At 43.1% G+C, this 230,686-nt stretch carries 180 protein-coding genes, 3 tRNA genes, 1 other RNA gene and 1 pseudogene (1 of these 185 cut by a window edge); 145 read left to right on the forward strand and 40 right to left on the reverse strand.

The window, feature by feature from the left end:
- The 34 genes from dnaA (at window position 1) to NQ536_RS00170 (ending at window position 39,830) form a co-directional block, all read left to right on the forward strand.
- Complete coding sequence (dnaA, locus tag NQ536_RS00005; protein WP_004852720.1) at window positions 1-1,365, forward strand: chromosomal replication initiator protein DnaA; 1,365 nt, start codon at window positions 1-3, stop codon at window positions 1,363-1,365.
- Window positions 1,366-1,779: 414 nt separating this feature from the next.
- Entirely contained in the window at window positions 1,780-2,886 is a 1,107-nt protein-coding gene (dnaN, locus tag NQ536_RS00010; RefSeq protein ID WP_004852718.1) for a DNA polymerase III subunit beta, read from the forward strand.
- Window positions 2,887-2,951: 65 nt separating this feature from the next.
- Window positions 2,952-3,161, forward strand: a complete 210-nt coding sequence (locus NQ536_RS00015) for an RNA-binding S4 domain-containing protein (RefSeq protein WP_004852716.1) — start codon at window positions 2,952-2,954, stop codon at window positions 3,159-3,161.
- A gap of 32 nt (window positions 3,162-3,193) precedes the next feature.
- Entirely contained in the window at window positions 3,194-4,291 is a 1,098-nt protein-coding gene (recF, locus tag NQ536_RS00020; protein ID WP_044998263.1) for a DNA replication/repair protein RecF, read from the forward strand.
- Between the two features lie 2 nt (window positions 4,292-4,293).
- Entirely contained in the window at window positions 4,294-6,213 is a 1,920-nt protein-coding gene (gene gyrB, locus NQ536_RS00025) for a DNA topoisomerase (ATP-hydrolyzing) subunit B (protein ID WP_004852712.1), read from the forward strand.
- A 29-nt stretch (window positions 6,214-6,242) separates the two neighbouring features.
- Window positions 6,243-8,840 (forward strand): DNA gyrase subunit A, encoded by a 2,598-nt coding sequence (gene gyrA, locus NQ536_RS00030; protein ID WP_004852709.1) that lies wholly within the window; start codon window positions 6,243-6,245, stop codon window positions 8,838-8,840.
- A gap of 241 nt (window positions 8,841-9,081) precedes the next feature.
- Window positions 9,082-9,375 carry a hypothetical protein gene (locus NQ536_RS00035; protein WP_004852708.1) on the forward strand — a complete coding sequence of 98 codons (294 nt, stop codon included), beginning with the start codon at window positions 9,082-9,084 and terminating at the stop codon, window positions 9,373-9,375.
- Window positions 9,376-9,429: 54 nt separating this feature from the next.
- Window positions 9,430-10,272, forward strand: coding sequence for a fumarate hydratase (locus tag NQ536_RS00040; RefSeq protein WP_004852706.1), 843 nt, complete (start codon window positions 9,430-9,432; stop codon window positions 10,270-10,272).
- 45 nt (window positions 10,273-10,317) lie between these two features.
- Window positions 10,318-10,923 (forward strand): Fe-S-containing hydro-lyase, encoded by a 606-nt coding sequence (locus tag NQ536_RS00045; protein WP_004852704.1) that lies wholly within the window; start codon window positions 10,318-10,320, stop codon window positions 10,921-10,923.
- Window positions 10,924-11,173: 250 nt separating this feature from the next.
- Window positions 11,174-12,430, forward strand: a complete 1,257-nt coding sequence (locus tag NQ536_RS00050) for a fibronectin type III domain-containing protein (RefSeq protein WP_004852700.1) — start codon at window positions 11,174-11,176, stop codon at window positions 12,428-12,430.
- A 229-nt stretch (window positions 12,431-12,659) separates the two neighbouring features.
- Window positions 12,660-12,747 (forward strand) — tRNA-Ser (locus NQ536_RS00055).
- A 33-nt stretch (window positions 12,748-12,780) separates the two neighbouring features.
- Window positions 12,781-12,852, forward strand: a tRNA-Asn gene (locus NQ536_RS00060).
- A 15-nt stretch (window positions 12,853-12,867) separates the two neighbouring features.
- Window positions 12,868-12,938, forward strand: a tRNA-Cys gene (locus NQ536_RS00065).
- Window positions 12,939-13,118: 180 nt separating this feature from the next.
- The gene (locus NQ536_RS00070) at window positions 13,119-14,597 is read left to right on the forward strand and encodes an FHA domain-containing protein (protein WP_004852697.1); all 1,479 of its coding nucleotides are present in this window, start codon (window positions 13,119-13,121) and stop codon (window positions 14,595-14,597) included.
- Between the two features lie 76 nt (window positions 14,598-14,673).
- Window positions 14,674-16,389, forward strand: coding sequence for a tetratricopeptide repeat protein (locus tag NQ536_RS00075; protein ID WP_044998261.1), 1,716 nt, complete (start codon window positions 14,674-14,676; stop codon window positions 16,387-16,389).
- Window positions 16,390-16,397: 8 nt separating this feature from the next.
- A complete protein-coding gene (locus NQ536_RS00080) occupies window positions 16,398-16,715 on the forward strand; it encodes a hypothetical protein (protein WP_004852695.1) in 318 nt (105 codons plus the stop codon).
- 49 nt (window positions 16,716-16,764) lie between these two features.
- Window positions 16,765-18,087, forward strand: a complete 1,323-nt coding sequence (locus NQ536_RS00085) for a hypothetical protein (RefSeq protein ID WP_252199443.1) — start codon at window positions 16,765-16,767, stop codon at window positions 18,085-18,087.
- A gap of 51 nt (window positions 18,088-18,138) precedes the next feature.
- Window positions 18,139-19,329 carry an FtsW/RodA/SpoVE family cell cycle protein gene (locus tag NQ536_RS00090; RefSeq protein ID WP_004852689.1) on the forward strand — a complete coding sequence of 397 codons (1,191 nt, stop codon included), beginning with the start codon at window positions 18,139-18,141 and terminating at the stop codon, window positions 19,327-19,329.
- Window positions 19,330-19,360: 31 nt separating this feature from the next.
- A complete protein-coding gene (locus NQ536_RS00095; protein WP_004852687.1) occupies window positions 19,361-21,304 on the forward strand; it encodes a L,D-transpeptidase family protein in 1,944 nt (647 codons plus the stop codon).
- 22 nt (window positions 21,305-21,326) lie between these two features.
- A complete protein-coding gene (locus NQ536_RS00100; protein WP_022058169.1) occupies window positions 21,327-22,181 on the forward strand; it encodes a hypothetical protein in 855 nt (284 codons plus the stop codon).
- A gap of 240 nt (window positions 22,182-22,421) precedes the next feature.
- The gene (locus NQ536_RS00105) at window positions 22,422-23,135 is read left to right on the forward strand and encodes a helix-turn-helix domain-containing protein (protein WP_004852683.1); all 714 of its coding nucleotides are present in this window, start codon (window positions 22,422-22,424) and stop codon (window positions 23,133-23,135) included.
- Between the two features lie 111 nt (window positions 23,136-23,246).
- Window positions 23,247-24,956: a sensor histidine kinase gene (locus NQ536_RS00110; RefSeq protein ID WP_004852682.1), complete on the forward strand. Its 1,710-nt coding sequence runs from the start codon at window positions 23,247-23,249 to the stop codon at window positions 24,954-24,956.
- On the forward strand, window positions 24,934-25,623 hold the full coding sequence (locus NQ536_RS00115; RefSeq protein WP_004852680.1) for a response regulator transcription factor: 690 nt from the start codon (window positions 24,934-24,936) through the stop codon (window positions 25,621-25,623). Before NQ536_RS00110 ends, NQ536_RS00115 begins: the two co-directional genes overlap by 23 nt.
- A gap of 211 nt (window positions 25,624-25,834) precedes the next feature.
- On the forward strand, window positions 25,835-26,536 hold the full coding sequence (locus NQ536_RS00120) for an RluA family pseudouridine synthase (RefSeq protein ID WP_022058173.1): 702 nt from the start codon (window positions 25,835-25,837) through the stop codon (window positions 26,534-26,536).
- Window positions 26,537-26,732: 196 nt separating this feature from the next.
- Complete coding sequence (gene proS / locus NQ536_RS00125; protein ID WP_004852676.1) at window positions 26,733-28,166, forward strand: proline--tRNA ligase; 1,434 nt, start codon at window positions 26,733-26,735, stop codon at window positions 28,164-28,166.
- A gap of 116 nt (window positions 28,167-28,282) precedes the next feature.
- The gene (locus NQ536_RS00130) at window positions 28,283-29,614 is read left to right on the forward strand and encodes a CCA tRNA nucleotidyltransferase (protein ID WP_004852674.1); all 1,332 of its coding nucleotides are present in this window, start codon (window positions 28,283-28,285) and stop codon (window positions 29,612-29,614) included.
- A gap of 358 nt (window positions 29,615-29,972) precedes the next feature.
- A complete protein-coding gene (locus tag NQ536_RS00135) occupies window positions 29,973-30,965 on the forward strand; it encodes a CotS family spore coat protein (protein ID WP_215684544.1) in 993 nt (330 codons plus the stop codon).
- Window positions 30,966-31,113: 148 nt separating this feature from the next.
- The gene (locus tag NQ536_RS00140) at window positions 31,114-32,868 is read left to right on the forward strand and encodes a phospho-sugar mutase (RefSeq protein WP_004852670.1); all 1,755 of its coding nucleotides are present in this window, start codon (window positions 31,114-31,116) and stop codon (window positions 32,866-32,868) included.
- 255 nt (window positions 32,869-33,123) lie between these two features.
- A complete protein-coding gene (locus tag NQ536_RS00145) occupies window positions 33,124-34,815 on the forward strand; it encodes a hypothetical protein (protein ID WP_004852668.1) in 1,692 nt (563 codons plus the stop codon).
- Window positions 34,816-34,836: 21 nt separating this feature from the next.
- Window positions 34,837-35,787 (forward strand): glycosyltransferase family 2 protein, encoded by a 951-nt coding sequence (locus tag NQ536_RS00150; RefSeq protein WP_044998260.1) that lies wholly within the window; start codon window positions 34,837-34,839, stop codon window positions 35,785-35,787.
- A 127-nt stretch (window positions 35,788-35,914) separates the two neighbouring features.
- Window positions 35,915-37,324 carry a hypothetical protein gene (locus NQ536_RS00155; RefSeq protein WP_004852664.1) on the forward strand — a complete coding sequence of 470 codons (1,410 nt, stop codon included), beginning with the start codon at window positions 35,915-35,917 and terminating at the stop codon, window positions 37,322-37,324.
- On the forward strand, window positions 37,312-37,527 hold the full coding sequence (locus NQ536_RS00160) for a hypothetical protein (RefSeq protein WP_004852660.1): 216 nt from the start codon (window positions 37,312-37,314) through the stop codon (window positions 37,525-37,527). The genes NQ536_RS00155 and NQ536_RS00160 overlap by 13 nt, the downstream gene beginning before the upstream one ends.
- A gap of 88 nt (window positions 37,528-37,615) precedes the next feature.
- Complete coding sequence (locus tag NQ536_RS00165) at window positions 37,616-38,701, forward strand: Yip1 family protein (RefSeq protein WP_147564956.1); 1,086 nt, start codon at window positions 37,616-37,618, stop codon at window positions 38,699-38,701.
- A 205-nt stretch (window positions 38,702-38,906) separates the two neighbouring features.
- Entirely contained in the window at window positions 38,907-39,830 is a 924-nt protein-coding gene (locus tag NQ536_RS00170; RefSeq protein ID WP_022058395.1) for an AraC family transcriptional regulator, read from the forward strand.
- A gap of 111 nt (window positions 39,831-39,941) precedes the next feature.
- Here the strand turns inward: NQ536_RS00170 and NQ536_RS00175 are convergent, their stop codons facing one another.
- The gene (locus NQ536_RS00175) at window positions 39,942-40,754 is read right to left on the reverse strand and encodes a YesL family protein (protein ID WP_004852653.1); all 813 of its coding nucleotides are present in this window, start codon (window positions 40,752-40,754) and stop codon (window positions 39,942-39,944) included.
- 395 nt (window positions 40,755-41,149) lie between these two features.
- On the opposite strand from NQ536_RS00175, the gene NQ536_RS00180 reads away from it, so the two are divergent.
- From NQ536_RS00180 to NQ536_RS00200, 5 genes are all read left to right on the forward strand, one after another.
- Window positions 41,150-42,460: an ABC transporter substrate-binding protein gene (locus NQ536_RS00180; RefSeq protein WP_022058397.1), complete on the forward strand. Its 1,311-nt coding sequence runs from the start codon at window positions 41,150-41,152 to the stop codon at window positions 42,458-42,460.
- Between the two features lie 117 nt (window positions 42,461-42,577).
- Window positions 42,578-43,564: a carbohydrate ABC transporter permease gene (locus NQ536_RS00185; protein ID WP_015534456.1), complete on the forward strand. Its 987-nt coding sequence runs from the start codon at window positions 42,578-42,580 to the stop codon at window positions 43,562-43,564.
- A 15-nt stretch (window positions 43,565-43,579) separates the two neighbouring features.
- Entirely contained in the window at window positions 43,580-44,422 is an 843-nt protein-coding gene (locus tag NQ536_RS00190) for a carbohydrate ABC transporter permease (RefSeq protein WP_004852646.1), read from the forward strand.
- Window positions 44,423-44,555: 133 nt separating this feature from the next.
- Window positions 44,556-45,236 carry a hypothetical protein gene (locus NQ536_RS00195; protein ID WP_004852645.1) on the forward strand — a complete coding sequence of 227 codons (681 nt, stop codon included), beginning with the start codon at window positions 44,556-44,558 and terminating at the stop codon, window positions 45,234-45,236.
- 173 nt (window positions 45,237-45,409) lie between these two features.
- Window positions 45,410-47,602 (forward strand): alpha-galactosidase, encoded by a 2,193-nt coding sequence (locus tag NQ536_RS00200; protein WP_044998258.1) that lies wholly within the window; start codon window positions 45,410-45,412, stop codon window positions 47,600-47,602.
- 247 nt (window positions 47,603-47,849) lie between these two features.
- Here the strand turns inward: NQ536_RS00200 and NQ536_RS00205 are convergent, their stop codons facing one another.
- The gene (locus NQ536_RS00205) at window positions 47,850-49,241 is read right to left on the reverse strand and encodes an MATE family efflux transporter (RefSeq protein ID WP_004852642.1); all 1,392 of its coding nucleotides are present in this window, start codon (window positions 49,239-49,241) and stop codon (window positions 47,850-47,852) included.
- 273 nt (window positions 49,242-49,514) lie between these two features.
- On the opposite strand from NQ536_RS00205, the gene NQ536_RS00210 reads away from it, so the two are divergent.
- The 15 genes from NQ536_RS00210 (at window position 49,515) to NQ536_RS00280 (ending at window position 74,811) form a co-directional block, all read left to right on the forward strand.
- The gene (locus NQ536_RS00210) at window positions 49,515-50,417 is read left to right on the forward strand and encodes an AraC family transcriptional regulator (protein ID WP_004852639.1); all 903 of its coding nucleotides are present in this window, start codon (window positions 49,515-49,517) and stop codon (window positions 50,415-50,417) included.
- A 158-nt stretch (window positions 50,418-50,575) separates the two neighbouring features.
- Window positions 50,576-51,823 carry a hypothetical protein gene (locus NQ536_RS00215; RefSeq protein ID WP_004852636.1) on the forward strand — a complete coding sequence of 416 codons (1,248 nt, stop codon included), beginning with the start codon at window positions 50,576-50,578 and terminating at the stop codon, window positions 51,821-51,823.
- 574 nt (window positions 51,824-52,397) lie between these two features.
- Window positions 52,398-55,568, forward strand: a complete 3,171-nt coding sequence (ileS, locus tag NQ536_RS00220) for an isoleucine--tRNA ligase (RefSeq protein ID WP_004852635.1) — start codon at window positions 52,398-52,400, stop codon at window positions 55,566-55,568.
- 299 nt (window positions 55,569-55,867) lie between these two features.
- The gene (locus tag NQ536_RS00225) at window positions 55,868-57,073 is read left to right on the forward strand and encodes a metallophosphoesterase (protein ID WP_044998256.1); all 1,206 of its coding nucleotides are present in this window, start codon (window positions 55,868-55,870) and stop codon (window positions 57,071-57,073) included.
- A gap of 196 nt (window positions 57,074-57,269) precedes the next feature.
- On the forward strand, window positions 57,270-58,988 hold the full coding sequence (locus tag NQ536_RS00230) for an alanine/glycine:cation symporter family protein (RefSeq protein WP_044998255.1): 1,719 nt from the start codon (window positions 57,270-57,272) through the stop codon (window positions 58,986-58,988).
- Between the two features lie 204 nt (window positions 58,989-59,192).
- On the forward strand, window positions 59,193-60,953 hold the full coding sequence (gene dnaK, locus NQ536_RS00235) for a molecular chaperone DnaK (RefSeq protein WP_004852626.1): 1,761 nt from the start codon (window positions 59,193-59,195) through the stop codon (window positions 60,951-60,953).
- Between the two features lie 127 nt (window positions 60,954-61,080).
- Window positions 61,081-61,476, forward strand: a complete 396-nt coding sequence (locus tag NQ536_RS00240) for a hypothetical protein (RefSeq protein WP_044998254.1) — start codon at window positions 61,081-61,083, stop codon at window positions 61,474-61,476.
- A gap of 54 nt (window positions 61,477-61,530) precedes the next feature.
- The gene (locus NQ536_RS00245) at window positions 61,531-62,463 is read left to right on the forward strand and encodes a DUF5685 family protein (RefSeq protein WP_004852623.1); all 933 of its coding nucleotides are present in this window, start codon (window positions 61,531-61,533) and stop codon (window positions 62,461-62,463) included.
- A 24-nt stretch (window positions 62,464-62,487) separates the two neighbouring features.
- Window positions 62,488-63,357, forward strand: a complete 870-nt coding sequence (locus tag NQ536_RS00250) for a J domain-containing protein (protein ID WP_004852621.1) — start codon at window positions 62,488-62,490, stop codon at window positions 63,355-63,357.
- Window positions 63,358-63,715: 358 nt separating this feature from the next.
- Window positions 63,716-66,157, forward strand: coding sequence for a glycogen/starch/alpha-glucan phosphorylase (locus NQ536_RS00255; protein ID WP_044998283.1), 2,442 nt, complete (start codon window positions 63,716-63,718; stop codon window positions 66,155-66,157).
- A 268-nt stretch (window positions 66,158-66,425) separates the two neighbouring features.
- Window positions 66,426-67,241, forward strand: coding sequence for a hypothetical protein (locus tag NQ536_RS00260; RefSeq protein ID WP_004852618.1), 816 nt, complete (start codon window positions 66,426-66,428; stop codon window positions 67,239-67,241).
- 98 nt (window positions 67,242-67,339) lie between these two features.
- On the forward strand, window positions 67,340-68,128 hold the full coding sequence (locus NQ536_RS00265; RefSeq protein WP_227909676.1) for a hypothetical protein: 789 nt from the start codon (window positions 67,340-67,342) through the stop codon (window positions 68,126-68,128).
- 255 nt (window positions 68,129-68,383) lie between these two features.
- On the forward strand, window positions 68,384-68,593 hold the full coding sequence (locus NQ536_RS00270) for a hypothetical protein (protein WP_215672688.1): 210 nt from the start codon (window positions 68,384-68,386) through the stop codon (window positions 68,591-68,593).
- Between the two features lie 19 nt (window positions 68,594-68,612).
- Complete coding sequence (locus NQ536_RS00275) at window positions 68,613-69,401, forward strand: hypothetical protein (protein WP_004852385.1); 789 nt, start codon at window positions 68,613-68,615, stop codon at window positions 69,399-69,401.
- 280 nt (window positions 69,402-69,681) lie between these two features.
- Window positions 69,682-74,811 (forward strand): calcium-binding protein, encoded by a 5,130-nt coding sequence (locus tag NQ536_RS00280; protein ID WP_004852383.1) that lies wholly within the window; start codon window positions 69,682-69,684, stop codon window positions 74,809-74,811.
- 21 nt (window positions 74,812-74,832) lie between these two features.
- On the opposite strand, the gene NQ536_RS00285 is transcribed toward NQ536_RS00280, so the two are convergent.
- Window positions 74,833-75,549, reverse strand: coding sequence for a LytR/AlgR family response regulator transcription factor (locus NQ536_RS00285; RefSeq protein ID WP_004852381.1), 717 nt, complete (start codon window positions 75,547-75,549; stop codon window positions 74,833-74,835).
- Between the two features lie 55 nt (window positions 75,550-75,604).
- A complete protein-coding gene (locus NQ536_RS00290) occupies window positions 75,605-76,906 on the reverse strand; it encodes a sensor histidine kinase (RefSeq protein WP_004852377.1) in 1,302 nt (433 codons plus the stop codon).
- 229 nt (window positions 76,907-77,135) lie between these two features.
- Here NQ536_RS00290 and NQ536_RS00295 point away from each other — a divergent pair, with 229 nt between their 5' ends.
- Window positions 77,136-78,206 carry a glycoside hydrolase family 5 protein gene (locus tag NQ536_RS00295; protein WP_044998154.1) on the forward strand — a complete coding sequence of 357 codons (1,071 nt, stop codon included), beginning with the start codon at window positions 77,136-77,138 and terminating at the stop codon, window positions 78,204-78,206.
- 110 nt (window positions 78,207-78,316) lie between these two features.
- On the opposite strand, the gene NQ536_RS00300 is transcribed toward NQ536_RS00295, so the two are convergent.
- Window positions 78,317-78,532 (reverse strand): cold-shock protein, encoded by a 216-nt coding sequence (locus tag NQ536_RS00300; protein ID WP_004852375.1) that lies wholly within the window; start codon window positions 78,530-78,532, stop codon window positions 78,317-78,319.
- Window positions 78,533-78,895: 363 nt separating this feature from the next.
- Here NQ536_RS00300 and NQ536_RS00305 point away from each other — a divergent pair, with 363 nt between their 5' ends.
- Window positions 78,896-79,843: a SpoIID/LytB domain-containing protein gene (locus NQ536_RS00305; RefSeq protein ID WP_004852373.1), complete on the forward strand. Its 948-nt coding sequence runs from the start codon at window positions 78,896-78,898 to the stop codon at window positions 79,841-79,843.
- A 68-nt stretch (window positions 79,844-79,911) separates the two neighbouring features.
- Window positions 79,912-80,748 (forward strand): M23 family metallopeptidase, encoded by an 837-nt coding sequence (locus NQ536_RS00310; RefSeq protein WP_147565415.1) that lies wholly within the window; start codon window positions 79,912-79,914, stop codon window positions 80,746-80,748.
- Between the two features lie 136 nt (window positions 80,749-80,884).
- Here the strand turns inward: NQ536_RS00310 and NQ536_RS00315 are convergent, their stop codons facing one another.
- Window positions 80,885-83,368 (reverse strand): GH36-type glycosyl hydrolase domain-containing protein, encoded by a 2,484-nt coding sequence (locus NQ536_RS00315; RefSeq protein WP_004852369.1) that lies wholly within the window; start codon window positions 83,366-83,368, stop codon window positions 80,885-80,887.
- A gap of 335 nt (window positions 83,369-83,703) precedes the next feature.
- Between NQ536_RS00315 and NQ536_RS00320 the strand changes: the two genes are divergently transcribed.
- A complete protein-coding gene (locus NQ536_RS00320) occupies window positions 83,704-84,372 on the forward strand; it encodes a hypothetical protein (protein ID WP_004852367.1) in 669 nt (222 codons plus the stop codon).
- A gap of 111 nt (window positions 84,373-84,483) precedes the next feature.
- On the opposite strand, the gene NQ536_RS00325 is transcribed toward NQ536_RS00320, so the two are convergent.
- Both NQ536_RS00325 and NQ536_RS00330 read right to left on the reverse strand, forming a co-directional pair.
- Window positions 84,484-86,685: an InlB B-repeat-containing protein gene (locus NQ536_RS00325; protein WP_044998153.1), complete on the reverse strand. Its 2,202-nt coding sequence runs from the start codon at window positions 86,683-86,685 to the stop codon at window positions 84,484-84,486.
- Window positions 86,686-86,936: 251 nt separating this feature from the next.
- Window positions 86,937-87,944: an aldose 1-epimerase gene (locus NQ536_RS00330; RefSeq protein WP_004852364.1), complete on the reverse strand. Its 1,008-nt coding sequence runs from the start codon at window positions 87,942-87,944 to the stop codon at window positions 86,937-86,939.
- A 201-nt stretch (window positions 87,945-88,145) separates the two neighbouring features.
- Here NQ536_RS00330 and NQ536_RS00335 point away from each other — a divergent pair, with 201 nt between their 5' ends.
- The 11 genes from NQ536_RS00335 (at window position 88,146) to NQ536_RS00385 (ending at window position 97,966) form a co-directional block, all read left to right on the forward strand.
- The gene (locus NQ536_RS00335) at window positions 88,146-88,913 is read left to right on the forward strand and encodes a GDSL-type esterase/lipase family protein (protein WP_004852362.1); all 768 of its coding nucleotides are present in this window, start codon (window positions 88,146-88,148) and stop codon (window positions 88,911-88,913) included.
- Between the two features lie 54 nt (window positions 88,914-88,967).
- Window positions 88,968-89,444, forward strand: coding sequence for a DUF4358 domain-containing protein (locus tag NQ536_RS00340; protein ID WP_004852359.1), 477 nt, complete (start codon window positions 88,968-88,970; stop codon window positions 89,442-89,444).
- A gap of 376 nt (window positions 89,445-89,820) precedes the next feature.
- A complete protein-coding gene (locus tag NQ536_RS00345) occupies window positions 89,821-90,384 on the forward strand; it encodes a flavin reductase family protein (RefSeq protein WP_004852353.1) in 564 nt (187 codons plus the stop codon).
- 36 nt (window positions 90,385-90,420) lie between these two features.
- Window positions 90,421-91,290, forward strand: coding sequence for a 4-(cytidine 5'-diphospho)-2-C-methyl-D-erythritol kinase (gene ispE / locus NQ536_RS00350; protein WP_004852351.1), 870 nt, complete (start codon window positions 90,421-90,423; stop codon window positions 91,288-91,290).
- Between the two features lie 3 nt (window positions 91,291-91,293).
- Window positions 91,294-91,971, forward strand: a complete 678-nt coding sequence (locus tag NQ536_RS00355) for a GntR family transcriptional regulator (RefSeq protein ID WP_004852349.1) — start codon at window positions 91,294-91,296, stop codon at window positions 91,969-91,971.
- Window positions 91,972-92,089: 118 nt separating this feature from the next.
- Window positions 92,090-93,583, forward strand: coding sequence for a spore germination protein (locus NQ536_RS00360; RefSeq protein WP_004852347.1), 1,494 nt, complete (start codon window positions 92,090-92,092; stop codon window positions 93,581-93,583).
- Between the two features lie 271 nt (window positions 93,584-93,854).
- Window positions 93,855-95,174 (forward strand): hypothetical protein, encoded by a 1,320-nt coding sequence (locus NQ536_RS00365; RefSeq protein WP_167530864.1) that lies wholly within the window; start codon window positions 93,855-93,857, stop codon window positions 95,172-95,174.
- A 49-nt stretch (window positions 95,175-95,223) separates the two neighbouring features.
- Window positions 95,224-95,718, forward strand: coding sequence for a hypothetical protein (locus tag NQ536_RS00370; RefSeq protein ID WP_004852343.1), 495 nt, complete (start codon window positions 95,224-95,226; stop codon window positions 95,716-95,718).
- Window positions 95,719-95,851: 133 nt separating this feature from the next.
- The gene (locus tag NQ536_RS00375; RefSeq protein ID WP_004852341.1) at window positions 95,852-96,904 is read left to right on the forward strand and encodes a D-alanine--D-alanine ligase family protein; all 1,053 of its coding nucleotides are present in this window, start codon (window positions 95,852-95,854) and stop codon (window positions 96,902-96,904) included.
- 1 nt (window position 96,905) lies between these two features.
- The gene (locus NQ536_RS00380) at window positions 96,906-97,331 is read left to right on the forward strand and encodes a DUF1934 domain-containing protein (protein WP_004852339.1); all 426 of its coding nucleotides are present in this window, start codon (window positions 96,906-96,908) and stop codon (window positions 97,329-97,331) included.
- A 17-nt stretch (window positions 97,332-97,348) separates the two neighbouring features.
- On the forward strand, window positions 97,349-97,966 hold the full coding sequence (locus NQ536_RS00385) for a class I SAM-dependent methyltransferase (protein WP_004852337.1): 618 nt from the start codon (window positions 97,349-97,351) through the stop codon (window positions 97,964-97,966).
- A 20-nt stretch (window positions 97,967-97,986) separates the two neighbouring features.
- On the opposite strand, the gene NQ536_RS00390 is transcribed toward NQ536_RS00385, so the two are convergent.
- Genes NQ536_RS00390 through malQ form a run of 4 tightly spaced genes read right to left on the reverse strand, consistent with a single transcriptional unit; the run spans window position 97,987 to window position 101,881 of the window.
- Window positions 97,987-98,868, reverse strand: coding sequence for a CPBP family intramembrane glutamic endopeptidase (locus NQ536_RS00390; protein ID WP_004852336.1), 882 nt, complete (start codon window positions 98,866-98,868; stop codon window positions 97,987-97,989).
- 31 nt (window positions 98,869-98,899) lie between these two features.
- Window positions 98,900-99,463, reverse strand: coding sequence for a hypothetical protein (locus NQ536_RS00395; RefSeq protein WP_004852334.1), 564 nt, complete (start codon window positions 99,461-99,463; stop codon window positions 98,900-98,902).
- 48 nt (window positions 99,464-99,511) lie between these two features.
- Window positions 99,512-100,252 (reverse strand): lysophospholipid acyltransferase family protein, encoded by a 741-nt coding sequence (locus NQ536_RS00400; protein WP_022059704.1) that lies wholly within the window; start codon window positions 100,250-100,252, stop codon window positions 99,512-99,514.
- Between the two features lie 60 nt (window positions 100,253-100,312).
- Window positions 100,313-101,881, reverse strand: coding sequence for a 4-alpha-glucanotransferase (gene malQ / locus NQ536_RS00405; protein ID WP_022059703.1), 1,569 nt, complete (start codon window positions 101,879-101,881; stop codon window positions 100,313-100,315).
- A 306-nt stretch (window positions 101,882-102,187) separates the two neighbouring features.
- Here malQ and pncB point away from each other — a divergent pair, with 306 nt between their 5' ends.
- Window positions 102,188-103,429 (forward strand): nicotinate phosphoribosyltransferase, encoded by a 1,242-nt coding sequence (pncB, locus tag NQ536_RS00410; protein WP_004852326.1) that lies wholly within the window; start codon window positions 102,188-102,190, stop codon window positions 103,427-103,429.
- A 135-nt stretch (window positions 103,430-103,564) separates the two neighbouring features.
- Complete coding sequence (locus NQ536_RS00415) at window positions 103,565-104,443, forward strand: DegV family protein (protein WP_004852324.1); 879 nt, start codon at window positions 103,565-103,567, stop codon at window positions 104,441-104,443.
- A gap of 183 nt (window positions 104,444-104,626) precedes the next feature.
- Here the strand turns inward: NQ536_RS00415 and NQ536_RS00420 are convergent, their stop codons facing one another.
- The gene (locus tag NQ536_RS00420; protein ID WP_004852322.1) at window positions 104,627-105,247 is read right to left on the reverse strand and encodes a Maf family protein; all 621 of its coding nucleotides are present in this window, start codon (window positions 105,245-105,247) and stop codon (window positions 104,627-104,629) included.
- Between the two features lie 109 nt (window positions 105,248-105,356).
- Window positions 105,357-106,544, reverse strand: a complete 1,188-nt coding sequence (locus tag NQ536_RS00425) for a pyridoxal phosphate-dependent aminotransferase (protein WP_004852320.1) — start codon at window positions 106,542-106,544, stop codon at window positions 105,357-105,359.
- A 437-nt stretch (window positions 106,545-106,981) separates the two neighbouring features.
- Between NQ536_RS00425 and NQ536_RS00430 the strand changes: the two genes are divergently transcribed.
- From NQ536_RS00430 to NQ536_RS00460, 7 genes are all read left to right on the forward strand, one after another.
- On the forward strand, window positions 106,982-107,752 hold the full coding sequence (locus tag NQ536_RS00430; protein WP_022059698.1) for a TatD family hydrolase: 771 nt from the start codon (window positions 106,982-106,984) through the stop codon (window positions 107,750-107,752).
- Window positions 107,753-107,903: 151 nt separating this feature from the next.
- Window positions 107,904-108,767, forward strand: a complete 864-nt coding sequence (rsmA, locus tag NQ536_RS00435; RefSeq protein ID WP_004852314.1) for a 16S rRNA (adenine(1518)-N(6)/adenine(1519)-N(6))-dimethyltransferase RsmA — start codon at window positions 107,904-107,906, stop codon at window positions 108,765-108,767.
- Between the two features lie 91 nt (window positions 108,768-108,858).
- A complete protein-coding gene (locus NQ536_RS00440; protein ID WP_049937842.1) occupies window positions 108,859-109,872 on the forward strand; it encodes a DUF6128 domain-containing protein in 1,014 nt (337 codons plus the stop codon).
- 60 nt (window positions 109,873-109,932) lie between these two features.
- Window positions 109,933-110,418, forward strand: a complete 486-nt coding sequence (tadA, locus tag NQ536_RS00445) for a tRNA adenosine(34) deaminase TadA (RefSeq protein WP_044998223.1) — start codon at window positions 109,933-109,935, stop codon at window positions 110,416-110,418.
- A 71-nt stretch (window positions 110,419-110,489) separates the two neighbouring features.
- Window positions 110,490-110,753, forward strand: an RNA gene (ffs, locus tag NQ536_RS00450) — signal recognition particle sRNA large type.
- Between the two features lie 189 nt (window positions 110,754-110,942).
- Window positions 110,943-111,533: an HD domain-containing protein gene (locus tag NQ536_RS00455; RefSeq protein ID WP_004852306.1), complete on the forward strand. Its 591-nt coding sequence runs from the start codon at window positions 110,943-110,945 to the stop codon at window positions 111,531-111,533.
- Window positions 111,534-111,656: 123 nt separating this feature from the next.
- Window positions 111,657-112,160, forward strand: a complete 504-nt coding sequence (locus NQ536_RS00460) for a hypothetical protein (protein WP_004852305.1) — start codon at window positions 111,657-111,659, stop codon at window positions 112,158-112,160.
- A 112-nt stretch (window positions 112,161-112,272) separates the two neighbouring features.
- On the opposite strand, the gene NQ536_RS00465 is transcribed toward NQ536_RS00460, so the two are convergent.
- Together NQ536_RS00465 and NQ536_RS00470 are read right to left on the reverse strand one after the other, a co-directional pair.
- On the reverse strand, window positions 112,273-113,346 hold the full coding sequence (locus NQ536_RS00465; protein ID WP_004852303.1) for an undecaprenyldiphospho-muramoylpentapeptide beta-N-acetylglucosaminyltransferase: 1,074 nt from the start codon (window positions 113,344-113,346) through the stop codon (window positions 112,273-112,275).
- A 24-nt stretch (window positions 113,347-113,370) separates the two neighbouring features.
- The gene (locus NQ536_RS00470; protein ID WP_022059695.1) at window positions 113,371-113,616 is read right to left on the reverse strand and encodes a TIGR03905 family TSCPD domain-containing protein; all 246 of its coding nucleotides are present in this window, start codon (window positions 113,614-113,616) and stop codon (window positions 113,371-113,373) included.
- Window positions 113,617-113,867: 251 nt separating this feature from the next.
- Here NQ536_RS00470 and NQ536_RS00475 point away from each other — a divergent pair, with 251 nt between their 5' ends.
- Both NQ536_RS00475 and NQ536_RS00480 read left to right on the forward strand, forming a co-directional pair.
- A complete protein-coding gene (locus NQ536_RS00475; protein WP_155803872.1) occupies window positions 113,868-114,608 on the forward strand; it encodes a hypothetical protein in 741 nt (246 codons plus the stop codon).
- Window positions 114,609-114,637: 29 nt separating this feature from the next.
- Window positions 114,638-115,606 (forward strand): polysaccharide deacetylase family protein, encoded by a 969-nt coding sequence (locus NQ536_RS00480; protein ID WP_227909675.1) that lies wholly within the window; start codon window positions 114,638-114,640, stop codon window positions 115,604-115,606.
- 102 nt (window positions 115,607-115,708) lie between these two features.
- Here the strand turns inward: NQ536_RS00480 and NQ536_RS00485 are convergent, their stop codons facing one another.
- On the reverse strand, window positions 115,709-116,497 hold the full coding sequence (locus tag NQ536_RS00485; protein ID WP_004852296.1) for a MerR family transcriptional regulator: 789 nt from the start codon (window positions 116,495-116,497) through the stop codon (window positions 115,709-115,711).
- Between the two features lie 215 nt (window positions 116,498-116,712).
- Between NQ536_RS00485 and NQ536_RS00490 the strand changes: the two genes are divergently transcribed.
- The 7 genes from NQ536_RS00490 (at window position 116,713) to NQ536_RS00520 (ending at window position 129,253) form a co-directional block, all read left to right on the forward strand.
- A complete protein-coding gene (locus NQ536_RS00490; RefSeq protein ID WP_004852294.1) occupies window positions 116,713-121,530 on the forward strand; it encodes a YDG domain-containing protein in 4,818 nt (1,605 codons plus the stop codon).
- A 145-nt stretch (window positions 121,531-121,675) separates the two neighbouring features.
- Window positions 121,676-123,031 (forward strand): glucose-6-phosphate isomerase, encoded by a 1,356-nt coding sequence (locus tag NQ536_RS00495; RefSeq protein WP_004852292.1) that lies wholly within the window; start codon window positions 121,676-121,678, stop codon window positions 123,029-123,031.
- A 302-nt stretch (window positions 123,032-123,333) separates the two neighbouring features.
- Entirely contained in the window at window positions 123,334-125,481 is a 2,148-nt protein-coding gene (locus tag NQ536_RS00500) for a DHH family phosphoesterase (RefSeq protein WP_004852290.1), read from the forward strand.
- Between the two features lie 2 nt (window positions 125,482-125,483).
- On the forward strand, window positions 125,484-125,930 hold the full coding sequence (gene rplI, locus NQ536_RS00505; protein ID WP_004852287.1) for a 50S ribosomal protein L9: 447 nt from the start codon (window positions 125,484-125,486) through the stop codon (window positions 125,928-125,930).
- Window positions 125,931-125,982: 52 nt separating this feature from the next.
- Complete coding sequence (gene dnaB / locus NQ536_RS00510) at window positions 125,983-127,314, forward strand: replicative DNA helicase (RefSeq protein ID WP_004852285.1); 1,332 nt, start codon at window positions 125,983-125,985, stop codon at window positions 127,312-127,314.
- Between the two features lie 41 nt (window positions 127,315-127,355).
- Entirely contained in the window at window positions 127,356-128,519 is a 1,164-nt protein-coding gene (fabV, locus tag NQ536_RS00515; protein WP_004852283.1) for an enoyl-ACP reductase FabV, read from the forward strand.
- A gap of 71 nt (window positions 128,520-128,590) precedes the next feature.
- Entirely contained in the window at window positions 128,591-129,253 is a 663-nt protein-coding gene (locus NQ536_RS00520) for an HAD hydrolase-like protein (RefSeq protein ID WP_004852282.1), read from the forward strand.
- 111 nt (window positions 129,254-129,364) lie between these two features.
- Here NQ536_RS00520 and NQ536_RS00525 read toward each other — a convergent pair whose 3' ends face one another.
- From NQ536_RS00525 to NQ536_RS00535, 3 genes are all read right to left on the reverse strand, one after another.
- Window positions 129,365-129,949: a rhomboid family intramembrane serine protease gene (locus tag NQ536_RS00525; RefSeq protein WP_004852280.1), complete on the reverse strand. Its 585-nt coding sequence runs from the start codon at window positions 129,947-129,949 to the stop codon at window positions 129,365-129,367.
- Between the two features lie 68 nt (window positions 129,950-130,017).
- Window positions 130,018-130,620 (reverse strand): transglutaminase domain-containing protein, encoded by a 603-nt coding sequence (locus tag NQ536_RS00530; RefSeq protein WP_004852278.1) that lies wholly within the window; start codon window positions 130,618-130,620, stop codon window positions 130,018-130,020.
- A 4-nt stretch (window positions 130,621-130,624) separates the two neighbouring features.
- Window positions 130,625-131,824, reverse strand: a complete 1,200-nt coding sequence (locus NQ536_RS00535) for a class I SAM-dependent rRNA methyltransferase (protein ID WP_004852276.1) — start codon at window positions 131,822-131,824, stop codon at window positions 130,625-130,627.
- 289 nt (window positions 131,825-132,113) lie between these two features.
- On the opposite strand from NQ536_RS00535, the gene NQ536_RS00540 reads away from it, so the two are divergent.
- The 8 genes from NQ536_RS00540 to NQ536_RS00575 all read left to right on the forward strand — a co-directional run bounded on the left by NQ536_RS00540 (window position 132,114) and on the right by NQ536_RS00575 (window position 141,905).
- Window positions 132,114-134,087 carry a CAP domain-containing protein gene (locus tag NQ536_RS00540; RefSeq protein WP_167530863.1) on the forward strand — a complete coding sequence of 658 codons (1,974 nt, stop codon included), beginning with the start codon at window positions 132,114-132,116 and terminating at the stop codon, window positions 134,085-134,087.
- A 160-nt stretch (window positions 134,088-134,247) separates the two neighbouring features.
- The gene (locus NQ536_RS00545; protein ID WP_044998151.1) at window positions 134,248-135,225 is read left to right on the forward strand and encodes a hypothetical protein; all 978 of its coding nucleotides are present in this window, start codon (window positions 134,248-134,250) and stop codon (window positions 135,223-135,225) included.
- 25 nt (window positions 135,226-135,250) lie between these two features.
- The gene (locus tag NQ536_RS00550) at window positions 135,251-136,093 is read left to right on the forward strand and encodes a DUF6734 family protein (protein ID WP_004852270.1); all 843 of its coding nucleotides are present in this window, start codon (window positions 135,251-135,253) and stop codon (window positions 136,091-136,093) included.
- 91 nt (window positions 136,094-136,184) lie between these two features.
- Window positions 136,185-136,505, forward strand: coding sequence for a GtrA family protein (locus tag NQ536_RS00555; RefSeq protein ID WP_233419706.1), 321 nt, complete (start codon window positions 136,185-136,187; stop codon window positions 136,503-136,505).
- A gap of 131 nt (window positions 136,506-136,636) precedes the next feature.
- Entirely contained in the window at window positions 136,637-137,875 is a 1,239-nt protein-coding gene (gene fabF, locus NQ536_RS00560; protein ID WP_004852266.1) for a beta-ketoacyl-ACP synthase II, read from the forward strand.
- Window positions 137,876-137,880: 5 nt separating this feature from the next.
- A complete protein-coding gene (locus tag NQ536_RS00565; protein WP_004852264.1) occupies window positions 137,881-139,617 on the forward strand; it encodes an acetyl-CoA carboxylase carboxyl transferase subunit in 1,737 nt (578 codons plus the stop codon).
- 165 nt (window positions 139,618-139,782) lie between these two features.
- Window positions 139,783-140,829, forward strand: coding sequence for a glycoside hydrolase family 5 protein (locus NQ536_RS00570; protein WP_004852262.1), 1,047 nt, complete (start codon window positions 139,783-139,785; stop codon window positions 140,827-140,829).
- 113 nt (window positions 140,830-140,942) lie between these two features.
- Complete coding sequence (locus NQ536_RS00575; RefSeq protein ID WP_004852261.1) at window positions 140,943-141,905, forward strand: beta-ketoacyl-ACP synthase III; 963 nt, start codon at window positions 140,943-140,945, stop codon at window positions 141,903-141,905.
- 1 nt (window position 141,906) lies between these two features.
- On the opposite strand, the gene NQ536_RS00580 is transcribed toward NQ536_RS00575, so the two are convergent.
- Together NQ536_RS00580 and NQ536_RS00585 are read right to left on the reverse strand one after the other, a co-directional pair.
- The gene (locus tag NQ536_RS00580; RefSeq protein WP_004852259.1) at window positions 141,907-142,479 is read right to left on the reverse strand and encodes a M48 family metallopeptidase; all 573 of its coding nucleotides are present in this window, start codon (window positions 142,477-142,479) and stop codon (window positions 141,907-141,909) included.
- Between the two features lie 67 nt (window positions 142,480-142,546).
- A complete protein-coding gene (locus tag NQ536_RS00585; protein WP_004852258.1) occupies window positions 142,547-143,902 on the reverse strand; it encodes a citrate synthase in 1,356 nt (451 codons plus the stop codon).
- A 169-nt stretch (window positions 143,903-144,071) separates the two neighbouring features.
- On the opposite strand from NQ536_RS00585, the gene NQ536_RS00590 reads away from it, so the two are divergent.
- On the forward strand, window positions 144,072-145,004 hold the full coding sequence (locus tag NQ536_RS00590; RefSeq protein WP_044998147.1) for a DUF5011/hyalin repeat domain-containing protein: 933 nt from the start codon (window positions 144,072-144,074) through the stop codon (window positions 145,002-145,004).
- A 109-nt stretch (window positions 145,005-145,113) separates the two neighbouring features.
- Here NQ536_RS00590 and NQ536_RS00595 read toward each other — a convergent pair whose 3' ends face one another.
- Window positions 145,114-146,388: a transglutaminase domain-containing protein gene (locus NQ536_RS00595; RefSeq protein ID WP_004852253.1), complete on the reverse strand. Its 1,275-nt coding sequence runs from the start codon at window positions 146,386-146,388 to the stop codon at window positions 145,114-145,116.
- A 219-nt stretch (window positions 146,389-146,607) separates the two neighbouring features.
- Here NQ536_RS00595 and NQ536_RS00600 point away from each other — a divergent pair, with 219 nt between their 5' ends.
- The gene (locus tag NQ536_RS00600) at window positions 146,608-146,784 is read left to right on the forward strand and encodes a DUF6472 family protein (RefSeq protein WP_022059676.1); all 177 of its coding nucleotides are present in this window, start codon (window positions 146,608-146,610) and stop codon (window positions 146,782-146,784) included.
- 93 nt (window positions 146,785-146,877) lie between these two features.
- On the opposite strand, the gene NQ536_RS00605 is transcribed toward NQ536_RS00600, so the two are convergent.
- The gene (locus tag NQ536_RS00605) at window positions 146,878-148,731 is read right to left on the reverse strand and encodes an ABC-F family ATP-binding cassette domain-containing protein (protein ID WP_004852249.1); all 1,854 of its coding nucleotides are present in this window, start codon (window positions 148,729-148,731) and stop codon (window positions 146,878-146,880) included.
- Between the two features lie 410 nt (window positions 148,732-149,141).
- On the opposite strand from NQ536_RS00605, the gene NQ536_RS00610 reads away from it, so the two are divergent.
- The 3 genes from NQ536_RS00610 (at window position 149,142) to udp (ending at window position 150,685) form a co-directional block, all read left to right on the forward strand.
- Complete coding sequence (locus tag NQ536_RS00610) at window positions 149,142-149,390, forward strand: HPr family phosphocarrier protein (protein WP_022059674.1); 249 nt, start codon at window positions 149,142-149,144, stop codon at window positions 149,388-149,390.
- A 159-nt stretch (window positions 149,391-149,549) separates the two neighbouring features.
- Entirely contained in the window at window positions 149,550-149,783 is a 234-nt protein-coding gene (locus NQ536_RS00615; RefSeq protein WP_004852245.1) for an HPr family phosphocarrier protein, read from the forward strand.
- A 122-nt stretch (window positions 149,784-149,905) separates the two neighbouring features.
- Window positions 149,906-150,685, forward strand: coding sequence for a uridine phosphorylase (udp, locus tag NQ536_RS00620; RefSeq protein WP_044998145.1), 780 nt, complete (start codon window positions 149,906-149,908; stop codon window positions 150,683-150,685).
- Between the two features lie 93 nt (window positions 150,686-150,778).
- Here the strand turns inward: udp and NQ536_RS00625 are convergent, their stop codons facing one another.
- From NQ536_RS00625 to NQ536_RS00635, 3 genes are all read right to left on the reverse strand, one after another.
- Window positions 150,779-151,345 carry an LOG family protein gene (locus NQ536_RS00625; RefSeq protein ID WP_004852241.1) on the reverse strand — a complete coding sequence of 189 codons (567 nt, stop codon included), beginning with the start codon at window positions 151,343-151,345 and terminating at the stop codon, window positions 150,779-150,781.
- A gap of 216 nt (window positions 151,346-151,561) precedes the next feature.
- Window positions 151,562-152,605, reverse strand: coding sequence for a hypothetical protein (locus NQ536_RS00630; protein WP_004852239.1), 1,044 nt, complete (start codon window positions 152,603-152,605; stop codon window positions 151,562-151,564).
- Between the two features lie 55 nt (window positions 152,606-152,660).
- Window positions 152,661-152,912, reverse strand: a complete 252-nt coding sequence (locus tag NQ536_RS00635; RefSeq protein WP_004852237.1) for an acyl carrier protein — start codon at window positions 152,910-152,912, stop codon at window positions 152,661-152,663.
- A gap of 307 nt (window positions 152,913-153,219) precedes the next feature.
- Between NQ536_RS00635 and NQ536_RS00640 the strand changes: the two genes are divergently transcribed.
- The 3 genes from NQ536_RS00640 (at window position 153,220) to NQ536_RS00650 (ending at window position 156,161) form a co-directional block, all read left to right on the forward strand.
- Window positions 153,220-154,179, forward strand: coding sequence for a D-2-hydroxyacid dehydrogenase (locus tag NQ536_RS00640; protein WP_004852236.1), 960 nt, complete (start codon window positions 153,220-153,222; stop codon window positions 154,177-154,179).
- A 63-nt stretch (window positions 154,180-154,242) separates the two neighbouring features.
- Window positions 154,243-155,049: a DNA alkylation repair protein gene (locus tag NQ536_RS00645; protein WP_004852234.1), complete on the forward strand. Its 807-nt coding sequence runs from the start codon at window positions 154,243-154,245 to the stop codon at window positions 155,047-155,049.
- A 92-nt stretch (window positions 155,050-155,141) separates the two neighbouring features.
- Window positions 155,142-156,161, forward strand: coding sequence for a PTS transporter subunit EIIB (locus tag NQ536_RS00650; protein ID WP_004852233.1), 1,020 nt, complete (start codon window positions 155,142-155,144; stop codon window positions 156,159-156,161).
- A 2-nt stretch (window positions 156,162-156,163) separates the two neighbouring features.
- Here NQ536_RS00650 and NQ536_RS00655 read toward each other — a convergent pair whose 3' ends face one another.
- Window positions 156,164-156,697: a TetR/AcrR family transcriptional regulator gene (locus NQ536_RS00655; RefSeq protein WP_022059668.1), complete on the reverse strand. Its 534-nt coding sequence runs from the start codon at window positions 156,695-156,697 to the stop codon at window positions 156,164-156,166.
- A 254-nt stretch (window positions 156,698-156,951) separates the two neighbouring features.
- On the opposite strand from NQ536_RS00655, the gene glgB reads away from it, so the two are divergent.
- The 6 genes from glgB to NQ536_RS00685 all read left to right on the forward strand — a co-directional run bounded on the left by glgB (window position 156,952) and on the right by NQ536_RS00685 (window position 165,051).
- On the forward strand, window positions 156,952-158,829 hold the full coding sequence (glgB, locus tag NQ536_RS00660; RefSeq protein ID WP_004852230.1) for a 1,4-alpha-glucan branching protein GlgB: 1,878 nt from the start codon (window positions 156,952-156,954) through the stop codon (window positions 158,827-158,829).
- 246 nt (window positions 158,830-159,075) lie between these two features.
- Window positions 159,076-160,632: an ABC-F family ATP-binding cassette domain-containing protein gene (locus tag NQ536_RS00665; protein ID WP_004852227.1), complete on the forward strand. Its 1,557-nt coding sequence runs from the start codon at window positions 159,076-159,078 to the stop codon at window positions 160,630-160,632.
- 111 nt (window positions 160,633-160,743) lie between these two features.
- The gene (locus NQ536_RS00670) at window positions 160,744-162,564 is read left to right on the forward strand and encodes a bifunctional homocysteine S-methyltransferase/methylenetetrahydrofolate reductase (protein WP_004852224.1); all 1,821 of its coding nucleotides are present in this window, start codon (window positions 160,744-160,746) and stop codon (window positions 162,562-162,564) included.
- Window positions 162,565-162,651: 87 nt separating this feature from the next.
- Window positions 162,652-163,821 carry an NAD(P)-dependent malic enzyme gene (locus NQ536_RS00675; RefSeq protein WP_004852221.1) on the forward strand — a complete coding sequence of 390 codons (1,170 nt, stop codon included), beginning with the start codon at window positions 162,652-162,654 and terminating at the stop codon, window positions 163,819-163,821.
- A 200-nt stretch (window positions 163,822-164,021) separates the two neighbouring features.
- A complete protein-coding gene (locus tag NQ536_RS00680; RefSeq protein WP_044998143.1) occupies window positions 164,022-164,321 on the forward strand; it encodes a helix-turn-helix domain-containing protein in 300 nt (99 codons plus the stop codon).
- A gap of 13 nt (window positions 164,322-164,334) precedes the next feature.
- Window positions 164,335-165,051, forward strand: a complete 717-nt coding sequence (locus tag NQ536_RS00685; protein ID WP_004852218.1) for a LytR/AlgR family response regulator transcription factor — start codon at window positions 164,335-164,337, stop codon at window positions 165,049-165,051.
- On the opposite strand, the gene NQ536_RS00690 is transcribed toward NQ536_RS00685, so the two are convergent.
- On the reverse strand, window positions 165,023-165,802 hold the full coding sequence (locus tag NQ536_RS00690) for a YlmH/Sll1252 family protein (protein ID WP_044998141.1): 780 nt from the start codon (window positions 165,800-165,802) through the stop codon (window positions 165,023-165,025). The genes NQ536_RS00685 and NQ536_RS00690 overlap by 29 nt on opposite strands.
- A gap of 471 nt (window positions 165,803-166,273) precedes the next feature.
- Entirely contained in the window at window positions 166,274-167,101 is an 828-nt protein-coding gene (locus NQ536_RS00695; RefSeq protein WP_004852213.1) for a hypothetical protein, read from the reverse strand.
- Between the two features lie 229 nt (window positions 167,102-167,330).
- On the opposite strand from NQ536_RS00695, the gene NQ536_RS00700 reads away from it, so the two are divergent.
- The 11 genes from NQ536_RS00700 to NQ536_RS00750 all read left to right on the forward strand — a co-directional run bounded on the left by NQ536_RS00700 (window position 167,331) and on the right by NQ536_RS00750 (window position 182,162).
- Entirely contained in the window at window positions 167,331-167,936 is a 606-nt protein-coding gene (locus NQ536_RS00700; RefSeq protein WP_022059662.1) for a helix-turn-helix domain-containing protein, read from the forward strand.
- Between the two features lie 138 nt (window positions 167,937-168,074).
- Window positions 168,075-169,148: a LacI family DNA-binding transcriptional regulator gene (locus tag NQ536_RS00705; RefSeq protein WP_004852209.1), complete on the forward strand. Its 1,074-nt coding sequence runs from the start codon at window positions 168,075-168,077 to the stop codon at window positions 169,146-169,148.
- A 555-nt stretch (window positions 169,149-169,703) separates the two neighbouring features.
- The gene (locus tag NQ536_RS00710; RefSeq protein WP_004852205.1) at window positions 169,704-171,011 is read left to right on the forward strand and encodes an extracellular solute-binding protein; all 1,308 of its coding nucleotides are present in this window, start codon (window positions 169,704-169,706) and stop codon (window positions 171,009-171,011) included.
- Between the two features lie 104 nt (window positions 171,012-171,115).
- Window positions 171,116-172,552 (forward strand): carbohydrate ABC transporter permease, encoded by a 1,437-nt coding sequence (locus NQ536_RS00715; protein WP_044998217.1) that lies wholly within the window; start codon window positions 171,116-171,118, stop codon window positions 172,550-172,552.
- Window positions 172,552-173,394, forward strand: coding sequence for a sugar ABC transporter permease (locus tag NQ536_RS00720; RefSeq protein ID WP_004852202.1), 843 nt, complete (start codon window positions 172,552-172,554; stop codon window positions 173,392-173,394). The genes NQ536_RS00715 and NQ536_RS00720 overlap by 1 nt, the downstream gene beginning before the upstream one ends.
- Window positions 173,395-173,603: 209 nt before the next feature.
- Entirely contained in the window at window positions 173,604-175,445 is a 1,842-nt protein-coding gene (locus NQ536_RS00725) for a hypothetical protein (protein WP_004852201.1), read from the forward strand.
- On the forward strand, window positions 175,418-175,630 hold the full coding sequence (locus NQ536_RS00730) for a hypothetical protein (protein WP_015534553.1): 213 nt from the start codon (window positions 175,418-175,420) through the stop codon (window positions 175,628-175,630). The genes NQ536_RS00725 and NQ536_RS00730 overlap by 28 nt, the downstream gene beginning before the upstream one ends.
- A gap of 324 nt (window positions 175,631-175,954) precedes the next feature.
- Window positions 175,955-177,082 carry a glycoside hydrolase family 53 protein gene (locus tag NQ536_RS00735; RefSeq protein ID WP_044998139.1) on the forward strand — a complete coding sequence of 376 codons (1,128 nt, stop codon included), beginning with the start codon at window positions 175,955-175,957 and terminating at the stop codon, window positions 177,080-177,082.
- Window positions 177,083-177,278: 196 nt separating this feature from the next.
- Entirely contained in the window at window positions 177,279-179,348 is a 2,070-nt protein-coding gene (locus NQ536_RS00740) for a diguanylate cyclase domain-containing protein (RefSeq protein ID WP_004852195.1), read from the forward strand.
- 283 nt (window positions 179,349-179,631) lie between these two features.
- Entirely contained in the window at window positions 179,632-180,789 is a 1,158-nt protein-coding gene (locus tag NQ536_RS00745; protein ID WP_004852194.1) for an FprA family A-type flavoprotein, read from the forward strand.
- Between the two features lie 26 nt (window positions 180,790-180,815).
- Window positions 180,816-182,162 (forward strand): MATE family efflux transporter, encoded by a 1,347-nt coding sequence (locus tag NQ536_RS00750; protein ID WP_004852192.1) that lies wholly within the window; start codon window positions 180,816-180,818, stop codon window positions 182,160-182,162.
- 200 nt (window positions 182,163-182,362) lie between these two features.
- Here NQ536_RS00750 and NQ536_RS00755 read toward each other — a convergent pair whose 3' ends face one another.
- The gene (locus tag NQ536_RS00755) at window positions 182,363-182,620 is read right to left on the reverse strand and encodes a hypothetical protein (protein ID WP_044998137.1); all 258 of its coding nucleotides are present in this window, start codon (window positions 182,618-182,620) and stop codon (window positions 182,363-182,365) included.
- Window positions 182,621-182,972: 352 nt separating this feature from the next.
- Here NQ536_RS00755 and NQ536_RS00760 point away from each other — a divergent pair, with 352 nt between their 5' ends.
- The 6 genes from NQ536_RS00760 (at window position 182,973) to NQ536_RS00785 (ending at window position 189,293) form a co-directional block, all read left to right on the forward strand.
- Entirely contained in the window at window positions 182,973-183,512 is a 540-nt protein-coding gene (locus NQ536_RS00760) for a DUF4342 domain-containing protein (RefSeq protein WP_044998215.1), read from the forward strand.
- Window positions 183,513-183,932: 420 nt separating this feature from the next.
- Window positions 183,933-184,610 (forward strand): response regulator transcription factor, encoded by a 678-nt coding sequence (locus NQ536_RS00765; RefSeq protein ID WP_004852184.1) that lies wholly within the window; start codon window positions 183,933-183,935, stop codon window positions 184,608-184,610.
- A 123-nt stretch (window positions 184,611-184,733) separates the two neighbouring features.
- The gene (locus NQ536_RS00770; RefSeq protein ID WP_004852183.1) at window positions 184,734-185,984 is read left to right on the forward strand and encodes a sensor histidine kinase; all 1,251 of its coding nucleotides are present in this window, start codon (window positions 184,734-184,736) and stop codon (window positions 185,982-185,984) included.
- A gap of 131 nt (window positions 185,985-186,115) precedes the next feature.
- Complete coding sequence (gene spoIIID / locus NQ536_RS00775) at window positions 186,116-186,412, forward strand: sporulation transcriptional regulator SpoIIID (RefSeq protein WP_004852181.1); 297 nt, start codon at window positions 186,116-186,118, stop codon at window positions 186,410-186,412.
- A 119-nt stretch (window positions 186,413-186,531) separates the two neighbouring features.
- Window positions 186,532-187,584, forward strand: a complete 1,053-nt coding sequence (locus tag NQ536_RS00780; RefSeq protein ID WP_004852179.1) for a metallophosphoesterase family protein — start codon at window positions 186,532-186,534, stop codon at window positions 187,582-187,584.
- Window positions 187,584-189,293 (forward strand): ATP-binding protein, encoded by a 1,710-nt coding sequence (locus tag NQ536_RS00785; RefSeq protein ID WP_004852177.1) that lies wholly within the window; start codon window positions 187,584-187,586, stop codon window positions 189,291-189,293. Before NQ536_RS00780 ends, NQ536_RS00785 begins: the two co-directional genes overlap by 1 nt.
- 118 nt (window positions 189,294-189,411) lie before the next feature.
- Here NQ536_RS00785 and NQ536_RS00790 read toward each other — a convergent pair whose 3' ends face one another.
- From NQ536_RS00790 to murC, 4 genes are all read right to left on the reverse strand, one after another.
- Window positions 189,412-190,611 carry a ribose-phosphate pyrophosphokinase gene (locus tag NQ536_RS00790; RefSeq protein ID WP_004852175.1) on the reverse strand — a complete coding sequence of 400 codons (1,200 nt, stop codon included), beginning with the start codon at window positions 190,609-190,611 and terminating at the stop codon, window positions 189,412-189,414.
- Window positions 190,612-190,672: 61 nt separating this feature from the next.
- On the reverse strand, window positions 190,673-191,722 hold the full coding sequence (locus NQ536_RS00795) for an ATP-binding protein (RefSeq protein WP_004852173.1): 1,050 nt from the start codon (window positions 191,720-191,722) through the stop codon (window positions 190,673-190,675).
- A gap of 32 nt (window positions 191,723-191,754) precedes the next feature.
- Entirely contained in the window at window positions 191,755-192,999 is a 1,245-nt protein-coding gene (locus tag NQ536_RS00800; protein ID WP_044998135.1) for a DnaD domain protein, read from the reverse strand.
- 331 nt (window positions 193,000-193,330) lie between these two features.
- Window positions 193,331-194,713 (reverse strand): UDP-N-acetylmuramate--L-alanine ligase, encoded by a 1,383-nt coding sequence (gene murC / locus NQ536_RS00805; RefSeq protein WP_004852170.1) that lies wholly within the window; start codon window positions 194,711-194,713, stop codon window positions 193,331-193,333.
- Window positions 194,714-194,975: 262 nt separating this feature from the next.
- Here murC and NQ536_RS00810 point away from each other — a divergent pair, with 262 nt between their 5' ends.
- From NQ536_RS00810 to hydE, 11 genes are all read left to right on the forward strand, one after another.
- Complete coding sequence (locus NQ536_RS00810; RefSeq protein ID WP_004852168.1) at window positions 194,976-196,430, forward strand: 4Fe-4S dicluster domain-containing protein; 1,455 nt, start codon at window positions 194,976-194,978, stop codon at window positions 196,428-196,430.
- A gap of 80 nt (window positions 196,431-196,510) precedes the next feature.
- Entirely contained in the window at window positions 196,511-196,654 is a 144-nt protein-coding gene (locus tag NQ536_RS00815; RefSeq protein WP_004852165.1) for a hypothetical protein, read from the forward strand.
- 502 nt (window positions 196,655-197,156) lie between these two features.
- Entirely contained in the window at window positions 197,157-198,833 is a 1,677-nt protein-coding gene (locus NQ536_RS00820) for an AMP-binding protein (RefSeq protein WP_022059349.1), read from the forward strand.
- A 21-nt stretch (window positions 198,834-198,854) separates the two neighbouring features.
- Window positions 198,855-199,313 carry an acyl-CoA thioesterase gene (locus NQ536_RS00825; RefSeq protein ID WP_004852161.1) on the forward strand — a complete coding sequence of 153 codons (459 nt, stop codon included), beginning with the start codon at window positions 198,855-198,857 and terminating at the stop codon, window positions 199,311-199,313.
- A 223-nt stretch (window positions 199,314-199,536) separates the two neighbouring features.
- On the forward strand, window positions 199,537-202,548 hold the full coding sequence (locus tag NQ536_RS00830) for a bifunctional diguanylate cyclase/phosphodiesterase (RefSeq protein WP_155803871.1): 3,012 nt from the start codon (window positions 199,537-199,539) through the stop codon (window positions 202,546-202,548).
- 623 nt (window positions 202,549-203,171) lie between these two features.
- Complete coding sequence (locus NQ536_RS00835) at window positions 203,172-206,933, forward strand: DUF4430 domain-containing protein (RefSeq protein ID WP_049937830.1); 3,762 nt, start codon at window positions 203,172-203,174, stop codon at window positions 206,931-206,933.
- 12 nt (window positions 206,934-206,945) lie between these two features.
- Window positions 206,946-208,067: a DUF4430 domain-containing protein gene (locus NQ536_RS00840; protein WP_004852156.1), complete on the forward strand. Its 1,122-nt coding sequence runs from the start codon at window positions 206,946-206,948 to the stop codon at window positions 208,065-208,067.
- Between the two features lie 39 nt (window positions 208,068-208,106).
- Window positions 208,107-209,036, forward strand: coding sequence for an energy-coupling factor transporter transmembrane component T (locus NQ536_RS00845; protein ID WP_044998134.1), 930 nt, complete (start codon window positions 208,107-208,109; stop codon window positions 209,034-209,036).
- A gap of 79 nt (window positions 209,037-209,115) precedes the next feature.
- Entirely contained in the window at window positions 209,116-212,001 is a 2,886-nt protein-coding gene (locus tag NQ536_RS00850) for an ECF transporter S component (protein ID WP_004852152.1), read from the forward strand.
- 20 nt (window positions 212,002-212,021) lie between these two features.
- A complete protein-coding gene (locus NQ536_RS00855) occupies window positions 212,022-212,696 on the forward strand; it encodes a YkgJ family cysteine cluster protein (RefSeq protein ID WP_004852150.1) in 675 nt (224 codons plus the stop codon).
- Between the two features lie 116 nt (window positions 212,697-212,812).
- Complete coding sequence (gene hydE, locus NQ536_RS00860) at window positions 212,813-213,934, forward strand: [FeFe] hydrogenase H-cluster radical SAM maturase HydE (RefSeq protein WP_004852148.1); 1,122 nt, start codon at window positions 212,813-212,815, stop codon at window positions 213,932-213,934.
- Window positions 213,935-214,118: 184 nt separating this feature from the next.
- Here the strand turns inward: hydE and NQ536_RS00865 are convergent, their stop codons facing one another.
- The 3 genes from NQ536_RS00865 to NQ536_RS00875 form a co-directional block, all read right to left on the reverse strand.
- Entirely contained in the window at window positions 214,119-214,790 is a 672-nt protein-coding gene (locus NQ536_RS00865) for a YoaK family protein (RefSeq protein WP_004852146.1), read from the reverse strand.
- Window positions 214,791-214,874: 84 nt separating this feature from the next.
- A complete protein-coding gene (locus NQ536_RS00870; protein WP_004852144.1) occupies window positions 214,875-216,251 on the reverse strand; it encodes a threonine/serine exporter family protein in 1,377 nt (458 codons plus the stop codon).
- Window positions 216,238-216,999: a DUF4866 domain-containing protein gene (locus tag NQ536_RS00875; RefSeq protein ID WP_004852143.1), complete on the reverse strand. Its 762-nt coding sequence runs from the start codon at window positions 216,997-216,999 to the stop codon at window positions 216,238-216,240. Before NQ536_RS00875 ends, NQ536_RS00870 begins: the two co-directional genes overlap by 14 nt.
- 167 nt (window positions 217,000-217,166) lie before the next feature.
- On the opposite strand from NQ536_RS00875, the gene NQ536_RS00880 reads away from it, so the two are divergent.
- The 3 genes and pseudogenes from NQ536_RS00880 (at window position 217,167) to metE (ending at window position 221,739) form a co-directional block, all read left to right on the forward strand.
- The gene (locus NQ536_RS00880) at window positions 217,167-218,057 is read left to right on the forward strand and encodes a LysR family transcriptional regulator (protein ID WP_004852141.1); all 891 of its coding nucleotides are present in this window, start codon (window positions 217,167-217,169) and stop codon (window positions 218,055-218,057) included.
- Between the two features lie 4 nt (window positions 218,058-218,061).
- Window positions 218,062-218,958, forward strand: a pseudogene (locus NQ536_RS00885) (LysR family transcriptional regulator); the annotation flags it as partial.
- Window positions 218,959-219,474: 516 nt separating this feature from the next.
- Window positions 219,475-221,739 (forward strand): 5-methyltetrahydropteroyltriglutamate--homocysteine S-methyltransferase, encoded by a 2,265-nt coding sequence (metE, locus tag NQ536_RS00890; protein ID WP_044998132.1) that lies wholly within the window; start codon window positions 219,475-219,477, stop codon window positions 221,737-221,739.
- Between the two features lie 46 nt (window positions 221,740-221,785).
- Here the strand turns inward: metE and NQ536_RS00895 are convergent, their stop codons facing one another.
- A complete protein-coding gene (locus NQ536_RS00895; RefSeq protein WP_004852136.1) occupies window positions 221,786-223,111 on the reverse strand; it encodes an ATP-binding protein in 1,326 nt (441 codons plus the stop codon).
- 255 nt (window positions 223,112-223,366) lie between these two features.
- Here NQ536_RS00895 and NQ536_RS00900 point away from each other — a divergent pair, with 255 nt between their 5' ends.
- From NQ536_RS00900 to NQ536_RS00915, 4 genes are all read left to right on the forward strand, one after another.
- Complete coding sequence (locus NQ536_RS00900) at window positions 223,367-223,978, forward strand: TetR/AcrR family transcriptional regulator (RefSeq protein WP_022059335.1); 612 nt, start codon at window positions 223,367-223,369, stop codon at window positions 223,976-223,978.
- A 46-nt stretch (window positions 223,979-224,024) separates the two neighbouring features.
- Window positions 224,025-224,441, forward strand: coding sequence for a GNAT family N-acetyltransferase (locus NQ536_RS00905; protein ID WP_022059334.1), 417 nt, complete (start codon window positions 224,025-224,027; stop codon window positions 224,439-224,441).
- Window positions 224,442-224,637: 196 nt separating this feature from the next.
- Window positions 224,638-226,017 carry an ATP-binding protein gene (locus NQ536_RS00910; protein WP_004852132.1) on the forward strand — a complete coding sequence of 460 codons (1,380 nt, stop codon included), beginning with the start codon at window positions 224,638-224,640 and terminating at the stop codon, window positions 226,015-226,017.
- Window positions 226,018-226,069: 52 nt separating this feature from the next.
- On the forward strand, window positions 226,070-226,714 hold the full coding sequence (locus NQ536_RS00915) for a phosphoribosylanthranilate isomerase (RefSeq protein WP_004852131.1): 645 nt from the start codon (window positions 226,070-226,072) through the stop codon (window positions 226,712-226,714).
- Window positions 226,715-226,851: 137 nt separating this feature from the next.
- Here NQ536_RS00915 and NQ536_RS00920 read toward each other — a convergent pair whose 3' ends face one another.
- Window positions 226,852-230,340, reverse strand: a complete 3,489-nt coding sequence (locus NQ536_RS00920) for a glycoside hydrolase family 2 TIM barrel-domain containing protein (protein ID WP_044998129.1) — start codon at window positions 230,338-230,340, stop codon at window positions 226,852-226,854.
- 335 nt (window positions 230,341-230,675) lie between these two features.
- Between NQ536_RS00920 and NQ536_RS00925 the strand changes: the two genes are divergently transcribed.
- Window positions 230,676-230,686: the beginning of an AraC family transcriptional regulator gene (locus NQ536_RS00925; protein ID WP_004852128.1), read on the forward strand. The gene runs 844 nt beyond the window's last position; 11 of the gene's 855 nt are visible here — the first part of the coding sequence; it begins with the start codon at window positions 230,676-230,678; its stop codon lies beyond the right edge, outside the window.

The following is a 230,686-nucleotide window of genomic DNA, read 5'->3' on the forward strand; positions in this document are numbered from 1 at the left end:
ATGAAAGACTTAATTTTAGCCAGGTGGAATGATATATTAAATATTCTTGAAAATGAACATGGCATTTCCCATATAATGATTCACACATGGATAGAACCTCTGAATGTCTATTCTGTTGAAGATAACAAGGTATATTTCACTCTGGATGAAAAATATGGTCAGAGAGGTATAGAATTTCTCAAAAAGAAGTTGTTTGATATATATCTTGAGACTGTTCTTAGAGAACTTTTTCAGAATGATTCCATTCAGGTCATATTTACCCTTCAAAGTGTTATGAAAGAAGAAGAAAAGCAGCCTACTTACACTGAAGATTATAACGAGGCAATAAGCAAGAGCAATCTTCGTCCTGATTACACATTTGAGAATTTCATAGTAGGTGAGAGCAATAAGCATGCACATGCTACCTGCCTTGCTGTAGCAGATTCACCAGGACAGGACAAGTTTAATCCTCTTTTTCTCTACGGAGAGTCAGGACTTGGAAAGACTCATCTTATGCAGTCGATAGCTCATTATATACTTCAGCACAATAGTAATATGAAGGTTCTATACGTCTCATCAAATCAGTTTACAAATGAGATCATAGAGGCCATAGCTAAAAAAACAACTGAAGAATTTAGAAACAAATACAGAAAGGTCGATGTACTTCTCATCGATGATATACAGTATCTTATAGGAAAGGATGCAACTCAGAATGAATTTTTTGATACCTTCAACGCTTTACACGATGAGGGTAAACAGATAATTCTTTCATCAGATAAGCCTCCAAAGGAGATAAAGACTCTCGACGTAAGATACAGGTCAAGATTTGAGTGGGGTGTTCCTATTGATATCCATGCCCCTGATTATGAGACACGTATGGCAATCTTGAAAAACAAGGCGGAGATAAAGGGACTTAAAAATATAAGCGAGCCTATATTCGAATATATTGCTAAGAATATAACCTACAATGTACGTGAACTTGAAGGAGCTCTCAATAAACTGAGCATATATTCAGAGCTTGGTCACATCAAGATTACAGAAGACCTTGCAAAAAATATACTCAAGGATCTGATTTCTAAGGATGAGAAAGTCACTATAACTCCAGATCTTATCATCAACACTGTTTCAGAGCACCTTAATATCTCTGTAAATGACATTATCTCTACAAAGAGAAGTCAAGACATTGCAACAGCCCGCCAGATATCGATGTACCTCTGCAGAAAGTATACCGATAAGGGACTCAAGAGCATTGGTGATTCTTTTGGAGGAAAGGATCACTCAACTGTTCACAGCAATATCCAGAAGGTTGAGGAAAAGATAGATAAAGATCCTGAATTTGCTGAGATGGTCGATGTAATAATCAAGAAGCTTAACCCACAGAAATAATATGTTATTAACCTCCAAACATAAGTTATCCACATTTTTGATCATATTTACCTATTGTATGTGGACAACTTATCTTGTATAAGATGTTAATATCTTTTTATTTTAAGTTTATTACCTGTTGTTATTTATCGTACATCCATATATACATCATATTTTCAGAAATTTCCTGTGTTGATATTTATATGGTTTATGAACAGGTTCAAGAAACTTATTAACATGGACACATAATTGTCAATGCATTGAATTTACAGGGTTTTTCATAGTTTCAACACTATCAAAGCTACTACTACTGCTACTGCTAATAATTTTAATATATATATACATGGCGCTGCCTGTTGATTTTATTTGTCAACATATAAGCACCACATACTTATACAAATAAGTTTTCGAACATGAAAGGAGTTTACACTTACAATGAAGATTTCTATAAGAAAAGCTAATTTACTTCAGGGTATCACTACAGTATCAAAAGCTGTATCAAACAAAACTACCCATCCTATATTGTCATGTATTCTAGTTGAGGCTTCAGGTGGAATCATTAAACTTACAGCAAATGATATGGAGATAGGTATTGAGAGTTACGTTGACGGTACAGTTATAGAGGATGGAAAGGTTGCTCTTGAAGCTAAACTCTTTTCAGACTTCATAAGAAAACTTCCTGACAGCGAGATTTCTATTGAGAGTGATAAAGAAAATAAAACTCTCATAAAGTGCGAGAGACTTGAGTTTAATTTACCTGGTAAATCAGGAAATGATTTTTCAAATCTTCCTGTTGTATCAAAGGACAAATATATTACGATATCACAGTTTGCTCTAAGAGATGTCATAAATCAGACTATCTTTTCAATATCGGACAACGAGAATAACAAGCTTATGACAGGTGAGTTATTTGAGGTATCAAATAACAGACTCAGTGTAGTATCTCTTGATGGACACAGAATTTCCATTCGCTATATAGATCTCAAGGGTGACAACTCAGATATAAAGGTTGTTGTACCTGGAAAATCACTCAGTGATATAAGTAAGATCATGAATGGAGGAGTTGATGATCCTGTAAATATTTACTTCAATGAGAACAATATTTTATTTGAGTTTGACAACACAAAGGTGGTATCAAGACTGATAGAAGGTGAGTACTTCAGAATAAGTCATATGCTCTCAGTTGATTATCAGATAAAGATGAAGATAAATAAGAGAGAGTTTCTTGACAGTTTGGACAGGGCAACACTTCTTATAAAGGAATCAGACAAAAAGCCTATAAGACTCAGCATAGGGGACAGAAATCTTGGACTTAAGATCAGTTCTCTGATAGGATCTCTGAATGATGAGATTGATATAGAAAAAGAGGGAAACAACCTTGTTATTGGATTTAATCCAAAACTCATCATAGATGCACTCAGGGTAATTGATGATGAGAATGTAACTATCTACTTTAACAATACAAAATCTCCATGTGTGATCAAGGACGATGCAGGTTCTTATATCTACCTTATTCTTCCTATGGGTATCAATGAAGAATAATAAGAATTTATTGATAGGATGAAAGAATTTTTATTTTATTTTGATCATAGAAGGGACAGAAAAATATGGAGATAATCAAGTTAAGAGATGATTTTATAAAACTAGGTCAGGCGCTCAAGGCAGCAGGACTTGTTGAATCCGGAGTCGAAGCTAAGGAATTTATCGTTCAGGGACTGGTTGTTGTAAATGGAGAAGTTGAGACAAGACGTGGAAGAAAGCTTTACGATGGAGACGAAGTAGAATTTGATGGTGATAAGATAAGTATACAGAAGTAATTGTCTATATCATCTGACAGATGGTGAAAGATATGTATATAGAATCTATAGAACTAAACAATTACAGAAATTACAGAAAATTAAAGGTAGAATTTGGAAAAAATACAAATATACTCTACGGCAATAACGCCCAGGGCAAGACAAATATACTTGAATCTATATACATGGCAGCCACAACAAAATCGCACAGGGGTACAAAGGATAGAGATATCATAAGGATTGGCGAGGATGAAAGTCACATCAGATTGTTCTTAAGAAAAAGAGATGTATCACACAAGATAGATATGCATCTTAGAAAGAGTAAGAATAAAGGTGTGGCAATCGATGGAATAGCCATAAGAAGAGCCACAGAATTGTATGGTCTTCTGAATGTAATATTTTTCTCACCGGAGGATCTGTCAATCATAAAAAATGGACCTGCTGAGAGAAGAAGGTTCATGGATCTTGAACTGTGTCAGATAAGCAGGCTGTATTATCAGAATCTGGCATCATACAATAAGATACTTAATCAGCGCAATAATCTATTAAAGCAGATATATTATAACAAAAGTCTCATAGATACACTGGATGTATGGAATATACAGCTGGTGGATTATGGATCCAAAATCATAAAAGAGAGAAAAAATTTTATAGATATGATGAATGACATCATCTGTGATATCCACAGTAGACTTACAGGTGGTAGAGAAAAGTTAGAGATAGTGTATGAATACAACGTGAATGAGAATAACTTTGAAGATGTTCTCAGAGAAAAGCTTGAAACAGATTTGAAATATTCCAGTACACAGGCAGGACCACACAGGGATGATATAAGTTTTCTCATAAATGGCATAGATGCGAGAAAGTATGGTTCTCAGGGACAGCAGAGAACAGTTGCACTTTCATTGAAGATGGCAGAGATAAAGCTTGTAAAAAAGATAATCAGTGATAATCCCATACTTCTTCTGGATGATGTCATGAGTGAACTCGACACTGATAGAAGAAATGCTCTCATAGATGAGATAAAGGACATTCAGACAATCATAACCTGTACTGGTTATGATGAATTTATAAAAGAGCAGGTAATAATAAACAATGTTTATAGTGTGGTGAATGGAACAGCCACCAGAGTAAGAACGGAGGAATCGTAACAATGGAAAATGATAATTATGGAGCAGAACAGATACAGGTTTTGGAGGGACTGGAAGCAGTCAGAAAAAGACCTGGTATGTACATAGGAAGTACATCCTCCACTGGACTTCACCATCTTGTGTATGAGATAGTTGACAATTCTGTAGATGAGGCTCTGGCTGGATATTGTACCCACATTCAGGTATATATAAACGAGGATAACTCCATAACAGTTGTCGATGATGGACGTGGAATTCCGGTTGGAATACACAAAAAACAGGGAATTCCTGCTGTAGAGGTTGTATTTACCATACTTCATGCCGGCGGTAAGTTCGGCGGTGGAGGATACAAAGTATCCGGAGGACTTCACGGTGTCGGTGCATCAGTAGTAAATGCGCTCTCAACATGGCTTGAGGTAGAGATAACAAGGAATGGAAAGATATATAAACAGAGGTATGAAAAGGGAAAGGTAATGTATAAGCTTCAGGTTATCGGTGATGCACCTGAAGGGGTATCAGGAACCAAGGTTACATTTTTACCTGATCATACTATATTTGAGGATAATGTATATGATTACGATATTCTAAGAAACAGACTTCGTGAGATGGCATTTCTTACAAAGGGACTTAAGATATCACTCACGGATAAGAGAATTACACCTGAAAAGGTAAGATCATTCCACTATGAGGGTGGTATCAAGGAATTTGTCTCATATCTGAACAGACATAGAGATCCTCTGTACAACGAGGTTATATATTGTGAGGGTATGAGAGATGGAATCAGTGTAGAGGTTGCACTTCAGCACAATGATTCATACAATGAATCAACATACAGTTTCGTAAATAATATAAATACACCTGAGGGAGGAACACATCTGACAGGATTTAAGTCAGCTATAACAAAGGTGTTCAATGACTATGCCAGAAAGAATAATATCATAAAAGAAAAGGATGACAATCTGTCTGGAGATGATCTCAGAGAGGGACTTGCAGCTATAGTTTCAATAAAGATAAGTGATCCACAGTTTGAGGGTCAGACGAAGCAGAAACTCGGAAATTCTGAGGCAAGACCAGCTGTAGAGAGTGTTGTTACAGAACAGCTCACATATTATCTTGAACAGAATCCTCAGATTGCTAAGATAATTGTGAATAAAGCGGCTGTTGCCCAGAGAGCAAGAATTGCAGCGAGAAAGGCTAGGGATGTTGCGAGAAAGGCAAATCTCTCAGATAACATGGCACTTCCTGGAAAACTTGCCGATTGTTCAGATAAGGATCCTAAGAATTGTGAGATATACATAGTAGAGGGAGATTCTGCCGGTGGTTCAGCCAAGACTGCGAGATCAAGATCAACCCAGGCAATACTTCCACTTCGTGGTAAGATACTGAATGTTGAGAAGGCACGAATTGACAGAATACTTGGAAATGAAGAGATAAAGGCTATGATCACTGCATTTGGAACAGGTATTCACGAGAACTTCAACATAGAAAAGCTTAGATATAACAAGATAATAATTATGACTGATGCCGATGTGGATGGGGCTCATATAGCAACTCTTCTTCTCACGTTTTTCTATAGATTTATGCCTGATCTTATCAGAAAAGGACATGTATATCTGGCACAGCCACCTCTCTACAAGTTAGAGAAAAACAAGAAGGTATGGTATGCATACAGTGATGATGAGCTCAACAGTATCCTTGATGAAGTTGGAAGAGATCAGAATAATAAGATCCAGCGATACAAGGGACTTGGAGAGATGGATGCGGAACAGCTTTGGGAGACGACTATGGATCCTGAGAGAAGAATACTCCTGAGAGTTGCCATCGATGATGACGATGAGTCAGAAATAGACATGACATTCAATGTCCTCATGGGAGATAAAGTTGAGCCACGTCGTGAGTTTATAGAGACAAATGCCAAGTATGTAAAGAATCTCGATGTATAAAAATATCGAGAGAAAGGAAAATCTAAAAAATGGATGACGATAAGATTTTTGATAAAATAGATGAAGTTGGTCTGAAGAAGACTATGGAGCGCTCATACATAGATTATGCCATGAGCGTTATAGCAGCCAGAGCACTTCCGGATGTAAGAGATGGTCTAAAGCCAGTTCAGAGAAGAATACTTCATTCTATGATTGAACTTAACAATGGTCCTGATAAGCCACATCGTAAGTGTGCCCGTATCGTTGGTGATACAATGGGTAAATATCATCCACATGGTGATAGCTCAATATACGAGGCACTTGTAAAGCTGGCACAGGAATGGAATACAAGATACCCTCTTGTTGATGGACATGGAAACTTTGGATCAGTTGATGGTGACCATGCGGCTGCTATGCGATACACAGAGGCAAGACTCTCCAAGATATCTATGGAGATGATGGCTGATATAAACAAAGATACAGTTGATTTTATTCCAAACTTTGATGGAACTGAGAAAGAGCCAGTGGTACTTCCATCACGTTATCCTAACCTATTGGTAAACGGTACATCTGGTATAGCAGTAGGTATGGCTACCAATATTCCACCACATAATTTGAAGGAAACTATCTATGCAGCCATTAAAATTATAGATAACAGGGTTAACGAAGACCGTGAGACTGACATAGATGAATTGATGGATATAGTGAAGGGACCTGACTTTCCTACGGGAGCACAGATACTTGGAAGACAGGGAATAAATGATGCTTACAGAACCGGAAGAGGTAAGATAAAGGTACGTGCTATCACAGAAATCGAAACAATGACTAACGGAAAGCACCGCATTATTGTAACCGAACTTCCATATATGGTAAACAAGTCACTTCTCATCAAGAATATGGTAGATCTTGTAAAGAACAAGAGAATTGATGGAATCACAGATATAAGAGATGAGTCGTCAAGAGAGGGAATGAGAGTTGTCATTGAACTCAGAAAGGATGTAAATGCTAACGTAATTCTCAACCAGCTCTTTAAGCACACTCAGCTTCAGGATACATTTGGATGTATCATGCTTGCACTTGTGGATGGAGTTCCTAAGATACTCAATCTCAAGGATATGCTCACGTACTACCTGAAGCATCAGGAGGATGTAGTTACAAGAAGAACAAGATACGATCTCAATAAGGCTGAGGAGAGAGCTCATATATTACAGGGTTATCTCATAGCTCTGGACAACATAGACGAGGTTATCACGATCATCAGAAACTCCAAGAATGTTGGAGAAGCAAAGGCAAAGCTCATCGAAAGATTTGGACTTTCTGAGGCTCAGGCTGGAGCCATAGTTGATATGAGACTTCGTGCTCTTACAGGTCTGGAAAGAGAGAAAATCGAGAATGAGTATAATGAACTTAAAGCTAAGATAGCAGAGTACAAGGAGATACTTGCAGATGAGAATAAGCTTCTCGGAGTAATCAAGACAGAGCTTACTGCGATAGCAGACAAGTATGGTGATGAGAGAAGAACATCCATCACAGCTTACTCGGATGATATAACAGATGAAGAACTTATCAAGAGAGAAGAGATTGTTATTTCCATGACAAAGCTTGGATATATCAAGAGAATGCCAAAGGATACATTCAAGGTACAGAACAGAGGTGGCAAGGGCATAAAGGGAATGAATATTATTGATAACGATATCATTGATGAGATATTCCTGACAAATACCCACAACTTCATAATGTTCTTCACTAACATGGGAAGAGTGTATAGGATGAAGGGATATGAGATACCCGAATCAGGACGTAATGCGAGAGGAGTTGCCATAGTCAACCTTCTTCAGCTTCTTCCAAATGAGAAGGTAACTGCTATCATTCCTATAACAGGCTTTGACAAGAAGTATCTCATGATGGCTACGAAGAATGGTATAGTCAAGAAAACAAAAATAGAGGCATTTGAAAATATCAGAAAGACAGGTCTTGCAGCTATAACATTGAATGATGGGGATGAACTCATAGAAGTAAAGGCAACCAGCGGAGAAAATGATATCTTTCTTGTCACGACGAAGGGAATGTGTATCAGATTCAATGAGGATTGTGTGAGAGATACAGGACGTACATCTATGGGTGTTCGCGGAATCAGATGTGATAAGAATGATGAAGTTATCGCCATGCAGCTTGATGTTCAGGGAGACGAGATTCTCTTTGTAACAGCAAATGGAATGGGTAAGAGAACTGAACTGTCAGAATTTGCTCCTCAGATGAGAGGCGGTAAGGGAGTCAAGTGTTATAGGATAACAGAAAAGACAGGTGATATAGTAAGCGCAAAGGCAGTTACAAACGATCATGATATCATGATGATGACCAATGAGGGAATCATGATAAGAATGCATTGCTCTGATATAACAGTCATTGGAAGAATCACATCGGGAGTCAAGCTTATGAATGTTGGCAGTGGTGCATTTGTTGCATCTGTAGCCAAGCTTGCAAGAACCGAAGAAGAGGAAAATGTCGATGAAGATGGTGAAGAATCTGAGAACAGCGATACAGCAGATGTAGATATTCAGAATGAAGATGCAGTTGAAACAAATGCAGATCCAGCAAATGATGAGCCTGAAAATGTTGAAGATACAGATTCAGAAGATACAGAATAGTAATATTCAAAAATAAAATTAGAATAAAAAATAAAGGGTGTATTGTCAAAAAAATGGCAATACACCCTTTTGCTGATTGTGTGCATATATAGGTTATGATATACTTATTTCATATGGGAGAAGGTATAAATTTAATATAATAATAAATTGAGATAGGAAAGGTAAAAATCAATATAAAATCAGATAGAATAAAGAGGATTAATTGATTCAGATGGGATTTAGATAAGATCGGGGGTAAAAAATGAAAGAAATAATATCATGTGTTTTGTCCGAAAACAACAGGATAATGGAGTCGGTGAACAGAGCGGCTTCTTCTGTCACAGAGGTGACAACGGAAGGACAACTTGATCAGATATTTAACAGTACAAGAAAAGCATCAGAGTGGTCATATAGCATAATGAATATCATTTACATATTGGTGGCAATGGTTATAGTTGTGGCTATATTTACAGTGACTTTGCATGTGTATAAGTTCTTTATTAACAGAAAAGATCCAAACTACAAAAAAAACGATGATACATTTCTGGATGATTAAGATTTCAGACAGAGGTATATAAGAAGTATATCAATATAAAATGGCGGTGAAGAAATGAGAGTTATAGAAGCAGAAGAAATTACTAAAAATGTCAGAGAGATGTGTATAGAGGCAAACGTACATTTGTCTGAAGACATGGAAAAGGCAGTCAGAGATTCGGTTGATACAGAGGATAGTCCACTCGGCAAGCAGATACTTAGGCAGTTGTGTGAGAATCTTGATGTAGCGGGAGAAAATGATATTCCTATCTGTCAGGATACCGGAATGGCTGTTTTTTTTGTGAATATAGGACAGGATGTTCATATTGAGGGAATGAACATAACAGATGCTATCAACGAAGGCGTGCGACAGGGATATACAGATGGTTATCTGAGAAAATCAGTGGTTAAAGATCCTCTTATCAGGGAAAATACGAAGGATAATACCCCGGCAATAATTCACTATGATATTGTACCTGGAGAGAATATAGAGATAACGATAGCTCCAAAGGGATTTGGAAGCGAGAATATGAGCAAAGTATACATGCTCAAACCGGCAGATGGTGAAGAGGGAGTAAAGGCAGCCGTCATCCAGGCTGTAAAGGATGCGGGACCAAATGCGTGTCCTCCTGTATTTGTAGGAGTCGGACTTGGCGGTGATTTTGAGCTTGCCACAAAGATGGCAAAAAAGGCACTTACAAGAAAGGTTGGAGTACATTCGGATAAGGAGCATATTGCAAGGATAGAGAGTGAACTGCTTGAGGCTATAAACAACACAGGTATAGGACCTGGAGGATTGGGCGGAAAGACCACGGCCCTTGCTGTAAATATAGAGACATACGCGACACATATAGCAGGAATGCCTCTTGCAGTAAATATGTGCTGTCACGTAAACAGGCATGTGACAAGAGTTTTGTAAAAGTGTCAGATAAATATCTATAGTTGAAGCGGGAAAGGAATTATTATGGACAAACATATAAAAGCACCATTTGACAGGGATGAAGTAAAAAAACTCAAAGCAGGAGATTATGTATATATAGATGGAATAGTGTACAGTGCTAGAGATGCGGCGCACAAGAGAATGTATGACTCTATCATGGAATCGGGATGTTATGATGCAAGCGGAACGGAGCTGTATGAAAAGGGGATAGTTCCAATTGATCTGAATGGCAATGTTATATATTATCTAGGACCGACACCGGCAAAACCGGGACAGATTATAGGATCAGCCGGGCCTACTACCAGCAGCCGTATGGACAAATACACACCGCTTATACTCAGCAAAGGATTGTGTGGAATGATCGGGAAAGGTAAGAGAAGTCCGGAAGTTATAAATGCAATAGTTGACAATAAAGCAGTATATCTGGCTGCTGTCGGAGGAGCGGGAGCACTTCTCTCAAAGTGTATAAAGGAATCTGAGGTCATAGCATATGATGATCTGGGAACAGAGGCTATAAGAAAGATGAGGGTGGAGAATTTCCCTGCTATAGTCGTCATAGATTCGGAGGGACACAACCTTTATGAAACGGCTGTCACGGACTATCTTGCTGAAAAAGAGGCAAAACAATAACACATCAAAATTAAAAGCTAATTAAAAATATTTTATTGTAAAAATAAATATATATAGATAATAAAATTAGTGAAAATAAACAAAATAATTGGTGAAAATAACAAATACTATCTGGTTGACGAAAATATATAAAACCTGTAAACTTAAAAATGAGGGAGATAAGGTTCAAAATGAGAAGAAATACTTTTTATTAGAAACCTGTAGAAGGTATTAAAAAGGAGCTTTTAAGGAAAGGAAAAGGAGAGATTTAATGAGAAGAGAAAGAACATTCAAGAAATCACTGTTATTCCTTGCAATAATGTCTATCATGATATTTGCAATGTCAATAACAGCATCAGCAGCTGCTACCAATATCAAGCAGACTGAGGGAACAGAGAGATATGTAGAGCTTTCATGGGATAGCAGCAACGGAAGAGCAGATCGTTATAAGGTGTACTACTCAACAAGTGAGAATGGAAAGTATACAGCAGTGACAGACTATACTTCATCATCAACATCAAAGATGATAAGAGACCTCAATGCCGGATCAACATACTATATAAAGGTTGCATCTTATTCAAGCTATAACTCATCAACAGCTTACAGTGTAAGTGCACCTGTTCAGGTAGTTACAGCACCTATAAGTGTAAATAGCGATTCAATCCTTCAGACAGCAGGAACACCTTCATCATTTACAGTAGGATGGTCAAAGGTAGTTGGAGCAACAGGATACATAGTAACAAAGGACAATGGAAGCAGCAAGGCATCAAAGAAAGTCAGTACTAACAAGGCTGCAATCAAAGCAACAGCCGGCAACAGATATAATGTTAACGTAGTTGCATACAGAAAGGCTCCTAAGACAGGATTTGTTGCAAAGTCATATTCATCAACAGGTTATGGAATGAAGTCTTCACCATCAACTCCTATGTACTTTGCAGATGCTACAAAGGGTGGATTATCATGGACACCTACAAGCTCATCAAAGGCTTACCCAACACTTTATTGGACAGTAAATCCTAACGACAAGACATCTCCTGACGGATATCAGATCGAGATCTACACAGTAGATGGAAAGAAGAAGATAACAACAGCTAAGACATCAAGAAAGAATATCTCAATAGCATCAGCATCAAGCAACAAGTTGATAAAGAACAAGGGATTCAAGGCGAGAATCAGAGCGTACATAAAGAATGACAAGGCAACTTGTGTCAGCAAGTGGTCAGCAATGAGAACAGTTATTCCACAGGCTTCAATCAAGATAACAGCTTCAAGCCATACTTCAGCTATGGTTAAATGGCCAAAGGTTGCAAATGCAACAAAGTACATAATATATGTAAGCAGGGATTCAGGATACTCAGACAGTGGTCACTGGGCAAAGAAGGAGTTAAGTGCTTCTACAACTTCATACAATATAAAAGGACTTACAAAGTGGAAGGATTTTGGAGTATATGTTATACCTGTAGTCAAGGTAAAAGGAAAAGCATATAAGGCATATAAGACATGGTATACATACACATATGTGTACTAAAATCTTAGATATATACATATAATAGATCCATAGGATCTGGTATGTGTATAAAAGATATGTTAACAAAAGAGATCAGGTGGAAACATGGTTGATGCCTGATCTCTTAGTTTATAGAGTTTATTCTAAAATTAGAGAAAAAAGTTATTGACAATGAACTCATATTTTGTTATTATTAACAAGCGTCAAAAATTTAATACTCTTTGGTAGGAGATTTTTATTTAGGCATTTTGCAGAAGTACTCAAGTGGCTGAAGAGGCGCCCCTGCTAAGGGTGTAGGCCGTTTGCGCGGCGCGAGGGTTCAAATCCCTCCTTCTGCGTTTTCTTTTTAAAGGAGATGCTTGTGACGTTATTCCTCGATAGCTCAATGGTAGAGCACTCGGCTGTTAACCGAGGGGTTGTAGGTTCGAGCCCTACTCGGGGAGCTTATAATTTAATATGGTGCGATAGCCAAGTGGTAAGGCCCCGGTCTGCAACACCGTCATCGCCGGTTCAAATCCGGCTCGCACCTCTTCTAAGAAACCTTGTTATCTAAGTTGATAACAAGGTTTTTGTGTTATAAATCTGTCAATTTGCACTGATAAGTGGCCTGTAGTTATACAACATGAACATACAAAATCTTGAATATGTATTTTCGTTTTGGTATACTGTAGAAGTATTAGTGGATATTTTTATGTGCGGGAGGTAGGATATGACTCAGGCGTTGAGGGAATATAAGAAAATAGAATATAAATTGGATCAGGTTACACCTATTAACAAGTATGAGCTCAATGCTTATAATGTACCATTTGCAGGTAATACAAGTATGTGCAGAGAGATATTTGTTAAGGGGGAGCGAAAGCTGGAGTTTTCAATAGATGGAGACATGAGTTTTCTTCAGATCATGCAGAAACCGGTATTTAGTGATGAACTGATAGAGTACATATTCAGTATAAGTAAGCAGCTTGTTTCAATAATACAGAATGGACTTGCATTTGATAAGATAGTATGGGACTGCAATTATATGTTTGTAAGACTGCGCGATTTCAGTGTACAGCTTTTGTACCTTCCACTGGATACAAGATTTGAGACAAGAAACATAGGTGATTTCATAAAGGAAATGTTGTCAGGGTTTGTTTTTGCACATACACCAGCTATAGAGTGTGCTAATCAGATAGTGGATTACTTCAACGATCACAGAGAATTTGATGCTTTTCATTTCAATGAGTTTGTGTCAGAACTCAGGTCAGCCAGCCAGCTCCTAATAATTCAGGGAGAGAAGTGCAGAAGTGAGATACTTTCCGATGTGAATGACAGCAACAGCAAAGAGAAAGCCATACAGAAGGCGGAAGAGGCTGCAAAAAGGGCTGAGGAAGCCAGGATAAATGCCGAGAACGAGGCAAAGAGACAGATCCAGGAGGCAAAATATCAGGCCGAGCTTGCAAGACAGGCCGAGGAGAACAGAATGAAGGCTGAAGCCGCCAGGGTAGAGGCTGAGATATGGAGACAGAAGGTTGCCGCCGAGGCAAGAGACTATGAGAGAACGGCTATTCTCGTCACACAGGACAACCCGGATGAGAATTCAGATAGTTATGATGATATGGAGAAGGTGCGTGTTGAGCAGATGCTTAAGACAGTCATGGAAGAGAGGCAGAGAGCGGAGAAGGCTTCATCACAGTATGCTGATGAGATAAGACGTGCCAGAGAACAGGAGATGCAGGCAGAAGAGGCCAGAATGCAGGCTGAGTTTGCTGCAAGAAAGAATGAGGAAGAGGCGAAACGCCAGGCTGATCTTGCGAGACGTCAGGCTGAAGAGGCCAAAAGACTCAGTGAGCAGGTGGATGAAGAACCGCCAACTACTCTGTTTAGCAACAGAACTCTTGTGAGCGAAAATATACCAACTTTGATGAGAGTTAGCACAGGAGAGACAGTTCAGGTAACTAAACAGGTATTTTGTATAGGAAAAGCTGATCAGGGAGTTGACTATAAAGTCATAGGAAATAAATCAATAAGCAGGAGACATGCTTATATAACAAGCATCAACGGAATAAATTATCTGAGGGATAACAATTCCACAAACCATACTTTTCTCAATGGAACACAGGTATACAGTAATGTGGATGTGCCTATACCTGATAACAGTGTGATAAGACTTTCAAATGAGGAGTTTATTTTCAAGACCAACTCATAATTTGTATGAGTCATATTTGGTATATAAGATATGTTAAAAACATGTGATCAGAACATGTAAAGATGGAGGAGATATTATGTATTGTGATAATTGTGGATGTGAATTGGGGGAGAATAGTAGAAAATGTCCAGTATGTGGAAAAGAGTTTCCTATGATAAATCCAGTTCAGGAAGACGAAGAAGGAACCACTGTCCTCACATCATCCCAGATGGGACATGCTGATGTACAAGAAAATACAGGTGCACAGAACCAGAATGGCGGAAATAAACCGGAAAATCAGAATCATGCAAATGGTCAGACTCTTGGAGTTCAGAAACAAACGAATGGTCAGATTCCTGGAGTTCAGAAACAGACGAATGGTCAGATTCCGGATAACCAGGACATCATGATAAGAAAAAAAGGCGAGAAAAAAGGAATGAGTAAGGGTGCGAAGGCAGCTCTGATAATAATTCCTATATTAGTTGTCGCAGCAATTGCGGTTCTTGCAGTCATATATGTTCCAAAGTTCAGAAAATACAACGAAGCTGAAGATCTGATGACACAGGGAAAGGTCGAGGAGGCAGTTACTATTTACAAGGATCTTGGAGACTTTAAGGATTCGTATATCAAGGGTAACGGAGCAGCTTATTACAGATATGCCGCAGAGCTTGAAAAGGATGGAAGAAATCTTGAGGCTGCCGAGTATTATAAGAAATCTGCAAACAGCATGAAGGCTGCAGAGGATTACGGCAGATCAGACGATAAGAATTCAGATGAAATAGACAGTTCGGACGCATTTGATAAGGCGGATCAGTGTTATTACAACGCCGGAATGGATCAGATGAATGCAGCATCGTATGATTCTGCTATAGAGGCGTTCAAGAACGCGGGAACATACAAGGACTCATCAGATAAGGTCATAGAGTGCACATACAAGAAGGCACAGGCTTTGATAGGTTCTAAGGACTATGACGGTGCCATAGAGATACTTTCAACTATAGAAGATTACAGCGATGTCAAGAATCTTCTTGCCCAGTGTTACTATAACAAGGGATCCGAGCTCTTAAAGGCAGGAAAGTATGACGAGGCATATGATATGTATACAAAGTCAGAGTATGACGACTATAAGAAAAAGGCAAGTGAGTGTATATATCAGAAAGCGGGCGAGTACTACAAAGAAAAGGATTACAAGAATGCACTCAAAAGCTATGAAAAGGTAGATTCAAGTTATAAGAAGTGTATTAAAGAGAAAGACAAATGTTATATAGGTCTGGCAAGTCAGGAGTATAAAAACAAGAATTATAAGAGTTCAGTCGAGTATTATGAAAAGGTTCAGAAAACCGATGTGTCAGAAAAAATAGTCAAGGCAAAGCTTGCATATATAAGTGCAAATAAAAACGCTTCAAATGAGACGACAATGACATATATAGGACAACTCAGATATGCAGGCAATGAAAAGGCTCAGAAGGTATTTTTGGAGCTTGTGAAGTGGAATATAGAGTCATTTGTAAACAGTAGCGAAAAGGATATGGAGAAGAAGTCTAACACTATAACAGCAAAGGCTGGATCTGATATATATATACACACTTCATTTAGTTTTTCAGGTGATGATTCAATGAAAATAAGTGGATATGTAGTATATTCAGATGGAAATAAATCTGACAGTATAAGTTTTTCAGATAATGTTGTAGATGGATGGTCTTCATGGGTCAAGATAAATGGAGATGGAATACCAAAGGGTGTAACATATCTTTATCTTGTAAATGATAATACAGATAAAATAATTGAGGTTTATCCTTTTACTGTAAAGTAGGTGAAAAAATGATAAAGAGACCTGAACTTCTTGCACTGGAATTTTACAAATCAAGGCCTTTCAAGGGCAGTGATAAGGGAATACGGTACATGATACAGAAGGATACAGTTCCGGTTGAAAGAGATAGTGAGAATCAGGATGAAGATGGCGAAACAGAAACAAAAACAGTCCTGACAGCATTTATATGGCCGGAGCCGTTCTGCTTTGAGGTTACCTCAGATGAGAAAAAAGGATCAAAGCAATTTGATTTTTCTGAAGAGGGTTTGTGTGAAGCGATAGACTGGCTGAATGAGAATCATGATGCGTATGTGTACAAAAAACAGTAAAAAAATTATAAAAAAATTAATAAGGGTGGTAGCGGCTGTCATCGTACTGATGGCAGCTGTTGTTGCTATTATCCTCTTTCATTTTATTAGAAAACCACAGGTGAAGCTTGTGGAGTCCATGACGAAGACTGTAAGCTCGTCTCAGAAATCCGATCTTAACAGCAGATATGGCACCTATGATATATGTCAGCGTATGATAAAGGGAAATACAAATTTTTCATTTGAGGATACAAGTGATGAAACCGATGGAAAAACTGTTCAGATAGAGCTTCTCAGATCTGCGGCAGATCAGAAATTTTTTGCACAGACATCCATAGATGACAAGAGCTTTAAATTGTTTGTAAACAAGAAAACCTCTCTTATATATATAGATGACATGGCGGTAAGAATAAAATACGCGGATAATCTGATAACCAATATGAGCAACTCCCCCATAACAACAGTTCTTGGCCTTGACAATGAGACAGTGTATACATTTGGAAGTGCTTATGAGAATTGCATGAGACTGGCTGCAAATAATTATAAAGAGGATAATAATATAAAGACAGATGTCATAGAAAAAACATTAAAATACTTTCTGGATATGCAGGGAGACTATGAAGGCAGCCGTGATATCACGGTTGGGGACAAGTCCCAGAAATGTAAAGTTTATTCAGTGGTGTTTGATGTTCAAGATTTTTATAAATATCTTGATGATTGTTTTGGAACTCATGAACTTGATCTGCAGGAGGTTTATGATTCACTCAGCAAATATATGCCTGACTTAGAAACCATTGACAACGCTGCTGTTATGGTACATGATATAAAACAATTTGTGGATGATATATTGGATGGAGACAACATAACATTTTATTTTGCAATAAATAGATCTGGCGAACTGGTCACATTGTATGCAGATGATATATCGGACAGAAAAGTCAGCGTGAACCTCAGTTTTAGTGGAACTGACTACATAGCTCAGTCGTATGAACTGTCGGTAAATATTCCTGGACAGGATGGGAGATCATTTGTTTTTTCAAAGAAAGATGTCACGGATGGGGATGAAATAGGAGTATCATATAGGGCGAAGATAGACTCCGCGAGTGTTTCCGGTAATATAGAAGGTGGTCTTGATGTTTTGTTTTTGGACGACAATGCAGAGATCAACTTAAAGATCGGAAATGCAGGGATAAAGAAATCCGCATTGATATCCGGCAACAAAAAAGGAAGCAGTCTGGATTTTAAATGGAATGAAAATGGAGAGGGAAGTCTTCACATAGGCTGTGATCCGGATTCCATAGACAAGCCAGAGTACAGTGACAGTATAGATTTATTTGACACAGATATAATCAGCGCGTATAAATTTATGAAGAAGATAATGAATAACGGCTGATATAATAAATGAAAATTATACATACAGACCTGAATTATATGGAGATATGATATGAGTGATACAACTGCAGTAAACAACACAGAAAAGGGTAAATACACTTCAGGTGTAGTGTACAAGATCATAATAGCTATGACATTTCTGATAGCATTTGGACTTATTATGGTGGCAAGTACATCAAAAGTTCAGGAAGTGTCGGAGAATTTCAGAGAGCATGTTATATATATAGGTATAGGTATAGCTTTGGTATTTTTTTGTGTATATGTACCATATGGATGGTATAAAAAGCTTGCCTGGGTGGCATATGGAATATCCGTAATCCTTACAGCGTGTCTTATGAACAAATCGTGGGGAATTGAGGTAAACGGTGCTACAAGATGGCTTAAATTTCCAGGATTGCCACAGTTTCAGGTGGCTGATGTTGTAAAGACATGTATGATCATATTTATAGCGGCATATATAAGCAGTAAATGGCGTGAGATGGACAAATTCAAAACCATAATTATATTGTGGCTGGTAGTTGGCGCCGAGGCAGTGTTCCTTTATAAGGTATCGAATAACCTGAGTTCAGCCCTGGTTGTTTTGGGTATATGTTATCTCTGTACTTTTATAACAAGTAAGAACTGGAAGCTTCATCTTGTAGTTCTGATTTTATTCCTGCTCGTTGCTGCAGGACTTATAGGTTATGTTGTAACACATCTGCCAACACAGGATGAATTAAAAAATGATGATAACAACTTCCGTTTTGGAAGAATTATTGGATGGCTTTACACAGACAGGTATGAGCTGGACGAGGGTTATCAGGTTAAACAGTCGCTCTATGCAATAGGAAGTGGATCACTTCTCGGCAAAGGCCTTGGAAGTGGTACCCAGAAGCTGGAGAAAATACCAGAGGCTCAGAACGATATGATATTTGCCATCGTATGTGAGGAACTTGGATTGGTTGGAGCAATACTTCTCTTCCTTATGTATGGATATCTCATATATCAGTTATACGTGATAGTAAAAGAGTCAACAAATGTATTTGGAAGTGTTCTTGTAATAGGAACGATGGTACATTTTATATGTCAGATAATCATTAATGTATGCGTAGCCACAAATCTTTTTCCAAACACTGGTGTTTCACTGCCATTTATAAGTTCGGGAGGTTCGGCACTGATAACTACTATGATAGAATGTGGAATCTGCATAGGTGTGCGAAGTCAGCAGACAAAGAGAATGTATCAGAAACATCTGGCAGAATAAGAGGATAACAATTGCTACGAGGAGGAAATGTATGCGAAAAATCAGGGAAATAGCGCTTGTTACTGCAACTGCATTGTTGATGACAATGTGTCCTGTTGATATGACAGGTTCAAATTCGAAACATAGCGGCAGAGCAGGATATACAGTGTATGCAGCAGAGACAGACAGTGCGGAATATACAGTGGCATCATCTTCAGATTCTGATAAGCCTGTAGAAAAAAACGGCTGGTATAATGAAGATGGAAAGAGATTTTATTATAGCGAAGGTGAAAAACTGAAAAGCCAGCTTCTTCAGATAAATGAGAAAAACAATGGTAAGATATACAAAAATACATATTATTTATCCTCCGACGGATCAGTGGCTGGTGGATTAAAAAAGGTAAATGAAAGTCTGTATTATTTTGATTCAAGCTCTAAGACTTTTCCTGGAGCTGCGGTCAGTGGATGGAAATCTGTAAATAATAAAACATATTATTTTCTCAGCAGCAAGAAAGCCGCCGTGGGTGTCACGACAATAGGATCAAAGAAATATTATTTTGCACCTGATACAAATGTACTTCAGGGTGGACTTAAAAAAACGACAAACGGATATATGTATTTTTCAACGAAGACAGGTGTGGCTGTTGTGAACAGACTGGTTGACAGCATGTATTTTAACGGCGATGGATATGCCGTTAAAAGAAAGTTTGTTACATACAATGGAAATGATTACTATATAGGGTCTAATTACAAGGCAGTGACGGGAATAAAAAAGATAGATAATTATTACTATAACTTTGATTCTAAAGGTGTCATGAAGAAGAATGTGTGGTATCAGTCAAAGTCCGGCAGATATTATTTTGGTTCCAACGGACGTACGGTGAAGGGATTGAACAGGATAAGCGGTTATACGTTCTATTTTGATGGCAATTTTAAGATAGTTAAAAATACCTGGAAGACTATAAACGGCAATAAATATTATTTTGGACCGAGCAGTAAGGCATATACAGGACTCAGAAAGATAGGTAATTATTACTATTACTTTGGTGCCAAAGGAGTAATGGCAAAAAACAAATTTTTAAAGATATCAGGCAAGAAATATTACTTTGGAGGCAATGGCAGAGCCTATATCGGTGTGAGACGTGTAAATGGAGAGGTGTACAACTTTTCTTCAAAGGGATATCTGACAACTGGTATCAAGAAAGTATACGGTAGACTGTATCTCTTTGATGAGAACGGAAAAGTCGTGAGAAGAAGTGGATGGTATACTTCAAAGAAGGGCAATAAGTATTACCTGAAATCAAATGGAAGCCTTGTAACTGGATATAAGAAAATTGGCGATGATTTCTACTTTTTCAGTGAGACTAACGGCCGTATGTACAAAAACAGATGGGCATATGCAAAGGGATACAAGTTCTACTTTGAAAAAAATGGAAAGAGACTTACAAATGTTGAATCCATTTTAGGCCCACAGGATTCATATGAGATCATGGTGAATAAGACTACAAATGTTGTAACGATATATGCAAAGGATGGCAATAAGGGATATACGATTCCAGTCAAAGCATTTGTGTGCTCAGGAGGAGACAGTACACCTCTAGGAACCTTCTATATACCAGCAAAATGGAGATGGCTGTCACTTGTTGGCAATTGTTATGGACAGTGGAATACACTGATAACCTACGAGGAAAGCATATTGTTCCATTCAGTATATTACGATGAGGTGGATGCAGATACGTTGTCAGTGGATGCATACAATAAGCTTGGAACTACATGTTCTCATGGATGTATAAGACTTAAAGCTGGCGATGCAAAGTGGATATATGACAATTGTTCATTGGGAACAAAAATTACTATATTTGAGAGCAATGCTGATGGTCCTTTCCCAAAACCATCATTTGTAAAGCTTAGTTCTAGCCATACATGGGATCCTACAGATCCAAATATGGCTTATAAATGTAAAGAACGTGGATGTCATAAAGGAATAGCGTGGTAAAATTATGGAATACAGAGCGAATATGAGTAAAAAAATATATATCATAGCCATTTTCATTTTGGCTGCGGCTTCCTTGTTTGTCCTGTCCGCCTGTGAAAAAAAAGATAATGGAACAGAGACAACACAAAAAAAAATAATGAATGGAACTGTTGAGTCTGCTGCTGATTTCACACATATAGGCGTGTATATAGATGTGAATAAAAATGATTCTGGAGTTACTGATGTCAAGTATACTATATCTGGAGAAATTGCCATAGTGAGCTTCAGATATAAAGGAGTCCGGGTAGAACTGAGGGGATCTTGCAAATACAGTCAGTATGAACTTGCTGGAGTGAAAGATACCAGCAATGGAGATCTGATAGCCACTGATATAAACGGGTATAGAGCTTCACTTTACACACTTGATCCTGGAAGAATAATTTTTTGGAGTGATGGCAAGATCAACTATTCTCTGTACATATATGTCACTGCTACGGATGATGATGTTAATGATATTGTGAAACAAATATCGTTTGAGAGCCGCTATGAAGAACGCGATGATGTCAAAAATCAGACAGTTGATGAAGGAAAGCAATTTGCAGAGAAAATCATCAAGGTATTTTGTGATAAAGATATAGAGGCTCTGGAAGATATGATGTATTATCCACAGGAGCTTGGAAATGGCAATTCTGTTGCAAATGTAAATGAATTGAGAAATCTCAGCAAGGATGATATGTTTACAGATATACTTATAAAGGCTCTGAGCGACAAGAATGCACTTGACGAGATGAGAATATCTGATGATTGCACGGAGTACACCATCGGAACAAATTACAAGAATGTTCATTTCAAACTGATGGATGATGGACAGTTTCTTATTACAAAGATAAACAACTAAAATAAATTATTAATTCCCCAGACATAACCTAGTCGGATTGGTGTGTCTGGGGAATTTTGTATGTTGGGATTAGATTTTATCAGATAAGTGAAAAACCAGCCGTATATTGTTTGTTTGTGAGATAAAATAGAAGACGAATTGGATTGAGAGCGTGTATTAAAGTCCTTAAAATTGAAAACAGGACAAGCTGGATGCGTAAGACGGAACCTGGTTTGGTACTGTAAAGGAGGAAAATACATAATGGCGGAAAAAAGTTACAGCATAAGTGAAGCGGCGGCGATGGTTGAGGTTGAGACTCATGTACTCAGGTACTGGGAGGAAGAACTTGAGATAGACATAAGAAGAAATGAGATGGGTCATAGATGTTATGAGGATCGGGATGTCAAGATATTGCAAAGAGTAAAGATACTCAAGGATAAGGGAATACAGCTCAAGGCTATAAAGGATATGGTTCACAAAATGTATGATATGCTGGATGAGAGCAAGGATGAAAAAAAATCAGTGAAGCCTGTGGACAATGGTGTAAATGATGAAGCTGACGAAAATCCAGATGAATTAGACAGGATATTGAATGAAGACAAGCTGTTAGATATAAAAAATATAGACACAATAAGAGTCAATTGTGGGGACAGCAAATATGGTTCCGGGGATGAAGGCACTGATTCCAGAATAGTTGATTTCAAGATGGCCCAGTTTCAGAATATTATGGATAAGATAGTGAGCAATTCCATAAAAAACAATATAAAGATGATAACTCAGTCAGTATCTGGGACTGTCACGGAGGATGTAATAAAACAGATAGATGTACTTATACAGGAAAAGGAGGAGCAGGAGGAGGCAAGATACAGAAGGCTTGACACAACGATCAGGGAACTGCAGCAGACCAGACAAGAGATAGCAGCATCTGAGGCTGGCAGAAAAAGAAGAGGACTGTTCAGAAAGAAAAATAAATAGTGAAAAAGATCATTAAACATATTATTAAACATATAAGGGTAGTTGTTTATAAAAACTTCATACACTGTCAGGGTGATTTCATGTTATAGTAACCGTGGGAGTTGATATAAGATGAACATCACAAAAAAAGTAAAGATAATGATCATAGTAGTGTGGCTTACCGCATTGGTATCTATGGTAATAGGAACATGTATTATAGGAAAATATTTTATAACGGGAACGTATGGCAGTAATCATTCCCTGCAGCTTTTATATAGCCAGAATGATCCGGTGAATGATGTATACAAGGCAATATCGGCAGAGAGAGAGAGTATTATAAATAAGGTAAAGAGCAATCCAGGTTATTACCTTGACAAGAAGAATGCCGCTGATCTCAATGAAAGGACATCTGCAAACAACACATATGTGATCATGAAGGTGGATGACGAGTACACATTTGTGGGGGTTGATACATTTTCTGATGCGCTGAAAAATCAGTTGAAATTTAACGACAGCAGCACAAATATAAGTACTATAGACGAGGATACAGATGTCGGAGGGGAAAATCAGATCAAGGTTCAGGAGTATCTGATGACGCAGCCATCCATGTATCTCTGTAACCAGATATCTTATGTATATCAGGGGCAGAGTGTTGATTTGTATATGCTCACATATTATGGTAATTATATGGACAGATTCAGAGGAACGATGTTTGGCTACATAATTCTTATGGTCGTCATCATGTTTATACTCAGTGGACTAGTAGCATTACTTATATATCAGCAGTTTGTAAATCCTCTTGTAAAACTCAAACAGGCTGCAGAGAAAATGGGGTCCGGTAATCTTGATGAGAAAATAGAGATATGTAAAAACAGGGAAGATGAGGTCGGCGAGCTCTGTGAATCATTTGAGAATATGCGTCAGAGAATGAGTGACTTTGCAAAAGCTAAGATGCATTATGAGGAGGAGAACAGACAGCTCATAAGCAATATATCCCATGACCTTAGAACCCCTATAACCACTATAAAGGGTTATGTTGAAGGAATTATGGATGGTGTGGCAGATACACCTGAGAAGCGTGACAGATACCTAAAGATGATATACAGCAAAGCAAATGAGATGGACAGTCTGATAAATGAGCTGTCGCTCTACACGAATATCAACAACAATGCGATACCGTATGAGTTCCACAGAGTATCGGTGAAGGATTATTTCAATGACTGTATGGAGGAAGTGCACGCAACACTTATGTCCAAGAATATGACTCTGACATACAGGAATTATTGTGATGATGATGTAATGGTAATAGTTGATCCGGATCAGCTAAAGCGTGTTATCAATAATATCGTAACAAATTCTATAAAATATATGGATAAGGAATATGGACAGGTTGATATCAGCATATATGACAATGATGCTGAGGTAAAGATTGCCATCAATGACAACGGCAGGGGAATTGATACGGATAGTCTCCCTCATATATTTGACAGAATGTACAGGGCAGACAGTGCGAGACAGTCCCGGGGAGGAAGCGGTCTGGGACTTGCTATTTGTAAGAAGATAGTGGAAGAACACGGTGGAAATATATATGCGACCAGCCAGATAGGAAAAGGAACGACTATAGTGTTTACGCTGAAGAAATATATCCCGAAGGATGTTGGCAATGGAGCACAAGCAGATGGCGATGAAGAGTCCGCAGAAAACAGCCAGAAAGACATACAGAAGAAGGATGGCCAGCGTAGGGACAACCAGAAGAAAGATACACAGCGAAAAAGTACATTGCAGATTATAAATCCACTAAAGAAAAGGAGAGATACAGATGAGCAAAATATTGATAATTGAAGATGAGCTCAGTATTGCGGAACTTGAGAGAGATTACTTAGAGCTTAATGATTTTGAGGTTGAGATAGAACCGAATGGAATTAATGGACTGGAGAAGGCTTTGAGTGAGGAGTACAGTCTTATACTGCTTGACCTTATGCTTCCTGATATGGATGGATTTGAGATATGCCGTCAGATCAGGGAGAAGAAGGATATACCAATCATAATGGTGACAGCAAAGAAGAATGATATAGACAAGATCAGAGGCCTTGGTCTGGGTGTTGACGACTATGTGACGAAACCATTCAGTCCAAGCGAGCTGGTGGCAAGAGTGAAAGCTCATATATCAAGATATGAGAGATTGGTTGGATCAACAGCTCTCAAGAATGATGTCATCGAGATCAGAGGACTGAAGATAGACAAGACAGACAGAAGAGTATATGTAGACAACGAGGAGAAGGTATTTACAAATAAGGAATTTGACATACTGTGTTTCCTTGCCAGCAACCCAAATAAGGTATTCTCCAAGGATGAGCTGTTCAGCAAGATCTGGAATATGGACAGTATAGGCGATATAGCAACGGTTACTGTTCATATCAAGAAGATAAGGGAGAAGATCGAGTTCGATACCTCAAATCCACAGTATATAGAGACTGTATGGGGTGTTGGTTACAGATTCAGAATGTGATAAGAAAGCCCCAGACGGCGAACATGCAGCGTTCATGCTTGCATGAAACGCTGCATGTTCATCGGATGGGCAGATATTCATGAGCATGTATGCCGATAGGCAGGAATGCGAATGAATGTGCGATTACGAGAGCCACGAAGTGGCGAAGTAATCGTAAGGCTTTCTTATCACATTTATAATAAGCCCCAGACGGCGAATGAGGAGTAAACAAATGAAATTAAACATTTTACATGAGGATAGTGATATCATTGTGGCTGTGAAACCGTGTGGTGTGCCGACACAGCCGGACAAGACAAATTCCGAGAGCATGGTGAGCATGCTCAAGCTTAGAATATATGAGAGAGAAAACAGAAAAGAAGAGCCATATCTTGTTCCTATACACAGGCTGGACAGACCTGTCGGAGGAGTTATGGTATTCGCAAAGACGCCTGAGGCGGCAGCAGCTCTCTCAAAGCAGAGTGAGGATGGCACCATGCTCAAGTATTATCAGGCGATACTCACAGGAGAGCTTCCAAATGACCAGGGTGTGCTGAAGGATTACCTGCTCCATGACACAAAGGACAACGTGACGAAGACCGTGGACAAGGATACACCAGGGGCAAAGTATTCAGAGCTAGAATATGAGGTGCTGGATGTTATGGACACGGATGAAGGGGTACTCTCATATGTTCTTGTGGAGCTTATAACAGGAAGACACCACCAGATCAGGGCGCAGTTTGCAAAGAGAAAATGCGGCATATGGGGTGACACGAAGTACAATCCAAAGTTCCAGAAGACGAAGAAAAAATATAAAGAAATTGGACTTCATGCATCAAGATTGGAATTCGACCATCCGACCACAGGTGAGCACATGGTGTTCAAGCATGAGCCGGAGGGCGGCGCATTTGCGATACTGGATCTGGATGAGTTCTAAGAAAAAGAAATTCATAGGGCGGATGTCGACATGTTACGTGTTGACATCCGCCTTGAAATTATGTAGATTAAAGAGTGTATGCAATTAAGTAGTTCAGACAAAAATGAATGATAGTGACAATTCTAAATTAATTGAGTTGCGGCTAAGAGATTGCAGCAGCAGATATAGAATGTTTTAGAATAAGGAGATAAATAAGATGGCAAACGATAAGAAGATGGTTGAAGCTATTACTTCCATGGATGAAGATTTTGCACAGTGGTATACAGACGTTGTCCTCAAGGCAGGACTTATCGCGTATACTAACGTGAAGGGATGTATGGCTATCAAGCCCGCAGGATATGCAATCTGGGAGCTTATACAGAAGCAGCTTGATGAGAGATTCAAGGCTACAGGTGTGGAGAATGTGTACATGCCAATGCTTATTCCAGAGAGCCTTCTTGAGAAGGAGAAGGATCACGTTGAGGGATTTGCACCGGAGGTAGCATGGGTTACATATGGTGGACTCAATCCTCTTACAGAGCGTATGTGTGTAAGACCTACATCAGAGACTCTGTTCTGCGATTTCTACAAGAATGATATCCAGTCATATCGTGATCTGCCAAAGGTATATAATCAGTGGTGTTCAGTTATGCGTTGGGAGAAGGAGACAAGACCTTTCCTTCGTTCAAGAGAATTTCTGTGGCAGGAGGGACACACTGCTCATGCAACAGCAGAGGAGGCTGAGGCAAGAACAATACAGATGCTGAATCTGTACGCTGATTTCTGTGAGGATGTACTTGCTATGCCGGTTATCCGTGGACAGAAGACAGAGAAGGAAAAGTTTGCCGGAGCAGAGGCAACATACACAATAGAGGCACTTATGCACGACGGCAAGGCACTTCAGTCAGGAACAAGCCATAACTTTGGAGATGGATTTGCCAAGGCGTTTGGTATACAGTTTACAGACAAGGACAACAAGCTCAAGTATGTTCACCAGACATCATGGGGTATGACAACAAGACTTATCGGAGCCATCATCATGGTTCACGGAGACAATTCAGGTCTTGTACTTCCTCCAAAGGTTGCGCCAACTCAGGTTATGATCATTCCTATTATGCAGAAGAAGGCAGGAGTGCTTGAGAAGGCAGCAGAGCTCCGCGAGAAGCTTGGCGCATTCAGAGTAAAGGTTGATGACAGCGATAAGAGCCCAGGCTGGAAGTTCTCAGAGCAGGAGATGAGAGGTATTCCTATCAGAGTTGAGATCGGACCAAAGGATATCGAGGCAAATCAGGCAGTTCTGGTACGCCGTGATACAAGAGAGAAGATCACAGTATCACTTGATGAGATAGATGCAAAGGTAGGAGAGCTTCTTGAGACTATCCAGAAGGATATGTTTGAGAGAGCAAAGGCTCACAGAGATTCACATACACATGCAGCTCTTAACTGGGATGAGTTCAAGAATATCATCGACAACGAGCAGGGCTTTGTGAAGGCTATGTGGTGCGGTGAGACAGCTTGTGAGGAGGCAATCAAGGACGAGACAGGAGCATCCACAAGATGTATGCCATTTGCGCAGGAGCATCTCTCAGATGTATGCGTACACTGCGGCAAGCCTGCAAAGAAGATGGTATACTTCGGACGTGCATATTAAAATATAAATAATGATCATGCATAATAACTTCTTCAGCATCTTGCTGGAGAAGTTATTATTTTAGGGATATTCAACCAATTGGAAAATCATGAGACGAAGATGCGGAGAGAAGATATATGAGAATAGACATTCCAGAGGGAGCAAATAGGGTAATAGAGGGTCTTGAGGCAGCAGGCTATGAGGCTTATATAGTCGGCGGCTGCGTGAGAGATAGCATACTTGGAAGGTTGCCGGGGGACTGGGATATCACCACATCTGCCAGACCAGAGCAGGTGAAGGAGATATTCAGGCGTACCATAGATACGGGAATAGAGCATGGAACCGTAACGGTAATGATGGGCAAGGAAGGCTATGAGGTCACGACATACAGGATAGATGGGGAGTACAGTGACCACAGGAGACCTGACCAGGTTGAGTTCACGGCAAGTCTTGAGGAGGATCTCAAGAGAAGAGACTTCACGATAAATGCCATGGCGTACAGTCACAGCAAGGGAATCATAGACATGTTCGGCGGAGTACAGGATCTGAATGACAAGGTTATAAGAGCCGTCGGTGTGGCAAGGGACAGATTTGACGAGGATGCACTCAGAATACTCAGGGCGATAAGATTTGCCGGACAGCTTGGATTTGACATAGAGAGAGATACCAGAAAGGCTATGATCATCCAGGCACAGTATCTGAAAAATATTAGTGCGGAGAGAATCAGGGTGGAGCTCACAAAGCTCCTGGTATCAGACCACCCGGACAAGCTTCTTGAGGCGTATGTCACAGGCATAACTTCATATATCCTTCCGGAGTTTGACAAGATGATGGAGCAGCCGCAGAACAATCCGTATCATAGATACAACGTGGGAGTACATTCCATAGAGGCGGTCAAGAATATCAGACCGGATGTGACCATGAGGTGGGCAGCACTTCTCCACGATGTCGGTAAGCCGGCAACACACACAGTTGATGAGAATGGCATAGATCATTTCTTTGATCATCCCGAGAAGGGTGTGCCTATAGCGGAAAGCATTCTGCGAAGACTCAAGTTTGACAACAACACTATCAAAGATGTGTGTACTCTGGTCAGATGGCATGATTATGGAATGGGAAGTGTTCCGAAAAAGGGCAGTATAAGAAAGCTTTTGGGAGAAGTCGGAAAAGATTTCTTCCCATATATAATCGAGATAAAAAAAGCCGACATGGTAGCCCAGAGTGATTACAATCTGGAGGAGAGACAAAGCCAGCTTGCAGCACTTGAGAAGAAATATGAAGAGATCATGGCATCAGATGACTGTGTCAGGATCAAAGATCTCAAGATAAATGGAGGAGATCTGATAAAGATGGGAATAAAACCGGGACCTCAAATGGGTGAGATACTTCAGAAACTGTTGGATATGGTTATAGAAGATCCTGAAAAGAACGACAGGGAATACCTTATTGAACAGGTCAAAATGATGTAAGAAGTATGTATTTCCTATATCATATAAAAAAGAATTATTGGATGATGCGATAACAGTCGTAAAAAAATCCGGTAAAATATAATAACTTAAGAATGAATCTTAACAGCCCCTCATACAATAATTTAGCAGGTTATTATTGCTATAAAGTGAGCGAGGGCTTATCTGTGAAGTGGATGTGTGTATCTTATCTGACATTACCATAATCAGGACATATGAATCCGCCGGCACTCAGCGATGCGGAGCGAGTGCTAGTGCCGTTGCAGGATTCATCGAGCGAGAGCGCTCATGATTTGGTAAGTCAGATAGATACACACTTCACAGATACCCCCGAGCGATAGTTGTAGGAGGGGGTTTTCATTTGGCTGAAAAAATGGGTGAAGTGTATGAGGCATATGACATGGAGGTGCAGGGGATAGGCAGAGGCAGAGGTGCTATCATTCTGATGACGGACAAGGGCATACGTCAGGTGGCGGCTCTGAATGGAACGGACGAGAGACTTTTGCAGGAGAAACAGTTCAAGGATAGTATATACGAAAAGGGATTCTGCTATATAGACAGGGTGGTTCCGAACAGCGATGAGGAGCTTGTGACATGTGACAGGTATGGCAATCCATTTGTATGTCGGGAATATTTTCAGGGGAGGGAATGCAGTGCATCCAATATCAGGGATTTGGAGAAGGCAGTCATCAATCTGGCACAGTTTCATAAAGCCGGCAGGGAACTCTATGAGGATGAGGGAAGCCGTGAATATGATAAAATGCCGGGCAATCTCGACAGAAAATTGAGAGAGCTGCGTAGAATCCGTAATTTTGTCAGCAGAAGAAATAAAAAGAATGATTTTGAGATCCAGTATATAAGGGCGTTTGATTATTTTTATAGGCAGGCAGACAGATGTCTCAAACTGTTTGAGGAGAACTTCAAATGCAACGAAAAGTGGATAGGATATTGTCACGGATCTTATAACTATCACAGTGTGATGTTTTGTGACGGATACATAGCAACAACCAATTTTGACAGATTCCATGTGGGATATCAGCTTGTTGATCTTTACCAATTTATGAGAAAGGCGATGGAGAAGAACAGGTACGACATAGAGATGGCGCGGGATATATTGAGTGCGTACAGCCAGATAAGGCATCTGGATAAGGAAGACTATGAATTTATATACCTTATGTACAGTTTTCCTGAGAAGTTCTGGAAGATAAGCAACCGCTATATGAACAGCCGAAAGAGCTATATATCCCCGGTTTTGATGGAAAAACTCCAAAAAGTTATCGAAGATGACCAAGAAAAACTCAAAATTTTGAGCGAAATTAACGATACCTATGGACTTCACAAGCTGACAAATTAAGAGTATAATGTTGGGGCGTGGATAATAATTGAGTTAGACACGTGATACTGAATTGTGATGTATTTTACAGATGGTTTTTTCGTGTGTGTTTTCCATTTGTAGGATGCTCTATGGGTAACATAAAGCAATAGATTTCACAGGAGGCAAAATGATGAGTGATTATAATTACAAGGACGTGTATGAGCAGTGGGTGAACAATCCTTTATTTGGTCAGGAAACAAAGGATGAGCTCTTAGCGATCAAGGACGACGAGAAAGAGATAGAAGAAAGATTCTATTGTGATCTTGTATTTGGAACAGCCGGACTTCGAGGCATCATCGGAGCTGGTACTAACAGAATGAACATATATGTAGTGCGCAAGGCTACACAGGGACTTGCAAACTACATCATCAAGGCGGGCAAGCAGGACAAAGGTGTGGCAATAGCTTATGATTCAAGAAGAATGTCACCTGAGTTCTCTATGGAGGCAGCGCTCTGCCTGGCAGCAAATGGCATAAAGGCTTACAGATTTGAGTCACTCAGACCAACACCTGAGCTTTCATTTGCAGTTAGATATCTGGACTGTGTAGCTGGTATCAATGTAACAGCATCACACAACCCACCAGAGTATAATGGATATAAGGTATACTGGGAGGATGGCGCACAGATCACACCACCTCATGACCAGGGAATCATGGCCGAGGTAAAGGCCATCACAGATTTCGCAGATACAAAGACTATGGACATGGTAGAGGCAAAGAAGAAGGGGCTCCTTGTAACTATCGGTTCAGAGGTTGATGACGCATACATGGGCGAGCTCAAGAAGCTCATCCTTAATCAGGATGCAATTGACAAGTATGGCAAGGATCTCAAGATCGTGTACACACCACTTCACGGAACAGGTAATATTCCTGTAAGAAGAATCCTCAAGGAGATCGGTTTCGAGAATGTGTATGTGGTACCAGAGCAGGAGCTTCCGGATGGAGAGTTCCCAACTGTTGAGTATCCAAACCCAGAGGCAAAGGAAGCATTTACACTTGCACTCAAGCTGGCAAAGGAGGTCGATGCAGATCTCGTTCTTGCAACAGACCCAGATGCCGACAGACTCGGATGCTACGCAAAGGATTCCAAGACAGGTGAGTACAAGGTGTTCACAGGAAATATGTCAGGAAGCTTACTCTGCGAGTATGAGGTAAGCCAGATGAAGGAGAAGAATGGCAGCCTTCCAGCAGACGGAGCAATCGTCAAGACTATCGTTACTACCAACATGGTAGATGCCATAGCAAAGTATTATGGAACAGATCTCATCGAGTGTTTCACAGGTTTCAAGAACATCGGACGTGAGATCCTCAGATTTGAGCAGACAGGCAAGGGAACATACCTCTTCGGATTTGAGGAGAGCTACGGATGCCTGATCGGAACACATGCAAGAGACAAGGACGCAGTTGTTGCAACTATGGCTCTCTGCGAGGCAGCAGCTTACTACAGAGGTCAGGGCAAGACTCTTTGGGATGCGATGATGGATATGTACGAGAAGTACGGATATTATGTTGACGACATCAAGACCGTGACACTCAAGGGTGTTGAGGGATCAAAGAAGATCGGACACATCATGAATATCCTCCGTGCAAATGTACCTGAGCAGGTTGCAGGCTACAAGACAAAGGTTGTTCGCGACTATCGTCTTGAGTATATAAGAAACATCGAGACAGGTGAGGTCAAGCCTACCGGTTTCCCAAATGCAAACGTACTCTACTACGAGCTTGAGAACGATGCATGGCTTGCAGTAAGACCTTCAGGAACTGAGCCAAAGATCAAATTCTACTACGGAATCAAGGGTTCATCATACGATGAGGCACAGAAGGAGTCAGCAGCATTTGGTGACAAGGTCATGGATCTCATTTATGACATACTTGAGAAGTAAGCAGAAGTAATCACAGATACAGGCAATATGGAATATATTTAGAGAAGTTCACAATGCAGAACAGACATGCAGATCTACATAAAAGGATCTGCATGTTTTTTTTAATCTGAGAGACTCATAGACTAATAAATGTTACAGATAATTAATTGTACACTTTGAGAAAATGTTAGTAACATGGTCTTTAAAGAAAATGAGAAAATGAGAAAATGAGCAATAATGTCTTTATTGACGAGATGAAGAGGAGAAAAAATTTATATGAAAACAAAAACAGGGGTAGTGAACAAATTGAAATCCAACAGGGCATTCTGGATAATCTGTGTGTTGTTTCTGGCAATCCAGTATTTTTTGTGTATTCATTACGGGATGAAGAGGGATTACCTGTTCTGTGATGAGGTATACAGTTACGGACTTGCAAACAGCAATGAGTACACATTTCTTCATCCGGGAGAGAATGATGAACCGCTTGACAATTGGGTGAGCGGAAGTTATTTCTCAGATTATATGAATTATTGCGATGAGGCATTTAATTATAAAGCGGCTTACGTGAACCAGGAGAGGGATGTTCATCCACCTCTTTACTATATGCTGCTCCATACAGTGTGCAGATTTTTCAAGGAAGCTGGATACTCGGCAATTCCGGGAATAGTACTAAATCTTATAATTCTTGCATTTGTGGATATAGTTCTCATGTACGTGGCGGCAAATCTTCTAGAAAGCAGGTGGCGCGGACTTGCGGCAACCGTTTTGTGGGGAATATCTTCAGTCGGCATCAGCAATTGTATGCTCATAAGAATGTATCTTCTACAGACATTTGAGGTCCTACTGTTTGTGGCGGCACACATATATATATTGAAGCACAAGAAAAAGATGACGGTGCCTTACTTTATAATGCTGGCATTTACAGTGTTCCTGGGCGGACTTACCCACTATTATTTTTACTTTTTCGTGGCTGGACTTGGACTTTGCGTATGTATCTATCTCCTGTCAGTAAAGAGAGTTAAGGAAATGTTTGCATATGGATTCAGTCTTGTGGCAGGGCTTGTGTGTGCCATAGCGGTATTTCCGGCAACAATCGCACATATATTTGGATACAGGGGTGACTATGCAACAAAGAATCTTACAGGATTTTCAACCAGAAAATTCATATCATACATAGGTTATGTAAATAAGGCATATTTTGCCGGACTGCTTCCTGTTATTCTGCTTATCGTTATAGCGCTCATAATTGTGTACATAGTTTCAAAGTTTGTTATAATACATATAAGTCTGAAGAGAGAAGAACACTCGATAAAGTATTCTGTAGATGTAAACAGGATTGATGTGAATGGAAAATACACAGGAACATTGTCCGCAAATGCGTTGTTATTTGCAGCGGTGGTGATAGCAGATGCCATTCTAGCATTTGTGGGAATACAAGGATCTGAGCTTGTAAACGCAAGATACATATACTCGGCACTCCCAGTATTTGCGATATTTATGGTATGGGGCATGGCAAAGCTCCTCGCGGTGGTTGCACCTGTCAACTACAATGTGATAATCGGAGTAGTATGTCTTATACTTTGTGCCGGAAGTATAAAGGTAAATGGCGTGGATTGGCAGTATGTAACATATCCTGAGAGAAAAGAAGCGGTTGAGCAGATGGCGGGAAATGATTGTATCATAGTCTGTCATGGCGATGGAAAATGGAACAACATATATGCCGGCATAAATGCATTTTCTGTGATGGACAGGTGCAGGTATGTGTACGAGGATGATCTAGGCGAGCTTTCAGATTTGACAGCCGATTGTGGTGATGAGCTGTACATGGCAGTTATAAATGATCCACGGTTTGACAAAACGGAGATACAAAAGGACATCAAGAGGATAAGAAAGACCACAAAGTATAAAAATGTAGAGAAAACGTATGATTATGCGGGAATAAAGATATTCCGCATGACGACAAAATAGATGTTTACAGGAGATGTAATGATGAAAAAGGTGAGTTTGATTGTTCCTTGTTACAACGAAGAGGAGGCACTGCCGATATTTGCTGCGGAACTTGATAAGGTGGTACAGGGACTCGGATCGTATGAGTTTGAGGTCCTCATGGTAAATGATGGTTCTTCAGATGGTACTTTGAAGGTTATGAAGGATGTGTCATCAGAATATGAGTATTTCAAATACATATCGTTTTCCAGAAACTTTGGAAAAGAATCAGCAATGTATGCAGGATTTTGCAATGCATCAGGTGATTATGTGGCGGTTATGGATGCGGACATGCAGGATCCGCCATCACTTCTTCCGGAAATGCTTGAGATTCTGGAACAGGGCGAATATGACAGTGTAGCCACCAGAAGGGTGACGAGAAAGGGTGAGCCAAAGATCAGATCATGGTTTGCCAGAAGATTTTACAAGCTTATAAACAGGATATCGGATGCTGATGTGGTGGATGGAGCCAGGGACTTCAGACTCATGAAGTCGGAGATGAAGGATGCTATAGTGTCGATGTGCGAGTACAACAGATTTTCAAAGGGAATCTTTGGGTGGATCGGATATAAGACAAAGTGGCTTGAGTATGAGAATGTTGAGAGGGTTGCCGGGGAGACAAAGTGGAGCTTCTGGAAGTTGTTCAGGTATGCCATAGACGGTATAATCAATTTCTCCGAGGCACCTATGATGATCGCGTCAGGTTTTGGAACATTTTGCACAGTTCTTTCATTTGCCATGCTGCTTTTCTTCTTTATAAGAAAGCTTGTATGGGGAGATCCTGTTGCGGGATGGCCTTCTCTCGTCTGCATTATTTTATTCGTATCGGGATTGCAGTTCCTGTGCATAGGAATGATGGGCAAATATATTGCAAAAACGTATGTTGAGGTCAAGAACAGACCTCATTATATAATATCTGACACGAATAAAGACGGAGTGGACAAAATAAATTGATAAATATTTAGGCTGGATTTACATACGTTTTACCGGGGTATGGTAGAATTATCAGTACTTTATATTTAACAGGAAACATGGTAACTTAATGTTTATAGGGGAAAAAAAGTGAACGGGGGAAAGTAAGATGGGCAGTTTTACATTAAAATGTCCAACGTGTGGAGGCTCGACTGTTCTCAACCCGGAGACGGGACAGCTGGAATGCAAGCAATGTGGCAATCAGTTTGGGGCGGCTTCATGGGGGACAAAAAACTCTGCTATGATCGAAAATGAAGATGGCGAGCTGGTAGACAAGCGGAGCTACAAATCCATGAGAAAGATTGCCAGGATAAAGAGATATATCACGGACAGTCCGGATGACATATACACCATGGATGAGATAAACCTTGGAAATGATGAGGATTCTCCAAAGTATATGGAGATGAATCTGTATGAATGTACGTCATGTGGAGCGAAACTCATGGTGAAAGCCACGGAGACGTCAAGCTTCTGTGCCTACTGTGGACAGCCGATGATATTGGTGGACAGACTGGATAAGGAGCTGGAGCCGGATCTTATAATTCCATTTTCAATATCACAGAAGAGAGCGGAACAACTGATTCGTGACAGGTTTTGTAAAGGATGGTTCGTTCCGGACGAGATAAAGCATTTTCAGATAGACAAGATACGAGGAATATATGTACCTCACTGGCTCGTATCATATCATGTAAAAAAGAAAATCAAATATATATTCACTGAAAATAAAAGGGAAGTGCGCACTGGCGGCGATAGTAAATGGTTAGATTCGGTAACCCAGAATTCTCGGAAAAACGATACAGAGAGAATAATACATAATTGTATGAAGGATGCGGAATGTATAGTGTCAAGGGTACCAGGTGATGCATCACGCAGATTGAATGACAACATATCATCAAGGCTTGAGCCGTATGATATTGACAGAGTACTGGCATTTTCGCCGGAATATCTTTCGGGGTTTTATACGGACAGATATGATGTCCCTGCAAAAGTGATCGCGGCAGTGGCAAAGGAGAAGAGTGATAAAGCCCTTCGTGATGAGATGCTTGGAGATTCTGGAGATAAACGGTTTAAAGATTATCATGTCACTGATGAAAAGACAGAGATAGAATTGTCAGACATAGAATATGCGTTGTTTCCGGTATGGTTCATGACATTTCAGTATCAGGGGATAATTTATACAGTTGCAGTAAATGGTCAGACTGGAAAAGTTGTGGGCAATGTCCCATCAAACAGATTTAAGGTTGGAGCGTCCATAGGTATACTCATGACAATAATGGTTATATTTTGTACATGGCTTTCAGTACTTATGGGGAATTTCATAATGGATATCTGGATGTTTGGTTCTGAAATTCTGATGTATGTTGTTGGCGCGTATTTGTTTCTGGTGGTCAACTGTATCTTATATTTCTGGAGAGCTATCAATAAGCTTCACAGGTCGAGAATTGATATTCACAGATTCAGAAGTTCAGGAACTATTGAATATGTGAAGGAAAGGCAGGATAAAACATGGGTTCGTTAACATTTGTGTTTGTTGCTGTGGGTGTTGCATGTGGAATATTTCTTACGATAGGAATTGTTCTGTCTGCTCTTGTGAGGTCAAATAATATTGGACAGGACGAGATGAAGGAATCTTCATATATAGATTATACAACATTATCATATCATGCCATATATGACAGCCAGAATGCAATAAATCATTTTGATGGAAATTACAAGAATTAGATATGATGACAAAACTAAAGAGATTTGTTATCATACTAGTTGATATATGAAAGATCACAGGGAAAAGGAATTGGAGGTAAATCAACAAATGAACGAAAATCAGGATCAGCAGTTTGGTCAGCCACAGGGAGAAAGCCCATCGTCAGATCAGGCTCAGGCAAATCAGCAGACAGGTGCATACAGCCAGGCACAGACAGGTGCATATGGCCAGCCACAGATGAATCAGCAGATGTATGGTCAGCAGGGTTACGGTCAGGGACAGATGAACCAGCAGATGTATGGTCAGCAAGGCTATGGGCAGGGACAGATGAACCAGCAGATGTACGGTCAGCAGGGCTATGGTCAGCCACAAATGAACCAGCAGATGTACGGTCAGCAGGGCTATGGCCAGCCACAGATGAATCAGCAGATGTATGGTCAGCAGGGTTATGGCCAGCCACAGATGAATCAGCAGTATGGCCAGCAGCAGGCTAAGAAATCGTCAGCAGCAAATGACATGATAAACGGCATTCTTAAAAATGTACTTGGACTTTTCAAGACACCTGCTGATACGGCGGGCGAGATGGTCGAGAGTGAGAATATGGTTTCAGGCGGAATACTCATAGGTGTAAATGCAGTTGTTACTTTTGTATTTTCACTTATAGGACTTCTCATCATGGGTATGGATTTTGGACCAGCCCTCGGCAGGGGATTCTATATGCTGGTATTTATGATAATTGCAAACATCATCATAACAGCAGGACTTTTCATATCGGGCGGAATCATATTCAAGGGCGGAATGACATTTGGCAAGGCGATAAATGTGTCAGGAACGATTGCTGTATATGAGACGATTGCTGTTGTAGTCGGAATCGTATTTGAGATCATCTCAGGAATCCTTCACAAGGTCGGTTTTCTCAGCGGAATCATAGGCGGATTTGCATATATTCTCTTTGCAGCGATAAGTATCGGTGGAATTCTTGTTGCAGCCCATGCTGCATATGAGAGTCTGGATCTTGATGACAACAACAGATTATATGCAATCATAGCAGCTGTTGTTATATCGATCTTCCTTATCACTGTATTTGACAACATCGCACAAAAGATATTTGACAGTGGTGCATGTGCAGAGCAGGTAATGTATTACTTCAAGCATGCTGCAGAAGTATTTGGATACCTTGACTGGTTATCATAAATACATAGAATAAGAAGTCCTACTGACACTTGTTCAGCAGGGCGGACAGATTATAAAAGTGCGGGATACTAATAAAAATCCCGCACTTTTATATTGTGCATTTTTTATGTATATGGTAAAAAGTTTTGTCATTAATTAAACATTGTGCTACAATAAAAAAGTATTTAGTCAGGGTGGCAAAGAAGTAGTAAAGAAAGGACGGGTTATGGTAAGAAAAGTTGGTTTAACAGACAGTGTTGGTTTTGCTTGCCTGGAAGATCTCCAATTGTCTAACTCCTATATGTGGGGTACCGCAATCAGTCTGGACTATTGTGGCAGAGAGGATTGCATCAAGGGGTGGAAGTTCGGACCATATGTGAGGGAGTCATACGTCATCCATATCGTAAAAAAAGGCAAGGGAGTATTTACTATAGGTGGTAAGAGTTATGAGCTGGAGGCGGGACAGGCTTTCATCATCAGACCGGGAGAAGAAACCATATACAAGGCAGATGATGATGATCCTTGGAGTTATATGTGGGTAGGATTCCACGGATACAGAGCAGAGGATTTCATAGAGTCCATGGGTTATAAGAAGGATTCTCCGATCATTAAGATCGAGCAGATGGACACATGTGCAACATGTATAAACAATATGCTTGAGTATTCGCAGATCACACGTATAAACGAGGTCAAGAGACAGAGTGCGCTTATGATGTTGTTTGCTACTATTATGGAGGACAATACATCTGGTCAGCAGGAGAATGACAATGTAGAGTATCCAAGTAAGATATACGTCAAGGCGGCAGTTGATTTCATCACTGAGAAGTATATGAACAAGATCAAGATAGATGATATTGCTGATTTCATAGGGATAAGCAGAAGTCATCTGACAGGAAGCTTCAAGAAGGAGATGGGTGTCTCACCACAGGAATATCTGATTAATTTCCGATTGGAGAAAGCTGCAAGTTTGCTTAGATCTTCAAAGGAACAGATCAATATAATCGCATACCAGTGTGGTTATGAGGATTCGCTTTCATTCTCAAAGGCATTTAAGCAGAAGTTCGGGATGAGCCCGAAATCATTTCGAAATCTAGAGGTGGAGCTTGAGACAGGCAAAGCCAAGGGTGACCATGAGGCATCTAAGCTTTAGATGAGAGTATAGCTACTAGAGAGCGCTATTGATATGATACTAAAAAACAGGATATACATTCCATATGTCGTATATGTGATGACATGGGATGTATATCCTGTTTTTATGTCCTTATTTATTGGAATTGCTGACTTCCAGCTTTTTAGTGACCTTTCTGGAATCCTTCTGGCCGGAAGATACCTGATCGGAAGATGACTTATCTGGCAGGATTTTGCTGTCTGATTCACCTGAGGGATCATCTGATACTTCATTTGATCTCATCCATGAGTCTGGATCGTCATCTGTGTACTGCTTGGTGACAGCTTCGAGGTATGGTGAAAATGCCTTTATGAACATGAATGATGATACATAAGCTATCAGCCCAAATCCGCACACTATAAGTATGAAGATGCCTACCATGAACACCTGTGGGCTGGCAAGCAGGAAATATGCAGGCAATGTGTAAAGTATCATTATAATAATGGTGAATATAAAATTCTTTGCCGCCATATATATGGACTGGAGTATGAGGTTCTTTAATGTATTCTCAAATGCGCTTATCACTGGGAACAGATAGATGGCGATAAAGCATATCAATATGAAGAAGATCACACTGGTGTAATACATGAGCTTGTTTTCCTGAGGACCACCTTTGCCAAAGAGATTGAAGTCCAGTGAGAATACAAAGGCTATCAGCATGAATAAGAGCCATGCTATGGTGGATTTTTTGAAATTGTCTTTAAAACCCTTGAAGAATAGTTTTATAATTCCTCCGGTCTCACCTGTCCGCTGTTTTTTAAGTAATGTGTAGTACATGGCACTCATTGACGCACCTATGGTGAATATTGGAATGCTGCATATTATGAATAGAATGTTCACTACTATAATGTCGCCAATTGTGCCAAAGATTCTGGCAAACCAGCCATCGCTATTGAAAATGTTCATAAGTTTCCTCCTGATATTAATTAATGTAGATAGTAGACATAACTTTTGCTGATACGTATGATCAGCTGCCCGAATAATGTAAGTTAACTATAGCACAAAAATACATGCCATAATATAGCATGTTTTACAATTTTCCATATGTGTTCTACATTTTGCCATAAAATAGCACAAAAATAGTGAACTTAACTACTTAAAAATATACATTTGTGACAAAAACCCATGACATTTTGACATTTTTCCATGTAAAAATCTTCACCAAAATTTTATAATTCAATCATAGGAAGCACACAGAACGCCGTAAGGCGAACCGGCAGAACAGGACGCAGAATTCAGGGTATGAAAGAGAATGTGGGTGTCGTAAATCCTGCCGGTGATGTAAAAAGGAGGAATGTTTTATGAGAAGAACAATGAAGAAAGCAGTGGCAGTAGGGCTTGCAGCAGCAACAGCATTTTCACTGTGCGCATGTGGCGGCGGCGATGGAAGTAAGGGCGGCAGCAGCAAGGATGCACTTGAGGTAGTTATCTGGGATAACAACCAGCAGAAGGGTCTGCAGCAGATATGTGATCTTTTCACAGAAGAGACAGGAATCAAGGTTGATGTACAGGTTAAGGAGTGGGATTCATACTGGACACTTCTTGAGGCTGGAGCATCAGGTGGAGATATGCCGGATGTATTCTGGATGCACTCCAACAACTCACAGATGTACATGAAGAACAACAAGCTCTTAAAGCTCGATGACTACATCGAAAAGAGTGACAAAGTTGATATGAGCAACTACATGTCAGAGATCACAGAGCTCTACACATATGATGGTTCATATTATGCAATACCAAAGGATTACGATACAATCGCTCTCTGGTACAACAAGAAGATGTTCGATGATGCAGGACTTGAGTATCCAAATGAGAACTGGACATGGGATGATCTCTATGATGCAGCTAAGAAACTCACAAAGGATGACGGTTCACAGTACGGTTTCTGTATGAACACATCAAACGATCAGGATACTTACTACAACATGGTTTACTCAATGGGCGGTTACATCGTAAATGACGATCACACAAAGTCAGGATATGATGATGCCAACACTATCAAGGCTATGGATTATGTAGGAAAGCTCCTCAAGGATTGCTGTCCACCAGCAACAACAATGTCAGAGACAGGTACAGACGTTATGTTCCAGTCAGGCACAGTAGCAATGATCACGCAGGGTTCATGGATGACAGCAGGATTCCTTGACAATGAGTATCTCGTTGAGAACTGTGACGTAGCAATTCTTCCATATGACAAGACAACAGGTATGAGAACTTCTATCTGTAACGGACTTGGATGGGCTGCATCAGCAGGCACAAAGAGACCAGATGACTGCTGGAAGCTTATCGAGTGGTTCGGTTCAAAGGAGATGCAGGAGAAGCAGGCTGAGCTCGGTGTAACAATGTCAGCTTACAACAACACATCAGACAAGTGGGTTAACTGTACAGATAAGTTCAACCTCAACGCTTACCTTGATATCACAAAGGAGTCAACAGTTCCAGGCGTAACAAATGAGCTTGTACTCAGACCTTACACATACAATTCAACAGTATGGTCACAGGCAGCACAGACCTTCTTCGCAGATGCATGGGCAGATCCATCAAAGATGGAGCAGTCATGTAAGGACTTCGCAGTTCAGATGAACCAGTACATCGATGAGGAAGACAAGTAATCCTACAGAGCATTTATAAGATAACATAACAGTGGGTAGGATGGAGGTCCTACCCATTGCTTACCAGAAACAGGCGGGGTGTTAATTACAATATAAATGAATAAGAGGAGGGATTTTATGTCAGATAACAACAAGAAAGTTGAAGAAAAAGCGGCTGAGATAATCCAGGCTACAGAGACACAGACAGTTAAGCCGGCAGCAGCAGAAGATAAAGAGTTCAAGAAAAAGAAGTCAACAACATGGGAAAGAAACCAGCGCAAATGGGGCTGGGCATTCATCCTCCCAACAATGATAGGAATCATCGTACTTAACTTATGGCCTATAGTACAGACAATATATCAGTCATTCTGTAAGGTTGGATCATTCGGAGATTCATCATTTGCAGGATTTGCAAATTACAAGAAGATGTTTGCTGACCCTGAGGTATGGCAGTCACTTCTCAATACATTCAAGTATGCGATCATTGAGGTTCCATTCTCAATCGCCATCGCACTTATACTTGCGGTATTCCTGAATCGTAAGATGCACGGAAGAACAATATACAGAGCAATATTCTTCCTGCCAATGGTAGTTGCACCTGCAGCTGTAGCCATGGTATGGAGATGGTTATACAATTCACAGTTCGGTCTGTTAAACCACATCCTCGGTACAAAGATCGAGTGGATATCCAATCCAAAGATCGCATGGATCTCAGTTGCGATCATCGGTGTATGGTCAATCATTGGTTACAACATGGTTCTGTTCCTTGCAGGACTTCAGGAGATACCTAAGGATTACTACGAGGCAGCGGATATTGACGGAGCATCAGGAGTAAGAGCTTTCTTCAAGATTACTCTTCCACTTCTCTCTCCTACAGTATTCTTCGTACTCGTAACAAGAGTAATCGGAGCACTTCAGGTATTCGACCTTGTATACATGGTAATGGATATTTCCAATCCGGCCCTCAAGAAGACAGAGTCCATCGTATATCTGTTCTACCAGTATTCGTTTCAGAATGGTAACAAGGGTTATGGATCAGCAATAGTAGTTCTTCTTCTCGCAGTCATCATGGTACTTACAGTATTCCAGATGATCGGTCAGAAGAAGTGGGTTCATTATAACTAGGAAGGGGGAATCGATATGACAAGAGGCGTACAGTTTAAGAGAAGAATGCAGAGATTATTGATTCACCTCATTCTGATCATATTCTCAATCATTATGATAGTGCCATTTGTATGGATGACACTCACAGCATTTAAGACAGTAACAGAGGCAACTTCGGTAAGTCCATTCGTAATATTCCCATCACAGTGGCGTACAGATGCGTTCACTACTGTTTGGAATAACATGAACTTCCTTGTTCTCTACAAGAACACATTACTGCTCATATTCTTCAGAGTTGTGTGTGCATGTCTCACAGCAACACTCGCAGGATATGCATTTGCAAGACTTAAGTTCAAGGGCAGAGACTTTATGTTCTCCCTGATACTTTTCCAGATGATGATTCCTTCACAGATATTCATCATCCCACAGTTCCTGATGATCAGTAAGATGGGCATGACAAATACAATGTTTGCTCTGGTATTCCCGGGAATTGTAACAGCGTTCGGTACTTTCCTGCTCAAGCAGGCTTACATGGGACTTCCTGGAGATCTCGAGGAGGCAGCGAGACTTGACGGATGTAACATTCCAAAGACATTCGTGTTCGTCATGGCTCCGCTTGCAAGATCATCGATGGTTGCCCTCGGTATATTCACAGCAGTGTTCGCATTCAAGGATCTGATGTGGCCACTGGTTGTAAACAGCAGTGCAAACAAGATGCCGCTCTCAGCAGCTCTTGCAACAATGCAGGGACAGTATCAGTCCAACTATCCACAGCTGATGGCTGCATCTCTTATATCATGTATACCAATGATCGTTATATACCTGATATTCCAGAAGCAGTTCGTAGAAGGTATCGCAACATCAGGTGGAAAGCTCTAAAGAAAGTTAAAGAAGATATTATATATGACCACAGGGTGACGTCAGTTACTGACGCCACCCTTGCGATACTGTGGACGCCGCGCGAAGCGCATCTCATGCGTTCACTCAACACAGAAACAAAAGGAGGACGTCTATGAAAAAGCCGATAATCACGGAAGAAGAAAAACAGAAGATCAAAGAGATGGACTCCACACGCAAAAAAATAGGATATATCTGGGATTATTACAAGCTTTGGATAATCGGTGCTGTCGTTCTCGTGGGACTTGTAGTGTATTTTTCTGTTGTGTTTGCAACGAGGGAGGACAAGCCGATACTGGATGTCGTCCTTGTGAACAACTACGATGATGTTTCAGGGAACAGCAAGCTGACACAGGGGTTTGTGTCGTATGTAGGGGAAGAAAATCTCCCGGGAAGGGTTACATTTGACAACAATGCATTTTTTAATCTGGCAAATAACTCAGATTATAAGAACAGTTACTATATGAAGGTGCTGGCATACCTTGAGGCGGACACTGCTCAGGCAGTCTTGTGCCAGTATGACAATCTCATAGGTCTGGCGAAGAGCGGCAGACTTGCAGACCTGTCGGATGATAAGGTCGGCGATATATATGATAAGTATAAGGATAGGATAATTTATTACGAGGATGAAGACGGAAAGAAGATACCTGTCGGAATAGATGTATCTGAAGGATACAAGGCGGCAGGACTTACTGAGTACACAGATGGCAAGGCATATATCGGATTGTCAGCATATGCGGCAGATTATGGATATGTGGAAAAATTTGTGGACTATATAGTGGAACTTGGAAAATAGCTTTTAAGAAGCTTGTGTGGAATCCAAAAATGTAAAAATTGCAGGGAATCGAATTAAAACTTAACTAGGAATACATTCCGGCGGAGCCGGTTGTAGATAAATTATGAAGAAAGACCAGTCAAATGGAAATTGGCTGTAGAGAAACTGGAGATCACGAAAAGGAGGACTTGGGCATGGCAATATTGATAAATGAAGAGAAAAAGCTTTTCACACTGAATACCAAAAATACTACATATCAGATGAAGGTGATTGATTATGGATATCTGGCTCATCTGTATTACGGCAAGAAAATGGACGGGGATATGTCATATGTCATAACTCATTACGATAGAGGATTTTCAGGCAATCCTTACGAGGCACAGGAGAGCAGAGAGTTCTCTCTGGACAATATTCCACAGGAATACAGCTGCTACGGCAACGGAGATTTCAGAACACCTGCATTCAACGTAAAGGATATAGAAGGAATCCACGGTTGTGATCTCAGATATGTTTCATACGAGGTTATGGACAAAAAGTACAGTCTCAAGGGTCTTCCTGCAGCATACACAAATGATGGCGAGAAGGGCGAGACACTCAAGATCGTTCTTCAGGATCCTCAGGTGGGAGTGGAGGTTGAACTCCTGTATGGAATTATAGAGGATAAGGATCTGATCACAAGATCAGCTATAGTCAGAAATATAAGCGATGCGGATATATTTGTGGCAAAGGCATCAAGTGTGAGCCTGGATTTTGTGACAGGTGATTATGATCTCATCCACTTCCATGGAAGACATGCTATGGAGCGCATGTATGAGAGAGAAGCTATAAATCATGGTGTGAAGAAGATCGGAAGCACAAGGGGTACATCAAGCCATCAGCACAGTCCATTTGTGGTTATAGCAGGCAAGGATGCGAATGAGGATGCAGGTGACTGCTATGGAATCTCACTTCTCTACAGTGGAAGCTTCAACTGTGAGGTTGAGAAGGATCAGACAGATCAGGTGAGACTTAACATGGGTGTTCAGGATGAGATGTTTGAGTATGTGCTTTATCCTGAGAGTGAGTTTGTGGCACCCGAGGTAGTTATGGTTTATTCGCCTGATGGATTTGCTGACATGTCACATAAGATGCATGACGTTGTGAGATACAATATCTGCCGTGGCGAGTACAAGACAAAGAGGAGACCTATACTCATCAACAGCTGGGAGGCAGTATACTTTGATTTCAACGGTGATGACATCGTAAATATAGCAAAGCAGGCTTCAGAGCTTGGCGTTGAGATGCTTGTCCTGGATGACGGTTGGTTCGGTGTGAGAGATGACGACAAGTCAGGACTTGGCGACTGGTTTGTAAATGAGGATAAGATGGGCGGTCCTATGGCTGATGTTGTGAAAAGAGTGAAGGCTCTCGGCATGAAGTTTGGTATCTGGATCGAACCGGAGATGGTATCTGAGAAGAGCGAGCTTTTCAAGGAGCATCCTGACTATGCATTTGTGATACCTGAAAGAAAGCCGGTCATGGGAAGAAGCCAGCTGAATCTGGACTTCTCAAGAAAAGAGGTCGTAAACTGCATATTTAATCAGCTGACAGCGGTGCTTGACAATATAGATGTTGATTATATAAAGATGGATATGAACAGAAGTATCCTAAATGTATACTCTATGACAGAGGGAATCCAGAACAATGGAACGATCCTTTACAAGTATGTACTTGGTGTATATGATTTCATGGAGAGACTTCAGGCAAGATATCCAAAGATGTTCATCGAGGGCTGCAGTGGTGGCGGTGGAAGATTTGATGCCGGAATGATGTATTACACACCACAGATCTGGTGCAGTGATGATACGGATGCCATTTGCAGGCTTGACATACAGTATGGAACTTCATTTGGCTATCCTATATCGGTGGTTGGCTCACATGTATCAGCGGTTCCGAATCACCAGACAGGCAGGACGACTCCGTTCAATACAAGAGCTGTCGTTGCCATGGCGGGAAGCTTTGGCTATGAGCTTGATCTGAACAAGGTCAGTGATGAGGAGAAGGAAGAGGTCAAGGCTCAGGTAGAAAACTACAAGAAGTATTGGGATCTCCTTCACAACGGACTCTACTATAGACTGACGGATGCAGACAAGAGCAAAGGCGTAGCTGCATGGTCATTTGTAGCAAGGGATAAGTCAGAGACACTTGTCAATATCGTGACGATGGAAAGCTTCTGCAATGCCCCTGTACCTTTTGTCAGAGTAAAGGGACTTGATGCGGATGCCACATATGTTGACGAGGAGACTGGCGCAGAGTACAGCGGACAGGGACTTGACCAGATAGGACTTCCTGTGCCACTCAAGTTCGGCGAGTACAATGCTTACCAGATCCATCTTGTTAGGAAGTAGCAAATAGATATAGGTACAAGCTTTGATGTTTTTAACTTTTAAATAAATATATACAATACATTAGTTGAGTAATGTTATTGGTAGTTTATCGTTCAAATTTTATTGTTCGAATTGGCGCCAGTCGCCATCGTCATGTCTGAAACGGCTGACGGTGGTGGCTGGCGCCTTTTTAACGTTATAATAGGGCTCAAAGATACAAAAAATATAGAAAAACACTGTGTTACAAGAGCTTGCGCAATCAGGGTTTTCATAGTTTGTCAGGATCACGGAAGTCTGCTCTGAATATCAGGGTGGCTCCCATGATGAACAGGAAACATACTACCCAAGTCACCGGTTCACATACGCACACGGCAACGTAGCCGTAGACAGGAACGAGAAATACTGCAAATATTATCTTGCCGATCATCTCCAGTGCGCTGCACAGCAGCGGCGCCACTGAGTGGCACATTCCCTGAAGGGCATTTCGTACTATTACGAGAACCGCCATAGGCGGTATCATCGGTATGCTGATCTTGAGATACATGAGACCATTGGATATAACTGTATTGTCTGAGCTTCCGGTTATCAGCACTAGAATAGATCTTGCAATGGTGAAGGTGCAGATCATAGCAAGCACCCACCACACTCCATACATGGTAATGGCGGCGAATATTCCTTTCTTGATTCTGGAATTTTTGTGAGCACCATAGTTCTGGCTGGCAAATGTGGCAGCACTTGTTCCGAGGGCAATTCCCGGTGTGTAGAAGAACTCGGCAAGCCTTCTGCCGCCCACCTGGGCTGCGATGTAGACATTTCCGAGTGCGTTTATACTTCCCTGAAGAATAACACTTCCTATATTATATATGGCACTCATAAGAGCCATGCTGAGACCTGTCCAAAACATTTCAAATACAAAGTGGATAGAAACTTTCATATCCTGTTTTCCAAATCTGAGCTCAGGATATCCTCGAAGGATACAGAATAATCCGAGTATGGCACTTATTCCCTGGGAGGTGACGGTGGCAATGGCAGCACCGCGGACGCCCATGGAGAAAGGTCCCATGAACAGGTAGTCCAGAATTACGTTGAGCACGCTGCTGAACACGAGAAAGATAAGAGGTGTCACACTGTTGCCGATGGATCTCAGAAGACTTGATTCAAGATTATAAGCCATGGTGAGAGGTATTCCAGCGAGGATGACAGTAAGATAACTCAGTGCACCATCCATAGTATCAGCAGGCACCTGAAGAAGTGTCAACAGAGGCCGTCTAAAGACTAGAAATGATGTGGTGAGTAGTATTGTAGATATGACCGACAACAGGACAGCCCAGCACACGGAGCGTTTCATCTCAATTTTATTGTCCGCACCGAAGTTTCTGCTGACGAACAGAGCAAAGCCATTATTAAGTCCGAAAGCTACATTTGTGATGAGGCTGTACAGTGCGGCGGTGGCACCTATCTGTGCAAGGGCGGTATCTCCGAGAAGGTGTCCTGCCAGGGAGGTGTCAGCCAGATTGTAAAACTGCTGAAGTATATTTCCGATAAAAAGAGGCATGGCAAAATAAAACAAAAGCTTTGCCGGGCTTCCTGTTGTCATGTCGGTTGTGCGTTTGCTCCGTTTTGTTTTTTCTGGTTTATCAATATCTAAGGCAGCGTTCATAAAAATTTCTCTCCTTTAAAATTTTGTATTGTAAACAATGCGACAGAGGTTCGGAGACAGCCGGAATGCTCTGCCTTGTTCGCCATCTATTGATTCTTATGATTTAATCTGTATACATAATAGCGAAATAAACGACTTGATTCTGTAACAAATACGGCCCATAATATAACAAAAACGACATATATTAGTTCTTAACAGTTATAAGCAGGCGGTTTGGCTCGTCTGCGGGTGAACATAGAGAAAACATAGAGAAAACATAGAGAGGAGCCAGGCATGATACTACACAGGACCACGGTCATGGTCGACACACATGGAAGGGAGAGCAGGGCGGACGATATACATCAATTTGACTTTGCTGCGTATGACGCAGATATGCATCAGTTTATATCTGGATGCATACCGCCACACTGGCATGACGAGCTGGAGGTGTTTGTTTTGCTCAGCGGACAGGTGGAGGTTGTCACTGGAGATATTTCATGCATTGTGAATGCAGGTGAGGGATGTTTTATAAACGGTGGTGTACTTCACACTTTCCGGGCGCTGTCGCTGGGAGAGTGCCGTTATCATTCGTTTGTATTCGAAAGTTCCATAGTTGCCGGGGCGCCAGGAAGTATATTTGACACCAAATATATGAAGCCGTTTGTGGAGAAAGGGCATTCGTTTGTGCATATGAAGAGAGATGAGGGCATGGAGCCATTCTTTGAGGAATTTGACAGATGTTTTGATGCCTGCGCGGGCGAGGGTTATGCATATGAATTTGACATCAGGGATAGCCTAACAAGAATGATATTATGTATAGCACAGAATATGAATGCACCTGGAGACTCAGACATGCCGCATCTTGCGGAGGTCAGGATAAAGGATATGCTTGGCTGGATAGACAGAAATTTAAAAGATGAGATAACCGTCAGCGGTATAGCAGGAAGTGCAAATATCTGCGTCAGGGAGTGCCAGAGGATATTCAGCCAGTATGTGCATTACAGACCGATGGAATATGTCCAACGGCGCCGCATAACACTGGCGGCCGAATTGCTCCGGACCACCCATAGACAGGTAACGGATATTGCACTTGAGTGTGGCTTCAGCAGTGTGAGTTACTTCATAAAACAATTCAAAAATATTGTGGGATGTACCCCTACGGGCTATAGAAAGAAGGGTGGAGACAGTGAGAAATGATATACAGTATTTTGGCAAAATTCCTTCAATGGAATAAACATTTTAGTTGGACATATAACGTATAAAATGCTACCATTATACTATGTATATGAACAACAAGGTAAATTTGCCGTGAGACAGATAAATTTTGATCAGATTTAACACAGGAGGAGAGCAGCATGGACGAGAATAACACGAATGGATTTGGGAATACGGACGATGAATACGAAGACGAGGGAACTACAGTTCTCACAACTCCCGGCGTAAGTGCATTTGCAAATGCGCAAGGGGCTGGACAGAGTGGAGATGCAAGTGACGGACAGCCTCATCCGTCAGGACAGCCTGAACAGCAGAATATGTATGGGGGATTTGGACAGTTTCAGCAGCCGGGTCAGCCAGAGCAGCAGAATATGTATAGCGGATTTGGACAGTTCCAGCAGCCAGAGCAGCAGAATCAGTATGGTGGATTTAACCAGTTCCAGCAACCGGGTCAGCCAGAGCAGCAGAACAACCAGTACGGCGGTTTCAGCCAGTTCCAGCAGCCAGGCCAGCCAGACCAGCAGAACAACCAGTACGGAGGCTTTAATCAGTTCCAGCAGCCAGGCCAGCCAGACCAGCAGAACAACCAGTACGGAGGATTTAACCAGTTCCAGCAGCCAGGCCAGCCAGGACAGCAGAACAACCAGTACGGAGGATTTAACCAGTTCCAGCAGCCAGGTCAGCCAGGCCAGCCAGAACAGCAGAACAACCAGTACGGAGGATTTAACCAGTTCCAGCAGCCAGGTCAGCAGAACAACCAGTACGGAGGCTTTAATCAGTTTCAGCAGCCAGGTCAGCAGAACCAGTATGGACAGCCAGGACCACAGGCTGGTGTCCCTCAGGGCGCAGACATGAAGCCGGGCATGAAACTCAACAAAAAGCTTGTTGCGATAATTGGTGGAATAGTCGCAGTAGTAATCATCGTGATTATTGTGCTGGTGTTAGCACTTTCTGGTGGTAAGGGACAGAGAAGTGCGACAAAGATCGGTGATGAGCTTGCGAAAGCATACGAAAATGGCGATGCAGATGCCATGATTGAGCTGATGAAAGATGACTACTATGAGCTTTATAACGAGACATGGGGCGATAACTTTGTCGAGGATCAGTTCAACGAGGACGTTCAGGATATGAAGGAAGAAGTTGGAACAGTAAAGAGCATCAAGATAGAGGATAGATCAGAGGAGAAGTATGAAAAAGACGAGATAGAAGATGTAAATAAGACACTTGATAGGCTTAATGTTGATATGAAAGTGGATGATTGTCTTGAAATCGATATGGATGTCGAGATAAAAGGTTCAGAAGATGACGCAGATGGCAAGATAACATACACTGTAGTGAAGTCAGGCAGCAAGTGGTATCTCGTGGACTACGATCTTTATGTATATTAAGATAAGAAAGGCCGTTGCAGTGATTTTAAAGTTAAGAAAGCACTGTGATGGCTTATAATAAGTACATATTTTTATTCTTCGGATGCAACAGGTTCATTTGATGTATGTGTTGAGAAAAAGCCAAAGCCAATGAGCATGGAGCACAGCCAAAAGTGCGGTCGTAAAGAAATAGTGGTTAAAAACAGGTCAACATAAAGTTGAGTCTACAGCAAATATAGCGATTGACAAACCACAAATACTTGCTATACTAAGGAATGGATAGATGATAAAAACGATGACAGAGACAGTACGGAGTCTGCGAGATCAGCAGCGAGCCGGGGGCGGTGCGAGCCCGGTGACAGTAGAGACTTTCGGAATATCACTCTGGAGTTGCAGACCAAAAGAGCTGCGGTGTCAAAGCGGTGATAATCGGTGAGGCATTTGTGGCATATCAAGTAGGCTCTGACGTATTTCCTGCGTTAAGGGGAGCGCATATGTTAGTATGTAAGTAATAGGTGGTATAACGAACTCAAAGCCCTTCGTCCTGATTACGACGAAGGGCTTTTTTATATTTATCACAGAAAGGAAAGACGACATGTACGACAAGGTTTCGACTAAACTGGAATTCGTGAACAGAGAGCAGAAGGTATTGGACTTCTGGAAAGAAAATCAGGTATTTGAGAAGAGTGTTGAAGAGACAAAGGATCTGCCAACATACACATTCTACGATGGCCCTCCAACAGCAAATGGTAAGCCACATATCGGACACGTTCTTACACGTGTAATCAAGGATATGATCCCTAGATATCAGACAATGAAGGGACATAACGTAGTCAGAAAGGCCGGATGGGATACACACGGTCTGCCTGTTGAGCTCGAGGTTGAAAAGCTCTTGGGAATCGACGGTAAGGAGCAGATAGAGGAGTACGGACTGGAGCCATTTATCCAGAAATGTAAGGAGTCCGTATGGAAATATAAAGGCATGTGGGAAGAGTTCTCAGGCAAGGTAGGTTTCTGGGCTGATATGGACAACCCATATGTAACATACCATGATGACTTCATCGAGTCAGAGTGGTGGGCGCTGAAGAAGATCTGGGATCAGGGACTTCTGTACAAGGGCTTCAAGATCGTGCCTTACTGCCCAAGATGTGGTACACCTCTTTCAAGCCATGAGGTTGCACAGGGATATAAGACAGTCAAGGAGCGTTCAGCAGTAGTAAGATTCAAGGTTATTGGAGAGGACGCATATTTCCTCGCATGGACAACAACACCTTGGACACTTCCTTCAAACGTAGCACTCTGTGTAAATCCAGATGAGACATACGTGAAGGTTAAGGCAGCAGACGGCTACACATATTATCTTGCACAGGCGCTTGCAGACAAGGTTCTCGGCGGTCTTGCAAAGGAAGCAGCAGACGATCAGGCAGCAGTTCCTGCATACGAGGTTCTTGAGACATACGTTGGTAAGGATCTTGAGTACAAGGAGTATGAGCCACTCTATGAGTGCGTAAAGCCTGTATGTGAAAAGCAGCACAAGAAGGGTCACTTCATCACATGTGACACTTATGTAACTATGACAGATGGTACCGGTATCGTTCATATCGCACCTGCATTTGGTGAGGACGATGCAAATGTCGGAAGAAACTACGATCTTCCATTTGTACAGTTTGTAGATGGCAAGGGTGACCTCACTGAGGAGACTCCATTTGCCGGAATGTTCGTAAAGGATGCAGACCCTGAGGTACTCAAGGATCTGGACGCAAGGGGACTTCTTTTCGATGCGCCTAAGTTCGAGCATGAGTATCCACACTGCTGGAGATGTGACACACCACTTATCTACTACGCAAGAGATACATGGTTCATCAAGATGACAGCGGTAAGAGACAAGCTGGTTAAGAATAATGACACTGTAAACTGGATCCCGGAGAGCATCGGTAAGGGACGTTTCGGCGACTGGCTGAAGAACGTTCAGGACTGGGGACTTTCAAGAAATCGTTACTGGGGTACTCCGCTGAACATCTGGGAGTGTGAGTGCGGCTGCAGACATGCCATCGGATCAAAGGAAGAGCTCCGCTCAATGAGCGACAACTGCCCTGAGGACATCGAGCTTCACCGTCCGTTTATCGACGCTGTAACCATCAAGTGTCCTGAGTGCGGCAAGCAGATGCACAGAGTTACAGAGGTTATCGACTGCTGGTTCGATTCAGGATCAATGCCATTTGCACAGTGGCACTATCCATTTGAGAATCAGGATATATTTGAGAAGCACTTCCCTGCTGACTTCATCAGTGAGGCTGTTGACCAGACAAGAGGATGGTTCTACTCACTTATGGCGATCTCAACACTGCTGTTCGACAAGGCGCCGTTTAAGAACGTAATCGTTCTCGGACATGTCCAGGATAAGGACGGACAGAAGATGAGTAAGTCCAAGGGAAATGCGGTAGATCCTATGGATGCTCTGAACAAATATGGTGCAGATGCCATCAGATGGTACTTCTACAGCAATTCAGCACCATGGCTTCCTAACAGATTCCATGAGGATGCGGTTGTTGAGTGTCAGAGAAAGTTCATGGGTACACTGTGGAACACATATGCGTTCTATGTACTCTATGCAAATATAGACAACTTCAATCCACTTGAGCATGAGCTAGAGTACGACAAGCTGTCACTTATGGATAAGTGGCTTCTGTCCAAGCTGAACTCAACAGTCAAGGCAGTTGACGCAAACCTTGGCGCATACAAGATCCCTGAGACAACAAGAGTTCTCGAGGAGTTTGTGGATGACATGAGTAACTGGTATGTCCGTCGTGGCCGTGAGAGATACTGGGCAAAGGGCATGGAGCAGGACAAGGTAAATGCTTACATGACACTTTACACAGCGCTCGTTACTATAGCACAGACAGTAGCTCCTATGCTCCCATTCATGGCAGAGGATATTTACCAGAATCTGGTTAGAAATATAGACAAGGATGCACCTCTCTCAGTTCATCTGTGCTCATTCCCTGAGGTGGATGAGAAGATGATCGATCCAGAGCTCGAGGTAGCTATGGACGAGATCCTGAAGATCGTAGTTCTGGGACGTGCAGCAAGAAATACAGCAAATATCAAGAACAGACAGCCAATCGGCAAGATGTATGTCAAGGCTGACAAGAAGCTTTTCGGTGAGGAGAAGGCAATCATCGAGGATGAGCTGAACGTGAAGAATGTTGAGTTCGATGATGATGTAAGCGCTTACACAACATACAGCTTCAAGCCACAGCTTCGTACAGTCGGACCTAAGTACGGTAAGCACCTTGGTAAGATCAAGGAGCATCTGTCAGCACTGGATGGCAACGCAGCCATGGCAGAGCTCAAGGCAGAGGGCGCTCTGAAGTTTGAGGCAGACGGAGAGGAGATCGTACTCACTGAGGCTGATCTTCTGATCGACATGGCTCAGATGGACGGTTTCGTATCTGAGGCAGACGGCGGTGTGACAGTAGTTATCGACACAAATCTGTCAGAGGAGCTTCTTGAGGAAGGATTTGTCCGTGAGATAGTATCCAAGGTTCAGACTATGAGAAAAGAGGCTGGATTCGAGGTTATGGACAAGATCACTGTATACGCTGACGGAAGCCAGAAGGCAAATGACATCATCGCAGCAAATGCGGATGCCATCATCGGCGACGTTATGGCAACAGAGATCATAACCGGCTCGGTTGACGGATACACCAAAGAGTGGAACATCAACGGTGAGAAGGTAACTCTTGGAGTGAAGAAGAACGACTAAGGGATATAATATTAGGGTTTAAAACAGGCATTTTGGAAAAAATATCCCTGATCAAGAGAATACGGCCCGAAAGGTACAAATCTTAAAGATTTTGTATCTTTCGGGCTATTTTTATGTGATTTAGGAAAATTTTGTACTTTCTTTAAATATATTTGGATATTAGGGGATGACGGTGGAATTACGATTTATTAAGTTTGTGTATGTGTGGTGTTGGGAGTATATTATTGTATGAATAAATCGTACAAAGGACTGCCGTCAATATGTATATTGGCCAGTCAGAAAAACAAAGGAGAAAAAAGATGATAGCAATTTTCATTGCACCTTTTTACATAGCGTTAAATATATATTTGTTCTGGAGAATAAAGGGCTGGGTACAGGCATATTTCCCGAAACTCAAAGGCAAGAAGGGCTGGATAGTCCCGATAGTGCTATATGCATTTCTGGCGTCGGCGCTGGTGATCGCATTCTTCCTGCCACAGGGAAGGTTCAAACGTGGCATGAAGCTGGTGGGAAATTACTGGCTGGGTGTTCTGCTTTATATGATATTCTTCATAGTGATAGCCGAGCTTGGAAGATTCCTACTGCTTCATGTATTCAGAGTGAGCAAAGATAAGATATGTGTGCCGCGGGTTCGCAGGATAGTAGGCTGTGTGTGCGCAACACTTATCATGTGTATATCATTCTGGGGAGTGGTAAATGCGAGACTTGTGCGGGTGACGCCTTATGATGTGACCATCAATAAGGAAGCACGGGATGAGAATGGTCAGAAGATGGATTCCATGAAGATAGTGCTGGTTGCAGATCTTCATCTTGGATACAACTTAGGCGTCAGGCAGGTTCAAAGAATAGTGAATTCCATAAATAAGCAGGACGCAGATCTGGTGCTGATAGCGGGTGATATATTTGACAACGAATGGGAAGCCGTTGACCAGCCGGAGGAGCTTGAGAAAATACTCCGGGGGATCAAATCAAAGTATGGAGTGTATGCATGCTATGGTAACCACGACATACAGGAGCAGGTGCTTGCCGGATTTACATTTGGCGGACAGAAGGAGAAGACCAGTAGCTCTGAGATGGACGAGTTTATGGAGAAGGCGGGAATCACACTTCTTCGCGACGAGGGAGTGCTGATAAACGATTCCATATACATCTATGGCCGCCGCGATGCCCACAGACCGGGAAATGGAGTCACAGACAGAGAATCCGCAGACGAGATCACGAAAAATGTGGACAAATCAAAACCTATCATAGTTCTCGATCACGAACCAAAGGAGCTGGAGGCGCTGTCGTCGGCAGGTGTGGATATGGATCTGTGTGGACACACCCATGACGGACAAATGTTCCCAGGCAACATACTTGTGGCGATGATGTGGGAAAATTCCTGCGGTTACCTGAATGTTGACGGTATGCATAACATAGTGACATCCGGAGTCGGCGTGTTTGGCCCCGATATGCGGGTAGGAACCAAGGCGGAGATATGCCCGATAACGGTGAATTTTAAATGACCACCATACCGCATAATATTTTGCCAACCGCCCACATAACTTAATTAATAAAGGAAAATAACCATAATACCACAATACTCTGGACTTTACGGCAAAAATAAAGTAAATTTACGGGTATATAAACTGATTCGGGCCAAAAAATGAGGGGAGTGCCGGGTCGGATAATATGGATAACCTGGAAAGAGGAGGCGGTTGTATGGAAAAGTTAAATGAGATCGTGTCGGCGGTGGATGGATTTGTCTGGGGACCGGTCATGCTGGTGCTTCTGGTTGGAACTGGAATATTTCTGACGATCAGAACAGGATTTCTTCCTTGGAGGAACCTCGGCTATGCGTTGAAGAGTACACTTAGCAAGGAGGCAAGGACAAAGAGCAGAGGAACCGGAGACGTGTCACCATTTTCGGCACTGACCACTGCGCTTGCTGCAACCATAGGAACGGGAAATATCGTTGGTGTTGCAACGGCCATGGTATCGGGAGGTCCGGGAGCACTGGTGTGGATGTGGATATCCGCGGCATTTGGACTGACATCCAAGTTCTCAGAGTGTATGCTTGCTATCAAGTACCGTGAGGTGAATGCCAAGGGCGAGATGAGCGGCGGTCCTATGTACACTATGAAGAAAGCATTTAAGCATAAGAAGTTCGGCGCAGTGCTGGGCTGGCTGTTCGCACTCTTTGCAGTCATCGCTTCATTTGGAATAGGAAATATGACACAGGCCAATTCCATATCCGAATCTCTTAGCAGCACATTCAGCGTGCCTACATATGTGACAGGAATCATACTTACGGTTTTTGCCCTTCTTATAATAGTTGGAGGAATCAAGACCATATCTAAGGTGTCATCAGTTGTTGTTCCTTTGATGGCGATATTCTATGTTGTAGCCGGACTTATTGTAATAATCGTCAATATCCAGAATCTTCCTGCAGGAGTTGCCATGATATTCAAGATGGCATTCTCAGTCAAGGCAGTCGGTGGTGGTCTGTGTGGTACGATCACAGCAGCTATGATGAACGCCATGAGATTCGGTGTTGCCAGAGGAGTATTCTCAAATGAAGCCGGAATGGGCTCGGCGGCCATCACAGCGGCAGCTGCCACAACAGACAATCCTGTCCGTCAGGGTTACATCAATATGACAGGTACATTCTGGGATACTATAGTAGTCTGCACCATCACAGGTCTCTGTATTGCATCATCGGGTGTGCTTGGAATCACGGAGAACAGTACAAAGGGCAGCTATCAGGTGAGCGGAACGGCGGTTACTGTGGAGGCTGTTGATTCTGATAACAAGACTACCACGACGGATTATACATATGAATTCACAGATGACCAGCTCATTCTGACAGATACATCCAATTCGTCAAATACCCTGACGCTTTCAGTTCTTCCATCCGACGAACTCAACAAGGATGAGAATACAAAGCTTGCAAGTGAGCTTGTGGTGGAGGAGAGTCAGGCGGTCATAGGAAGTCTTACCGGTACATGGACTGATGTAGCCGGAAACCATTATACATTTGCTGAGGATGGAACATTTGCCTGCTCAACTGTTATAAAAGGTGCGGCTCTCACGATCCTGTCATTTGGCTCTGCACTTGGCAAGGTGGGAGGCTGGCTCGTAACTATAGGAATTGTGCTCTTCGCATTCTCCACGATCCTTGGATGGGAGTATCACGGAGAGAAGGCGTTCGAGTACCTGTTCAAGTCGCACAAGTACAATATGATATACAGGATAGTGTTCTCGCTCGTTGTATACGTAGGCGCGACGATATCACTGGATCTTGTATGGAACTTCTCAGATATAGCGAATGCGCTCATGGCGATTCCGAACCTTATCTGTCTGCTGGCATTAAGCGGAGAGATCGCAAAGGATATGAAGGAATTCCAGGTGGTTATCAAGGCAGAGAAAGCATCAAAGTAGAATATTAAGTCCGGGGACGGAGGGGTCAGAAACCTCCGTCCCCTTTTTTTATACTCTCTTAACCTAACTTTATACTTACTTTATTTTTTGTCCAAATTATGTTCATAAGTGATGGTTATTATATACAATATATGGGGACGGAGGTGCCTGACCCCTCCGTCCCCATGAGTGGATCAGAATACCATAACAGAGAGGTTGACATATATGAGCAGAGTAATAGGAATAGATCTGGGAACAACAAACAGCTGTGTGGCAGTGCTTGAGGGCGATCAGCCAACCGTCATACCGAATTCGGAGGGTGGCAGGACCACACCTTCCATAGTAGCCATCACGAAGAATGGCGAGAGACTGGTGGGTGAGGCTGCCAGGAGACAGATGACTGTGAATGTGGACAGAACTATCACATCCATCAAGAGAGCGATGGGAACAACATACAGAAAGAGGATAGACGGCAAGGATTATTCAACGCAGGAGATATCGGCCATCATACTTGCAAAGCTGAAGAGCGATGCTGAGAGCTATCTGGGCGGACCGGTATCTGATGCAGTCATAACAGTCCCGGCTTATTTTGACGACAGCCAGAGGCAGGCGACCAAGGATGCCGGAAGAATAGCGGGGCTGAATGTGCTCCGAATCATAAATGAGCCTACATCGGCGGCTCTTGCCTATGGCCTGGACAATGGTCAGGCGCAGAAGATACTTGTGTACGATCTTGGTGGAGGAACGTTTGACGTGTCTGTTATAGAGATAGGGGACAGCGTCATAGAGGTTCTTGCCACCGCGGGAGACAATCATCTGGGCGGAGATGATTTTGATGAGAGGCTGCAGGACTACGTCATCAAGACCTTTAAAAAGGAGACAAAGGTCAATCTGGCGAAGGATATCACGGCATCCCAGAGAGTGAGGGAGGCTTGTGAGAATGCCAAGAAGGAGCTCTCATTCGCGCAGACTGCACACATCAATCTGCCATTTATATCGACGGTGAAGAATCAGCCGGTGCATCTAGACATGACGATAACCAGGGAGCAGTTCAACGAGCTCACCTATGATCTGGTGGAGAGAACGGCGGGACCCGTGAATCAGGCGCTGTCCGATGCGGGCATAACGAGAAATCAGATAGATAAAGTGCTGCTGGTGGGTGGCTCCACCCGTATACCGGCGGTTGTGGATAAGGTTCGTGCCATAACCGGCAGGGAGCCATCCAAGAATATGAACCCGGACGAGTGCGTTGCCATGGGTGCGGCGGTTCAGGGAAGCAAGCTCAGCGGCGAGCTCACCGTGTCGAACAAGGTGAACGATATTCTCCTCATGGACGTGACGCCTCTCTCGCTGTCCATCGAGACCCTTGGAGGCGTGGCAAATGTCATCATTTCGAGAAATTCAGCCATTCCGACCAGGGCATCAAAGATATTTACCACGGCGGGCAATTTCCAAAGGGATGTCGAGATCAAGGTATACCAGGGCGAGAGGCATTTCACAAGGGACAACAAGCTGCTAGGCAACTTCAGACTCAGCGGTATCAAGAGAGCCATGGCGGGCGTTCCTCAGATCGAGGTCACATTTGACATGGATGCAAATGGTATTCTCAAGGTCTCAGCTAAGGATCTGGGCAGGGGCGTGGAACAGCAGATAGTGATCACATCCAGCACCAACCTTTCGGAGGAGGAGATCCGCAGAGCCAGGGAGGATGCGAAGAAGTACGAGGATGATGTGGCTGGAGCCAGAGAGTTCAAAGACATTATGAACGAGGCCGAGGCGTATGTATATAAGGTAGAGAATCTTCTTGAGACCAAGGGCGTACAGCTCGACAAGAAGGAGATGAAGCGGATCAAGAGCGACTGCGAGTATCTGAGGAAGCTTGTGACACGAACAGACATGAATCATGTAGATGACGTGGAGATGGGCAGGATGAAGGAAGCCTACAGACAGCTCCAGGAATCCGCAGAGAAACTGGAGACAATGTAGCCTGGGGACGGAGGTGCCTGCCCCCCCTGGGGACGGAGGTACCTGACCCCCGATACGAAATGGGAGACTTGGAATATCGGGTATCTTTATATATAATATTTAGAAAATTACGAGGAGAATGGTGATTATGAAAGACAAATTTATAAGATTTATGAGATCCAGGTACGGCAACGATCAGTTGTCATCATTTCTTACCTGGGGCGGATTGATATTTATGGTGCTGGATGCATTTATCAAGACAGGGATATTTTATTTCCTTGGACTTCTCATGTTCATATATGGATATGTCAGGATCATGTCCAAGAACTATGACAAGCGCGCGGCGCAGAACAGATGGTTCATGGAGCATACCGCAGGCGTGAGAAATATATTCAAGCGCGCGAAGAAACAGAAGGAAGCCGGCAAGGAATACAAGATATTTGTCTGCAACAAATGCCAGCAGATGATCAGAGTGCCAAGAGGAAAGGGCAAGATAGAAATCAGATGCCCTAAGTGCGGCAACAGATTTGTGAAGAAGTCATAGTAACAGCGCAGACGGATAAAGTCTTATGTTGGAATATAGTGTGGAGATTGAGAGATGTTTGGATATATAGTGGTGAACCAGCCTGAGCTTAAGATGAAAGAATATGATGAATACCGTAAGTATTATTGCGGCCTGTGCAAATCGCTGAAGGACAGATATGGTGCCAGAGGACAGATCAGCCTCAGCTACGACATGACATTTCTGGTACTTCTTCTGACAGGGCTATATGAACCGGAGAAGTTTTCGGGCAGCCGAAGGTGCATCGCACACCCGGCATCAAAGCATACTTATGTACAGAATGAGTACACAGACTATGTTGCTGACATGAACGTGATCCTTACCTATTATAAATGTATAGATGACTGGGACGATGAGCATATGTTTACCCGGAAGCTTTATGCAGATGTGCTGCTCGCCGGGAAAAATGGCAGGAGACTCAAGGAAGATTATCCACAGAAGATTCGCAGCATAGTGGAGAACCTCAAGGCGATAAGCGAGCTGGAGGATGCGGGATCAGACGATATGGATGCATTGTCGGGGCATTTTGGCAATATCATGGCAGAGATCTGTGCACCGGCTCATGACGAGTGGGAATCTTATCTCAGGACGATAGGCTATTATCTGGGCAAATTTGTCTACATAATGGATGCATATGACGATATAGAAAAGGATATAGGAGCAGGAAATTACAATCCGTTTGTATGCAGACTTGCACATGAGCTGGATGTTGATGTACAATCAGTGGGTGTGGATTCGCCCATAGAACCGGGCAAATGGCAGGAGCTTGCAGAGTGGACGAAGGACGTTCTGATGATGATGGTGGCTCCGCTTGCAAAGGAGTATGAGATGCTCCCTATTATTGAGAATGTAGGAATACTCAGGAATATAATATACTCAGGAATATGGGAAGCGTATTATGCAACTACGAACAGAAGATGTGGATGCGCAGAAGATAAAAATACAGATGGTGAAAATGCAGATAAATAAAAACGTCATCAAATAGAAGATTATTTGATTATAGCACTAGGCCTAGTCAAAGACGATTATAAATGGTTTGGTGAAAAGGATAGGGAACAGATTATGAAGGATCCTTACGAGGTACTGGAACTCAAAAGAGGTGCCAGCGAAGAAGAAGTGAAAAAAGCATATAGAAGGCTGAGCCGCAAGTATCATCCGGATGCAAATATCAACAATCCCCACAAGGATGAGGCTGAGGAAAAGTTCAAGGAGATACAGCAGGCGTACAAGTCCATTGTGAGTGGTGAGGCCGACCGTGCAAGTTACGGTGGTGCTGGTGGATATGGAACCGGAAGCTCGCAGGGCTACGGCGGCGGTTATGGATCTGGTAGATCTTATGGTGGGAGCTCTTATGGCGGTTCGTCAGGAGGCTACGGACAGTATGATGATCCATTTGGCGGTTTTGGAGGATTTGGCCCATTTGGCTTTGGAGGATATCAGAGACAGAATGACTACGATCCAAATGATAAGGATTCCAGATATTTTCAGGCTGCGAAGAACTACATGAACAGCGGAAGCTATGAGGAGGCGAAGAACGTCCTCAATCAGATAGATAACCACGATGCCAGATGGCATTATTACAGTGGTGTGTGCAACGCCGGACTTGGCAATCAGATAAGGGCCATGGAGATGATAAAGCGCGCCATGGAGCTTGACCCGGGCAATCAGGAGTACCGACAGGCATATGAGGCCATCAAGAGCGGACGCCAGTGGTACATGGACAGAGGTGCCGGATATGGAATGGATATGCCGACCGGCGGAAAGTTCTGCAACAACCTTTGTACTATATGTACCCTCATGTCATGTTGTGTAAGCGGTATGCCTTGTGTGTGCTGCATGCCTGGTGGATACGGTAGAAGTTAGATAAAAACCCCCTGGGAGTCGCCTCTCCCAGGGGGTTCGTTCGTGCCTTATATAGCATAATGATAGATTTAATATCTTCTGTCTGGTCACATTATAGCATATACGAGATACGTTTACAATATTCTAGTAATCATCGAAAACGCATGAGCTCCCAATAAATTTTGATATTATCAGACATTTCTCGCCGTTTAATGTAAAAAAACTGTAAATTCTATTTGACTATAGTCTAATTTTATGTCGTCATTTAATAAATTTTTCCTCATGTATTGTTAAAAAAAAGGGTTGATGATAGAATGAAACAGTGAAAATGGAAATAAAATATATCTATTTATCCAAGGAGGGAATGAATCAGATGAAGATGTTAGCAGATTTCGATAAGGAAGGCTTCAAGAAGGAAGTCATTACTAACGTAAAGACCCTTTTCCGCAAGCCTATCGAGGAGGCTACTCCACAGCAGGTATTCCAGGCAGTCAGCTACGCAGTAAAGGACGACATCATTGACAGATGGATTGCTACACACAAGGAGTATGAGAAGAAGAACGTCAAGACAGTTTACTATCTGTCTATGGAGTTCCTTATGGGTAGAGCACTCGGTAACAATCTTATCAACTTGACCTACTACGATGCAGTTAAGGAAGCACTTGATGAATTAGGATTTGATCTGAACTTTATAGAGGATCAGGAGCCTGATGCCGCTCTGGGTAATGGCGGTCTCGGACGTCTTGCAGCTTGTTTCCTTGATTCATTGGCAACACTTGGCTATCCTGCATATGGATGTGGTATCAGATACAAGTACGGTATGTTCAAGCAGGGCATCAAAGACGGTTATCAGGTAGAGATGCCGGATGACTGGCTCAAGGACGGCAACCCATTCGAGGTAAAGCGTTCAGAGTACGCTGTTGAGGTTAAGTTCGGTGGATATGTCAGAGTTGAGAACAAGAATGGCAGAAACTACTTTATACAGGAAGGATATCAGTCAGTTCGTGCCGTACCTTATGACCTTCCAGTCATCGGATATGGCAACAACGTTGTAAATACACTTAGAATCTGGGATGCTGAGGCAATCCAGGAGTTCTGCCTTGACTCATTTGACAAGGGTGAGTATGAGAAGGCAGTAGAGCAGCAGAACCTTGCAAAGACTATTGTCGAGGTTCTCTATCCAAATGACAATCACTACGCAGGTAAGGAACTGAGACTGAGACAGCAGTATTTCTTCATCTCAGCTTCAGTACAGAGAGCAATCCTCAAGTTCAAGGAGCTCAACAAGGATATCCACAAGCTGCCAGAGAAGGTGACATTCCAGATGAATGATACACACCCAACAGTAGCAGTTGCCGAGCTCATGAGAATCCTCATGGATGAGGAAGGTCTTGAGTGGGATGACGCATGGGATATCACAACAAGAACATGTGCATACACCAACCATACGATCATGGCAGAGGCACTTGAGAAGTGGCCTATCGAGCTGTTCTCAAGATTACTTCCACGTATCTACCAGATCGTTGAGGAGATCAACAGAAGATTCGTTCTTAAGATCCAGGAGATGTATCCGGGCAACCAGGATAAGGTTAAGAATATGGCAGTTCTGTACGATGGTCAGGTTAAGATGGCTCATCTTGCAATTGCAGGTTCTTACTCAGTAAACGGTGTTGCAGCTCTTCATACCAAGATCCTTGAGGAGAGAGAGCTTAAGGACTTCTACGAGATGAGACCAGAGCAGTTCAACAACAAGACAAATGGTATCACTCAGAGACGTTTCCTGCTTCATGCTAACCCACTTCTTGCAAACTGGATTACAGACAAGATCGGTGATGAGTGGATAACAAATCTTTCACACCTTAAGAAGCTCAAGGTATATGTGAACGATGAGAAGTGCCAGCATGAGTTCATGAACATCAAGTACCAGAACAAGATCCGTCTTGCAAAGTACATCAAGGAGCATAACAATGTGGATGTAGATCCTCGTTCGATCTTCGATGTACAGGTTAAGAGACTTCATGAGTACAAGAGACAGCTCCTGAACATTCTTCATGTTATGCATCTGTATAACAGACTGAAGACAGAGCCAGAATTCGATATGTACCCAAGAACATTCATCTTTGGAGCAAAGGCATCAGCAGGCTACAAGAGAGCTAAGCTTATCATCAAGCTCATCAACTCAGTTGCAGATGTTGTCAACAACGATGCTTCAATCGAAGGCAAGATCAAGGTTGTATTTATAGAGAACTACAGAGTATCCAATGCCGAGATCATCTTCGCAGCAGCAGATGTATCAGAGCAGATCTCAACAGCTTCAAGAGAGGCTTCAGGTACAGGTAACATGAAGTTCATGCTGAACGGTGCACCTACACTTGGAACCATGGATGGAGCAAATGTAGAGATCGTTGAGGAAGTTGGCATCGAGAACGCATTTATCTTCGGACTTTCAGCAGAAGAGGTTATGAAGTATGAGCGCGAGGGCGGCTACAACCCAATGGATATCTACAATAACAACCAGGCTGTAAGAAGAGTTCTCACACAGCTTATCGATGGCACTTATGCAAAGGATGATCCGGACAGATTCAGAGATCTCTATGATTCTCTCACAAAGGAAGATGTATACTTCATCCTCAAGGACTTCGATTCATATGCAGAGGCTCAGCAGAAGGTTAACGAAGCATACCAGGATGAGAAGGGCTGGGCAAAGATGGCTATGCTCAACACAGCATGCGCTGGAAAGTTCTCATCAGACAGAACTATCGAGGAGTATGCAAAGGAGATCTGGAAGCTTAAGAAGGTTAAGGTTTCACTTGACAAGTAATTTATATTTATCAATATAGAATGCAGCAGGGGCTGCCGGAATTTGTGTAAGATTCCGGCAGCTCTTTGTTTGCATGTGTGCCACCTTATATTAGATTGCCGAAAGTAAAAACATGTAGTTTATGAAGAAATAATGTCGTTAATGCATGTTGGATTGTACTTGCGTTTCTTCTCAGATATAATGTAGAAGGAGGTGGCAGAATAAAGCTTGAAATATATGGGGTTACCTAAAACTGATAATAAATGAAAGAATATAATAGGAGAGAAGAATGGCAAGAAATATTCAGAGGGAGTTTGTAAAATATTATAAAGAAAGGCTGGCATCACTTGGATTTATCAAAGTGAAGGGAAGACAGCCGTATTTTGTTAGGGTTATAAATGATGAGATATTGCATATTTTAACACTTGATACTGGCATGTCAGCAAAAGATGGGTACAAGGTAGCACATCTGGAATGTGGGGTAGCAACGGTATACAGACAGGAGATTAACCTTTCTGTGACACCTAGACACAATAGTGATTGGTTGGTGGATTATACAAGATATTATAGAGAAAAGAATTTCCCAAATCAGGTAATAGAATATCCAAGAGATCTAAAAATGTACTATTACAAAGAAGAGACAATGGATGAAATCATAGGGGAAATGAGGACTGGTATAAGGGATATAGTAGCAGAATTCGACAAGATAATAAATATGGAGAATGTGTTGAGTTGGTTGATGAAGTATGATGGTGTAAATATCCATCAGTCGGACTTGAGTTTGAATGATCAGTATAATGCTGAAGAGTCATTGTACTTTTTGAGAAAAAAGTTTCCTTTAAATAGTTTTAAACAGAATTTTGATGTGCAAAAGGATGAAATAATTAATAGTCCGTTGGATAGTGATGAAAAAAACAAAAAGCTGATTAGTAAAATAGAATGGGAACATGAACTATATGCAGATAGAGAGAGATTTCAAGATTGTAAAGAGAACTATGAACAGGGCATGCAATTATTGAGAGAACACTATGATAGAAACATAGAATATCTCAATGGTATTGGAATTGCCGTGGAGAGAAGAGATATCACAGATTTGTTTGATTAGTTGTCGTAGTATCTATTTGTTTTTTGTTTAGATAAGAAAGTGGATAAAGGTTGTAAGCATATGCGAATTACCCCATCTAGCGTAGGGTAGGAGGAGAGATGAAGAAGATAGACGTACCATTAAAAAATGCATTAAAGGAATTTCTTGAGCCATATGGGTTTAAGAAAGTCAGGGGAAGATATCCATATTTTGTTAAGGTAATAAATGATGAGATTATAGAGGTTATAACATTCAGAAATCTTATAGGAATGGGATATCTTACAATTGGAGGATTGGCCACAGTGTATGGTCGGGAGATAGATTTTAGTATGTCTCCAAGGTATAATGGAGATTGGATAGATCTCTATGATGGGGGAGTATATGAATGCCTAAAAGCTGAAAATGGAGGACAGCTGGATATACCAGAACCACACTATCCATTAATTGAGCTGGATATAGCAGAAGAAGATTTTCAACAGGCTATAGAACTTGCGGTTAACACGGTAAGAGATGTATTGGTGCCTGCGTTTGCTAGAGTCACGGATCTGCCGAGTTGTGTTTCTTTTTACCGGCAATTTTCAGGATCTGAGTTGACGTTGAGTCCAGAAATAAAGGATAATGAAGAAGGATTACTAAATTTTTTGGTGTATGAGGATGTAGAGAAATATCAAGAAGAGGAAATGATAACATGGGAAAAGGAAAACAAAGAGATATTAGAAAGAATGAAACTTGGACTTGTTAGATATACACAAGAAGATTATGAAAATGATAAGGCAGAAAGATTGGAGTATGCGAAAGAACAGATAAGGTTGTTTACTGAGCAAAGGAACAGTCCGGAGGTATTGGCGGAAATTGAATACAGAAAGAACCTGAATATAAAAAGGCTTAAAGAGCAGAAGGTGATTTAAAGGTAAGATTTAACAAAGGGCTACCGGGATAAGAGAAAATTCCGGCAGCCCTTTGTTTGCATGTGTGCCACCTGATATTAGATTGCCGAAAGTAAAAACATGTCGTTTATGAAGAAATAATGTCGTTAATGCATGTTGGATTGTACTTGCGTTTCTTCTCAGATATAATGTAGAAGGAGGTGGCAGAATAAAGCTTGAAATATATGGGGTTACTTAAAACCGATAATAAATGAAAGGATATAATAGGAGAGAAGAATGGCAAGAAATATTCAGAGGGAGTTTGTAAAATATTATAAAGAAAGGCTGGCATCACTTGGATTTATCAAAGTGAAGGGAAGACAGCCGTATTTTGTTAGGGTTATAAATGATGAGATATTGCATATTTTAACACTTGATACTGGCATGTCAGCAAAAGATGGGTACAAGGTAGCACATCTGGAATGTGGGGTAGCAACGGTAGCGTAGGGTAGGAGGAGAGAAGAAGATGAAGAAGATAGACGTACCATTAAAAAATGCATTAAAGGAATTTCTTGAGCCATATGGGTTTAAGAAAGTCAGGGGAAGATATCCATATTTTGTTAAGGTAATAAATGATGAGATTATAGAGGTTATAACATTCAGAAATCTTATAGGAATGGGATATCTTACAATTGGAGGATTGGCCACAGTGTATGGTCGGGAGATAGATTTTAGTATGTCCCCAAGAGATAATGGAGACTGGATAGATCTCTATGATGTAGGTATATATAAGCGATTAAAATTTGATAATGATGAGTTGCCAGATATACCAGAAATAGAATATCCGTTGATCAAACCAGATATAGCAGAAGAAGATTTTCAGCAGGCTATAGAATTGACTATTAATATAGTACAAAAACTGTTATTGCCGACGTTTGAAAGAGTTACGGATTTACAGAGTTGTGTTTCTTTTTATCAGAAATTTTCACAATTAGCGTTGTCATTGTATTCAGAAGTAAAATGTAATAGGGAAGGATTATTAAATTTTATAGTATATAAGAATGTTGAGGAATATAAAAAAAATAAGATGATGCTATATGAAAGAAGAAACATGGAAACGCTAAAAGAAATGAAATTTGGTTACATTGCTTATACACAAGAAGATTATGAAAATGATAAGGCAGAAAGATTGGAGTATGCGAAAGAACAGATAAGGTTGTTTACTGAGCAAAGGAACAGTCCGGAGGTATTGGCGGAAATTGAATACAGAAAGAACCTGAATATAAAAAGGCTTAAAGAGCAGAAGGTGATTTGAAGGTAAGATTTAACAAAGGGCTGCCGGGATAAGAGAAAATTCCGGCAGCCCTTTGTTTGCATGTGTGCCACCTGATATTAGATTGCTGAAAGTAAAAACATGTCGTTTATGAAGAAATAATGTCGTTAATGCAGGATCAATTGCACCGGCTTTCTGCTTAGATAATAATGTGTGGAGGGAGGTGATAAGAATGAGTGAATTAACGATATTTAATTGGCTGTATGAATTGATGAAAAAACACTTGGGTAAGTAAAAAGTATAGTATTGGGGGATTATGTAAATGAATTCAAACAAGAAGTTGTATAGGATTATATCTTGGATTTTATGTGTATGTCTGTGTGCGAATATATGGACCAGTGGAATAATTACAGCATTTGCACAAAGTGATGGACCAGTACCGGAAATTAGCATAGAAGCTGCATTAGCTGAGGAAATAGGCGAAAATATGGATGCCGTAAGTGACTCGTTGAGTAAGAAAGCATCCGCAGGGAATTGGCATGTAGCAGTGTTTGTGGATGGGCTTCCTTGGTCAAAATTTCATAAGGAAGTTCAGAAAGATATATTAAAGAAATATGGAGTTGATAAGATAAAGCTGGAAATGCAGGTGACTTATCCAAAACCGATAATAAAGGAAAATGCATATACGGGGAAAAAACGACAGTATAAACGAGGATATGCAGATGTTAGTTTTGAAAAAGAAGATATTGGTTATCTATATGAAGTAAAACCGTACTCTTTCTCTGTTCAGCCCAAGAAGAAACTTGCAGAAAGTCAGCTGAAGGCATATGTAGATTCGTCTCCAAAATATAAAAAAGGAACTAGATCTCTAATAGAGGATGGTGAATGTTTTTTTGATATTACCAGAACATTTAAAGTTTATACAGAGGATATTGAATATAAAATACAGTATTTTGTTCAGGACAGTGGATTGATATTGTATAAGTTTCAAAGACATGTGAAAAGAAGGCAAAAAAACCCTGTCCCTGTCACAAGCTCAGAGACGAGTAAGGTTTCATCACCGGTCAAGGCTGGAGCAGCAAATGATGTGATTTTATTTCCGGGAAATAAGAATGGAAATTATGGCGAAGATCCTCAGCCTGATGGCAGTGGAATTGGCAGCAGTCTTCAACCAGGTGGTGGTGGTTATATAGATGTGGATGTTTTGCTGAAACTAGTGGCAGGCGTAACATTGTTGAATGCTGTGAATACAAAGATAAATACGAATCCAGATCTGAACAATTCTGTAACATTGGAGTTAAAAGTATATTGTGACAGATTTTTAAAAGCTGCAGCGGACTTTATAGCATCTGATCCGAGACTTGGACAAAAAGTCGCTGCGGCAGGTGTGCTTGGAGCCGGGGTATATGTCTTGTCTGATACACAGAAGGCTCAGGCAGCGGAGCTCAACAATGCAATGGAGGATGTAAGAACAGCTTATGATGTCTGTATTGATGAGGGATTTATTGATTACATATTAGAGGCGATAAATGAGGGAGATGAAAGTAGATACAATGAACTGATGAAGCTAATACAAGGATACAGTGATGATTATGATAGTGCAGGAAACGCGCAGCCTCCACGAGATCCGCTTGTGATTGATTTAGGAAATGAAGGGATAGAACTTAAATCACTGGATGAAGGAGTGAATTTTGATCTTGACAATAATGGTTTTTCGGAAAAAACAGCATGGATTGGAACCGAGGATGGCTTCCTTGCATTAGATAGAAATGCAAATGGAAAAATAGACAATGGAGGAGAATTGTTTGGAGATCAGGTGACTCTTGAAAATGGACAAAAATCGAGTTCCGGATTCGATGCTCTAAAAGAGTTTGATGAGAATGATGACAATCTGATAGATGAGGATGATTCGGTATTTAAGAAACTGCAGATATGGGTTGATGCGAATCATAATGGAATATCAGAAAAAAATGAACTAAAAGGTCTTGGAGATTTGGGTATCATATCAATCAGTTTAGCGCATAAAGAAGAAAGTGTTATTGATGAGGCAACCGGAACAAGATTAGCAGAAATTTCAGATGTTAAATTGGATGATAGGAGTGAAAAAACAAATACGGTTATTAGTGAGTTTTGGTTCCCGATCAAATCTTCAGATACAACTCATGGTGGAGTTGTAACATCTGGAAATGTGCAAAATATATATGCAGCGATGAGAGAGGATGAAACAGGTGAGCTGGGAAAATTATTTACTCAGTTTTGTATGTCAAATGATATAGCTCAAAAAAGACGTTATGTGAAAAAAATTTTATATTATATTACAGATGCAAAATCCATAAAACCTAATAGCCGGGGTGGAAATATTGATGCCAGAGATCTTAAAGTCATTGAAAGTTTTATGGGAAGACCCTTTGAAGGTGTTGACGGCAATAATCCGAACAGTAATGCTGCTGCAATTTTACGTGGAATTATTGGAGATATTGAGAATCAATACTATAATGTATTAAATCTTGATTCGGTGATGGGGGGATATTTATACGGAATTGTTGAATATAAAAACAGCGCTGGAGGTAATGAGGTTAATATAGCTGAACTTTATTATGTTCTGGATGAGAACTTTGAAAAAGGGGGAAATATAGATTCCTTAATATATGACTTTTGCCTGTACTTTAAAGCTTATGACACTATACATAAAACACATTGTATGAGTGATTTTGAGAAGCATTTTGCTGCAATAGATAATAGATTTGAAGAAATAATAGATATGGCAAATGCAGGAAATATATATTTAGGAACAGACGAAAATGATCAATACAGTGGAACTTCGTTAAATGATATGGTATTTGGAGAGGCTGGGAATGATGTACTTTGCGGAGATATAGGAAATGATATTATTTACGGTGGCGAAGGTAATGACAAATTGTATGGAAATTCAGGAAAAGATCATTTATATGGCGGCTCAGGCGATGATCTGCTTGACGGAGGTGCAGGTGATGACATCCTTGAGGACGAAGATGGAAATGATACTTACGTGTTTACAAGAGGTTATGGCAAAGACACAATAATTGATGCCGGTGGCAGTAATACAATACAGTTTTTAGATCTTACGCCAAAAGATATATTGGTAAATGGAACAGGAGAGAATGATGCAACCATATATATAAAAAATAACTCTGATAGTCTGACCATTAAGGATTTTTGTAAAAGTGAAGATCTTTCAGATTATACACTGCAATTTAAGAATGTATCTATGCATTGTACAGATGAAAAGAGCCCATTCAGGCATATATATGGCACAGAAAACAGTGATGATCTGAGAACGGTAGTTGATGGCTCTATGGTAAATGCGTTTGCAGGTGATGATAAGATAACAGCCAGCAAGCTTTCCGATATAATATATGCAAATGAAGGAAATGATATTGTAAAAGCCGGGGATGGCTCTGACACAATTTACGGAGGAGCAGGAGATGATACACTGTATGGTGAGGCTGGAGACGATATTATCTGGGGAGATGCCGGATCAGATAAGTTAGATGGCGGAGCAGGCAATGATAAATTGTATGGCGGAGCTGGAGACGATACTTATGTGTTCAACAAAGGATACGGAATTGATATTATTGATGATCAGGATGGAAGGATGACAATACAGCTTGGAGCAGATCTGGATATACAGGATATCACAGTGTTCGAGCTTGGAGAGGAAGTTGTAATTAAATCTGTTGAGACAGATGATATGCTCATAATCAGTGATGGCAAGTCGATTATTGATAATGTTTTGATGGAGTCTGGAGATAATACATATGAGATCAGAGATATGCTATCTGATATTGATGGAGATGAACAATATACGGTTGCTACAGCAACCGATGCCTCAGATGCAGTATTTACTGAAAGGGCGTGCGGAATAATAGCATCGGGGGCAGGATATGATTATATTGTTGCCTCAGAAGACAGTGATATAATATTTGGAGATTCAGATACAGATAGAATACTGTCAGGTGGCTCGGACGATATAACATATGGCGGAGAAGGCAGTGACCAGCTGTATGGAGAAGACGGAAATGATTTTATATCTGGTGGAACTGGAAACGACTATATGAATGGTGGAACCGGAGATGATCTGTTGATATCAGGCAGTGGAAACGATTTCATGGACGGAGGAGAAGGAGACGACATATATTATTTTAACATGGGAGATGGAAACGATACGATAACAGATGCTGCCGGGGAAAATACTATAATTTTTTGTGATGGCATTGAATCAGATAAGATAAAAGCATACAGGAGTGATTGGAATGACTTGCTTATTACATTTGCCGGAACAGATGATACATTAGTATTGAAAAAATATTGTGTGGACAAGGATGCCAGGGGTTATAGACTGGTATTTGCAGATGGTTATACAGGCTGTGCAACGGATAAGGACAGTGTTTTGAGAAACATTTATGATACGTCAAAGACAGAATATATGCCGACGATATATGATGATGGAGTGACAATAATATCGAGCGGAGGAGATGATCAGCTGGTTGGAAGCGATTGTTCAGATACCTTGATCGGTGGAGATGGCAACAATAGGATCACAGGCAATGCCGGTGATGACTGCATTGATGGTGGTAAGGGCAACGACTATCTGTCAGGTGGTTCGGGTTCTGATACATATATTTATAAAAAAGGATATGGAATAGATACAATAAATGATGATTCGGGTCATAATTACATTGAGATAAGTGACTATAATATCGAGGATATCCATTCGTACAGGACAAATTGGAATAATCTTACGATGGTTATGGGAGATGGTGATGACACGTCGCTGAATAATTCGGATTCGGACAAACTGATTATTGAAGGCTTTTTCAGCTCTGAAAAAAATAGAGAATTCAGTCTTATATTCGGAGATACTATTATAGACATCACTTCTTACAATAGTCCGGCCAGAGTATTAAATGGTACTCCTGATAATGATCAGCTTGGTGGTTTTGATGATAGTGGTTTTGTCATATATGGATATGATGGAGCTGATACATTAAATGGAAGCAGTGGAAATGACTGTTTATATGGTGGAACCGGAGATGACAGGCTGCTGGGAGCAGCTGGGAATGATGTGCTGGATGGCGGAAGTGGAGATGATCACCTTGAAGGCGGTGATGGAGATGACACGTATATCATACAGAGAGACTTCGGTAATTACACAATAAAGGATGATGACGGTGTAAATACATTAAAATTCGGTGAGACAATAGTGGCATCTGATATAAAGGTGTACAGAACAGATTGGAATGATCTTACTATTCATATATGTGATAGTAATGAATATGTGAAAATCGTAGGGTATTTCACATCTGATAAGTGCAGAAAGTTTAATGTTACATTTGCTGATGGTACGGAGTTTGATTATACAGATAGTGACAATCCGGTAAATCAGGTTATCACAGCTGATTCAAATGATTAGATGGACGGGGTGCCATGCACTCTAATATTTGAGCAGATATTCGGTATACAAAGCCTTTACCTGGTTTCGATATGAGCGACCAACAGGAAGATGCCTGATCTCAATGATGCTTTCTAATAAAGTAATATCAGAGGAATTGACACTTTTTATGCAGGACATGTTGACCATGTATGACTTGTGAATTCTAATTATGTTGGTGTTCTGCAATATATTTTCTGCACCTTTGATATCCATAACGAATAGGTGATTGCCGGATGAGTACGTTACAACATTGATATAGTGTCCGGTTGAATATATGTATATGATGTCACCAGGATAGATTTTTCCCTCTGGAGCGCTGTTGAATGAAACAGGGTGATTACTGCAGTGGCTGCGGAGGGAAGATTCTAATAGCGGAAATAATCTCTCTATTTTGATTGGCTTTGGACAGAACCCAATTGTTTTAGGACTGAAACTATCATATACATAATTGGTATGGCTGGATATAAATATAATAGATCCGACAAAACGGCTGTGCTGGAGTCTGTGCATGAGCTGTACACCATTGATGGAATCATTCATTTCTATATCAAGCAGCAATACGGAAATGTGATGAGAACTATATGATAAAACATCAAAGATTGAATGGAAAAAAATATAAGAGTGGTCTATGTTTTTACCAGAAAAAAATTGTTCGCAGCAATCTCGGTTTTTAATTTGATGTATGGTTTCATCGTCACAGATTCCGATATATATCATGTGTTTCCTCCTATTGGTATATGGTTCAGGTGTGGTATACTGACGGCTATATGGTTTACATAATTATGTCAATGTAAGAAAGACTGTTGCTTTGCCTGAATTTAAATACTCCGTTATATTTGTCTATGGTATGTTTGATGTTTGAAATTCCGAAACCGTGAGCGGCTTTGTCATTTTTGGTGGTGAGAGGAAGTCCATTTGCATCAATAACTGCTGGAGATGCAGTTGTATTTGACTGATGTATTACTAAATGCGAATTCCTGACAGATAAATCAATATTTATCGCTGGCTGTATTTCGGTGTCGGCAGGGATCTTTTCACATGCCTCCAGTGCATTTGAAAGTATATTATCAAGGACTGTGCAAATGTCGAAAGCGTCTATATTGCTGGGAATAGAAATACATGAATTAATCCAGTTGAATTCAAATTTTTTATTTTTAATTTTCTGATGATAGTGAGATACAACTGCGTTTACAGCAGCTATATTTGTGTATGTAACGCAGTTTGTCTCTTCGAATGCAATACCCAGACTTTTAAGATAGAGAGCTGCCTCGGAATATTTCTGAGAATTTAACAGGCTGTTTAGTATCGTTATGTGGTTTGCAGAGTCATGCCTGAATCTCCTCAAGGCAGCATCGCTGTCGTGAATTATCGTAAATTGTTTTTCCTGATCAGACATTCTCAGCCTGGCAAGCTCCTCCTGGTGTTTATGAAATAATTGTTTTCTGTATATATTAGATAATGCAATCCACATCAAAAAAAATATAATTATCAGTATAATGAAAAATAGTGATGCCATGTTTAGTATGTAATAGTTGATATTAGAAAATTGAGTCAGAGCCTGCAATGTACCGATAATTCCAGAAACTATAAATAAGGAGCCTGCAAGCAAAATATAATAGATTTTAGAGTGGAAAATAATGAAAGGATCAGCATGGATGTCGGTAAGCTTGATACACAGGATGCTGATTGAAAGAGACAGTGTTACAGCCAAATTGGTAAATATACAATAAGTCAAAACCCCTGCCGCATTTTCAAATGATATATCCTTAACAATCGCAAAAAAATACAGAAACAGCAGTGAAAAAATATGATTTAGTGTAAACACACTTATAAAGTTAATCATATTTTCCTGTTTGCTGCCGTTGACAAGGAAGATGGACATCAGAAAGCCAAGTGCGAAAAATACATATGTGTCTAGTTCCACATTTAATGGCAGCAAATTAAAAGCGAAAATGCTGCATAAGAAAACTATATATTTAGGTACACCTTTAGCAGGCAGCCTCCCGAAAAAAATATAGAAAATAAGAAAGTAATTTAGCATCTCGACGATTGTATAAAGTGTATGTGTAAGCATATATAATCCCCTGCATATATTTAGATAATAATATTATATATAAATATATTAGAATAATCAACATAACCGAAAACATGTTGCCATGTTGCAAAATAGCTGCAAAACTTGTCAATTTCTTCGTAGCTATGGTATGATAAATATATATAGTTTTCGCGGGAAACTAATGGCACCGGCAATTTGCATAAGGCGAATTTGCAGGGTCAGTATTCAAAAAGGGGGTTATATACATATGAAAAGAAGAAGAGTATGGCAGAGAATCGTTTCACTTCTGCTAGTATTTGTCATGGTATTTACGGTGGCAGAGATCCAGCCGGATGCAGATGCATTTGCTGCGGCGAAGACTCCGCTTGCAACCCATGGCAGGCTTGCTGTGAAGGGAGCGGATCTGGTGGATGCAAAGGGCAGAAAGTTCCAGCTCAGGGGAGTCAGTACCCATGGTATCAACTGGGATGTGGGATATCCTTACGTGAATAAGGCAGCATTCCAGACACTTCGCGATGACTGGGGCGCAAATGCAGTGAGACTTGCGATGTATACTTCCGAGTACAATGGCTACTGCTCAGGCGGCAATCAGGCACAGCTCAGAAACCAGATATACAAGGGTGTAAAATATGCTACAGAGCTTGGAATGTATGTCATAATCGACTGGCATATATTGAATGATGGCAATCCTATGACCCAGCTTGCGCAGGCGAAGAAATTCTTTGCTACGATGTCCAACAAGTACAAGAATCAGAAGAATGTCATATATGAGATATGCAATGAGCCGAATGGCTGTAGCTGGACATCGATCAAGTCATATGCAACACAGGTCATTAAAGTGATAAGAAAATATGATAAGAAAGCGATAATAGTAGTTGGAACGCCGACATGGTCACAGCTCGGATCTGATGGTACACACAATGAGGTCGCAAACAGTCCTATAAAGGGATACAAGAATATCATGTACTCACTTCATTTTTATGCAAACGAATGGAGCCACAATAAATATCTGCCTGCAAAGCTTGACTATGCAAGAAAGAAGGGCATAGCAGTCATGGTTACAGAATTTGGAATGTCAGCTGCGGGTGGCGGAGGCGGAATAAACTCCTCCTACACGGGCAAGTGGCTCGGCAAGCTCAACAAGTACAATATAAGCTATTTCTGCTGGAGTCTTAGCAACAAGAATGAGTCATGTTCACTGCTCTCTTCTAAGACGAAGAAAACAAGCAAATGGAAGACTACTGAATTGTCGGTAGCTGGTAGATACATAAGATCAAAATATAGAGCACGCAAAAAAGCACTTGGAAGCAAAGCATAAATAAAAGAAGCCGGAATACAGAATGAAAAGAATCATCTGTATTCCGGCTTCTTTTATGACCTTAAGTCATATGATGATATGGTTTACAACCACATGTCAGTGCCAGCTAATTAAGCTACAACTGTTACGTTTGTTGCTCTCTCCTTAGAAGCATCCTTTGGATCTGCCTCTACATCAAAAGAAACCTTCTGTCCCTCGTTAAGAGTCTTATATCCATCAGCGTTGATAGCTGAAAAATGAACAAATACGTCCTTTCCTGTTTCATCGTCTGAGATGAATCCATAACCCTTTTCTCCGTTGAACCACTTAACTGTACCGTTCTTCATCACGAGTACCTCCTAAAATGTTGAAATTTTGTACTCAATGAAAACACTACAATATACCCTATAGAGAATATCTTACAGAGAATACTCCAAAGAAAAGTTTACCTTATATAGCAATCGAACCGTTAATCTTGAATACGCTACTATCATATTATGTCATGTTCCATTTGTCAATAAATTATCCGTAGAGAGAGCACAATAAATTATCCACAAAGAGAGTTGTCGTTTTGAAGGTTAACACTGTTTGCAACTGTATTCATATAATCGAAAACAAATGGATATACATAGTATCAGGAAGTGGTGGGTCCGTTATGGAGAGTGTGTGATTAATTTCCGGGAAGATATAGACATAACAGGGGGGAGAATATGCAGAAATTGAGAACTGTCATTATAGGTATTGCGGTGGCTGTGTTGTTGTCATATATAATTTCTTCTATCTATGCCAGATACAGATATCCGGTCAGTCTGTCGGAGGGACAACCCAGTGGAAAAAGCGTATGTGTATATGAAGATGGGCAGTATGATCTGATGGACGTGGAGGAGTATATAGAGTCGGTGCTCATGGGGATGATGCAGGACGACTGGAATGAAGAAATGCTCAAGGCGATGGCTGTAGTCCTGCGCACGGGAGTGTATTACCAGATGGAAAATCAGGATACGTCTCAGACTGGGAAAAATGACCTTATAAATGAATCGGAGCTGCGAGAGATCAGATATACATATGCGGAGCTGAAGGAAAAATGGGGGGACGAGTACAGAAACGTGGCAAGACGTTCACATGCGGCAGTGTCAAACACAAGGGGCGTTGCCATCCGATATGATGGACAGGTCATACTGCCTGTGTATCACGTAGTCAGTGTTGGACATACTGTGAGTGCGGAAGAGTTATATGGATATGACATTCCGTATTTAAGACAGGTGGACAGCGGCGCTGACAGGATGGCGTCTGATTTTTCAACAACATTGATGTTCGGTGGGGATAGACTCAGAAAAACATTTGACAGATGGCTGTCACAGAGCCAGACGGAGAGTGGTGAAGATGTCAGGGTGTCGGACGCCACAGCATCAGGATTTGCCAGAACTGTAAATGTATTTGGATGTGAGATAAATGCGGATGATTTCTGCAGACAGCTCGGCCTGCAGTCCACAAATGTACATATAGACAAGCCGGGAGAAGATTACAGGGTGATAACTGTAGGTGTGGGAAACTCCCTTGGAATGTCACTCTATGGCGCAGCATTGCTGGCGGCAAATGGTGAGAGTTATGATGAGATAATCCAATATTATTACACAGGGGTAACTGTATCAAAATAGAAAACAAAATTTCCAATAGTTGTATAATTTCCGGATCATCTGTGCATGCTACAAATGAGGTGATGAATATGAAGAAATTTTTAAGCGGAGTAAAGAAGAATATCTTCTATATCTCGCTCATCACAGGCATGGCTGTGCTTGTGACGGTGCTGGGACTTTATAACGCAAAGACAAATTCAAAGGAAAAAAATATTGTGATCGGACAGAATACACCGTATGGAGATACATCTGAGTCAGGCATGCAGACAAAAGAGACGTTAAGTGGCAAGGATAAAAATGCAGGCACAGAGGATGGTACACGCAATGATGTGGAGCGTGATGCGACTGCGGACAGCACATATGCAGAAGATTCAGCTGCAGATCTGGATGGCGGAGATACAGATGCTGAGATAACTAAAGATGATGCTGGGCAGAGTGATGTGGATTCTGAGAATACACAGGAAGACAGTGAGGCAGTGTCCGCCGCAACAGGTGGAGAGGAGACTCTCAGCTATGATCCAAAAGAGAGTATAAGCTGGCCTTTGACTGGAAATGTGATAATTCCGTACAGCATGGATACCACAGTGTACTTTGAGACATTAAAGGAGTACAAATGCAGCCCTGCCATGGTGATCGAGGCAAAGACCGGCGATGAGGTAAAGGCGGTATACAAGTGTAAGGTGGCTGAGGTGTCAAGCAATTCCGAACTGGGAAACTATGTAAAACTTGACCTGGGCAATGGCTATGTAGTTACACTTGGACAGTTTGAGGATATAAAGGTTGCCCTCGGAGAGTATCTGGAAGCTGGTGATGTCGTAGGAACTATTGGCGAGCCAAGCCGGTTCTACACCAAAGAGGGAACAAATCTCTACTTTGCAATAGAAAAAGACGGGAATCCGGTAGATCCCATGTTGTTAATCCAGTAGCCATGGGGTCAGGTACCTCCGTCCCCCAGGAGGGACGGGCATAAAAAAACAGCCATCTCTGTGGTTGAAACAGAGATGGCTGTCTTTTTGTATGTATATTATATCTGTATCACAGCAAGCTGTGATATGTAATGCATTAACCCATTACAACCTCTACAGTGTGAGTCTTGCCGTCGCCAAATGCTGGAATAACATTGCCCTCGATAGCATTGCCATCAACTACAACGCTCTTAACGCCCTTGTTGATGTGATCAGGGTTAGAAACCTTGATGTCGTATGTAGCACCACGGAACTGACGAGTAGCTGTCATTCCATCCCATGCAGCAGGTATAGATGGATCAATCTTCAGACCATCGAAGTCTGCTGAGATACCAAGGATGTACTGTGATATAGCTACCATGTTCCAAGCAGCTGTACCTGTAAGCCATGAGTTCTTGCCCTGTCCGAAGTGGTTGCCTGGCTTGCCGATGTCTGATCCGGCATCCTTACCACCGATCATCTGGCCGTATACATATGGCTCAGTCTTGTGTATATCTGATGTCTCCTCAGTGAAAGCAGGAGCTATCTCTGAGTAGTACTTAAATGCCTGATCGCCAGCACCTGCGTAAGCAGCGGCACAGATGATCCATGCATTGTTATGTGTGAATATTCCGGCATTCTCCTTGTATCCGCCTGGGTATGTAGAAATCTCACCATACTGGATGTAATACTTTGTGAATGCTGGGTTGTTGAGTACAAGTCCGTGCTGTGTATTGAGTCTCTCGTCGATCGCAGCAAGAGTCTTCTTGTCGCAGCCCTGATCCTTGCCGATGTCAGACATGATAGCAAATCCCTGTGGCTCGATGAAGATCTGGCCTTCCTCGCACTCCTTAGATCCCATCTTCTCACCATTTGCATCGTAAGCTCTGAGGAACCAGTCGCCGTCCCATGCTGACTCCATGATGTTGGCCTTCATCTTGTCGATCTCAGCCTGAGCAGCATCAGCCTCAGCGTCCATTCCAAGGTGCTTGAGAATAGCAACATAGTTAGGACCTGTATATGTGAAGAGTGTAGCAACCATAACTGACTCAGCAACCTTTGAGTATCCGCCTTCAGCAGCGAACTTAGGGTTGGTGTATGTCTGGAAGCTCTCACCTGGTGTGTCTGAGAAACATGAAAGGTTGATACAATCGTTCCAGTCAGCTCTCATTGCAAGTGGAAGTCCGTGTGGTCCAAGGTTGTTCACGATCTTGTAGAATGAAACCTTGAGGTGGTCAAGCATAGGCTTTGCAATTGACATATCGTTGTCATATGGAACCATCTCGTCAAGGATGCCCCAGTCGCCTGTCTCCTTGATGTAAGCTGATACAGAAAGGATCAGCCATAATGGATCGTCTGAGAAGTCTCCACCGATATCTGCGTTACCCTTCTTGGTAAGTGGCTGGTACTGATGGTAGCATCCACCGTCTGGGAACTGTGTTGAAGCTATATCGATGATTCTCTCTCTTGCACGGTCAGGGATCTGATGAACAAATCCGAGTACATCCTGGTTGGAATCACGGAATCCCATACCACGGCCGATACCTGACTCGAAGTATGAAGCTGAACGTGAAAGGTTAAATGTAACCATACACTGATACTGATTCCAGATATTTACCATACGGTTTACCTTGTCATCAGGAGTGTTAACGTTGAGGATGCCTAAGAGTCTGTTCCAGTGCTCCTTGAGTTCCTTAAGACCTGCAGCAACCTTCTCAGGTGTGTTGTACTTCTCGATCATCTCGAGAGCCTTTACCTTGTTGATAGTCTTGCCGTCAGCCTCGAACTTCTGGTCAACAGGCATCTCAACATATCCAAGTATAAATACAAGAGTCTTTGTCTCGCCTGGAGCAAGAGTGATCTTCTTGTAGTGTGAAGCGATAGGTGACCATCCATCAGCAAATGAATCATTTGCCTTGCCAGCCTCAACAGCCTGTGGGTTGTGGAAACCGTTGTAAAGTCCGATGAATGAATCTCTGTCTGTATCGTAGCCATCGATCTCGTCATTCACTGTGTAGAATGCGAAATGGTCACGTCTGTCTCTGTATTCTGTCTTGTGGTAGATAGTTGAACCGACAACCTCCACACGGCCAGTACTGAAGTTTCTCTGGAAGTTGGTGCAGTCATCCTGTGCATCCCAGAGACACCACTCCTCAAATGAGAAGAATGAGAATGTCTTCTCCTCTGAGCCTTCATTTGTAAGAACGACCTGCTGAACCTCTCCAGCGTAGTTCTGAGGAACAAAGAAAGTAACCTCAGCCTTAAGGTCATTCTTCTTACCTGTGATGATTGTATATCCCATACCATGACGGCACTGATACTCGTCAAGCTCTGTCTTTACCGGTGACCATCCCGGATTCCATATTGTACCATTGTCGTTGATATAGAAATAACGTCCGCCCATATCTATAGGCACGTTGTTATAACGATATCTTGTGATTCTACGAAGACGTGCATCCTTGTAGAAGCTGTAACCTCCTGCAGTGTTGGAGATCAGTGAAAAGAAATCCTGTGTTCCAAGGTAGTTGATCCAAGGATAAGGAGTTCTAGGAGATGTGATCACATACTCCTTGTTGGCATCATCAAAATAACCAAATTTCATGTAGCATATACCTTCCTTCCAATTGTATTATGTTCGCTTTCAGATAGCTCTCATAAGCCCCCTCTGAAGTCTTCTGTATCGTCTTTGTGCTATTTCTCCCTTAAAAGACAGCCATACAGTTTGATTATATAATAAATGACGTAAAAAGACAACAAAGTAATGGTTCTATTTGTACAAACTAGCCATGGGATGGCCGGTGGCATTTTGCATATCATATAATGAAACATGGTTTTGATGTGTTGAGAATATTGCCTGTTATGGTATACTGTAGAGGTGCTTGGTGGAAATAAGGCGGATCGTTCACCGGAAAATAGAAAGAACAGGAGTTTTGGCGTATGAGAAATGCTAGTGATCAGAATAATATATCATATAAAAATGAAAGAAATAAGCAGGAACGTGTGTATGTTGGCGGCAGCGGCGCATCGGATATGGGATTTGATGACAGGGACGTCCAGGTAGCGGATGAGCTTGCGAAGGAGAAGAAAAAGAAAGTTGCGATAGCTCTGTCTGCGGTATTGCTGGCAGTTATAGTTGTGGTTGTGTATCTTGCAGTGACAAGACTTAGTACAGGAAAGTCAAAAAGCATAAAGCTGGTAGACACTTATATGTCGGGTCTTGAGAATACGGATGTCGATAAGGTGAAGAGTGTCATGGATCGGAAAGCTGTGGATGACGACTCTATAAATACGCTCGTCAAGATATTTGAGACGTACAATGAAAATGGGATACAGTATACTCTTGAGTACACAACGGCTGAAGGCCGGGAGGCATCGCCGAAGGAGCTTGATGCTGTGAGTCAGGCATTATACAGTAAGACAGCTGATAAAGCGGGCGTGAAAAAGGGATATGTGGTTCCTGTTAGGGGAACAATCATGCTGACATATGACGGACAGACTTCTCCGTATGAGATGGATATGGACATTATATGTTACGAGAAAGACGGTGAGTGGTATCTTGGCGGAACTGTGGATAATGGCACAGATACGACGGAGAGCGCAGAATAATAGGGAATCGACATAGATATAATAATAAAAGCCACTGGTGAATGATGGGCCTGTCTGCGCGACAGGTGGATAAGTACCATTCTCCGGTGGCTTTTATATTGCTCCGGCTGCCTATTTCTTTCTGCCGGAAATGAGTATGATAATGAACGATGCAAGAATAGTTGCAAGTACAGTTATTAATATGACAAGCTGAAGGTTGCGGACACGGCTTTTTCTCTTATCCACAGTGTCGCTTGACTTATAGTTGTTTATCTGTTTTGAACTGCGCTCCGTTGTCACTTCAGTTGTGGTCTCAGTGGTGCGCTTTGCCCTTGTAGTGTACTCGTGCATTGTGTATTCGGTAGTTGTCCGCTCTGTTGTGTAAGGCATAAAATCGGTTGTTGCTTCCGTGGTTGCCTGCGTAGTCGCCTGGGTTGTGGCGGTTGTGGTTGTCTGCGTAGTCGCCTGAGTTGTTGTGGTCGGTTTCTCCTCTATAGAGAAAGTTGCGACCGCATCACCCGTGGTTGAACGTATTGTGAGCGTGTGCTTTCCGGCACTGAGCGTATCAAGATATGAGAATTTCAACTCGATTATAGTACTTCCTTCGCTCTTGGTGTAGTATGTCGGGGATATAACATTGTTGTCCACAAGTACGCATACAAAGTCGGCAATATCAGCATCTGAGCGGAACTTAAGCGTGTCGCTGCTGGATTTTTTCCATTTTACGTCATTGCCTCCTGTAATCTTAGGTGCCTGTTTGTTTATAACTGTGTCACCTTTGCTAATATTCTTAGTGCCCTTGCTGTCACTGAAATATTTGCCGCAGGCCGAGCAGTACCAGTATTCTATATTGCCGCTTTTTGAAGCAGTGGCTGCAACGGCGTCTACTTTTTTCAGGGCTGTGTGGTTTGTCTTGCTCTTGTGACCGTATTTGGCGCCACAGACGGCACAGACAGCTTTTTCTGTACAGGTTGCTTTTCCCCCAGAACAGTCTTGGGTAACTCTGTAACCGCAGTCTTTGTTTTGACAGGTTGCTGAATGGGTTCCGTTGCCGTTGTTCTTCCATTTGCTGAGCTTGTGCTCAGAATGAGCCTTGGACAGCTCTTTTCCACAGTATTTGCAGACGATAGGAGTTGTGCAGTTGCTGTCGTCCGGGGCTGCAACGTGATCTTTGTTGACTGTCGCTGATATCTCCGTCTTGTTGCCGGCCTTATCCGTGGCTACCAATGACTGCACACCCTTTGCAGGTGAAAGCTTGAATGACATTGAATCATCCAAAGTAATTTCTTTGCCGTTGACTGTCAGTTTGTCCAGGTTATCCTCAATGAGTGTGACATCTACGGCTGAGCAGTAAACAGAGTCGTTGGTTATCCCATTGAATGCAGGAGCCTTTGTGTCCATGGTGAAGCCCTCTGATGATATGTATGATGTTTTATCGCCTGACTTTATCTGTGCATATATCACATATGATCCGTCATCGCCTACGGTGAAAGCGCCACCGTATTCGGTAAATGAACCGTTTGCCAGAGCATCCTCGGAAAGCTGCTCCCCGCTTATGATGTAGCCGATCTTTGCATCTTTGTCTGCTGATATGGTTACCTTTACGGCTTTTTTGTAGTAAGTGTCAAATGAGATCTCATCCTGAAGGGAATCCCAGCTTTTCTTGCCAATGGTGATCTTGCCCTTTGAAGAATCGCTTTCCCACTGGGCATAGAAAGTCAGGTTTCTCTTGCTGGTATTGTCGTCAGGATCAGTATAATTGTAGCCGTTATCGTCTGCCTTTTCAAAATCACTGTAGTATATCATACTTATATTTTTGCCAGAGCCATCAGCGTTTGTGTTCCAGCCAGTGAACTTGTATCCTTCCCTCTCGGGGGTGTAGTCTGCCAACGCGATGCCGTATGATTTGCCGACAACGTCAAAATCGTAGGTTCCGCTTTCTGCATCGCTGATGGTTCCTCCGTTTGCATCAAGGGTGAATGTAAGCCCTTCCCCGGAGTAGCTGTCCTTTGTGTACATGGCAGCGATGACAAGCCTGCTTGATTTGTCAGTGAAATATGAGCTCTTTATGCTGGTTACTTTTTTAGACTTGTTGTACCATCCTGTGAAAGTAAATCCATCACGTTCAGGGATGTATTCGGACAAGTCTATGTCCTGAAAGTCTTCTTTAGCCTGAGAAAGCTCGATGCTTTCTTCCCCGGATATATTGCCGCCTGCGGCATCAAGCGTGACATAGTAAGTGTCGGGGTCATCCCCTTCATCCGCCATTGCGCATACCCCATTAAAGCAGAACAGAGAACAGAAGACGATAGATAAAAATAAAAATTTTTTCATGAAATTCCTCCCTCGAATGAGTTAGTGTACAGTCACAATAAACGTTGCAGCTGTACAAAATAAACCTATTAATATTAAATATACATATGGTTTTTATTAGTTTTATTTTATTATAAAAAAAGGTATAAGACAATGAAACGTAAATATAATTAATAAGATGAAAGGAACGACCGTCCCTGGCATGGAGCTTGATATAAAACTCTGATCCTGGAATGATCGTTCCTTTCCTTTGGGTCTATATGCAGATCGTATTACTGAACTGTTGTAAATATCCTTTCTCTGACTGTCTTGGACTCTCCTGGTGCAAGCTCTGTGTAGCCTGTAACAGAAGGATCACCTGAGAGATTAGGAGCATCAATGTTCCAGCTCATTGGCTCTGGGCAGAAGTAACCCTTGTCACCGTGGTCATTCCACATGATCCAGAACTTCATGGTGTCATCGACTTCGTAGCAGATCCTTTTGCCTGTGGCAGTGTCTGTGATATATACTCCGTAGAATGGCTTGCCGTCGAGCTCGTTCATCTCAGCGGTGTAAAGGTCGTTATCTATGTCCTTGAGAACGGGAATCATGGTTCCGTTCTTGTACTGAAGATCATAGTCGGTGATAGGAAGATTTTTCTCTGTAGGAATTGCGTGCTCATCCAGTTCCCATTTGTCTCCTACAGGGACACAGAGACGCACATCCTCACCCTTGCCTGAGCTTGTAAATGGTCCCTTGAATGCTACGTGGTTACATACTCCGTAAGGCATCTGTCTGTCGGATAGATTGGTGAGGGTGAATTCGTAGTTGAGTCCCTCTGGTGTAAGTGTAAATGTAAAGTCTGCTCTGAAGCTTACAGGGTATGTGGAGAAGAATTCGTCGTTTTCATCATATGTATAAGATGTCTTTCCTATAGCGTTGTTGCCGTCTGCGGTTACTTCTTTGACATCGTGGTTTCTCAGATGAAGGAAACCATGGAGATGGTTGCCAAGAGGATCGTTGCATGGGAAATGATACATTGCGTCTGATGTCTTGAGATTGCCGTGTGAAAGTCTGTTTGGAAGATACAGGGTAGGCATACCGTATATCTCGGCGGCAGCTTTGAGCTGTGCAGGTGTGAGTTCAGGATCGTTTCTGAAAACATCAATATCCAGAGCTGTGTTCTCGAGTTTCATCACATTACTTCCGTTGAATGGAGCGATGAGGGCACGATAGTCTCCGGATATAAGTTCAATACAGGTTTCCCCTTTATAATCAATAGTACGTGCAATTGTGTTCATAATATTCTCCTCTACATTATATATAATAACTATTTACAATACTACCACGTTGAAAATAAAGTGTCTATCTTTTAATAGTGAAAAAGATATTGAAAATGCTCTCTCAAAAAGGTTTTCTTGATTATTTTATCATTAATTGATATACTATCCCCGGTATATTTATTTTGTGTTGGAAATTGTGTATATTACTCGGAGGTCAAAGTGACTAAGAATAATAACAGATATCATAAAAATAACCGACTTCTGAACGGAGTCATCGGTCTTGCGATTTTGATTGTATTTGTGTGTGCTATTGGACAGGGAAATCTCAGAAAAGAGGTTCACGGACAGGAACAGGTGAGACCAGAGGGTGGTACATCAGAGAGCATAAATGAAAGTCCGGCACCTTCATATGATATTGTGGACGATAGCTATTTTGCATCATCGCTGTTGGTGGGAGATTCCAGGGCGGAGACGCTTGGGCTTTACAGTGATCTGGCGGACTGGGATGTGTGTGCTACAAGAAATCTGGACATAGAAACGGTTGAGAGCAGTAAGATCGTGGATACTGGCTCGGGACAGATGATAACGGTTCCGGACATGCTTTCAAAGACTAACTACAACAGCATATATATATCATTTGGAACAGGTGAACTTGGATGGTATAAGGAGAGATTCATAACCGCGTACAGAACATTTCTTGATAAGATAACCGCACTTCAGCCGGCAGCGGACATATACGTCATGTCCATACTGCCAGTGTCTGCGGAGTTGTCATCGGAGGATTCGGTGTACAACAATCCGGCGGTTGACAGATTCAACCTGGCCCTTCAGGAGCTGTGCCGGGAGTATGACAATGTCAAGTATCTTGATATAGCGAGCAGTGTTGCTGTAGACGGTGTGCTTCCGGATGATGTGGGAACAGACGGCATACATTTTAACAAAGAATATAGTCAGAAGATCATAGACTATATAAAGAACAATGTGTAAGTTGGGATATAGACAGAGAAACCGACAGGTGTAATAGACGGAAACGGAGATAGTATGGTCAGAAAGATAATGATGTTGCTCGTAGGAGTGTTGGCCATGTGTGGCCTTACAGGTTGTGGGGGGAGCGACAGTCAGGAAGTTATCCAGCCCGATGTGCATACATTGTCGGGCAAACTGACGGACGGAGTGAAGTTTGAGGATTCTGTGGAAGAGATATCTCTGGAAAGGGCTCTTAAGTATTATGGGATCGACAGCAGCATGGTGAGCGATGGGGATGTGTATATGTCCACGGGTGCTACTGCTGAGGAGATGGCTGTTTTTGAAGCGTCATCTGCCGGATCTGCGTCGGTAATATTTGACCGGCTGACGGTCAGGAGAGATGACAGTGTCAAGATGTATATAGGCAGCAAGCCGGCTGATGTGAGCAGACTGGACAATGCTGTGCTGTATATCCACGATAACTTTGTAGTGTATGTTGTCTCGGATGACAGTGGTGCTGCGTTGGGTATAATAAAAGAATATTTGGAGTGACGAAGACGGCACGCTGGATAACTGAGCATATATCATCGTATATTATCAGAGGTCCGGCGTGTATTTTAGTTTGCGGCGGAGTATCTTGGTATGTAACGTTTGAGATGGCCTTACATATTGTAATAGTAAATTCGCTGTCAATGTATATGATAAAAGATTGAGATTTGGAATGTTGTATTTTGGCTGGCTGCCATGTATTATAAAGCATAGAATATACGGTGTTGAATTGATGGCTTGTGATATGACGGGGAGATACCCGGTGTGGTGTTCCCCGTCAGATTAGGAATGCATACATATATAAGGACATTTTCACGGCGATGAAAGACAGAACAGATATAGCAGCGGTATGCAATAATAACAGGAAAGAGGTAAAGATATGTCAAAACAGAGTTGGAAACCAGGAAATATGTTGTATCCGGTACCGGCAGTGATGGTGAGCTGCCAAAGACCGGGGGAGAAAGCCAATATAGTCACTATAGCATGGGCGGGAACTATATGCAGCGATCCGGCAATGGTGTCGATATCGGTGAGACCTGAGAGATATTCCTATGACATAATAAAGGAGACTGGCGAGTTTACCATCAATCTTGTCACTGAGGATCTGACATTTGCAACGGATTACTGTGGAGTGAAATCGGGCAGAGATGTGGATAAATTTAAGGATATGAAGCTTCATGAGTGTAAAGGGGTAAATGTGTCCTGCCCAGGAATAGAGGAGAGTCCGGTGAACATAGAGTGCAAGGTCAAGCAGATCATACCTCTCGGTTCACACGACATGTTTATCGCTGAGGTCGTGGGAGTTCAGATCAGCGAGAAATACATGGACAGCACTGGAAAGTTCAATCTCAACAGCACAGGACTGGTGGCGTATTCACACGGTGAGTATTTTGAACTTGGAAAGAAAATAGGTAAATTCGGCTATTCGGTAAGAAAAAAGTGATGAAAAACCGAGTAAAATAACAGATGGAGAAGATATATGGAGATTTCGTTAAACGCATATGGAAAGATAAATCTTGGACTGGATGTTGTGAGGAAGCGAGAGGATGGTTATCATGAGGTAAAAATGATAATGCAGACTGTACAGCTGTACGATAGATTGACATTTTGTGACACAAAAGAAGGATCTATTGTTATAGAATCCAATTCGGATGTTTTGCCAGCCACGGAAGATAATATAATATATAAAGCCTGTGAGCTGGTACGCAGTACCTATGGTATAACAAGAGGTGTGAAAGTCAGCCTTGACAAGAGGATACCGGTTGCTGCAGGTATGGCAGGCGGAAGTACTGATGCTGCAGCGGCATTTGTTGCGATGAATAAGCTTTTTGATCTGGGACTTACAGAGGGGGAGCTTATGAAACTGGGAGTCAGGATAGGGGCTGATGTTCCATATTGTATAATGCAGGGAACTGCGCTCTCGGAGGGAATCGGAGAAATCCTTACGGGAATCGCACCGATGCCGGATTGCTATATAGCTATAGCAAAACCGCCTGTGAGCGTGTCGACAAAATGGGTTTATCAGAATCTGAAGGCCTCGGAGCTTGAGAGACATCCAGACATAGATGGAATGGTGGCTGCCTTGGAGCGCGGTGATCTGAGAGGTGTGACTGACAGAATGGAAAATGTACTGGAGACGGTGACTATACCTGAATATCCAGAGATAGAACAGATAAAGAATATAATGATAGATAAAGGTGCTATGAACGCACTGATGAGCGGCAGTGGACCTACAGTGTTTGGCGTGTTTGAAGATAAGGATATGGCACAGGAAGCTGTCTGCTGTCTGACAGATATGAAGCTGGTTCAGCAGGCGTGTGTAGTGATGCCGTATAACAGAGAGAGGTAATATATGGATCTGAAAATAAACATGGATGAATATCTCCCGTTGCGCGAGGTTGTGTTTAATTCTCTCAGAACGGCGATAATACATGGTGAGTTTAAGCCGGGAGAGCGTCTTATGGAGATGCATCTGGCAAAAAGTCTTGGAGTCAGCAGAACTCCCGTGAGGGAGGCTATGAGGATGCTTGAACTTGAGGGCCTGGTTGTTATGATTCCGAAAAAGGGCGCCGAGGTTGCCCGCATAACTGAGAAGAATCTGAAGGATGCATTGGAGATAAGGATGGCTTTGGAGGAACTGGCTGCTGAGCTGGCATGCAGAAGAATAGATGATGCCGGGCGGGAACAGTTGAAAACAGCTTGCGAGGCGTTCAGGAAGGCGGTTGAGACCAGGGATCTGTCGGCTATAGTAGATGCTGATGTGGCTTTTCACAATGTTGTGTATGAGGCGACAGACAATGACAGGCTTGTGAGTATATCCCAGACTTTGAGAGAGCAGGTGTACAGGTACCGGGTTGAATACGTCAAGGATCTGAACCATCACAGCAAGCTTGTCGCTGAGCATGAGGCTCTGACTGAAGCGATACTTCAGGGAGATGAGGACAGGGCTAAGGAAGTTACCAGAAAACATATATATGATCAGGAAAAAATAGTGATCGCAAACGCAGTAAAAACGCACTATATGCAGTGAAGCATATGTGCGTTTATTTTTTTGTCATGATATATGAATAAAGAAATGAGGTATGGAAAATATAGAATATAAGAAAACAAATAGCTGACATAAAGCTTGGAAATGGAATAACGATACAATGGCAGAAATCAGTAGAAATATTCAGGAAAACATCACAAATATAAAGACAATATTTGATAAATGGGGAGATATCGTTGAGAAGGAGTTCGTTCTTGACAGGGAGGACTGCTATGATGGAGTGTCTGTGTATGTAGTGTACATCGATGGGTTGTGCGACCATGAACTTATAGAAAACACTTTGATAAAACCGGTAACCTGGGAGTGGAGACACACGCCAGCTAACAGGGAAAATCTGTGGGACAGGATAGTGAAAGTTGAAAGCCAGACAGCGGATTTCGCGGAGGAGGATGACTTTGATTCAGTAACGGAGTCCATACTTAAAGGTGATACCGCTGTGTTCGTGTCAGGAAGTAATAAGGCGATGGTCATATCATCCAAACATTTTCCTGTGCGGGGGATAGAAGAAAGCTCCACGGAGGGAGGGATGAGGGGACCAAGGGACAGCTTCAATGAGAACTTCCGAACATCCACGGCTCTTATAAGAAGGAGGATTAAGGACACTGGATTGAAGCTGGAGCAGGGAACCATAGGAGTCCGATCTGGAACTCAGTATGGTGTGATGTATATTGAGGATATAGCAAGACCTGACCTTGTGGACAGAGTCAGAAAAGAAGTAGATAAGTACAGTATAGATGCGATATTTGACAGCGGTATGGCTGAACATCTCATGGAGAAGAGCTGGATGGAGATATTTCCCATATACCAGTCCACCACCAGGCCGGACAAGGCTGCTGCGGCGCTGGTGGAGGGGAGAGTTGTTGTCGTGTTTGACAATTCGCCGGAGGTCATCATAGCTCCCGCCACATTGAACACTCTTTTTCAGACATCGGATGATTATTACAACCGGTGGCATGTCGCCACATTTGCCAGAATGATAAGATATCTGGCGGCGTTTATAGCTGTGGGACTACCGGGGCTATATATAGCGATAACCTGTTATCACAGAGAGATAATACCGGATAAACTGCTATATGCGATAGCCGATGCAAGAAGTCAGCTGTCGTTTCCTGTGGTGGTGGAAGTTCTGATAATGGAACTGCTGTTTGAACTTCTCAGGGAAGCGGGGATAAGGCTGCCGAGCCAGCTTGGAAATACCATAGGGGTTGTCGGTGGTCTGATCGTAGGTCAGTCGGCGGTCGAAGCGGGAATCGTTAGCACGATCGTTGTTATAGTTGTAGCTCTCACCGCCATTGCTTCGTTTGCGATTCCGAATGAGGCTTTTGCCTCGGTGTTCCGTCTGCTCAAGTTTGTGACAATACTTGCCAGCGCTGTATATGGTATACTTGGTTTCCTTCTCGCTATGCTCATGTTGACGTTTCATCTCGCTTCTCTGGACAGCTTTGGCATACCATATCTGTCACCTGTGGTGTCCTGCGGATATATCGGTGATGATGGGCAGGATTTTGTACTTCGGTCGCCTATAAAAAAGATGGTGCACAGACCTGCCTGGAGCAGACCGGATGAGAGGCGGCGCCTGGTCAGAAAGAGGTGATTTTGTGCTTGATGATAAACAAAATGTGACGTTTAAAGCCTTTTTTAAATTTTCTACCCTGATGCTCACGGGAACAATGCTATATGTAACTACAATAACCCCGACGGTCTATGGAAGAAATTGTATAATTGTGTCACTTTTTTTAATGCTAAGTATGGCTTTTGCTTATGTGATAATACTATATATAGCGTATGGACGACTTTCACTCCATGAGCCTAAGTCGGCAAAAAAACAGAAAAATGTCATTATTGCATTGATTTATGAGGGGAGAATGGCTGCAAAAGCCGGAATTTTGACCTTTATAGTTGCAGAAGCGGCAAGGGGACTGGTGCTGCGGAGATATGGGGGGATTGCCGTTGCAGTGCCAGTACTGCTGGCTGCTGTGTATATAGGACGTCGGGGACTCAGGGGAGTTGTGAGGTTTTCAGAGGCTGTGTTCTGGTTCACGGCAATATCGGCCGTGATAGTTCTGGCTATGAGCCTCAAAAATGTTGAACTGTCCCAGTTGAGCGCGTATTGGATGTTTTCAGATGAGGATGGAATAAATTGCACGATAAACAGGGTTATGACCAGAGGTGGATTGCTTTTTCTGGGATTCTCATTCATGGAGATGGTGGTTATGATCTACATGGATGTAAAAAACAGAAGCAGGGGTATGCTTGCTGTGGTGTCTGGGGTGTCCATGGTAATAGGCATTATTGGTTCTATAATAGTGGTTTTAACTCTGGGTATAGGAGCGCTTGGTTCAAACCGCAAGAATATACTATATATAGTTGGGGCAATGGAACTGCCGGGAGGTGTGAGAATGAGGCCTCTGATGCTTGTCTGCTATTTACTGGTAGTGTGGGGGATGATGTCTCTTGCGCCTCATGTGGCATGTGCGTTTAAGACCATTGATAATAATTCATTGCGTCATCCTTTGCTGTGGAAATGGATATGGGTAGTGGTTTCGTTTGCTGTGTGTGTGTATCTTCACAGTGCTGGTTCTGTGGACAGATTGTACAGGCTGATACCTGGGTATCTGCTTCTCATAGATATACCGCTGTCTATCCTGCTTCCAGTTCTGGCGGTCAATCTGAAAAGGCACCTGAGGATGTGCAGTTTGCTGATGGTGTGTATTATTGGAATGTATACGTGCACATCATGTGCATATGAATCTGTGGAGGATGTGGATTATGCAAATGTTATAGTAATAGAGGAGACGGGACGCATTGATGAAGCCAGGAATGAGCTGAAGTATACTCTAGTGATCCCTGAGATAGGGGAGGATGGTGCTGGGGCATCTAAGGAGAAGATATACAGTGTGGAGGCTGATTCGTTTGAGTCGGTCAGAAAAATATACAATGATGAGCACTCAAACCGGCTGGACACGAGCCATGTGGAATATGTCGCAGCAGAGAACAATGAGGTTCTAGGTATGGTGTGTGACGAACTGGAAAATGAATTCGCCACGAGTTATGTTACGGTCGTGGTGGATGGAGATGTGCTTGATAAGGTGGGGGAGAACAATACAAAAGAATACCTGAAAACGCATTACAAAGGACGCTGCCTGGCTTCACTCAGAAAGGGAGAGCAGGATCAGGATAGGTGATCGCAGGAGATCATGGAAAATAATGTTCAAGTGTAGGAGGTATTGTTTTATGTGGAGAATGTTCAGGGCAGCGCTGCTTGGTGTTGTGATAGGTGTTATAGGTGGAGCCATAGTTGGACAGGTATCGTATGTGAGAAATTACAGGGACAGGCTTGCTAAGGAGATACGGTCAAATGCAGTCATGTACAATAATGGCAGCTCAGACGGCAATGGAATGATACGGATAAAGGTTAACTATGATGGAGCTGGAACAGATTCGGAGAAAGATGAAAAGGTAGCAAGCTGCGTGGGAAATGTCATACTGGATGAGGTGGAAAAGTGGCTGGGTGACGATTACAGCAGCAGATACAGTTATGTGGAGATGCGGCGTAACCTGAATATGGCAATGAGCAGGATTGATGAGATAGCTCAGAGTGTGGCGTATGAGATGGGGGCGGACGTGGATTCAAATTCACAGCTTTCTTACGAATATTTTGGTGATTGCGGGGAGGAATGTCCGGCGGGTTTTTACAATACATTGGATGTGAGTCTTGTTGACAGATAAACATGACAAGCATGACAAATAAGGATGATAGATAAAACTGGATAAATAGGGCATCAGGTGTTATACTTTGACCTGTAGTGTGCTTGGCAGATTTTACGGGACACTGCAGATTAAAGTATAAGGAGCATTTGCTATGGCTAAGGAGAATCTAGTAGTAATATTTGGTGGAAGATCATCAGAGCATGAGGTTTCCTGCATTTCTGTTCAGACTGTTGCAAAGGCAGTTGACACAGAAAAGTATAATATGACATTGGTTGGAATCACGAAAGAAGGAAAATGGCTTAGAGCCGATAATATAGAGAGTATAGCTGACGGAAGCTGGAGAGACGGCAAGGTGACAGCTGTTATATCCCCGGATACAACGAAGGAGCTGCTCATATTGAACGGAGATAAGGTGGAGAGGCAGAGAGTTGATGTGATATTCCCTGTACTTCACGGAATGTACGGTGAGGATGGAACTATACAGGGATTGTTTGAGATGGCCGATATTCCATATGTCGGATGCGGAGTTTTAGCATCGGCAGCGTCCATGGATAAGTTCTACACCAAGATAATAGTGGATAACGTAGGTGTAAGACAGGCAAAGTTTGTGCCGGTTCTGGCGGAGGATTTTGGCGATCTGGATGCGGCTATGGACAGAGTTGAGACAGGTCTTGACTACCCCGTGTTTGTAAAGCCGTCAAAGGCTGGATCTTCAAAGGGTGTTAACAAGGCTGTGGATAGACAGAGTCTGAAGAGTGCCCTTGAGGAGGCTGTAAAGTTTGACAACAAGATACTTGTCGAGGAGACGATAGTAGGCCGTGAGCTTGAGTGCGGAGTTCTTGGATACAAGGACAATACACAGGCTTCAGGAGTTGGAGAGATCCTTGCGGCAGCAGAGTTCTATGATTTTGATGCGAAATATAACAATGCTGAGTCGAAGACAGTAATCGGTGCAGACATACCTGCCGAGATCGAGGCAGAGATAAGAGAGGATGCTGTAAAGATATTCCGTGCACTTGATGGATTCGGGCTATCAAGGGTTGATTTCTTCCTTGAAAAAGGCACAAATAAAGTTGTATTTAATGAGATAAACACTCTTCCGGGATTTACTGGCATAAGCATGTACCCTATGCTCTGGAATGCAAAGGGCTACGACATTGGAAAGCTGGTTACAACCCTGATAGAGATGGCGAAGGAAAGATAATATGATAAATAACGTTATGGTCAAAGTTGTTGGTGAGCAGAAGAGCAATAGGGACGAGAGTGCAGTCGAGCCCATAGAGCTTGTCACAAATGGCAACCTCCATGAGAAAAATGGTATATTTTATCTGAAATATGATGAGTATTATGAAGATCTGGATAAGCCAGTCAAGAACCTTCTTAAGTTTGATGCAGATAGTCTTTCACTCACAAAGAAAGGCGATGTCAGTTCGGAGATGTCTTTTAAAGTGGGGGAGACGGTGGATGCATATTACTCAACACCCGCAGGATTCATTCCCATGAGCATACTCACTGAGGGATATCAGATGGAAAAGACGGATACAGGAGTGAATATAGCCATTGTATACATCATGGATTACGGCAATGACTGCCTGTCGTTTAACGTTCTAAGGATTTCGGTGGAGCAGTAGCCGGAAAGGGGCAGCGTATGAATGGTGACAAAGCATTTGACGATTTCCTGTCGATAGACACGATGGAATGTATCGGGGCTGAACGGCCCACAGAGGACAATAATATATATCAGGCTACATATTACAGAGATCTTGTGACGATATTTGATATGGTATCAATGGAACCAGAGGATACCCTGGTGGATTTTGGCTGCGGACTTGGCAGGGTGTTGTTCTATGGCAACTCCAGACATTACTGTAGGACCACTGGTATAGAGGCAGACAGGCAGGTGTACGACAAGCTGCTTGAAAATGCGGCTGGGTATCAGAAAAGATTCTATGATCAGGAAGATAGAATGTTGTTTTATAATATGCCGGCTCAGGAGTATGAAATTGCGGATGGCGACAATTATTTTTACTTCTTCAATCCGTTTTCAGCTGAAATATTCAGATCGGTTATAGACAATATAATAGACTCTGTCAGCAGATGCCCGAGGGATATATACCTGATGTTATACTATCCGACATTTGAGTATCAAAAGGTCATGCGCGACAGCAGATATTTTGTTCTCAAAAACATTGTGAAGCTTTCTGGATATGATGAGGATCCGGATGAGAAGGTGTATGTGTATCATATGTCAAGATATTTTGTTTGATAGATCAGATATATCCAAAGTTAGGATGTCCTGTGTGAATGCGCATGTGTCATCAATATATATAACAAAATGAAACAGACGGTAAAGAGAACACCGGCAATTACGACAAATGATATGTATGCCGTTTGAGATGTAAGGAGTAACGAGGCTGTATCATATCCGCTCACCAGGTATGAAGACATATTTGTGATTATGTGGAGGATTATTGCTGGTGTGAGGGATGCGGACCAGTCGGTGAGCATCGCTAGCAGAATACCTGCCGGAAGAGCGTAACAGAACTGGATGATATTGCCGTGGAATACGCCAAACAACAGAGCTGAAGCGAGTACTGAAGCTGCTTTTGAGTGCTTGAACGTAAATGCACGCTGAAATGACTGTAGAGATATCCCGCGAAATATGAGTTCCTCTGCCACAGGGGCGATGAATATTACGGTTAGTATACGGAGTAATCCATTGTCAAGGGAGAATGATGAGCTTACCATTGATTTGTAGGATGCCATGAGATCTGGTCTGTAAAAATCAATGATGTTGAGAATGCCGGTGGAAAACAGCTGCAGAGACAGGCCGGCGGCAAGAATCAGTAAAAATACAATAAAACCGCGCAGAATTGAAGATATCTTTGGAGAAGAGTCCATTTCTGGGCGGTTTTTTTTCATGTTTCTTATGACATTATGTTTATGGCCGTCAGATGTTGTAAATATCCATGGGTTGGATATATACAGACATAATGCCAGGATAATGGCTGTTATATAAGACAACAGAGATACCAGTGTACCGATATCTCTGTTGTCTTTGCACAGTATCTGGACAATTGCAGATGTGCCATCCTGGATAAACACCATACACACAGGTGCCAGAACGGCGATTCCTGAATTGCGGAGGCTGACATGATGATCTTTCATATGGGCAACCTCCTTATCTCTGTACTGAATATTACATTTTCTGGATCTTCTTTTCTCTTTCTCTTTCAGCCTTTGCCTTAGCTTTGGCATCGGCCTTCTGCTCCTTACTAAGTTTTGTCTCAGCCATATCTTTATCGTACATATTTTGATACTTTCTCTGCTTTGCACGGAGCTTTTCGCCAAATGTCTTCTTGCCAGGCTTCTCAACGACCTTTCCTCTGACGTTCTTGACGCTGATTATGTAGATTCCGCTGACCATAGCCTTTACTTCGCCGCGTACAGGCATCTGATCATATATACCATCATCACAGATGAGGTTCATGATCTGAGGTCCGATCTTAGCTTTTACGATTGGCATCTTAGCCTTCTGATAACGCTTTGGAGTCTGTTCCATAACTATCTTAGGCAATCCTGCATCCCTCATAGGAAGCATCTTCTTGTCGATGACAAGCATTGTTACAGGCTGTGCCTGTTCCTTCATCATTTCCTTCTGTGCTGCCTGCTTTTTCTGCATTTTGTTGCCGACTATATACAGTGCAACAAATATACCGATAACGATAACCAGTATGATTATCAACCATATCCACCATGCCATGTTAAGTTCCTCCTGAAAATATTGTGTCGTCTGACTATTATATCCTTATCACTTTTTTGTTGCAAGGGGGAGATTCTTAACCCTTGCTTTCTGAATGAGCCCTGGAATGGTTTCGAGAACCTCCTTGCGCTCCTTTGGTTTCATTCCGTTTATGTCTATAGGGTCAAGAAATTCGATGACCACCTTGTGACTTCTGATAAAGTTGTGCTTGTTGGCCTCCATGATATTGTCTGTTCCGCATATGGATACAGGTACGATAGGACATCCAGCCTTCTGTGCGATCTTGTACGCTCCGTCCTTGAAAGGAAGAAGTTCTTCGCCGTCATTTCTGTGTCCTTCAGGAAATACCATCATGGAATGTCCGGATTTTACGATATCAGCTGACTGCATGATAGTCTCCAGTCCCTTCTTCAGGTCGGATCTGTCAAGGAATGTACATCCTATGTCCTTCATATACCATGGAAGGATAGGAACCTTCAGGATTCCGTCCTTGGACATAAATCCCAGAGGCCTGTCCAGTGCGTTGTGACAGCACAGTATATCGAAGAAGCTTCTGTGGTTGCCGACAAACAGAATAGGCTGATCCTTGGGCACCCGTTCCAGACCTATGACAGTGCACTTGGCACCACATATGAACAGGACTATTCCAAAGAAGCCTTTGACCAGCTTCTGGGCGTGGCGGTACGCCTTTTCCTGATCCTTCTTAGCCAGAAGGTACAAATACAGGTGATACGGAGTACACAGGATGATGCCCAGAAAGGCAAATAAATATGCAAATATTGTTCTCAATATTATAATTCTCCTTATGCTATTTTAAATGTTCCAGCATTGATTCGACTCGTCGTATGATTACTTCTCCTCAGAATTCTTCTTCTCCGGTATTGGAGTATATCTTCCATAGAGCTTTGATGTCTCAAGAAGCCTGTCTGACAACTGCTTGCTCAGGTCTGAGGCTTTGAATCTCCATGCCCAGTTGCCCTCTCCAACGCCTGGCGTGTTCATACGTGCCCATGAGTCGAGCTTTAGCACGTCCTGCATAGGAACGATGGCCATGTTGGCAACAGAAGAGAAGCATGCTCTTATCATAACCCAGCAGATATCACTCGCATCAGTGCTGTAGTATCTTCTGAGTTTATCCTTTGAAGCCTCATAAGCATGCGTATACCATCCAAGGGTGGTGTCGTTGTCGTGTGTTCCTGTATAGCATACACAATTAGGTGTATAGTTATGTGGAAGGAAGTCGTTCTCGTTTGGATTTTCAAATGCAAACTGAAGGATCTTCATTCCAGGAAGTCCGAATTTGTCTCTGAGTTCTATGACTGAATCATCTATCTCGCCGAGATCCTCGGCGATGATAGGAAGATGGTAGCCGAGATTAGCTTCAAGCTGTGTGAAAAAGTTCAGCCCTGGAGCTGGCTTCCACTCGCCGTTGATGGCGGTCTCCTCACCGTAAGGCACTGCCCAGTAACGGTCAAATCCTCTGAAGTGATCTATCCTGAGGAAATCTGTTACTGTGAGCTGATATTTGATTCTCTCTATCCACCATGCATAGCCTGTCTCGGTATGCTTTTTCCAGTTGTACAGAGGGTTGCCCCAGAGCTGACCGGTAGCTGAGAAATAATCTGGTGGAACACCTGCAACCTCGATAGGGTATCCCTTTGAATCCAGCAGGAACAGTTCCTGATTGGACCATACGTCTGCGCTGTCCCATGCGAGGAATATAGGTGTGTCACCTACTATACTGATTCCGAGATCATTTGCATATGTCTTGAGGGCCTGCCACTGCTCTGCAAAAAGGAACTGGAGGAAGTTGTAATATCCGATTCCATTGGCAAGCTTCTTCTTCCATGTGGTCTTCTGCCTTGCAGTCGGCTTCTTGAGTGAATCATCCCACATGTACCAAGGCATTCCCTCGTGCGCATCCTTACCGGCCATGAACAGTGAGTAGTCGGCGAGCCAGGTTGTATTCTTGACAAATGCATCAAATTTTGCCATGAGTTCCTCGTCTCTTGACATATCATCTGTATAGTCAGCGTCGATAAATCTCTCATACGCTTTCTTCAGAAGTCCTGTCTTGAATTCTATAAGTGTTCCATAGTCGATCTTCTCAGGATCCCAGTCAGGCATAGCTGAGAAATCCTCATCGATAAGTAACTTTTTCTTCTTGAGGTAGTCGATATCAATGATAAGTGGCTGACCGGCAAATGCTGAGAATGGCTGATAAGGTGAATCGCCAAAGCCGGTATGACCAAGTGGAAGTACCTGCCACAGATTTAATCCTGACGCTGCAAGAAAGTCGATGAACTGATAGGCGCCCGGACCAAGATCACCGATTCCGTAAGGACTTGGAAATGATGTCGGATGAGCCAGAATACCAGCGTATTTCTTAGGCTTTTTTTTGTTGTTCTGTTCTAACATAATATATCCTCTTTTCATAATATGTAAAACCACAGAGCCATGCCACCTCACAGTCTCTTCGAGCCTGTTCGGTGCGGCGTATCCGCCGTATAGCACAATATAAGAAATGTCTTGTTCATGCAAGCATGACAAGCCACTTCTTATATTGTGCTGCATGGCTCTGAACGGTAACATTATACAATACTATATGTAATAGTTGCAAGGTAATAGTGCTTGACAGCGGGCTGTGTGCTAACTTATTATAAGTGGAAGTATTTGAACTTGCGTATACTTCCGTATTTCCGTGATATATGGCGGTTAAGCCGTATGTGTGGAGCGGATAAAAAGAGAAAGAAGAGTATAAAAATGGAAAGAATAATCACAAGCCTGCTTGAAACGGATATGTACAAGTTTAGTATGGGACAGGCGATTTACCATCAGTTCAGTGACTATAAGACAACATGGTCATTCAAGTGCAGGAATACTGACGTGTTCTTCACAAAGGAGATGGTTGATGAGATCAAGAGACAGATACAGCTCTACTGTGATCTGAGATTTACAGAGGAGGAGCTTGAGTATCTGCACAATATCAAGTGGATAAAGGGTTCTTATGTTGATTTTCTGAGACTCTGGAAGGCAAGATATGAGGACTTTGAGATATCAGATGACGCTGAGTGTGGACTGAAGATAGAGGCGAGAGGCACTTGGCTCAATACTTCCATGTATGAGATACCTACTCTGGCTATAGTGAATGAGGTCTACTTCAGAATGAACGATGACTATGATAAGCTGCTTGCATCATTCAGGGAGAAGCTTGATGAGAAGGTCCGAAAAGTCGAGACCGGAGAGTATAACCTTGGAGCTTTCAGTGAGTTTGGACTCAGAAGAAGACTTTCGGCTGAAGCTCAGGAGCTTGCAGTCAAGGAACTTAGCAAGCGCAAGTATCCGGGTTCAACATTTGTCGGAACAAGTAATGTATATCTGGCAAGGAAGTATGATCTGGTTCCGGTTGGAACTATGGCGCATGAGTGGATCATGTGTGTTGGACAGGGTAATCATAAGCACAATCCTGCATATTCCAACTGGTATGCATTGGATGCATGGGTTAAGGAGTATGGAGTGCTGAACGGAACAGCTCTCACTGATGCCATCACAACAGATTGCTTCCTGAAGGATTTCCAGCTCACATATGCGACACTTTTCAGTGGGGTGAGACACGACAGTGGCGATCCTTATGAGTGGGGCGACAAGATGGTTCATCATTATGAGAAGCTTGGACTTGATCCAAAGACCAAGACACTTCTGTTCAGCGACAGCCTTGATTTCGAGAAAGCAGACAAACTCAACAGCTATTTCAAGGACAAGATCAAGGTTGCATTTGGAATAGGAACATATATATCCAACGATACGTGCGATGAACCGCTCAACATAGTTATGAAGACTACAGCATGTAACGGCATGGATGTTGCCAAGATATCTGATGATAAGGGTAAGGGCATGTGCAAGAATCCAGATTATGTCCATTATCTCAACAGATGTATCAAGTGGCGTATGGAGAATGATAAGTAACTTTTCGTAAGGAGGTGGCGCACTGGGTGCGCCGTCACTAAGCTGGGCTTAGTGACATCTTGCGAAGCACGCAGACGCCGCGCGTAGCGCATTTCATGCGTCTGCTCATTAGTAAAAAATGGAGTTTTGTGAATTATGGGAAAAATAATTATAATGACAGATTCTGCCAGTGATATTTCGGAGAAGGAGGAGAAGGAGCTTGGAATCAAGATTCTTCCTTTCCCGGTCGTGATAGGCGGCAAATCTTATCTGAGCAGGGTTGATTTTGACAATGAGGGCTTCTACAAGCTCATGGCAGAGAATGATGATCTTCCAAAGACATCACAGATCACTGCATATCAGTTTGGAGAGGTGTATAAGGAACTGGTTGAACAGGGCTATACGGATATTATATATGTAAGTATCAACAAGGATGGATCTGCATCATATGCAAATGCAAAGCAGGCCGCAGATCAGTTTGAGGAGGAATATCCTGAGTGTGCCGGGAAGTGCAGTATATATGTATTTGACGGAATAGGATATAGCGGACAGTATGGGTATCCTGTCATTGTGGCAGCGCGGATGGTGCAGGAAGGCAAGGATGCCAAGGACATCGTGTGGTACCTGAAGGATGAACTCCCAAAGAGAAGGATATACTTTGGAATATATGGACTCAAGTATGCGGCCAAGTCAGGAAGAATCCCAAGCGCTGCAGCTCTGGTTGGAGATGCACTTGGCGTGAAGCCTATCATGAAGATCTGGGCAAATGAGATCGTGACAGCAATCAAGTGCCGCGGTGAGAAGAAACTCATGGCAAAGATGGTGGATGTCACAGTAGAAGAGATGGAGCCAGGTTCAGAGTACCAGGTAGTATACGGAAATGATGAGACCGTCAGAGATGAGCTGACAGCTCGTATGACGGAGAAGGTTGGATATGGCCCATCAGACTATTTCCAGATCGGGGCAGCAGTTGCATCCAATGCAGGACCAAAGGTTGTTGGAACTATCTTCAATGTGAAGAAAGAACTGAGATAGAAGATAAATATGAGATGTAATTAAAAGTGGCAGATGTCTGTATATATGACGCCTGCCACTTTTCCTTTGGACAGATTATTAATCATACGTAAGATAAACTGCCCTCTGCATGAAGAACTTTCAAGGCAGTTGAGTGTACAAATGCGCACTACTATGACGGTAGCAAGTTGGTGGTTAGTATACCTACTCTCCCAATACTAATTCCTCAAGCTCGTGATAGACTCTGGCAAGCGGCAATCCAACAACATTGTTGTAGTCGCCCTCAATTCCCTTGACGAACAGACCGCCCTTGCCCTGAATTCCATAGCTTCCGGCTTTGTCAAACGGCTCATTTGTGGCGAGGTACTGGATTATCTCGTCGTGGGATACAGGATAGAAGGTGACATCCGTCTTCTCATAGAATGAGCTGGATGACTTGGCTCTTCCGTTCACATATATCAGGCATACACCGGTGTACACCTGATGCGTCTGGTCGGACAGACTGTTCAAGGTGTTGTATGCATCGTCGTAGTCGTAAGGCTTACCAAGAATCCTTCCGTTCAGCGATACAACAGTGTCTGCGCCGAGGACAACGAAGCGTTCAGGAAGCTTTTTAACCCGTCTTACAACATCCTGGGCGATGAGCCTGTTGCACACTTCATCTGCCTTCATCTTGGCAAGGAGCATCACATATTCTGATGGGGCCATCACCTCAAGATCTTCCTCAGATAGGCTTGGGCACACATCGAAGTCATATCCCGCCTGAGCCAGAAGTTCTTTTCTTCTAGGCGATCCGGAGGCGAGAATTATCTTTATGTTAGTCATATGTTATATCTCTATACTTTCCTAAATTAATTTTGTATAAACAAGATTAGTGCAATAATATCTATACCGATAAGACATGATATTGATATAGAAACTCATACACAGATCATTATTTACACATCTTAATAGCCTTCTCAAACAGTGGCAGAGAACGCTCAACCATATCTGTTGTAGTACAGTAAGCCAGTCTCATATGTCCTGGGCACATGAAGCTGTCACCGGGAACAAGGATCAGGTCAAGCTCGTGGGCTGTCATGTTACAGAACTCATTTGCATCTGCGATAGGAGTCTTAGGGAACATGTAGAAGGTTCCGCCCGGCTCAACACACTCATATCCCATGGCGGTGAGTTCTTTGTACAGGATGTTCTTGTTCTTCTCATAGATTGACAGATCAGATGTCTCATCAAGCACCTTTGCAACTCCGAGCTGTATCAGAGATGAAGGACAGTTGTGTCCTGTGAAACGTGATACCTGTCCGCACATGTTGATGATGAGCTCGGCATCCCTGCACTTAGGGTTTACAGCCACGTATCCGATACGCTCTCCAGGCAGTGACAGAGACTTGCTGAATGAGTAGCAGCATATGGTGTTGTCGTAGAACTTTGAGATGAATGGCGAATCAGTTCCCTCAAATACGATCTCTCTGTAAGGCTCGTCTGATATAAGGTAAATGTCATGTCCGTACTCCTCCTGTTTCTCTGAGAGGATCTGGGCAAGACGTGTTATAGTCTCGGTCGAGTAAACGATTCCTGATGGGTTGTTTGGTGAGTTGATGAGGATTGCCTGAACATTTGGGTTCATCATCTCGAGGAATGCGTCAAAGTTGATCTGGAATGAAGTTATGTCCGCGGGAACGACCTTGAGAACAGCACCGGTTCCGTCAACGTATGGTACATACTCAGGGAAGTAAGGGGCAAATGTGATGACCTCGTCACCCGGCTCCGTGACACATCTGATGGCGTGGGCCAGGGCTCCGGCAGCACCTGATGTCATGAAAATGTCCTCAGGAACATACTCCATGCCGAAACGGCGGTTCAGTGATTCTGCGACAGCCTTTCTTACAGAGTAGATGGTAAGTGTAGGGCTGTAGCCGTGAAGTGCCAGGGAATCCTCATTCTGGATAAGGTCGATAAGTCCCTTGTTGAAGTCATCCGTGGTAGGCACAGATGGATTGCCTATAGTATAGTTGAACACATTCTCAGCACCGATCTCAGCGGCACGCTTTGAAGCATACTGCGCAAATTCCCTGATGATGGAAGTGTTGTTTAACATTGCTGAATATTTCTTTGAAATCATGGAAGTCCTCCTGTAATTTTATAGATATTGGTATATACAAAATCCGGACGGTTTATGAATGCTGCCGTCTGACTGTGTAACCTGATGTATTTCATAATAAATACCAATATAAATATACAGTTACAGACACAAAAAAACAAGAGGTAACAGACCGGGGAGATCTGCTGCCTCTTGTAAAAAAATGAGGGGAGAGAGGATTCAAATAAATGAAAAACTCTTTACGATGTATAGTATATCCAGGAATTGTGAAAAAAATGTGTTTAAAGATTAATCTATTTATAAACATTAATAAACAAAGATAAACAAATAATAAAACGTTCACAAACTGAAGGTATTTATGTATAATACAGCGTGACAGATGAAATGAGATCGTGTCTGTATTTGAGATCACAGGGCGATTAAAACAGGCTGGTGTTCAAGACAGGAAGGTTGAGAAGATGATATTTGAGACACATGGACATTATGATGATGAGCAGTTTGACGAGGATAGAGAACGACTCATTGCAGAATTTTTGGAAAAAGATATAGATAAGGTGATGAATGTCGGCGCGGACATGCAGTCATCCAGAAACTCGGTTGAACTTGCCGGAAAATATCCACATTTTTATGCTGCTGTAGGTGTGCATCCAAGTGAGGTGGGAGATCTCACTGAGGATGATATGCAGGCGCTTAAGCAGATGACACTTGAAAATCCAAAGGTGAAAGCGATAGGTGAGATTGGTCTCGATTATCATTTTGATGATGATCCGCCAAGGGACGTGCAGAAGAAATGGTTTATCAGACAATTGGAGCTTGCGCAAGAACTAGGCATGCCTATAATCATACACAGCAGAGATGCCGCGTCAGACACCATGGAGATACTGAAAGATATGGATGGTGGAAGAAATGGCGGAGTGATACACTGTTATTCATACAGCAGGGAACAGGCGAGAGAATATATCAAGATGGGATTTCATATAGGAGTTGGGGGAGTTGTTACATTTAAAAACAGCCGCAGACTTCAGGAGGTCGTGGAAGATATTCCTCTTGAAAAGATCGTCCTTGAGACCGATTCTCCATACATGGCTCCGGTTCCATTCCGGGGAACAAGGAACTCTGCCCTCAACATACCTTATATAGCTGAGAAGATAGCCGAGATCAAGGGCGTTCCGGTTCAGAAAGTGTATGACCAGACATACGCGAATGCCCTGAAAATGTACAAGATGTAATAAAAACGTAGATTACAGGCAATGGAGGTTTCGTAATGTGAATTGAGACCAGGACTTTGTGGTATTCCCTAGACAGGCATACCACAAAGTCCTGGTCGTGACACAAATCTTGATGAAACCTCCATTGTCTGGACGCAGGAAAGGATAAAGCATGGAGAAGTTAAGCAATCCACAGGTTACGATAGAGACGATAAAAAAGTACGAATTTGCATTTCAAAAGAAGTTCGGGCAGAACTTTCTGATAGATTCCCATGTGATAAACAAGATAATCAGCGCAGCGGATATCACAAAGGATGACTGCGTGCTGGAGATAGGCCCGGGAATTGGGACCATGACACAGTATCTTGCGGAGAGCGCGGGACAGGTAGTGGCGGTGGAGATAGATAAGAATCTCCTGCCTATATTAGACGAGACTCTTGCTGAATATGACAATGTAACGGTCATCAATGACGACATATTGAAGGTCGATATCAACAAGATAGTGGAGGAGAGAAATGGAGGCAGACCTATAAAGGTTGTTGCGAATCTTCCATATTATATAACCACGCCGATCATCATGGGACTTTTTGAGAAGCATGTGCCGCTGCTCTCGGTGACCGTCATGGTACAGAAAGAGGTGGCAGACCGCATGCAGGTCGGACCGGGAACAAAGGATTACGGTGCACTGTCACTGGCAGTACAGTATTACGCAGAGCCTTATATCGTTGCAAATGTACCACCAAACTGTTTTATCCCAAGACCGGGAGTGGGGTCTGCCGTTATCAGGCTTACCAGATTCCAAGAGCCGCCGGTAAAGGTGAAGGACGAGCAGCTGATGTTCAGGCTTATCAGGGCATCCTTCAACCAGAGAAGAAAGACTCTCCAGAACGGAATAGCCAACAGCGGAGAGCTGTCATTTACAAAGGAGGAGGTTGCAAAAGCTCTTGAATCACTTGGAATATCAGCAAATATCCGAGGAGAAAGTTTGGGACTGGCGGAATTTGCAGCTTTGAGTGATATTCTTTCGGACAAATAGTTGAATACCAGATGGCGGCGGAACATAGATAATTGATAGGATCCCGGAAACATCAGAGAGAATGTTTTCCAAAGGGAGAGGAGGATTATCTATGGTGTATTGGAACAGATTTATATCGTATATTTACAGGTATCATGATGGACGCAAATGTGAAAACTCCGGATTTGCCAAGGTGGCAAAGACAGGGAGGACGGGCCGTATAACGATAGGGTTGAAAAATGGTATCGGCGCGCGTGAAACTGTGTATGGTGTCTATATTTACAGAGAGACGCTGCCGCAAACGGGAATCGTGCACGGAAGAAGACAGGAAGACAGAGACGGTGATAGAACAGATGGGGCGGATGACAGTGCGTTAGGACAGACACCGCTCATGATCCCCCTTCCGGTGATGATAGGCAAGATGAAGCTGTGCGGAGGACATGGCGAGGAGACATTTTCATTCTGCTGGGACAACGTTGAGGGAAGCGGCCGCCCGATAACAGCATTTGCCGGGATAGCGATAAGACTGATGGAAAATGCCGAGAGCGGATGCAGCCACTGTTATGAGAATGACATGTTTTGCTCATCATGGACAGACAGCATGGTGGATTACTCAGTGATGTGGACGGAGGGTGTACCTTCTGGAAATGGTGTTCTGGAAGAGGCTGTCCGTGAGGTGTCGATCACAGATGATGTTGTCACTGAGACTGAGAAAGTTCAGACATCTTCCGGCAGTGAGACTGAGGCTGCTGTGGAAAATATGTTCAAGGAATACGAACATCTGCCTCTGCTTCCCGGAAGTTCACTTGACGATGGATTGGACAGTGTTATAGAGAGCGTCCGGATAACACCAAATGACATAGGGCTGTTGGACATGAACAACTGGAAGCTTGGAGTCAACAGCTTCCTGACGCACGGATATTACAGCTATAAGTACCTCATGCTAGGGAAGATCATATTTAAGCCGGGCGGCAGGGAGAGCTGTTACATACTGGGGGTTCCTGGAGTATACTCGGCAAGGGAGAAATATCTTGCGGGGATATTTGGCTTTGACAGATTTGTGCCTGAGAAAGAGACAAATATAAAGACCGGCAACTTCGGTTACTGGATAGTTGATATAGTGTAAGTGGAGAATGATAGGTTGATACAAATGAGTTGCGAAGAGAAAAAAGACTGCTGCCAGGAAATGTCTCCTGAGCAGCTGGCGGGACACGAAAAATATATGGATAAAGCGCTGGCGCAGGCAAGAAGGGCCTATGCAAATGGAGATGTGCCGATAGGCTGCGTGATAGTGCATGAGGGAAAGATAATCGCCAGAGGTTTCAATAAGAGAAATCTTAAGAAAACCACACTTGCCCATGCCGAGATACTTGCCATTGAACAAGCCTCAAAAAAGCTTGGCGACTGGAGGCTGGAGGAATGTACCATGTATGTTACACTTGAGCCATGCCAGATGTGTGCTGGGGCGATAGTTCAGGCCCGTATTCCGAAGGTAGTCATCGGGTGTATGAATCCGAAGGCGGGATGCGCAGGTTCCATAATCAATCTGCTTCAGATGCAGCAGTTTAATCATCAGGTGGATGTGATCCGGGGGGTAAGAGAGCAGGAGTGCAGCGGTATGATGAAAGAGTTTTTTAAGGACCTGAGACAGGGGAAGATGAAGAAGGCTTGACGAAGTCCTGCCAGTCGGATATAATGTAGCCTACGGGTTTTGCATCCGCAATTGAATATGTTATAAAGTTTCCATGCAACCGGGGAGTTAGCGGCGCCCTGTACCTGCAATCCGCTATAGCAGGGGTGATGGTCTTTCAGAGGGGTGGCTGCTGTAGGGCTGCCCTCAGTAAGTGGTGTTGATGTTTGGGTCTCGCGCAACAGGAATCTCTGAACCGTGTCAGGTCGGAGACGAAGCAGCACTAAGGGGAATCTCCTGTGTGCCGTGAGGGTGCCTGGACTGAGCTAACTGCTGAGGTAACGTCTATGGTGACGCTTCGAAGAAAGACCGCATGGATTTTTTTTGTGTATATTCCCGCCGGGTGACGGTGAAGGATGCACTTATTTTATAAGATATTTATTAAAAATTTAAAAAAATATAGCAAAATGCTACAAAAGATGTTATCATCAAGTATGATACTTTTACGGAAAGGGAAAAGCCGTAGAAAAGTGTCTTAATAGTGATTTTCCAAGGGGCGAACTATTATGAATTACGCTAAAGTAATTGATTTTGTAAAGACACAGACGGCTGTGAATGGCAGACCGCCAAACTACCCATTCAGAAGTAGGTTTGAGCACACTATGAGAGTTTATAGATGGGCTATTAAGCTTCAATCCAAACTGGGTGGAGATTTGGATATTATAGTTCTTGCCGCACTTCTTCATGATGTGGGCTGGGATGATGAGAGACCACATGGTGAGGTAGGAGCAGAGATTGCGGTAAACTACCTGGACAGCCTTGGCGTAGATCCTCAGAAGATAGCAAAGATCGGTGAGATCATCATGATACATGAGGAGAAAGATACAGATGCAGATCTGTCGCTGGAGTGCAGAATAGTTATGGATGCCGATCTTTTGGACGAGGTTGGTGCCATAAGTGTGTTGTGGGATTCCATGGCAACTGCTATAGAGGATGAGGCCAGTTATAAGCGTGCATATTACAGAATAAAGAATTTTTACAAGATTAACAAACCGAAGATAAAAAGATGCAAGACTGAGGCCGGAAGGCTTGAGTACAGCAAACGCATGCAGTTGTTGGAGGATTTTATCTTCCAGCTTGAGAAGGAACTTTTTTAGAGAGCCTGTAGAGAATCTATGGGAGGGATTTATTAAGGGGTATTTCTAAGAGTACCTGCATGTACATAGAACAGCATTTGTTCATTTATTACATTCAATCATTATGGATAGGAGAGATAATTTATGAAGACATTTGTTAAGATTTTGGTAGCGATACTCGTGGTTGCGGCTCTGTGTGGTGGTATATATCTGGTGCTTCCGGAGACGGCGCAGACATTTGTAAAGGGTAATATCCAGTATCGTATAAATGACGAGGCAAAGAAGAGAGTAGATGAGGCAAAGAACAGCCAGATAAAGTACACATACAAGGACAACGGAATCAAGAAGATATATGACCCAGGCACCACATACGGATCAGCACTTGAGAATAAAGCTAAGACAACAGTATGGTACTACGAGAGCAATGGAACCGGTGGATACACCATAACATTCTATGGCACTAAGGTTAGTATGGATCTTGCGAAATATGGTTCGGATGGAACATATATCGACAAGACACTCAAGGTAGTATTCGATTACAAGCCTAACAACAACGGCGGTTATACAGGAACAGTTTCATGGTATATTGACAACGAACCATGTGAAGAGAGTATAACACTTGCAGTTGTACAGGCTCTGTGCAATTAGATAATAAAGGAATAAAGGGAGCCCCCAAAAGTAAAAATAACCTCCAAACTGATGTAGGAAAAACTACTTGGTTTGGAGGTTATTTTTATTCATTTACTTGAACAGAACAATATCAGTCGTTGCTGTTTACAAGTTCCTCTATCATGTTGACGATCATTCCTGTTGAATCAGCAAGGTTGCTGGATTCCATCGCCTGGATATATTTGTCTTTGTTGTTGTATACCTCATGTATAGCGGCGAACAGTGTGTCGGTATTCAGCTCTTCTTCCTGGATCACATAGCTGTAGCCGCTCTTCTCAAATGACTGGGCGTTCAGTATCTGGTCTCCACGGGAGGCAGCCTTTGATAATGGAATGAGGATGTTTGGCTTTCTTAGAGCGAGAAGCTCACATATAGCATTTGCACCGGCTCTGGAGATTATGATATCACAGAGTGCCAGCATGCTTGCCAGTTCCTTTTTCACATATTCATACTGTACGTATCCCTTCTTATCCTTAAGACTTTCGTCCAGATTATCCTTGCCGCAGAGGTGGATGACATTGAAGGTCTCCAACAGTTTGTCGAGATTTTCCCTTATTGCGTTGTTGATTATAACACTTCCTGAACTTCCACCCACGATGAGAAGGACTGGTTTGCTGTCAGTGAATCCGCAGTAATTGTATGCGAATGCTGAGTCGCCGCGGAAGAGCTCTTCTCTGATAGGAGTTCCGGTTACAACAGCCTTGCCATCCGGAAACAGATCCTTTGTCTCAGGGAAGTTGCAGCATACCTTTGTGGCCTTTGGAAGAGCCAGCTTGTTGGCAAGTCCGGGTGTCATATCCGATTCGTGGATAATGACAGGGATACCCGCCGAGTGCGCTGCAAATACAACAGGGACAGTGACAAAACCACCCTTGGAAAATACCACATCAGGTTTCAGTTCCTTCATGAGCTTCTTTGCTTCAGAGATACCTTTGAGAACCTTGAAAGGGTCAGAGAAATTCTTCATTGAGAAGTATCTTCTGAGCTTTCCTGAAGAGATTCCGTGATAAGGGATCCCCATATCTTCTATAAGCTTTTTCTCCATGCCGTCGTATGAACCGATATATTGAATGTCATAACCATGTTTCTTAAGTTCAGGCATGAGGGCCATGTTTGGAGTGACATGTCCGGCGGTTCCTCCGCCTGTCAGTATAATTCTCTTCATAATGATTGTTAATCCTCCTGAATTTTATGCTGTAGCCAGATACTGCTTGAGAGCCTGAGCCAGCTGATCCGGACAGGATGTTGATTTGAATCCGCAGGTGGTACCCTCAAGTCTCTCAATCACATCTTCGGGCTTCATACCCTCGACAAGAGCACCTATACCCTTGAGATTGCCGTTGCATCCTCCGGTAAATTTAACATTGTGAAGCTTTCCGTCTATCACATCAAAAGATATCTCAACAGAACAAGTTCCTTTAGTCTTATAAACCATAACAATACCTCTTTTCTTATTGTACTTTGCCAATCATTTTTATATTCGTGTATGCGCAGACTGTCTGAGATCCTACGCATTCTTCGCACTATATAATAACAGAAAAGAGCACAAAATCCAAACATTTGTCGAACGAAAATAATTGTATACGTGGGAAATGCACTCATATAATACTACCATCCGGACCGGCCAAACGGATAAGTGGGACAGGCATGACAAAAATAATCGAAAGTGTAGAGGAGAGATTAGCTATGTTTGAAACTTTGTTGAGTCAGAATGTATGTGTGTATGTGATAGTGATGTGTGGATTTATGGGAGTTGTCGGACGAATGATCATGGGTGGCTGCTTCAGGAGGCTGATAAAAGAGACGGAAACTATGGGAAGGACACGGAAAAGGGCTCTGAGGGAGATAAGAAAGCGGTATGAGGATATAAGCTTGCTGGATGTCGAGGTGAGGGATACGGCGGCATTTGTAGACAAGTACATAGACAGACTGAAAATAGGATTGATATCTGTAAATGCGTGGAATGCATTTATAAAAAATCTTGGCGTTATAGCGGCTGGGACAGGCATATTTGCGGCGGTTTATCAATATCATGTAGTAGGTGATGGGGGAGAGACAGTCAAACTGCTGATGAGCGCGCTGGCTGCGGACATGGCATTGCTTCTCGCGTACAACCAGTGGAATCCCTCGTTGTATATGAAGACACTAAGAGACAGCGTGATGAATTATCTGGGAAACAATCTGTCCAACAGGTTTTGCAGGGAGGATAGGAGACAGATGGCAGCAGCCGCGAAAGTTCCGGAGGAGGTGGAGGGAGATGCTGCAACTGTCAGGGCTGCGTGCAGCAGTGAGATACCGGTGGATAAAAAGCGGACTGAGTCAGGTCCGCGGACAGACACGGGCAGAGCCGCCCGGGCGCGGTCTGAAGGGGCTGATTATGACAAGCTCCTTGATAAAATGATGCAGAAAATACTTGCGGATGGGTAGGTGAGTAAATAAATTCAGGATGGTAAAAATTGAAGAGATGGAAGATAGCAGCATTGTGTGCTGTATGTGTTATGGGAACCTTGCTTCAGGGATGTTCGATCTATGATAAGGCTGATCTTGACAAGATGTCAGCCACGCCGGGGGATGCGTTCAGGGCTAATGCGGACAGTGACAATGGCGGGAGGAGTGATAGTGCGGAAAAAGACGACGGCAAAGCAAATGATGAGGAGAAGAATGCGGAAAATGCAGGGGAGAATACGGAAGACCTGACAAAACTCAGGGATTACAGCGCTATTTCCACAAAAAAGTATTCATGGTACATAGTCAGGGACAAGAATCACGGTATGAGCGGATGCGATAACAGTTTCCCTTTGGATCAGTATGACGCTTATTATGTGGACAGAACCTGTGCAGAAAAGGGAGAAAAGGTGATGTATCTCACATTTGACTGCGGATATGAGAATGGATATACGGAGCAGATGCTTGACGTTTTGAAGAAACACAATGCAAAGGGCTGTTTCTTTGTGACGATGACGTACATAAGGGATAACCCGGACATAATAAAGAGAATGAAGGAGGAGGGGCATCAGGTAGGAAACCACACGGTGCATCATCCGTGCATGCCGGAGAAGAGTGTGGAGGAGCAGAAAAGTGAGCTTAAGGAATGTTCGGATTTTATGAAGAGTGAAACTGGTTACGATATGGATATGTATTTCAGACCGCCGAGCGGTGAGTACAGTGAGCAGGTTCTGCAGCTGGCCAAGGATATGGGGTACAAGACCATCTTTTGGAGTATGGCTTACCTCGACTATGATGTGAACAACCAGCCGGGGACGGACTATGTCATTGATCATTTTGCGAAATATTATCATCCCGGGGCAATTCCGCTCATACACAATGTGTCATCGTCAAACGCGCAGGCACTTGATACGGTTCTCACAAACCTGGAGAAGGAGGGATATGAGTTCAGGTCTTTAAATGAGATGAAATTTGAATAGCAGTATCAGAAACAGAAGCTCTCTGCGCGGATCATGGCGGTCCGCACGGAGAGCTTTTGTGTATAAGTGTATAAGTGTTTATGATTTTATTTAAATAGTTTTTTACTCTAAATGACAGATTGGCAGTGCGATCTGTGTGATATAAGCATCTTTATTTGCTCCGTGGGTTGGAGGACCCTCCATAAACGAATTGCGAAAATAACCACAGGTAGCAAGATTGTTTTCTTTTGCATAGTCCAATAGTTTCTTCTGGACGGTGTCGAAATTTTCATATGGACCACGATAGTATATACAGATAGCTGCAGTCTGTGGAAGTTTTTTTATGTGTTCGTCATTGGTGTCAGGATCTGCAGCGATAGGTATGATATATCTTCCTGCTGATGTTGATTCGATAAAAACCTCTGTACACATTTTGCCTGCGGTGTCCAGCTGATATTTTTTTGTTGCCTCGATAAAGGTCTTGCGCAGATCTTCAGTTTTTTTGGTCAGATCAGAGTCTTTGAACTCCTGACAAAATGCAGTGAATGAGGGAAGAGTGATAAAACGGATATCCGGTTCTGATGTCTGGGACTGACGCAGCTGAAGCTGGGCTATGCACAGATCCAGCTGAGAGCGGAGCGCGGTCATACGTTCAATTACATCCTCAAGTTTTTCGGTGTTATTGAAATATTTGTTAATCTCAGACAGTGATAATCCAAGTCCCTGAAGAACTTTTATGATTCGTATATGTACGATGTTATCGGCAGAGTAGTAGCGGAAACCACTGCTCTCATTTTTGTATGCGGGTGTCAGAAGCCCCAGGTCTTCGTAGTTTAACAGCATCCTTCTTGTCACTCCAAGCATTTTAGTGACTTCGCCAATTTGATATAGATTTTTATTTGCGTGATTCATATGATTCCCCTTCCCTTAAAAATAGACAAAAAAAATTGTGAATATTGCATAAATATCGCAAAAATATTGTTGACTTGAACATTGATGTACGAATTATAATTATCATAAATTGTTAAATGGAAAGAGTCAAGAATTAACAGGAGGTAGTGGTTGCAGAGAGAAAACGGTAATGGACACACGAAAAAGAGGTTTTATTGAGAAAGAGAGGGAAGTGTATGAAAGAAAGAATTCTATGTAGAAAAGTTATGGCATGGCTCATGACAGCTTTCATGGTCATAACGTGTTTGATTTCGATAGGTGGTAAGAATACTGCCTACGCAGCGGCTATGGAGAATATCAAGGTAACAGACGTGGATATTAGCACAGATGGACACCTGAGAGGTCTCAAGTGGGGTTGGACGACCACCGGTTATGCCAGTGCGAGCTGTAAGCTTGGCATTCAGTCTGAGAAGTTCTCGACTGGCGATCTCACAAACTTTGGTGATTATCTGAACAGCCATAGGTACAGTGGATGGGCGAGTGCCGAGTCACCTGAAGGCTGCGGATTTAAAGGCTGGATAACAGAGAACTCGTTCTCAAGGAGTTCGGGTACATATGACAGAACGGATATCATTTCCGGAGAGGGAATAGATATGGGTACCACCGGTGTGTATTATCTATATACATGGACATATTACAATGGTTATGTATTCCCTGATATTTACATAGGAAGTATTGATCTGAATGCGGGCAAGATCGTGGACGCCAGCGGTAATGAAATAACATTCCAGATCGGTGGCTTTTCAGGCGGAGGCAATACAGATCCTTCGGAGGAAGAAGTTGTATTCATGAACAATGGATATCCATATGGCAAGAATATGACAAAGAGTTCGATCACTCTCGTTATGGACGTGACAGGGGAGGCTGCAACATATCAGTGGCAGAGCGCAACCAATAAGCGTGGACCATTTACAGATATTGAAGGTGCAAATGGGAGTACATATACGTTCACCCCGACTCATGGATACTGGTACAGGTGCGTGGTGGATGGCACAGCCAGCAGAGCGGTAAAGACAGTTTTTCCTTCCAGCGACAATGGAATTCAGTGGACAAAGGCGAATGAATGTTGGTATATAAGCAATGGCGTTATGGCTTATATGGCCAATGGTAATGGGTTTGATATTGTTGGCTTGTATACCAAGGACGGAAAGAACTATATGCTTGGAACAAGCTATACGAAAACTTGGGCGATGTATAGCAGAAGCGATGCTGAACCTTCGAGTGAAACCGTATCATCATCATCACCATCAGTGGCAGATTTCACAGCTTTAAGATTGTCATTTGATCCGATGAATACACATGACCTGATCTTCGATGCGGAACTAAAGGAGGGGCAACACTCATTCGCTATAGGAGCTGACGCGAATATTGGAAATGAAATCACAAGCTCTGATAGTGCAGATAAAGCGGTGCTTGCTGCCACTGTCAAGAATGGAGAATTACAGCAGATGGCGATGATGGGAGTCGCTAAATCGGCGGACGCGACAGATGAGACTCCGTCATTTGTACTTGCACCGATAACACAGGCAAGTTGTTACTGGATCGGCAATTACAGAGAAAGAAAGATTTTTGCATACAATACTGTCTCGTCAACCTACATAAAGGAAACTGCTGAAATAAATGGCCAGAGTGTTGCCTCCCTGGTTGAAGGAACAGATTCGGGATTGACAATGTCATGGACAAATGTTGAAGATGGCGGACATATAGGTTTCAAATTCAGCGTTGGAGCAGTAGCAGATGTAGGCGCTGTTACAGGACAGGTTAATTATATAACAGAAAAGCTGACAGAGCTTGATGGCGATACATCATATATCATCACTGTTGATGGCGAGTCATATGACATTGTGAGTGATATGTATGGTGATATAGCTCTTGAGGGAACAGATGATAACGACGTATCATATAGTTTGTTTGGTAAAAATATAAGTATCAGCAAGAAAGACAGTCAGGATACACCTGCTGATATAACTGTTGCAGCAAGACCGGAGGCACCATCTGCACCGAAGACTCTTGCAGACATACAGAATCCAACACCAGCCGATATGGAAAGTGCTGCAGACGGCGAAGGCGTTGAGATAGTAAGCGTGACTGGCGATTCTGTGACTGTAAGCCCGCTTGGCGGACAGCAGTATCAGTATTCGACGGATGGAGCGACCTGGACAGTTCTCGATGATCTGAATGTGTCAGATAATTATGTTATCTCAGGACTTGAAGAGAATCAGAGGGTATATGTTCGCACAAGATACGTGGCTAATACGACAAAACCAGCTTCATTGTGGTCAGATGCCAAGGTAGTCTCACGTGACCTGATCGCCGGAGTAACTGCGGAAGATACAACCTGCACTTATGATGGATTGATACATAGCCCATCTGTTACAATTGCAGATGACCTGGATGGAGCTTCTATCAGTTATTCATTGGCAGCAGATGAGCCGTACACACAGACGGTTCCAGAACTTAAAAATGCCGGAACATATAAGGTGTATTACCTTGTTACAGCAGATGAGTGTTCACCAGTATTTGGCGATGTGACTGTGACTATCGAAAAGAAAACGATCACAGCGGATAAGGTAATTGTTGATGAAAATGCATATATACAGGGAATCCAGTTCTCAGGATTGCTGGATGGAGATGAACTTGTATATGACGAGGATTATACTGTAGTACTGTGGGACGTTACACCTGGAATAGAGACGGTTGTAACTACATACAGATTTGGGCTTGCAACTACGGGTAATGCAGCCAATTACATACTTCAGAACAAGTCATGGGATATGGTTCATCATCATGACTGGACGCATGAGGTAAAAGAAGGAAGCAGTAACAAGATAATTGCATACTGCAATGAAACTGAGAATCCGGCACACTGCGCATATCAGGGCAGAAACGAGGCGGTCAGCTGTACTGTGACAGCAGAAAGCAGAGCGTATGACGGCACAGAATATGCAGGTGCAGTTGTTAATAACTGGATAACAGAGAAGACCGGAGAGGCTGCTGTTACATATTATGAGGGAACAGGTGATACCGATTATCCGGAAAATGAGAATGCGCCGGTAAATGCAGGTACTTATAAGTTTGTTGTGAAGATAGCTGATGTTACGGCTTATGCAGAATTTGAAATACAGAGACTTGATCAGAATGTTGAATTTGATGTAATCGATTACACATTTGGCGACAGTGTAGAGGCTCCAGAGGTTACAGGAGCACAAGAGGATCCTGTTATAGAGTATTACTACACAACAGAGAACAGCAACACGGATGGAACATTGTGGGAGAACTCCAGATCGGCAGATCCGGGCACATATTATATGTATGCCAAGGTTTGTGCTACAACCAATTACAATGAGTATGTAACACAGCCGGTTCAGTTCACAGTTGCAAAGAGAGAAGCTCCGACAGACATAACAGCGGCTGATATTGTGAAGACATATGACGGCAAGGCTTATGGAATAACTGTTACAGGTGATATTCCAGAGGATGCGGTTGTGACGTATGGAACTTCTGAGGATGCCTGCGATAATACTGTAAGTCCGAAGTACAGCCAGGCTTCAGATGAACCATACACTGTATATTATAAGGTTGCAGCAAGGGGATATGACACGATATCCGGACATGCAGCTATCACCATCAGCAGAAGATCACTTGCTGTATCGGGAATCAAAGCTACATCAAAGGCTTACGATGGACAGACAGAAGCAAAGCTTGACTATTCAGGCGTTGTTCTGAATGGTAAGGTCAGCGCAGATGTGATTGCAGTTACAGCCACAGGAACATTTGACAGTGCAGATGTGGGAACAGGCAAAACTGTAAGCATCACAGATATAAAGATCAGTGGCAAGGCGGCTTCAAACTATGTACTTACAGAAGATGCCCAGCAGCAGACAGCAAAGGCTGACATCACTCCTGCGGGAACAACTCTTACTGTAGGAAAGGTTGGAGCTAAGACATATGGAGGAGCAAAGTTTGCCCTCAATGTGAAGTGCAGTAGAAATGACAAGAAAACATTTACAAGCAGCAATACAAAGGTTGTCAAGGTGGATGGCACAGGCAAGGTGACTATAGTTGGTGCAGGCAAGGCGGTTGTGACAGTATCCGTTGCGGCAAATCAGAACTATAAGGCAGCTGCAGCAAAGGTTGCGATCACGGTAAATCCAAAAGCCATCAGAGTAACTGCAAATGACGCATCTAAGTATGAAGGCAAGAAGGATCCGAAGTTTACATTTACAGCGGAGGGACTTGTTGGCAAGGACAAGCTTACAGGAATTGTTCTCAAGAGAGCTGCCGGTGAGAAGTCCGGAACATACACGATCACAGTGAGCCAGAAGAAGGGTGCAAATCCAAACTACAAGATAACATTTGCCATTGGACGTCTGGTTATAAAGAAGGCGCCTAGCGTGGAGCCAAGTGGATCAGTACTCTTTAAGAAGAGTCTTCCATTCTTTGTTATGAAGGCGAAGGGAAATGCGACAGGAACAAGGATCAACCTGTCATGGGAGAAGTTCAGAGGAGCTACAGGTTATGATGTATACTGGTCGTATTGTACAGGAAAGGATGAATACAACAAGCTTGCAAATGATGCGAAGAATCTTAAGTACGCTGACAATAACCTCAACAACAGACGTGAGTACAAGTACTTCACAGTCGCATACAAGATAGTAAAGGGCAAGAAGGTATATCTAGGAAAGACGAATGTTGTCCATGTTGCCATGGTAAATGCGGCAAAGACCAATGCGGTTTCGATAACTGTCAACAAGAAAGCGGTTGCACTTGCAAAGGGCAAGACTTTCAAGATCGTCAAGAAAGTAAAGCTTGAAGATCCTAAGAAGAAGCAGTTAAATCATCTTCTTAAGAATGAGCTCTACAGAACATCAAACAGTAAGGTGGCTACTGTCTCAACGGCAGGTGTTATCAAGGGTGTTGGCAAGGGAACATGTTATGTATACGCATTTGCGGATAATGGTGTATATGCCAAGATAAAGGTTACTGTGAAGTAAAAGTAAGAGGATAAAATGTGAAGATCTCCACCGGACTGGTCAACGGTCCGGCGGAGATTTTTTAGATTATGGTTGATTATGGTATACCTATTTGCTAAAATTGAGACAATGTGAAAAATTTAATACAAGTAAGGAGAGAAAACAAATGGCACAGACAGTGAGTTTCGATTTTAAGAATGCAAAAGCCATGGCTACAGACGCTGATATAGCAGCAATAAAAGATCAGGTTGTAGCTGCAAAGGCAACACTTGTAAACAAGACCGGTGAGGGAAATGATTTCCTCGGATGGATCGATCTTCCAGTTGATTATGACAAGGAAGAGTTTGCCAGAATCAAGAAGGCAGCAGCCAAGATCCAGGCAGATTCAGACGTACTTGTTGTTATCGGTATCGGTGGTTCTTACCTGGGTGCAAGAGCAGCCATCGAAGCTTTAAGACACAGCTTTTATAATTCGGTTGACAAGTCTATCCGCAAGACACCTGAGATTTATTATGCAGGAAGCAATATCAGCAGTACATACATGGCTCATCTGCTTCAGGTAATAGGCGATAGAGATTTCTCTATCAATATCATCTCCAAGTCTGGTACAACAACAGAGCCAGGTATCGCATCAAGAATCTTCAAGAAGAAGCTTGTTGAGAAGTATGGCAAGGAGGGCGCAGCAAAGAGAATTTACGCCACAACAGACAAGGCAAAGGGAGCTTTAAAGACACTTGCAACAGAGGAAGGCTATGAGACATTTGTAGTTCCTGATGATGTAGGAGGACGTTTCTCAGTTCTCACAGCAGTTGGTCTTCTGCCAATAGCAGTAAGCGGTGCTGATATAGATAAACTTATGGAAGGTGCAGCTTCAGCAAGAAAGGATTGTCTTGCACAGGATTTCGACGATTCAGATGCAATGAAGTATGCAGCAGTAAGAAATGTATTGTACAATAAGGGTAAGTCTATCGAGATACTTGCAAACTTCGAGCCAGCACTCCACTATGTATCAGAGTGGTGGAAGCAGCTCTACGGCGAGAGCGAGGGCAAGGATGGCAAGGGACTTTTCCCAACAGCTACAGACTTTACAACAGATCTTCACTCACTTGGACAGTTCATCCAGCAGGGTTCACAGAACCATTTCGAGACAGTTATCAATGTTGTAAATCCAACGTGTGAGATCGTTATGGAGGCTGAGGACTCAGATCTTGACGGACTTAATTATCTCGCAGGCAAGACAGTTGATTTCGCAAACAAGAGTGCTATGAACGGAACTATCCTTGCACATGCAGATGGCGGGATACCTATCATCCAGATCAACATCGACAAGATCGACGAGTTTACTCTCGGTGAGCTCTTCTACACATTTGAGTTTGCATGTGGTGTGAGTGGATATACTCTCGGTGTAAATCCTTTCAACCAGCCAGGTGTTGAGAGCTACAAGAAGAATATGTTTGCTCTTCTCGGCAAGCCGGGTAACGAGGAGCTTGGCAAGGAGCTTCTTGCAAGAATCAACGGCTAATCCGATCTAATAAAAATACAAACAATACGGGCGTATATGTAATTCCTGATTTCAACATCAAATCCGGAATTGCATATACGCCTTTTGTTTTGCCAGATGATGCCGTGGGGACGGAGGTGCCTGTCCCCTCCGTCCCCACGTTGTTGATGTATATTTCTTGTAATCGGTTTTGTACAATGTTATACTTATGAAGTGTGTAGGCTTCTGCAAATTGCGCAGCGGTTTATACTAGAAATGCTATACACGCATGACAGGAATAGCGATACTTATTATGGAGACGGAAGGATTAAGGAATAGAACCGATGAGTGAAAAGAGAGATATAAATGGAGTGTATAACCGGTATAGACAGGTGCCTGTGTATCTTATAGGACTTTTCTGTCTGATGACGGTTCTTATGTATTTTGTTGGTATAGGTGCAGGTGTGATTGCAACGATATTCACACTGACATATGGAACGATAGTCGTATTCGTTTTTCTTAGGATGAATCTGCTTGAACGGGATAGATACGTGGAATTTGCCATGGAACATGGCAAGATGCAGAAGGAACTTATCAAGGAATTTCCTGTTCCATATGCCTTGCTTGATGAATCAGGCAAGGTGGTGTGGGTGAATGATAAGTTTTCAGCGATCACGGAGAGCAGCAAGAGAAAACTTATGAAACTCAATATCGTTCAGGTATTTGAGGAGGTAAATGAGGAGAATCTGCCGTATGAGGAGGATGTGACAGAGGGAGAGATCGCATTTAATGGCAGAGAATACAGATACGAGATAAAGAGGGTTCAGGTCAACAAATATGAGCCGATCAGCGAGGAGCATGATGAACAGATGGCTGGTGACGGCGATGATGTGAATGCACAGGGCGCGTCGGAACATATGGATGAAAAAGAGACAGCACATGCCGGAAACGAAAAAAAGCATGGCAAGACGGACACATTCCTTGCGTTCTATATGTTTGATGTGACGATGGTAAATCAGCTAGCTCAAGAGAATCACGACCAGAAGCTGGTTGCCGGTCTCATATATATAGACAATTATGATGAGATATTTGAGTCCCTTGAGGAGGTAAGGCATTCACTCCTTGTGGCACTTGTGGACAGAAAGATCAACAAATACATGGCAAATGTGGATGCCATAGTCAAAAGTCTTGAGAAGGACAAATACATGTTCGTGATGCCTCAGAAGTATCTCGACCAGCTCAAGGAGAACAAATTTGCTCTGTTAGATGAGGTTAAGGCCATAAATATCGGTAACGATCTGCCATTGACACTCAGTATAAGCCTTGGAACAGATTACAAGAGCTTTATAGAGAATTTTGAGGCCGCAAGATCCGCCATGGAGCTTGCGCTTGGACGAGGCGGAGATCAGGCTGTTGTCAAGTCCGCAGATAGGATAACGTACTTCGGAGGTAAGAGTCAGGGAACAGAGAAGTCGACAAGAGTAAAGGCGAGAGTTAAAACTCTTGCATTTAAGGAATTGCTTGAGACCAAGGAACAGGTTATAATAATGGCTCACAAGAATCCAGACATGGATGCATTTGGCTCGGGAATAGGAATATACAAGATGGTGGCAGCTATGGGCAAGAAGGCCCATATAGTTGTAAATGAGGTGTCATCGGCGATCAGTCCTATATATGGAAGCTTCGCATCGAGCAATGTGTATCCGGAGGATATGATCATTAACAACGATCAGGCCCTGAGCATTGTTGATGATGACACAGTTGTGGTCGTAACAGATGTTAACAATCCGGCTCTTACAGAGTGTGAGGAGCTGCTGGCATATGCTAAGAGCATAGTCGTATTTGACCACCACAGACAGACGAAGAATGTCATAGCGAATGCAACGCTCTCGTATATTGAGCCTTTTGCCTCATCCGCCTGTGAGATGATAGCTGAGATGCTTCAGTATATGGATGAGAAGATTAAGCTCAGACCTACAGAGGCTGATGCTATGTATGCAGGTATCCTCATAGATACGGACAATTTCCTGTCCAAGACGGGAGTCAGAACATTTGAGGCTGCGGCGTTCTTGAAGAGAAGCGGTGCGGATGTCATGCGAGTGAGAAAGATGTTTAGAACGGATATCGAGTCGTACCGACAGAAGGCAGAGGGCGTGAGTCACGCAGAGATGGTTCTGGATGCGTTTGCCATATCCATAATCACCCCAGAGAAAGGTCCGGAGTCGCCTCTCGTTCTGACAGCGAAGATCGCAAATGAGATGCTCAACATAGCGGGAGTCAGGGCTTCATTTGTCATAGCTCAGGTTGGGGATGATGTCAAGATAAGTGCAAGAGCGATAGATGATGTGAATGTACAGATAATCATGGAGAGAATGGGCGGCGGAGGACATGCCAACATAGCGGCAGCCCAGTTTGAAAATGCGAAAGCAGAAGATATCAAGGTAAAGCTTGTTGATCTGTTAAATGAGATGTATAAGGAAGGAGATATATAGATATGAAGGTTATATTATTACAGGATGTAAAGAGCCTTGGAAAGAAAGGCGCAATGGTAGAGGTAAGTGAGGGATATGCAAGGAATTTTATCATTCCTAAGAAGCTTGGACTTGAGGCAACTCCAAAGAATCTGAATGATCTGAAGCTTAAGAAGGCTCATGATGAGAAGGTTGCAGCTGAGAATCTTGCGGACGCAAAGGCTCTTGCGGCAGAACTGGAGAAGTCGTCAGTAACGGTGAAGATAAAAGTAGGCGAGGGCGGAAGATCATTTGGATCGGTGTCCACAAAGGAGATTTCAGATGCCATAAAGAGCCAGCTCGGCAAGGATATAGACAAGAAGAAGATTGTTATGAAGGATTCGATAAAGGCGATAGGAAGCTTCACAGTAAAGGTTAAGCTTCATCCAGAGGTTCAGGCTGAGCTTTCGGTGAAGGTGGAAGAGGCATAGAATGATTTCTCCTGCGATATTATTTATGAAGAGATAAAAGGGGGAAATCCGAATGGAAGATTCATATGCCAAGAAGAAACTGCCATATAATCTGAACGCTGAGAAGTCGGTTATCGGTTCCATGCTCATGGACAGGGATGCCATAGTGGATGCATCGGATATGCTGACAAAGGAAGACTTTTATTATGGACAGTATGGAATACTGTTTGAGAACATGGTGGAGCTCTTCAAAGAGGGCAAAGCCGTGGATATCGTAACCCTCAAGAATAAGCTTGAGGAGAACAATGTGCCAGATGAGGTCATAAGTATCAGTGCGATAGCGGATATCATGGATGCGGTGCCTACATCTGTAAATGCCAAGCATTATGCAGAGATCGTGGCAGATAAGTCGGTCCTCAGAAAGACTATAAAGCTCTGCGAAGAGGTGGAGAAAGACTGCTATCTGGATTCAGAGGGCGTGGATGCTCTTCTGGAGAGAGCAGAGAGCGGAGTGTTCAACCTTATCAAAGAGAGAAACGGTTCAAATAGTTTTGTACCTATAGATAGAGTAGTTATGAATGTAATCGATCAGATCGAGGCTGCATCAAGACAGAACACCAGGGTCACCGGTGTTCCGACAGGATTTATAGATCTTGACAATATGCTCACCGGTCTCCACGGCTCAGAGTTCATTCTGGTGGCTGCGCGACCTGCAATGGGTAAGACTGCATTTGTACTCAATATCGCACATCATGTGGCTGTCAGAAAGAAGATACCTACAGTTATATTCAACCTTGAGATGAGCAAGGAGCAGCTTGTGACACGTATGATAGCAATGGACTCACTGGTTGATTCGCAGAAGATCCAGACCGGACAGCTGGCGGAGGACGACTGGGATCAGGTGCTTGCAAGTTCAGAAAATATCGCTGCTGCACCTTTGTTTATAGAGGATACATCGGCACTCACCATCTCGGAGCTTAGATCAAAGTGCCGTAGACTTAAGAGTAAGAACAATCTGGGGCTCATAATCATCGACTACCTACAGTTGATGAGCACAACAGGAAAGGTTGAGTCGAGACAACAGTTCGTATCTGATATGTCGAGATCCCTCAAGATGCTTGCCAGGGAGCTCGATGTGCCGATCATAGCACTTTCACAGCTGAACCGAGATGTTGACAGGAGACCGGATCATAAGCCGGTGCTTGCCGATCTGAGAGAGTCTGGTTCTATAGAGCAGGATGCCGATGTTGTTATGTTTATTTACAGAGATGATTACTACAATCCGGATACGGATAAGAAGGGAATCTCAGAGATCATCATAGCTAAGCAGAGAAAAGGCGCCACGGGATCTGTGGATCTTGTATGGCTGCAGGAATACACAAAGTTTGCAAACAAGGAGCACTAACAACTTAATATAAAATATCAATAGTTTAAAGGAGATCAGAAATGGTAGTAGAGCCAAGAGTAAAAGATTATATTTGTACAACAGCACATCCGATAGGCTGCGCTCAGAATGTTAAGAATCAGATCGCATATGTGAAGTCAAAGGGCGTTGTAAAGAACGACAATGCTCCTAAGAAGGTTCTTGTGATTGGAGCTTCAACAGGCTATGGACTTGCATCACGTATCGCGGTTGCGTTTGGCTATGGAGCAGACACACTCGGTGTTATGTTTGAGAAGGAGTCGAATGGACGCCGTACAGCCACAGCTGGATTCTACAACACACGTGCATTTGAGGAGGAGGCTCACGCAGCCGGACTCTATGCGAAGTCTATAAACGGAGATGCATTTTCACAGGAGATAAAGGATCAGGTCATCGATACCATCAAGGCAGACCTGGGAAAGGTAGATATGGTAGTTTACAGTCTGGCAGCACCTAGAAGAACAACTGCAGACGGAACAAAGTATACATCAGTGCTCAAGACTGTTGGACAGGAGTACAGCAACAAGACTCTTGTGCTCAAGGACAACACTGTTACAGAGGCACATATATCAGCAGCAAATGAAGATGAGATAAACGCCACCATCAAGGTTATGGGTGGTGAGGACTGGATCGATTGGATGCAGGCGCTCTCAGATGCAGGGGTTCTGGCTGATGATGTCATCACAGTTGCTTATTCATACATAGGACCAAAGATCACATTCCCTATATATGCAGAGGGATCGATCGGCCAGGCGAAGAAAGATCTTTACAAGTCAGCAGATATCATAAATGAGAAGTTCCCTAATATAAAGGCAAAGATTGCTATAAATAAGGCCCTTGTGACACAGTCTAGTGCAGCTATACCTATCGTTCCGCTTTATATCACACTCCTTTATAAGGTCATGAAGGAAAAGGGACTCCATGAGGGATGTATCGAGCAGATGCAGAGACTGTTTATGGACAAGATCCTGGATGACACTCAGGTTGACGACAACGGATTTATCCGTATGGATGACTGGGAGATGAGGGATGACGTGCAGTCAGTTGTTGCTGAGCACTGGGACACCGTAAACAACGACAATGTTAAGGATATAGCAGATATCGATGGCTACTGGGAGGATTTTTACAACATGTTCGGATTCAGAATCGATGGTGTGGATTATTCAGCAGATGTAGATATCATGTAATATTATATGTATTAAAAAGAATACCCCACAGATTCCTGGAATTTGCGGGGTGTTTTTTGTAAGGAGGACAAATGTACAAATATTTATTATTTGACCTTGACGGCACCATCACGAAGTCTGAGGAGGGAATATTCAATTGTATGAAATATGCAATGGACTGGGCGGGTATTCCGTATCCTGCGCCGGAGGTGTTTAGAAGCTTTATCGGACCATCGCTGTATGATTCATTTGCAAATACACTTCACATGGACGATGCGCAGGCAAAAGAGATGGTTGCCAAATACAGGGAGAGATATAATGTGATCGGACTATTTGAGGCTGAGGTGTACGATGGTGTGGCTGAGACTCTAGAGAAGCTTAAAAAGAGTGGCTGTATACTTTCTGTTGCCACCAGCAAACCGACAGAACCTACACTCAGGATACTTGAAAAGTTTGGCGTGAGGAAATATTTTGATGTAGTAGTTGGAAGTAATCCTGATGGAACAGGATCAGATAAGAAATTTATTATAACTCAGGTGCTTGAAAGCCTTAAGAAAGATCATGGCCTGACGGAAGAGATGGTGATGTCCGGGCAGGCAGCTATGATTGGAGATAGACGCTATGATATAGAGGGCGGAAAAGCCTGCGGGCTCCAGACAATCGGCGTACTCTATGGCTATGGCAGCAGAGAAGAATTTGAAATTGCAGGAGCGGATCATATAGTAGAAAAACCACAGGAAATATTGAATCTATAGAAGACAGAAAACGAGCCTATATGTATGTGATCGGTAGTGATAAAAAGTGATCATATACATACAGGCTCAATATTTTTATATGTATTAGGCGTGACGTGCCCTGTAGTATGGTCATTTCCTGACGTTAGATAGGTAGCCAAAGAACGCGCCAATTATACCGCCTATTATATGGGTAAGGTTGGATACATTGTCCTTGATAAATACCCCATCCACGATTTGTCCACCTATATAGAGGATTGTAACAAGGATAAAAGTGAGAGGTATGGAGCCATCCTTTATACATGCAAAGGATGATAGCAGTATATACGCAAATACGACACCACTCGCACCGAGAAGTGCTGTGCCTGGGAAGAATATAAAATGAACTATTCCCGTCACAAAAGCAGTGGTCACTGTCACGATAAGCAAGTCGGCTGAACCGTATTTTTCTTCGAGAAGCGGACCTATCACTAGAAGCAGTGTCATATTGTTGATGAGATGGCTCCAGCTTGCGTGCCCAAACACGTGAGTAAACATTCTCACATATGTGAGTGGGTTAGTGAGCGGTGAGCGGTAAACCTCAAACAGCAGAAGATTGCTTTTTCCGTTTGTCAGGCAGTTGAGCAGATATGCGGCAAGGCATATGAGTGTGAAACTTAAGACGACCGGTGAATTAAAGGATATCCGCAATATAGTCTTTTGCTTAGTTTTTGCCATAAGTATGGTTCTCCATTTGTTTTTGCATTCAGACAATGGCGCGAAGCGACTCTGATTCGTCTGTTAATTTATGCGTCGTAATCTGGCATGTCGTTAAAATACATCTTGAGGAAGTTGGTGCTGTTCTCAAGAATCCTCATAGTGGAAGGAAGCGGTACGGCTATGAGATCATTGAATACATACTCACCTGCAGCGGAGTCTATTTCGTGTCCCATCTGTGTTTCGTTGTGAGTGTAGTCGGCATTAAATCCACCGTATTTGTTGCCTCTGGCATCAAGCCTGATCCATTTTTTTAGATCCGGGTGATATACAGCGTTCAGTGCATGCATGGCTAGTTTTCCACCCTTGTGCTTTATCCTTATATAACAAAAACCGGTGTAGAAATTATTTGCTCTGAGCAGTGCTGCCAAAAGATTTGCTTTTGAATAACTAATTCCGGTTCGTGCTTTCAGAACATCTGAAGCGCTTATCGTTATAATCGTAAAATTGCTGTCGTAAGTGTGAGAAATTTCATCCCGGACAAAATAATAACATGCCTGTATGATCTCATCGCTGCTTTTGCAACCTTCCGCAAGTTCTTTTGCCTTGGCAGCGACGATAGGATTGTCATAATCTACATATTTGTCATATTGTAAATATGCTGAATCCTTATTTCTCTGAATTAGTTGCATTGTGTCATCTCTCCTTTATTACTTGGAATATATAGAACTTCAGATAGTAAGATTCATCTGCAGCCCATAATATTGGGTGGTCAGGAGCCTGTGTACGAAATTCAACCTGGCGGAGTCTGACATGAGAATTCATGGCAGCCTGCTTGATCGTCTTTGTAAACAGTTCGAAATCCATAAAATGTGAACATGAACATGTAGCTAAAAAACCGCCATCCCTGACGAGCTTCATTGCACGTAAATTAATCTCGCGATACCCTTTTACTGCGTTCTTTATTGAATTTCTTGACTTTGTGAATGCGGGTGGGTCAAGTATTACCACATCAAACTTTTCACCCTTTGATTCCAACTCTGGAAGAAGATCAAATACATCTCTGCATTCAAATGAAACAGTATCCTCAAGTCCGTTGAGTACTGCATTTTCTCTGGCCTGAGCTATAGCAAGCTCTGAAGCGTCTACTCCCAAAACGCTTGAAGCACCTGCTATGCCTGCGTTAAGTGCAAATGAACCTGTGTGAGTAAAACAATCAAGTACCTTTGCACCCTTACATAATTTCTGAATAGCAAGACGATTATACTTCTGATCCAGAAAGAATCCGGTCTTCTGACCATCCTTCACATCAACAATATATCGAACGCCATTTTCATTTATGTGAACATTGGTGTCAAATTCATCACCAATAAATCCCTTGTACGTCTCCATCCCCTCGTGTTTTCTGACCTTTGCATCGCTGCGCTCATAAACACCCGATATTATTATACCATCATTTTTGAGTATATTTTTTAAACTATTTATTAACAAATTTTTAACTTTGTCGATTCCGAGAGCGAGAGACTCTACTACAAGCACATTTTCAAACTTGTCTATGACTATGCCGGGGAGAAAATCTGCTTCTCCGAATACGATCCTGCAGCTACTGGTGTCCACCGTTTTCTTTCGGTAATCCCAGGCATCCTGAAGACGTTTAGTGAAAAATGCCTCATCAATCTCTGTGCTGGCATCCCTGGTGAGCATTCTCACGGTTATCTTGGAATAGGTGTTGATAAATCCCTTACCAAGATGATATCCGTCAAAATCGTTTACCATCACAATATCGCCGTTTTCAAAGTTTCCCATTATGGAATCAATTTCGTTGTCAAATATCCAAGCGCCTCCGGATTTGAGAAGCCTGCCCTCACCCTTTTTCAATGTAACAATCGCACTCATCGTCGATAGCCCTTCTTTCTATATATTGGTCATTCTTATTGCAAAGTTATATGTGCTGTCAACATATAAAATATATTTTACCATATTTAAATACTAAATCTCAATACAGCACTTTGGACTTTGCGGTTGGAGTGACAGAATAAAAAATGATAGTTAACAGAAATGTAACAAAAAACATGTAAAAAAGTTATACTTGTAAAAAATATGTAACACGTGTATACTACGTGTGGAAAATATTACATATGAAAATACAGGTAAATTATCATATTTTATGAAGGAGAGCGAAGAAATGAGTACAAAATCAAGAAATGCAGGAGCATATTCTGTACAAAAGAGATTCGTGTGTGCGGTATTGGCATGCGCAGTGGTACTGTCAACTTTCTTTTCTGGCAATATGAGCGTGCTGGCTCAGAATGCGCAGGAGAGGCAGGAAGGATCACAGGATTCACTTGCATCTAATTCAGATGCGGATAAGTCTGGTATTTGTCAGGAGGATGACGGTTACAGGTTCTATATACGTGGAACTGCGGTGACAACTCCGGGCTGGACAAGCTCAGATGGCTATGAGGTTTACGTAGATAGAGATGGCTATGTAGCAAAGGTTTACAACCTCCAGGATAATAAACTTGAGCTTTATAGTGGAACAACTATCACAACAGCGGCAAATACAGAATGCGTGCTGAGTGATGGCTACAACTATCTATTTAACATTGATGGTGTGAAAGTAACGGATCCCGGTTGGAAGCTGGCTGGAAACAGTAAGTATTATTTGGATCAGAATGGACAACTCACAGAGAAGTATACAAGATCTGGAGATATCATAAAGCTGTATGGAGACAGCACAGGCAGTGGCAATTGGCAAATGTATACCAGCACATGGAGAAATGCTGATGGTATGAGATTCTATGTTGATAAAAATGGAACCTGCATCAAGTCATATTCAGAGAAACTCCGAAGAATGAAGCTTCTCAAGAACGGCAGACTTGTACTTGCCAGCAATCAGGTTGTCACCATGAATGATGGCATGGAGTACTATTTCAATGCAAAGGGAATCAGGGTTAAGAAGGCAGGATGGTATTCAACGAATAACGGAATGAACGTATGTACTGATTCCCAGAGCAAGGTGATCGGAAAGATAAATAAAAGTGGCGGCGTGTACAGATTTTACAAGCTGAATTCAAATGGAACCCAGTGGGTGATCCAGAAAAATATGTGGAAGAGTGTAGGTTCTAAACTGTATTATTTCAGCGGTAATGGAAAGGCTAAGGTTGTATATAATTCATCGATAAAGACATTGTACAGATATTCAGCAAAGTCAAAGAGATACATTCCGGTAAAGAACGAGGTCAATAGACTCAACGGGAAATATTACTATTTCTACAACAGCAAGGGAGTGAGGTCCACAAGTAAGGGCTGGAAAAAGGCAAGTTCACATACATACTATTATGTTGGTTCAAAGGGCTACATGACATCCAAGTACGTGGTTTCGGGTGCAACCAGAAAACTCTACGACTACAGCTATTCAGCAAAGAAATGGGTGGCTCAGAAGAACAAGTGGCGCGTGGTAGGCGGACAGAAGTACTACTTTAACTCAAAGGGCATAGCAACTGTACAGTTTGTGACAGCCAGCCAGAAGGGATATGTGCTCTCAAAGGGCAAATGGGTTCTTGTGAAGAGATCGATAAAGAGAATTGGAGGATCAAACTTTTATTTTGACAGCAAGGGAGTCAGAGTAAAGAAGGCAGGTGTATACAAGACAGCAAATGGTTATCTTGCATATGTCAACAGGAAGGGTGTCGTATATAAGAGAGAGTACAACCTGGAGGTCAAGAGATATTACACGATCGATCTTGGAAATGGAAGATCAACAAAGGTTTATGGATATTATGATCTTGGCGCGGCTAAAAGACTGATGGCAGAGGTAAATGCCCACAGAAACGAAAACGGTCTTTCTTCACTTACGGAGTCGGCGTCAATGACAGAGACCGCTACGACCAGAGCGAAGGAGATCAGCAACACATACGGACATTACAGACCGAATGGAACACTCTGCATAAATTCTATGTATGAATTGTTCGGAGAGAATCTGGCATGCGGCTTCAGTGAGGAGGATCTTGTGTTCAGAGCATGGACAAAGTCAACTGCCCACGACAGAAATATGCTGGATACATCATACAAAACTATGGGGGCTGCTGTCTTTATCGCACTTGATAGAGACAAGGAGGGCTTCAAGAGATATTATGTGCTGACATTTGGAAAATAAATGTAAAATATGCAAAAAATTATCAGAATAAAGATGTCATAATGAGCTCTAAAAGACCTAAATTAAATTGAATTATGTTTCAAAATAGAGTACCATACATAATAGATAGTAGTTGGTCGGATATGGAATGGCTGGCTAGTTTTGGAAATGGAGATTGTGTGTGGGTTTCATATATTCGTCTTTAAATAAATGTGACAGCGAGAGCTGGCCGCAGTTTGACAATAGAATAACGAGGATGCTTCCATTTGTGACGGGTATGGCATATTTTGATCTTAGAAATTATGATGTCCGGACAGGTGAATTTGGTGCATATGCAGAGTGGGACAGAGAACTGGAAAGCTTGCTCGGCTATGAGCTTCCAGATGGCGGATATTTTGTGAAAGCAACTATAGCCCAGGCATACAGGCTTCATGGGCTTGGATGTGGCCTGCCGGTGTATATGAAACTGATATCACTCAATGGAAAGTTATATCCATATAGAACATACGTCATGATGGAAGGAAGACCGTACAGCCTTGAATTTGGTGGTGGTGAACTGATGCCGATAGATGACCGATATGTTGAACTTGGATGTGCGGCGGCGAAGGAGACTCAGCTAGAGGCTGTCTCTGCGGGAACGGGCAGCCAGAGATTTATGAGAAGTGGAAGCCAGAGGTTTGTGAGAAATGGCAGCCAGCGACTTACATTAGGTGGCAGTCAGCGATTTACATTAGGCGGCAGCCAGCGATTTGCATGGAACGGAAGTCAGATGAGACGGTTGTTCGGCAGTCAGGGCGGTTTCCGATATCTTACGGGAAGCCAGTACAGAACGGTAGGCGGCAGCCAGCGATTTGCGTGGAACGGAAGTCAGATGAGACGGTTGTTCGGCAGTCAGGGCGGTTTCCGATATCTTACGGGAAGCCAGTACAGAACGGTAGGCAGCAGCCAACGATTTGTGTTAGGCAGCAGTCGGAGATTCAGCATGGCGGCGCGTGATAACGCGCCTTGCCAAGTGCAGAACGCCATAGATTCCACAAGGGTAAGTCAGGAACTGCTGATGGAGTTCCCTCAGGAGTGGCAGCTTATCAATAAGTGCAGAAGACCTGAGAAAAGGATCGGCGGAAATGCCAAATTTGGATATGGGCTGGATCTGATCTAGGCTTGATCTAAGCCATGGAGGATATATGAGAAAAATAGAAGGTTTTCATACATTGTGGACAGCCCCTTATTTTAAACAGAATACAGAAGATACATACAGCATGCAGGATTATGAGCTTTTGACCATGATCCTGTCTGCTCTTATGTGGAGAAAAATGAATGGTCCTATCACACTTTACGGTGATGAAAGGGCCATTGATTATGTTGAGAGACAGGGGATAGCTCATATATGGAATGGCGGCATAAAAGAGATAGATGTGCCAGATCGCGTGTCGCCCCGGGTGTTTTGGGCTGCAGGTAAACTCTACGCATTGAAGAAAGCGAAAATGCCGGCGGTCATGGTAGATCTTGACCTAATTGTATGGAAAAATATAGAAAAATATATAGAGGGGACGAACATATGCGCGATACATAGGGAGGGGATATACCCAGATGTGTATCCTGGCAGAGAGTTCTTCAACATGAAGGATGGCTATGCGTTTGATCCCGGATGGAGTTGGGATGAGCCGCCGGTGAATACGTGTATGTTGTACATGGCGGATGAACAATTTAAGAACTATTATGTGGACAGCTCCATAAACTTCATGGAGAATTGTAGAGAGACTGAGGAAAATCTGTGCCACATGGTGTTTGCAGAGCAGAGGCTGCTGGCGATGTGCGCTGGACGAGAAGGTAAGATAATATCATCATTTTTCCCGGAAGCGGCGGATATAGAGGGGCAGGATGTGTTCACCCATTTGTGGGGCTATAAGAATATACTGAAGTTTAATTTTCAAAAGAGAGTGGAGTTTAACGATCGTCTATGTGAACGGATAGAGAGGGAATTTCCAGAGGAGACGGTCATAAGGGAGTTAAATGTTTGTAGATAAGGTGCTAAAGAAAATCCCCAGGGAGATATATATCTATATATTATGGGGGATAGTGGTCGGGGCGGTAAATCTGGGGGCTACCTGGATTTTTATGTCAAAATGTGGGATAGATCCGGTGAGAGCTAATTTTCTGGCATGGATACTGTATAATTTCGTTTCGTTTATAACAAACAGAAAATCCGTATTCCACACAGCTGCGGAGACTGCATGGGAGTTTATAAAGGAGCTGCTGTCATTTTATGCGAGCCGTATATTTACACTGATCGTAGAGGAGGGGCTCATATACATACTGGTGGACAGACTGCACCTGTGGGCGATGGGAATAAAGACATTCACGTCCATATTAGTGATAATTTTGAACTATTATATAAGCAAAAAATTCATATTCAGGAAGATAAAAGAGAGACTGTAATAGGCATTTGCCGAGAAATGTTTATCGAAATTTAATAGAAAAACATGCATACAATTACTTCCAAACATTTTATAGTTGGGGTATAATATAAAAATATGTAAGTGTAAATTAGACAATTCAAGGAGATAAGTATGAAAAAGAGAGTAGTAATAACAGGTATAGGAGCCATAACTCCAGTCGGCAACACAGTTGACGAGTATTGGAATTCACTCAAGGAGGGAAAACATGGTTTCGGACCTATCACGCAGTTTGATGCTTCGGCATACAAGTGCAAGCTTGTAGGCGAGGTAAAGAACTTTGTTGCAAAGGATTACATTGATCCAAAGTCTGCAAGACGTATGGCAAGATTCACACAGTTTGCTGTCAAGGCAACACAGGAGGCCATGGCAGACTCAGGACTTGATATGAGCAAAGAGGATGCATACAGAGTTGGTACATGTATAGGATCGGGTGTTGGCTCACTTCAGGAGCTTGAGAATGCATATGGAACCATTCTCACAAAGGGACCTCTTCGTGTGAGCCCATTTGTAGTTCCTATGATGATAAGCAATATCGCAGCAGGTAATGTTGCTATCCAGTTTGGTCTTAAAGGAAAGAGTATAGATGTTGTAACTGCATGTGCATCAGGAACCAACAGCATCGGTGAGGCATTTAGAACAATCCAGTACGGTGACGCTGATGTCATGGTAGCCGGTGGATGTGAGGCGGCAGTTTCACCTATCGGTATATCAACATTTGACTCACTCACAGCACTTACCTCATCAACAGATCCTGACAGATGTTCAATCCCATTTGACAAGGACAGAAGCGGTTTCGTTCTTGGTGAGGGCGCAGGTATAGTTGTACTTGAGGAGCTTGAGCATGCAAAGGCAAGAGGAGCAAAGATATACGCTGAGCTCACAGGATATGGCTGTTCAAGTGATGCATATCACATCACAGCACCTGAGGAGTCAGGAGAGGGTCCTGCAGTTGCAATGACAAATGCTGTCAAGGATGCAGGCATTCCAATGGATGCAGTTCAGTATATCAATGCCCATGGTACAAGCACACATCTCAACGATCTTGTTGAGACAAGAGCTATAAAGAAGGCATTTGGAGATCATGCAAAGGATATCAAGATCAACTCAACAAAGTCTATGACAGGACATCTTCTCGGTGCAGCTGGTGCAATCGAGGCTATTGCCTGTGTCAAGAGTATAGAGGAAGGTTACATTCACAGAACAAGAGGTCTTATCGAGAGCGAGGAGGAGCTTGATCTGGATTACTGTAAGGAGCCATGTGAGATGGATGTCGATGTTGCAATAAGCAACTCACTTGGATTTGGCGGACACAACGCATGTATCGTTTTACAGAAGTATAAGGAGCAGTAAAAATCATGTTATTTATCAAAAAGAAAGCAAAGGATGCCGAGATACTTGCAGCGAAGGCTGCAGAGGAGACAAAAGCTGCTGAGGAAGTTCAGGAAGCACCAAAGATTGAATTTGTAAAGTGTCCTAAGTGTGGAAAAGAAGTTGAGAAGGAAAGAGTTAAGAACGCAAAGTACATCTGTTACGAGTGTGGTTCTTACTTTAGGGTAAAGACCAAGAACAGAATAAAGATGGTCACAGATCCCAAGTCATTTGAGCCGTGGTTCGAGGATATGCCAAGCTCAAATCCTCTTGGAACTGAGGGATATGAGGAGAAAGTCGCAGCTGCACAGGCGAAGACAAACCTCAAAGAAGCTGTTACTATAGGAAAGGCAACCATCAATGGTGAGCCTGCAGTGATCGGTGTGTGCGATGCCAGATTCCTTATGAGCAGCATGGGATATGTAGTCGGCGAGAAGATAGCGAGAGCGGTCGAGAGAGCGACAGAGGAGAAACTTCCGGTATTTATGTTCTGTTGTTCAGGCGGTGCACGTATGCAGGAGGGAATCATTTCTCTCATGCAGATGGCAAAGACATCGGCTGCATTTAAGAAACATTCAGATGCAGGTCTTTTGTATGTATCGATCCTTACTGATCCTACCACAGGTGGTGTGACAGCCAGCTTTGCAATGCTTGGAGATATCATCCTTGGCGAGCCGGGAGCCCTTGTTGGATTTGCCGGACCTAGAGTTATAAAGCAGACTATAGGACAGGAGCTGCCTGAGGGATTCCAGAGATCAGAGTTCCTTGTAGAGCATGGAATCATAGATGGAATAATCACAAGAGATAAGATGAAGGATACCATGTATGAGCTCATAGTTACACATAAGCAGAGACAGGGATATGCGAACTTTGATCAGACTGATAGTGACGAGAAGTTTGATATCAGTGAGATCTTGAAGGAGAGACTCAAGGATGACGAGCCGAAGACTCCATGGGAGAAGCTCAGAGGTGCACGTCAGATGAGCAGACCATCGGGATTTGATTATGTGAAGTATATCTGTGATGATTTCCGCGAGATCCACGGAGACAGAACAATGAACGATGACAGAGCCATCGTAGGTGGCATAGGTCATATAGACGGACAGCCTGTGACGGTCATATCACAGGTTAAGGGTGCGTCCATGGCTGAGTGCATGGAGAGGAACTTTGGTATGCCGCTTCCAGATGGCTATAGAAAGGCTCTTCGTCTGATGAAACAGGCAGAGAAGTTTGGCAGACCGATAATAACTTTTGTAAATACACCTGGTGCGTTCTGCGGACTTGAGGCTGAGGAGCGAGGAATGGGTGAGGCAATAGCAAGGAATCTTTATGAGATGTCATCACTCAAGGTTCCTGTTCTTTGTATCCTTATCGGAGAAGGCGGCAGTGGCGGTGCACTTGCGCTTGCAGTTGGCAATGAGGTATGGATGCTTGAGAATGCAACATATTCCATTCTTTCGCCAGAGGGATATGCGTCTATTCTCTGGAAGGACAGCAACAGAGCTGAGGAGGCTGCAGAGGTTATGCAGATCACAGCTCAGGATCTCAAGAGACTGAACGTTATCGAACAGGTCGTACCGGAATATGGCGGAGCGGATGACGACTCAGTTCCATATATAGGTAAGTACCTCAAGATGAACATTAAGGAATTCCTGAAGAAGTATTCAAATAAAACTCCTGAGGAGATTGCGCAGGACAGATATGACAGATTCAGAAATCTTTAATTATTTATAGATATATTTATAAAGAGATATTCAAGGCATTTTCTAAGTGAGAATTTATCTTGCTGGGAAATGCCTTTTGTTAATGCATGTATTGAAGATGCCCGCTTTTTTTGGTACACTCTAATATATATGGCTTCGAAGCTGGCATGAATTGGAGGATGGCTTATGAAAAAACAGATGAAGGTGACTTTGATTGTGATAGTTGCGGCGATAATTGTGGCGGCAGCTATATATATTGTCAGATATATTAAGAGTGGTAATGATCTGCTGACGCCGGTTGGCACAAGGGCAGAGTTTGTTGGCGATACGGACAAGTATCCGTCTATGCTCCGCACAAAGGGAGTGCAGATAGTGAATGCAGAAGGCGAGCAGGTTGTGCTAAAGGGTGTCATGGTTCCTGAATCCCATAGATTATATGATGAGAAGAATTTTGATGAAGGATTCTATAAGAAAGTATTTGATATGGGCGGAAATGTTATCAGAGTTCCAGTTGATCCTGCAGAGTACAAGAATGATGATTATTATATGTGGAGATACCTGGATAGGATAGTCACCTGGGCAGGAGAAAGTGGCAAATATGTTATTATTGACTGGGATTATACAGGCAATCCTATAGATGGCAGCGGAGATGAGATGCCAGACATTTCAGAGAATCCGCTTGACTATTCAGCAGAGTTCTGGAAGAATACAGCAGAGTACTTCAAGAACACTCCGAATGTTATCTTTGAGATATACAATGAACCGGTTGGAATGAGTGATTCAGAGTGGAAGAGATGTGCAGACAGCCTTATAGGAGTCATCAGGGATGCGGGCGCAAAGCAGCTCATCATAGTTGGAAGTCCGGATTATTGTTATGATCTTGGATGGCTCGATGAACTCGGTGAGACAAACAACAACACAGCATTTGCAGTACATGTGTATCCTGACAAGGTGTTCTGGCAGAAGTTTATTTCCGGATATGTGACGAGCTACCCTATCATAGTAACTGAGTGGGGATATACGGATGATGATGTGAAAGTGAAGAATGAGAAGCTTAAGGGAACGAGGAATGTCTTTGGAATAAAGTTTTCTTCGTATCTGAAAAAACATAATGTTGGTTGGGTAGCGAGCAGCTATGATTACAAGACGGAACCATCGATGTTCAAAAAGAACTACAAGAATAAGACAAAGTGGGGCGAATTCGTGGCAGAGCTGTTAAGCGAAGATGAATAAAACGAAAAGAAACATAACGAAAAGATATCCGGGGTATATGATCGTTAGGCTGTAGATAGGGCTGAGGATATCAGAATAAAGATTGAAAAGATTTACTAAGGGAGAATAAATTAATGGCAATAAGAATAATGGGAACAGGCAGCTGTCTGGCAGAGAGAGAAGTATCCAATGACGAGTTATCAAAGTATGTAGATACATCAGATGAATGGATATCTTCCAGAACGGGAATCAAGAACAGAAGGATAGCTGTGACGGAGACTACGACCAGCATGGCTGCTGAGGCTGCGCTGAAGGCTCTTGAGATGGCAGGAAGGGCTGCTGAGGATGTGGAACTTATAGTTCTTGCTACAGTGACACCGGATTATTATACGCCAAGCGGGGCATGTCAGGTGCAGGCAGCTATAGGTGCTGATAAGGCGATTGCCTTTGATGTGAATGCCGCATGTTCTGGATTCGTATTTGCGCTGAATATTGCAAAGATGTATATAGAGACAGGGTTCGTGAAAAATGCTCTGGTGATAGGCTCGGAGACACTGTCCAAGATCCTTGACTGGAACGACAGGGGCACATGCGTGCTGTTCGGTGATGGTGCAGGAGCTGCGTATGTAGAAGAGTCGGATAAGGGAATAATAAGTATTGTTCAGGGATCCATTGGCAAGAAAGGTATGGTACTCAACTGCGAGAGCAGAAAGACAAACAATCTGTTTATAAATGAAGAGGTAAAGCCTGACTATCTGTATATGGATGGACAGGAGGTGTATAAGTTCGCGGTCAGACAGTGCCCAAAGTGCCTTGTTGAGGCACTTGACAAGGCTGGCATGACGGCGGATGATGTGGACTATTTCGTACTTCATCAGGCAAATGTAAGGATTATAGAGTCAGTTGCCAAGAGACTCAAGGCGCCACTTGAGAAGTTCCCTACAACACTTGATTACACAGGTAATATGTCAGCTGCAAGCGTTCCTGTACTTCTTGATCAGCTCGTAAGAGAGCATGGATTGAAGCGCGGTGACAAGATCGCCATGTCTGCATTTGGCGCAGGACTCACATACGGCGCAGTTGTCATGGAGTGGTAGGTCAGCAGCTATACTGCCTCAATTCCTTGCGCAGCTCTTTGTAGTTGGGGAGAGCTCTCTCCACTTCAGCCCAGAACAATGGCGAGTGGTTCATCTGCTTTCTGTGGCAGAGCTCGTGGACCACAACATAGTCGATGAGCTCGGGGGTGGTAGTCATGAGCATGCAGTTGAAATTCAGGTTGCCTGATGAACTGCAGCTTCTCCACCTTGTCTTCTGATGGCGGATGGTTATGCGACCGTATGTCACGCCGATGATAGGCGCGAAGTGTTTCACACGTTCTGGTATGACGATGGAGGCCTTTTGCGCAAGCGCGGCAAGTTCCGAGCCTGAAAGAGGTTTGCGAGATGTGTCCGCTGCCTGACTTCCTAGCCGTTCCTGCATTATGGCGAGGTGGTCAGTTATCCATTTATCTTTAGATGCCACAAATGCCCGAATCTGTGAATCGAGCATTTTTTGCGGTGCCCGGACCTTTATCTGCAGGTCTGGGCTTATCTCTATGCATATTGATTTTCTGTTGCTTCGGATCACTGTATATTCAAGATGATCGAAGTTCTGTGTATGGTTGTTATCCATGATAAATTCCTATTTATAGAAATATTTTGCAAGCTTTGTGATTTATATCAGGGCTATAAGACCGATTTTACCTCTCGTCTATAGGCACATAAGACTTTGGCTCTACAAGGCTTGGATAAGCAGGCCGCATGATCTTATAGCTGTTGACAAGTTCTTCCATGCGGTGAGCACTCCAGCCAACCACACGTCCGATGGCGAACAGCGGTGTGTACAGCGCGTAAGGAATCTTGAGCATCTTGTAGAGGAGACCACAGTAATAGTCGATATTTATACATACACCCTTGTATATCTTGCGCTCCTCGGCTATAACTTCAGGGGCGACTCTTTCGATGAGTTCATAGAGCTTAAATTCATCTTTTTCGTGTTTTTCCTCGGCGAGCTTTTCAACGTATTCCTTTATGATTAAGGCGCGCGGATCTGAGAGTGAGTAGATAGGCTGTCCCATTCCGTATACAACACCAGACCTGTCAAATGCTTCTCCTCTGACGATCTTTCTGATATATTCCTTAACCTGTGTTTCATCTGTCACATCCTCAACATTGTTGTGGATATTCTTCATCATCTCCATAACCTTGAGGTCTCCGCCTCCGTTAAGAGGCCCCTTGAGGGAGCAGAGAGCGGCAGCGACCGTCGCATATGTATCTGATCCAGAGGATGTCACAACTCTTGTCGTAAATGTTGAATTGCTTCCACCGCCGTGCTCCATGTGGAGAACAAGCGCAAGGTCGAGAACCCTGGCCTCAAGCTGGGTATATTTTCTATCTGAACGGAGCATGCTCAGTATGTTCTCAGCAAATGAAAGCTTAGGGTCAGGCTTGTGTATGTAGCAGCTTTTTCCGAGTTCGTAATGTCTGTATCCCTGGAATGAATACACGGCAAGACGAGGAAATACACTTATGATCATAAGGCACTGCTGGAGAACGTTGTCCAGAGAGATGTCCGTCTCTGATTTGTCATATGATCCAAGGGCAAGGATACTCTTGGTCATATTTGAGATGATATCCTTTGTTGGGTTCTTCATGATGACATCCTGAATAAAGTTGTGAGGAAGATCGTATGCCAGATTGAGTACCTGCTTAAACTGGGAAAGCTCGTCTGCGTCTGGAAGTTTGCCAAATAGCAAAAGGTATGTGCATTCCTCGAATCCATATCTGTTTTCCGACATAAAGCCATCTATGAGCTGACGTATCTCGTATCCTCTATAGTAAAGTTCACCGTCGATTGGTATGAGTTTATCGCTGTCCGGCTTGTAGGCGCGGCTCAATGAAATATTGGTAATTCCAGCGTTGATCCCAATGCCGTTCAGGTCGCGAAGACCGCGCTTTACACCGTATTCTTCGTAGAGATTATTGTCTATTGAATCACTCTCTACGCATAGTCCTACGCGGGCTTTTGTAAATGAACTAAGGTTATTGATTGACATAAAAATGCTCCTTTCGAGTAAACTTACTGTAAATTATCGCACTTATTTGCTTCTATTGCAACTTATTTGCTGTCATTGCAATGTGAAATGATTGTATGCATGGGAATTATTATGTATAATGGATAAATAAATGTGTTGCGGTACGTGGGAGCCGCGGAGGAGGCATAAATTGGCAGATAAAGAAAGTAAAGCTGATAATAGTAAAGTGCGAGACAGTAAAGTGCGTGATAGAGAAATACGCGATAGAGAAATACGTGTAGATAGATCGACAATGAACAGATCAGATACGACAGGAAACAGACAGCGTAGCCGATCAGCAAGCTCAAGACCTCAAAGTGCAACTGCTGTTCAGAGAACAAGAACCAGTACAGGAAGACCGCTGGACAAGGAGAAGACACGGGGAGACCATCCTGCGAAGGGCACACAGAGCAGGACGGTGCGCCAATCCAATGCGGTCCATACATCCGGTGCGAAGAGTAATAGTGGTGTCAAAAGGAGTGATTTAAAGACTCGTTCAAAGACTTATAAAAAAACCAATAAAAAGAAAAGCAATGTAAGATTAAACCCTAAGACAGTTATTCCGGCAGCGATCATATTGGGAATTCTTCTAGCCCTGGTGATAACGCTTATAATGAGAGCAAGCTTGCTCAAAGTTCATCAGATTTCACAGGATTACAATATGGGGGATACATTTGATATAAAGAACTTTTTTGAAGCGTCAAGTGTAGATACTTATATCGAGTGCGATTCAAATGATTTTGTACCAGATAAGCTGGGAAAGTATAAAGTAAAATTCACAGTCAGAAGAGGAAAGCTGTCCAGCAGGAAAACAGCAAAGATAAATGTGGTGGATGAGGTTAATCCTTACATATCCGGTCCGGATGAAATAGAAGTTAAGGTGGGACAGGATATAAATTGGAGTGATTATTATACTGTTACAGATGCTGATCCTGATATTCAGAGCAAGCTCACTTCGGTGAAAGACTTGGACACAGGAAAGGCAAGAGCCGTAAATGCGACACTGACGGTCGCAGATTGGGCAGGCAATACTGCATCAAAGAATATAACCGTAGTGGTTACTGATGGAGACGTAGCTAATTAAATACAAAAAGTGCATTGCACATCGGTTCCGATATATTGGGATTATTCCAAATGCCGTATAGATGTGCAATGCACTTTTTTATGCTTTTATATTTCTTATTGTTCTGTATTTATGAAAGAGGCGGCTTTCTGAGCTCGTCGTCAAGCTCAGAATTGTCGACCACAGTTGTTTTTGTTTTTTTGACCTTATCTTTTTTCTTACTCTTGGTTCTTTTGCGAATATTCTTAAAGAGAGATACGATAAGTAAGAGTATGACACCGACGCTTATCAAAACGACGGAGAGGCCATATCTGTCAAGTATCATGTCTAAAAAGTTGTAACTGGACTTTTCCCATAATCCATCAGCTTCGAGATCCTGTTGAACCTTCGTGAGACAATATTCTGTGCCGTTACAGGATGGAATTCCAGGGACTCTGTCTGGGATGGCAGTCAGGTTAGAAGCCTGCGAATCCGTAATGTTGAAGTACTTGTATGACAGTGCCTCTTTGCCAGTGGTGGTAACAGGATCGTCAAGACCAAGGTTTATGAGATACCATTCCCCGCCGAGATATACTGCATTCCATGCACAGTTGTTAATGTAGTTCTCATCTTTTAATTTCTTTTGTGTTTCTGCTGAATCATCGAGAAGATCAGAATTCTGTCCCTCAATATATATGCAAGGTACATCAATATAATCCATTACAGCTTTAAATGCTTTGGCGTAGCCGTATGTAACTGCTTTCAGGTATTGCGAACTGAAAACACCATCTGCTGTGTATGCATATATGTTATCATTGTTCCTGCTTGTGATATTGTCTGCATAATAGACTTTGTTGATGATGGCGTTGTGGATCAGATATACCTTTTCATAATCCTTTGCGTTTTCACTTAGTGTAGCTGCGTAAGTTTTTACTGCAAGGTCGAAATTGTTGACATACACTATTCGCGAGTCACCATTGGCATACAGTGAATAACATTCAACTGTCAGCAACTGGAATTTTAATTCTCCGGATGAAGATGCCTTACATTCGTAGCTGTCAGACATCCAAAAATATTCCGGATGATCGGCCAAAACCGCGTTCATAACCTGGCGAAGACCATCGTTGCCGATAACTTCCCAGTCTTTATTGCTTATCGACAGTGTAAATGCTGTGTAATAGCCACCATCCTGATATTGTGCGGTCTGGTTTGACGAGTTAAATGCAGCAGCGGCTTCGTTGATCTGATTATATACAGTTCTGTATGCGCTGTTGTCAAACTGATCATAATAATAAGTCTTGCCGTTTATCTTGCCAGATCCAGAACTGCTATTTGTCGTATCTCCCTTATCAGCAGCGTATGCTGTATTGACAAATGGCAGAATCATGATGAGGGTGAGCAGAAATGCTACTAACTTCTTTTTCATAACTGGAAACACACTCCTTCTTTTTCTTGAGGAAATCCCTTAATATACTTCTTTCAATAATATCACATTATGACAGTTATTACCAGTTAGAAACTTGGTTAATTAAGTGAAACTGATAGATTTTTAGACCGGGCACGTGTATAATAAAAATACTTTTGCGGATAACATGAGAAAAGTGCTTTTGAGAGCAATTCTCATAGAAGATTAAGGAGGATTGAAATGGCTTCCAGTTGTGATATGTGTGCTCACTATGTATATGATGAAGAAGATGATTTCTCTGAGTGCCTGGTGAATATGGATGAGGATGACTTTGCCAGATTTATTGCCAGAGGATATGATAACTGTCCTTATTTTCAGTTGGATGATGAGTATAAGATAGTGAGACATCAGATGTGATGTTATATAATTCAGAAGTGAGATACCCCGGAATGTGAACGGTGATTTTCTGTGTACATTCCGGGGTGTTTTATGTTGATTGCAGATTTGCAGTTATCGGTCAAATGATTCGGCTAGTTCTGTGAGATAAATATATCTGTCCAGGAGATGATCAAGCTCTTCATCAAGCTTTGCCTTTTTCTCAGTCAGCTCGTTCAGTTTAATGAAGTCTGATACGGAGCCGTTAATGTCTGCCTCTATCTGGGTGATCTCCGACTCCTTTGCGGCAATATCATCCTCTATAGTGTCGTATTCCCGCTGTTCGTTGAAGGAGAATTTTTTCTTGATCGCCGGTTCTCGTCCCTTCTTTTTGTTCTGATCCGCTGCTGGATCGTCCTCCAAACTGATGGTTTCCTGAGCCTTTGACGAAGATGATCGCGTCGTATCGTTTGTGGTGCCTGCGGCACTGTTGGCAAATGCCCCGTGGGTTATATAGTAGTCGGTGTATCCGCCCTCAAACTGTGAGATCGCACCCTTTCCGTCAAATACCAGAAGCTTGCGTATAACCCTGTCCAGAAAGTATCTGTCGTGGGATACAACTATGAGTATGCCCTGGAAAGAGTCAAGGTAATCTTCAAGTATACATAGCGTTGATATGTCCAGGTCGTTTGTAGGCTCATCCAGGATGAGTACATTTGGTGATGATACAAGGACCTTCAGAAGGTACAGCCTTCTCTTTTCACCACCGGACAGCTTCTCTATGCGTTGGTGTTGCAGTGTTCCGTCAAACAGGAAGCGTTCGCACATGGTTGATGCAGACATAAGTCCTTCGGTGGTCTGTATATATTCTGCGGTCTCTTTGACATAGTCCAGAACCTTCATATTTGGATCAAGGGATTCGTTTTCCTGAGAAAAATATCCAATACGGACAGTTTCGCCTATGTCTATATATCCTTTGTCAGGCTTGATGTTGCCTGTTATAAGTTTCATAAGCGTGGTTTTGCCGCATCCGTTAGGTCCGACAACTCCAATTCTGTCAGTGCGAAGGAAGTTGTATGAGAAATCCTGTATAATGGGATTTTCGCGTTCGGGCCAGGTCTTGGATATATTGTTTATCTCTATGGTTTTGTTGCCCAGTCTGCTGGCGATGGAACTCATGGTGACGGACTGGGTTTCTTTTATGAGCTCCTCACTTGCGAGCTTTTCGTATCTCTGTATATGTGCTTTCTGTTTGGTGCTCCTGGCACGGGCACCTCTCTGCATCCATGCGATTTCTTTTCTTAGGATGTTCTGATGCTTGTTCTGAGTTGCAAGGGCGATATTTTCCCGCTCGGCTTTGAGCATGAGGTAACCTTCGTAGTTGGCGTTGTAGCTGTAAGTTTTGCCCTTGTCTATCTCAACTATCCGGTTGCATACCTTGTCCAGAAAATATCTGTCGTGAGTGACCATCACAAGCGCACCTTTGTAGTTGTTCAGGTATTCCTCCAGATATTCTGTCATGTCGTTGTCCAGATGGTTTGTAGGCTCGTCAAGTACCAATATGTCACAGCTTGAGAGCAGTGCGGCGGCTAGGGCGACCTTTTTGCGCTGACCGCCGGAGAGGGTGTTTACTATGAGGCTTGTATCGTCAAATCCAAGTCTGTGGAGAAATGCTTTGGCATCTCCCTCTATGCTCCATTGGTTTTCCTCGTTAGAGTTAGCGGTTATGACGTAGTCGTAGATGCTCACGGCCTCGGTGAAATCAGGAGTCTGTGGAAGGTATCTGATGACCACATTGTTTCCTTTGGACAGTTGTCCTGAGTCGCAGGTGTCGATCCCTGCGATTATCTTGAGCAGTGTTGACTTTCCGGTTCCGTTTACTCCGATGATACCGATCTTCTCCTTTGAGTTTATGGAGAAGTCTGCGTTGTCAAATAGTATTTTGTCTGTATATGATTTTGAAAAATTTTTTATGGTTAATAAATTCATGATGCTGCCGGTGTCCCGGTTATCCTTTCGTCAGAATATAAAAATGTCATATGTGTAGATCAGTATATTCTCTACGCACAATATTGTAAATGCGTGGAAATGTAACGTCAATAAGCATATTGTATATTGAACGGTCGTAAAATGACATGTTCCGCTAAAAAAAGTTAATTGAAAATTAAACAAAAATTTGTTGAACGTTGTTTTGACGGAGAGGGAGATTTGTAAAAAAATATTCTGCAAATTAGGCAATATGCCCAAAAAGAAAGCAAGATCATATATTCTGCTTAAGAAAAACAAGGAAAACACACAAAAGGCTTTACAATTCCTTGATTTTGTAATTTGCAAAATATTTCAGAAAGTAGTATAAAAGGAACATTGATGGCGATGGACCATGAATGGAGGTAATAAGTATGGTAGAATCAACAGATATCAAGGTAAAGCTCAATTCGGTTGAGCAGGTCAGACAGTTTGTGGAGACAATAAGAAAATACGACGGAGATGTTGACGTATATTCAACAAACCGTAACTACCTTGTGGATGGCAAGTCAATTCTTGGTGTGTTCAGTTTGGGGCTTGATCAGGAGCTCACAGTTAAATTTTATAATGGAGCTACAGAATCATTTATAAGCACATTACAGCCGTTTATGCTCGCGGCATAAAGTGACAAAATTATAACTATTTCTATAATTATTCGTGGACAGTATGCATTGACACACTTCATACGAGAGTGTTAGAATGTTCTTGTAGGCGAGTTGGTATGGGAAGCCCGTATCGTACCGCAACAATAACATATTAAGATATATTAGGGGGCGCAGCCAATGCAGATTACAGAGATGAAAGCTAAAGTGAACACAATGGATGACATCAAGAAGTTTGTATCATACCTTAATCAGTTTCCAAATGATGTTGACGTTTCATCAGCTCAGTATGTTGTAGATGGAAAGTCGATCTTAGGTGTGTTCAGCTTAGATCTTGAAAGACCACTTACTGTAAAGTTCCATGGAGAAGTAGCACCGGAGCTTCAGGCAAAGCTTGATGAGTTCAAGTGCTAATCGCATAAGATACATAGGAAAGTATATTGATGGAGATCATAAAGTAGATCATTAAAAAGCAGGCTGCAGAGTTTTTTCTGCAAGCCTGCTTTTTACGTATGCTAAAGACAGGAGGGATTGTTATGGTATATGAGTCAGAGCAGGGGCTGGAGTATCATATAAAGGTGAATGAAGACTTGATTGGGCGGTATGTTATCATGCCGGGAGATCCGAAACGGTGCAGTGCGATAGCAAAATATCTTGAAGATGCCGAGCTTGTTGCAGATAGCCGGGAATTTGTCACATATACGGGATATCTTGGCGGTGAGAAGGTTAGTGTTACATCCACTGGAATAGGGGGTCCTTCGGCGGCGATAGCGCTTGAGGAACTGGTTCATTCCGGTGCACACACATTTATCCGCGTGGGCACATGTGGGGGCATGCAGACGGATATAATAGGAGGAGACATCGTTGTTGCCACAGGCTCGGTGCGAATGGAAGGTACGTCTAGGGAATACGCGCCGATAGAGTATCCGGCCGTTGCAGATATAGATGTGGTGAATGCCCTCGTCAGATCGGCAAAGGCCTTGGCGGTTCCGGTACATGCCGGTGTTGTCCAGAGCAAGGACTCGTTTTATGGACAACATTCCCCTCAGATAATGCCTGTGAGTTACGAACTCTCAGACAAATGGGAGGCCTGGAAACGCATGGGCTGTAAGGCGTCCGAGATGGAGTCCGCGGCGCTGTTTATAGTAGGGGCATTTCTGAAAGTGAGAGTCGGAGCCTGTTTTTTGGTCGTTGCAAACCAGGAGAGAGCGGCAGCAGGACTTCCAAATCCGGAGGTCCATGATACTGACAGGGCCATCCGTGTGGCGGTAAACGCCATAAAAGAGCTCATAGAAGAGGATAAAAGAAAAAATTGAGATTATAAGAATGTCTGTAGAGATTACAGCAAACAAAAAATCCGTACATAGTGAAATGTATCATAAAATACAACACACCATGTACGGAATTTTTTAGAATTTGAATACTTTGCCTATATCGGTTTTGTAGCTTTCAAGGTAGTCTAAGATGGCGTCTGCGTCATCCATGACTGCGTATATTTCGTTGGTGGCGTTCGTCATAAAGCCTTTGACTGCGGTCTCGCTCATCATGGTGAGCAGTGGTTCGAAAAAGCCGTTCTGGTTATACACCACGATAGCCTTGCCATGGCGGCCAAGCTGTTTTAGAGTGAGTATCTCGAAGAACTCATCAAGAGTACCGATACCCCCCGGAGTCATGATAAAAGCATCTGCCCGGTCTTCCATGATCTGTTTTCTCTCTCTCATGGTCTCAGTAGTTATCAGTTCGGTAATATTCTCGTAGAGAATGCCATCAACATTAAAGAAAGAAGGCGCCACGCCGATGATTTTTCCGTGTTCTTCATGAGCACCTCTGGCTACAGCACCCATGAGTCCGTTGGCACCTGCGCCGTAGACCAGAGAGTGACCGCGCTTTGCCATCTGTCTGCCGAGATACTCCGTCTGTTCTATATAAGAGCTGTCAATGGTGTTGCTTGACGCTCCGTATACGCATATGTTCATAAAGATCCTCCAAATTAAATGTATTACAATATAAATATTCTTCTCGCAACAATTTAGTATCTAGTATAAATAAAAAGAGGATATTATTAAAGCTGAAATTTGTAAAAATGGGTAAAATTATGTGAAATATAAAAGTAAAAGACTGTGCGACTGGTGTGTGGAACATCAGTCGCGCAGTCTTTAAAAAGATATATAAATATCTGACTTTGATATAGCTTATAACATCTCGACAACCTGCTTGAGAACGGCTGTCTCCTTCTCTTTTGCGCTCATCAGATACTTTTCAAATCTGTCCATACAGTCAACCTTGCCTGTGATGGATGTCTTGATCAGAAGATTTCTTGCTGTGAGCATGAGGTTTTCAACTTCCATATATGCATCGAGAATTTCTCCGTTGAACTCCAAATATCCGTTGTCCATCATATACTTAAGCCTCTCCATCATCAGGACCTTATGGTCGTATAGGATATGGAGTGCACGTATATCGAAATCCGGATCCTCGGCTGACAACTGCTTGCCGATCTGCTTCAGGACTGCGTCGTAAACGTTCACACCGAATACTGTGTCGTTGAAACGGTTTCTCATCATACGGAAGTGGTTCTTGCTGTCCTTAGACTCAAGATACTCGATGAGAGTATCCTTTATGTACTTGGTATCCAACTCGTAGTATGTCTCAGCCAGATTCTTCTGGATAACGTATATACCACGGCGTCCCTTGTAGTCATCCTTGAAGATGTGATCCTCTGCAGCGGTGATGGTGTTGTAACCATTTCTTACATCGGAGTATGAAACTGTGGAATATGAGTAGTGCTCGCCAAATGTGAAATCACCTACGTTAAATTCCTGTTTCTCATCGTCATATCCATAGATAAATAATTCGTGAGGGAACTTGTAGTCCGCTCCTGAATCACAGAGGATCTTTGCCTCGTCAAATACACCGTATATATATCCGCCGAGGTTAATGGTTTTCTTGATAAATGTGAGAATGTCTCCACAGTAGCTTTCAACCTGCTCCTTTGTCATAAGTGAGAAGAGAAGGTAAGGGCATTCTTTGAGGGAACTGCTTCCAGGCATCATGTCCGCAAGAAGCATCTCGTCTCCTGTGAATATCTCTTCAATGTTGTAACATCTTAACTGTATATAATTACTGAATATCCAATTTTTGGCTTTCTCATCATCCCCAATGATAGAGAAAAGTGTGGCATGCCACTGCCATGAAGTGATCATTGGATAGCTTGTTGGCAAAATCTTTTTGCTCATATGTTTATTACCTCCATTTCGCGTCTGGTTGTAAGACCTGTCGATGTAAGCTAAGTTAGCTGACTTTGGCCTCGACAGCCTTGATCATATCATTCATGTCATAGTATAAGCCGAGGGCAAGCTCAGAATCGTCAAATTCTATATTGAGCTCATTCTCAAGTCCTACGATGAACTGTATGATAGACACTGAATTAACCCCATAAGCTGTTGTAAGAGGCGCCGTCATATCCAGATTTCCCGCATCTATCTCTGGAAGAACATTAGAAAATACCTCCAATACCTTTGCTGTTAATATCTTTTTGTCCATTTCAAACCTCCCATTCGTTATGATTTGTTACCAATGCACGTTATCTTTATTTTAATGTGTTTGCACATATTTTTCAATAAAATTATTCAAGTCGTACAGAAATATTTGTGCATTTTTGCGTTAAATGGTAAAATGATCGTTATAAAACGTGTGAATTATATGGTATAGTTGAATAAAATAAATGTATCGTTTTAATAAAAATGACGTTATGCCATGGGATGTGCTCTCTGAAACAAGGAGAGATATATGTGAAATAAAATGATATTATATGTAGATAAGCTAAAAATATAAGGCAGGGTGATCAGATATGAAAATAGTAGTTCTCGATGGATGTGCTGCAAATTCCGGTGATATCAGTTGGGAAAGTCTGGAAAAGTATGGTGAGCTCACAGTGTATGACAGGACAGAATATGAGGATGTGGTTTCTAGAATAGGGGATGCTGAGCTCGTAACGACGAACAAGACAGTTATTGACAGAAGGGTAATAGAGTCGTGTCCGAATCTCAGATATGTGGGCGTTCTCGCAACGGGATACAATGTTGTGGATCTGGATGCGGCAAAGGAGCATGATATAGTTGTGACAAATGTTCCAGCGTACAGCACTGAAGCTGTTGCTCAGTTTACATTTGCACTGCTTCTTGAGCTTGCAAATCATGTTGGCGTCCACAGCGATTCAGTTCTGGCTGGGGGCTGGGTGAGAAGCAAAGATTTCTCATACAGTGTGATGCCGACCATGGAGATCTCGGGAAAAACATTGGGTGTTATCGGGTATGGAAGCATAGGACAGAGAGTGGCGGAGATAGCTCATGCATTTGGCATGAAAGTCCTTGTGAGCAGCAGAACTGAGAAGGAATTACCTGAGGGCGGCTGGATAAGATGGGTCAGCCGGGAAGAACTTTTTGCGCAGGCGGATGTGATCAGCATACACTGCCCGCTGTTTCCTGAGACGAAGGGCATGGTAAACAGGGAAACAATAGAGCTTATGAAGAAAACTGCATTTGTGATAAACACGGCAAGAGGCGGCTGCATCGTGGAACAGGATCTCGCGGCTGCACTCAATTCAGGACGGATCGCCGGAGCTGCGGTGGATGTGGTATCTCAGGAACCGATGAAGGAGGATAATCCACTGCTCACTGCAAAGAACATCATCATAACGCCTCATATTGCCTGGGCCCCGAGAGAGGTTAGACAGAGATTGCTGCAGATAGCAGGTGACAATATGGGCGCATTTTTGGAAGGGCATCCCATAAATGTGGTCAACAGATAGACTTTAAATGCAAGGAAATAAAAAGGCGCTCTTATAACATTTTTGGAAAGGGGATATGTGTGGATGGAGAGCAGCTCATTTGAAGAAGTGAACAGACTTGTCAGGGATGAGTTATATGAACATATGGATCTGGAATTTGGCAAATATCTTGCCATGAACCTGCCTGGATGCGGCAATGTGATCGGAGTCAGACTTGATGATCTGAAAGAGATTGCGCAGCAGATCGCGGAGATCAACTGGAAGGAATATCTGAAGCATGCGCCGGACGACACATTGGAGGACGTGGTGCTGCAGGGGCTTGTTCTTGGGTACGCACAGGGGAAGCTTGAGGAGATACTTGCGTATGCGGATGAATTTGTGCCAAAGATAGACAACTGGTGGGTGTGCGATTCGTTCTGTGCCAATTTTAAGGCGGCGTCCATGTATCAGGAGATAGTGTGGGAGTTTATAATGAAATATATGGGGGACTCAGAACTGAATCCTGAATGGAGGAAGAAACAACAGGAGGTTGAGGTTTCGATAGGTCAGGGAGGGATAGCCGTTGGAACGTGGCAGGATATGTCCGATGACTTCAGACTCAGGTTTGTGGCGATCATGCTTAAGTGTTATTACGTCAACGACAGATACATAGACAAATGTCTGTATGCATTTGAACACATGCAGGATGGCGGTTATTATGCAAAGGATGGAGTGGCGTTTGGACTTGCAGAGAGTTATTTTGTATTCCCTGATAAAACCATCGATTACATAAAAAATGCAAAGTTTGAGGATCGTATATTGGAGATGGCGAGAGAAAAGATCGAGAAGATCTACAGACTTCCAAAAGAGGATGTGGAGAGATTTGCGGAGGCGTTGACAGCTGCTGGATAATAAAATAAGCTCTTCATGGAGTCTTCGGCTGTCGTGGGAAGCATGAATATATTAATATAAAAAAGGACATTATATGTGCAGGAGGAATTCTTATGGAGAATTGGAATGCGTATATGGATGTCCTTTTTAATTTACAGGAAATCCGACAGATAGGAGACTCATTCTGGTTGTACGCAACAGTATTGCTGTTGGTGACAGCTGCGGTGATACTCGTTGCTGCATGTATTAGGAAAAGGCGTGAAAATGATGACGAAGCCTCTTGCGAGGATGGGGAGACAGACAATAGCGATAGGAATGCGGGTGACCGAAATGTGAATGAAATGGGAAACCTGGCAGTTATCATAGATGCCCTCGGGGGAATGGACAATATATATAATCTGGCATGCAGTGATACAAGACTCAGGGTTACTGTTAATGATGGAACACTGGTGAACCGTATGAGGCTCAAGTCGTCCGGTGCGCTTGGGGTTCTGGCAAAGGGGAGACAGGTTCAGGTGTTTTATGAAAATCAGGTGGAGAACATTTGCAGGGAACTCAAGAGATGCATTGAGAGTAACAAATATATGGAATCAGAGAAGGAGGATGCGGATTATGAAAGAGTGCTTAAGAAAGTGTATGTGCCTGTTGAAGGTGATATTGTGTGCGTATCTGATATTCATTGCTTACAGGACGTGGGAGACGGGAGTATCGGCGTGTGTGCGATTCGAGCCACACGGGGAGAGATCAGAGCGCCGTTTGACTGCAAGGCTGGATATAGTAAAGCCAGAGCAGGGCAGATAGAATGCGTGTCCAAGGAAGGGTATGTCGTTGGGATACATCTGATCGCTGATGGGCAGCGCGACTGGAATAACGTATGCCAGCCGGTAAATATAAGGCTGATGTGCAATGAAGGGGAACGCGTGAGAAAAGGGAAACTTCTTGCAGAATATCCTTATGAGACATTTGCAGGGATGGGCGATAAGGTATATGTGGTGCTGGAGGCATATGTATCTGAATCCAGTACATCTGAGGGCGAAAGATCTGACGAAGATATGGATAGAAGATATCACCTCGTGATCAATAACGGTAAGAGGGTAGACTATGAGCACGTCGCGTGCGAGATAGTTGAATAATGCTATTCACGCACAGCGCGCTCGATTATTCCAGCAAGGGTATCGATAACTTTGGCAACATCCTGATCTTTGTACTTCAGAAGCGTGTAAGCGCAGCCCTGTACGAACATTGATACTTCGACATTCTTGGACAGGTCGTCGCGAAATTCAGGACGTTCATCATAGATCTTTTCTTTTATGAGTGCATCCAGCTTGTTCGTGAGAATGCCGTAACTTCTGCTGTCATCTGGAAACAGTATGGAAAAGAGATGCCCTTGATTTATAAATGCATTGCACAACTGACGGCTTGCTTCGGCCGGGTTGGTGAGCATATATTCAGGGTTTGGAATATCGCCGATGAGAGATTGCAGAGCATCGTTTTCAAGATACTCAGACAGGTCATATATATCCTGAAAATGGAGATAGAAGGTCTGCTTGCTGATGTTGGCTTTCTCGGTGAGTTCCTTTACCGTTATCTTTTCAACAGGTTTTACTGCACGCAATTCTATAAATGCACTGAATAAGCTGTTGCGGGTTCTCTGAATTCTTCTGTCCATAAAAGCTCCTTTCTGGTCTCTGCCGTATGGTTGCATTGATGTCGGCTGATATTTTGTATACATTTATATATATAGAATACACTAAAATGCATATATGGTCAATTATTTGACGTTTGTCTAAAAAGCGTATATTCATTAGAAACCTGTATAGCAGTATACTATATATAATTTACTATAGTCAAGAAATGACTGTGTGGGCTTAGCTTATGTAGCTTGAATATGCAAACTTGTATCTTGTATATGGAGGGAAAGTTATGGATTTGTATGAGTTTTATTCAGGAAAATGTTTTGATGCTTACAATGAGCTGGGAGCTCATGTTGTGAAGGAGAATGTGGGCAAGAGCAGAAGAAAAATGGTGACGGGTGTGGACTTTGTGACGTATGCACCGAATGCGGAGGCGGTAACGGTTACAGGAGAGTTTAATTCGTGGGGCGAGACCACCATGGAGAGATGCTACGACGGCAGCTTCTTCAAATGTTTTATTCCGGGGGCAAAGACCGGTCAGATGTACAAATATAAGATCTACCAGAGGGATGGCTATTGCGTTGATCACTGTGATCCGTATGGCTTTGGCATGGAACTGAGACCTGCATTTGCTTCTATAATAAGAGACATGGAAGAGTATACTTTTGGCGATGCCAGATGGATGAGAACGAGAAATGAGTGCAAGGGAGGACCACTCAATGTGTATGAGATGCACATGGGATCGTGGCACTGTAAACCTGTGTATGATGAAAATGGAAAGCGGCTTACTCCAGAGGAGGTCATTGATGCAGATAGGGTATCTGAGGGTTGGTATACATACAGGGAGATTGCTCCTATGTTGGTGGAATATCTGAAGGAGCAGGGATACAACTATGTGGAGTTCATGCCTCTTTCGGAGCATCCGTGTGATGAGTCCTGGGGCTACCAGAATACTGGATTTTTCAGTCCGACGGCTAGATATGGAACCGCGGATGATCTGAAATTCCTGATCGATACCCTGCATAAAAATGGCATAGGTGCGATAATGGATTATGTTCCTGTGCATTTTGCGCTGGACGGATATGGACTGGCGAAATATGACGGAACAAATCTGTACGAGCATCCATCGGATGATGTGGGATACAGCGAGTGGGGTAGCAAGAACTTCATCCACTCCAAGGGTGAGGTGCAGACATTTTTAAAGAGTGCGGCAAACTACTGGCTCACTGAGTATCACTTTGACGGTCTCAGAATGGATGCAATCAGCAGAATAATCTACTGGATGGGCGATGAAGCCAGAGGTGTAAATGACAGGGCGGTAGAGTTTATAAAGGGACTCAACCAGGGGCTGAAGGAGAGACATCCTTCATGTATACTCTGTGCCGAGGATTCCACGGACTACAAGGGAACCACAAAGGAAGTCAGGTATGACGGACTTGGATTTGACTATAAATGGGATATGGGATGGATGAATGACACGCTGAATTTCTTCAGGACGCTTCCGTTTTGCAGAGGCGACCAGTACCACAAACTGTCATTTTCAATGATGTATTTTTATAATGAGAGGTACATGTTGCCCCTCTCCCATGATGAGGTTGTTCATGGAAAGGCAACTATAGCCCAGAAGATGGCAGGCTCATATGAGGAGAAATTCCCGAATGCAAAGGCGCTCTACGCATACATGTATGCACATCCGGGCAAGAAACTGAACTTTATGGGCAATGAGATAGCCCAACTCAGAGAGTGGGACGAGAAGAGAGAACAGGACTGGGATATACTGAAATATCCGAATCACGATTCATTTAACAGATTTATAAAAGATTTGAATAAGCTCTATCTGAAAGAACCTGCGCTGTCAGGGTGGGATGATGATCCACACGGATTTGATTGGATACTCTGTGGCAAAGAGCAGGATGTTGTATATATATTTCAGAGAGTTATTGAGGAAAATAAGATAGTAGTAGTCATGAACCTATCAGGAAATACATACAGGGATTATCATTTCAGATACGGCGAGGGAGGCTCCATGAAGATCCTTATGAACACCGACTGGAACAAATACGGCGGCAGCACAAAAGACACCATGAAGAGCATCAAAGGTGTGTGCGGCGACTTCGGCTTCGACCTTCCGGCATTATCCGTAATGTACTTAAAGCCGGTGGACTAGAAGTGTATGTATTTTATGGATGTATAAATACATATTTAAAAGTATCAGATATATAGCTATAGGATAAAATAAAAGTTGCCTGATATATGTAATCCATGTTATAAGTGAACAACAGAAATTAAATGGAATTTAAGTAAAATTACTACAAAGACAGGTACTTCATCCGCATAGGAGTGATTTGGCATACCCCCCGGATACAAACTCGCCCGCGCGGATGAAGTGCCGTCCGTCAGACAAGGAGAGTTTATGATATTAGATGTAAGTAATCTCAGCCATGGATTTGGCGACAGAGCAATATTTGAGAATGTGTCATTCAGGCTGCTTGCGGGCGAGCACATAGGACTTGTCGGTGCGAATGGTGAGGGCAAGTCGACATTTATGAACATAGTGACTGGAAAGCTGATGCCCGATGAGGGCACGGTGACGTGGGCGAAGAATGTCAAGGTTGGCTATCTGGACCAGCACACGGTTCTTGAGCCGGGCATGACTATAGGAGGAGTGCTGAGAGACGCATTTTCCAGATTGTTTGACATGGAAAAAAGGATAAATGAGATCTGTGACAAGCTTGCAGATGTGGCGGATGATGAGGAGATGAATGCGTTGCTTGAGGAGATGGGACTTCTGCAGGATCTTCTGGACAGCCATGATTTCTATATAATAGATTCCAAGGTTGAGGAGGTTGCCAGGGCATTTGATCTTATGCAGCTGGGACTTGACAAGGATGTGACTGAGTTGTCTGGCGGACAGAGGACCAAAGTCCTGTTGGCTAAACTGCTGCTTGAGAAGCCAGAGATACTTCTGCTTGACGAGCCGACAAACTATCTGGATGCCCACCATATAGAGTGGCTTAAGAGATATCTTCAGGAGTATGAGAATGCATTTATACTCATATCTCATGACATACCGTTCTTGAATTCAGTTGTAAATATTATATATCACATGGAAAACGGTCAGCTTAACAGGTATGTAGGCGACTATGACAAGTTCCAGGAGGTATATGCCGTGAAGAAATCCCAGCTTGAGGCTGCGTACAGAAAACAGCAGCAGGAGATATCTGAGCTGAAGGATTTTGTTGCGAGAAATAAGGCAAGGGTTGCCACGAGAAATATGGCTATGTCCAGACAGAAGAAGCTTGACAAGATGGATGTCATCCAGCTTGAGCGAGAGAAACCAAAGCCTGAGTTCAACTTCAAGGAGGCTAGAACTGCCGGAAAGGTGATATTTGAGACTGATGATCTGGTGATAGGTTACAGCAAAGATAGGCCGCTTTCAAAACCGATGAATCTTCGCATGGAGCGCGGTGATAAGATTGCCATCACGGGAACAAATGGTATAGGAAAGACCACGTTCCTGAAAAGTGTTTTGGGACTTATCCCGGCGATATCAGGCAAGGCGCAGCTTGGCGATTATCTGCATATAGGATACTTTGAACAGGAGGTCAAGCCGGGAGAAAATACCTGCCTGCAGGAGATATGGGAAGAGTTCCCTGGATATACACAGTATGAGGTACGTGCGGCTCTTGCAAAATGTGGTCTTACTACCAAACATATTGAGAGCAAGGTGAAGGTCCTTTCGGGTGGCGAGCAGGCGAAAGTCAGACTTTGTAAGCTGATTAATTCGGAGACAAATGTCCTTCTGCTTGACGAGCCGACAAACCATCTTGACGTTGACGCCAAGGATGAGCTCAAGCGGGCGCTCTTAGAGTACAAGGGTTCCATACTGCTGGTATGTCATGAACCGGAATTCTATGACGGTCTTGTGACAGATGTGTGGAATCTGGAGCAATATACACTCCTTAACTAGGGACGCTTCTTTTGTAACGAGGAGTGTCCCCGTGTAATGAAAATATAGGACAGAGGGACGCTCCTCGTTACAAAAGAAGCGTCCCTGATGGAATAAGGACGGAGATGTTAGATGAATATACTTGAAAGCTTAAGGGATAAATTGCTTGTTGCGGACGGAGCGTTTGGAACCTGTTATGCGGGGATGTATGGGGAGAGAGGAACTGTTGCGCCTGAACTTGCAAACATGCGCCACCCGGAGCGGGTACTTGAGATACATAAAGAGTACGTGAAGGCGGGAGCCGGAATTATAAGGACCAACACATTTGCGGCAAATACAGCGAGTCTTGATGCAGATATGGATTATGTGATTTCAAATGTGCGTGCGGCGGTAAAACTTGCGAAGCAGGCTGTGGCGGAAACTGGTGCACCTGGAATAGATCGAAAAAAGGCATACGTTGCCGGAGATATAGGTCCGATACCTGCGGATGCCGGTCTCACGCTGAATGAGAGAGTGTCACAGTACAAGCTGCTCGGTGAGGCAATGCAGGACATGGGGGTGGATATCATCTGGTTTGAGACATTTCCTGAGTTCAATGTGCTTGAGCCTGTGGTGAAGCAACTGAAGGCAAGAAAGGATACACCAGTCATGGTGTCGTTTTGCGTGAACCAGTTTGGATATAGCAACTGCGGATTTTCAGCAAGGGCATTGCTTTCACAGGCGGCAGCGAATAGTGATGTGGACTGTGTTGGGCTCAACTGTGGAGTTGGTCCGTATCACATGCTTCAGCTCCTGAAAAAACTGGATATAGACTGTGGAAAGCCTGTATCCATAATGCCGAATGCGGGATATCCGAAGTTTACACAGAGCAGACTTGTATTCAATGACAACAAAGAGGGGTTCATTGACAAGATACAGGATATAGCGGCATTAGGTGCAGATATCATAGGAGGGTGCTGCGGAACAAATCCTGAGTACATACGTCAGATCAAGGAGAGTGTAAAAAAAGGAGATATCGTTAAGGCTGCAAAGGTTCATGTAGAAAAACAGCAGTTTGATAATGCACCTAAGGACAATTTCCTTAAAGGTCGTCTGAAGAGCGGTAAGGCAGCTGTAAAAAATGCCGGTGGGCATAAGCTTATAGCAGTGGAGCTTGCGCCTCCGGTGGACGTCAATGATCAGAAGCTGCTGGACGCTGCGCATATACTTAAACAGTCACATGTGGATGTTGTGACATTCCCTGATTCGCCATCAGGAAGAACCAGAGCAGATTCTATACTCATGGCGGAGAAGGTGCATAAGGAGACAGGGCTTAGAGTTATGCCTCACCTGTGCTGCCGTGATAAGAATGCCATAGCAATACGTGGAAGTGTGCTCGGCGCACAACTTAACGGCATAAAGGATTTTCTTGTCATAACAGGAGATCCTGTTCCAGTCATGTTCAGGCAGACGACCAGAAGCGTGTTTAACTTTGATTCGGTTGGAATGATGAAGCTGCTTCAGACTATGAATGAAGAGGTATTCATCGGAGATAAGATCACCTATGGCGGGGCGATAAATCAGAACAGAATTAACACGAAGTTTGAGATTGATCGAATAAAGAGAAAGCTGGAAGCCGGGGCTGAATTCTTTTTGTCACAGCCTGTGTTCTCCAGAGAGCAGGCACAGATACTCAGAGACATGAAGGCTGAGACAGGCGCAACAATACTTGTGGGAATCATGCCGCTTGTCAGCAGGAGAAATGCATTGTTCATGAAAAACGAGATGACCGGCATAGAGATCCCAGATGAGATCATAGAGAGATACGGTGAAAATGCCACAAGACAGGAGGGAGAGGACTGCGGTATACAAATTGCCAGAGAGATACTTGATTACACGGCGGACTTTGCGGATGGGTATTATTTTTCGTTCCCGTTCAACAGGGTACATATGCTGGCACATATCGTTGACTAAAATATGAGTCAAGGTTATTATGGAATAAGCTGGTTTATATGCAGTGGATAAAATACAGGATGCGCGGGTGCGCAGAAAGGAATAGACATGGATTACAATAGTTTAAGTCTTAAGATGCATGAGGAGCACAAGGGTAAGGTAGAGGTAGTGTCCAAGGTAGCAGTGAAGAACAGAGATGATCTGAGCACAGCGTATACACCGGGCGTTGCAGAGCCTTGCAGAAAGATCCGTGACAATAAGGCTGACGTATACAAATATACATGCAAGGGCAACATGGTTGCCGTGGTATCAGATGGAACAGCAGTTCTCGGCCTTGGAGATATAGGACCTGAGGCCGCTATACCTGTAATGGAAGGAAAATCCATACTCTTCAAGGAGTTTGGTGGAGTTGACGCATTCCCTATCTGCCTTGATACAAAGGATGTGGATGAGATCGTTGAGACAGTAAAGCGCATTGCGCCTGTATTTGGAGGTATAAATCTGGAGGATATATCTGCTCCAAGATGCTTCGAGATAGAGAAAAGACTTAAGGAAGAACTTGACATTCCTGTATTCCATGACGATCAGCATGGTACAGCTATCGTTGTGTCAGCAGGACTCATCAATGCGTTAAAGCTTGTCGGTAAGCCGTTTGGCGAGGCAGAAGTAGTTATCAACGGAGCAGGTTCAGCAGGCATATCAATATGTAAGCTTCTGCTTCAGCTCGGTATAGGTAATGTGGTCCTCGTGGACAAGCAGGGGGCTCTGTGCCCTGGACAGGACTGGATGAATCCGGCACAGGCAGAGATGGCAGAGATTACAAACAAGGACAGACAGACAGGTCCCCTTGCCGAGATAATGAAGGGTAAGGATGTATTTGTCGGAGTTTCAGCTCCAAATATCGTGACAGCAGAGATGGTTGCATCTATGGCGGTTGATCCTATAGTATTTGCCATGGCAAACCCTACACCTGAGATCATGCCTGAGGAAGCGGCAAAGGGCGGAGTAAGAGTAATGGCGACAGGCCGTTCGGATTATCCAAATCAGATCAACAATGTTCTAGTATTTCCGGGAATATTCAGAGGTGCCCTGGATGCCAAGGCAACAGGCATAACTGAAGAGATGAAGATGGCAGCAGCCAAGGCTATCGCATCCATTGTAACAGATGATGAGCTCAAGGAGGATTACATCATTCCTGGAGCATTTGACGAGAGGGTTGCAAAGGTCGTAGCCAAGGCTGTAGCTGACGAGGCGATAAAGCTTGGGATTACCAAGTAATATTTAGCACTTGAGATATTATGTATATAAAACAATTTAGAAAAACTAGTAAAAATATTTACTAAAAACCGCATCCCATGCCGATATTCGGCATGGGATGCGGTTTTTTGTTGCTTATATTTGTTGTAAAGTATGCTTATGTTCAGGGGAATAAAAAATAAAGGGCTTATGTTATGAATAGGGAGGAAAAAGTGAATAGTATGATTATAGGGCAGCGTATTAAGTATGCGCGCAAATCGATGAATCTCACGCAGGAGGAGCTTGGAAGGCTGATGTGTACTGACGGAAAGTATATAAGCCGTCTGGAAAGCGGAAAGAGTCTTCCAAGCCTGAAAAGACTTGTGCAATTGTCCAGGGCTTTGAAATGTACGTGTGATTATTTTTTGTGGGATATGGATGTGCCGGAGACTGGTTCGGAGGATGTGGATATTGAGTTTGATGTAGATAATGCGGTGGATGTCATGCTCTCTGTGTACGATTCTATAAGCAGTGGAATGTAGAGGGGAGTGCGGAATGGCAAAGATAGCTGTGTATAGTGGAAATTCTTATTGTATGGAAGTGATCATGGGATATATAAACAATGCCGAGACAAAATTTGGAATGAAAAATCAGACAACATACTTTGAGTCTGTGGATATGCTTGAGTGGGACATGGAGACATCGGGGATGTTCGATCTGGTCATAGTACACAGAAGCTGGGAGATTGCCGGACTGCTTAGAAGAAAATACCGGGAGATAAACCTCATGATGGTAGCACTGGGGATGAGCCGGAAAATGTATGAAGTGCAGCCGTGCTATCAGGTGTATGAACCGATGAGTGAAACGGACTTTATGAGGGTGTTTATGTCGGCTGTCGGTGGGATTGAAAAAAGTCCGTGCTTTGTGTTCAGTACTGGATGGGTGAAATACAGACTGAACGTTCACGAGATAATGTATTTTGAGAGTGATAAGAGAAAAGTAAATATAAAAGGTTTGTATGGAGATTATAGCTTCTATGGAAATATGAGGGATCTGTCCGAACGGATAAAGAAGCTGTACACTGGATTTGTCAGGGTGCACAGTTCTTATATTGTAAATATTGAATATGTGAGGGGATACAGCTCGAGACAGATCACACTGCTCGATGGCACCCGCATCGGTATCAATGACAAATGGCGTCCGGAAGTAATGGATAACATAGCAGAGACGGAAATGGCGTCTATCAGACATATTTCAACAATTCTATGTTGAGACGTCCCTTTCTGGTAACCGTTCCAGATTCTACAAATTCGTACTTACCATACCCGCGAATGGAGAATATGTCTCCTGATTTTAGCTGGTAGCTGCTGTTTTCATATAGCCTATTGTTCAGGGTAAACTTCTTTTCTCTGAACAACAGTGAGGTGTTGCTTCTTGAGAGACCGGTGATGGTGGCGGTGACTGCATCGGCTCTTGCGGATGCGGCGATAATATGCATGGGTTTCTTCTGGAGCTGGATCTCCCCGGTGTCTTCCGGTGAACAAATGGAACATCTCATGTTGGTGTGGCGGATCCGTGTGAGACTTTCTACGATATAATCGGCGATGGACTCTGCACAGAATATATACGCGGCGCTGTGCTTGCCAGTCTTTGAAGATTCCGCGACGAGTATGTCGCCAATCATCTCTCGTTCAATGCCCAGGTTCATAAGGGCACCAAGAAAATCACGGTGGTTCAGATCTTCAGAGAACTTGTCCTGAACGGCGGCAGCTTTGACTATAGCGATCGGAAATGTCGGTTCATAGCCACAGTCTGATTCGTTTCCGAATGCTATCATGACACGCTCGCATCCTTCCCTGCCACCGAACAGTTTGTAGCCGACAAATGAAAGCTCGTCCATATTGCTGTAGAAAACGTCAATATCTGCGGCACTTAAAAAATTCGTGTATGTATATCTGTTCTGCGTATATGCTGCGTTTGCAAGATCGCTTAACCTTCCCCTCAAAACTTCGTTTTCATTCATGATAGTAGATTCTCCTGTAAAATAAATATTTGCAACTATATTATAGTACGTGGGTTGATATTTTTTAACTATATTTGCAATATAAAATGACGGCGCAATGAACAAAATGAACAATAGAATAATCATTTGCGGAAAAAACAATCATTTGACAATCAAAAACAGCAAAAAAACTATTGAAATGCTCAGCTGTTGATAATTTATTACAAAAAAAAACTTCCGTTTTATAAAATTTTGCGTATTTACAACTTGGAAGTGTTTTGATAGTATATGGGCATGACAGGGAGATAAGAAAGACGAGGTAAAACGATCAGAGATCTTCCGGTTATATAAATTTGACAATCACATATATTTTGATATACGGAGGGTTCCCTTAGCACGAAATTCGTAGAAATCCCTTTATACGATGTAATGTAACCCCATAACCCCAAACCCCAAAATATAGGAATCCTCCACTCCCCCCTTCTTAATAACCTATCGCTTCGGAGATAGGTTATTTTTGTATGTACAGGCAAGGAGTTCCACGAATGATGCATATCCGCAGGGGTGTTTTGAAATGGAAAATGATGTCTGGGATTCCGGTGATATATCGTACACGTATTTGCAGGCCCTCTCTATGATATCGGGCTGAATGACATCGTTCTGGTTGTTAAACAGAAGATTTCTGAAGTTTTCAAAGAATGAACAGATCTCAAGATCTGCGTAGCCTTCTCTAGCGCTTTGGGTACTTTTTATAAGATAGTTCACATAACGTATGGCATCATTTACGGTAAAACATTCTTTGCCATCTGTGAACAGGATAGTTTCAGGTACAAAAAAATTCGAATGCGTCAATTGCTGATCATTAAGGTTCCATTCTATTCTTTGTATAGTTGGAGGGTTGAAGGGAAAGTGATTCCTGTATTGCTCAATCATAAGGATGTTGTCAGCGCAGCAGCCCTTTAGTATTGCAGCCTGCCTTTCAATTATATAACACTTAAGTTCGATGAGTAGGAAATATGCGTCCGGTAGAGAAAAGTGCTTTGTATTGTCAGGGATAAAGAAACTTTGCGTCATACATTTGAAAAAACTATCAATAGCATAATAACTATTTATAATATCAATTGCCTGGTTCAGATCAAAGTGCCTGATGAACTCTCTGGTGGCTGGTTTCAAGCGTGTAGCAGTGTTTATTCGGATTATGTAATCATCCAATATGGCAAGTTTTTCCTCGGCACCCGATACAGACCCTCCTAGAGAACTGTAATCGGTGGGGACACAGAAATTTAATGGGATGCGAGGACATAATAATGGGTCGGTCATATATAGTCTCCTTAATGTTGAAAAATAGCTTTGTTTGTTTGTATTTTAAATACTTTATTTATCTAAATAAAATGGTAGCACTTTAACGTGATAAGTGGTAGGATATTTAATAACAGAAAATTATACTGAAAGTCTAATTACGGGGTAATTTGGCAAAAGACCAGTAAAGATGTAATTTTCGTTGGGAAAATGGTTGGAGATTGTGAAGAAGAATGATGGGGGTGAGGTTATGAGAAAGAATAGCAGACGAAACATGGCTGCAGGGACAGTGGAGAAAATCGCAGACACTATAGGCAACAATATGAAAGATATAAGATGCAACAGCCGGTCGTCAAAGTTCACGGTCAAGTATGTAGTGTCTGAGATCAACAGGGTTCTCCCTGAAGAACTGCAGATAACAACAGGGCTCTATTATAAATGGGAGAGTGAGGAGAGAATGCCTACGGCACGGCACATACCTGCCATAGCATACGCGTTGGGCGTTTCAGAGGCGGCATTGTTCCATTGGCAGACATTTAAGAGAGATGTTGGAATGGGCAATCAGGAGAGACTTATAGAGAGTATATGTGCTCTCAGTGACGACAAGATAAAAGAGCTTGCGTGGCTTGTTTCGGGTTGGGATGGTGACGTGAAAGCTCTGGTAGAATTTGATATGTTGTATGTGAGTATGCCAGTTGAAGACAGACGTGATGTGGCATCACTTGGGATAAGACTCTATGATGTATGCAAAAAAGAAGATCGGTTGAGACGTGATGTACCAATGGCGGATTTCCCTTATCTTCAGCAGGTACTGAGGGACATGTGGGCTGATGATAAGGACAAATATAGGTGCTGAAAAGATTGTTAAAAATAGCTTGACTAAAGCTGAAAAAGCGATATGATATAATTGCGGTGCAACCGATTGCGCACATTGGAATGGTTATAACATTTGTAATATAATAATAAATATCATTGGATAATTGAGGAGAATTGTATGGAGAAAAGGGGACCGGAACAGCAGACTGGTAAGACAACGGAAAAGACAACAGAAAAGACAACAGGGGACAGCACAGGACAGGGCAAAATGACTATAGCTGATGTTGCAGAAGCCCTGAATATATCAAAGACGACCGTGTCCAGAGCAATCTCTGGTAAGGGACGGATTGGAGCTGAGACTAGAAGAAAGGTCATGGAGTACATAGAGAAACATAATTACAAACCTAGTGTTATAGCTAAAGGTCTGGCGCAGTCCAAGTCGTACAATATCGGCTGGGTTATGCCGAGCGATTACAGCGTGGTGGATCTGCCATTTTTCCAGAAGTGTCTTATGGGGCTGCTCGAGATGGCTGCTCCGGTAGATTATGACGTGCTTGTGTGTACGGTATCACCGGATGATATGAGCCAGCTTGAAAGAATCGTGGAAAACCATAAAGTGGATGGAATCGTTCTTGGACGAACTCTTGTAAATGATGCTCCGGCGGAATACCTTAAGGAGAAAAATGTTCCGTTTGTTGTGGTCGGAAGTATGGAAGATGACAATGTGATCCAGATAGATCATGACCACAGAAGTGCATGCCGTGAGCTCACATCGATTCTGCTTGCTAAAGGCATGACGAAGCTTGCTCTTATGGGTGGAAATAAAAATCATGTGGTAACACTTAACAGATATAGAGGATATCTTGATGCGATGGAGGATATGGAGATTCCAGTTGACAATGGACTTGTATTCTTTGATATAGATAATTCTGTACTTTGCGAGCATGCAGTGGAAGAGGTGATGAAGCAGAATGTTGAGTGTATCCTGTGTATGGATGATGGAATTTGTCAAAATGTACTTAATATATTGGATAAGAAGAATATAGTGGTGCCTGATGATGTAAGGGTTGCCTCGTTTTATAACAGCTCACTTCTGAATAATTATCAGCCAGCTATAACATCGCTGCAATTTGATCCGAGGGAATTGGGCATGGTTGCCTGCAAATTGCTGGTTGATTACATAGAAGGAAATGAGGTTAAGAAGAAGACTCATCTGGGTTATGAGCTTCGTCTCAAGGAGTCAACGAAATAATGCGCAATAATATAAAATAAAAAATATAATTTATCGGATAATTGGAATAAAAAAGTCTCCAGGGCAGAGGATATCTCCGCTTCGGAGGCTTTTTGCGTGTAAAAGGAGCTGATAAATATTTTGTATATAAAAAGTTGCGCAAAAGTGCAACACGGTGTAGCAATATACACCACGTATCGACCTATATCATGCCGGCCAGAGACTGCATAATATATACAGATCTGATCAGGTGCAATAATATGATCTACAAATTGTTGTGCTGCAGTGCTTTATAATGTGTATTATGCACATATTGGTATGGTGTTATTTGTAAAAACAACCATATGTTGGGTTATGTGCAATCGGGTGCGCAAAATATGATGACTGTGGAAGCGCTTCTAATAAAATGAGTTGTGCAAAATGTATACTTTTTTATTTGTAAAGTTATTTAAATTAGCAGTTGACAACAATAAGCATAACTGATAATATGTAATTACAAAGAACAACCGATTGCGCACGGAAAACGAGAAGAGCAACTAATTTCTTATTATTTTATTTAAAGAGGAGGACATAAGAATGAGAAAGAAAGTTTTATCATTAACACTTGTTGCTGCGATGATGGCAGGATGCCTTGCAGGATGCGGCAACGCAGAATCAAAGGACGAAGGAACAACAGCAGCTGCTGGTGACAGCACAACACAGGCTGCAGCATCAGAAGATGCGATTCAGAACTTAATTGCTGCAACAACAGGAACTGTAGATCTTTCAGTATGGGCTTCTGAGGAAGATCAGGATCTCACAACACAGGTTATTGAAGAATTCAAGAAAAAGTATTCAGACGTTGACTTCAACATCACACTCGGAGCTGAGTCAGAGTCAAAGGCAAAGGACGATATCCTGGTAGACGTTGAGGCTGCTCCTGATGTATTCGCATTTGCTGATGATCAGATCAATGAGCTGGTTAAGGCTGGAGCACTTCAGCCGGTACAGGCTACATATACTTTTGATGTTGCAAACGAGAATGTAGCAGCTTCTGTTGAGGCAGCTTCTGTTGATGGAACATTATATGCATATCCAATGACAGCAGATAACGGATACTTCATGTTCTATGATTCATCAGTATTCACAGAGGATGATGTTCAGTCACTGGATGCTATGATCGAGGCAGCAAAGAAGGCAAACAAGAAGATCGCTATGAACGTATCAGATGCTTGGTATGTATACTCATTCTTCCAGGGCGCAGGACTTGACCTTACACTTAACGATGACGGACTTACAAATACTTGTACTTGGAATCAGGCAGGCGGTACAGACGTAGCTCAGGCAATCCTTGATCTCTTCAAGACTGGCGTATTTGTAGATATGGATGATCCTACACAGGCAACAGCAATCGCTGAGGGTACGATCTGTGCAGCAGTTAACGGAACATGGAGAGCAGCAGACGCTCAGGCAGCATGGGGCGAGAACTACGCAGCAGCTAAGCTTCCTACATACACAGTTGCAGGCAAGCAGGTTCAGATGGCATCATTCTCAGGCTGCAAGCTTGTCGGTGTAAATCCACATTCAAAGAATGTAGGCTGGTCAATGCTTCTTGCAGAGTATCTTACATCAGAGGATACACAGGTTACAAGATTTAAGCAGAGAGGTCTTGGTCCTTCAAACATCAACGCTTCAGAGTCAGATGAAGTTAAGGCTGATCCAGCTATATCAGCTCTTGCAGCTCAGGCAGCATATGCAACACCACAGCGTGTAGGTGGTAACTACTGGACCCCAGCTGAGACACTTGGTTCAATTCTTGCTCAGGGCAATCCAGACGGAACAGATCTTCAGAAGCTTCTCGACAACGCTGTAGAAGGAATTGAGGCACCTGTATCACAGGAGTAATCTTAAATAAGAAGTACTTTGAATAATATTTATAAGTTATAATGAGAATGCCTCATATGTCATTCGTGGCATATGGGGCATTAAAAAAAGAGAGGAGCTTTTTCATGAAGAAAATATCAGAATTCTTTAAAGCTATAGGAAGATATTTCAAGAATTTTGGTGTTGCTTTTGCAAAAGGTGATATATGGGTTAAGCTCTCGACGGTTATCATGGGTGCAGGTTACTTCGCAAGAAAGCAGATCGTCAATGGCTTGATCATGCTCATCGTTGAGGCTGCATTTGTGTTGATGTGCGTAGGCTATGCGGCACCAAACCTTGCCAAATTTGGAACTCTTGGAACTGTAAAGTTTGAGCAGGTATTTGATCCACTCACCATGCAGACAACTACTAATAATTACGACAATTCATTCCAGATTCTTCTCAATTCGGTGGTTGCGTTGTTCATCATTCTTATATTCGTGCTTTTCTACATTCACAATATCAAGACAGTGTACAAGCTTCAGCAGATGAAGGAAAATGGAGAACATATAAATACATTCAAGGAAGATATGAAGGCACTCTTCAACGAGAAGTTCCACATAACACTTCTCACACTTCCGACAATTGGTGTAGTCATAATGAATATCCTGCCGATACTTATTCTTATAGCGGTGGCATTTACCAATTATGACCAGCAGCATCTTCCGCCAAACTCACTGTTTACATGGGTGGGCTTCAAGAACTTCGCAAGCCTGTTCTCAAACAGCATGACAGTCACATTTGGATATTCATTCAGAAAGGTTCTTGGCTGGACACTTGTATGGGCGGTCATGGCTACATTTACCACATTCATAGGCGGTATCCTTCTTGCCAAGGCGATCAATTCCAAGACAACCAAGCTGCCAAAGATGTGGAGAACACTATTTATCATATCAATAGCAGTTCCACAGTTCGTAACACTGCTTTTGGTTAGAAACTTCTTCGCTGATTCAGGTATTGTGAACACTATCTGTTCAAATATTGGTATCACAGACATGCTTAAGCATGCAGGACTTGTCGGTGAACACCTTACATATATACCGTTCCTGACCGATCCTCACTGGGCAAAGGTCATGATCATTCTCATCAATATCTGGGTCGGTGTTCCATATCAGATGTTGATCGCAACAGGTGTTCTGATGAACATACCTACAGATCAGATTGAGAGTGCAAAGATTGATGGAGCAACAAATTTCCAGGTGTTCTGGAAGATCACAATGCCATATATCCTGTTCATCCAGGGCCCGGCACTTATAACAGACTTTGTAAAGAATATCAATAACTTCAATGTAATCTACTTGTTAACACAGGATGTATTCGTCACACAGAATCAGGCACTTGCCAATTCGCATGCGAAGGAGGTTGACCTTCTTGTTACATGGTTGTTCAGACTTACAAATGAATACTACGACTACAAGATGGCATCTGTTATCGGTATCATAGTATTTATCATATGTGCAGCATTTACACTTATATCATTCTCAAGAATGATCTCAGGAGATAAAGAGGAGGAGTACCAATAATGAAGAAAACAATAGGTTCGATCGTTAAACATATCGTATTACTTGTCCTCGCAGCTATCTGGCTGGTTCCGATCATCTGGCTGGTTGTCACCTCATTCAGCGGATATAAGGGAATCAACACAGCGCACTTCTTCCCAACTAGCTGGTCCATGGACAACTTTGTTCAGCTGCTCACAAGACCTGACTCGGTTGTGCAGTATGTGTCATGGTTCAAGAATACACTTATCATTGCAGTATTTACATGTATCATCTCTACTATATTTGTAATTATGGTCAGCTATGCGATGAGTTGTATGAGATTCAACGGCAGAAAACAGATCATGAGTGCGTCGCTGATACTCAATATGTTCCCTGGCCCACTTCTCATGATAGCAATTTACTTTATCCTGAAGATGCTGGGACTTACAAACAGTCATTTCGGTATGATCATAGTTTACTCAGCGGGATCAGGACTTGGATTCCTCATCATGAAGGGATTCATGGACACAATACCAATGTCACTTAAGGAGGCTGCCAGACTTGAGGGCGCTTCGGAGGCGAAGATATTTACTAAGGTAATTCTTCCTCTGTGTAAGCCAATAGTAGTGTATCAGGTAATCAGTTCTTTCCTTATACCTTGGGGCGATTTCGTATTCGCAAAGCTTATGCTCAACTCAGGAGTTTCGAAGGACTGGACAGTAGCTATAGGTCTTTACAATATGCTTGAGAAATCACTGGTCAACAAATACTTCTCAGTATTCTGCGCCGGCGGTATCGTGGTAGCTATCCCTATCTCAATACTGTTCGTCATCATGCAGAAATACTATGTAGAGGGCGTGACAGGCGGTTCTGTAAAGGGCTAAGGCGGCGGTCTGAGAGAAATGAGAAAATTTATTTTGAGCAGGTGTCTGCGTACCGGATGGACCACATATGGATGGTGGTGTGGATGCCTGCTATAACTAGCCCTAAAATAGGGCAGACAGGATGAAAAATGAGGATATTGTCGCTTATTTGGGGACGATTATCTTTAGATCAAAAGGTTACAACATATATGAAATAGGAGATTTAAGATATGGAGAATACATTTATTGTAAACATTATCCACCGTCCTGAGATGGTTCCTGAGTATGCCGAGAAGGTTACAGGTCATGGTCAGGCAGAGGATATCGGAAGAAAAGCTCTCCTCACAGAGTCACTGGACATATTCAAGTTCCAGCAGGAGACAGCTCACAAGAACGGACTCAAGACTACTATTCAGATGACATATGCCAGCCTTTTTAACGAGGAGGCTGTATCACTCGCCAAGGAGCATCATGAGAAGTATGGAGATGAGATAGCGCTCTCACTTCTCGGACTTCCTTGCACAGAGTTCAGAGAGAAGTACAAGACCAAGGACTTCTGTATCTGGATGTTCTCAATGGAGGACAAGAAGAATATCGTCGATGACGTATTTGGAAAGTTCCATGATATATTTGGTTTCTATCCAGTGTCTACAGGTTCATACTATATGGATGCTGAGCTTACAAACTACATCAAGGAGAAGTATCCATCAGTCAAGTGTGCAGTTGCAACATGCTGGGAGGAGGGCCCTAAGGCTTACCATACATGTAACAACTCATGGTACACACTGTTCGATGGTGGTCCATGGAATCCGTGGATACCTTCAAAGCAGAACACACATGCACCTGCAGCAAATGAGGCTGAGGACAGCGGAATCGTTGCTATTCCTCATCTTTCAAGAGATCTGCTGGCATGCTACGATGGAAATGGTTCTAACTTCGGTACTCATCCACAGAACGTTCTCCGTGGAATGATCTATGACAGCAAGACATGGGAGTACCCATATCTGTACAACCTTATCGACCAGTATCGTCATCTGGCTAAGTTCAACAATGGATATTCATACAACATGATGTTCGTTGGACCGGGCTGGCTGAACAAGATGGGACGCTGGGAGGCTCCATATGAGCTGCTCAAGAAGAGCTACGAGGACGGAATGAAGTACTACGGTGATCTGAAGAAGGAAGGCAAATGCGTTGACATGACAATGGCTGAATTTGCTGATTTCTACAGAGAGAACAAGACATACGAGGAGCCTGAGTGTGCTCTTTGGAAGGATATACTGTACGGATCAGATAAGCAGATCTTCTGGTACTGCGATCCATACATGAGAGCTCAGATCAACATGGATCAGGGCGGTGCGATCGTTGACCTCAGACCATATGCAGCAAAGCTTAACTGGCCTGTAGGTATCGGAACTCCACACGTTCAGGATGCATCATATCCATTCCTGATCCAGGAGAAGTACAGAGCGGGATATTTCACACACTATGCCGGAGAAGGTACTGTGAGAAGTGCCAAGATCAGCTATAATGGTGAAGAGGTCGATCTCTGTCTGTGCAGAACAAAGGCAACATTCTCACAGGAGGGCAGCACAAGGATCCTTACACTTGACCCGGTTGACATCGAATTCTACGATCTGACAGTTAAACTTCAGACAAAGATATATTTTGAGGAGGGGTCATCCAAGATAAGACATGAGAGAACTATCCTCGAGATGAGCAACCCTGATGCAGAGGTTGAGATCAATGAGTACATGGTGGCATGCTACGGTACAACAGAGTACCCAGAGGATATGACAGGAATCACTCTCACAGCAAAGAATGCTTCAGAGAGCAAGTCACTCACATATGAGTACAAGTGCAGAGAAGAGGATCTCGCAGGCGCCGATGAGGTATCAGCAGTTATCCCTGCAATCGAGACAAAGGCTGCTATGGGAGCATCAGGCAGCGATGCAACAGGATATTTCAAAGAGGGATATGCGTTCTCGCCAATGTTCACTCTCGGGTTTACAAAGACACTTAAGGATAAGGAGGTATTTTCAACATGGCTCAGTCTGGAAAAGGCAAATTAAATTACAGATGTCCAATGTGTTTTATGAGAGATCTGGATATAGATATGTTCTATGATAAGGACAAGAAGGAATACTACTGTATCCGTTGTCAGTATGTTGGACCAGAGGAGGACGTTCTGGCAAAGAACGAGCTCATCAGAATAAAATATGGAAGAATGTATGACAGGATTACATTTGACGACTAGGTGACAGGTGTCATCTGGATAGACGGCCGCCGACAGATGAAGATGAACTGATACATCAGGAGTATGTTGTAAAAGACGTTGGAGTATGCAGAACATTTTTATTCGGCGGCTGTTCTTGGTTATAACAGGCAGTAAAATAAATGCAGGTGAATGTGTCAAGTTTTCTATGAAAACTTGACATGTAGCGCCAGCCATTTGCCGAGGAGATGCCCATGTGGCGAAGCCACATCTTAAAATGGCATCGACGACCTATCGCATTGCGAAGCAATGCGATCGTACAACGAAGGCAAATTTTGCATGGCTGGTGTTCAAGGAGACAAAAATATGGCAGATTATATAAAGGGCGTGGATCTCTCCGCTGTTGTCGAGGTTGAAGAGCTGGGTGCGAGATATTATGACAATGGTGTGCAGGGAGATATATTTGACATACTTAAGAACTATGGTGTTAATTCTGTGAGACTTCGTCTGTGGAATGATCCGTACACGGAGGACGGCGTACCTTATGGCGCGGGCACAAATGACCTTGAGGTGTACAAAAAACTCGCGAAGCGCGCTATGGATCATGGAATGAGCATTCTGCTTGATTATCACTACAGTGATTTCTGGGCTGACCCGGGCAAGCAGAGGGTGCCGAAGGCGTGGAGAGGCATGGATGCGGATCAGCTTGAGCAGGCTGTGTACGACTACACAAGGGAGACTCTTTTAGAGATGAAGGCTGCGGGCGTTCTCCCTCAGCTTGTTCAGGTTGGAAACGAGCTTACAAACGGACTGATGTGGCCGCTTGGGCAGAAACCAGAATATGACAATATCGCAAAGTTTGTGAGCGCCGGAATAAGGGCGGTCAGATCGGTTGACTCTGATATTCCGGTCATGATACATCTCGACAATGGCGGCAACAATCCTATGTATGTGGACTGGTTTGACCACTACATGGAAAGAGGAGAAGATTTTGATATAATCGGAATGTCGTATTATCCGTTCTGGCATGGAACCATGAAGGAGCTAGAGACAAATATGCGGGATATGGCGGATAGATATGGCAAAAAGATAGTTATCGCTGAGGTTTCCATGGGATTTACCATGGAGGACTACGCAGAATATGAGAAACTGGGACCTGACGATAGAAAGGGCTATGCCACAAAGCCTTCACTGGTGGAGAATCTTGACTACCCTATGACACCTGAGGGGCAGGCGGATTTCATGAACGACATAATGAAACTGATAGATGATGTTCCTGGTGGCGATGGCTTTTATTATTGGGAGGCAGGCTGGATACCGGTGCCGGGAAGCGGCTGGGCTACGGAAGGTGCTCTGTCATACATAGAGGAGTCTGGACCATGCGGAAATGAATGGGCAAATCAGGCACTTTTTGACTATGATGGACATGCTCTGCCGGCACTTAAGACTATACGTGATTACAAGCCGGCGCATGACGACTATCCACTTAAGTAAATTATTGGGGACGGAGGTGTCTGTTCCCTCCGTCTCCGTGGTTTCTGATAGTAAAGTACATATTTTTGATACATTTGGATATGTTTTGGCTGGGCGGGTCTGTGTATAATATATACAGATGCGCCCTTTTAATATATTTGGCAAATTTATAGATGGGGGACAGGACGGGTTGTTCTGATTGATCAGGAGGTAAGGTATGAAAAAAGTAGCATTGTTCATGGATGGCTGGAAGAGGTATTTCACCTATGCCTGGCCGCTGGGATTTATGCAGAAGATAAAGGAAGCCAGGGCTGATGTGAATCTGTACATATTCAACAGCAATGGCAATTGGAACAGGGACGACGGTTACAGCTATGGAGAATACAATATATATAATCTTCCGGAGCTGACGGACTTTGATGGGATCATAATATCTGTCAACAATATCAAATATCCGGAAGTCACGGCGGAACTGCTGGACAGAATAAGGAAGAGCGGAGTTCCGGCTATAAGCCTCGAGACTGCTTTTGACGGTCTGCATTTTGTGGGTATAGACAATTATGATGCCATGTATGACATGACTCGGCATATGATAGAGAAACACGGTGCGAAGAAGGTGTGGTATCTTGCCGGACCGAAGGACAACTATGAGGCTCAGGAGAGATGCCGGGCATTCAGGGACTGTATGGATGAATATGGCCTGACTGTGGATGATGAGGATGTCCTGTTTGGAGATTTTGGTTTTAATGATGGTGTGATGGGCCTTGAGGAGCTGCTCAGAGCACATGGACATACGTGTATAAAACACGAGAAGGACGGACCGGATTACGGCGGCCCTGCGGAGGTGTACGGTGAGATAACCAGTGGCAGTTTTGCGGATTCTGCTCCGGATGCCGAGGCTTCGAATAATGAGGAGATGGATGATAGAAGGCTGGAAGAACGAGAGATAGTGAGGAAGATCCTTCCAGATGCAATAATCTGTGCAAATGACAACCTGGCGGTGGGTGTGTGCAACAGAGCAGAAGCACTTGGACTTTCGGTGCCAAATGATTTTAAGGTTACGGGATTTGACAACTTTGATAAGGCTGCGTACTATACGCCGCGTATAACAACGGTGAGCAGGATCCGTGAGAAGATTGGAGCTGCGGCTGCAGAGATCATGCTGAATATCTGGGCGGGAAACAATCCGGATACCAGCTCTTATATAGATTATAATTGTATATTCACGGAGAGCTGTGGCTGTGGCGCGGATGCTATGCTGAACGGCAGACAGTACCTGAAGAATTATATAATGGGAGTTGTGGAACGCGAGGAGATAGATGAGAGCACGCTGGATTTCACGCATTTGCTCAGCAAATGCAAGGATTACAGTGAACTGTATCCGTGCGTTCAGTCCTCATATTCACAGGCAGAGTGTAAGAAATGCGTTATGGTTGTCGACAGATCTCTTGTGGAGATGGGGGGAGCTGGCCCGACTCTCTCAGCAGCATACGATGAGGATGTATTTGCTGTGAAGGGCTATCCTCAGAGAATGCAGATCGTGTACAGGCAGGGCATAGCGGATGACGGTGACGATACATACCATAGTATGTTTCCTCTTCTGGATGATGAGGTAGGAGGCAATATATTTTTATTTGCGCCATTTCATTTTGGAGAAAAGGCAGTTGGGTTCTGCTGTGTCGAAAATGGATATTACCTTATGGATAAGCAGCTTTGGTCAACTGTAATGAGTGAAGTGAATGTAGCCATGATAAATCTGTTCAACAAATGGAGACTCGAGCAGATCAATCAGGAGCTTACGGCAATATCCATAAAGGATCCACTTACCCAGATATACAACAGGGAGGGTATGAGACAGATCGCCGCAAAGGCATTTGACAAGGCTGCGGGCCAGGGCAGGGCACTTCTCATAATGTTTGCCGATATGGACAAGCTCAAATATATAAATGACACTTATGGTCACGAGTACGGAGACAAAGCTATAAGGAGTGCCGCAAGAGCCATAGCAGGCGGAGGCGGAATAAGCAGTATTCCGGTTAGATACGGCGGAGATGAATTTGTATCCATATCTATATACGATGAGGCGGAACCCCCTGAGGAAAGAAAGACGGCAATCCTTGAGAAAGCCAGGGAGATAGTTGCGCAGGAGAAGCTTCCGTTTGCCCTGGAGTTTAGTATAGGTTATGTTATAACAGACCCGAATAGTGATAAAACCCTTGAGGAGTATGTGAGGGAGGCGGATCACAGCATGTATCAGGAGAAGATACAGAGAAGGGTAAGCAGATAATAATAAAAAATTATCAAAAAATGGAGAATCAGGTTTTATGTGCTGATTCTCTATTTTCGTTTAGTATGTTATAATTAACTGTCATGATCCAATTCGCCGCTCGCCAATCATGCAAACATGTTGGCTCACTTGCGCTCATTATATCATATCGCCTGTCGGCTCAATGAGGACATTCGCATTATGACGTCTTGCGCAAGCGCATCCGTCGCAATGCTCATTGTATCATGTGGACACAACGTGGATTATTTATATTAGATACTTAGGATCAAAAGGAGGATATACAATGCTTAAGAATGTAACAGACACAGTATTTTATGTAGGTGTGGATGACAAGGATATAGACCTGTTCGAGAATCAGTACATCGTGCCAAACGGTATAGCGTACAACTCATATGTCATCATGGACGAGAAGATTGCCATCATGGATATGGTAGATGCAAAGTGTGCAGACCAGTGGTTTGCAAATGTGGCAGAGGTGCTTGGAGACAGGCAGCCTGATTACCTCATCATATCCCATCTTGAGCCGGATCACTCAGCCAATCTTGGTGATGTGCTTGCAAAATATCCGGATATTAAGATCGTATCAAATGCGAAGCTTTTCGGAATGCTTCCAAACTTCTTCGAGGTTCCTGTGGCAGACAGAAGTGTGACTGTGGCAGAGGGACAGACACTCTCACTTGGAAGTCATACGCTTCAGTTCTTCATGGCTCCTATGGTCCACTGGCCTGAGGTTATGGTCACATACGAACAGAGTGAGAAGATACTCTTCTCAGCGGATGCATTTGGCAAGTTCGGCACTCTGGATACCGACGAGGACTGGGCATGCGAGGCAAGAAGATATTACTTCAATATAGTAGGAAAGTATGGAATGCCTGCACAGGCACTTCTGAAGAAGGCAGCAGGGCTGGACATCCAGAAGATATGTGCGCTTCATGGGCCTATACTCACAGAGAACCTTGAGTATTACATAGGAAAGTATCAGCTGTGGTCAACCTACACACCTGAGGATGAGGGAATCTTCATCGCATACTGCAGTCTCCACGGCAACACGGAGAAGGCTGCAAAGAAGCTGGCGGAGATTCTTGAGGCAAAGGGTGCACCAAAGGTTGCTATATCAGACCTTTCCAGAGAGGATATGGCAGAGTGTGTAGAGGATGCCTTCAGATACGACAGACTTGTACTTGCAGCACCTACATATGATGGCGGTGTGATGCCTGTCATGGCGGATTTCATCAACCACTTGAAGATGAAGGCATACCAGAAGAGAAAGGTCGCTTTCATTGAAAATGGTTCATGGGCACCTATGGCGGCGAAACTCATGAAGGAGCAGATGTCAGCGATGAAGGATATAGAGATCGTGGACGAGCACGTGACCATAAGGTCTGCGTTCAAGCAGTCGGATGTGGCAGCGCTTGAGGCTTTGGCAGATAAGCTGGCATAAAAGATAATGTAAGGAAGGTGTAAGACATGGCTAAGTCCATGGTTTCCGGAAAGCCGCTTAGTCTGATGATGCAGTTTGCCCTGCCACTTTTGCTCGGCAATCTGCTTCAGCAGACTTACAATATCATAGATGCTGCTATAGTGGGACAGATACTGGGTGACAAGGCTCTGGCGGGAGTTGGAGCCAGCAGCAGCATTCAGTTTCTTGTCCTTGGTTTTTGTATGGGATGCTGCGCAGGCTTTGGCGTTCCGGTTGCAAAATATTTCGGCGCAAATGATATGCACAAGATGAGAAAATATATATTTAATGGTGCGGTTCTGACTGGCATCATAGCACTTATCGTCACGTCGGTATGTGCTATATGTTGCAATCAGATACTGCAGCTTCTGTCCGTTCCACAGGATATATTTGATAAGGCGTACTCATATCTTATAGTTATATTCCTGGGAATCCCATTTACACTTATGTATAACTATCTGTCGAGTGTGCTCAGATCACTTGGAGACAGCAGAACGCCATTCATGTTCCTCGCTTTCTCAGCGATACTCAACATATTCCTTGATCTGTTCTGCATACTTGTACTTAAGTGGGGATGTGCCGGAGCGGCTATAGCGACGATAACTGCTCAGGCTGTGAGTGGAATATTATGTCTGGTGTACATTTTCAAGAAGGTTCAGGTGATGCACCTTGAGGCGCAGGACAGAAAGGTAGAAGGTTCAGCGGTGAAGGAACTTCTCATCATGGGAATACCTACAGGTCTGCAGTTCTCCATCACGGCGATAGGAAGTATGGTCATGCAGTCTGCAAATAACAAGCTGGGCAGTGTGTATGTATCAGGCTTCACAGCCGGTATGAGGATAAAGCAATTCACGATGTGTCCATTTGACGCATTTGCAACGGCAGCTTCGGTATTCTGCAGCCAGAACCTTGGAGCCGGACAGGCAAAGCGTATAAAGCAGGGCTTGTGGCAAGCGATTGCTGTTGCCGTGGGATATGGATTGATAGCAGGTCTTATCATGATATTCTTGGGAAGACCGCTCTCTATGATATTTGTCAAGAAGAGTGCAGTCGATGTGCTTGATGCATCTGCGAAATATCTCAGATGTATGGGATTCTTCTATTGGAGTCTCGGTATACTGAACGTGGCGCGTATGGTGACGCAGGGACTTGGATATTCGGGAAGAGCCATATTCTCAGGTGTTACAGAGATGGCAGCCAGAATCATAGTGAGCCTGGGATTTGTCGGAGCATTTGGATATACTGCCATATGTTTCGCAGATCAGACGGCATGGGTTACGGCAACTATATATATATTGCCGACATGCCTCTACTGTGTGAAGAAGTCCACGGCGAAGCTTGCTGCGGCGACGTAGTTGTATATTGTTATGGATAATTGGAAGTAAGAAAAAAACACCTCGGTTTGAGGTGTTTTTTTAAGTATTCTTAAAACTAATAAATATAAAGTTCAGTTGGTGACGATCGGTCACCAACTGGTAATATTTTGTAACCGTTTTATTTGTGCCAGTGCAATGAGAAGGTTGATATCGAGATTACTATAATATACAACAATACATTAAATCATAAATTTGTTGACTTCATCATTTATCTCAAATTTAGTTCCTTTGTCTGAAAGTCCAATATCTATCATGCCACGGCCGTCAAGTTCATCGCCAGGAAATAATATCTCTAAGTGCTTACCTTGTAACAGGCATCCGAGATCCTCTTTTGAAATCGATATATTGACGTATCTCTTGCTTTCCTTTGCAACTTCAACATTTGCCATGAAACTTCCGTCGTTTGAATTTTTTATATTATATTCAGGTTTGCTCATATTGATCGTCTCCTTGCTGTTATGTAATAATGCCATATTTAGGTATATCACTTCTTATTGTTATCATCAAGCAGTTTGGGAGCGTTTTACATATTGCTTTGAGTCAGAACCATCGGTCAAACCGTCAAATGCGTCAACTCTCAACAGGAACAGTGGAGAAAGTATTCCCACTTTGACATATCCATATATTCATTATAAAATTAACCTGATTTTAATCTTTCTCATATTTTAGATTAATCATCGGTTGGTATAGTAACAACAACAGTTGATGATATCAGCAACAAACGATTAGAAAGATGACAGATCATCGGAAGATGATGAAACTAAGATGAAGAGAAAGGGTGTAATGATTATGGATAAACTTGAAAAGGTAGAAAAGTTAAGAGCGAAAACAGGTGTAAGTTACGAGGATGCAAAGAATGCGCTTGAGGCGTGCGATTACGATCTGCTGGATGCAATTATTTATCTTGAGAAGCTTGATAAGGTGAAGGCTCCTGAAGTGGAGAGCTTTACCACAGGCGAGGAACAGAAGACATCAACAGAGTTTGAGCAGGCGCAGCAGACATATACAAATGATTGTAATAAAGTGACGTTTGGTCAGATGATGGACAGATTTTTCAAATGGTGCGGCAAGGTGTTAAAGAAGAGTGTGGACAGCACATTCATAGTAGAACGCAGAGGCCAGACCATGATAAATGTTCCGGTTCTTGTGCTTGTGATCGCACTCATACTTGCATTCTGGGTAGTGCTTCCACTTCTTATTGTAGGTCTGTTCTGTGAGTGCAGGTACCATTTTGAGGGAATAGGCGACATCAACGTAAATCTCAATAGCGCATGCGACAAAATGGCAGACTCAGTAGACAACCTTAAGTCCGACGTCAACAACAAGTAATCAGAAAGATATATAAAAACAATATCAACACAGAATAAAAAGCTATATGTAATAAAAACAACGTATATATCAAGTTGGTATAAATTGAAAAAGAAAAATATTAAAAGAAAAAACAGACATAAAAAAGATGAAAACAGGAATATCTTTTACCGATATTCTGTTAATTACCAGCTGATATAGTTTGGTTTTAAGAATGTAATGTCTGTGAAATATACCTCTGCAATGGGTAGCCGTGGCGACTGAGCTTTGGTGCTTCTTGCCGAGGCAGAGACCGCAAACGTCCTTATCGCGGTCGGTGCCGAGTGCAGATAGAAGCAAGCCAAAGTGAAGGAAGATAGGCGTAATTGCAGAGGTATATTTCACAGGCTTACTTCAAAACCAAACTATATCAGCGTCCGTCATAAAAGAAAGGAAAAAGATATGGCACAGAAGATTCTCATTGTGGAGGATGAAGAGAAAATTGCGAGATTCGTGGAGCTGGAACTGGTTCACGAGGGATACGAGGTAGAGAAGGCATTTGACGGAAGAACAGGTCTGGACAAAGCTCTGACAGGTGACTTCGACCTTGTGGTGCTGGATGTGATGCTTCCGGGACTCAATGGTCTGGAGGTGCTTCGAAGAATCCGCAAGGAGAGTGTTGTGCCGGTTATCATGCTGACTGCAAGGGATGCAGTCATGGACAAGGTGTCAGGGCTCGATGCCGGTGCTGACGATTATCTCACCAAGCCATTTGCCATAGAGGAGCTGCTTGCCAGGATAAGGGTTGCGCTGAAGAGACGCGGAACTGTGGAGGTTCACACTCACAGGATAGAGATCCGCGGGGTGTGTATGGACACTGACAGACATGAGGTTACAGTGGACGGAGAGAGTGTGGAGCTGACAAACAGGGAATTTGAGCTGCTGAGAACACTCATGGAAAACAAGGACATCGTGATGGACAGGGAAAAACTGCTCAGCGCAGTGTGCGGATACGATTATCTGGGAGAGACAAATATAATAGATGTGTATGTGAGATATCTGAGAACCAAGATAGATGACAGGTTTGGCGTAAAACTCATAACCACCGTAAGAGGTGTGGGATATGTTATCAGAGAATGACCAATATGAATACCGGGACGGATCAGATAGATATGTGACAAGCCGGATGCCGTGACAGAGCAGATAGATATGTGACAAGCCAGCGCCGCATGACACGGATACGCATAGATAGAGAGAAAATACATGGGAAAGAAAACTAACGAAAACAAAAGAATGTCGTCGATAGCCAGAAGGATCAATATGAGTTTCTGGCTCAAAGAGGTGGGCAATGTGATACTTATTGATATCGTCATTGCCTTTCTTATTGTTGGGGCATTTGCCTGGTGGGGAAGAGAGCAGCTTCCGCAGGACGTAGGAGGAATGAAATATTATATTGATAAGAATGAAGACGGCGGGGGCTATGAATATATCATAGAGGGGTCTGACAAGAAGAAGTACAGGTATGATGTGAAAATCTTGTGGGATATCATAGAGATCCCTGGAATCATATTGCTGGGCATGGAAATTATAGTTCTGTTTCTAGCTTTGTTCAGAACGGCGGATGTCAGAAGACGTCTGAAGCCTCTGAATGATCTGGCTGTAAAGGCGGAGAAACTCAGCAAAGAACCAATGGATCACAACAAAATAGATGATCTGGAGAAAGCGATATCGCATTTGTCCGCGGATGATGACGAGCAGGTAATACACACTGGAGATAAGGACCTTCAGAGTATAGAAATTGCGCTTAATAATTTGCTGAAAAACATGAAAGAGAATGAAAAACGACAGATGAGGTTCGTGTCGGATGCGTCCCATGAGCTTAGGACACCTATAGCTGTAATTCAGGGGTATGTAAATATGCTTGACCGCTGGGGTAAGGAGGATGAGCAGGTTTTGGGAGAATCCATAGAAGCGCTCAAGAATGAGTCCCAGCACATGAAGGAATTGGTTGAGCAGCTGTTGTTTCTGGCGAGAGGGGACAGCGGAAGACAGCATTTGAATATGGAAAAATTGGATCTCAACTGCATGGTGAGCGAGGTGTGGGAGGAGTCTATGATGATAGATGAGAGCCACAGATATGAATTCCAGGGTACGGAGAATGAGGCGTGTGTGCTCGGCGATGTGGCGATGATCAAGCAGTCTGTCAGGATATTTGTCCAGAATGCGGCGAAGTATTCTGAACCCTGCACGACCATAATACTCGGTGTGAAAGAGGAACCCGGTTATGTCAGTTATATGATAGAGGACGAGGGAACCGGGATGAATCCGGGCGATCTGGCTCACATATTTGACAGATTTTACCGTTCAGACGAAGCACGCAACAGTGAGACAGGGGGTTCGGGACTGGGATTGTCCATCGCTAAATGGATAGTTGATGCTCACGGTGGAACCATACAAGTTATATCGAGAGAAGACATAGGATCAAGATTTGTTGTGAGATTTCCTGCATGTTAATAGATGAAGTGGTGGATGTGTGCCAGCCAACGGTTTGGTTATATTCAAATAGTTGATAAGCAGATTAAATATACATAAACGATCTGCCCCTGCATAGACTGTATAAAACAGAATATGCGGGGGCTTTTTCTTTGAAGGGATACATAGAAGAACGGGCGGTAGAAGCAGCAAATTATATCATTGATACCAGAGCAACGGTCAGACAGACGGCGGACAGGATGGGAATAAGCAAATCAACGGTTCACAAAGATATAACGGAGAGACTTATAAGGATCAGACCGATGCTGGCGGCTCAGGCGAGGGTCGTGCTGGATGCAAATAAGGCGGAGAGACATATAAGGGGCGGACTTGCTACCAGGGAAAAGTATCTGCATGAACACGAGGTGGAGGAACAAAGGCGGAATAAGCAGATGATCACAAAGATTTAATACCTCGTGTGTTGTAATTTTTTCCGATATGGGGTAAACTTTTGTTGGCTGCACATAGGATCCGACACGTGGTGTATGTGCAGTGAAGACAACAGTTTAATGCGATTAGAGGTTAGAATATGAGGTTTATACATATTTCGGACGTGCATTTGGGAATGACACCGGATAAGGGAAAAGCGTGGAGTGGTGTCCGTGCAAAGGAAATAGAAGATACATTTGACAAGATCCTGGCAATTGCGGAAGAAAGAAAGGTCGATCTGCTTCTTGTGGCGGGAGATCTTTTTCATAAGGCACCAGGGATTATTGATTTAGACATGCTGGATGGCAAGCTGGCAAAGCTCACGAATACCAAGACGATCATAGTTGCGGGAAGCAGCGACTATATAGAGAAGGATTCACCATCGGAGACATTTGAATTTAAGTCAAATACAGTGATACTTCCTGCTGGTGAATTCAACAATGCGTATTTTGAGGATATAGATACCTGCATCACTGGATTCAGCTACGGACAGGAGACATACAAGGAGAATTTTGCAGAAGGGATAGAGCCGCAGAAGGAGGGCGCTGCAAATATACTTCTCATGTATGGCGGTGATGAGGAGCACGGTGCATTTGACTTCAGAAAGCTTGCCGATTCGGGATTTGATTATGTTGCATTGGGATATTTGAGAAAGCCAAAGCACATGGTGAAGAATAAAATGGCGTATCCGGGTTCCCCAGAGCCATTGACACACAGTGATACGGGCAAGCATGGTTTTATATATGGACAGATAATACACGGTGAGACGAGAATAAAGTGGGAGTCTATAGCTTGCAGAAGCTATATCAATCTGGGACTTGAGGTGAAGCCAGAATATACTGCTGCACAGATAGAGCGTGTGATCGAAAAGCAGATAGACAAGATGGGCAGTGAGAATATTTACAGAGTTATCCTCAAGGGACAGAAGGGTAGAAAGGTGGACACGACATTTGATGATCTGACATCCAGATACATGATATATGATATTGTAGACAACACAATGTTTGACTACAATAAAGAAAGCCTTATGAAGGATAACGAGAACAATGTGCTGGGAAGATTCATTGCCGAACTTTCGCGAAATGATGATGTGGTCAGCAGAAAGGCACTTGAATACGGCCTGGAGGCTGTGATAGCTACTGGAGAAAAGTGATGTATATAAATAAATTGTTTTTGAAAGAATTTGGAAAATTCAACAATAGAGAGATAAAGCTAGAACAGGGGCTGAATGTCTTGTATGGAGATGAAGGTGCAGGAAAGAGCACGGTTAGGGATTTTGTAACCGGTATACTGTTTGGCATCAATAAATCCAGGGGACTTGGATCAGGCAGGGATGATTATTCTGCCAGAAAGCCGAAGGGTGGAAATGGATATTCTGGAAAAGCCCATGTGACAAGTGCAGGCAGGAACCATTTGCTTGAGAGAAATTTCAATATGACTACTGACGGAGCCACGCTCACGGATATAGAGAATGGCAAGAGTGAGAGACTTCGCACAAAGAATTCTTACAGGGGTATTCTGTTTGATATGGATAAGAGTACCTATGTAGATGCTCTGAATGTTGAGCCTGCAGACGAGTATGGAGACAGTGACAAGGCGGTGTGTGATTTCCTTGAGAAGTACCTTCACAACATTAGAGAGACTGGATGTAGCGGTATCAACAAGGCGGCTGCCATCCAGTACCTTGAAAACGAGCGAAAGAAATATGACAATAAGAAATACCTTATGCAGATAGAAGAACTTGAAGCCCAGATGGATGAGTTGGGAGATGTGGATAAAGATCTGGAGGACATAAGGAAAGCCAGAAGAGAAGAACTTGACGCTTACAATATGGAAATTGCGAGACTCAAGCGGGAAGCGAGACAGCTTGTAAACGAGAAGGATGCGGAGATCCCCGACGAAGATGAGGACAGGGAGAGAAGTCATATATTCCTTGAGGTTGAGGCAATTGATGACGAGGATGAGAAGAAGGAGAAAAAGAAACAGGAGAAAAAGTCCAAGAAGCTTACAGACAATATATTTGTCATAATGGCTGTTGGAATCCTTGTTGTGGGTCTGATCACTCTCGCTGTTCATCTTGTGGGATTCCAGAAATCTATCCAGCAGCTGTTTGTTATATGTACTATAGCATTTGTCGCCATAACCATAATAGACGGTCTGTTCCGAAAAGGCGCATTTGACGGCGATAAGCTTCCGTCGGAGGAGGAATTTCAGAGGACGATATATGAGATGGGAAGGGCCACGGAATCAAGGACCGTGCGCGTGGAGATAGACAGGGTGTTTCAGGAGGAGCACGATAAGAAGCTTGACATGTTTAAGTTCCAGGAGCATGATGCCATTGAGAAGAGGGATGCCTACTATGAACTCAAGGAGAAGAGGGATGCCATATTTGTGGATTACGATGCACTTGAGACGGAGAAGAAAGCGATCGATAAAGCTATTGATACGATCAACGACCTGTCAGACAGTCTGGCTGCCAGATTCGATGGGGTTGAGCAGAGTGTATCACAGATGCTTGGTCTGATATCTGATGGAAGATACACTGAGGTGAAACTGGACGATGATATGCATGTTGCAGTGGAAAAGGATGGACATTTCTTCCGGGCTGAATTCTTGGGAAATGACGTGGTGAGACAGGTATATCTGGCTGTAAGGCTGGCTGTTGCAAAGATACTGGATGATGAGAAGATGCCTCTGCTGCTTGATGATGTGGTTGATGCCTCAGATGAGAGACAGCTTACAGGTGTATTTAAGGCGATAAGAACAGTTGATACCGAGCAGGTGATCCTTCTTACCTCAGATAGTGAGTTGATGAAAAAACTCGAGGATATGCGTATTACATGCAATGTGGTTACATTGTAATTATTTATACATGTTAGGTGTTATAAAACATGAAAAAATCCCCTAATGATCAAGCTCTTATATCATTTGATATATGAATTATGGATCATTAGGGGATTTCTGTATTAATTATGATATTCTAGTAATTCTCATAGTTGTCTGAGATAGTGTGCTTTACCTTATACTCAGCAATTCTTGCACTGATTCTCTCGGATGGATCGAGAAGATCGCTGAGAGATGCATCGTGGTTCAAGTGATCAATTATGAGTGCGATATACTTGCTCATGTCGGCTGATACATACCAGTCACGGCTTGCAAGCTCTGGAAGCTGGTATGTGAGGTTGGTTGTGATGACCTTCTCAATGATACCCTCTTCATGACACTTGTCGAACACCTCGAGACCCTTTGTAAAGAGACCAAATGTAGCAAGAGCGAATACTCTTCTTGCCTTTCTCGCCTTGAGCTGCTTTGCAACGTCTATCATACTCTCTCCAGATGCGATCATATCATCGATGATGATAACATCCTTGCCCTCAACTGAATCGCCGAGGAATTCATGGGCAACGATAGGGTTACGTCCGTCAACTACTCTTGAGTAATCCCTTCTCTTGTAGAACATACCTACGTCAACACCAAGAAGGTTTGCAAAGTAGATAGCTCTGTGCATAGCACCTTCATCAGGTGAGATGACCATCATGTGGTCATTGCCAATCTCAAGATCAGGAGTAGATCTAAGAAGCGCCTTAACGAACTGGTAAGTAGGCTTCACATTCTCGAAACCGCTCTTAGGGATAGCGTTTACTACTCGTGGATCATGCGCATCAAATGTTACGATATTGTCGACACCGTACTGCTTGAGCTCCTGAAGCATAACAGCACAGTCAAGAGACTCACGACCTGATCTCTTGTGCTGACGGCTTTCGTAGAGGAAAGGCATGATAACTGTAAGCTTTCTAGGCTTATCTGTCATGGCAGAGATGATACGCTTAAGATCAGCGTAGTGGTCGTCTGGTGACATTCTCTGTGGCTGACCTGCCATTGTGTATGTGCAGCTGTAGTTTCCTACATCCAGCATAATATATATGTCTTTACCACGAACTGACTCGTTGACAATACCCTTAGCCTCACCTGATCCAAATCTTGGACAGTCTGTGTCGATGAGATAAGAGTCCTTCTCATAACCATGGAATACGATACTTGATTTGTTTTCGTTCTGGCGGTTCTTTCTCCACTTAACGATGTAGGAGTCAACTTTCTTTCCAAGAGGCACGATGCTCTTGTGTGCAATGATTCCCAAGCTTCCTACGGGTATTGTTTCCAACTTACTATCGTCTGGCATAATAAAATCCTCCTAATTTGAATATGTTCATTTTGCTGCCTTGTGTTTTGCAGACTGACGTCTACTTTCCAGTTATATGACTCATGCGCTTCATATAACGGATATTATCTCCGTAGAGATTGAATATGAGATAACTATCGATTATGCGGGACATTATACGTTCAGTATAGCGTTCCCTGATCATTTTCAAGTCCAGATTAGTGGATATGAGAGTGGACTGGTTTCTGATAGTTCTCTTATTTATAATCTCAAATAACTGGGATTGGACAAATGAATTGGTTAGTTCTGTGCCCAGATCGTCAATTATTAGAAAATCACAGTTGTAAATGTAGTCATATAGCATCTCTTGATGCTGTTCATGGTTGTTCTTCATAATAATATCCCGTAAGATATTATCAAATAAGTTAATCGCAGACAAGTATAAAACTGTATAACCTTTATCAAGAAGGCTTTTTGCTATGCAGTTTGTGAGAAAGGTTTTGCCTGTCCCTGTCTCTCCGTACAGGAGAATGCCGGGTCTTTTGTTCTGAAAGTTTTCTGTAAAGTCTTTTACCTTTGCCAGTATATTGCTGGCATTTTTGTATGGCGTATAACTGTAGCTGCCAAATGGTTCATCCCTGTATACGCTAAGATCAAATGTGTCAAAATTCTCTTTGTTAAGAACATTTTGAATTGTCGATTGCTCATATAACTGGCTTATGACCATCTGTTTCAGACATGTGCATGGATTCCCGTTAACGTAGCCGCTGTCTTTGCATATGGAGCACGTGTATACTGGTAAAAGGTAATCATCTGGAAATTCCGAAGATCTGATTAGGGATCTGCGTTCTTCCCTCAATGTTTCTTTTAAGGTCTGATTTAAAGCCTTGCTTGAGCTGGCATTTGAACTGCTGTCTGTGTTGCCTTTTGATCCCGGTGCTGTATCAGGATCATGCCTAATTATTCTCGCCCTGGCTTCCTGTACGGCCATGTGGACGAGCTCGTCATCTATCTCCTTGACTCTTGGGAGTTTTTCGTATAGTTCGGCTTTCCGCCTGTCTTGTATGCGGAGATTATCCTGCCTTCTCCTGCTGAGCTGGGAGAGGATATCATCGTAATCAATATTTTTCATGATGGTTTATAATACCCCTGTTATATGTGTGCCTAAGATGTCTTCTTATCCTGGTTTAAGTCATCAGCAAGCATCTGCTCAAGCGCGGCCAACTGATCAGACATGTCTGTCTGCTGGAAGTTGGCGAAGCTGTTTGGTTTTGCTGCCGTGCTGTATGTATGTCCGGTATTCTCGTTCTTCTTCTTTATAAATTCCTGATCCAGTGTTTCTACATCCCTAATGGATTTTACACCATTTTTGTACCAGTTTTCAAGGATTCCGTTCACATATGCAAAATTGGCTGACTGAGGTCTTGATAGTATAGCTTTCTGACATGCCAAGGTTATGAGATCCTCAGAAAACTGCATCTCCTCAGACCAGGCATCTATGTAAGCGGTCTCTGCGCTCGTAGGTCTGTTCCTCGATATGCCAAGTTCACGGAACACCTTGCGGAAGAGAGGGTTGTATGCGTTGCTGTTCTCTCTGGCTTTCTCAACGGTATCTATGCCATTCTCATACCATGCCTTGGCAACCGCCTCGGCATACTTAAAGCTTTTCTTGCCGAGGGTGAGACAGTACTCTATGAGATACTCGATGAGCTCCTGTGAAAAATGAAGCTGATCGTATATGTATATCAGAGTCTCGCTCTCCGCCATGGAGAGCGTCTTGCCGTAAAAGGCCTCCGCCTCAAACAGGATATCTGAGAATATATCATCCTCCTGTTTTTTTCTCAGCAGCTCAGGAGTGACCAGAACCTTGTCCGGTGGATTGTGGACAGTGGATACTGTGTGAACTGGCGCCGCGTCTGGGACGGAAATGTTCTGTTGCGCCGCAGGGCTTGTCTGCGCTGCCGCCGTGAAGATGTCCTCCTGCGTCATGTGAGATGCAGCAGTCCTGTCGGTACTGCGGGCATCCTCATTATCATGAATACCGGGGGTGTCGACCGAATAGTCCATGCCGAGCATGGACAGGCTGTCCAGTCCGTACATGTCCTCTGACTTGTCCCTAAGGGGCAGAAGTGTTATTCCGGTCAGGACCTTCTGACTGTTGTAGTTGAGTTTCATAACATCCTGGCTTATCCAGTAACGGATAGCTTTGCATATAAACTTTTCAGACAGGTCAAAGTGTCTGGCGATGTCTGCGATTGATACAGGCTCTCTGGAAGACATAAGCCGTACCAGATACAAATATACTTTAACAAAATCTCCGTTGGCGGAGGTCATATAGTAGTCTATGAAAAAGTTTGATATGGAGGAATATGTTTCGTTTTTCTCTGATGTGATAGTGATGTAATTCATGTCAAAAATCCTTCCAATACTCCATAAAATAAGTACATTATTAAAAAATTAAAAATGTAGTTGATGTTTGTCATCAAGAAAAAAGTCTTATGACCGCTTCATTATAACATGTACTTTTGGTATTGCAAGAGCCCCTGCAGATGGTTAAAAAAAAGAGGGGGGGTGTTGATAATGTTGATAATGTGGATGGTATTTTGACAAAAAAATGTTGAAAAATAAAAGTCAAGGAATTAACGGGGTTGTAAAGAATTTGTAAATATTATGTCAACATGTAAAAAAATAAACATGGTGGGGATAGTTTCCCACCATGTTTTGTGGATAATGTGGATAACTATTTTTTAATCAGGTCATTTCCTATAGAATAGACATTTCCGGCGCCCATAGTTATCAACAGATCATTTTTTTTGCAATTTTTTAAAAGATAGTTTTCTATATCATCGAAAGATGGCAGATAAAAGGCATCTGTGCCGGATTCTGCGATCTTCTCAGCGAGCTGTTTTGCCGATACGAGACCGGTATCCTTTTCCCTTGCCGCGTATATATCGGCGACGATGACATGGTCACATACCTTCAGGGCCTCTGCGAACTCGTCAAACAGGGCGTAAGTTCTTGAGTATGTATGTGGCTGGAATACACACCACAGCTCATTGTAGCTTGTGTTTTGGGCCGCCTTCAGTGTGGCTGAGATCTCCGTTGGGTGATGAGCATAGTCATCCATGACTCTCACATTGTCCAATATGGTTCCCTTGTATTCAAAACGTCTCTCTGCGCCTACGCATTCTGACAGCCCCTGCTTGATGACATCGATGGAGATTCCAAGCTCTAAGGCTGCTGCTATGGCGGATAATGAATTGTACACATTGTGTTCTCCAAACACTCTGAGGGTTATATCTGTCACCTCTTTGCCATCCACAACAAGTGTGTATGTAGGATGACCGAGATCGTCAAATCTAATGTTGTGTGCGGAATATTTATTCTGGGTACCCTTTCCAAATGTAACAATGCGGCACTCAAGATCTCTGACAACAGTGTCGTAGTACTCCATATCACCATTTACGATGACGAGACCTTCTTTAGGAGTCTTGGTGGCAAATACATGGAATGATTCAGCAATTTCATCGATATCCTTGAAGAAATCCAGATGGTCGGCATCCACATTGAGTATGATGCTGATGAACGGCTTGAATGCATGGTAGCTGTTGGTGTATTCACATGCCTCTGTCACAAAGTATTCTGACTTGCCGACACGGATGTTGCCTCCTATGCTGTCGAGGATTCCTCCGACTGATATGGTAGGGTCTGTGTCCGCATCAATAAGGATGTACGACAGCATGGAAGTCGTTGTGGTTTTGCCGTGGGTTCCGCTTACAGCTATTGAGTATTTGTAATTCTCCATGATCTGTCCGAGAAGCTGGGCTCTGGTGAGCATAGGTATTCCTTTTTCAACTGCAGCCTTGAATTCTTCGTTGTCAGGATGGATAGCTGCTGTATATACAACAAGGTCTATACTGTCAGTTATGTTGGATGCACGCTGACCTATATTTATGAGAGCTCCCATATCAGCAAGCTGATCTGTGATCTCAGATGCCTTCATGTCGGATCCGGTTACCTTAAAACCTGCTTTGAGAAGGATCTCGGCGAGGCCGCTCATGCTGATACCGCCTATTCCCATGAAATGGACATTTATTGGCTTTGAAAAATTGATCTTGTACATTAGTAATTCGCCTTCCTTATATAAAATTGTTTGATATCATATAGCTTTCTTTATTTTCTCTTTGGCAGTATAACACATTCCATATTAAAAGAAAACTACCAGCATTAGTGCATTGTTATTGAATGAAAATTATGTTATAAATTAAAAGAATATGGTCATAGATGATATTTATTACTCATCTCTGGCGGCAGTGTTCAGACTGGTAAGTCGGACAAAACTGAGAGAAAATTAATATTTACAGTAACGAAATTGAGGTAAACACATGATTACAAATGACGCTACATTATTAAAGGTAAAGCATGAGGTGCTCTATGAGGTGGCAAAGCTTGCCTATGATGGCAAATTGGACGATGAGAGGGATAATCTTCCTTATAAGATGGTTCCGGGACCTCAGCCGTTTTTCAGATGTTGTATATATAGGGAGAGGGAGGTCATCAGACAGAGGATCAGGCTCGCAGAGGGCAAGGCACCGGGAACTGAGGATGATGGAAATGTTGTCCAGATCATCAATTCTGCCTGTGAGGGTTGTCCCATCTCTCGTTATGTAGTAACAGATAACTGTCAGAAGTGTATGGGAAGAGCCTGTCAGCAGGCCTGTCGTTTCGGTGCGATAAGCATGGGGCGTGACAAGTCGTATATAGATCCATCAAAGTGTAAGGAGTGTGGACAGTGTGCAAAGGCATGTCCATATAATGCCATAGCAGATCTTATGAGACCCTGTATAAAGAGTTGTCCGGTTGGTGCGATATCTGTTGCTGAAAATGGAACGGGTATAGCAGTAATTGACAAGGATAAATGTATAGACTGTGGTTCGTGTATACACAAGTGTCCATTTGGCGCGATCGGATCAAAGTCTTATATAGTAGATATAATAAATGATATGAGAGCCGGCAAGAAGGTATTTGCTATGTTTGCACCTGCGACATACGGACAGTTTGGTGCGGATATAACAATGGCAAGCTGGAGAACCGCAATGAAAAAGATAGGCTTCTACGATGCTGTTGATGTTGGTCTTGGAGCCGACATGACAGCCATGGCGGAGGCGAAGGAGTGGCTGGAGGCCAAGGCGGAGGGCAAGAAGAAGACTACATCATGCTGCCCAGCGTTCAAGCTGCTTGTAGAAAAGCATTTCCCGGAGCTTGCAGACCGGGTATCTGAGACGGTTTCACCTATGTGCGCGGTGTCGAGATACATCAAGGAAAATTATGAGGATGCTGTTACGGTGTTCATAGGACCTTGTATCGGCAAGAAGGCGGAGAGTGCGGCTGGTGAGAAGGAGTCCGCTGACTATGCATTGACCTACGGAGAGATCAGAGCTATGCTGAGGGCTAAGGATGTTAAGCTGGAGCCAGAGGCAGAGGACAATGATCAGTCCACATTGTTTGGTAAGAAATTTGCAAATGCAGGCGGAGTCACAGCGGCAGTCATAGAGAGTATGAAGGAACTCGGCTGTGATGATGAGGTGAAGGTTTGCAAATGTGATGGCATAGATGCCTGCAAGAAGGCGCTTACCCTTATGAAGTTCAACAGATTCCAGGATGATTTCATGGAAGGCATGGCATGCGAGGGGGGCTGTGTGGGTGGTCCTTCAAGACACAGGGATCCGAACATGGCAATGCGAGACAGAAAAACAGCTCTTGATAATTCTACGGATATCAACATCACAGAGAATCTTGAGAAGCAGGGCGCAGACAAGATCGATATGGTGAGAGATTAAAAAGCTCGATCATGGAGGTGTAAGCCGTTGGCAGGGACAACTTTGGGATCGGCAGATATTCATTTATAGGAGGACAAAATATGACAACTGGCATGATATTTTTTATATGTGTGCTGATATTCGTGGGTGTATCGATTCTCACAGCGATATTTGTATACAAATCACAGATGCGCAAGAGAAGAATGAATCAGAGTCAGGATCAAATTCAGGGGCATGATTCATAGTAGAATGTAGGATAATAAATATAAATAATAAGGCGTATGCAGATGGTGCGTACCGGAATTCCGGATGCACTATCCGGCATACGCCTTTTGTGCGTCATGCGCGTAAATGGGGACGGAGGTGCCTGACCCCTTTGGGGGAAATATGCGAAAAACCGGTCAAAACAGGCGAAATGGGGACGGAGGTACCTGACCCTTTTTTGCAGGCAAAATGGTGAAGGGGTATGTGAAAATAAATTAAAATATTTATTTTTTGGTTGACATGATAAAGAGATATGATAATATATGGATGTAGTAATCGAAACTACATGTAAAGTTAATCAAAGACGTAAATTAAAGTAATGTTTATTTTGATTACTAGATAGAATTACGAACTTAGAAGACTTTTTATACTAAGTTAATGCATAATGTGACAAGAAACGGCATGTATCGCCGGCGTTAAAAGGCGGAAAAGTCGTTTTACCATATATATCATTAGAACTTATAGTTTATGGAGGAAATAAGAATGTCAACAGAAATGAGACCAGAGCAGGGAATAGCAGGAAAGTTTGTGAGATCAGCCCTTGATGAGAATGGAGTTCTCAGCAAGATAGAGTTCACCAACAGCGAGAACTTTAATTTCGCATATGATGTAATGGATGCTCTGGCAGATAAGGAGCCTGATCAGACAGCGCTCATCTATGTATCAAAGGACAGAACGGTTGAGAAGAAATTCACATTCCAGGATATCAAGGATTATTCCAATAGAGCAGCAAATTATTTCAAGAGCCTGGGTATAAAGAAGGGTGACAAGGTAATGCTTGTATTAAAGAGACATTACCAGTACTGGTTCACCATGATGGCACTCCACAAGATCGGTGCCATAGCTATACCGGCGACAAATATATTAAAGGCAACAGATTATCAGTACAGAATTGAGGCTGCAGGCGTATCAGCGGTTGTGTGCACATCAGATGACGGAATCACAGCCTCAATAGATACATTTGCGGATGACAAGCTGACAAAGATAGTTGTAAATCATCCTGTGGAAGGATGGAACTTCTTTGATGAGGGAATCATGGAGTGCAGCACTGAGTTCCCAAGGCCTACGGGTGACGATGCTGTTGGAGGAAAGGACGACATACTTTTCGTCATGTTCACATCAGGAACAACAGAGCATCCAAAGATGGTTGCACACAATCATCTGTACCCGCTTGGACATTATATCACAGCAAAGTACTGGCATTGCAATAAGCCTGGTGAGGTTCACCTCACAGTTTCAGATACAGGCTGGGGTAAGGCTCTCTGGGGTAAACTATACGGACAGTGGCTGTGCGAGGCTTGCGTATTCGTATTTGACTTTGATACATTCAGCGCAGACACGATATTTAAGCTCATTGAGAAGTACCATATCTCAACATTCTGCGCACCTCCAACACTGTACAGAATCCTTATCCGTATGGATATGAGTAAGTACAACCTCTCATCCCTCAGATACTGCACAACAGCAGGAGAGGCGCTTAACCCTGAGGTGTTTGATGTATTTAAGGAGAAGACAGGATTTACTATATATGAAGGATTTGGTCAGACAGAGACAACACTTACCATTGGAAATCTTGAGAATACAACTCCAAGACCAGGTTCAATGGGAAAGGCAAGCCCAATGTATGACGTGAGGATCATGAAGGCAGACGGAACATTTGCTGCACCTGGGGAGACGGGTGAGATCGTTATAAATATTGCAGACGGAGCACCGGATGGACTGTTCATGGAATATTACAGGGATCCACAGAGAACAGCCGAGGTTATGCATGACGGCTTCTATCACACTGGTGATACAGCATACCAGGATGAGGATGGATACTTCTGGTTCGTTGGACGTGTGGACGATATCATCAAGGTTGCAGGCTACAGAGTAGGACCTTTCGAGATAGAGAATGAGATCATGAGGATCCCTTATGTCCTTGAGTGTGCAGTTACATCAGTACCTGACAGCACAAGAGGTCAGGCGATCAAGGCAACCATTGTTCTCACAGAGGGTACAGTTGGTGATGAGAACCTCAAGAAGGAACTCAAGAGATACTTCAAGGAGAACATCGCGAGCTACAAGAGACCTAGAGTTATCGAGTTCGTTGATGAGATGCCAAAGACCATCAGCGGCAAGGTAAGACGTGTTGAGATCAAGGAAAAAGACTGGAAGTAAGTCAGAAATCAGGTGAAAAAAATGATAGATATAGATATGAGTAAGATCAAGCCATACGAGAGATCAGTTTATTATTATGAGACGGACAGGATGCAGATAGTACACCACTCCAATTATATCAGATGGATAGAGGAGGCAAGGCTGGACTGGATGAAGCAGATAGGCTGGGATTATAAGTCTATAGAGGATGACGGATATATAATTCCTGTGCTCGGTGTAACTGCTGAGTATAAGAGCATGTGCCACTTTGGCGATGACGTACTGATACATGTCAGCCTTTCGGAGTATACAGGTGTCCGGGTAGGGTTTTCATATGAGGTCGTGGACAAGAAGACAGGCGAGCTGAGAACACTTTGTACAAGCTCACATTGTCTGCTGGATGGCAACAACAAGCTTGTGTTCATCAGAAAGGCATATCCTGAGCATGATAAGCTGTTTAAGGAGCTGCTTGAGGATTACAAGAAACGCCAGAGTAAATAAACAGAGCTGTTGTCTGGTGTAAAAATAATTTAATATTGTATTAATTGAAGGTTATTAATAGCTGGTAAAAAAAGGTTTATTTAAATTTTTTATCAGCTATTTTTATCTATTTAGCCATGTAATTAGTTAAAACATCCTTTTTATATTATGGCGTAAATGCTATAATGGAAACGGTTGCGTGGGAATATATGGCAGGCTGGATGCTGCTGCAAGGAGGGATCTTTTGAAAGAAGTATCACTTGATAAACAATACTACAAAGAACATATACAGAATATATTATATGATAATTATATGAAGCTGGCGCTGGTCAACATTGATACTGGGGAGTATGTGAGTGTTATCAGCGTGGACAAGAATGTAGATAATTATAAAAGTACCTCTGACGTATCTTCCTATTTTAAGGATAACAAGGGACTGGACTGCTGTCATCCTGATGAAGTCAGAGAATTTGCATATATGTGTGATATGAAGCATGTCAAAGCACTCATAGAAGCCGGAGCCAGATCCATCGTGCGTAATTTCAGGTTCAGATTGAGACTTGGCGAGGACTATGGGTGGGTTTCCATGGATATAGAAGCTGAGAAAGAGCCGAGAGAGGACGGACAATGGGTTGTATTCGGCATGAGGGCAGTCAGCCTTGACACCCTGGTGCTGGAGGATAGTCTTAGGACACTGACAAGGGTATACAGGCGTATATTCAGGATTGATGTGACGCACAATATTTGCGAGACATTGAGAGGCGGATATATAAGAAGCAGAGATGAGGTTAAGCATGACTGCCTTGGAGATTACATGAAAGACATGACTATGGGTGGTGAGATATTCCCTGACGATGTGGACAGGGTAAGAAAGTGCCTGTCTCCTGAGTTTCTCATAAAATATTTTGCGAATGGACATGACAGATTTACCATTAGATATAAGCGTAAGATGGATATGGTGTACAGATGGGTGATGACAGAGGTCATACCTACTGCTGACTATAGAGATGACAATAAGGTATTCTATCTTTATACGAGGGATATACATGAGGAGTATTCTGAGAGCATAGAGAAACAGGAGCTGTTGGAATTTTACAGTTACAAGGATGCACTTACTCATCTTGGCAATAGAAATGCATTTAACATTCTGTGTGACGCGTACGCGGACCGAAAGGATAAGCGGTCGGTAGGATTTGTATTTAACGATGTGAACAAACTGAAGTATGTGAATGATCATTATGGACATAAAGAAGGAGATCTCTATCTTCAGAGGGTATCGCAGATGCTGGCGCAGCATTTTGGCGAAAATGCATGTTATAGGATAAGCGGCGATGAATTTGTTGTCATCATTATGGATATTACCGAGCAGTCGTTTAACTCAATGATCGCCAGATACAAAGAGGTAATTGACGAGCAGGAGGAGGCTCCGGTTGCGTTCGGCGCAGTCTGGAAGGCTGAGGCTGATTCCATAGACAAGATAATGAACGAAGCCGAAAGACTGATGTATGAGGATAAGAAGAGATTCTATTCGAAGCATCCTGAGGTTAAGAGACGCGAGAGTGTGGAGAATGAGGCGAATATAGCTGTAGGAACTACAGAGGATGGAATTCCGCATTACAGGAATCTTGGAAAGACAGATAGGATATTTGATGCCCTTGCAGCTACAACACTCAGAAATTATATATTTATGGATGATCTCGATACGAATGTTACAAAATGGTCTGCAAGTGCGGTGGATTACTTTGGACTTCCGGGGCAATACATATATGATACACAGAAAGTGTGGGAGAAGCTTATACATCCGGATGACAGAGCAATATTTGAGCAGGACATCACAGAGGTATTTGCGGGGCGCAAAAAGTATCATGATGTAGAATATAGAATGAAAAACAAAAAGGGTGAATATGTGGTCTGCACCTGCAGAGGTTTCATCACCAAGAAAGAAAATGGTGATCCGGAGTTCTTTGTGGGCACTGTCATAAACCACGGTGTCATAGATGGGGTTGATCCGGTGACTAACCTGCACAATCAGCATGAGTATACCAAGTATATATCAATACATTTGAGAAACAAGCAGACGATGAGCATTCTGGCAATAGGAATATCCATGTTCAATAGTATCAATATGATGTATGGATATGCATATGGCAATGCTGTTCTTAAGGATTTTGCCACAAAGCTCAAAAATGTCGTCGGTGGAAAGGGACTCGTGTTCAGACTTGACGGTGCAAAATTTGCGATTTGTTCAAACGTGTATACCAAACAGGAACTCAAAGAGGTATACAGACATGTACAGAATCTTGCACTTGACAATGTAGGTCTGAATGGCACATCGATCCCGCTTAAATTGTACGGAGGTGGTCTGATATATGACCATGTAGGAGCCGATGAGGACGTGATAAAGAGCAGTGTGGAATATGCCCTGGAGAGATCCAAGGAGGATCATCATGGTGAACTTGTATTCTTCAATGAGGAGATCAAGGACAATGATAGAATGAGACTGCAGCTGTACAGCACAATACACAAATGTGTGGCAAACAACATGGAAGGCTTTTTCATGTGTTACCAGCCTATAGCAAATTCCGAGACAGGGCACATAGTAGGTATGGAGGCTCTTCTCAGATGGAAACACAAGGAATTTGGTGTGGTTCCACCGGGAATATTTATACCGTGGCTTGAGATGGAGCCGTGTTTCTTTGAACTTGGCAACTGGATAATAGAGCAGGCACTCACGGATGGTATGGAGATTCGCAGGATCAGACCTGATTTTGTGGTGAATGTCAATATATCAGCGACTCAGCTTGAGAATCATGGATTCAGGCAGGCTGTTGTGGATATATTAAAAAAGACGAAGTTCCCTCCTGAGTATTTGTGCATAGAGCTCACAGAGAGATGTAAGAATATGGATATAGCATTTCTGAAAAATGAGCTGGAATATTTCAGGAAACTTGGAATAAAGATCGCCATTGATGATTTTGGAACGGGAAATGCTACCTTAAATCTACTCACGGAATTACCGATAGATGAGCTTAAGGTCGATATGTCATTTGTCAGGGGCATACAGGAGAGCAAGCCTAATCAGGTTCTTGTACAGGCGGTTGTGTCATGTGCTCATGAACTCGGATACAAGAGCTGCATTGAAGGTGTCGAGGACAAGACGCTGTTCGATTACCTTCATAGGTATGGTTCCACGTACTATCAGGGATATCATTTCTCCAGACCGGTTTGTCTGGAGGATTTTAAGAAATTGTTGTGAGGATGGACGACGGACGAAGGCTGGCCCATTAGTGAGGGGGTACTGTGGTATCTTCAATCACGCTTGACTACTGTCGCTTCGATTTACTTCCATATGCACTCGGTTCCAGCAGCGATAAGGGCGTTGCTGCTTACACCTCGGCAGGAAGTATCGAAGCTCGGTAGTCCGCGCTACCGATTGCAGATATCACAGTACCCCTCACCTACATGGGTCGGCCTTCTGACTTTGTAGGTGGGGGCATTGGACTGTGTGGCCGGCTTTTTGTTTTGCTTATTTATGAGAAATAAATTGTCTTATATGTTTACATAAGGTTGACACTGAGCGCTGGCGTTGTTAATATTGCTTTGGTGTGACATTGGATCACGCCAGATATATAGTCCCGGAGATGTTCCGGCGTAAAAAGAAGGGAAGTGCGGTGAGAATCCGTCGCAACAGCCATTACTGTATGCAGGGGAGTGTCCCCTGTCGAGTCAGATCGCTTGCTATATATCTAATTCTTCGATAGAAGGGTATTTTGAAGCTTGTGATCTGAAATACGGCGAGACGTGTCAGAACGTACAGAGCGGTGCAGGGTAGAAAGATTCAATATGCCTTTCTGGGAAAAATTGAAAGGAGATACGTTTATGAGAAGAAGAATTCTTGCGGCATGTATGGCGATGTGCATGGCGGCAGCAACGGTTGTCACAAGCCCATGGGGCGGTGGCATGACAGCGTATGCAGCGGAAGAGACCAAGACGATCACGGTCTCAGCATACGATTACACGGCAGTGGATGCCGGAATCGAGGGCGCCTCGAAGACAGGTGTCATAATGGAACAGACAGTCGAGGTGGATGCGGACACAACTACAACGCAGGCTGTACAGAAGGCATTTGACCAGGCTGGTGTATCAGTTGAAGGAGTATCAAGCGGATATGTGAGCAGTATCAATGGTCTTGGCGCAGGTGTGGGATATTCAGGCTGGATGCTTGCCTATGACAATGACGACTATTCAAACTGGGGAATGAGCAGCATAGCTCTCAGTGATGGAGATAGTCTCAGATTTGATTATACATGCAACGAAGATACGACGACCGATGATATCGGAAATGGCTACTACGGCAATCCGTATGTGAAGACACTCACAGTTGCAGGACAGACATTCAATATGTCAAAGAAGACGACATTTGATGCGAACTACAACATGACAAATACTTACTATATAAATGGTGAGGAGACAAAGGCAGCAGGTACAGAGGAAGATCCTTTTGTATTTGAGGTTTCTGTCCCTGCAAATGAGGCTCAGGCCGCATACATCACCATGGATACAAGTCTAAACAGCCACTATGCAGTGATCGATGGATGGTCTGTTTCAAAGGAGACTTATGATATAACAAATGGTCTTGATTTCTCGGTTTCTTCATTGGGAGGAAAATACAAGTCATATTTCACCATCAAGACAGATCTCAAAGCAAACAACACATCTGACTCCTACAAGGAGATGCTTGACAGTTCGATCAAGTATATCAGAAACACAGTCACAGAGGCTGAGGTCGGTTCTGTAGGTGGAGAGTGGGCAGTTTTGGCTCTTGCCAGGTATGGATATGAGGATCCTGAGTGGTATACAGCATACTACAACAATGTTGTAAAGTACGTTCAGAATATAGGAAGCAACAAGCTTCACTCACGTAAGCTCACAGACAACTCACGAGTTATCATTGGCCTTACAGCAATCGGCGCAGATCCTACAAATGTAGGTGGCTACAACCTTCTTGAGCCACTTGCGAATCTTGATGATGTTGTATGGCAGGGAATAAATGGCCCTATATATGCTCTTATCGCTCTTGACACAGGAGATTATGAGATCCCTGAGCTGCCAGATGACAGCACAGCAACACAGACGACAAGGGAAGGACTTATCCAGTACATACTTGACAAAGAGATCCCAGGCAGCGGCGGATGGGCTTTATGGGGCACAAAGGCTGATCCTGACATCACGACAATGGCTGTTCAGGCCCTTGCACCATATTACAATACAAATGCTGATGTAAAGGCTGCAGTCAATCGTGGTATGAAGGCTATATCTGATCAGCAGTTATCAAATGGCGGCATGGGCTCATGGGGAACTGTAAACTCAGAGAGCTGCGCTCAGACAGTATGTGCGCTTTCTGATCTTGGAAGAGATGCCGACACAGATCCACAGTATGTAAAGAACATGAATTCTATCTTGGATGCAATGCTTTCCTTCTATATTGATGGAGGCGGATTTGCACATGCAGCACAAAATGGAAAACTTTCAGTAAACATGATGGCTACAGAACAGGCTACATATGCTCTTGTATCATATGACAGATTTAAGACAGGAAAGACGACTCTCTACAACATGAGTGACAGAAAGAAACTCTATACGGAGAGCGCAGGTAAGAAGTCAGTTGAGAAAGCAAATGTAACAGTTGCTGATTTCGGCCTTGTATATGATGGAACAGTAAAGGAGCCTAAGGTCACAGTTAAGTATGGTGACATTCTCCTCACAGAGGGCGTTGACTATACAAAGAAATTCAGCAACAACGTAGAGGCTGGAAGCATAGCAAAGGTAACTATCATCGGTATGGGTGATTATGAGGGACAGATAGAGAAGACATTCTCAATCTACTCGGCAGAGATAGAGGCGGCGGATGTTGCTATCGATCAGACGGTATTTGTTGCAGATGGAAAGGTTAAGAAACCAAATGTGACAGTTACGCACGCTGGTACGACACTCAAGGCAAATACAGACTACACAGTTGCATTTGCAAACAATGTACTTCCTGGAAAGGCAACACTTACAGTTACAGGTAAGGGCAAGTATACAGGCAAGGTCGTAAAATATTACACATTAAATGCAACACATATCTCAAAGGCAGACATTACAGTTTTAACAGAGGAATATGTTACAGACGGAACAGAGAAGACACCAGCAGTCAGCGTAGCATATAACGGCAAGAAACTTAAGTCTGGTACAGATTACTCAGTAAGCTACATCGATAATGTAAACGCAGGAACAGCAAGCGTGAGGATCACAGGAATCAAGTATTACTCAGGTTCAGTTGAGTATACATTTGAGATCAAGCCAATTGAGCTGACTGATGCGGTTGTGACAGTTGACACAGACGATATTGTTGCGGACGGCAGCAAGAAGACACCTACAGTAAATGTAACACTTGGAGATACTGTTCTTGAGGCTGGCAAGGACTTCACAGTTTCGTATTTTAGCAATGTAAAGGTTGGAACAGCGAAGGCTACTGTAACAGGAATTGGAAACTATACAGGAAAGATTAAGCAGGCATTTGAGATCAAGGATGGTAAGACAGAGATAACAGCAGCTTCACTTGAAGAGGGCGCTGTAGCACTTGAGTGGAAGGCTGTAACGGCAGCTGATTCATATGCTGTATACAGAAAGGCTGAGAGCGAGAGCGAATTTGCAAAGATTGCAGAGACAGAGAAACTTAGCTACAGTGATAAGACAGCAAAGGCCGGAGTGTCATATGAGTATGAGGTAAGACCTGTTGTCGGAAAGTCGTTTGGAAGCTCAGAGGCAGTCAAGGTGGCAGTACTTGCAGCACCTGCAGCAAAGCTTACAAATATAAAGGCTGGTATCGAGGTAACATGGAATGCATCAGCAAATGCTGACAGCTATGTGGTACTTAGAAAGACTGGAACATCAGACACATGGGAGAAGATAGCAGATGCTGTTAAGACAACCTATGTTGATAAGAATGTGACAGAGAAGACAGTTTACACATACGCAGTACAGGCTGTATCAGAGGCTGGAACATCAGCATATACAGGCAAGAGCGTGACAAGAAAGACTCCTATCACAACACTTGCAACACCAGCAGTTACACTCAGCAATGCAAAAGCAGGAGTGACACTGAAGTGGAACAAGGTAGCAGGCGCTAAACAGTATGTTGTTTACAGAAAGGCTGGAAATGCCAAGATATGGACAAAGGTTGCCACTGTTAAGACACTCTCATATGCTGACCGTCGGGTAAAGGCTGGAGTTAAGTACACATATGCGGTAAAGGCATCTGGAGATTATGCAATATCTTCATACAAGGCAAAGGCTATTTACAGAGTAAATGGACAGGCTATAAATTACTACTGCTCACCTGAAAAGGCTAAGATAGAGGTAGAGGTAAAGAAGGATGCAAAGGCAACAGGATATCAGGTACAGTACGCAAAGAGCAGTGCTTTCACCGGATCTAAGATTGTAACATTTGCTGGAGTAAAGAAGAACGATCTCACAGTTAAGACAGCCGGAGTAGGAACAAAGTATTATGTTCGTGTGAGAAGCTACAAGAAGGTTGGAAGTACTGTATATTATGGAGCTTGGAGCAGCAGCGTAAGCGTTGTGACTGAGAAGTATTAATTTATATAGTTTATGGATAAAATAAAACAGTTTATAGCAAAATATAAAAAGCAGATTATTGGATCTTGTGTTATGCTCCTGCTCCTGGTGTGGGCTTTCTGGTATGGGGGAAATACTCCCGGTGCCAGAGGATTTCATATAGATAGGGCAGACCAGGGTTCAACCACTGAAAGCCAGGCCGGTGACGCAACAGACATCGGCTCAGGCTCAAGCGGTGACAAACCGGTGGTTGTGACTACACAGGATGGCAGTACAGCGACGGATACCCAGAGCAGCACTGCTTCGGAGGCGGCTACATCCGGTAAGAAGGAGCAGAACAGTTCTGAGACTACGGACAGCACTAGTTCCGGGGGTGGAACTGATAGTACTGCAGATTCGGGAAAAGATGGAGGAAAGGGTGATGGCAATAAGCCGTCTGATAAACCTTCTGACGGAAAGCCGGGTGTTAACGGAACTACAGAGCGCAGAAATACGACTGAGAACACCCGCACAACGGAGAGTACTAGAACAACGGAGAGTACTAGAACTACGGAGAGTACTAGAACGACAGAGAGTACCCGTACAACGGAGAGTACCCGGACGACAGAGAGCACCCGCACAACGGAGAGTACTAGAACTACGGAGAGTACGCGTACGACCGAGAGTACTCATACAACTGCATCGACAAAGACTACAGAGAATACCACCGAAAAGACAACTGCACCAACGACTGAGAGTTCAAGTGGAGAGACTTACCACTGTACAATATATATAAGTTGCTATACGATTCTGGACAATTGGGACTGGCTCAAGGAGTCAAAACAGGATTATGTACCAGAGGGCGGCGAGATACTTGGAACAGTGAGCGTGTCATTTACGGATGGAGATACGGTGTTTGACGTGCTTAGAGCCGTGTGCAGAGATTACGGAATACAGCTTGAATATAGCTGGACGCCAGCATATGGAAGTTATTATATAGAGGGCATCCACAATCTTTATGAATTTGACTGTGGCAGTTTGTCCGGATGGATGTATTCGGTAAATGGATGGTTTCCAAATTATGGCTGTTCAAAGTACAGACTCAAGGATGGGGACTCGATAAAATGGTTGTATACATGCAAAGGTCTTGGCAGTGATGTCGGAGGCGGCATGTAAAATTATTTTTTATTTAACTGATTGGAGAATATACAGAAAATGAACAGGAATGATTCATTTTCCGGCTATCATCCGATAGTAAATTTGATGTACTTTATATGTGCTATAGGATATGCCCTGGCATTTACCAATCCGGTATGCCTGGGCATATCGTTTATAGTAGCATTTGTGTACTCGGTTATACTTCGGGGACGGCATGGATTTATAACGAATTTGAAATATATGATTCCACTTATCGTGCTGACGGCACTTTTTAATCCGGCATTCAGCCATCAGGGTGTGACGATACTGGCATATCTGCCATCGGGAAATCCGCTCACCCTTGAATCTATAGCTTACGGTGTTATGGCTGCATTTTTGCTGGTGTGTGTGTTGTGCTGGTTCTCATGTTTTAATGCGGTCATAAGTTCTGATAAGATGGTTTATTTATTTGGAAAGCTGGCACCGGTATTATCTCTGGTGTTATCGATGACACTCAAGTTCATACCGGAACTCACGGCGCAGTTTGGAAAGGTGTACAGGGCGCAGAAGGCTTCCGGATACAATATAAATGGCAGATATTTTAAGAGCGTGCGTATGGGATGCCATGTCCTGTCATCGGTCGTGACATGGTCTCTTGAAAGAGCGCTTATCACGGCAGATAGTATGAAAGCCCGCGGCTATGGTTTGCCGGGAAGGACAGCGTATTCGCTGTTCAGGTTCAGGAAGAGAGATGCCAGGGCGCTTGTGTATATGCTGATATGCGGTGGCTACGTGCTCTGGGGAAGTATGCAGGGCGGTTTCAGGTTCTGGTATTATCCGGAGATAAGGGGCAATCTCACAGGAACCTTGACGGTGAGCATGTATATAGTGTATGTGTGCCTGATCGGGCTTCCGGTATTTGTGCATGTGAGAGATGACATAAAGCAGAACCGTATGAAGATGACAGATGCTGCTTTGGCTTGCAATGATGGACAAGGTCTTAGATAACCCCCAATATAATAGTCGTGTTTTATGAGATGAGATATGAATACAGGCAGGCTGATATTAGATAAAAGAGGATATAAAGTTGGATATTTATAAGAATATTTTTGATATAGATAAATTTAGTTTTGCATATCCGGACGGAAATGATGAGAGCGGCAGGACATATCTTCCGGATGCTCTCCGGGATACGGAGCTGCATGTCAGGCAGGGAGAGTTTGTTGTCATACTCGGAAGATCCGGATGTGGCAAGACCACTCTCCTCAGACAGCTGAAGCCATCGGTTACTCCGGTTGGCAAGAAGAAGGGACAGATAATTTTTGATGGTAAAGACATATGTAGTCTTGACGATAGGATGGCTGCATCTCAGATCGGTTTTGTGTGGCAGGATGTGAATGCGCAGCTTGTGACGGACAAGGTGTGGCATGAGCTGGCATTTGGCCTTGAAAGCCTTGGGTATAACAACGGATATGTCAGAAGGCGGGTTGCGGAGATGGGTTCGTTCTTCGGACTTGGGGATATATTCCACAGAAAAGTGATGGAGCTGTCCGGCGGACAGAAACAGTTGGTAAATCTTGCCTCGGTTATGGCGATGTCACCGAAGGCGTTGGTGTTGGATGAGCCTACGAGCCAGCTCGATCCCATAGCGGCAAATGATTTTATAAACAGCCTTGTGAGGATAAACCGAGAACTTGGAACGACTATCATCATGACAGAACATCGTCTAGAGGATGTGCTTCCGGTATGCAACAGGTCGGTGGTCATGGAGAATGGCAGGATCATCTATGACGGCGATGTGAGAGGATTTGCCGAGAGTGTCAGGACGAAGCGGATAGACAGAGGGCTTTATCTTTCTATGCCCGCTTCGGTTCAGATATATATGGGGCTTGAGAAAAATTCGGGAAAGCAGCTGCCTCTCACTGTGCCGGATGCCCGGGAGTGGCTTGTGGATTATGACAGGAAATTTAGAGAAAACGGCGGAGCTCCTGTGGTGCCGGAGATACAAAACAGAGGTGCTGATGAAGGCGTGAACGGTTCCGAAAACCAAGCTGACAATGCCGCAGTGGATAAAGGTGATAAGAAGCGAGGCGCCGTAAACGGTCAAAAAGATGCCGGATGCAGAGAGGAACATCCTGTGGTGTGCAGCCTGGATGAGGTCAGCTTCAGATACGAGAGGAACACAGGGGATGTACTCAGACAGGTGAGCCTTGATATATATGCAAACGAAATTCTTATGATAAATGGAAGCAATGGCTGCGGTAAGTCGACTATGTTGTCCCTGATCGCAAATTTGTACAGCCCGTATAGTGGAAAGCTTCGTATAGCTAAGAATTTAAGGACAGGGATGCTTCCACAGAACCCAGAACTTCTATTTACAAGGCGCTCGGTGAGGGATGAACTTATAGATGCAAATGACAGACAGCAGCTTGCAGAGATAGTCAGGTTCTGCAGGCTGGAGGAGCTTCTGGACAGACATCCTTATGATCTGTCAGGCGGAGAGAAACAGAGACTTGGCTTGGCGAAGGTGCTCATAGCTGATCCGGATATCCTGCTCATGGACGAGCCGACAAAGGGACTGGACAATGGGTTCAAGATGCAGCTCGCGGACATGCTTAGAAAACTGCAGAAACGTGGAAAGACGATAGTTGTCGTCAGCCATGACATTGAGTTTTGTGCGGTGGCAGGCGACAGGGTTGCGTTGCTGTTTGACGGAGAGGTTGCGATGGTCGGTGATGTTAGAAGCTATATGTCAGACAACAATTTCTTTACCACGGCGGCATCTAGAATATCTAGAAATATTCTGGACGGCGCGGTGACAGTTCGTGAGGTGCTGGCGGCATATGGTGCGGATATGGATGTGACAGGAGTGGCTGGCGGAGGAAATGACAGCAATCAGGGAATTGAAAATGAGTCATTGAGAATAGCTAATCAGGGAACTGCAGAAATGTCAGAGGCTGCTGGTATATCGGACGATAAGCTTGCGGACATAATCCTTAACAAGGACAGGAAAGTTGAAAATCTCAGCATCTGGCAGATAGTGACCATCGCGGTCACAACGGTTATAATAATATTTGGATTCTGGAATACAATGTCTGTGTCAGATCTGTCCGGTCTTGTGCAGCAGATGACAGTGACAGCTGAGGGACGAAAGTATCTGGTGTTATATGGAGTTATGATCGCTGCGATATTAGGATTACTTGTTGCCATACGTCCCATAACCCAAAAGAGAAATGAAGACATAGTGATGGATTCGGTCGGACATGGATTTGGGAAGAGAACAGTGGTAAGTATTGTGGCTGTGCTCGTTCTGATACCTGCAACCATATGGTTTGGTGTGGCAAGGCTTGGTGACAAGAAGTATTTCTTCATATCACTGCTTGTTCTGCTTGAGGCTATGCTTCCGTTCTTCGTATCATTTGAGGATAGAAAGCCCAAGGTTAGAGATATAGTGACGCTGGCGGTCATGTGTGCGTTGGCGGTGACCGGAAGGACTGCATTCTTCATGCTGCCGAACTTCACCCCAGTCATGGCAATCGTTATCATTGCCGGGGTGGCGTTTGGGTGTGAAGGCGGATTTATCACCGGTGCAATGACTATGTTCGTGTCAAATTTCATCATGGGACAGGGGCCATGGACGCCGTGGCAGATGTTCGCCATGGGACTTGTGGGATTCCTTGCCGGACTGTTCTTTGCAGGCAGAAGCGTGAGGACAAGAAACATGACAAAGCTGGGACTGTGTATATTTGGCGCGTTGATATGTATAGTTGTGTACGGCGGGATCATGAATCCTGCATCGGTCATCATGTGGCAGCCAAATGTGAATTTCAGCATGATCATGGCGTCTTATGTGACAGGATTTCCATTTGACCTTGCGCAGGCGACCGCGACTGTCATTGCGCTATGGCTTGTTGCGAGACCATTCCTGGAGAAGCTGGACAGGGTGAGGATAAAGTTTGGGGTACTAAAATAAAATGATTGAGGATTACGGCTATGATAAGAAATGAGAAATTGGAAGATATCTCAGATGGAAGATTGTACGATGCAAATGATATGGTGAAGGCATACTGCAATGAATGTAAGGGTTGTCACGCTTGCTGCACAGGGATGGGAAATTCTATTATTCTTGATCCCATGGACGTGATGAGACTTTGCAGGGAGACCGGAAAGAACTTTACGCAGCTGCTTGAAAAGGAGCTTGAGGTCAATGTGGTGGATGGTCTGGTGCTGCCAAATATAAAGATGACGGCGGATAAGTGTCCATTCTTAAACGAGGAGGGCAGATGCAGCATCCATAGCGCGAGACCGGGTTTTTGCAGACTCTTTCCACTTGGCAGATATTACACCGATGACGGATTCAGATATATCCTGCAGATACATGAGTGTGAGCGCGCGGGCAGGACTAAAGTCAAGGTGTCGAAATGGATAGATATCGAGGATCTGCCAAGGTACACGAAGTATATAAATGACTGGCACAAGTTCCAGAAAGACATGCAGAGAAACCTGATAGAATATATGCGCGCCGGCGAGGATGAGACAGCGAGAAATCAGACCATGCTGGTGCTGCAGGTCATGTATGTGGGAATGTATGATGCGGAGAAGGATTTCTATGAGCAGTTTGATGCCAGACTTGCGCACATACGCAGTCTGCTCTGTATGACGGAGTAGAATGGAATAGGATGAGAGTATTTTGGCGGGACTTGGTTTACCATATATTTACTTTGTATCGGAAACCTCTCGATCATACAGAGTTATAAATGTAAAAAATAGGGTGTAGAGTTTATATGGGAAAAGTTAGAGATATCATAGATAAGACATTTGAATATGGACAGGGCAGGGGGGAACTGCCGGGAGTCGATGAGCTGGCTGAAGCTATAGAAGTTCTGTCTATGACGCAAAATGATCCGCTTTGCCAGAATACGAATATGTCTGGGGACTCTAAGGATGTTCTCACTGATTTTGAGTATCTTAGAACGAAAGCTTATGATCTGGCGCATGATAGATTCGGAAACAGGATATACATAAGAGGGCTTATCGAGTTTACGAACATTTGCAAGAATGATTGCTACTACTGCGGTATCAGAAAGAGCAACAGCCACGTTGACAGATACCGTCTGACAAAGGATCAGATTCTGGCTTGCGCCGATGAAGGATATGTACTGGGATTTCGCACATTTGTGCTTCAGGGAGGCGAGGACGGAGGCTTTTCGGATGGGGCTATAGCTGACATTGTGAGGTGTATCAAGGAGAGGCATCCTGATTGTGCCGTCACGCTGTCATTTGGCGAGCATTCGTATGAGACATACAAGCTGTGGCGGATGGCTGGGGCTGACAGATATCTTCTGAGACATGAAACTGCGAACAGGAAGCACTACGAAAGACTCCATCCAGAGAAGATGAGCTATGACAACAGAGTTCGATGTCTGTATAATCTTAAAAGTCTTGGATATCAGGTGGGAAGTGGATTCATGGTTGGATCGCCGTATCAGACGTCAGTGAATCTGGCTGAGGATCTGCATTTCCTTGCGAAGCTGCAGCCGCAGATGATAGGGATCGGACCGTATGTTCCACATAAAGAGACGCCATTTGCGAAGATGGAGCAGGGAACGGTCAGGCAGACCCTTGTGATGATAAGCATGCTGAGACTGATGTTCCCGAAGGCACTCATACCATCCACCACATCTCTCGGAACGATAGCGGCGGATGGCAGGGAGCGTGGGTTTATGCACGGCGCAAATGTGGTCATGCCGAATCTGTCTCCTGTGTCTGTCCGAAAGAAATACGAGCTCTATGACAACAAGATATGCACGGGGGAGGAATCCGCCCAGTGCCGCGGCTGTCTTGACAGGCGCGCAGAGGCGTTCGGATTCCAGATAGTTGTCGATAGAGGCGACTATATATCATAAGGAGGACCCGCGTAAGCGGGAGATTCCTTATGATGTACGCAGACGCCGCGCGAAGCGCCTTTCATGCGTCTGCACCTTAAGGAGGACCCGCGTAAGCGGGAGATTCCTTATGATGTACGCAGACGCCGCGCGAAGCGCCTTTCATGCGTCTGCACCTTAAGGAGGACTCGCGTAAGCTCATTTTTTATTCTCTCTCTTCCTTGATGAACATGAACAGGAAGCTTACGAACAGCAGACAGCAGGAGAACCAGATAGTTCTCATGTCAAATATACGGATGAAGTGACCGCCCACAGCGGCACCGATTCCGAACAGCAGGATGATTGCCCAGTAGCACAGGGATTTGAAAAGTGTGTTCCTGTCCTTTGTTCTGAAGTATGCACACAGGGCATCTGTGCCACTTCGTATGTTTCCAATGCACATGGTACTGGCAAATGCATAGCCGTTGACTTTCCTGAATGCCTGTACCTGCATGGCACATGAAAATGAAACCATGGCATTTGCGATAAGATTAAGCCTTATGGGAAGAAATCCCACGATAAGAAGCAGAAAAATCTCACACAATACAACGATCTGTCTCCAATGAAACTGCTGCATATTCTGAAATTTCTGTTTTATACACTCGGCAGCAGCAATTCCAAGTGCAAAAAATAATAGAGGAACGGCATAGTGTACACACATTCTCCAGTTTCGGTCTACAAGATTCTGACCGAGAAGAACTATGTTGCCTGTCTGTGCATTTGCAAATACCTTTCCTCTGAATATATAGGTATATGCATCCTGCAGACCTCCTGATACTGACAGGAAGGCCGCGGTGATGAAAGATTCTGACATTTGTCTATGTGGATAAAACTTCATGGTTCATATACTCCTTGGTTGTAGATTTGACATTTAGGCGCTGATCCCATCTGGGGGACGGAGGTGCCTGACCCCATTCGTGGATCAGGTGCAGTACCTGAAGGTTCTGTCCGTCAGGATTCTTGCAAATATCAGTCCAAGTGGCAGGGCTATGATGATCATGATGGCAGCTGCAAACCAGGACACGGCATCGGAAAGTGACATGATCCCAAAGTTGTATATTGCCCGGTAAAGATAAAGTCCTGGAACCATGATGACTATGGATGGAACTGTCAGTGAGATTCGCGGATAACCGTTGGTGCTTTTGATGAATGAAGCGAGCAGTCCGGCCGTGAGGGCTCCGGCAAATGCGGCGGCAGCTGCAGGGATGCCGGCAAGATCTACAAGTTCTAGACGTAGAGTGTTGGCTATGGCACCGATGGCAGCGGCTGTGGCAGCCATGTGTATGGAGCTGTTGAACATGATGGAGAATCCGAATACACCGCAGAAGCTGGCAATCAATCTGAATACCAGATGAAGTTCTGGTGTTATGTCGAGTGTCGCAAAATCCTGTGGGTGGAGCTTCAGCAGAAGCGCCATGATCCATGCGAACATCGTTGCCACAAGCACAATGATGATCGAGTATGTAAGCCTCTCAAGTCCGGATCTCAGATCCAGTTTTGAAAGGTCTATGCCGCTGGTGATAAATGGAAATCCCGGTATGATGAACAGCATTGAGCAGATATATCCGGCTTCGTGGAAGGCGGGTATATGGAATGCCAGTTCAGCGACCTTTAGCAGCAGTGCGTACACAAGACAAGCGGCTGACACGGATACCGCTATGTTCATATATAAAGTAAAATGGTGTTTGATAAGCTTTGTCCTTATGAGATTGCCGATTCCGGCTGCGACAAATGCCAGTATCATTTCTACAGGTCCGCCACCTAGAAGAAATGTGAAGGCGCAGCAGGCTAGGGCAGAGGCAAGTCCGAGACGGAGAGGAGAGTATAAGGCATGTATTCTTTCTATTTCATCAAGCTTCTGATGGATCTCCTCGCCAGTCAGATGCGCCTCTTCATTTGGAAAATTGTCAACAAACTGCTCCATTCTGTAGAGTTTTGAGGTGTTCACCCCGGTATTGGCGATGCACAGGGACTGTGATACACAGTCGTGACCGTCAAAACAGTTGAATTCTATGGACATGAGACCGACATCAACGGTACATGTGACGCCCAGTTCCTTGGAAAGCCTGTTCATGGAAGTACGGACACGCCATGCACCTGTTCCGCATGAGAGCATGATAAGACCGACTCTGCCTATGACAGAAGCCTTTTCAATCAGACCTGCCTTGCATATGAGTACATTGCTGTCGGCATTGGCGTAGTCATGCCATGGGATCTCCATGTGATTTTTTTCCATGATGTCTATGTATGATCCAGCATTTGCGGATTTTGCTGTTTTGCCAGTATTACTTTTCTGCATAAATGATCGCCTCGGCTTTCGCAACGTGTCTTTCAAGATTCTTCATGAGCAGTGAATCCGGCAGGAATATTCCAAGCTCGTCATATCGCATGCCCTGTCTGTCCAGGGTATCCTGACCATAGAATACAAATGCCATGGGAAGATTTTTCTCCAGTTCGACCATGATATCCCATACAGCACAGTATGCCTCAGCTTCGGTCTCCTTGAGCTTTACCGTGTCCGGCAGCTCTCTGATGAGCAGGACTCCAGTGCACTCCTCAAGGATCTTCTGTCCGACTTCCATGTTGTCAGAAGTGTATTCATGGCTGTATCTGTATGCCTTTGCAAGATACATATTCTCGTTGTGTGTCATATGTGTGTATATATCGTGAAAGTGCTGATAATCTTTTTCTTTTACAGAGTTTCTGAATTCAGGCAGAAGTTCGCCGTGCTCATCGGTCGTGATGACAGGATTGGTCTTGCCATCGGCGTTGAAGCGATATGGGATGAGGTAGGAATTCCTTAGCAGATCGAACATGGTATTGTTGCAGATGGACATCAGGAATGCAGACATATCTCTGTCCAGATAAGCGGAGAGAAGTGATTTTGCAAATTCTTCCGGTGACAGATTGCAGTCAAAGTCATCATTGCAGAACAGATAATTGCAAAATGTATCCATAAGCTTTTCACATGCCCAGGGATCCCTGAGGATCTTTTCAAATAATATTTCCGATTTTTCTTCCCTTGGGAAAATGGTCTTTTCTTCCATATATATGCGCATCCTTTCATATGATAAATGTTGTATTGTCTTTTTAATCTGGTTAGATTATACTATCGAGGTGGCAATAAGTGAAAATCATAATTGATATGACAGCAATAATAAAATGATATGCCAGAGATTGCTGCATAGTGAATAGTTTTACGAAAGGAAAATTCATGAACGTTAATTTCGAATATTATAAGATATTTTATTATGTGGCAAGGTACCATAATTTTACCAAGGCGGCAAAGGTTCTCGGTAACAGCCAGCCAAATGTGACAAGGGCTATGAACTGTCTGGAACAGCAGCTTGGAAGGATACTTTTCGTCAGAACGAATAGGGGAGTGCAGCTCACGAGGGATGGCGAACAGCTCTATTCATATGTGGAGGCTGCAATGTCACAGCTTTTGACGGCAGAGGACGAACTGGCTGACGGCGAGAATCTCACGCAGGGAAGTATAGCGATAGGAGTCAGCGAGACGGCACTCAACATTTATCTGCTGGACAAGCTGCGCGCATTTCACATGGCGTATCCGGGGATAAATCTCAAGATATATAATCACTCTACACCTCAGGCGGTGGATGAAGTGAAGAATGGCAGCATAGACTTTGCGGTGGTCACGACCCCAGCTGATGTGGAGGCTCCGCTCAAGAAGATCATGCTGCAGTCATATCGTGAGATACTTATCGGCGGAACGACATTTTTTTCACTTAAAAAGCAAAAACTGTCCATTGCGGAGATGAGGAACTATCCTATGATCTGTCTAGGCAGGGAGACTATGACATTCAGATTCTACGACAGAATATTCAGGGAGCATGGCGTGGAGCTTGCGCCGGACACGGAGGCGGCCACCACGGATCAGATACTGCCACTTGTGAAGTGTGAGCTTGGACTTGCATTTATACCGGAACTGATGGCGAGGGAGGCAGTAAAGAACAAGGAGGTCGTAAAGCTTTCACTTGAGGAAAAGCTTCCGGACAGGAATGTATGTCTTGTGTATGACTGCCTGCACCCACTGAATGAGGCAGCAAAGCAGTTTAAGAAAATAATAGTAGAAAGCAGGTGAGATCATGACACTTCAGCAGCTTAGATATGTGGTGATGGTTGCTGATACGGGCACGATCACTGAGGCGGCTAACAGACTGTATATATCCCAGCCGAGCCTGACAAATGCCATCCATGAGTTGGAAAAAGAGATGGGGATAAATATATTCAATAGGTCTAACAAGGGGATAAGTCCGTCTATAGAGGGTGAGGTTTTTCTTGGCTATGCGAGACAGGTGCTTGAACAGGCGAAGGTCCTTGAGGACAAATATAAGGGGGACGATGGCGGCAAGAAGAGCTTCTGCGTGTCCACCCAGCACTATTCATTTGCGGTGAATGCATTTGTCGACCTGATAAAGAGATATGGCCAGGATGAATATGATTTCAGCATAAGAGAGACACAGACCTATGAGATCATAGATGATGTTGCCAGGATGAGAAGTGAGATCGGAATACTCTTCTTGAACGATTTCAATGAGAAAGTTTTGAACAAGATCCTCAAGGCAAATGACCTGGAGTTTCATGAGCTGTTCGTGGCAAAGCCTCACGTGTTCATAAGCAGAAAGCATCCATTGGCTAAGAATGATATCATAACAAATGAAGAGCTGGAGGCTTATCCATACTTGTCATTTGAGCAGGGGGAGCACAACTCTTTTTACTTCTCGGAGGAAATATTCTCCACAACGGAGAGAAAGAAGAATATAAGAGTCAGGGACAGAGCGACGCTGTTCAATCTGCTGATAGGCCTGAATGGATATACTGTGTGCAGCGGGGTCATAGATGAAAAGCTGAACGGCAAGGACATTATATCGGTGCCACTTGCGGATGAGAGCGATATGCGGATAGGCTATATCGTCCACAGAAAGGCGATCCTCAGCAGACTTGGAAATACTTACCTCGGTGCTCTGGGGAAATATCTCACAGCAGGTGAGACAAATGATATAAAGCAGACAGTACTGACGACGAAAGAGGCTGGTGCGGCGGGTTGCGACGAGCCGGAAGATGGTGGTACGGCGTATTGTGACGAGCCGGAAGCTTCAGTAAAAATTCCTCAGAGAAAGCTCCAGCACAGGGGGCGCTTCAACGAGATGAGGAATGACGGAGAGCCTGCCTGCGGAGATGTGAGGGAGAAAGCAGCAGAACATATGAAAAGGGTTAAACGGGATATGTAGAGAGACTCGTGAAGATGGCAGGGATGCAGATTTTTCGTCGATCTGACATAGAATATAAGATATAAATATAGCGCGGATATAGCGTAAAACTATATTCACGCTATATTTTTATGTATTATACAAGTGAGGGATGTCTTTATATAATGTGGAGCAGACGCATGAAAGGCGCTTCGCGCGGCGTCTGCGTACTTCGCAAGGAATCTCCCGCAAGTGGGTCCTCCTTACGAAAACTTGTGGAGCAGACGCAATAAATTACAGGAGGATATGATGAAGACATCAGTTATAGGATTTCCGAGGGTGGGAACATTAAGAGAGTTAAAATTTGCATCTGAAAAATATTTCAGACATGAGATAACGGCGCAGGAGCTTACAGGAATTGCAGCGGATCTAAGGCACAGACACTGGATAACACAGGTGGCAGCAGGAATAGATTTTGTTCCATGCAACGACTTTTCATTCTACGATATCGTGCTTGATACAGCAGTTCTTCTCGGAATTGTGCCAAAGAGATACAGAGAGCTAAATGTCTCAAAGCTTGACACGTACTTTGCCATGGCAAGGGGGTATCAGGGAGAATCTGGAGATGTGAAGGCTCTTGCGATGAAGAAGTGGTTCAACACAAACTATCACTACATAGTTCCGGAGATAGAGGATGACACAGTGATAAGCCTTGACTGTGAGAAACTTACAGGTGAATACGAGGAGACCAAGAAGCTGGGGATCAAGACAAAGCCTGTGGTTACAGGACCGTACACAATGCTTAAGCTCTGCAGATATGTGGGATCAAAGAATGCAGAAGATTTGGCTGATGATGTGGCAGAGGCTTACAGACAGCTCATTGCCGAGTGCACAGATAAGAATGTGGAGTGGCTGCAGTTTGATGAGCCGTCACTGGTGAGAGATATGGATGACGATGATAAGGCACTTTTCCACAGGGTGTATTACAGGGTATTTGCAGATCATGTGGGGTGTAAGATACTCCTCCAGACATACTTCGGTGATGTGAGGGATGTGTATGAGGATATCATAAATATGCCATTTGCTGGAATAGGTCTTGACTTTATAGAGGGCAGACAGACTGGAGAGCTTATCAACAGATACGGATTCCCTGGGGATAAGGTACTTTTTGCCGGTCTGGTAAATGGAAAAAATATCTGGAGAAATCATTATGACAAGACACTCAAGATCATAAGGCAGCTCCGTGATAAGAAGATAAATGTGGTTCTGTCTACATCCTGCTCACTGCTTCATGTGCCATACACACTTAAGCATGAGACGAAACTATCACAGGACTATCTGAGGTTCTTTGCATTTGCGGAGGAGAAACTTACTGAACTCTCGGAGCTTGCGACACTTGCTGAGAGATATAACTATACAGAACTTGAGGCATATCACAAGAATCAGGAGTTATTTGCGGGAACAAGAGACTGTAACAGCAATGAGGTGAGACAGAGGCTTGCGGCAGTGACTGAGGCGGATTATGTAAGACTTCCGAAGAGAAGTGAGAGACAGGCTCTCCAGAAGAAGGAGTTTGGACTTCCAGAACTTCCGACCACCACTATAGGTTCATTCCCACAGACCAAGGATGTAAAGTCGCAGAGAGCACAGCTCAGAAAGGGAGTGGTAACTGAGCAGGAGTATGTGGACTTTGTGAAGAGTAAAATAAAGGAATGTGTAAAGTGGCAGGAGGACATCGGACTGGATGTGCTTGTACATGGTGAGTATGAGAGAAATGACATGGTAGAGTACTTCGGTGAGGCACTTGGAGGTTTCCTGTTCACTGAGAAAGCGTGGGTACAGTCATACGGAACAAGGTGTGTAAAACCACCAGTGATATGGGGTGACGTATACCGCAAAAAGCCGATCACGGTGGACTGGTCTGTATATGCGCAGTCGCTCACAGACAAGATCATGAAGGGAATGTTGACGGGTCCGGTGACGATACTCAATTGGTCGTTTCCAAGAGAGGATATCTCCATAAAGGACTCTATATCACAGATAGCGCTTGCGATCAGAGATGAGGTGCTGGATCTGGAGGCGCATGGAATCAGGATGATACAGATAGATGAGGCGGCACTTAGAGAGAAACTTCCGCTCAGAAAATCTGACTGGTATACAGAATACCTTGATTTTGCAATACCTGCATTCCGTCTGACACACAGCGGAGTGAAAGCGGAGACGCAGATACACACACATATGTGCTACAGTGAATTTACAGATATAATACCTGCCATAGACGATATGGACGCGGATGTCATCACATTTGAGGCGTCAAGATCTGATCTGCAGATACTGGATTCTCTCAGGGAGAACAACTTCGAGACAGAGGTGGGACCTGGAGTGTATGACATTCATTCTCCGAGAGTTCCATCGGTGGCAGAGATCGTGAAGGCGGTAAATGTCATGCTCACGAAGATAGGCCGGAATAAGCTCTGGATCAACCCGGACTGCGGTCTTAAGACCAGAGGTGTGCCTGAGACTGACGCCAGCCTCAGAAATATGGTTGAGGCTGCCAGACAGGTGAGAAAATAGAATAAGAAATTATAATTGTAACCACCGGCTTAGCCGGTGGTTATGATCAAATATTTCCCGAGAGCAGCCAGTCGATCAGGTTGACAGATTTTATACCATCATAGGAAGAGTCCATTCCGGTATCCAGAGAAAGAATAATTTTCTCGTAATTGTCATTAATTTTTTGAAGAGGTGCAAGCTCTCTCTTACGAACATCTTCACTTGTCATTGATTCTGTGACCTGAACATAGATTTTGTCATCTGCCTTTGTCGCTATAAAATCAACCTCGGAGTTATCTATTTTACCAATAGATACATCATATCCTCGGCGCAATAGTTCAAAGTAGACAACATTTTCTATAGCGTGACCAGTGTCACGATCCCTGAAACCGAGCAGATAATTTCTAAGCCCTATGTCCACAATGTAATATTTTCCCAGGGTTCGTAAGAATTCCTTCCCTTTAATATCAAATCTTTTAATATCGTAGAAGAAATATGATTCTAGTAGTGCATTTATATAGGCTTGAACAGTATGAGCACTAGGAGTGCCTTTTCGCTTTCCGTCCTCAAGAAGGCCTTCGTTTGTCAGAACATTACCTATAGAGGAGACGGATATATTACTTCCTATGTTGTCAGCAAGAAACATGATGATCTTCTTAAGGAGAACAGGATCTGTGATCCTTTTTTGACCTCTGCGGTTTTCGCGTTCAAGGATATCACGCATAATCACGGTTGAGTAGATGCCTTCAAGCAGCATAAGCGCTTTTTCCTGGTCTAATCCTACATCGGCAATTCCAGGCATGCCTCCAAAACGCATGTATGCATCGAAAACCTCACGTAGTTCATAATGATAACCAGATTTATCAAATATTTGTTTGCGGGTATTTCCTAAAGCACTTTTTGTCTCTTTGATTTCAAAATCGTGAAAAGTAAGAAATTCAGAAAAAGACAACGGCAGCATTTTTATCTCTATGCATCTGCCGGATAAATAAGTTGCATATTCAGACGAGAGCATATAGGCGTTGGATCCAGTGACATAAATATCACAGTTAAAATCTACACGAAAAGCGTTGACTGCATCTTCCCAGTCAGTAACACGCTGAACTTCATCAAAGAAAAGATACATTCTTTTGTCTAGTATTATATGTTGTTTCACATATTCATAGAAAGAGTCACTGTTCATATTTCTGAATGAGTATGACTCAAAGTTCATTTCAAGAATCTGATCATCAGAAATGCCCATTTCTTTCAGGTGGAGAGTCATTAGTTTTAGCAGGCTGGATTTGCCACATCTTCGTATTCCAGTAATAACCTTGACAGGTTCGGTATCCTGGAAAGCAATAATTTTGTTCAAATATAAATCTCTTTTTTTAAGTTCGTGGGTATCGATCATTTGACATTCCTCCTTGCTATATATTCTGGGAAAAGTATAGCATAAATTATAAAAAAAATAAAGTTTATGCACTCAAGTGCAAAAACTTTTAAAAATTTACATTTTTTGCACTTGAAATACAGAATGCTGGCTGAGCTAATGCGAAGGAGACTACATATAAAATGCTTGACAAATAAACGACAGTTTACCAACATGAAGTAAACGGTCGTTTATTATACAGAGTTGAATATGCTGATACGGAGGGACGTGTACTATATGGAAGAAACTAAAGTCACAAGAGATACTAAGGAAGAGATATTGATAACGGCACTTCACAGATTTGCCAGAGATGGCTATGAGGCGGTGTCGGTGAGCCAGATAGCGGGTGATCTTGGGATTACAAAAGGTGCACTGTACCGACATTATAAGAATAAGCGGGATATATTCGATCATATTGTCGCGAGGATGGAACAGGGTGACAGTGATCAGGCGGAAAGTCATGACATGCCGGAGGGCGATAAAGAGAGCATGCCGGAAAAGTATGAAGAGGTATCACTGGATGACTTTGTGCAGTACAGCAGGTCTATGTTCGAGTACTGGACAGAGGATGATTTTGCCTCTTCTTTCAGAAAACTGCTTGTGGTAGAACAGTTCCGCAGTGCAGAGATGCAGGCTCTGTATCAGCAGTATCTTGTGGCGGGACCTGTCGGTTATGTAAAGGACCTGTTCAAGAGCATGGGAATCAAAGGCGCAAGGAGGAAGGCTGCACAGTTTTATGCGATCATGTTCCTGTACTATAGCCTTTATGATGGAGCGTCCGACAGGAAAAAGATAAAGAAACAATTTGGCCAGGCAATAAGTGAATTTGCCAAAAACTTACAGGTTTGATTTTAAATTTTCGTTGTTTGGTGATCGGCAGAAGGAGGTAGATGGAATGAATGATCATGGGGATATCAGCCAGGTCAGACATAGTGAAGATCTGGTTATACGATTGGAAAAAGAGGATGAATACCGGAAAGTCGAGAATCTGGTGCGGAATAGTTTTTGGAATGTGTATCGTCCCGGCTGTCTGGAACACTATGTGCTTGATCAGCTGAGAAATGACAGTGCATTTGTCCCAGAACTGGATTTTGTAATGCTGTTAAATGGAGAAATCATCGGGCAGAACATGTTTATGAGGGCGGAAATAACAGCGGATGATGGAAGAAGTATTCGGGTTATGACGATGGGCCCTATATGCATAAAGAATGAACTTAAGCGTAAGGGATACGGGAAGATCCTACTTGACTATTCACTGCAGAAAGTTGCAGAACTTGGCTGCGGAAGAATTCGACAGGCAGTTTCCATATAAAGAGAAAAAGACACTGCCCGGACAGATATTTTCATAAGGGGGACCCGCCGTAAAATAAAAGAAAATTGTTACTAAAGATCGCAAAGTTGCAAAAACCATCGAAAAAAGGTTGGAAAAGTTGCAAAAATCACCGCGAAAAGGTTGGAAAAGTTGCAAAAAATTGCTATCATAGGGATAGAAAAGTTGCAAAAGCAGTATGTGGGGTGATTTTATGCTGGAAAGATCGGCAAAAAAATATATAGATTCATGGATTCAGAGCGGCAGGGATGCTTTGCTCATAACTGGAGTAAGACAGATCGGTAAGACATATCTTATAAAAGAATGCCTCAGAGAAAGTGGAGTTCCATATGTGGAATTGAATTTTATTGACCAACCAGAGCTTGTCACATTATTTGACGGTGCCAGAGATGCAAAGGATCTGCTTATGAGACTTAGCCTGGTGACTAAACAGCCTCTTGAGAAAGGTCATACGATCATATTTTTGGATGAGGTGCAGGAGTTTAAAGATATAGTGACAAGAGTGAAGTTTCTGGTGGAAGATGGGAGCTACAGGTATATCATGAGCGGTTCGCTTTTGGGCGTAGAGCTGAATGACCTCAGATCTGCACCGGTTGGATATCTGCGTGTATGCGATATGTATCCGATGGATCTGTGCGAATTTATGGTTTCTGTTGGTGTGAATCAGAATGTGATCGACACACTGAAGGAATGCTTTATGCAGAGGCTGCCAGTTGACTCGTTTGTACATGAAAAAATGATTGATGTATTTAATCTGTATCTTATCGTGGGCGGAATGCCGGAGGCGGTCAATACCTATGTGGAGACAAATGATCTTGCGAAGGTAGCGGAGGTACATGAAAAGATAGTTAGATTATATAAGAGTGATTTTACAAAGTATGAGACAAGATACAAGCTGAAACTGCAGGAGATATATGATGCTATGCCGGGACAGCTTGATCAGAAAAATAAACGGTTCCAGATCAATAGTATAGGTAAAGGTCTCAGTTATGACAGGGTTGCAAATGATTTCCTGTGGCTTAAGGATGCTGGGGTTGCGATACCGGTCTATAATATAAGTGAGCCGAAACTTCCACTTGTGATCAGTGAGAATAGGAATCTATTTAAACTATTTTTCTCCGATGTAGGGCTGCTGACAAGTAGGTATTCGGATCAGGTAAAAATGGCGATACTGAATAAAGAAAAGTCTATAAACAATGGTGCGCTATTTGAAAATGTGGTTTCTCAGGAACTACTCAGCAAAGGTCATAAAGAATATTATTTTAACAGCAAAAAGCAGGGGGAGCTTGATTTTGTAATAGAACTGAATGGAAAAGTAGTCCCACTGGAGATAAAATCGGGCAAGGATTACAAAAGGCACTCTGCATTGTGCAATGTTTTAGCTGATGAAAATTACGGAATAGAATATGCATATGTTTTTTCGGAGGGAAACGTAGAGGTCAGCGGCAAAAAAGTATATTTGCCAATATATATGATGATGTTTCTGGAAAACGAAAAGATGGTTGATACGATATATAAACTTGATCTATCTGGGTTGACGTTCGATAAGGATATGTAGCATCAGTTTTCGCCTGTTGACGAGCCGATGTTAAAAAAATAGGAGAGACAGCATGAAGATAAAGATGTGCGGAATCACGACCCCGGCCGATGTGGCCGCGGTGAATGAAGTGAGACCTGATTATATAGGAATGGTGATGTATTTCCCGAAATCAAAGAGAAATGTCAGTGCAGAGGCTGCGCGCATGTTACTCGAAGAACTGAAGGAAGAAGTTAAGAAGGTTGCAGTGGTGGTATCCCCGGATGCGGATCAGATAGCGGAGATAGCAGCGCTGGGATTTGATGTTATCCAGATTCATGGACAGGCCAGCGATGAGCTTATAGAGAGTGCGCATTTGCCTGTATGGAAGGCGTTCAATGTGAAGGATATGGATATGTACCCACATTATCAAAGCCTTTCGAATGTTGCAGGTTATGTGTTCGATGCCGGTGAACCTGGAAGTGGCAAGACATTTGACTGGAACAGTTTGACGGATATCGACAGAGATGGAAGGCTGTTTGTGCTTGCCGGAGGTCTCACGCCGGACAATGTGCGGCGAGCGATAGAGCAGGTACATCCTGACGTAGTCGATGTGTCATCTGGCATAGAGTACGATGTGGTAGAAGGCGTTCAAAAACCGGGCAAGGATCCGGAGAAGATGCGCCTGATGAAGAGGAATATCGCTGCTTGGCAGATTTCTGGTAAATCTGATAATTGATTCTCACTAATCACAGTCAAAATGGTGAAAAAGATACAAAATTGTATCTAAATACTCATATAAGCGGAAAAAAGGACAAAGTTTGGAGACTTTGTCCTTTTTCATGAGATAAACTTAATTTAGCGATAATTTTGTATCTATTTCACGTGCATGGTAAATCCAAATTCCCACTCATCCTCGTCAAATCTGTATTTCTCATCAAGCTCGGGGCCGCAGCTGTTGGAGCCGATTCCGTTCTGGCGATAGTCTATGCACAGGACGGATTTGCCGCTCTCCGGCAGCTCGTAGTTGTGGGCTGCTTTGGTCAGTTCCTCTGCGGTGTAAGGCGAGGCGTTCATTGAAAATGGCACAGCGGATGTCACGGTTATGCTGTGGGCTGTTGTAGCTGCGATCGTTTCGGCTGTCTGCGCATTGCAAATGCTCTGATATGATGAACCGTTGACAAAGTTATTTTTGTCGGAGCTATTCCTGTCAGACTCGTCGCTTGCTCCAGGGGCACTGACCTGAACAAGGCTACAGTCAAAGTGGCTTCCATTTTCCTGCGGCATGATATAGTCCTCGTGCATCTCGTCAATGGATGCAGAAAATGAGCCATGCCAGCTTGCATGGTGCTTGTCGATATAACTCTCGTATGGCCCCATACCGATATAATTTACATTTCGCATATCTTCTCTCAAAATCATCCTCACGCCGAATCTTGGGAGCGTAGGGAATTCAGCATTTTTCTTTACATGCATTTTTGATTTTATAGTTCCTTCAGGTGTTATTATCCATTCAGCGTTTATCCTCAGAACAGGCTGTACCGTTGGTGCTGAGAGGCTTGACGTGCACGATATCACGGCACATCCATCTTTTATAATGCAGCCAGTCTCATATGTCCTTTCGGATATCATGTCATAGTGGGCTCTTAACCACTCGTTCTTGATATTTCTGTCGTTGTCTGTAGGCGCGCGCCAGATGGTCTTATCGCACGGAGCAGCGAGAAGTTCCTGACCATTCACCGCAATACCTGCAAAGTTTCCTGTGTTCCTGTCAAATGTATATTCAAAATCTTTACCCTTGATAACAAATTCTTTGTCGCTCTCCGATATATGAAGGCGGGTAGAAGCTGTATCCTGAGCGGCTAGATCTTGTTCTGTCAAATTCTGCGTTTTGTCAATAGCCTGCGCCTTGTCCATAGTCTGCGCCTTGTCCAAAGCTGATGTTTTATCCAGAATCTCGTCTGTATTCTGCTTTGGTGAGTCAAGTTCAACTTCATCGAATCCAAGCACATCACCTTCCTTGATAAATGCACTGCCTACAGCTGCCTTATATATCACACGGAGGAATGCTCTATGTGGAATCATATCCTTTATGCAGGCTTTATCACTGAAACGCTCAGCGATACTAGAGCAATCGGCAGCAGTTGAGCTGCCTGAATTATCAGAACCATTGATTGTGGATAGGTTATGCATAAAGTTCTGCATTTCCGTAATAAGTCCTAGGCTGACAGTCCCATCGCCGTGAGGTGCCACGGAAGGAACATCAATATTCCCGGATATAACTACCTGTCCATCACAAGTGACCTCATAGCTCATAGTGAGGTAATCCCTGATGTCAGTGAAATCCAGATAATTGTGCAGCGTCAGAATTCCATTTGCCCCATCATAGTTAGCGATCCTGGCCGGACGGTGGATATTCTTGAATTCAAGCAGCCCGGTGTGCGGCCTGCGGTCAGGATAGACCAGGCCATCCATACAGAAATTGCCATCGTGGATAGTCTCGCCGTTGTCGCCTCCGTAGGCGTACATAGCCTTGCCGTTTGCCGCCTTGCCCCTGTATATGGCGTGGTCGCACCACTCCCACACAAATCCTCCGCAGGTGGTTTCGTGGCTGTCGAAGAACTGGAAGTAGTCCTCCAGATCTCCGGGACCGTTGCCCATGGCATGGCAGTATTCGCACAGAATGTAAGGCTTGTCGCCGTCACCATCTATATATTCAGCCATCTCGGATATGGATGGATACATTCTGCTGTAGAGATCCAGATTACTGTAATCGTATTTTCTCTTGCCGTCTGTATATTGGGCACTCTCGTAGTGGGTGAGACGGGAACTGTCATAGGACTTGACCCATGCCAGAGCCTCCTCAAATGTCACGCCGTATGCGCTCTCATTTCCCATGGACCAAATGACTACGCTGGCACGGTTCTTGTCCCTGATGACGCAGTGCATGATACGGTCAAGAATGGATTCACAGAATTCAGGGTTGTTGGCTATCGGCTCATTCCACCTTGCTGCTTTGTTATCCCAATTGTTATCCGAATAGAATAATTCGCTTGGACCGTGTGCCTCTATGTCAGCCTCGTCTATCACATAGAATCCGTATTCGTCGCAGAGCTCATAGAAATAAGGCACATTTGGATAGTGGCTGGTCCTTATGGCGTTGACATTGTGCTGCTTCATGAGAGACATATCCCTGATGATCTGTTCTCTGCTGATTGTAAAACCTGTCACAGGGTCGGAGTCGTGCCTGTTCACTCCGTGGAATTTGATAGGCATGCCGTTGATATACACGATCTTATTCTCTATGGTTATCTCCCTGATTCCTATCCTGTCAGTGATGACCTCTCCGGCGCATCTGATGATGACAGTGTAGAGGAATGGTCTTTCTGCATTCCACAGAACAGGAGAGTCAATCGATAAAGTAATACTGTTGGAGCTGGCTGTGGTTTTAATCTCGGCTGCATTGGTATTGGTACCGCCCTGGGCGCAAATTTCACGTTTTACACAGCCTGATGAACATATGTTGCCATCGGCGTCCAGAATAGTAACTTCAATATCAACATTTGAATCAGCGCCTTTATCAACCACTGTTTCCGGTTTTGATGAAAAACGGTCTTCAACGCAGGAATATTCTGTAAATGCTGTGAAGTCTATTGTTACATCTGCCTTAGTTGGATCCTTTATATCGTCACAGCTGGTCTTTATAAAATAGTCGTATACAGCGCCCTCGGAGCGTTTCAGGATATATACATCCCTGAAAATACCGCTCATGCGGAACTTATCCTGATCCTCAAGATAGCTTCCGTCGCACCATTTGAGGACCAACACGCAGAGCCTGTTGGAGCCGTTTCTTATGAATTCGGTTATGTCAAATTCACTGGTTGAGTGGGACACCTGGCTGTAGCCAACATACCTGCCGTTGAGCCATACATAGAAACAGGAATCAACACCCTCAAAGTTCAAGTGCGCGAGTGGGGCGTCCTCGTTCTGATCGTAGATAAAGTCAGTCACATATGCTCCGCAAGGGTTGTCCTTTGGCACATAAGGCGGATCAAATGCAAATGGATACCTGACATTGGTGTACTGGTGATAGTCGTATCCGTGCATCTGCCATACTGATGGAACCGGAATATCATCGAAACCGGATATATCATATCCCTCACTGTAGAATTCGTCTTGAAGCTTGTAAATGCTGTCGTAGTAGCGGAACTTCCAGGTTCCATTCAGAAACTGTACTCTGTCCGAGTGATCCCTTGCATCAAGTGGTGTGCTGTATGCTTTCTCTGCTGGAATGTAGTAATTCCTCTCTGACATGGTGTTTTCATGCAAAATATGCAGATTTTCGTAGTGACGCGGAATGATCATAACAATACCTCCTGTGGTTGATTTAATATATAAAACGTTGTACATTCGTCATTTGTTAGATATATTATAAGATAATGTCACATGAACAGTCCATGCATATAATGAGACAAAATATTCATATTATGATACCGTTCAGAGACTTGCAAAATCATGGTACGACATACGGGCTGTGCTTGCACAAGGGAGTATGTCGTACCATGATTTTATAAGGCGGATACGCCGCACCCTGCAAGGGGGACTTGCAGGGTGAAAGTCTCTGAACAGACAAAGAGGAAAAGGGTAGAGACATACGGACTTACACAAATAGTGTAAAAAACAAAAGAAAGGAGCCGCACATGTACACAAA

The sequence above is a fragment of the Coprococcus eutactus genome (genome assembly GCF_025149915.1).
Lineage (GTDB): Bacteria > Bacillota > Clostridia > Lachnospirales > Lachnospiraceae > Coprococcus > Coprococcus eutactus.

What these genes read in the sequence shown, in the direction of transcription:
- dnaN (WP_004852718.1), top strand. Translation starts at nt 1,780, where the DNA reads ATGAAGATTTCTATAAGAAAAGCTAATTTACTTCAGGGTATCACTACA.
- NQ536_RS00080 (WP_004852695.1), top strand. Translation starts at nt 16,398, where the DNA reads ATGATAAAGAGACCTGAACTTCTTGCACTGGAATTTTACAAATCAAGG.
- NQ536_RS00115 (WP_004852680.1), top strand. Translation starts at nt 24,934, where the DNA reads ATGAGCAAAATATTGATAATTGAAGATGAGCTCAGTATTGCGGAACTT.
- NQ536_RS00355 (WP_004852349.1), top strand. Translation starts at nt 91,294, where the DNA reads ATGGATCTGAAAATAAACATGGATGAATATCTCCCGTTGCGCGAGGTT.
- NQ536_RS00285 (WP_004852381.1), bottom strand. Translation starts at nt 75,549, where the DNA reads ATGATATATATCGGAATCTGTGACGATGAAACCATACATCAAATTAAA.
- NQ536_RS00380 (WP_004852339.1), top strand. Translation starts at nt 96,906, where the DNA reads ATGATAAATAACGTTATGGTCAAAGTTGTTGGTGAGCAGAAGAGCAAT.
- NQ536_RS00255 (WP_044998283.1), top strand. Translation starts at nt 63,716, where the DNA reads ATGTTAGCAGATTTCGATAAGGAAGGCTTCAAGAAGGAAGTCATTACT.
- NQ536_RS00365 (WP_167530864.1), top strand. Translation starts at nt 93,855, where the DNA reads ATGGCTGCAAAAGCCGGAATTTTGACCTTTATAGTTGCAGAAGCGGCA.
- NQ536_RS00600 (WP_022059676.1), top strand. Translation starts at nt 146,608, where the DNA reads ATGGCTTCCAGTTGTGATATGTGTGCTCACTATGTATATGATGAAGAA.
- NQ536_RS00650 (WP_004852233.1), top strand. Translation starts at nt 155,142, where the DNA reads ATGGAGAATTGGAATGCGTATATGGATGTCCTTTTTAATTTACAGGAA.
- NQ536_RS00085 (WP_252199443.1), top strand. Translation starts at nt 16,765, where the DNA reads ATGGCAGCTGTTGTTGCTATTATCCTCTTTCATTTTATTAGAAAACCA.
- NQ536_RS00130 (WP_004852674.1), top strand. Translation starts at nt 28,283, where the DNA reads ATGAGAATAGACATTCCAGAGGGAGCAAATAGGGTAATAGAGGGTCTT.
- NQ536_RS00835 (WP_049937830.1), top strand. Translation starts at nt 203,172, where the DNA reads ATGAGAAGAAGAATTCTTGCGGCATGTATGGCGATGTGCATGGCGGCA.
- NQ536_RS00205 (WP_004852642.1), bottom strand. Translation starts at nt 49,241, where the DNA reads ATGAACGCTGCCTTAGATATTGATAAACCAGAAAAAACAAAACGGAGC.
- NQ536_RS00710 (WP_004852205.1), top strand. Translation starts at nt 169,704, where the DNA reads ATGAGAAAGAAAGTTTTATCATTAACACTTGTTGCTGCGATGATGGCA.
- NQ536_RS00330 (WP_004852364.1), bottom strand. Translation starts at nt 87,944, where the DNA reads ATGAACACAATTGCACGTACTATTGATTATAAAGGGGAAACCTGTATT.
- NQ536_RS00420 (WP_004852322.1), bottom strand. Translation starts at nt 105,247, where the DNA reads ATGACTAACATAAAGATAATTCTCGCCTCCGGATCGCCTAGAAGAAAA.
- NQ536_RS00145 (WP_004852668.1), top strand. Translation starts at nt 33,124, where the DNA reads ATGAAAACAAAAACAGGGGTAGTGAACAAATTGAAATCCAACAGGGCA.
- NQ536_RS00070 (WP_004852697.1), top strand. Translation starts at nt 13,119, where the DNA reads ATGACTCAGGCGTTGAGGGAATATAAGAAAATAGAATATAAATTGGAT.
- NQ536_RS00185 (WP_015534456.1), top strand. Translation starts at nt 42,578, where the DNA reads ATGTCAGATAACAACAAGAAAGTTGAAGAAAAAGCGGCTGAGATAATC.
- NQ536_RS00295 (WP_044998154.1), top strand. Translation starts at nt 77,136, where the DNA reads ATGAAAAGAAGAAGAGTATGGCAGAGAATCGTTTCACTTCTGCTAGTA.
- NQ536_RS00820 (WP_022059349.1), top strand. Translation starts at nt 197,157, where the DNA reads ATGTCAACAGAAATGAGACCAGAGCAGGGAATAGCAGGAAAGTTTGTG.
- malQ (WP_022059703.1), bottom strand. Translation starts at nt 101,881, where the DNA reads ATGTTAGAACAGAACAACAAAAAAAAGCCTAAGAAATACGCTGGTATT.
- NQ536_RS00120 (WP_022058173.1), top strand. Translation starts at nt 25,835, where the DNA reads ATGAAATTAAACATTTTACATGAGGATAGTGATATCATTGTGGCTGTG.
- NQ536_RS00685 (WP_004852218.1), top strand. Translation starts at nt 164,335, where the DNA reads ATGGCAAAGATAGCTGTGTATAGTGGAAATTCTTATTGTATGGAAGTG.
- NQ536_RS00470 (WP_022059695.1), bottom strand. Translation starts at nt 113,616, where the DNA reads ATGGTTTATAAGACTAAAGGAACTTGTTCTGTTGAGATATCTTTTGAT.
- NQ536_RS00190 (WP_004852646.1), top strand. Translation starts at nt 43,580, where the DNA reads ATGACAAGAGGCGTACAGTTTAAGAGAAGAATGCAGAGATTATTGATT.
- NQ536_RS00755 (WP_044998137.1), bottom strand. Translation starts at nt 182,620, where the DNA reads ATGAGCAAACCTGAATATAATATAAAAAATTCAAACGACGGAAGTTTC.
- NQ536_RS00090 (WP_004852689.1), top strand. Translation starts at nt 18,139, where the DNA reads ATGAGTGATACAACTGCAGTAAACAACACAGAAAAGGGTAAATACACT.
- NQ536_RS00760 (WP_044998215.1), top strand. Translation starts at nt 182,973, where the DNA reads ATGGATAAACTTGAAAAGGTAGAAAAGTTAAGAGCGAAAACAGGTGTA.
- NQ536_RS00280 (WP_004852383.1), top strand. Translation starts at nt 69,682, where the DNA reads ATGAATTCAAACAAGAAGTTGTATAGGATTATATCTTGGATTTTATGT.
- glgB (WP_004852230.1), top strand. Translation starts at nt 156,952, where the DNA reads ATGGATTTGTATGAGTTTTATTCAGGAAAATGTTTTGATGCTTACAAT.
- NQ536_RS00865 (WP_004852146.1), bottom strand. Translation starts at nt 214,790, where the DNA reads ATGAAGTTTTATCCACATAGACAAATGTCAGAATCTTTCATCACCGCG.
- NQ536_RS00425 (WP_004852320.1), bottom strand. Translation starts at nt 106,544, where the DNA reads ATGATTTCAAAGAAATATTCAGCAATGTTAAACAACACTTCCATCATC.
- NQ536_RS00095 (WP_004852687.1), top strand. Translation starts at nt 19,361, where the DNA reads ATGCGAAAAATCAGGGAAATAGCGCTTGTTACTGCAACTGCATTGTTG.
- NQ536_RS00905 (WP_022059334.1), top strand. Translation starts at nt 224,025, where the DNA reads ATGAATGATCATGGGGATATCAGCCAGGTCAGACATAGTGAAGATCTG.
- NQ536_RS00870 (WP_004852144.1), bottom strand. Translation starts at nt 216,251, where the DNA reads ATGCAGAAAAGTAATACTGGCAAAACAGCAAAATCCGCAAATGCTGGA.
- NQ536_RS00630 (WP_004852239.1), bottom strand. Translation starts at nt 152,605, where the DNA reads ATGAGCAAAAAGATTTTGCCAACAAGCTATCCAATGATCACTTCATGG.
- NQ536_RS00635 (WP_004852237.1), bottom strand. Translation starts at nt 152,912, where the DNA reads ATGGACAAAAAGATATTAACAGCAAAGGTATTGGAGGTATTTTCTAAT.
- NQ536_RS00815 (WP_004852165.1), top strand. Translation starts at nt 196,511, where the DNA reads ATGACAACTGGCATGATATTTTTTATATGTGTGCTGATATTCGTGGGT.
- NQ536_RS00810 (WP_004852168.1), top strand. Translation starts at nt 194,976, where the DNA reads ATGATTACAAATGACGCTACATTATTAAAGGTAAAGCATGAGGTGCTC.
- dnaB (WP_004852285.1), top strand. Translation starts at nt 125,983, where the DNA reads ATGGAAGATTCATATGCCAAGAAGAAACTGCCATATAATCTGAACGCT.
- NQ536_RS00530 (WP_004852278.1), bottom strand. Translation starts at nt 130,620, where the DNA reads ATGCAACTAATTCAGAGAAATAAGGATTCAGCATATTTACAATATGAC.
- NQ536_RS00840 (WP_004852156.1), top strand. Translation starts at nt 206,946, where the DNA reads ATGGATAAAATAAAACAGTTTATAGCAAAATATAAAAAGCAGATTATT.
- NQ536_RS00195 (WP_004852645.1), top strand. Translation starts at nt 44,556, where the DNA reads ATGAAAAAGCCGATAATCACGGAAGAAGAAAAACAGAAGATCAAAGAG.
- NQ536_RS00690 (WP_044998141.1), bottom strand. Translation starts at nt 165,802, where the DNA reads ATGAATGAAAACGAAGTTTTGAGGGGAAGGTTAAGCGATCTTGCAAAC.
- NQ536_RS00270 (WP_215672688.1), top strand. Translation starts at nt 68,384, where the DNA reads ATGGCAAGAAATATTCAGAGGGAGTTTGTAAAATATTATAAAGAAAGG.
- NQ536_RS00225 (WP_044998256.1), top strand. Translation starts at nt 55,868, where the DNA reads ATGATAGCAATTTTCATTGCACCTTTTTACATAGCGTTAAATATATAT.
- NQ536_RS00390 (WP_004852336.1), bottom strand. Translation starts at nt 98,868, where the DNA reads ATGAAAGATCATCATGTCAGCCTCCGCAATTCAGGAATCGCCGTTCTG.
- NQ536_RS00525 (WP_004852280.1), bottom strand. Translation starts at nt 129,949, where the DNA reads ATGGCAAAAACTAAGCAAAAGACTATATTGCGGATATCCTTTAATTCA.
- NQ536_RS00105 (WP_004852683.1), top strand. Translation starts at nt 22,422, where the DNA reads ATGGCGGAAAAAAGTTACAGCATAAGTGAAGCGGCGGCGATGGTTGAG.
- recF (WP_044998263.1), top strand. Translation starts at nt 3,194, where the DNA reads ATGTATATAGAATCTATAGAACTAAACAATTACAGAAATTACAGAAAA.
- NQ536_RS00200 (WP_044998258.1), top strand. Translation starts at nt 45,410, where the DNA reads ATGGCAATATTGATAAATGAAGAGAAAAAGCTTTTCACACTGAATACC.
- NQ536_RS00875 (WP_004852143.1), bottom strand. Translation starts at nt 216,999, where the DNA reads ATGGAAGAAAAGACCATTTTCCCAAGGGAAGAAAAATCGGAAATATTA.
- NQ536_RS00540 (WP_167530863.1), top strand. Translation starts at nt 132,114, where the DNA reads ATGAGTACAAAATCAAGAAATGCAGGAGCATATTCTGTACAAAAGAGA.
- NQ536_RS00440 (WP_049937842.1), top strand. Translation starts at nt 108,859, where the DNA reads ATGGTGTATTGGAACAGATTTATATCGTATATTTACAGGTATCATGAT.
- gyrB (WP_004852712.1), top strand. Translation starts at nt 4,294, where the DNA reads ATGGAAAATGATAATTATGGAGCAGAACAGATACAGGTTTTGGAGGGA.
- dnaK (WP_004852626.1), top strand. Translation starts at nt 59,193, where the DNA reads ATGAGCAGAGTAATAGGAATAGATCTGGGAACAACAAACAGCTGTGTG.
- rsmA (WP_004852314.1), top strand. Translation starts at nt 107,904, where the DNA reads ATGGAGAAGTTAAGCAATCCACAGGTTACGATAGAGACGATAAAAAAG.
- NQ536_RS00455 (WP_004852306.1), top strand. Translation starts at nt 110,943, where the DNA reads ATGAATTACGCTAAAGTAATTGATTTTGTAAAGACACAGACGGCTGTG.
- NQ536_RS00415 (WP_004852324.1), top strand. Translation starts at nt 103,565, where the DNA reads ATGGGAAAAATAATTATAATGACAGATTCTGCCAGTGATATTTCGGAG.
- NQ536_RS00230 (WP_044998255.1), top strand. Translation starts at nt 57,270, where the DNA reads ATGGAAAAGTTAAATGAGATCGTGTCGGCGGTGGATGGATTTGTCTGG.
- NQ536_RS00015 (WP_004852716.1), top strand. Translation starts at nt 2,952, where the DNA reads ATGGAGATAATCAAGTTAAGAGATGATTTTATAAAACTAGGTCAGGCG.
- dnaA (WP_004852720.1), top strand. Translation starts at nt 1, where the DNA reads ATGAAAGACTTAATTTTAGCCAGGTGGAATGATATATTAAATATTCTT.
- NQ536_RS00765 (WP_004852184.1), top strand. Translation starts at nt 183,933, where the DNA reads ATGGCACAGAAGATTCTCATTGTGGAGGATGAAGAGAAAATTGCGAGA.
- NQ536_RS00615 (WP_004852245.1), top strand. Translation starts at nt 149,550, where the DNA reads ATGCAGATTACAGAGATGAAAGCTAAAGTGAACACAATGGATGACATC.
- NQ536_RS00175 (WP_004852653.1), bottom strand. Translation starts at nt 40,754, where the DNA reads ATGAACATTTTCAATAGCGATGGCTGGTTTGCCAGAATCTTTGGCACA.
- NQ536_RS00555 (WP_233419706.1), top strand. Translation starts at nt 136,185, where the DNA reads ATGTCAAAATGTGGGATAGATCCGGTGAGAGCTAATTTTCTGGCATGG.
- NQ536_RS00465 (WP_004852303.1), bottom strand. Translation starts at nt 113,346, where the DNA reads ATGAAGAGAATTATACTGACAGGCGGAGGAACCGCCGGACATGTCACT.
- NQ536_RS00670 (WP_004852224.1), top strand. Translation starts at nt 160,744, where the DNA reads ATGAATATACTTGAAAGCTTAAGGGATAAATTGCTTGTTGCGGACGGA.
- NQ536_RS00640 (WP_004852236.1), top strand. Translation starts at nt 153,220, where the DNA reads ATGAAAATAGTAGTTCTCGATGGATGTGCTGCAAATTCCGGTGATATC.
- rplI (WP_004852287.1), top strand. Translation starts at nt 125,484, where the DNA reads ATGAAGGTTATATTATTACAGGATGTAAAGAGCCTTGGAAAGAAAGGC.
- NQ536_RS00705 (WP_004852209.1), top strand. Translation starts at nt 168,075, where the DNA reads ATGGAGAAAAGGGGACCGGAACAGCAGACTGGTAAGACAACGGAAAAG.
- NQ536_RS00625 (WP_004852241.1), bottom strand. Translation starts at nt 151,345, where the DNA reads ATGAACATATGCGTATACGGAGCGTCAAGCAACACCATTGACAGCTCT.
- NQ536_RS00100 (WP_022058169.1), top strand. Translation starts at nt 21,327, where the DNA reads ATGAGTAAAAAAATATATATCATAGCCATTTTCATTTTGGCTGCGGCT.
- udp (WP_044998145.1), top strand. Translation starts at nt 149,906, where the DNA reads ATGGTATATGAGTCAGAGCAGGGGCTGGAGTATCATATAAAGGTGAAT.
- NQ536_RS00245 (WP_004852623.1), top strand. Translation starts at nt 61,531, where the DNA reads ATGTTTGGATATATAGTGGTGAACCAGCCTGAGCTTAAGATGAAAGAA.
- NQ536_RS00845 (WP_044998134.1), top strand. Translation starts at nt 208,107, where the DNA reads ATGAACAGGAATGATTCATTTTCCGGCTATCATCCGATAGTAAATTTG.
- NQ536_RS00580 (WP_004852259.1), bottom strand. Translation starts at nt 142,479, where the DNA reads ATGGATAACAACCATACACAGAACTTCGATCATCTTGAATATACAGTG.
- NQ536_RS00535 (WP_004852276.1), bottom strand. Translation starts at nt 131,824, where the DNA reads ATGAGTGCGATTGTTACATTGAAAAAGGGTGAGGGCAGGCTTCTCAAA.
- NQ536_RS00160 (WP_004852660.1), top strand. Translation starts at nt 37,312, where the DNA reads ATGGGTTCGTTAACATTTGTGTTTGTTGCTGTGGGTGTTGCATGTGGA.
- NQ536_RS00110 (WP_004852682.1), top strand. Translation starts at nt 23,247, where the DNA reads ATGAACATCACAAAAAAAGTAAAGATAATGATCATAGTAGTGTGGCTT.
- NQ536_RS00740 (WP_004852195.1), top strand. Translation starts at nt 177,279, where the DNA reads ATGAAAAAAGTAGCATTGTTCATGGATGGCTGGAAGAGGTATTTCACC.
- gyrA (WP_004852709.1), top strand. Translation starts at nt 6,243, where the DNA reads ATGGATGACGATAAGATTTTTGATAAAATAGATGAAGTTGGTCTGAAG.
- NQ536_RS00700 (WP_022059662.1), top strand. Translation starts at nt 167,331, where the DNA reads ATGAGAAAGAATAGCAGACGAAACATGGCTGCAGGGACAGTGGAGAAA.
- NQ536_RS00385 (WP_004852337.1), top strand. Translation starts at nt 97,349, where the DNA reads ATGAATGGTGACAAAGCATTTGACGATTTCCTGTCGATAGACACGATG.
- metE (WP_044998132.1), top strand. Translation starts at nt 219,475, where the DNA reads ATGAAGACATCAGTTATAGGATTTCCGAGGGTGGGAACATTAAGAGAG.
- NQ536_RS00770 (WP_004852183.1), top strand. Translation starts at nt 184,734, where the DNA reads ATGGGAAAGAAAACTAACGAAAACAAAAGAATGTCGTCGATAGCCAGA.
- NQ536_RS00210 (WP_004852639.1), top strand. Translation starts at nt 49,515, where the DNA reads ATGATACTACACAGGACCACGGTCATGGTCGACACACATGGAAGGGAG.
- NQ536_RS00180 (WP_022058397.1), top strand. Translation starts at nt 41,150, where the DNA reads ATGAGAAGAACAATGAAGAAAGCAGTGGCAGTAGGGCTTGCAGCAGCA.
- NQ536_RS00300 (WP_004852375.1), bottom strand. Translation starts at nt 78,532, where the DNA reads ATGAAGAACGGTACAGTTAAGTGGTTCAACGGAGAAAAGGGTTATGGA.
- tadA (WP_044998223.1), top strand. Translation starts at nt 109,933, where the DNA reads ATGTCTCCTGAGCAGCTGGCGGGACACGAAAAATATATGGATAAAGCG.
- NQ536_RS00370 (WP_004852343.1), top strand. Translation starts at nt 95,224, where the DNA reads ATGTGGAGAATGTTCAGGGCAGCGCTGCTTGGTGTTGTGATAGGTGTT.
- NQ536_RS00290 (WP_004852377.1), bottom strand. Translation starts at nt 76,906, where the DNA reads ATGCTTACACATACACTTTATACAATCGTCGAGATGCTAAATTACTTT.
- NQ536_RS00035 (WP_004852708.1), top strand. Translation starts at nt 9,082, where the DNA reads ATGAAAGAAATAATATCATGTGTTTTGTCCGAAAACAACAGGATAATG.
- NQ536_RS00745 (WP_004852194.1), top strand. Translation starts at nt 179,632, where the DNA reads ATGCTTAAGAATGTAACAGACACAGTATTTTATGTAGGTGTGGATGAC.
- NQ536_RS00475 (WP_155803872.1), top strand. Translation starts at nt 113,868, where the DNA reads ATGTTTGAAACTTTGTTGAGTCAGAATGTATGTGTGTATGTGATAGTG.
- NQ536_RS00570 (WP_004852262.1), top strand. Translation starts at nt 139,783, where the DNA reads ATGAAAAAACAGATGAAGGTGACTTTGATTGTGATAGTTGCGGCGATA.
- NQ536_RS00520 (WP_004852282.1), top strand. Translation starts at nt 128,591, where the DNA reads ATGTACAAATATTTATTATTTGACCTTGACGGCACCATCACGAAGTCT.
- NQ536_RS00395 (WP_004852334.1), bottom strand. Translation starts at nt 99,463, where the DNA reads ATGGCATGGTGGATATGGTTGATAATCATACTGGTTATCGTTATCGGT.
- NQ536_RS00750 (WP_004852192.1), top strand. Translation starts at nt 180,816, where the DNA reads ATGGCTAAGTCCATGGTTTCCGGAAAGCCGCTTAGTCTGATGATGCAG.
- pncB (WP_004852326.1), top strand. Translation starts at nt 102,188, where the DNA reads ATGTGTGGAGCGGATAAAAAGAGAAAGAAGAGTATAAAAATGGAAAGA.
- NQ536_RS00240 (WP_044998254.1), top strand. Translation starts at nt 61,081, where the DNA reads ATGAAAGACAAATTTATAAGATTTATGAGATCCAGGTACGGCAACGAT.
- NQ536_RS00490 (WP_004852294.1), top strand. Translation starts at nt 116,713, where the DNA reads ATGAAAGAAAGAATTCTATGTAGAAAAGTTATGGCATGGCTCATGACA.
- NQ536_RS00305 (WP_004852373.1), top strand. Translation starts at nt 78,896, where the DNA reads ATGCAGAAATTGAGAACTGTCATTATAGGTATTGCGGTGGCTGTGTTG.
- NQ536_RS00340 (WP_004852359.1), top strand. Translation starts at nt 88,968, where the DNA reads ATGGTCAGAAAGATAATGATGTTGCTCGTAGGAGTGTTGGCCATGTGT.
- NQ536_RS00720 (WP_004852202.1), top strand. Translation starts at nt 172,552, where the DNA reads ATGAAGAAAACAATAGGTTCGATCGTTAAACATATCGTATTACTTGTC.
- NQ536_RS00275 (WP_004852385.1), top strand. Translation starts at nt 68,613, where the DNA reads ATGAAGAAGATAGACGTACCATTAAAAAATGCATTAAAGGAATTTCTT.
- NQ536_RS00150 (WP_044998260.1), top strand. Translation starts at nt 34,837, where the DNA reads ATGAAAAAGGTGAGTTTGATTGTTCCTTGTTACAACGAAGAGGAGGCA.
- NQ536_RS00140 (WP_004852670.1), top strand. Translation starts at nt 31,114, where the DNA reads ATGATGAGTGATTATAATTACAAGGACGTGTATGAGCAGTGGGTGAAC.
- NQ536_RS00730 (WP_015534553.1), top strand. Translation starts at nt 175,418, where the DNA reads ATGGCTCAGTCTGGAAAAGGCAAATTAAATTACAGATGTCCAATGTGT.
- NQ536_RS00825 (WP_004852161.1), top strand. Translation starts at nt 198,855, where the DNA reads ATGATAGATATAGATATGAGTAAGATCAAGCCATACGAGAGATCAGTT.
- NQ536_RS00895 (WP_004852136.1), bottom strand. Translation starts at nt 223,111, where the DNA reads ATGATCGATACCCACGAACTTAAAAAAAGAGATTTATATTTGAACAAA.
- NQ536_RS00495 (WP_004852292.1), top strand. Translation starts at nt 121,676, where the DNA reads ATGGCACAGACAGTGAGTTTCGATTTTAAGAATGCAAAAGCCATGGCT.
- NQ536_RS00050 (WP_004852700.1), top strand. Translation starts at nt 11,174, where the DNA reads ATGAGAAGAGAAAGAACATTCAAGAAATCACTGTTATTCCTTGCAATA.
- NQ536_RS00320 (WP_004852367.1), top strand. Translation starts at nt 83,704, where the DNA reads ATGAGAAATGCTAGTGATCAGAATAATATATCATATAAAAATGAAAGA.
- NQ536_RS00725 (WP_004852201.1), top strand. Translation starts at nt 173,604, where the DNA reads ATGGAGAATACATTTATTGTAAACATTATCCACCGTCCTGAGATGGTT.
- NQ536_RS00665 (WP_004852227.1), top strand. Translation starts at nt 159,076, where the DNA reads ATGATATTAGATGTAAGTAATCTCAGCCATGGATTTGGCGACAGAGCA.
- fabF (WP_004852266.1), top strand. Translation starts at nt 136,637, where the DNA reads ATGAAAAAGAGAGTAGTAATAACAGGTATAGGAGCCATAACTCCAGTC.
- NQ536_RS00345 (WP_004852353.1), top strand. Translation starts at nt 89,821, where the DNA reads ATGTCAAAACAGAGTTGGAAACCAGGAAATATGTTGTATCCGGTACCG.
- NQ536_RS00585 (WP_004852258.1), bottom strand. Translation starts at nt 143,902, where the DNA reads ATGTCAATCAATAACCTTAGTTCATTTACAAAAGCCCGCGTAGGACTA.
- NQ536_RS00855 (WP_004852150.1), top strand. Translation starts at nt 212,022, where the DNA reads ATGATAAGAAATGAGAAATTGGAAGATATCTCAGATGGAAGATTGTAC.
- NQ536_RS00715 (WP_044998217.1), top strand. Translation starts at nt 171,116, where the DNA reads ATGAAGAAAATATCAGAATTCTTTAAAGCTATAGGAAGATATTTCAAG.
- NQ536_RS00215 (WP_004852636.1), top strand. Translation starts at nt 50,576, where the DNA reads ATGGACGAGAATAACACGAATGGATTTGGGAATACGGACGATGAATAC.
- NQ536_RS00165 (WP_147564956.1), top strand. Translation starts at nt 37,616, where the DNA reads ATGAACGAAAATCAGGATCAGCAGTTTGGTCAGCCACAGGGAGAAAGC.
- NQ536_RS00375 (WP_004852341.1), top strand. Translation starts at nt 95,852, where the DNA reads ATGGCTAAGGAGAATCTAGTAGTAATATTTGGTGGAAGATCATCAGAG.
- NQ536_RS00315 (WP_004852369.1), bottom strand. Translation starts at nt 83,368, where the DNA reads ATGAAATTTGGTTATTTTGATGATGCCAACAAGGAGTATGTGATCACA.
- NQ536_RS00155 (WP_004852664.1), top strand. Translation starts at nt 35,915, where the DNA reads ATGGGCAGTTTTACATTAAAATGTCCAACGTGTGGAGGCTCGACTGTT.
- NQ536_RS00655 (WP_022059668.1), bottom strand. Translation starts at nt 156,697, where the DNA reads ATGGACAGAAGAATTCAGAGAACCCGCAACAGCTTATTCAGTGCATTT.
- NQ536_RS00595 (WP_004852253.1), bottom strand. Translation starts at nt 146,388, where the DNA reads ATGAAAAAGAAGTTAGTAGCATTTCTGCTCACCCTCATCATGATTCTG.
- NQ536_RS00790 (WP_004852175.1), bottom strand. Translation starts at nt 190,611, where the DNA reads ATGCCAGACGATAGTAAGTTGGAAACAATACCCGTAGGAAGCTTGGGA.
- NQ536_RS00170 (WP_022058395.1), top strand. Translation starts at nt 38,907, where the DNA reads ATGGTAAGAAAAGTTGGTTTAACAGACAGTGTTGGTTTTGCTTGCCTG.
- NQ536_RS00915 (WP_004852131.1), top strand. Translation starts at nt 226,070, where the DNA reads ATGAAGATAAAGATGTGCGGAATCACGACCCCGGCCGATGTGGCCGCG.
- NQ536_RS00785 (WP_004852177.1), top strand. Translation starts at nt 187,584, where the DNA reads ATGTATATAAATAAATTGTTTTTGAAAGAATTTGGAAAATTCAACAAT.
- NQ536_RS00695 (WP_004852213.1), bottom strand. Translation starts at nt 167,101, where the DNA reads ATGACCGACCCATTATTATGTCCTCGCATCCCATTAAATTTCTGTGTC.
- NQ536_RS00680 (WP_044998143.1), top strand. Translation starts at nt 164,022, where the DNA reads ATGATTATAGGGCAGCGTATTAAGTATGCGCGCAAATCGATGAATCTC.
- murC (WP_004852170.1), bottom strand. Translation starts at nt 194,713, where the DNA reads ATGTACAAGATCAATTTTTCAAAGCCAATAAATGTCCATTTCATGGGA.
- NQ536_RS00800 (WP_044998135.1), bottom strand. Translation starts at nt 192,999, where the DNA reads ATGAATTACATCACTATCACATCAGAGAAAAACGAAACATATTCCTCC.
- ispE (WP_004852351.1), top strand. Translation starts at nt 90,421, where the DNA reads ATGGAGATTTCGTTAAACGCATATGGAAAGATAAATCTTGGACTGGAT.
- NQ536_RS00675 (WP_004852221.1), top strand. Translation starts at nt 162,652, where the DNA reads ATGGATTACAATAGTTTAAGTCTTAAGATGCATGAGGAGCACAAGGGT.
- NQ536_RS00360 (WP_004852347.1), top strand. Translation starts at nt 92,090, where the DNA reads ATGGCAGAAATCAGTAGAAATATTCAGGAAAACATCACAAATATAAAG.
- NQ536_RS00880 (WP_004852141.1), top strand. Translation starts at nt 217,167, where the DNA reads ATGAACGTTAATTTCGAATATTATAAGATATTTTATTATGTGGCAAGG.
- hydE (WP_004852148.1), top strand. Translation starts at nt 212,813, where the DNA reads ATGGGAAAAGTTAGAGATATCATAGATAAGACATTTGAATATGGACAG.
- NQ536_RS00260 (WP_004852618.1), top strand. Translation starts at nt 66,426, where the DNA reads ATGGCAAGAAATATTCAGAGGGAGTTTGTAAAATATTATAAAGAAAGG.
- NQ536_RS00795 (WP_004852173.1), bottom strand. Translation starts at nt 191,722, where the DNA reads ATGAAAAATATTGATTACGATGATATCCTCTCCCAGCTCAGCAGGAGA.
- proS (WP_004852676.1), top strand. Translation starts at nt 26,733, where the DNA reads ATGGCAAACGATAAGAAGATGGTTGAAGCTATTACTTCCATGGATGAA.
- NQ536_RS00735 (WP_044998139.1), top strand. Translation starts at nt 175,955, where the DNA reads ATGGCAGATTATATAAAGGGCGTGGATCTCTCCGCTGTTGTCGAGGTT.
- NQ536_RS00550 (WP_004852270.1), top strand. Translation starts at nt 135,251, where the DNA reads ATGAGAAAAATAGAAGGTTTTCATACATTGTGGACAGCCCCTTATTTT.
- NQ536_RS00500 (WP_004852290.1), top strand. Translation starts at nt 123,334, where the DNA reads ATGAGTGAAAAGAGAGATATAAATGGAGTGTATAACCGGTATAGACAG.
- NQ536_RS00910 (WP_004852132.1), top strand. Translation starts at nt 224,638, where the DNA reads ATGTGGGGTGATTTTATGCTGGAAAGATCGGCAAAAAAATATATAGAT.
- NQ536_RS00075 (WP_044998261.1), top strand. Translation starts at nt 14,674, where the DNA reads ATGTATTGTGATAATTGTGGATGTGAATTGGGGGAGAATAGTAGAAAA.
- NQ536_RS00900 (WP_022059335.1), top strand. Translation starts at nt 223,367, where the DNA reads ATGGAAGAAACTAAAGTCACAAGAGATACTAAGGAAGAGATATTGATA.
- NQ536_RS00605 (WP_004852249.1), bottom strand. Translation starts at nt 148,731, where the DNA reads ATGAATTTATTAACCATAAAAAATTTTTCAAAATCATATACAGACAAA.
- NQ536_RS00780 (WP_004852179.1), top strand. Translation starts at nt 186,532, where the DNA reads ATGAGGTTTATACATATTTCGGACGTGCATTTGGGAATGACACCGGAT.
- NQ536_RS00265 (WP_227909676.1), top strand. Translation starts at nt 67,340, where the DNA reads ATGAAGAAGATAGACGTACCATTAAAAAATGCATTAAAGGAATTTCTT.
- NQ536_RS00325 (WP_044998153.1), bottom strand. Translation starts at nt 86,685, where the DNA reads ATGAAAAAATTTTTATTTTTATCTATCGTCTTCTGTTCTCTGTTCTGC.
- NQ536_RS00045 (WP_004852704.1), top strand. Translation starts at nt 10,318, where the DNA reads ATGGACAAACATATAAAAGCACCATTTGACAGGGATGAAGTAAAAAAA.
- NQ536_RS00310 (WP_147565415.1), top strand. Translation starts at nt 79,912, where the DNA reads ATGAAGAAATTTTTAAGCGGAGTAAAGAAGAATATCTTCTATATCTCG.
- fabV (WP_004852283.1), top strand. Translation starts at nt 127,356, where the DNA reads ATGGTAGTAGAGCCAAGAGTAAAAGATTATATTTGTACAACAGCACAT.
- NQ536_RS00645 (WP_004852234.1), top strand. Translation starts at nt 154,243, where the DNA reads ATGGAGAGCAGCTCATTTGAAGAAGTGAACAGACTTGTCAGGGATGAG.
- NQ536_RS00485 (WP_004852296.1), bottom strand. Translation starts at nt 116,497, where the DNA reads ATGAATCACGCAAATAAAAATCTATATCAAATTGGCGAAGTCACTAAA.
- NQ536_RS00430 (WP_022059698.1), top strand. Translation starts at nt 106,982, where the DNA reads ATGATATTTGAGACACATGGACATTATGATGATGAGCAGTTTGACGAG.
- NQ536_RS00575 (WP_004852261.1), top strand. Translation starts at nt 140,943, where the DNA reads ATGGCAATAAGAATAATGGGAACAGGCAGCTGTCTGGCAGAGAGAGAA.
- ileS (WP_004852635.1), top strand. Translation starts at nt 52,398, where the DNA reads ATGTACGACAAGGTTTCGACTAAACTGGAATTCGTGAACAGAGAGCAG.
- NQ536_RS00920 (WP_044998129.1), bottom strand. Translation starts at nt 230,340, where the DNA reads ATGATCATTCCGCGTCACTACGAAAATCTGCATATTTTGCATGAAAAC.
- NQ536_RS00460 (WP_004852305.1), top strand. Translation starts at nt 111,657, where the DNA reads ATGAAGACATTTGTTAAGATTTTGGTAGCGATACTCGTGGTTGCGGCT.
- NQ536_RS00565 (WP_004852264.1), top strand. Translation starts at nt 137,881, where the DNA reads ATGTTATTTATCAAAAAGAAAGCAAAGGATGCCGAGATACTTGCAGCG.
- NQ536_RS00040 (WP_004852706.1), top strand. Translation starts at nt 9,430, where the DNA reads ATGAGAGTTATAGAAGCAGAAGAAATTACTAAAAATGTCAGAGAGATG.
- NQ536_RS00610 (WP_022059674.1), top strand. Translation starts at nt 149,142, where the DNA reads ATGGTAGAATCAACAGATATCAAGGTAAAGCTCAATTCGGTTGAGCAG.